Raw genomic sequence first — 230,686 nt, forward strand, 5'->3', positions numbered from 1 at the left:
CCCGGTCCAGCCAGACCTTCAGGCGGCTGCTGGTCCTGCGGAAGCTGCCGGGCATAACCCTTGGTCGATGTACCCATCAGGTCTGAGGTTTCCGGTTTCAAATCATATTTCGCTGCCAGAGCATCGGCACGCTGGCCCTTGATCAAAACACCGACTGCACCATTGGCGAAGAAGACTTCGTCACTCTCAAACCCATCGCGGCCGATCTGGTTCGGAAGCTTATAGATAGCCGCACCCAAAGACGATGTGTCGGCCTTTGCAAGTTTTTCGGCGGCATCATAAATTTCGGTCGCCGATGTCATCGAATAGGGCGGATTGCACAGGGCCGCATCATAGAATGCGGGATCGATTTCGGCAGCCAAAGCGCTACCGGCATGAAGCGCAGTAATGGCTACGGACATTACGACGGTGCCGCGAAGGAAAGGTGTGAATGCAAACATTGGCGTCCCTTGGAATTTGCCTGTCGTCCGTTTGAAGAGATTGCGTCAGGCTTTGCCATTCCTTGGAGCACCATAATTCACGCCCTGTCGATATACGCGAAGCGTTTTCCCCAGCTCGCCAGAACAAAACTCGTCATCCGACCGCAAGGAAAGCGTGGCGAAAGACGGCATTTCCATAGCGGGAATGAAAATGCTCTGTTGTTGCTAGCCCGGCCGATCCAATACAGCTTGGCCGGCTTCGTGTTTGACAATCCGCAGCATGGGCTGCCCGCCCATCTCGGCGGATTCAAACCGGGCAAGAAGGTCGAATGAGGTTACGGCTTCGCCCGCCTTGAAGCGTTTTCCGTGGACGGCGAGATGTCCGAGCCCAAATACGGCAAGAAGAGCCTCCGTCGGGTTATCCGACGACGTGTCGAAGAGCAAATTCGTTTGGCCGAAATGCTCGAGACCCGTAGTCCAGGCTCTGGTCGCGCCGTTCTCCCGGATCACGAAGGCGCCATAGGCAAGCATTGTTGCTGTCTGTTGCGGCTGATCCAGGTGACTATTGGCGTAGCTCAGACAGTCGTCGAGATCGGTGCGGCCGACGATGAGGTCTAGATAATGCAACACAACGGCGCGCATCGGTGCAAGCTGGTGAATGCCGAGCAGGGTCATGGCGATCTCGTTATGTGCCACTGTGGGGTCGTCGTCATCCGCCACGATCATCAGTTTGAATTTCGCCTGATGGGTCGCACGGCACAGGTCATCATGCGCAGCTTTTGCATTGATGCAGAACGTGTTCGTCCAGTCGACTTCGACCCGCGCTACCGCAGGATAGTGAGCAGGAATTGCCAGCGTTCCCACCGCCTCGGGAATGCCAACGAAGACGCGGGTTCCGCCGCGAAAGCCGTCAAAGACGCCTTCGCTCTCCAGTTGCTCACATTCGTACCCTTCAAGGCCCCAGGCTTCGATCAGCGCCTCAGCCGACAGGGTGGGCAAATCGTCAAAATAGAGTGTTGCCGAAAAATATTGAACATTGTCGCTTGTCACTACGATAACCTCATATTTCCGCTGCACTAGTCCGGCCGTTTTCACAGGCGGCGATAGCCCATCTAGTCGATTTTTGCGACAATATGATTTGCGCCGTCGCCAGAGCGATTATCCACTGATGGCTCAGAACGGTAACCGTTCGAGATGATCCCGATGCGCCCATGTCAATACGACACAGTTTGCCCGTACAGGTCGACGATTGGCAACAAACGGTCTGGTGGCATTGCAGTCCGGCTTTATGCGGCAGCGCCAAGAAGTTCCGCCTGACGACGGATCGCAGTCTCGATCACATGCCACAGTGTTTCCGCAGCGGAGCGCATGCCGAGGATGGCAAGGCGGTCCGGCGCGCGCCGGATGACAAAAACGCTCATATGTTCCATGCCTGTGCGCGTGGCGGTCCCTTGCCCGAATACCGAGGGATCGAGGTTCACCAGCTTCTGCATGAGCGCGACAATCGGCGCCTCGCCTGTGTCGCTCTCGATTTCGAAGGCGACGAAGCCATCGGTCTGTTCCGTCACGGAACAGGAAGGGCAAAGGCTCGCGAGTTCTGCGGCGAAATCCGTTTCGGCCCGGTCTGCGGCCTCAATCAGCCATTGGCCCGGCCCCGTCCAGAAAGCTGAAACCGTGCCTTGCTGGACCCATTTTCCGGGACCCGGCAAGGTGAGGTCAAAGGGCACCGGTTCTTTGACGTTGCGGCGCAGGCTGAGCGATGCGAGGGCAAGCCCCGAATTTTCCTCAAGTCGCAGCGTGCCATGGCAGGCGCGCCGCGAAGTTTGCGCGCCGAGTGCGGTTGTCGGCTTCAAATCAGGCACGGAGTCTCTCTCCCTCAGGGTCGATGAAATGGGGCGAGACCACACGCAATTCGACCGACTGTCCCTGCAAGGGGTTGGCCGCGACGATGATCTCTCCGATACGGTTTGCACCATCGGCAAGGAAACCAAGACCGATGCTGAAACCGAGGTTGGGCGAATAGCAGGCGGATGTGATCCAGCCTTGATCGGTCTCGGTATTCTGGCTGGCGCCGCGGGTAAACAGATGTGAACCTGACACCACAGGGTCCGTTGCCGCAAGCGGCTGCAGGCCGACGAGCACCCGGCTTTCGCCGACAAGCCCTTCGCGGCGAGTCATGACGGTACCAATCGCGTCTTTCTTGGCCGAAACCATCCTGCCCATGCCCAGCATCTGCGCCGTCGTCTGGCCGTTCAGCTCGTTTCCGGCAGCATGGCCTTTTTCGATACGCATGACACCAAGCGCTTCCGTCCCGTAGGCGGTGGCTCCAAGATCCGCACCGATTTCCATCAGCCGGGACATCAGGGCATTACCGTAGCGGGCGGGGACTGCAATCTCGTAAGCAAGTTCCCCTGAAAACGAGATTCGGAACAGCCGTGCTCGCAATCCCCCGCAAACCGTCAGTTCGGCGCAGGCCATGAAGGGAAAGGCTGCGTTGGAAAGGTCGAAACCATCGACAATGCGTTCGATAAGGCGTCGGGCGTTCGGACCGGCGACTGCGAGCTGTGCCCAGGCATCCGTTGCCGAGATCAATTGCACATCCAATTCCGGCCACAGGCATTGACGGGCGAATTCCATGTGACGATAGACCGGGCCGGCCTGGGCCGTGGTCGTGGTGACGATATAATGATCCTCACCCAGACGGGCACAGGTGCCGTCATCATAGGCGTGGCCGTCTTCCCGCAGCATCAGGCCGTAACGGACCATGCCGACCTTGAGGCTCTTCATTGCATTGCAGTAGAGACGGTCGAGAAATTCAGCCGCATCGGCGCCCTGAACATCCACCTTGCCAAGCGTCGTCACATCGCAGATGCCGACGCCCTTTCGGGTGGCCAGAACCTCGCGGTCCACGGATTGCCGCCAATGGGTCTCCCCGGCTTGAGGGAAATATTGGGCACGCATCCATTGACCGACTTCGACGAAAACGGCGCCATGTGCTTCAGCCCAGGCATGGCTGGGTGTCAGGCGGCGCGGACGGAAATGTGCGCCGGTGTCGCCGCCGCCGAGTACCGCCATCGAAACCGGCGTATAGGGAGGGCGAAAAATCGTCGTACCCGTATCCGGTATCGATTTGCCCGTCAGTTCGGACATGATTGCCAAAGCGGTGGCATTCGAGGTCTTGCCTTGGTCAGTTGCCATACCAAGCGTTGTCCAGCGCTTGAGATGCTCGATGGGCCGCATGTTTTCCTGATGGGCGAGCTTGATGTCCTTGACCGTGACGTCGTTCTGAAAATCGACCCAGGCGCGCCCTGTCCCCGGCACATGCCACAGGGGCTTGATGCCGATTTGCGTATCCTCGGCCTCCGGCAGGGCTGGCCTGGATGCGGCGATCCCCATTTGCTCCAGAGCCGTTATGGCAGCGGATGCACCGGAGATCAGCGCCGCCCCCGTGCTGCCTTTGCCGGCCGCCGCCCCTGCAACGAGCATATGCGAGGGTACGTCGCCGGGCAGGAATGCCTGTAGCCCGTCATCCCATAACGGGCGACCGCGCTGGTGCGATGTAAGATGAACATTGGGGTTCCAGCCCCCGGAGATACCAAGCGCACCGCAATCGATGGTTTCGTCATAGCCATCCTTCCGGACAGCGATGGAAACCAACCCCAGCCTGCCTTTGCTGCCGGTAACTGTCGCTCCCGCAATCAGGCGGTATTCCGCAAGCGCCCGCGCATCCGGGCGCGGATCGATGACTGCGGCGATCTCGACACCTTTCGCAGCCAGGTCGACAGCGGTCCGATGGCCGTCATCGTTATTGGTGAAGATTGCGACCCTGCTTGCCGGACTGACTGCCCAGCGATTGGCATAGGCACGCAGCGAACCGGCAAGCATGATCCCCGGCCGGTCGTTATTTTTAAAGGGGATATGCCTCTCTGTCGCCCCGGCGGCAAGCACCGTGCGCTTTGCAGTGATGCGCCAGAGGGACTGGCGTACGCCCTTTGGTGCGGCAAGATGGTCGGAAACCCGCTCGACCGCACCGAATATGCCATGGTCGAATGAGCCGAAAACCGTGGTGCGGCGCATGACGCGCAGGTTCGGCAGGGTTGAAAACTCCGCCTCGAGCGTTCCGATCCAGTCGGTTGCAGGGGCGCCGTCGAGCAGGTGGCTCTCTGCAAGCAGGCGACCTCCGAGGCGATTGTCCTCGTCCGCCAGAATAACCTTGGCACCGGCACGCGCCGCGGTCAGGGCAGCAGCCAGACCGGCGGCTCCGGCGCCGATGACCAGCAGATCGCAGTGAAGGAAACCCTTGTCGTAACTGTCGGGGTCCGGTTTCATCGACAGGCTTCCAAGTCCCGCAGCCTTGCGAATGGCGGGCTCATAGAGCTTTTCCCAGAACGCCTTCGGCCACATGAACGTCTTGTAGTAAAAGCCTGCGGTCAGGAAATCGGCAAACAGGTCATTGATCGCAAGGGCATCGAAAGACAGGGACGGCCAGCGGTTCTGGCTTTTCGCCTCCAGCCCGTCGAACAGTTCGACCGTCGTGGCGCGGGTATTAGGCTCCAGCCGCGATCCCGTGCGCAATTCGACCAGCGCATTCGGCTCTTCTGAGCCGGCAGAGATCACGCCTCTGGGGCGATGATATTTGAAGCTGCGCCCCATCAGGCGGACATCGTTTGCCAGAAGTGCAGAGGCGAGCGTGTCGCCGGGATGCCCCTGATAATTCTTTCCATCGAAGGTGAAATGCAGCACCTTGCTGCGGTCGATCAAGCCGTCCTTCAGTCTCATGCTTCATCTGCCTTCTGACGGAGCGCTACCTCGTTTGCGAGTTCCGCTCCGAGGATTTCATGGGTGACGGTGTTTCGCGTGACCACGAGCCAGCTGCGATCACCCTGTTCGTGAAACCACAGTTCCCGATGCAGGCCGGCGGGATTGTCACGCAGATAGACATAATCGTTAAAGTCTTTCGCAGCGCTCTCAGCCATTCCGTCCGGACGACGCAACAGGGCGGCATCGCCGAGATAGGTGAATTCCTGAGCGTCGCGCGGCCCGAGCAGTGGGTGAGGGATCAGCATTGTTCAAGCCTCAGTGAAGGTTCGGTTGGGCGCCGGCGCCCTTTTCGTCGATGACATAGCCCTTTTCGAACCGGTCGAGGCGATAGGCCTTTGCCGTATCATGCGGGGTATCTGTGGCCAGCAGATGCGCGAATGCATAGCCGCTGGCCGGCGTCGCCTTGAAGCCGCCGTAACACCAGCCGGCATTGAGATAGAGGCCCTTCACAGGCGTGTGGTCGATGATCGGTGAACCGTCCATCGACATGTCCATGATGCCGCCCCATATGCGCAGCAGGCGCGCCCTGCCGATCATCGGCATCAGCGCCATTCCGCCCTCGGCGACATCTTCGATCACGGGCAGATTGCCGCGCTGGGCATAGGAATTATAGCCGTCGATATCGCCACCGAAGACCAGGCCACCCTTGTCGGACTGGCTGACGTAGAAATGGCCTGCTCCGAAGGTTATGACGCCCGGTATGGTCGGCTTCAGCCCTTCCGAAACGAAGGCTTGCAGCACATGGCTTTCAATAGGCAGACGCATGCCCGCCATGGCCATGACGCGGCCGGTCGATCCCGCCACGGCGACGCCGACCTTTCCGGCACCGATGTAGCCACGGCTGGTTTCCACGCCCTTGATCGTTCCATCCTCGATGCGAAATCCCTGGACTTCGCAGTTCTGGATAAGATCGACCCCTGCCAGATCGGCGCCGCGCGCGTAACCCCAGGCAACGCCATCGTGGCGGGCAGTTCCAGCGCGGCGCTGGTAAAGGCCGCCCTTGATCGGAAAGCGTGCATTGTCGAAATTGAGAAACGGGATCATGGCGCGGAGATCGTCTTGCGCTAGCAGTTGCGCGTCCGCACCGGCCAGCAGCATGGCGTTGCCGCGACGGCGGTAGGCATCGCGCTGCGCGTCGGTGTGGAACAGGTTCACAATGCCGCGCTGGCTTACCATCGCATTGAAATTGAATTCCTGTTCAAGCCCTTCCCAGAGTTTCATTGAAAATTCGTAGAATGGCTCGTTTCCGGGGAGCAGATAGTTTGAGCGGATGATCGTGGTGTTGCGCCCAATGTTTCCCGATCCCAGCCAGCCTTTTTCCAGAACGGCGATCCGCGACTTGGAAAAGGTTTTGGCTAGATAGTAGGCCGTTGCAAGTCCATGACCGCCACCGCCAACAATGATGAAATCGTAATGAGGTTGCGGATCGGGGTTCCGCCACAGTGGGCGCCAGCCCTTGTGGCCGGTCAGGGCCTGTTTGAAAACCTGGAGAGCCGAATAGCGCAAATCTGTGTTCCTCGAAAACAGGGCGGTTGTCCAAGTTTATAGCGCGATACCGCACGATTTTTTTATCCGTGACGGACGCATTATTGTCCAGTTTGGCCAAGTCGGCTAAGCTTGCCCTGGGGATTGTCTTGGAGCAGGTCATGCACGCCGAAGGGTCGATGTCGATCGGGTTCATACTCATTGAGGGTTATGCGCTGATGTCGTTGGCTGCGGCGGTTGAGCCGCTGCGCGCGGCCAATCACCTTGCCGGCAAAACGCTCTACCATTGCCGGTTTTACTCGGCGAATGGCGGGTTTGGCGCATCCACGTCAGGCGGAGGTTTCGATACCGCGCCCGTTTCGCGGGCTTTGTCTGAGAAGCTGGATCTGGTCTTCATCGTCGCGGGCGGAAATCCCATGCTCTATGAAGATCCGGCACTTGTGCGCAACCTGCGCGCGCTCAACCAGCGGGGTGTCAAGCTCGGAGGCATTTCCGGCGGCGCGGCGATCCTTGCCAAATCCGGTCTGATGACGGGCAGACGTTTTACCGTTCACTGGACCCACATCGATCCGCTTAGTGAATATGCCAGCGATCTCCTGATCGAGCGTGCGCTCTACGTCATCGATCGCGATCGTTACACGTGCGCGGGCGGCGTTGCCGCCATTGACATGATGGGGGCTTTTATTGCGAAAGACCATGGTTCTGCCTTCGCGCGCGATGTCAGCGAATGGTTCATACATCCGCGTTTGAGAACGGCCGATGAGCCTCAGTTGGGCCGCGCCGGCCAACGTTTCAACGTCCACCACCCGGTACTCGAAGCTGCCATTGAACTCATGACGACCCATGTTGCGGATCCCCTGTCGCCGGAGCAGCTGGGCCAATTGTGCGGCAGCAGTATTCGCCAGCTCCACCGTCTGTTTTCCAGCCATTTCGACCAATCCATGATGTCTTTTTACCGTGGTCTTCGGCTGGCAAAGGCGGATGAGCTGCTGCAGCAGACCTCGCTTTCGATCGTTGACGTGGCCTTGCTGACGGGGTTCTCGACCGCTGCCCATTTCACCCGTTGCTACACCCAGAAATACGCCGTTCCGCCCAGCAGAAGGCGTCGTGCCGTGAGAGATTTCGAGCAGCCGTCCGATGGTACCTGACGCCCTACCGGAACAGCGTGCGGTTTTTGCGATGACACTTCGGCAAGGCAGTGCGTCATGCCTGACGTGAAAGGGCCGTTACGCGCTCCGCATCATGGATCAAGCCCATGATACCCTCGCTCATATCGGCATAGACGCCATTGTTTTCGACCACGCCTTTAACCCGATAGCGGTCCATGACAACAATGCGGTCGGCCAGTGCCACCATCTCCGGCATGTCACTGGTAATGACGAGAATGGCGGTGCCGCTGTCTGCAAGCTCGCGCAGCAGATCGTGCAGATAGGCCTTGGTCTTGATGTCGATGCCAACAGAAGGTTCGTCTACAATCAGCAGCTTCACGTCGGCCGCAAGCCACTTGGCGACGCTGATCTTCTGCTGGTTGCCGCCGGAAAGATTACCCACGGTCTGGCTCAGGCTCGGCGTCTTCACCTCAAGTTTCTGCAGGAAAGGGGTGACCGCCGCACGGATGCGGCTGTCGGAAAGCACGCCGAATGCGTTTGAGAGCTTGCGCCAGATGGGAACGCCCGCATTGGCAAGAACGGAATGCTGGAGAATGAGGCCGTCACCCTTGCGGTCCTCGCTGACATAACCGACGCCGTATTCGTGGATGGCTTCGGCAACGGAGCGGATGCGGGCCGGGCGATCTTCGATCCGGACTTCGCCTTCCGTGACGGCGAATTTACCCATGATCGATTTTGCCAATTCGGTGCGCCCAGCGCCCACCAGCCCGTAAAGGCCGACGATTTCACCCTTGCGCACAGAAAGACTGACATCGCGATGGCCGATTGCGGTAGAAACACCTTTGAGTTCAAGCACCAGCGGATTGTGCTCGACCGCGCGTTTGCGCCAGCCACCGCCGCCTTCGGCACGGCCAATCATCAGGCGCACCAGGTCCTGGCGTCCGAGACCTTCCATAGACCGGCTTTCGCAGGCGTTTTCGCCATCCCGCAGCACCGTCACCCGGTCGCAAATGTCGAGAACCTCCTCCAGCTTGTGGCTGACGAAGACAAGGCTTGCGCCGTCATCGCGCAGGCGGCGCAGAATGCGGAAGAGGTTGTCCGTTTCGCTCGGGGTCAGCGATGTCGTGGGTTCGTCGAGCAAAAGAACCCGGCTTTGCAGGGAAAGCGCCTTTGCAATTTCCACGAGCTGCATTTGCGCAACGGAAAGCTCGGATACCGGCATCGCCGGATCGACTTCCAGATTGAGAGCTTGCAGCCAGCGGCGTGCATCGCGGTTCAGCGCGGCGTAGTCGATGGGTTTGAGATAGTGCGCCCCAAGCTTTTCCATGTGGATATTCTCGGCAATCGAGAAGCGCGGGATGAGGTTGCGTTCCTGATGGACGACACCGATGCCGCGGGCAATGGCCTCGCGCGGGTTGCCGAAGCGTACTTCCTCGCCATCGACAAGGATCTGGCCGTTGCTCTGATGGTGGACGCCGGTAATGACCTTGATCAACGTCGATTTGCCGGCGCCGTTCTCACCCAGCAACGCGTGGATCGATCCCGGCTCCAGCGAAAGATTGACGCCCTTGAGCGCCCGAACGCCGGGAAACACTTTTTCGATGTTACGCGCCTGAAAAACAGGTTGCTTGTCCATGATGTCAGGCCTTTCCTGTCTTTTTGCCGAGATGCGTTTCGCGCAGGCGGTTGATGCCAACGGCGGCGAGGATCATTGCGCCGAGCACCACCTGCACGAGGAACGGATCGATGGAGAACAGTACGAGTGCCTGCGTGATGATGGCGACGATGACGACGCCGAGCAGGGTCGCCCCCACGCTGACATGCCCGCCAGCCAGTACGGCACCGCCGATAACGGGTGCGGCAAAGGACAGGATGAGCCAGTCGTCACCAATGGAAGGCTGGCCGATCTGCAGGCGGGATACGAGCAGAATGCCGGCGACCGACGCCAGAAGGCCGGAAATGCCGTGCGCCACGATCATTGTCGTGCGGATCGAAATGCCGGAAAGCTCTGCCGCATGACTGTTGCCGCCAATGGCAAGGATGAAGCGGCCTATCGGCTGGCGGCGCAGCATGAACCACAGCGCGAATGCGATGATGATGGTGGGTGCTGCGAGCCACGGAACCGGGCCAACGAGCAGTGCCGAGCCGAAGGCTTTCACCGATTCCGGCACGCCGTAGAACGGCTCCGCCCGGGTGATGCCGAGGTTGATACCCTTGTAGATCGACAGGGTCGCCAGTGTGATGACGAAGGCGGAAATGCCGGTGATGGCAATCAGCAGACCGTTGAGCATGCCGCAGACAACACCGATCAGCACCGCGGCAATGGCGGCCACCGGTGCCGGAAGCCCCCAGACCTGCATCAGTCCCGCAAAGGAGATTGCGGCCAGTCCGCCGATTGCGCCCACGGACAGGTTCATCTGGCCAATGGCAATGATGATCATCTGGGAAAAGGCGATGAGCGCATTGACCGCGATTGCAAGAAGCAGAATCTGGATGTTGAAGGAAGAGACGAAGTTGGGGCTGAAGCCGCGGATAAGCGCGATTGCCAGCACCGTGACCAATAGGGGGCCGAACCAGTCGGTTCTGGCAAGGCGTAGAAGGGTGTTGTCGGTCTTCATCGTCCAGTCCTCAAGCCAGGTTACGTCGGGCGAGATAGCTTCGCCGCGCCTTGTCCATCAAAACCGCTAGCAACAGCAGCAGGCCGAGAAATGTCTGGACCCAGAATTCACCGAGCTGAAGCAGCAGCAGGCCGCTGGTGAGCATGGTGACCAAAAGTGCGCCAAGACAGGTGCCGAGCACCGAAACCTTGCCGCCCTGCAAAAGCGTGCCACCGAGAACCGGGCCGAGAAAAGCTGGCAGAAGCCAGTCCTGCCCAAGCTGGCCTGCCATGGAAGGAATGGCGGCCCCCGTGCGCGTCACCAGCATCAGGGCAGCCAGTGCCGCAAGCAGGCCCGACAGCATGTGACAGGCAATGAAGATACGGTCGACCCGAATGCCGGAAAGTTCCGCCGCTTCCGGGCGTGCGCCTGCCGCCAGCATTTCGCGGCCAAGAACGGTGCGTCGGTAGAGAAAGGACAGGGCAAGCGCCGTTGCAAGCGTGACGAGAAGCAGCGGCGAGAAATAGGTCGCGAGCTTCATTTTTCCGAAGGCTGCGAAGATCGGCGGTAGGCCACGGTAGGCCTCGGCGCGCGTCAGGAAGATCATCACGCCGAAAAAGATGCTCATGGTGGCAAGCGTGATGATGAAGCTGTGCAGCCCCGTGCGGATGACGGTCCAGCCATTGACGAAACCGAGCGCCGCGCCGGTGGCGAGACCGCCAATGAGGGCGAGCGGCCACGGCACGCCAAGCACCTCGATCAGATAACCACAGGCCATGGCCGCCGAGACACCGATCGCTCCAACGGCAAGATTGAGGCCGCCGGTCACGATCACCGCCATCATCGACAGGCCGATCATGATGTTGATCGCGGCACTGCGACCAAGCGTGAACAGATTGAAAGGCGAAAGGAAGCCGCTGGCCGCGACGCCAAAAATGACGGCGAAGACGACGATCAGCAGAATGAGGCCGAATTCATTGGTCAGAAAAAAGCGGCCTTGCGAAAGGCTGGACCCCATTCGTCTGTCGCCCTCCTGCGAGCCCTTTGTGAGCAAAGTATCGTTCACGGTCATGAAACTGTCCCGGTATTGGTTCGCCCGAAGCGCCTGCGCGGGTCGCCTGGTCATTGCGCTGCCGCCTGAAAGAATATTTTCTGGCGGGGCAGATTGCCGGGCGCGGTCGTTTGCCGCCCGGCAATTGCTCGAGGCATGATTAGTTGCAGCTCAGATAGGTCGTATCGAAGTTGGTGAGCAGCTTTTTGGTCTCGGCGCGCATGGCATCGATGTAGTTGTCCACCTTGGCGGCATCGACATAGGCGGTGCCGGAATCGATGAACTTGGTCGTCAGCGCATTGGATTTGAACGGCGCATCTTCCTTCACCTTGCAGCCGGCCTGAAGTTTGCTCAGTGCAAACGCGCCGATATAACCCTGGCCATAGGGGTTCTGAAGCATCGTGCCGTCGACGAAACCGTCCTTGATCGCTTTCAGCACGACTTCGTCGTGGTCGATGCCGACCATGTGGATGCGCTTGTCGCCGATCTTGCGCAGTGCGTTGGAGGCAACGACCGCAGGAACCCAGGCTGTGGTCACGATGCCGTCCACTTCGGAAGCGTGGGCGGCTAGGTAGGCGCTGATCTTTTCTTCCGCCGGTTCCGGCGCGTCGATATCGGCGATGACCTGAACGACCTCGGCGCCGGCTTCGTCAGCTGCCTTTTTCACGGCATCGATACGAAGCTGGGTGTTGGGGTCCACAAGGAAGCCGGTGAAATGGGCGATGCGTTTTTTGCCCGTTCCCATCGCCTTGATCAGCTCCTTGGTGCCGAGATAAGCGGAATTACCGGTGTCGGTACCAAGGCAGAAGGCGGCGGGCGAGGGGTCCTTGAAGCATCCGGCGCCAGCAATCACATTCGCGCCGTTGCCGGTCAGTTCCTCTGCTGTCGAGACCGCGCCGACGGGATCGCCTGGGAAAATCAGGAAGCCGTTATAACCCTGGCTCAGAAGGCTTTCGAGAAGCTGGTTCTGCTGTGCCAGTTCCCACTTTTGCGGCACCTTATAGTCGGCGCCAGCCAGGCCGAAGTCCTTGGCCGCGTCCTTGCCGGCCTGTTCCCAGGCGGCGAAATAAGGGTGCGGACCGCCCGGAACGAGGGCGATCTTGCTGGCGTCCGCCGCCTGCGCGACACCGCACGCTCCCGCGCCGATGATTGCGGCAGCGACGAGGCTGCGCATGAAATACGTCATGTTTTTCTCCTCCATGAAACGGCCTGCTCCTTAAAAAAAGCGACTGGAACCTCCCTTAATCGCTCTTTCTCCCAACAGCCGGCTTGCGTAAGCACCATGGACACTAGTATACTTGTATCCAAGTAGCAACGAGATTTTCACGACCGCCTTTTGAAGGGGAGCGTTCATGACGAAAAACACCACTGCCGGTTTCACTGGGCGCGGCGCTCATCAAGAGGCCCCCGGCTCCGGAATCGAAAGCGTGGAGCTTGTGGTCAATCGTTATGGCTCGGTTGCCGATCAGGTTCATGCGGCGTTGCGTCAGGCGATCGTCGAGGTCCGCCTAGCGCCCGGTGCGCCGATCAGTGAAAACTCGATCTGCCGTCAGTTTTCGGTGTCGCGCACCCCGGTGCGTGCCGCGATCCAGCGCCTGTCGGAAGAGGGTCTTGTGGACGTCTATCCGCAACTCGGCAGCTTTGTTGCGCCGATCAGGCTTGGCGAAATTCAGGACAGCCATTTTATCCGCCGTTCACTCGAAGTGGCTTTGCTGCGCGAAGTCGCGCCGAAGTGGACGAAAGAAATGAGCCGTACGATGCGCGACGTCATCGCCGAGCAGGAAAGAGTGATTGCCGCCAACGACGCATCCGGTTTCTTTCATGCCGACGAGGCGTTTCACCGCCTGCTCGGCACGTTTTCCGGTCGCGAAGGTGTCTGGCAGGCGATCCTTGCTGCCAAGGTGACCCTGTCGCGGTTCCATCGTTATTGGGCAAAGCCGGAACGATTGCCCGCCGTCATCGAAGAGCATCTGGCAGTCGTGGATGCTCTCGACCGTGGCGATGCCGAAGGTGCGGAAAAGGCGCTGGTGACGCATCTGGATATGGTTTTCGTGATCTACGAACAGTTGCCTGAAGAAGAGCGGAAGCATTTGTCCATTTGATAGTGGACGTGGAGGAGACAGAATGGAACTGAAACACAAGACGGCGCTCGTGACAGGCGCTTGTGGCGGCATCGGCCGTGCCGTGGTTGCGGCGCTGGTCGCGCAAGGGGCGAGGGTAATCGCCTTCGATCGCGACATCGAAGCTGTTGCGGCGCTTGCGGAGGGGTTTGGCGGTGCTTGTGATCCCGTCGCCGTCGATCTCGGCGATGCGACGGCGCTGCAGGCCGTCATGAAAGATGTCGCCAACCGTTTCGAGGTCATAGACATTCTCGTCAACAATGCCGGTGTGCTGTCGCCGCACAAGCTGGGAGCGACCACGCTTGATGACTGGCACAGGCTGATGGCCGTCAATCTCGATGCCGCCCTGCTGCTGACGCAGGCCGTCGTTCCCGCCATGAAGGAAAACCGCTGGGGGCGGCTGATCAACATCTCGTCCTATGCCTGGAAGTCCGGTGGCCTGACGGCGGGCACGGCCTATTCGGTCTCGAAATCGGCGCTGGTGGGCCTCACTTACTCGTCCGCTCGCGAACTTGCCCCTTTCGGCGTCACCGCCAATGCAGTCGCGCCGGCCTATGTGGTTTCGCCGATGATCATGGAGCAACTGTCAGAGGAAGACCGCCAGCGCCAGCTTGCGGCCATTCCCGTCGGGCGGTTCTGCCAGCCGGAAGAGGTGGCCCATACCGTAGGTTTCCTCGCTTCGCCGCTGTCCGGCTTCATGACCGGCACTGTCGTTGACATGAATGGCGGCCTGCAATTCGGCTGAGATACGGAGATAAATGACCATGACAGAACGCCTCTCGTCCCTTGCGTTGCCGCATCTGCCAAACGACGTCCTTTTGCCCGCCTATGACCGCAAAGCGGTAACACCGGGCATCGTGCATCTTGGCGTTGGCGCTTTTCACCGCGCTCATCAGGCGGTCTTCATCGATGATTGCCTGGCGCGGGGCGAAACCGGCTGGGGCATTGTCGCTGCCTCGCTGCGCAGCCCCGATACTCGCGATGCCATCGCGCCGCAGGACAATCTCTATACATTCTGCCTGCGTGACGGTGAAAACGAAACGCTGCGGATTGTCGGTTCAATCCTCGAGACCATCGTCGCTCCTGATGATCCGGAGCGGCTGCTGCAAGCCATGACCGATCCGCGGGTCAGAATCGTCACGTTGACGGTCACGGAAAAGGGTTACCTCGCCGATTTGTCGGCGGGCACGCTTCTTCGTGACCATCCCGATGTCGTTCATGATCTGGCGCATCCGCAAAAGCCGCGCTCCGCGCTCGGTTTTCTGCTGGAAGCGACAAGACGCCGGCGGACCGCCGGGGCTGTGCCGCTGACTTTGCTCTCCTGCGACAATCTTCCGTCCAACGGTCGCATCCTGCACCGTCTTCTGGTGGAGATGGCTGGTCTCACCGATAATGATCTCGCTGCCTTCATCGCGGAAAATCTCTCCTGCCCCTGCGTCATGGTGGACCGCATCGTGCCCGCCACCACCGCAACCGACCGCGAGCGCGTGACCGCGCGCCTCGGCTGCGAGGATGCCTGGCCGGTAATTGCGGAACCCTACTTCCGCTGGGTAATCGAGGATCGCTTTCCGCACGGTCGCCCCGGCATCGAGCTGTCAGGTGCCGAAATCGTTGATGAGGTCGAGCCGTATGAGCATATGAAGCTCAGGATGCTGAATGGCGCTCACACCGCCATGGCCGCAATCGGTCAATGCAGCGGGCTTGAGACGATCGCCGATATCTATGCCGATGCGCGTGTACGCGATTACGTCGACCGTTACTGGCGGGAGGTTGGTTCGACATTGAGCCCGGCCGTCAGCGGACCGGACTATGTTGCCGGTCTGCGCCAGCGTTTCGCCAACCCCGCCCTTCGTCATCGCGCCGCCCAGATCGCCTCTGACGCTTCACAGAAAGTGCCGCAACGCATTCTCGCGCCGCTTGCGGAGCTGCGTACCGCAGGCGCGCCGAATAAGGCCGCTCTTTTTGCGGTTGCCATGTGGATACGGTCCTGCGCAGCGCTGAACGAGCGGGGAGAGGCAATTGTCATGGCCGATCCGGCATTTTCCGAATGGAGTGCACCCACCGGCAACGGCGAGGAGCAGGACGCGGTCATCGACCGGTTTTTAACATTCCGTCGCGTCTTCGGGCCTGAATGGCAGGCGGATGAGGCATTCGTAACGGCGCTTCGGGCGGCCTATCGCGACATCGTCCAATACGGCGCGCTCGGCGCCATCGAACGGCATTTTTCGGAGGAGTAGAATATGAAGGAAACCTGGCGCTGGTTCGGTGAATCGGACCCCATCACCTTGCAGCATGTGCGGCAGACCGGCGCCAGCGGCGTTGTAACGGCGCTGCACCAGATCCCCGACGGCACGGCGTGGCCGGCCGAAGAGATCGCCAAACGCAAGGCGATGATCGAGGCGGCCGGTCTGGAGTGGAGTGTCTGCGAATCCATTCCGATGGAACAGTCCATCAAGCGCGGCGATGCCGATGCGCCGAAGGCGATTGCGCGCTGGAAAGATACACTCTCCCGTCTCGGTCGCGCGGGTGTTCCCGTCGTCTGCTACAATTTCATGCCGGTGGTGGACTGGACACGCACGAACCTGCGCTGGCAGGCACGCAATACCGGATTGGCGCTGCGCTTCGAAATGGCGGATTTCGTCGCCTATGACGTCTTCATCCTGAAGCGTATTCGTGCTGCTGAAAATTACGACCCTGCGCTCGTGGCGCGAGCCGAAAAGCGTTTTGCGCAAATGAGCGAAGATGACCAGTCGCTTCTCGAGCGTAACATCATCGCCGGCCTGCCGGGCGGCGCCCTGGTGCAGACGCGCGGATCCATCGCCGCTCTGATTGCTTCGTTCGATGGCATCGACAGCGCGACCATGCAGGGCAATCTTCTGGCCTTTCTGAGAGAGGTCGTGCCGGTGGCGGAAGAGGTGGGCGTGCATCTCGGCATCCACCCTGATGATCCACCGTTCTCCCTGTTCGGCCTGCCGCGCGTTGTCTCGACACCTGCAGATATTCGCGCCATCCTCTCGGCCGTTGAAAGCCCGAACAATGGCATCACCCTTTGTACCGGCTCATACGGCGCCCGTAGCGACAATGATCTTGTGGCGATGGCACGGGAGTTCGCGTCTCGCATCAATTTCGCCCATCTTCGGAATGTGACCGTTGAAGCGGATGGTTCCTTCTTTGAGGACGATCATCTGGATGGCGGAACGGACATGATTGGAGTCATCGAGGCATTGTTGCGCGAGGAGCGGGCCGCCGCCAAGGCTGGCCGCCGCACCAATATTCCAATGCGGCCTGACCACGGCCATCTGCTGGGTGATGACATCACCAAAAAGACCAATCCCGGATATTCCTACATTGGCCGCATGAAGGGGCTCGGCGAACTCCGCGGCGTCATCCGCACCATTGAGCGCCAGCTTCGCCGCGAGGAGGGTACCGCATGAAAACCCGCAAACTTGGTCGCACGGCGCTGTCGCTGAGCGAGCTTTCCTTCGGCGCGGCCGGTATCGGTAATCTCTATCGCAGCGTCAGCCGCGAAGATGCGATGGAGACGCTGCAAGCCGCCTGGGACGCCGGCATCCGCTATTTCGATACCGCACCCTATTACGGGCAGGGCCTTTCCGAACGCCGCCTCGGGGATTTTCTTCAGGGGAAACCACGCGACGAATTCGTGCTGTCCACCAAGGTCGGGCGGATCCTGAAACCGGCTGAAGCGGGCGTGACACCGGATTACGGTTTTGTCGATGCACTGCCTTTCGTGGTGGAATACGACTACAGCTATGATGGCATCATGCGCTCGCATGAGCAAAGCCTCGCCCGGCTTGGTCTCGGTTCAGTGGATATTCTCTATGTCCACGATCTGGAGGAGACCACGCTTGGGGAAGAGGCCTATCGCCATCATTTCAGGATATTCACCGAAAGCGGCATCGAGGCCCTGCACGAGTTGAAGGCGACAGGCCGGATCGGCGCGTTCGGTCTTGGCGTGAATGAGGTTCCGGCTTGTCTGAACCTCATGGAGATAGACGAGATCGACTGCATTCTTCTGGCGGGTCGTTATACGCTGCTCGACCGGTCGGCTGCAGCAAAGCTGCTGGGGCGTTGTGCGGAAACCGGCACCTCGCTCGTCATCGGCGGCGTCTTCAACTCTGGCATTCTTGCGACGGGCGCAAGGCCGGGTGCGACTTTCAACTATAGTGAAGCAGCAGCAGATGTCATGGAGCGGGTGCGCGCCATGGAGCTCCACGCTGCCGGGCACGGGGTTGCACTTGCGGCCGCTGCCCTGCATTTTCCGCTGCAAAATGCCGATGTCGCAAGTGTCCTGATCGGCACCGCAAAACCGGACAGCCTTTTGCGCAACCTGTCTATTTTCGAAACGGCCGTGCCGGACGCCGCCTGGGCGGGTTTCGACGCGCTCGCCCTCGAAAATTGACCGCAACGACAGGGAGGAGGACGCCATGGATCTGATCGATACTCACCAACATCTCATCTTGCGAGGCAAGCTCGGTTATGCCTGGACACGAGGGGAGCCCAGCCTTGCGGGAAGCTTCACCCAGGCTGATTACGCAGCGCTTGTCGAGGGATGTGGCGTAGTGGGTACGATCTTCATGGAAAGCGGGGTGGATGACGGCGACTATCAGGCTGAGGCTCGCCTCATCGCCAGCATGATCGGCGAGGGTGGCTTGCCGATGTTCGGCCAGATCGCCAGTTGCCGACCGGAAACGGATAATGGTTTCGAAGCCTGGCTGGAGGAGTGCCGCCACCTCAACGTGGTCGGTTTCCGGCGCATTCTCCACGTTATGCCCGACGACCTCAGCCGCGAGGAAAATTACCGACGAAACGTGCGCACGATTGGAAAGGCCGGATGGCCGGTCGATCTGTGTTTTCATTCCCGCCAGCTTGCCATTGCCGCCGAACTTGTCGGGGCCTGCCCCGATGTGCGCTTCATGCTCGACCATTGCGGCACGCCGGACATTGCCGGAAACGATTTTCGGGAGTGGAGCGGGCGTATGGCCGACTTGGCGACGCTGCCCAATCTCTTCGTCAAACTCTCCGGCATCACCGCCTATTGTGCACCGGGATGCGCGACGCTGGAAAGCGTGACACCCTATGTGGAAACCGTGCTCAACCTGTTCGGACCTGAGAGAATGGTCTGGGGCGGCGACTGGCCGGTGGTCGATCTCGGCTCGGGTCTACCGGAATGGATCGGTATGACGAGTGAGCTTCTTTCGACGCTCTCGCCCGACGAGCAGGCATCGATCGGCCACCGCAATGCCAGACTGTTTTATTTGGCGACATAGCGTGCAGCTTTTCATGCCGATTGTGCATTGCGTCGGCCGGATATGCCAAGAAGCGCGCCGGCGCGCGCTTCATACGTCTGTGCTTTACTCGGCTGGCTGCACTGCGGTTGTCGTCGCAGAGCGGTTGGTCTCTCCAGAAAGGCTGCGCTGACCGAGGCTGATAATGGTGACTGTCGACAGGGTGGCGGCAATCGATACCCAGAAGCCGTTGCTCGGGCCGAAATTATCGATCACCCAGCCGGAAATAAAGGCGCCGAGCGCCATGCCGATACCGATGCCGGTCATCACCCAGGTCACGCCTTCCGTCAGCATCGATTCCGGGACGCGGCGCTCGATCAGGCCAAATGCCGTGATGAAGATGGGAGAGATTGCAACGCCGCTGAGGAATACGGCGAAGGCAAGCAGGGAAACTGTCGTGCTTGCAAAGAGGAGCGGCAGCGCGGTGAGCGCAAGGACGCTGACGGCGATCAGCAATTGCCGTTGCAGCGGCATTTTGGGGTTGATCGCGCCCAGAAGCAGGCCGACGACAAACGAACCGATGGCATAGACGCCGATGACGAGGCTGGCAGCTTCCGGTTGACCGAGTTCTTTGGTGATGGCAACTGCACTGACCTCGGCTGTGGCGAAAGTCGAGCCTACGAAGATCAGGGCGACCGTGATGATCTGGACCGAACGCAGCCGGATAGCCGAATGTTGCCTGCTGCCACTTTCAACCGCGCGTACCTTGGGTTCGGTCGATCGTTGCAGCAGAAAGGCAAAGGTACCGAGTGCCAGCGAGGCGGTGCTGATCATCATACCTGCTTCCGGAAAGAGTGAGACCGCGAGACCAACGGAGAGCGAGGCGCCGGCTATGTAGACAAGTTCGTCGGCGGCGGATTCAAATGCAAACGCAGTGTTCAGCTCAGGCCGGTCACGGAAGATTTCCGTCCAGCGGGCGCGCATCATCGCGGGAATACTCGGCATGGCCGCGGCGAGGAAGGCCGAAAGAAAGAGCGTCCAGGCAGGCCATCTCTGGTTGGTCGCGATAATCAGGATAGCAAAGGCGATGACCGATATGATGGTGGCCGGGACAAGGACGCTGCTCTGGCCCTTGCGGTCCACCAATCGGGAAATCTGCGGCGCGACCGCGGCATTGGTCAGCGCGAAGGTTGCCGAGACCGCACCGGCAAGCCAATATTCACCATGGGTCTGGGAAAGCATGGCGACGATGCCGATCGGTGCCATCGCAATCGGAAGACGGGCAAAGAAGCCTGCGGCGGAAAAGCCTTTGGCGCCCGGAGCCCGGAAAATTTCTCTATATGGATTAGACATCGGGATGCACCTTGTTTAGGGAGTATCCACCACAAACATACGTGGCGTATGCAAATGAAATAATTGCATACGTCGCGTATGTCAACTAGTATACGCGACGTATGTAGAATTCGGAGAAAAAATGCGCAAACCTCGCAGTGAAATGATTGCCGAGACGCGGGCGAAGCTTCTGGTCGCTGGCCGCAAGGCATTTGGCAGCATCGGCTATGCCGAAGCTTCGATGGACGACTTCACTGCCGAAGCAGGGCTGACCCGCGGCGCGCTCTATCACCATTTTGGCGACAAGAAAGGCCTGCTGCTGGCGGTTGTGGGTGAGATCGACGCCGAGATGACGAAAAGGCTCTGTGACATCTCGTCTAGGGCCGCGACGCGTTGGGAGGGTTTTGTCGAGGAAAATGTCGGTTACATTCTCATGGCTCTGGAGCCGGAAATCCAGCGGATCATGTTCCGTGATGGACCGGCCGTTCTCGGCGACCCTTCACGCTGGCCAAATGCCAATGGTTGTATCTCGGCCGTTGCGCGAAGTCTCGATGCACTGAAGCAGGAAGGGACGATCGTCGACATTGATCCGGAGGCCTGTGCGCGTTTCATCAATGCGGCGAGCAGCAGTGCAGCCCAGTGGATCGCGAATTCCGACGACCCCGAAACGACCTCGAAACGCGCCGTCGACAGTTTCCGCACCTTTCTGGAAGGGCTGAGGATCACACGCTGATCCGCTTGTCGCCGGTTCTGCGTACACATCAGGGTCAATCTCGTTCCGGCTGAGTGGGTAACCCCGAGCAGGCGATATTCCCTGAAGCGCGCTGAGCGGATCGTGCTGTCTCTCTCCCCCGTAGACTCGTTAACGCGCCAGGGATGATAAGAAATTGCGGGCTCATCGATACAGTTTTTCCTCCTTGAAGAAAAACCGGCCGATCCGGCTGATTTCTGTTTACTTTTGTCGAAATTGCAACGCATCACGCTGTTTGAATTCGCTGTAAGGCCTTTCGCAAACTACGGAGGATGAGATGAAAGCACTGGTGCTGGAAGAAAAAGGAAAGCTCTCGCTCAGGGAGTTCGACATTCCCGGCAAGCTCGGACCCAAGGATGTGCGCATCCGTACCCATACCGTCGGGATTTGCGGCTCGGACGTCCATTATTACACCCATGGCAAAATCGGCCATTTCGTTGTGCATGCGCCGATGGTGCTGGGCCATGAAGCTTCCGGAACGGTAATCGAGACCGGTGCCGAGGTTGCGCATCTGAAGCCGGGTGATCGCGTCTGCATGGAGCCGGGCATTCCCGATCCGACCTCGCGCGCATCCAAACTTGGCATTTACAATGTTGATCCGGCGGTCAGCTTCTGGGCAACGCCACCCGTTCACGGTTGCCTGACACCGGAAGTCATTCATCCCGCCGCCTTTACATACAAGTTGCCCGACAACGTTTCCTTTGCCGAAGGCGCCATGGTGGAACCCTTCGCCATCGGCATGCAGGCAGCGCTCAGGGCGCGTATTCAGCCCGGCGATGTTGCCATCGTGACGGGCGCCGGTCCGATCGGCATGATGGTTGCGCTGGCGGCGCTAGCCGGCGGTTGCGCAAAGGTGATCGTTGCCGATCTTGCCCAGCCGAAGCTGGATATCATCGCAGCCTATGACGGCATCGAGACCGTCAACATCCGCGAACGTGACCTGTCGCAGGCCGTGGCTGATGCGACGGATGGCTGGGGTTGCGATGTCGTTTTCGAATGCTCTGGCGCTGCACCCGCCGTGCTCGGTATGGCGAAACTCGCACGTCCCGGCGGCGCCATCGTCCTCGTCGGTATGCCGGTCGATCCGGTGCCGGTCGATATCGTCGGCTTGCAGGCAAAAGAGCTGCGGGTAGAGACGGTTTTCCGCTACGCCAATGTGTATGACCGTGCGGTCGCTCTCATCGCGTCCGGCAAGGTCGATCTGAAGCCGCTGATCTCCGCGACCATTCCCTTCGAAGACAGCATTGCCGGTTTTGATCGTGCGGTGGAGGCAAGGGAAACGGACGTGAAGCTGCAAATTCTGATGCCGCAATAATCCCTTCCGGCAAGCCGCCTGCCGATGCAGGGGCGTCAAAAACCCTTCGGAAAAGTATAAGCTCGACCTGCCGGTGATCGGCGGGTCGAGCTTTAAAAATCATCACATCGATCTTTAAGATGCGCATTTTCTGGGCGTATGGCGTGCAACTGCGCGAAAAAATGGGCGCAACCGCTGGCTTAGTTGTCGGCGGATGCACGGCACTCTTCAATTTCTGACAAAAAACAGTCAAAAAAGTATCGGTAATTTCCCCGGTATGATGTGGAAGTAAATGTGCCGCAGGCCATATGCTCCCCATCAACGCCTGGGACGAGCCATAAAGAGGAATGGCTTTGCTCCGCGAATACGGCGGACGTGACCGATGGGAGGAAACATCGATGCAGCCCGATCTGGAACTGGTACATATCCGCAAGGGCGAATCCTTCGCCGCCTGGCGGCATGGCTATCCGTTCCGCACCGTGCGCTGGCATTACCATCCCGAATATGAAATTCATCTGGTCGTGGCGACGTCAGGCACGTTCTACATTGGCGATTTCGTCGGTCGCTTCGGCCCGGGCCAGCTAATCATGACTGGCCCAAATCTCCCTCAAAACTGGATCAGCGAGATCGAGCCGGACGAGATCGTTCCCACGCGCTCTCTCGTCATCCAGTTTCCGGAAGCTTTTATCGAGGATGCCTGCGCTTCCATGTCCGAGATGGAGGTAGTTCGCGCCCTTCTGGACCGCAGCCGCCGCGGCATTCTGTTCGACGATGAGACCAGCGATCGCGTTCGCCCGCTGATACTGCGTTTGATCGAGGCGCAGGGGTTGAAGCGTCTTGCGATTTTTTGGGAAATTCTCGATCTGCTGGTCAATGCGCCGGCGCCCGAGGTGCTGGCGAGCCTGAGCTACGAGCTGGACCTGACGGGCATCGGCGATAGCGGCATCAACCGCGCCTTGTCGCATCTGCGCCAGCACCTGACCGAACAGGTCGAGGAAATCGATCTGGCCGACATGGTTGGCCAGAGCCAGAGTGCCTTCTCCCGTGCCTTCAAGCGACATACGGGAACGACTTTGGTGCGCTATCGCAATCAGCTGCGCATCGATCTGGCCTGCCAGATGCTTCTGGTGGATCAGGACGTGAAGGTGGCGGAAGTCTGCTACGACGTGGGCTTTTCAAACCTTTCGAATTTCAACAGGCATTTCCTGAAGCTGAAGGGAATGTCGCCATCGAGGTTTCGTACGGTATTCGCGGCCCAGAAGGCAGCGGTCATGGCGGATTAAACCAAGATACATCGCGATTTTTCACCAATTCGGGCAGAGGACTGTCCGGAAACGGGCTCTTATTGCCCAGATTTTCCAAACGGGAGGAAGTTACTATGAGAATGAAATCCAAGTTCCTGATGGCATCGGCCGCACTTGCAATGATGGCCGCTCCGGCATTGGCACAGGACAAGCTGAAAATCGGCATGACGTTCCAGGAACTGAACAACCCCTATTTCGTCTCCATGCAGGAAGCGCTGAAGGAAGCCGCGGCAAGCATCGGCGCTGATGTTGTCGTCACCGACGCCGGCCACGATGTGGCAAAGCAGATTTCCGACGTGGAAGACATGCTGCAGCAGAAGATCGACATCCTGCTTCTGAACCCGACCGACAGCGCCGGCATCGAAGCCGCCGTGCACGCTGCCAAAGCTGCCGGCGTGATTGTCGTTGCTGTCGACGCCAACGCAAACGGCCCGGTCGACACCTTCGTCGGCTCGAAGAACCGTGACGCAGGCTACAAGTCTTGCAAGCATCTCGGTGATGCGCTCGGCGGCAAGGGTGAAGTTGCAATCCTCGACGGTATCCCGGTCGTGCCGATCCTGCAGCGCGTCGAAGGCTGCAAGGCAGCGCTTGCCGAATTTGCCGACATCAAGCTTGTCGACACGCAGAATGGTCGTCAGGACCGCTCCGTTGCGCTCGGCGTCGTTGAAAACATGATCCAGTCCCGTCCGAACCTCGCCGGTATCTTCTCGGTGAATGATGGCGGCGCAATGGGTGCACTCGCTGCGATCCAGGGCTCCGGCAAGGACATCAAGCTGACCTCGGTTGATGGTGCTCCCGAAGCTGTGAAGGCAATTGCCGACGGCGGCCCTTTCATCGAAACGACTGCGCAGTTCCCGCGTGACCAGGTGCGCGTTGGCCTTGCCATGGCGCTTGCCCAGAAGTGGGGCGCCCGCGTCGTTCCGAAGGAAGTACCGATCGACGTCATGGTCGTTGACAGCAAGAACGCCGGCGACTTCAGCTGGTAAGAATTCCTCCCCAGGTTCCGTCCCCGCCTCGTGTGGGGGCGGGACATGTCCCGACCATCGAGGAGGGTAAAATGCTGGAACTGAATGGAATAAGAAAAAGCTTCGGCAAGATCGAGGTCCTGCGCGGCGTTGACCTGCAGGCGCGCGCCGGCGAGGTGCATGCGCTTCTGGGAGAGAACGGCGCTGGCAAGTCGACATTGATGAAAATCCTGTGCGGCATTTTGCAGCCCTCGGAGGGCACGATCCGCATTGACGGAAAGGACCGCCGCTTCGCCAATTACGATGAGGCGATTGCCGCCGGTATCGGCATCGTGTTTCAGGAATTCAGCCTGATCCCCTATCTCGATGCAGTTGAAAACATGTTTCTGGCACGCGAAATCCGCGGACCGCTGCGCCTGCTGAACAAGCGCGCGATGCGTAAACGTGCCGCCGAAATCATGAGCCGTCTGGCCGTGGACGTTCCGCTCGATGTGCCGGTGCACCGCCTTTCCGTTGCCCAGCAGCAATTCGTGGAAATTGCCAAGGCGCTTTCACTCGATGCCCGTATTCTCGTTCTCGATGAGCCGACTGCGACGCTTACCCCGTCCGAGACCGAGCATCTCTTCAAGGTCATGCGCGAGCTGCGGCGTCAGGGTGTCGCTATCATCTTCATTTCCCATCATCTCGAGGAAATATTCGAGATCTGCGACCGCATCACCGTCCTGCGTGATGGCGAACTCATCGGCTCCTGCCTCACCTCTGACGTCGATAATGACCGTCTGGTGGAGATGATGGTCGGCCGGCGCATCGAGGCCAATTTTCCGCCCAAACCGAAGATCGATACAGCTGCGCGCAACGTGATCGAGGTCGAAGAGCTTCAACTGAAAAAAGGCGGGCCGGTCTCGCGCTTTACCCTTCGGCAGGGTGAGATACTCGGTTTTGCCGGGCTTGTCGGTTCCGGGCGCACGGAAACGGTGCTGGCCATGCTTGGCGCGCATTCCGCTTCGCGCCGCAAGATCAAGGTCGATGGCGTCGAGACCCGCTTTTCCGGCCCGGATGAGGCGCTGATGCGCGGCATTGGCCTGCTGCCGGAAAGCCGCAAGGAAGAGGGTCTGATCACCAGTTTCTCCATCCTCCAGAACATCTCCCTCAACAACTATCGCAAGTACCAGAAGGCTCACTGGTTTATCGACCTGAAAAAAGAGCTGGAGCACACGAAAAAGGCGATGGCGCAGGTTCAGGTCAAGGCACAGGGACCCTATGCCCGCGTGGACACGCTGTCCGGTGGAAACCAGCAGAAGATCGTTATCGCCCGCTGGCTGAACCATGACATGCGCGTCCTGATCTTCGACGAACCGACGCGCGGCATTGATGTCGGCGCGAAGGCGGAAATCTATGCGCTGATGCGCGAATTCGCAGCCAAGGGCTATTCGATCATCATGATCTCTTCGGAGCTGCCGGAAGTGATCGGCATGTCGGACCGCGTCTGCGTGTTCCGCTCCGGGGGCATCGTCGCCACCGTCGAGGGCGCAGACATCAATTCAGAAACAATAATGACAAACGCCACCACCGGGAGGGTTGAACATGTCGCTTGATGCAAATACCGGCATTGCCGAAAAGACGAGCGGTTTCGGCCTTGGCAGCATGCTGCGCTCGCCACTCGCCCTGCCTCTGGCGGGCCTGATTGTCGTATCGATCCTGATGGGTCTTGCGAGCGACAATTTCTTCAGCGTGAACAACATCATGAACGTGCTGCGACAGGTTTCAGTCGTGGGCATTCTGGCCGTGGGCATGACATTCGTCATCCTCACAGGCGGCATCGACCTGTCGGTCGGCGCGGTCATGGCGCTTGTCGGCACGCTGTCTGCAGGCCTGATGGTGAATACCGGCCTGCCTGCGTCGCTCGCCTTGCCGGCCGGGCTGTTCATCGGACTTGGCATCGGTATCTTCAACGGAGCACTTGTCGCCTGGGGCAAGATGCCGGCCATCATCGTCACGCTTGCGACGATGGGAATGGCGCGCGGTCTCGGCCTCATCTATTCCGGCGGTTATCCCGTCAGCGGCATTCCGAGCTGGATTTCCTGGTTTGGCGTCGGCCGCGTTGGCGTCGTGCCGGTGCCTGTTATCATCATGGTGGTGATTTACGCCGTGGCCTGGGTGCTTTTGCAGCGTACGGCTTTCGGTCGTCACGTCTATGCACTCGGCGGCAACGAGTTGGCCGCGCGCCTCTCCGGCGTCAAGACCCGGCGCGTCAAGCTTGCCGTCTATGGTATCTCAGGCGTGACGGCAGCGCTTGCAGCTCTCATTCTGACCGGCCGGCTGATGAGCGGACAGCCCAATGCGGGTGTCGGTTTCGAGCTGGATGCCATTGCGGCCGTGGTTCTCGGCGGCACGGCGATTGCCGGCGGACGCGGGCTCATTCTTGGTACCCTTATCGGCGCGGTGCTGCTCGGCATCCTGAATAACGGCCTCAATCTCATGGGTATCAACCCTTATCTGCAGGATGTCATCAAGGGCGGCATCATTCTGCTCGCCATCTATATCGGGCGCGACTGGCGTTGAGCCCACACGTCATATCTTCAAAGAAGCAGGAGAATTAAATGTCTGAATTGCTGCAAGGCAAGATCGCGGTCATCACCGGCGCCGCGTCCGGTATTGGCCTCGCCACCACCGAGGCGCTACTGGAAAACGGTGCAACCGTCGTCATGGTCGACTGGAACGAGAAAGCCCTGAATGAACTTGTCGGTAAACTCGGCAAGCGCGCCATCGCGCAAGTCACGAACCTTCTGGATGCAGACAGCTGCAATGCCATGATCCCGGAAATCCTTGAGAAGGTCGATCACATCGATATTCTCTACTGCAACGCAGGCACTTATATTGGTGGCGATCTCACCGAAACCACGCCGGAAGCCATCGACAAGATGTTGAACCTCAACGTCAATGCCGTGATGAAGAATGTACAGGCCGTCGTGCCGCACATGTCGGAGCGCAAGACCGGCGACATCATCGTCACTTGCTCGATCGCCGGACATTTCCCGACCTATTGGGAGCCGGTCTATTCGGGTTCGAAATGGGCGATCACCAGCTTCGTGCAGGGCATGCGTCGCCAGATGATCCCGCATGGTGTGCGCGTCGCGCAGGTCTCTCCCGGCCCGGTCGTCTCGGCCCTTCTGGCAGACTGGCCGGAAGAAAATCTTCGCAAGGCCAAGGAATCGGGTAGCCTCATCGACGCGAGTGAAGTGGCCGATGCGGTTGTTTACATGCTGACCCGCAAGCGCACCGTCACCATCCGCGACATGCTGGTGCTGCCCACCAACTTCGACCGCGTTTAAACTACACTCCCAAGGAGTATCGCAAATGGCTTCCTACCTGATTGGCGTCGATGTCGGTACCGGCTCTGCCCGTGCCGGTGTCTTTGATGTGGCGGGCAGGCTTCTCGCCACCGCCAAGCGCCCGATCACGATGCATCGCGAAGACGGCGGCATAGCCGAACAGTCGAGTGGTGAGGTTTGGAAAGCCGTTTGCGACAGCGTGCGGGAAAGTGTCTCGCGCGCCGGCATAGATCCCGCAGCCGTGGTTGGCATTGGTTTTGATGCCACCTGCTCGCTCGTGGTGCGCGGGCCTGAGGATGAGACCCTTCCGGTCGGCGCGCCGGATCATCCAGAGCGCGATATTATCGTCTGGATGGATCACCGCGCCGTCGAACAGGCGGAGCGGATCAATGCGGGCGAACATGCCGTTCTGAAATATGTCGGCGGTCGGATTTCCCCGGAAATGCAGACGCCCAAGCTGCTCTGGCTTCGCGAAAACAAGCCGGATATCTATGCGCGCGCCGAGCACTTCTTCGACCTGACGGACTTCCTGACCTGGAAAGCCTCAGGAGCGCTTGATCGTTCCGCCTGCACGGTTACCTGCAAGTGGACTTATCTCGCCCATGAGGAACGTTGGGATGCGGAATATTTCACCCGTATCGGGCTTGGCGATCTGGCGGAGCAGGGATTCCGCCGTATCGGTGAAAGCGTCGTTCATCCAGGCACGGCGCTGGGTAATGGTTTGACCGATGAGGCCGCAACAGCCATGGGGCTGGTTGCTGGAACCGCCGTTGCCGCCGGTCTGATCGATGCGCATGCCGGGGGTGTCGGCACGGTGGCTGCGGGCGGCGATGCTTCGCGGTGCCTCGGTTACGTCTTTGGTACCTCTTCCTGTACCATGACAACCACCTCGGAGCCGGCTTTCGTGCCGGGTGTTTGGGGTCCCTATTATTCCGCCATGGTTCCCGGCGCGTGGCTCAATGAAGGCGGCCAATCCGCCGCCGGTGCGGCCATTGATTATCTGGTGCAATTGCACCCGGCATTTTCAGAGGCAAAGGCGCTTTCCGAAAAAGAAGGCAAGTCATTACCTGCATGGCTTGCCGACCGTGCATTGGCTTTGGCCACGTCTGCTTCCGCTGCCGTAAAGATTGCCGAGGATTTTCACGTGGTGCCGGAGTTCCTCGGCAACCGCGCGCCTTTCGCCGATCCTCATGCCCGTGCCGTCATTGCCGGTTACGGCACCGAGACGGGGGTGGATTCGCTTGTCGCGCTTTACGTGGCGGGGCTTCTCGGCCTCGGTTACGGGCTTCGCCAGATCATCGAGACGCAGGCGCGTCATGGCGCTCCCGTGGAAACGATCAGTGTCAGCGGCGGCGCGGGCGCGCATCCGCTTGCCAGACAATTGCTGGCGGATGCGACGGGGCTCCCGGTTGAACTCACCGAATGCGAGGAGCCGGTGCTTCTGGGATCGGCAATGCTCGGTGCGGTTGCTGCCAAGGCCTATCCCGACCTGATTTCCGCAATGCCCGCCATGTCGCGTATTGCCAAATATTCGGCACCGGACGCTGCATTCAGTCAAGTGCACCAGTCACGCTACGACGCGTTTCTGGCACTGCAAAATGCGGCGCGCGCCATTCGTTCCGCAAACCATTCCTGAAGCGCCACACGCTTCCATCGTCCGGCCGTCTTGGCCGCAAAATAAAGAGGATTCCATGCAGTTTTCCGGAAAATCCGTCATCATCACCGGCGCAGGCAAGGGCATCGGCCGTGCCTGCGCTATCCTGATGGCCGCGCGCGGTGCTGAGGTCGTGGCAATCAGCCGGACCCAGTCCGATCTCGACAGCCTGAAAAGCGAAATCGGCGGACGCTCGATCCGTGTCGATCTCGCAGATGTGGCGTCGACGCGGGCCGCGATGGCCGAAGCGGGTCCTTGTGATTTTCTCATCAACAGCGCTGGCATCAACGTGCTCGAAAGCGTGCTTGATATGAGCGACGAAGGTTATGAGGCCGTGCTCGGCATCAATCTGCGTGCCGCGCTCGTCACCTGCCAGGAATTCGCCCGTGCCCGCATCGCAAAGGGCGGCGGTGGCGCAATCGTCAACATCACGTCAATTGCCGGTCATCGCGGTTTTCAGGATCATCTCTGCTACGCGGCCTCGAAAGCGGGGCTTGAAGGCGCGACCCGCGTTCTTGCCAAGGAACTCGGGCCGCACGGCATCCGTGTCAACGCCGTCGCACCAACCATCACGCTGACTGAACTGGCTGCCGAAGCATGGAACGATCCGGCCAAGAGCGCACCAATGATGGTTCGCCATCCGCTGCAGCGCTTTGCCGAGGCCGAAGACGTGGCACAGAGCATCGCACTGCTTCTGTCAGATGATAGCAGCATGATTTCCGGCGCGGTGTTGCCCATCGATGGCGGGTTCCTCGCCGTCTGACGTTCAAGGGATGCGCGGGCTGCAAATGCATCGCCGCGCATCCTGTTCCAGGACTGGATATCCGCTCAGGTCAGATCCGGATGTCTGCCAACCAGCTGGTTGCGTTTTGCCTGAAGAATTTCCTTCTGTTCTTCAAGTTTGAGCAATTCGTCGTCTATCTCCTCGACGCTTTTCTCGATGTGCAGATATTGCTCTGCAAGAAGCGACTTCGCTTCCTTTCGGCTAGACGCATTCGGCGTGTCGCCATAAAGCGGCCGGTTGGCGGTTTCCTTGAGGAAAAATGTCGTCACAATGCCGAAGATGGCCGCGACCATGAGATAGTAGGCCGGCATATAGATATTTTCCGTTACCTCCACCAACCATGCAGTGAGTGTCGGCGTGAGCCCGGCAACGATGATCGAAATATTAAACGCGATAGCCAGCGCGCTGTAGCGGATGCGGGCCGGGAAAAGGGCCGGGAGGGTGGATGCCATGATCCCGATCAGGCAGTTAAGTGCGACCGCCAGGATGAGCAGGCCGAAGAAAATCTGAACAACCTGCCCGCTGGCGATGAGATGAAATGCCGGCAGTGAAAGAAACAGGATCGCCGTGCTGCCAACCGCCAGAAACGGCCTGCGTCCGATCCGGTCGCTCAAAAGCCCGATGGCGGGCTGGACGAACAGCATGCCGACCATAACCGCGATGATGATGAGGACGCCATGGTCCTCGCTGTAATTCAGCGTCTTCGACAGATATGTCGGCATGTAGGTAAGCAGCATGTAATAGGTGACGTTGGTCACGAGGACCATGCCTATGCATATTGCCAGCGAGCGGGAATGTTGGCTCACGATCTCGGCGATGGGAACCATGGGGCGCTCTTTCAGCGACTGCCGGTCTTCTTCTTCGGAGCGCTGCAGGCGTTCGGTGAAGGCTGGTGTTTCTTCTGCCGCGTGGCGCAGATAAAGCCCGATCAGCCCGAGGGGTGCCGCCAGAAAGAACGGAATGCGCCAGCCCCAGTCGAGGAACTTGGCTTCACCCATCGCGGTGCTGAGCAGCACGACGAGCCCCGCGCCAAGCACAAAGCCGGCGATGGAGCCGAAGTCGAGCCAGCTTCCAAGGTAACCGCGCTTCCGGTCAGGCGCGTATTCCGCCACGAAAATGGCCGCACCGGTATATTCGCCGCCAACGGAAAACCCCTGGGCAAGCTTGCATAACAGCAACAGAATGGGTGCCCATATGCCGATGGTGGCATAACCTGGGATGAGGCCGATACAGAAGGTGCTCGCGGCCATGATGATGATTGTCAGGGAGAGGACTTTTTGACGCCCGAATTTGTCGCCCATGGCGCCAAAAAATACGCCCCCCAAAGGGCGGATGAGGAAGGGGACGGAGAAGGTTGCGAGCGCCGCCACCGTTTGAACGGCGGGTGACGCGTCAGGGAAGAAGACCTTGCCGACGGCATAGGCGACGAAGCCGTATACGCCGAAGTCGAACCACTCCATCGCGTTACCGAGAGCGGCTGCCGTAACTGCTTTTTTGACCTTCTCGTCATCGATGACGGTGACGTCGTCGATGCTCAGCGGAGTGGCCTGTATCTGGTTGTTCAATCACTGTCCCCCTGAACTGCATTGCGCCCGAATTTTTTGAGCGCCATGAAAATGCTCGATACGCTTAAGCGTTCCATCGGTCGGCAGAACAATCGGGCCTTAGCTCATCTTATGGGGAGTATGGGCGGGGTCGCCCGACAGGAGAAAAAAGAACGCCCGGCTGGTAGCCGGGCGTTTTTTAAAGATTAGTGGTGATGCTCAGGCATTTCCTTGAGCTGATCCTTAGTCCACGAAGTAATCGCGTGGACATCGCCGTCTTCATCGCGCATGAAATCGAGATCGCTGAGCGGTACTGCGACGGGCTTTGCGCCGATGCCGAGAAAGCCGCCGACGTCGATGATCGCGGTGCTTGCCGCGCCGACGCCATGGACGTGATCGACCTTGCCGACCTTGTGGTCATCTGCGCCATAAACTGTTGCACCTTCCAGAACCGACGGGGTCAGTTCGGTTTCAACGAGGCGTACGTGATTGGCGTGATCCATTTTTCTTCCTCCTGCTTGGGTTGCGATATGGAAACTCCCGCAGTGCAAAACCGTTCCATCGCGTCTGGGGGATTTTGGGCTAAACCGGTTGTCTGAACGCTTAGGGGACTGGTATGAACTCCAGCGGACCGCCCGCCACAAAATCACGCTTGAAAAGATTGAACACGTGTGCAATATGAACGCGTGTTCAATCTTTTGAGAGATGGTTATTCCGCATGGACCTGATGCCTTATCCGGATACGTTGGCAGCCCGTGCCGAACTGTGCCGCAGCGTTATTCTTTCCGCCGGGGAACTGGTGCTGAAAGGCTTTCAGGGCGAGGCGACACGCAGCTTCTCGATGAAGGGCCCGCAGGACTTTCTGACGGTGACGGATGCAGCCTCCGAAGCGCATATTCGCGGCGCGATCTCGGCCTGCTTTCCTAAGGACAGTTTTTTCGGCGAGGAGGGCGGCGGTGTGATCGGTGATCGCGTCTGGGTCGTTGATCCCGTGGACGGCACCGCAAATTTCGCCCGCGGCATTCCGCACTTCTGCATCTCCATCGCCTATGTCGAAAACGGGCAAACCGAAATCGGCGCTATCTATAATCCGGCTCTGAATGAACTTTATTTCGCCCGACGCGGCGAGGGGGCAACGCGTAACGGGCAGCCGATCCAGGTTGCGCAGACGGAACGTTTCGATGCGGCCTCAATCGAAATGGGCTGGTCGACCCGTATCGAGAATGCCACCTATCTTGATGTCGTCAAGAACCTGCTCGATATGGGCACCAACGTGCGCCGCGCCGGTTCCGGTGCGCTGGCGCTTGCCTATGTGGCCGATGGCCGCTCCGATGCCTATCTCGAATTGCACATGAATTCATGGGATTGTCTTGCGGGACTGCTACTCGTCAGCGAAGCTGGCGGCGACGTCTGCCCTTTCCTGGAGATCGGTAGTCTTGAAAACGGCGGGCCGGTGCTGGCCGCAGCCAGCGGTGTTGCAAGCGGCGTCAGCCGGGCATCGAAGATACCTTTGGCAGAGCGGCAGCCTTCGGATCGGCAGCGGGCCGTATCGGCCTGAGTTTAGACGAGCGCCCGTCCGTGAAGGGTGCTTGGTGCATGTGGAGGAATGAGATGGATGGACCCGTTTATGCCCGGCCTGCGATCAGCCTGATTGCGGAAGGGCTCGGCCCGCGTAACGTTGCGCTCTATATCGGCGGCAGCGATGGTGCGAGCGACCTTGGGCTCCTTCACCGGCACGGCATTACCACCGTCGTCAACTGCGCCGTCAATCTGGATATCAATCTCGTGCAGGCGTTGGCGGAAGATGGCGACAGGTGCGCGGTGGGGTATGGCGACATCCGTTATTATAAGCTCGGTCTTATCGACGGCGAAGGCAGTCCGGACACGATGATGCTGGGGGCCTATTATATTCTCGACGGCGCATTGCGGCAGACCATGCCGAAGCGCGAAACCTATCCGTTCCCCGATGGCGGCAATGTGCTCGTCAATTGCCGCAGCGGCCGCAGCCGCTCGGTATCGCTGGTCGCGCTTTTCCTGCACAAGCAGCAGCCGCATCTTTATCCTAACCTCGACGATGCACTGGCTGTGATCCGCACGAAGCGGGAATTGCGGCCGGACGAATGGTTCGAGACACCGAAACCGATGCTTTATGCTGCTGCCCGCCGCGCTTCCGACTGGATCGATATGGTCGAAGGCAGAAAGACTGTCCAACCATGCTGAAACGCACGCTTCCTTCCGTCGCCGTCATTGCCGACGCCCATTTCCATGACACGGCGGCCGATTTCGGTTTTCCCGGCATAGAGGTCGATGGAGAACGCATCACCATGCGTAGCTGGTCGGATACACGCGAGATCCACCCGTGTTTTCAACGAAAGCGCCGATGCGCTGCATGCTGCACTCGAAGAAGTGCGGCAGCGGGGCATTCGCCATGTGGTGCTGCTTGGCGACTATACCGACGACGGCCAGCGCGCGACATCCGAAACGCTGAAGGGTATTCTGGAGCGTCATCGTGATACCCATGGCACTGCCTTTTATGCGCTGCCCGGCAACCACGATATTTTCGGTCCGCGTGGCCGACATCATACCAAGGAGTTTCTGACGGAGAACGGCAAATGCCTTTCCGTTTCAAGCGATGCGCGGCGGGCCGGTGATCGGGTGGTGATCAGCGACCGGATGTATTGCGAAGGCTACCCCGTTGGCCTTGGCCCGATGGCGGCTTTCGGATATTTCCGCCAGCCGAACTATCTGCATTGGGAAACACCGTTCGGGCTTTCCGATGCGACGGAAGATCGTCTCTACGAGGTGCTTTCCCCCGATGGCACCAATATCTACCGGCTGATGGACGCATCTTATCTGGTTGAGCCGGAGCCGGGCCTCTGGCTGCTCATGATCGACGCCAATATTTTCGAACCGCTTGACGGCACTTTCGAGACGGGTGAGGAAGCGGCTTTCACCGACAGTACCTCTGGCGGCTGGAATGCGCTTTTGCGCTGCAAGCCCTTCATCATCGACTGGATTGCCGATGTGCGCGAAAGAGCGCAGGCGCTCGGCAAGACTTTGCTCGGCTTTTCGCACTATCCGGCGCTCGATCCCTTCGATGGCGCAAGCGGTGCCGAAAGTGCGCTGTTCGGCGAAACCAACGTGGTGCGTCGCACGCCGCGCAAGGCGGTTGAGGATGCGCTGGTTGAGGCGGGGCTCCAAGTCCATTTCAGCGGACATCTGCATGTGGAAGGCGTAACCCGGCGTGGGGAAGGGGAAACCTCGCTCACCAATATCGCTGTGCCGTCTCTGGTTGCCTTTCCACCCGCCTTCAAGGTCGTTCATCCCCAGCAGCACGAGATTTCCGTCGAGACGGTGGAAATGGCCGCGCTGCCGATAAACCGCCGCATTTGCCGGGGGTATGCGCAGGAAATGGCACTTGCGGGCGAGGATGAGGACCGCGCATTTGCGGCCGGCAATTATGGTGATTTCCTGCTTGGCCACAAACGCGCGCTTATCAGGCATCGTTATTTCACCAAGGAGTGGCCAGCCGGGATCGTGTCGGCGATTGCGGATAAAACCACATCCGAGGTTATCGGCCTGCTTGGTGAAAAAAGCCTTGCCTTGCATGATGTCGGGCTTTCCTCCGATCTGCCGATGTTCGAGCTTATTGCTGACTGGTATTGCCTGCGTCAGGGCGCGGGTCTGGCGCTTGTCCATATCGCGCCTCAACGGCTTTCCCTTTACCGGATGCTGGCGGAGCGGTTCGGCCGTGAGCCCGATCACCACGACGGTTCGGTTAAGAGTTTTATCGAAATCTTCTTCGGTGCCCTTGGGCTGTTTCTCGACCGTGCCGAAGGCGGTTTGCGGAATCTGGAGCTCCGTCTCACACCGCAACTCCAATCCGTTGCGGTGTGATCCGTAGGTTTTTTCGACGCAATCCGCGATGTGAACGGGGTAGATCAACGCCCCCTCGGGAAAGAGTGGCGGCAAGCAGGACAGGCGAGGTGATCTATTGGAATCGGTCGTTGTCAGCATCAATCTGTTCGGCGCGGTGGCGCTGCTGCTTTTCGGCCTTGGGCAGATCAAGGACGGAATGTCGCGTGCCTTCGGTGCCAAGCTTCGCATCGGGCTTGCCGCCGGTACACGGGGTGGGTTTCGCTCCTTCATCGCCGGTCTCGTGGCGACGATCGCCCTGCAGAGTTCGACAGCCACGGCGCTGATGGTTGCCTCCTTCGTTGAAAAAGACTTGATCGCACCGGCGATGGCGCAAATCGTGCTGCTCGGCGCGAATGTGGGTACTGCGACGACCGCGTGGATTGTCGCACTCGGTCTGGGCTGGCTGTCGCCGATGCTGATCCTTGCCGGTGTCATCCTGTTGCGTGGAAAGTCGGTGCAGCGGCAGGGTGCGGGTGCTGCCCTTGCCGGTGTCGGCCTGATGCTGCTTTCCCTGCATCTTCTTTCTGCGGCGACGGATCCGATCCGGCAGTCGCCGGCGCTTAACCTCTTCATTTCCATGCTCGGCAATGCCTGGCCGGTCGCGTTGATCTTTTCCGCGGTGCTGGCCGTGCTGGCATCATCGAGCCTTGCCATCGTCGTCCTCATCCTGTCACTTGCGGCAAGCGGCGGCATTGAAACAAGCCTCGTTATCGTGCTGGTACTCGGCGCCAATCTCGGCGGCGCGGTTCCTCCGGTGCTGGCGACGTTGAAGGCGCCGGTCGCGGCGCGCCGGGTGGCGCTTGGCAACCTCATCGTCCGGACCACCGGCTGTGTCGCAGCCCTGCCTCTTGCCGGGTACGGCGCGGCACTGCTCGACATGTCGCCTTTCTCGCACGCCAATCTAGCGGTAGATGCGCATCTCCTTTTCAATCTTGCTGTTGCTGCGATCGCATGGCCGCTATCGCCTTTGTTGCTGCGGATGACGACCGCGCTGCTGCCGGAAAAAGAGGGAGTCGAAAGCCGCCGCAGCTATCTCGACAGTCATGATCTGGGTCAACCGGTTGCGGCGCTTGCCGGTGCAAGCCGCGAGGTCATGCTGGTTGGTGACCTGATCGAGCGCATGCTGCGTCAGGCGAATGACGCCATGCGCGACAGCGATCTTTCCAAGCTCAATGATATCAGTACGCTGGAAGGCCGGGTCGATAGTATCCAGCATGCCATCAAGGTCTATGTCTCGAAGGTGGGCCAGGACGGTTTGTGCCAGAAGGATCAGCGACGTGCGATGGATATCGTTGAATATGCCATCAATCTCGAACATATCGGCGATATCATCGAGAAGGGCATCCGCCCGGAAATCGCAAAGAAGATCAATCTTGGCCTCAGGTTTTCCGATGATGGCAAAAGCGAGCTGGAACGTCTATTCTCCATCACGCTCGACAATATCCGCATGGCGCAATCCGTTTTCGCCACCCGCAATGCCGACCTTGCCCGTCGGCTGGTGGAGGTGAAGGAAGATGTGCGACGGCTGGAAAAACAGTCATCGGAGCGACATCTCCAGCGCCTGCGCGACGGCCTGACCGACAGCATCCAGACAAGCTCAGTGCATCTCGACATGCTGCGCGATCTAAAGCGCATCAACGCCCATATCGCCGCCGTCGCACATCCGATCCTCGATGAAAGCGGTCTCCTGATCGAAAGCCGGATCAAGCAGGCGGTTTGAAGCCATGCCAGTAAAACGGCGCTGTGGTTTTTGCCCGGGAGTGCTCTTCTAGCGCGCGGTGATCCTTTCGACCATCTCAACGGGCACGACCTGAAGCCGGGTCTCGGGCTCGTCGCTGTCGAGGGCGGTCAAGACCTTCTCGGTCAGCGCGTCAAAGGATTGGGCAACGGTCGTCAGCTGATAGCTTTTCCAGCCCGCCTGCGGAATATCGTCGAAACCGACAATCGACAGGTCTTCAGGAATTCGGCGGCCCATCTCTAGCCTTGCTGCATCCATGAAGCCGAGTGCCAGCAGATCGGTCACGCAGAAGGCGCCGTCTATTGTCTTGTCCGTCAGCAACTCGCAGCCTGCCTGATAGCCGCTGTCATAACTCGTCGGACCGCCCGACCATGGAACGACCTCGATACCCTCGATGCTCATGCGCTGGGTGAAAGCGCCGGCGCGGCGCAGCTGTGCCGGTGTCTGGCTGCCGCTGGAAACGACCGCGACCTTCCGGCATTTAGCCGCCACAAGCCGCATGGCGGCGAGATCGGCGCCGTGGGAATCGTCGCTCAGCACCATGTTCGTATCGGTCCGGTCGAGGCGCTGGTTGATGAGGATGAGGCGCACGCCATTGGCAATGCATTCGTCTACGATAGAGGCTGGCGGCTCGCCGGAGAGTACGACGATGGCCTGCGCGCGAAACTCGAAAAGCAGTTCGATCAGCGGCGCGATATCCTTGCGTGCATCGGCCGCATTCAGCAGCAGACATTGCAAGCCGCGACGCAGAAGGCCGATGCTGAGGAGGTCGAGCTGTTTTGAAATAAACGGCGAGCTGAGATTGGCACCGACCACCCCAATGAGATTGGATCGGTCATTATTGAGGCCCTGGGCCAGACGGTTGACGCGGTAGCCAAGCTCATGCGCGGCTTTCAACACCTTGCGCCGGACGGCCTTCGATACGCTGCCGCCGGGGGTGAATGTGCGCGAGACGGCGGAGCGCGAGACACCAGCCTTTTTCGCCACCTCTTCGGCCGTCACGAACCCTCTCGCCATTCAACTTCCCCGTTGCAAAACCTCATGTCTGATATCACAGGCCATAAGGGCCGACTATTCCAATCGAAATATTTCAGGTGCGAAGCGCTCTTGCTGATGGAAGGCGGTTCTCGCTTTCGCCGGCAAATATATCGTCCTTTCCATTTTCATTCTGCGGGAAAAATTGACTGCTTGTGCGTCGATAAGAAAATTTGCAAAACACGTTCAATAAAACCGTTTAAAAACAATGGCATATATCAATGATCACGTGTGCATTTTTTCGTTGACAAAAGGCCGTTTAGGATGGATCATGCATTCCAAGGTTAAGCGCTATATGGAATATTTATTCCACGTTTCGCTTGCCGGCGATGTTTCCGGGAGGAGCTGGATCATCGTTGCTCGCGGGCCTGATGTGCCCGCTGCTGAAGCATTGACGCATTGCTCATGTTCGACGCACGCGCCGCCTGTTCCGCAGGTTGCGCGCAGGCAGATGCTTGCCGGCGTGTCGGAGCAATGTTGCGGCCATATGGGGAGGAATAATGGCTCTTTTAAGCGAGATCAACGAAGGCGGAGGCACTGGGGCGTCCCACGGCGACCGCGCCTTCGGCATGGCAGGCCTGGCGATATCGCCTCAAGGTCGCGCTCAGGGAGCCGACGACGCTCATCGGCGTGCTGACGGCGTTACTTTTCACCTATCTGATCGTCGTTCCGATCATCTCTATCGTTCTGGATGCCGTCCGTGTCCAGTTCGGCCACGAACGGCGTCTTGGCAAGGATGTCGGTGACCTCACGCTCTATTATCTCGACAGGGCGTTCTTCTCGCCCGTCGCAACGGATCTTTTCTGGCATCCGCTCTTCAACACGCTCACCGTCGCTTTGGGGGCGATTGCGCTTTCGCTTGTTATCGGCACGGTGCTTGCCTGGCTTATCAGCCGCACGGACATTTTCTGTCGCCGCTGGTTCGCTACCGCGCTGATCGTGCCCTACATGCTGCCCGCATGGACCTTCGCTCTCGCCTGGACGACGCTGTTCAAGAACCGCACCGTTGGCGGCCAACCCGGCTGGTTCGAGGCGATGGGCCTTACACCGCCGGACTGGGTGGCCTATGGGCGCTTCCCGATCACCATCATCCTTGCCCTGCATTATACACCTTTCGTTATCCTGCTGTTCGGCTCGGCGCTGCGCCGCTTCGACTCGCAGCTGGAGGATTCGGCACGCATTCTCGGCGCTCATCGCTATCAGGTGGCTTTGCAGGTCATCCTGCCCTTGATGCGCCCGGCGCTGCTCTCTTCCATGGTGCTGATCTTTGCAAAGTGCCTTGGCGAATTCGGCGTACCCTATGTTCTCGGGCTTCCCGTGAAGTTCGAAGTCCTCTCGACATCGCTGTTCCGCAGCATCGCCTCGCGCCAGACCGGCGTTGCCGGTGTCGTTGCTGCCTCGATCATGCTCATCGGCATCATCACGCTGATGATCGATGCCCGCCTGGTTCGCGAAGCCCGCCGTTTCGTGACGATCGGCTCGAAGGGGTCGATGAACCGGCAAAGCCGCCTCGGCAAAATGCGTCTTCCGGCAACGGGCTTTGCGGCCGCTGTTTTCATTCTCAGCGTCGGCCTGCCTTTGCTCACCCTCGCTCTCTCGACCGTCATGAAGATGCCGGCCAAATTCACGTTCGACAATTTCACGCTCGATTACTGGATCGGCAGCAATCTCAACACGGTGGCCTTGCAGACCGGCGTTCTTTTAAGCCCCGATCTATGGGCAGCCGCGAAGAACACGATGATGATCGTTGGTCTTGCCTCGCTCGCATCTGGCGTCCTCGGCCTTCTGGTCGGGTATGTCGTCATCCGCACGCCGGTGCGCGCCCTGTCGGTCTATCTGCGTCAGGTCACGTTCCTGCCCTATCTTGTGCCCGGCATCGCCTTTGCCGCCGCCTATCTCTCGCTCTTTGCGGTTCCGCGCGGGCCGATGCCGGCGCTCTACGGCACGGTGACGATCCTTATCCTCGCACTGATTGCCGACCAGATGCCCTATGCCTCGCGCGCCGGTATCTCGGCCATGACACAGCTTGGAAAGGACCCGGAAGAGGCAGCACAGATTGCCGGTGCCGGTTGGTTCCGCCGCATGGTCTCGATCGTCATCCCGATCCAGAAGGGATCGCTGGTGACGGGGGTTCTCCTGCCCTTCATCTCGGGCATCAAGGGCTTGAGCCTGTTCGTGATCCTCGCGGTGCCGAGCACGGATGTTCTGACCACCTATTCGCTGCGGCTGGTCGACTACCACTATACGCAGGCCGCAAACGCCGTGGTGCTGATCATCGCTGGCATTGCCTATTTCGGTACCCTGTTGGCCCAGAAGCTGACCCGCACAAATCTTGCAGAAGGACTTGGAAGCTGATGCCTACCATCAACCTGCGCGGGGCGCAGAAGAACTACGGCGTGAATTCCGCAAATGCGGTTTCCGATCTCGATCTCGAAATCCGCGACGGCGAATTCATGTGCCTGCTTGGCCCTTCCGGCTGCGGCAAGACCACGACGCTGCGCATGATCGCGGGTCTTGAAAACCTCTCCGGCGGTGAAATCCGTGTCGGCGACAGGGTAATAGATTCCGTCAATGACGGCATATTCGTGCCGCCGGAAAAGCGCGAAATGGGGCTCGTCTTCCAGAGCTACGCGCTCTGGCCACATCTGACCATCGAGCGCAACACCGATTTCGGCCTGCGCCTGCGCAAGCTGCCGAAAGCCGAGCGGGAGGCACGCGTCGAGCGCGTCATGCAGGCGCTCGACATTGCCAAGTACCGCGACCGTTATCCGTCACAGCTTTCCGGTGGGCAGCAGCAGCGTGTGGCGCTGGCCCGCATGCTTGCCGTCAATCCCGGTGTGCTGCTTCTGGATGAGCCGCTGTCCAACCTCGATGCCCGGCTGCGGCTGGAAATGCGCGCCGAGCTGAAGCGGCTGCACAAGGAGTTCAAGACCACCATCGTCTTCGTGACGCATGACCAGTGGGAGGCAATGACACTTGCAACGACAATCGCCGTCATGAACGAGGGCACGCTCCAGCAGATGGGTACGCCGAACGATATCTACGACCGTCCGGCCAACCGCTTCGTCGCCGAATTCGTTGGCAGTCCGCCGATCAATATTCTGACCTTCGGCCAGCCCGGCGTGTCTGATATCGCCGACAATGCGGAGGCTTATTTCGCAACACGTTATCCGCAGTTGCGCGGCATCGCCTCGGTCGGCATGCGGCCGGAGACGATGGGTTACACGGCAAGGTCTGAGGATGTGCCGCAGGGCAGCCTCTTCGGTGAAATGACGGTGACCGGCGTGCTTCCGACTGGCGGCAGCTGGATTCTCGAATTGAGGAGCGAGAACCACACGCTGTTCCTGACCACCCATGCCCTGCCGCGCGTCGATAGTGGCGACCGTGTGTTTTTCCACGTGCCTCCCGACGCCCTGCATGTGTTCGATGCCAAGGGGCAACGGATTACCGAAGCAGACGCCGTGCTGAGGAGCAGTAGCTACAACTGACAACGACGAAAAGACTGACAATCGCTTGCTGAAGGAGGAGCAGTATGAAGCGGAAAATGACGGGCGGCCTTAGCCGTCTCCTGTGTGCAACGGCAATTCTGGCAACGTTTGGCGGCGTGGCGAAGGCGGGGGAGCCTTTCGACCTCAACGCCCTGATCGAGGCTGCCAAAAAGGAAAAGCCGATCACCGTCTATGACAGCACAGGCAAGATCGTGGAAATGGCGAAGAATTTCGCCAAGAAGTATGGCGTGGGCGCGGAGGGTGCGAAGGTAAAGGCAACAGCGCAGCTGGAGATGGTCATCCGCGAGGCGCGGGCCAACAATATTCAGGGTGACGTCTCGATCATCAGCGATGCCCCGGCGGCGATGGCACAGCTTATTCCAATGGGCTTTGTCGAAAGCTGGTTGCCGCCGGATCTCGCTGGCAATATTCCGCCAGAATATCAGGATCCGCTGACCGTCGTCACCAGCGCCAATGTCTGGGCCTACAATACCGAGCTTTTCGACAAATGCCCGGTTTCCAATATCTGGGAACTGACCGACCCGAAGTGGAAGGGCAAGGTGGCGATGCAGGATCCGCTCGGCAAGGCATCCTATGTCGACTGGTTCAACCAGATGGCTAAGCATGGCGATGGGGAGGTGAAGGCGGCCTATAAGGCGCTTTACGGCAAGGACCTCGAGACCGCAGAGTCAAGCGCGACAGCGGCCTGGGTCAAGGCACTTGCCGCCAACGCGCCGCTGCTGACCGATGCCGATGCAGCGGCGGCGGAAGCCGTTGGCACGCCTGGCCAGAAGCAGCCCTTCATGGGCCTCATCAGCTCGGCGAAGTTTCGCGATAATGCCGACAAAGGCATGAAACTCGGCCTCTGCAAGGAGCTGAAGCCGTGGATCGGCTGGCTTTATCCAGGTGTCGGCCTGATCACCAAGGGTACGGATAGCCCCAATGCTGCAAAGCTCTTCATTCACTACGTCATGACTGCTGAAGGCATCGCGCCGCAGGCGATCGACGGGAAGATGTCCACCAACAAAGACGTGAAACTGCCCGCCGACGAACCTTCGGGTATCGGCGCCGTGCTCGACCGCGTTCTGCCCTACAGCATGGCCACCAGCCTGGAAGACTGGGATGCGCGCGAAACCTGGCAGGACTTCTGGCGTGTGAATTACAAGAAATAACGGGGGGACCGACACAGTGAATATCATGACCAAGAACCGATATGGTGGCGAGCGGCGGCGGATGGTGGCTTCAGCCCTTTCCCTCATCTTCTCGCTGGCGCTTGGCGGTGCTGCCCACGCGCAGGACGCCTTTAATCTCGATGCGCTTGTCGACGCCGCGAAGAAGGAAAAACCGATCACCGTTTATGCGGTGACCGGCAAGATCGTCGACACCGCACAGGCCTTCACCGCCAAATATGGCGTGCAGGCAAGCGGCAAGAAAGTGAACGAGGCAACTCAGGTCGAGTTGATGATCCGCGAACACCGCGCCGGCAATGTCGTCGGCGATGTCAGCGTCGCAACGGATGTCGCCTCCGCAATGGGGGAACTTCTGCCGGAAGGCATAGCCACCAGCTGGTCGCCACCGGATATGGAAAGCAATATTCCGCAAAAGCTGCGCGATCCGCTCGTGGTCGTTTCGGATCCGCATGTGTGGACCTACAATACCGAGAAATACGACAAATGCCCGGTCACCAACATCTGGCAGCTGACGGAGCCGCGTTGGAAGGGCAAGCTTGCCATGCTCGATCTCTTCGACAAGCCGCTTTATGCCGACTGGTTCAACCAGATCGAAACCCATCATGATGCCGATGTCGCCAAGGCCTATGAGGAGCTTTACGGCAAGAAGCTGGAAACGGGCGAAAAGAGCGCGACGGCTGCCTGGGTGAAGGCCTTTGCCGAGAACGCTCCCCTGCTGACGGACTCGAGCACGGTTGCCGATGCGGCGGGCGCTCCGGGACAGACCGATCCCTTTTTCGTCATCACCTCGGCGGCGAAATACCGCGATAATGAGGCCAAGGGGCTGAAGCTCGGTCTTTGCAGTGGCGTCAAACCGTTTTCCGGGTTCCTCTATCCCGGCTTCGGCCTGATTGCCGGGCAGACCAAAAGCCCGAATGCTGCAAAGCTCTTCCTTCACTATCTGATGACGGAAGAGGGCATCGCGCCGCAGACGGTCGATGGCAAAATCTCCGGCAACACGAAAATCGGTCTGCCGGCGGACGAACCATCGCGGGTAGCCGATCATCTCGACGAGTTGATGGCCTTTGATGCCGCAACAGCAGCCGACGACCTCGACAAGCGCGAAGGCTGGCAGGATTTCTGGCGTGTGAACTACAAAAAATAACGGCAGGGCAGGCGCGAGCCTGCCTTGCCTTTTCCGTGGGAGGGGAACGATGAGAAGAAGCAGATTTTTACCGATGACGGCGATATCCATCGCCGTTGCAGGCATATCCGCAATGGGGGCTGCAGCCGAAGAAACCTTCGATCTCGATGCGATCTTGGCGGCGGCGAAGCAGGAGAAGCCGATCAATATCTACGACAGCACCGGCAAAATCGTGGAGATGGCCGACAAGTTCAGCGCCAAATACGGGTTAAAGGCGACAGGCGTGAAGGTTTCCGCCAACAGCCAGCTGGAAATGATCATCCGCGAAAGCCAGTCCGGCAATGTGCAGGGCGACGTGGTGCTGATCACCGATGCGCCATCGGCGCTCGCGCAGCTTCTGCCGGCGGGTTTTGTCGAGAATTACCTGCCGGGCGACATGGTTGCGAAAATCCCGGCGCAGTTCCAGAACCCGCTGGCAATCTCCACCAACGCCAATGTCTGGGCTTACAATACGGAAGCCTATGATAAATGCCCGGTGACCAACATCTGGGAACTGACCGAGCCGAAATGGAAAGGCAAGGTCGCCATGGTCGATCCCTTGAGCAAGAGCACCTATACGGACTGGTTCAACCAGCTCGAAGCCCACGGCAACGAGAAGGTGGCGGCCGCCTACAAGGCCCATTTTGGCAAGGATATCGAAAAGGATGCGGCCGCAGCCTGGATCAAGGCGCTGGCGCAGAACGGCCCGCTTGCCACTGATGGCGATGACCCGGTGGCAGAGGCCGTCGGCGCACCCGGCCAGAAGCAGCCCTTCTTCGGCCTGCTCAGCTCTGCCAAGTTCCGCGACAATGCCGACAAGGGCTACAAGCTCGGCCTCTGCACTGGTCTCGATCCCTGGGTCGGCTGGACCTACATCAAGCTTGGGCTCATCGCCTCCAAGACCAAAAGTCCGAACATGGCGAAACTCTTCGTCCACTACATACTGACGGAAGAGGGCATCGCACCGCAGATGAAGGACGGCAAGCTGCCGACCAATATCGACATCAAGATGCCGGCTGACGAGCCGTCGGGGCTGATGAAGGTTGCCGACAGGCTGATGGGTTACGAGTCCGCCACCGGCCTCAACGATTTCGATCGTCGCGAGGAATGGCAGGATGTCTGGCGCGTCAACTACAGGAAATAATCCAGGCTGGCGCGGTCCTGCCGCGCCGGTCCCTCCTTTGCGAAAAAAATAGACTGGATATGCCGATGCAAAGCCCTTCTTCGACTGAAAACAAATCTGGAAATGAGGAGTCGCTTTCCCGCTCGGTGCGGCTGATGAAAATCGCCGAAGCGGCGGCGCGTGCCGTGCGCGATCCGCTGCTGGTGGCATTCCGCTCTGATATGGCGGTGGATTACAAGGTCGATCTCCACGACATCGTCACCATTCACGACAAACGCGCCGAAGCCGCGATCCGCGCCGTCATTCTCGAACGGGAGCCGAATTCGGCGATCATGGGCGAAGAGGGTGGGCAGATCGGCAACGGCGAGGTGCAATGGTATGTCGATCCGATTGACGGCACGGCGAATTTTGCCCGTGGCCTTGCCTTCTGGTGCGTATCGATTGCCGCCGTCATCGGTGGGGAAGCCGTCGCCGGCGTGGTGTACGACCCCGTGACTGACCAGATGTTTTCCGCCGACCTCGAGGCTTCTTATCTCAATGGCGAAAGGCTACGCTCCCGCAGCGTTGCAGATGAAACCCGGGCGACGCTTATCACGGGCTATCCGGTCTCGCGCGATTTCCGGCTGGATGGGCGGGATGCGGCGCTTTCCAATTTCGGTGCGCTTGTCGAGACCTTCTCGACGCTGCGCCGGCCCGGTAGCGCTGCACTCAGCATCGCGCATGTGGCGGCTGGCTGGACAGATGCTGCTGCGGGCTTCGGCGTCAACGCCTGGGATGTGGCAGCAGCCATCCTCATTCTCAAGAATGCCGGGGGAACATACGAGCCGCTGACCTTGGGGAAGGTGGCGGAGGGGTCGGCCGATTTTCTCTGCCCCGGCTATATCGCTACGGGCGAGGGGGCTAATTACCAGACATTGCAGCGGGTGGCGCGATCCATATCCGCAAGCCGCATAGCCAGGGCAGCGATCCCGCCAAGCCAGACGGCTGCAAACGCCTGAACAAGCAAGGACATGACGGCCGCCACATCGGCGCCGATGGAGACAAGACATGCCGCAACCGGAAAAGACCCTATCTCGCGAACAGGAAACCGGCGAATTGCCGAAGCTCAGCCGCATCTATGAACGGCATCCTCTTTATGGCGTCGATCTCTTCATTTCAGGTAAGGAAGGCGCCAGCGATCTGAAGCTTCTGCGTGAAAACGGCATCACCACCGTCGTCAATTGCGCCGTCAATCTCGACTTCAACTTCGTGGAGCAGCCGCAGATCGTTTCCGATCATGAAGGCAGCGTCTATGGACCCGGCGAAATACGTTATTACAAGATCGGCCTGATCGACGGCGATGGAAATCCCGATACCCAGATGGTTGCGGCCCATTACATCCTGCGGGCGGCGCTCGAACAGATACTGCCCGACAAGCCGTCCTATCCCCGGCGCGAGCGCGGCAGCGTGCTGATCAATTGCCGCGGCGGCCGCTCGCGTTCCGTCGCCGTTGTTGCGCTCTTTCTGCATATGACGTTGCCGGTGGAATTCCCGACGCTCGACGATGCCATCAGCTTCGTACGCGTGAAGCGTGAGCTGCCTGAAAACGAATGGTACAAGGCGCCGAAACCGGTGCTTGCGGAAGCAGCCCGCCGCGCCGCCGGCTGGATTACCACGATCGATGCCGCCCACTAGAGCGGAGGACGGTTTTCACCGCTCGGCCGCTTCCTCGGTGATGCAAATGTGGAGACGTGCCGTGGCTTGCACGTCACGTCGCCATTTTGAAACGGGTTCGGGATTTTTCCAGCTCACGCCTCGGGAAGCGTGGTGTTCCAGACCCGGACCTTTTCGATGTTTCTGTCCGAGCAGGAAACGATCTCGAACTCGAACCCGTCGCCGGAAACACGTTCGCCGATCTCGGGAAGGCGATTGAGGCGCCAGAGGATGTAGCCGGCGACGGTGGAGTAACGATCGTCCTCGTCCACCAGATCGATATCCAGCAGATAGGATACCCGTCTCACGTCGACAGCGCCGTCCAGCAGCCAGGAACCGTCCTCTGCCCGTTCCGAAATCTGCGATTCCTCGCCTTCATCCGGAAATTCGCCGGCGATAGCCTCGAGAATGTCGGTAGGCGTCGTTATTCCCTGAAGCGTGCCGTATTCGTCGACGATGACGGCCATCTGGAGCGGGGATTTGCGCAGCTGCTCCATGACCTGCAACGCGGTGGCGCTTTCATGCACGACGAGGGGTTTGCGCAGCGAGCGCTCTAGGTTCAATTTGCCGTCATGCAGAAGATCGCGTAGCAAGTCCCTTGTTGCGGCGACACCGAGGAACGAATCCAGCTTGCCCTGCGCGAGCATCAGGCGGGAATGGTCGAGTTCCAGCAGGCGGTTCCTTAGCGTATCATGATCGGCGTCGACATCGAGCCAGTCGATTTCCGTCCGTGGCGTCATGATTGAGACAACGGGGCGCTCGGCAAGCGTAAGGACACCGCGGATCATGTCCTTTTCCTCGGATTTGAACAGGTCGCTTCGTGCCGCCTGTGCCGCGATGACGTCGGCTGTCTCGCCTAGGGACTGTTCTTCGCCGACACGGCCGCCCAGAAGCCGCAGAATGGCATCGGACGTCCGCTCGCGCATATCACCGGCGGTGATACGTCTTTCGCGATTGCGCCTGCCAATCTGGTTTGCCGCCTCGATGAGCACAGAAAAGCCGATTGCGGCATAGAGGTAACCCTTGGGAAGGTGGAAGCCGAAGCCTTCGACGATCAGGCTGAAGCCGATCATCAACAAGAAGCCGAGGCAGAGAATGACCACGGTGGGATGTTTCGACACGAAGCTCATCAGCGGCTTCGATGCTGCCATCATCACGGCCATGGCCACGCAGACGGCGGTAATCATCACCCAGAGATTGTTGACCATGCCGACGGCGGTGATGACGCTGTCGAGCGAGAACACGGCATCAAGCACCACGATCTGCACGATCACCTGCCAGAAGACGGCATGGACGACCTTGCCCTGTTTTGGCTTATGCGCGCCCTCCAACCGTTCGTGCAGTTCCATCGTTCCCTTGGCGAGCAGGAACGCACCACCGAGAATGAGGATGAGGTCGCGCCCGGAGAAGGAGAAGTCCGCGACCTGAAATAGCGGCCGCGTCAACGTCACGATCCATGAAATCGAAAACAGCAGCAGAATGCGCATGACAAGCGCCAGCGACAGACCGACGATCCGCGCCTTGTGGCGTTGATGCGGCGGCAGCTTGTCGGCGAGGATCGCGATGAAAACGAGGTTGTCGATGCCGAGGACGACTTCGAGGACGATAAGGGTAACGAGGCCGATCCAGATATTTGGATCTGCGAGGAATTCCATGGTCAGGGGCCTTTATGGGAACGGGCGCGAACGCAAAAAGCCCCGGACTGAACATCCGAGGTTGAAACCCGTTTCGTTGAAGAAAACAAGAAAGGACGAGGCTGGCTTCGCTTTACGCAAGCCAGCCTCGTTCGGTGTCGACTATCGTCGGTACTGTCGCCTTCGTCAGGCATATCGCGGAATTATCCCACTATCAGTCAATTCTTGTGCACGTGGCAGTAGCAGATTCCGGGCGGTCGGGGAAGCGTTTTGCGTGCATCATCCTTTGCGAGGCGGATTTGCAATCCTCCCTGCAAGGGCATTATCGCGTTTTTTCGCCGATATCCGAGGTGGTTCGCTTGTCGATGGCCTTGCCATCGAGGATGCCTCTCAGAACGTCGAGGCGCTCGTTGATAAGCCATCCATAGTAGTTTTCAACCGGCAGGAGGTTCTTTGCGCCTGCATCCACGGCCGTCCGCAGGCGTTCGGCGCGACGCCGGGGTTGGCCGACATTGTAGAGGGTGGCGGTGATGCCGGGATTGCCGGAAATGTCGAAGCCTTTTTCCCTGTAGGCGTCGATGGAATCTCGAAGGATAGCGGCGATGTAGATGATGCTCCGGTCAGGATCCATGACGTCGCGGTAAATCTCTTTCGGCCTGCCGGCGGAGAGTTTCGGCAGACCACTGGTTCTGTTTACGAGATCGGTAACCTGCAGCGCCGTCAACGGGCTGATCTGGCCAAGACCAAAGGTCTGTCCGGCATAGAAGGGCTGGAAGAAGGCCCGCTGGAACGAAATCGCTTCATAGCTCACGCCATCGACGACCTTGCCGCGGAAACTTGCATCCCAAACGATATCGCGGCAGCTCCATTGCTCGGATGTCGTGGCAAGCGTCGCGCAGGAGCGGAATTCCGGACGCTCGAGAAACGTCTTCAGGGCAACGCCCTGATAGCTGAATTTTATATCGAGTTCCGCATAGGAAATGGCCTTGACGTAATATGTCTGCAGGCGGTCCACGGCGGTGACGTTGAAAGTGTGTTCGCCAACGATAGCGCCGACGATATGGATAGGATCGATGCCATAGGCCGCTCCCGCCTTCCTGATCTTGCCAAGTAGACCGGGTTCGCTGTTTAGAAGATCGACCGTCTTGCGGAATTTTTCCTCATAGGTCGTGGAAAACGCCCTGGTCCTGATCGCCGAGGCCTGGGGTATTTCCGGCTGTTGGGCGGAGCGGTTTCCGGGAGGTACGACGACCATCTGCTGCGCTGCGGCATTTGAGGGCAGGCAGGCCAGTGCCAGAATGACAGCGGCCGCGCGGGTGGTCTTCGCAAACAGGCTCATGCAGCGTTCTCTAATATGTGGATTACTATTGCGTGACGGCCTCTTCATAGGCAGGCCGCCCCGGCGTGGCAAGTTCCCGCTGCTCACTTTACCGTTGCTGACCGTTCAGATGCCGTGGCTCCCCCGGCGTTATCCCAGTCAACGCCGCTCGTTGTCGGGACCATCGGGAGCGGAATTATCGGGTTCGTTAAAAGTCGAGCATTTTGTTTCATGTGAACTCAAATCGCCACCGGTAGGTCATGTCGTCAGGAGACGAACATGACCCATCTCATCAAATTGCTGCAAGCATGTTTCATTCTGGCCGTCGCGGGTTTCGCTGCGCCGGTGCAGGCGTCTCCTTCGATGCAGACTGGCAAGTTCACGTCGCAGCCCATCGGGCATTACGATTTCTGCAAGCGGCATACGGATGAATGTCAGCCGGTCAAGGAAATGCCGCCGCTCAGTCTTACGCCTGATGTCTGGGCTACCCTTGTTTCGATCAACAGCGCAGTCAATATCGAAATCGACCAGCGTTCCGACATGGAAGTGTGGGGTTACGAGGACTATTGGGAGTATCCCTATAACGGCGCGGGAGACTGCGAGGACCTCACGCTGGAGAAACGGAAACGGCTTATGGATGCCGGTTTCCCGGTTTCCGATCTGCTGATCACCGTTGTCCGCGACGAAAAAGGCGATGGCCATGCCATCCTCACGGTGAGAACGGACCGCGGAGATTTCATTCTCGACAATATGAAATCGAAGATCTTTCGCTGGGACGAAACGCCCTATACCTATCTCAAGCGTCAATCCACGGAACATGCCGGTCGATGGGTGGATATTGAAGGTTCCGGTTCGCCCGCCATCGCCGCTCGCGAGGTTGGCCGGGCCACCGCCACCTCCGCAACCGCGCGCCGCAACATCCTCGACATCATCATGGGGCGCTGAAGATTTCGCCTCGTGCGGATCGGAAAGCCCCGAAGGGCCGTCCGGTCCGGATATGCCCGGTGGTTCGTTTCACCGGCCTCCGAGGCCGGCTCCGGTCTCTTCATCAAACAAACGCAGGTCGGTCGGGTTGATGTCGAGGCCGACGACTTCGCCGCTCCTGACCTCACTGCGTCCCTGTATAGCGATGACCACTTCGGTCGATGTGCCAAGGGTGAGGAAGGTGGCCGAACCTGTGGTTTCCACGGCCGAAACAGGTAACGTCAGCGCCGCGCCGGTTGCGGTTCGCGGCCGGATGTGTTCCGGCCTGATACCAACGATGACACGCTTGCCGGGCGATAAGGGAGCCGGGTTTTTGATGGACTGCTGCGGCTCGCCTTCACTGAAACGCAGCTGAAGCGTCGCGCCGTCCGGGCTGACCGTTGCCGGAATGAAATTCATGGCCGGTGAACCGATGAAGCCAGCAACAAAACGATTGACCGGGCGGTCGTATAATTCCAGTGGCGTGCCCTGCTGTTCGATCACGCCGTCGCGCATGACGACGACGTGATCCGCCATCGTCATAGCCTCTATCTGGTCATGGGTGACATAGACCGAGGTGGCGTGCAGGCGGTCGTGCAACGCGCGGATTTCCTTGCGCATGTGCACACGCAGGGCCGCGTCTAGATTGGAGAGCGGTTCGTCGAACAGGAATGCCTGCGGGTTGCGGATGATCGCGCGGCTCATCGCCACACGCTGGCGCTGCCCGCCGGAAAGTTCGCGCGGATAGCGCTTCATCAGCTTTGACAGGCCTGTGGTGGCTGCAACCTCCTCTGCCGCCTTGCGGGCCTCCGATTTTGCCACGCCGCGCATGCGCAGCGAGTAGGTCAGGTTCTCCTCCACCGTCATGTGCGGGTAGAGCGCATAGGACTGGAACACCATCGCCACATCGCGTTTGCGCGGCGGCACGCCGTTCATCAAAGTGCCCGCAATGCGCATGTCGCCACTCGATATGGTTTCCAGCCCCGCCAGAGAACGCAGCAAGGTGGACTTTCCGCAACCGGACGGGCCGACGAGGGCGACGAAGGTGCCCTTCTTGATGGAAAGATGGATGTTCTTCAGCGCGTGAAAGGCACCGTAATATTTGTTTACGCCGGAAAGTTCGATCTGAAGGGTCATTTTAACGCTCCCGATGTCAGGCCGGAAACGATGCGGCGCTGCAAGAGAATGAACAGGGCAAGAATGGGCGTCACATACATGGTCGCATAGGCCATGATGTTGTTCCATTCGCTGGTGTTGGGGCCCATGAAGGAATTGAGGCCGACACTGGCAGGCTGCAATTCAGCCGCCTGGATCATCGATTTCGAATAGACGAATTCCCCGAATGCCTGCATGAAAATGAGAATGGCGCTGACGAGAATGCCGTTTCTGGCAAGCGGCAGCACGATGTTGAAGAAGGCGCCGACGCGGGAATTGCCGTCCACAAGCGCTGCCTCTTCCAGCTCCTGCGGCACCGCCATGAAGGTTGCGCGCACCAGCACCACGAAGAAGGGCATACTTTTCGCCGCAATGGCGAGAATGACCGACAGGCGGGGATAATCCAGCAGACCCACTTGCGAGAAGCCGACGAAGATCGGCGTAATCATAAGGGACGCCGGCAGAACCTGCAGCATGAGGATGAGGAAGAGGCCGATATCAACCCAGACGTTGCGATAGCGCGCCAGCACATAGGCGCAGCCAACGCCAAGCACGGTGATGAGCGCCACGGCACTTGAAGCGATGAGCACCGAATTCCACAGATAACGGCCCATATTGCGGCTTTCCCAGACATAGGCATAGGTCTGCCATTGCGGATCGGCCGGCCAGAAGCCCGGCGGGTTCGCAAACATCTCCGAGCCGCTTTTCAGCGAGGTCAGATACATCCAGTAGAGCGGAAAGAGATAGATGACGGCAAGCACGATGGCGATTGCCAGCATCAACCGGTTGCGGGTCGTGATACTCATCCGCGCACCTCATGCCGTGTCGAGCGCACATAAACGACGGAAGCCAGCATGACGAAAACGATCATGATGACGGAGATCGTCGCGCCCTTGCCGAAATCATATTGCCGGAACGAAAGATCCCAGGCCCAATATTGCGCCACGTTGGAACTGTTGTTGGGCCCACCATCGGTGATGGCGGCGAAAAGATCGAACTGCTGAAGCGTGAAGATCAGGCCGAGCGAGATGATCGCGCCGATGGTGGAACGCATCATCGGCAGGGTGATGGTGTAAAAACGCTGCCAGGCGTTCGCGCCATCCAGCTCCGCCGCTTCGTAGAGATCGCCGGGGATGGAGGCGAGGCCGACAGAAAGAAGGATCATGTTGAACGAGGTGCCGAGCCAGATATTGGCGATGACCACGGCCCAGAGCGAAAAATTCGCGTCCGATCGCCAGAAGATATTGCCTGAGATCATGCCGCTTTCCCGCAGGAAGAAATTCAGCACGCCGAAATCGCCTGACAATATCCAGTTCCAGATCGCGCCGACGACGAGGCCGGGCATGACCCAGGAAACGAGGAACAGCCCGCGCAGCCAGGTGGCGCCGGGAAAGTTCACCCAGAAGAACAGCGCCAGACCGAAGCCGATGGCAAATTGCCCGGCAATCGAGGTGACGACAAAGGTGACGGTGTTGAAAAGGATCGGCAATGTTTCCGGTTGCCGGAACAGGTCGATATAATTCTTGAAGCCGACGAAGGGGCGCACGAAGGTGCCCAGGCTGAACATGTCGACTTCCTGAAAGCTCATGACGATGTTGTAGATGAGCGGCAGCCCCGCCATGACGAACAGGAAGCCCAAAGGAAATGCGACGAGGATGAGGTCGAAACCACGACCGTCGCTGACGCTGGAAAACAGTTTTTTCATGAAACATCCTCACAAGCTCCGATCGGGGCCGCCGCTGCATTAAGCAGCAGGCAGCCCCACCGGGAGGAACCCCTTGGATGGGGCCGGGTGAACCCGGCCGCCCGCCCAGACAGATCAGCCTTCGATCAGCTTTATCTTTTCAGCGGCCTGATCGAGCGCGGCCTTCGGCGTCATCTGACCCGACAGGGCGCCCTGGATAGCGTCCTGGATCGCCTTGGAAATCTTCGGCCATTCAGGCGAGGGACCACGCGGCTGCGCATATTTGAGTTGCTCGATAAAGGTCTTGAGCGCTTCGTCCTTCAGCGCGTTGCCGGTGGGCGGAACGGGAATATCGGAACGCGCCGGCAATTGCCCGAAGTTCTTGAACATGTCCTTGTCCTGCGAGGCGAAAAATTCGATGGCCTTGAAGGCTTCGGCGGGATGTTTGCTCTTGGAGAAGATCGCCCAGTTATAGTCGCCCATGGCCGAAGACCGCGGCGCGTCCGGCGTCGGAACCGGCAGTAGCGTCACGCCCCAGTCGAACTTGGCGTCCTTGAGCATGCGGTCGATTTCCCAAGGACCGGAGATCGCCATGGCCGCGTTGCCGGCGTTGAAGGTGGCGGTGGAATCCCACTGGCTGCGCGTCAGCGTATCCGGCGAGGCCAGCTTTTCACTGAGAAGGGTCTTCCATGTTTCAAGCGCTTTCACCGCGCCATCGGTATTGATGTTTTTGTAGGTGGCGCCGGCCATCTGCGCCCATGGCAGAAACTGGAAGGTGCCCTCCTCGTTGGCCTTGGCGCTGAAGCTGATGCCGTAAACATTCTTGGCGGGGTTGGTCAGCTTGCGGGCAGCTTCCACAAGCTCGTCCCAGGTCTGCGGCGGTTTTGCCGCATCGAGACCGGCTGCCTTGAACAGGTCCTTGTTGTAATAGAGTGCGATCGTATTCGTCGCCTTCGGGACGCCGAAATATTTGCCGTCCCAGGTTACGGATTTCAGCGGGCCCGGAAAATAGTTTGCCGTCTTGATGACGTCCGACTTCGCAATCATATCCGTCACGTCAAGAAACGCGCCACGTGCGGCGAACATGGCGTGGTTTGGGTTGTCGATGGCGATGATATCGGGCGCGTTGCCGGTCGAGTAGGCGCGCATGGATTCGCTCACCACATCATCGAACTGCAACTGCCGATATTCGATCTTGATGCCGTTATTGAGCTTGTTGAACTCGTTAACGAGGTTGGGTGCCGGCTGGATGTCCCTGTCCAGCGACCACAGGGTCAAGGTCACATCTTCCGCATGCGCCACCATCGCACCGGCGGATACGCCTGCCAGAACAAGCGCACTGGCGATCATGCATTTCGCGATACCCATAATAATCTCCTCCTCTTGGTTATCGTCTCTGCAATTACTGGAAGCCTTCTCCCAAAGGCTTCCATTCCTCAGGTGGGATCGACGACAAAATCGCCGCCCCGGCAATGTTTCAGATAGTTCAGGCCGTGTACCTGTCCCGTCATTTCCAGCGCGTCGCGATAGACGGGGTCATGCCAGCCTTCGATGTCGATCGAGCCGGACCAGCCGGCCAGGCGCAGTTCCGAAATAATGTCCGTCCAGTTGCTGTCGCCGAAGCCCGGCGTGCGCATGAAGACGAATTTTTCCTTGCCGAAAATCCCATGCTCACGAATGACATCCCAACGAATGGTCGCATCCTTGCCGTGCACGTGGAAAATCTTGTCCGCCCATTTGCGGATCTGCGGCAGCGGATCGATGAGATAAACCATCTGGTGGCAGGGTTCCCATTCGATGCCGATATTCTCGTCCGGCGTTTCGTTGAACATCAGTTCCCACGCATCCGGATTATGGGCGATGTTCCAGTCGCCGGTCTGCCAGTTGCCGTCCATGGCGCAATTTTCAAAGGCGATCTTCACGCCCTTGTCCGCTGCGCGTTTGGCAAGCTCGCTCCAGATTTCCTTGTAACGGGGCAGGCTCTCGGGCAGCGGCTTTCCGCGCAGGCGGCCGGTGAAACCGGCAACGCAGGTGGCACCGAAGTGATGGGCATTGTCGATGCAGTCTTTCCAGCCCTGCAAGGTCTGAAGGTCGATTTCCGTTTCCTCCAGCGGATTGCCGAACATGCCGAGCGTGCCGATGGTGATGTCGCGGTCACCGATCGCGTCAAGTGAACGCTTGCCAAGCTCGGCAAGGTCCTGGCCGTTGGTCGTCTGCCAGAAGAACGGTTCGAAGCTTTCGAAACCAAGATCGGCTATCTGCCCGATGCGTTCAGCTGCCTGTCCCTTGGTGGCGCTGACCATGGTGCCGATGCGGATGGATTTTGCCGGATTGCTCACGTCTGTCGGTCCTTATGCTGCGATGGAAACGCGCTGGCCGATGCGGGCGCTTTCAATCGCGCCGATCACCATTGCCAGGCTGTTGATGTTGTCGAAGGAAGCCGTTTCCGGCATCTGGCCGGTAAGGATGGATTGAAGAAACGAGAGTATGACGCTGGCGTGGCCGTGCGTATCCTTCTCGGAAATACTGTCGGAAACGTTTACGGTCTTGAATCCGCGTAGAAGACCCGGCTCTTCGCCGGCGACGGATGCGGAGAAATTGTCTTCGCCGTCCCAGAGGATCATGCCCTTGGAGCCAATCAGCCGCCAGCGGGCTTCCCAACTGGTTCTTTCGCCTTCCGCGCACCAGGAGCCGCGATAGGTAAAGACCACATCGTTGGAGAACTCGAATATGGCATTGGCGCTTGCCCCGTGGGCGTACCAGGAGCCTGCCGGATTTTTCTCCACGCAAAACACGGAGAGCGGCTTTTCATCGGCGACGAAACGCGCCGCATCGAAAGTGTGGATCGCCATGTCGAGAAGAAGAACGTTCTTCATCTCCTCGCGGAAACCGCCGAAATGGGGCCCGAGGAAAAAGTCGCAGTGAATGGCCGTCAAATCACCGATAATGCCGTCTTCCACGGCCCGGCGCAGCCGCCGGATACCGGAGATAAAGCGCCGGTTTTGCACCACAGCATGAATTTTTCCGGCCTTTTCCGCCAGTTCCACCAGCTTTTCGGCTTCTTCCATCGAGGCCGCAAGCGGCTTTTCGCTGAGCACATGACACCCGGCTGCAAGACCGGTTTCAACCACGGCATACCGTGCCTGCGGGATGACGACATCGAACAGGATGTCGGCTTTGGTCCGTGCGAGAACATCGCGGAGATCGACGCCGATGATGACGTCGGTGAGGGAGAATTCTTCGGCAAGCGCGCGTGCCGTGTCTTCGTTCAGATCGACGAACCCGACGATCTTGATCGCGCCGAGAATGTCCGGCGTCGATTGAATGGCGCGCAGCCAGCCTTTGGCCATAGCTCCGCACCCGCATAAAACGGCATTGTATGTCATCTTCTCTCCCCGCTCTCTGGGCAAACTCCTCTTTGCGCAGAGCATCGTAAACGTTTACGACACTAGGATGATCATGTTAGATATGTCAATACCGTTATTGGGGACCCATATTTGGTACCCGGCTCAGGAGGGGGAGTGCATGAAAGGAATTCGTCAGCTTGCCGATTATCTGGAGATATCGATAGGCACCGTTTCCCGTGCCTTGAACGGCAAGCCCGACGTTAACGAGGAGACGCGGCGGCGTGTTCTGGAGGCGGCGGAAAAACTTGGCTATGTCGCAAACCAGTCAGGCCGCAGCCTCAGGCAGGGGACGACTAACGTCATCGGCCTGATGACCGGCAGCGACGCGCAGACGGTGGAAAACTCCGACAACTTCTTCATGGGAGTGACGGATGGTTTGCAAAGCGTGTTTTCCGCTCACAATCTCGATCTTATCGTTCTGCCGTGTCCGGGTGAGGAAGACCCGGACGAATATCTCAAGCGCATGGTGGCGCGCCGCATGGTGGATGCGATGATCATTTCCTCGACCCGCCGTGTCGATAAGCGTGTCGATTTTTTAAAGCAGACCCGCTTGCCTTTCGTAACGCTCGGCCGCACCTCTGCCAGCGCCGATCATGCGTGGATCGATCTCGATTTCGAGGAGGTTGCGCGCAGTGCCGTCAACCGGCTCGCCGCTGCCGGCCATCGCACCATTGCGGTTGCCGCACCCGATAGCGACGTCAATCTCGGTTATGTTTTCATGGACGGGTACCGGCGCGGACTGGAGGAGAACGGCATTGCTTACGATCCTTCTCTGGTCATCCGGGCGAAATCGAGCGAGCAGGGCGGATATCACGCCGCCAGCGAGTGGCTACAGATGCGGCCGCGGCCAACCGCGCTTGTGCTGATCTATGAGTTGATGGCCCTTGGCCTTTATCGCCGTCTGGCGGAAGTGGGTCTGAAACCGGGACGGGATCTTGCGGTCATCGGTTTTCGTGATGGTCCACGCGGCCAGTTTCTCGAACCGCGATTGACCAGTTTCCGCATGTCCCTGCACGATCTCGGTGTAATGGTCGCGCAGACGCTTCTGTCTACCATGCCGGCCTATGCGCCGTTTTACCCAAATCAGGCGCGTTACTGCGTCTGGCCGATGCAGCTTGTCGCCGGAGAGAGCGACCCAGGCCCCGCATCTTTATAAGCGTGGCGTCAAGGCTTGTGGTCTCGAATGGTCGCAACGCCGAACGGATTGAATTTATATTCGTCCTCCTCATACCGCGTGTCATCGGACAGGTCGGCACGACGATCCTTCACGGCCGCTTCAACCCCGTTGCGGGTCATTTGATCGGCGATATCGTCAATCAGCGCGGCGATCTTCAGCTGCTCGCTATTTGTTGAGGGCTGCTGCTGGTCTTTTCGGGTGAAGTGTATCTCCACGTCAGGCAATCCGACCAGATGAAAGCCGACGCTCCCCATGCCGTCGGCATCGCCGCCGATGGGCCGGCGCGCGAAGGCTAGACGGCAGGTTCTGGCGAATGCCAGGGCGTCGTTTGCGGTCGCGTTACGGCGCGACTGTTCGAAGAGTTCCTTCCACCGCTGCACACCATGGGCAACGCCGGCGCTTTCACCCTTTACAGCAACTGCGCCACTATCGAGCATGTGGTGCACGAACATCAGGGCTTTACCGCAGGTCGCCACGGCTGTTTCCGCGGCCATTGACGGGCCAAGCACATAAAGAACCGAGCCGTGGCCTGCAACTGCCTCCTCGTCACTCTCCTGATAGGCGTCCGGCTCGACACGATCCCAGCAGACATTGAAGGAGCGTTCCATCCTGTCGTCCGGTTCATCCTGCGAATAATCCTCATCGAGACTGAAATCGCCGGCAAATTTATCGATAGCGGCGCGAGCGCTCTGCCGCAGCGCTGCCAGACCATTTTCCGGGCCAAGAAAACAAAGGACATGCCGGGGTTTGTATTCGGAGCGGGATTGGGCAACTGCCGGAACGTTGCTCGCGGCCTTGCCGACAGACGGTCTTCCCAGCACAAGGCCACCTAAAAGCGCGAGAACGCCACGACGCTCTGAATTCATCCCATTCCCCCCACGGCTCCCCTAAACAGGATCGAGGACTTTTATACCGGTACGGGCAAGTCTGACCATATCAAATACGTTGATCTATTTTTTGCAGGGCCGGACTTTTCGCAGGTGAACAGCAAAGCCTCAAGGTTGCGGCAACAACACGCCGACGGCGAATTCTTCGTCTGTTGTCGTGTGGCCAATCTGCGTTTTGCGATATTCGCTGGGGCTGAAGCCGCGCTCGGCACGAAGTGTACGGGAAAGGTGTGGGGCATCGCAAAACCCGGTGGCGAGCGCAATCTGGGTGATCGGGTCACGCGTGGTGCGCAGGAGGGAAAGGGCGCGGTCGAGCCGCAGCTCAAGATAGACCTTGGAGGGCGTTGCTTTCAGGTCTCCAAGGAAACGCCGTTCGAGGCTGCGTCGGCCAAGGCCGAGATCGCGCGCGAGTTCCAGCACGGTTCTCGGAACCTCGATGTTCTGCTGCATGCGCAGGATCGCCTTTCTGACCAGGGGATCGGTTGCCGTTCTGGTGCTCTGCTGGCCGGGCTGGGGTTTTTCGCCGCTGAGCGCACTGTCGATCATCATGATATTGAGGCTTTTGATGGCGGCCGACTGGCCGACATGGCGCTCCACAAGGAACGCGGCCAGATGCGCAGCACCATGGCCGCCCGAACAGGTCAGGCGGTTGCGATCTATGACGAAGAGCTGGTCGGAGACCATCTGCTCGGCGTCGAAACGATCGAGAAAATCCTGATGGTGGAACCAGCTCACGCAGCAGCGATAACCATCCAGCAGGCCGGCTTCATGTAGAATGAAAACGCCGGTGCAGAGCCCGATAAGGGGAGTGCCCGCTGCCGCACGGTCTTTCAGGAACCGCAATGCCTCCGGCGGCAGGGCGCTGTGGTCGCTGATCAATCCGCCGACAACAACGATATAGTCGTAATGCACGGCGTCGATGAGCCGCGTATCCGGTTGCACCTTCACACCACAGCTCGATTGCACATTGCCTAGGGTCGCCGACAGCACGGACCATTCGCACAGGATCGGCCGGGAACGGTCAGCCTCATCGGCAGCAAGACGCAGCACATCGACGAAATTGGCGAAGGCCGACAGCGTGAACCGGTCGGCGAGCAGGAAGGCGACGCTGAGGCGTTTCTTGGCGCGATGAGAGCTCATGGCGCAAATATTCACGCAAACAGACGCGATTGTCCAGCCCGGCCGCTGTAAATCTCCGTAGGCTTTTGAATACCGAGAGTTCCAACCAGCAGGCCCGCTCATGACGCGTTTTAATGCCTTCAATCTCCTGCGGAATGCCCTGACCGGCCACAAGAACTGGGACGAGCAATGGCCCGACAGCCAGCCAAAAGCCGAATATGACGTGGTCATCGTCGGCGCCGGCGGCCATGGTCTGGGTGCGGCCTATTATCTGGCCAGCCAGCACGGTATCACCAATGTCGCTGTCATCGACAAGGGCTGGCTCGGCGGCGGCAATACCGGCCGCAACACGACCATCATCCGCTCCAACTATCTCTACGACGAAAGCGCGCGTCTTTACGATCACGCCGTCGATCTGTGGGAAAACTTGAGCCAGGAACTGAACTACAACGTCATGTATTCGCGGCGCGGCGTGCTGATGCTCGCCCATAATGTCCACGACGTGCAGAGCTTCAAGCGCCACATCCATTCCAACCGTCTGAACGGTGTCGACAATCGCTGGCTTACCCCGGAAGAATGCAAGGAATATTGTCCGCCGCTGAGCATATCGCCAAACGCCCGCTACCCGGTGATGGGCGGTGCGCTTCAGGAACGTGCCGGCACGGCGCGCCACGATGCGGTTGCCTGGGGTTATGCGCGCGGTGCTGCCGCCCGTGGCGTCGATATCATCCAGAATTGCCCGGTCACCGCCATTCGCCGCAACGCCGACGGGTCCGTCGCGGGTGTCGAAACGGCGCGAGGTTTCATCAAGGCGAAAAAAGTTGCGGTTTCCGCTGCCGGCCACACCTCGGTGGTCATGGATACCGCAGGCGTGCGCCTGCCGCTCGAAAGCTATCCGCTGCAGGCTCTGGTATCCGAGCCGATCAAGCCGATCTTCCCCTGCGTGGTCATGTCGAATGCGGTTCACGCCTATATCAGCCAGTCCGACAAGGGTGAGCTGGTGATCGGTTCCGGCACGGATCAATATACCTCTTATTCGCAGCGCGGCGGCCTGCCGCTGATCGAACATACGATCGCCGCCATCGTCGAAATCTTCCCGATCTTCAACCGCATGCGGATGCTGCGCAAATGGGGCGGCATTGTTGATGTCACGCCGGATCGCTCGGCCATTCTCGGCAAGACGCCGGTCGACGGGCTTTATGTGAATTGCGGTTGGGGCACGGGTGGTTTCAAGGCCACGCCGGGCGCTGCCCACACCTTCGCCTGGACCATCGCGAAAAACGAACCGCACCCGATCAACGCGCCTTTCACGCTGGAGCGTTTCCGCTCCGGCCGCCTGATCGACGAGGCCGCCGCCGCTGCCGTGGCGCACTGAGGAGCTAACCCATGCTGCTGATCCGTTGCCCCTATTGCCATGAAACGCTGCCCGAAGCCGAATTCACCTATGCCGGGCAGGCCCATGTCGTGCGCGCGGCCGACCCCTCATCTCAGAGTGATGAACAGTGGGAAGAATTCCTGTTCATCCGCGAAAACGCCAGGGGTCCGCATTTCGAGCGCTGGCGGCACCTGCATGGCTGTGGCCGCTTCTTCAATGCCGTGCGTGACACGGTGAGCGACCGGTTCCTCACGACCTATCGCGCGGGCGAACCGCGTCCAGAGCTTTCTTCCCTGACCCGCGCACCAGCCAGCTCCGAGGTGTCGAAATGAACTCCTATCGCGTTTCCGGCCGTGGCCGGGTGGATGCCGCCCGCTCGGTAAGTTTCACCTTCGATGGGAAGACCTATCGCGGCGTAAAGGGGGATACGGTCGCCTCCGCGCTTCTCGCCAATGGCGTACATCTCATGGGCCGCTCGTTCAAATACCACCGCCCGCGCGGCCCTGTAGCGGCGGGTTCCGAGGAGCCGAATGCGCTGATCGGCACCCGCCGCGGCTCCGGCCGGCTCGAGCCAAATACCCGCGCCACGGTGCAGGAAATCTGGAGCGGGCTGGAAACCACCTCTCAGAACAAATATCCGAGCCTGAAATTCGATATCGGCGCAGTCAACGACATGGCCTATATGCTGTTTTCGGCGGGCTTTTACTACAAGACCTTCATGTGGCCGAAGAGCTTCTGGAACAAGGTCTATGAGCCCTTCATCCGCGCGGCGGCCGGTCTCGGCGTCTCGCCCACGGAAGAAGACCCCGATACCTATGCCTCGCGCAACCTGCATTGCGACGTGATGATCGTCGGCGCCGGTCCTGCGGGTCTGGCTGCGGCGCGCGCAGCGGCGGTCGATGGTCTCAAGGTCGTGCTGGTGGACGAAAATGCCGAAGCCGGCGGGACGCTGCTGTCCGAGCCGCAGGCGCAGATCGACGGCCAGCCAGCATGGAACTGGCTGGCGGACGAGTTGAAGGCGCTGAAGGAGCGCGGCGTCAGGGTCATGACCCGCACGACGGCGATTGCCTACTACCACCAGAACATGATTGGGCTTTGCGAAAAGCTGACCGACCATCTCGAAACCGTGACCAAGGACATGCCGCGTGAACGCCTGTGGCGGGTGCGGGCGCGCCATGTGGCGCTGGCGCAGGGGGCTCTCGAGAAACCGCTGGTCTTCCATGGCAATGATCGGCCGGGCGTGATGCTGGCGGGCTCCGCCCAGACCTATCTGAACCGCTATGGCGTCAAGGTCGGCAACAGGCCGGTGGTGGTGACGAGCCATGACAGCGCCTGGTATGCCGCCTTCGATCTTCATGGCGCAGGCGCGCGGGTGCAGGCCATCGTCGATACCCGTGCGAAGGTGCGCGAGGAACTGGTGAACGAGGCGCGCGCGCTCGGCATTCCGGTGCGGCTGTCGCATACCGTGACGGCGACTTCGGGCCGGTTGCGTGTGAAATCAGTCCGCGTCAATCCGGTGAATGGCTCCACGGTCGGCGCGGGGCAGGAAATCGCCTGTGATGCGTTGCTGATGTCTGGCGGCTGGACGCCGTCGCTGCATCTGTTTTCCCATACGCAGGGCAAGCTTGCCTGGGACGATCAGCGGACCACCTTCCTGCCGGCCATGACCAATGAGGATTGTGCAATTGCCGGCGCCGGGCGCGGGCTTTGGGGCATTGAAGCGGTGCTGAAGGATGGCGCCGAGCAGGGCCGGAAGATCGCTGCAGCCCTGGGCAAGACGGGCGATACCCGCGACTATGCGGTGGAGCACGACCGCACCGGCGGCGGCGTATCGCTGACGGAATTGCCGAGCGATCGCGATGCCGGCAAGGCCAAGGCCTTCGTCGATTACCAGAACGACGTGACCGCAAAGGATCTGCGGCTGGCCGTGCGCGAGGGCATGCGCTCCATCGAGCACGTCAAGCGCTACACCACCAACGGCATGGCGACCGATCAGGGCAAGATGTCCAATATCAACGGCCTCAACATCGCGGCAGAAGCGCTCGGCAAACGCCAGCCGGAAGTAGGCCTCACGACCTTCCGCCCACCCTATACGCCGACGACCTTCGGCGCTTTCGCCGGTTATCATCGCGGCCAGCATTTCGAGGTGACGCGCAAGACGCAGATCGACAGCTGGGCTGAAGAGCATGGCGCGGTTTACGAACCGGTCGGCCAATGGCGGCGCGCCTGGTACTTCCCCAAACCAGGTGAAGACATGGATGCGGCAGTCGGCCGCGAATGCCGGGCGGTGCGGCAAAGCCTCGGCATGTTCGACGCCTCGACGCTCGGCAAGATCGAGGTCGTCGGGCCGGATGCGGTCGAGTTCATGAACCGCATGTACACCAACCCGTGGTCGAAGCTCGCGCCCGGCCGCTGCCGTTACGGCCTGCTTCTGGGTGATGACGGCTTCATTCGCGACGACGGCGTCATCGGCCGCATGACCGAGGATCGCTTCCACGTCACCACCACCACCGGCGGTGCGGCAAGGGTGATGAACATGATGGAAGATTACCTCCAGACCGAATGGCCTGATCTCAACGTCTGGCTGACTTCCACCACCGAGCAATGGTCTACCATTGCGCTGAACGGCCCGAATGCGGCAAAGCTGCTCGCTCCGCTGGTCGAGGGCGTCGAGCTGACGGAAGAGGCTTTCCCGCATATGTCCTGCGCGGAATGCACGGTGGCCGGCATGCCGGCGCGGCTGTTCCGGGTGTCGTTCACCGGCGAGATCGGCTTCGAAGTCAACGTGCCCGCGCCGCTCGGCCGCAAACTCTGGGAAATCCTGTGGGAGGCCGGCCAGCAATACGGCATCACCGCCTATGGCACGGAAACCATGCATGTGCTGCGTGCCGAAAAGGGTTACATCATCGTCGGCCAGGATACCGACGGCACGGTCACGCCCTATGATGCCGCGATGGGCTGGGCCGTGGGCAAGACCAAACCGGATTTCGTCGGCAAGCGTGGCCTCGCGCGCCCCGATCTCGTCGCCAAGGGCCGTCGTCACCTCGTCGGTCTTCTGACCGAAGACCGCTCGAAGCTGGAAGAGGGCGCGCAGATTGTCTTCGATCCGAAGCAGCCTATCCCGATGAAAATGGTCGGTCATGTCACCTCATCCTATCATTCGGATGCGGTTGGCCAGCCGATTGCGCTGGCGCTGGTCGAGGGCGGCCATGAGCGGATGGGAGAGACCGTCTATATTCCGATGCCCGAACGCACGATTGCCGCAAAAATCACCGGGATGGTCTTTGTCGATCCCGAAAACACCCGCCTGAAGATCTGACCCGGAGATGACAATGAACATGCGCGTTTCCTCCCCCGTTCCCGGCACGCTGGCCGAGAGCAAAGCAGCCCGGGTCAGCATATTGGCCGCGCAGGGGCGGCTGTCGCTGCGTGCGCGCGGCGATCTGGTCCCGCTCAATACAGCCCTTGGCCTGACCCTGCCCGACCGGATCGGCGCTCGCACTGCTGCAGGCGAAATCGAGGCCGTGCGCCTTGGCCCCGACGAATGGACGATCCTTGCTCCCGTTGGCGCGGTCGACGGGGTGATTGCGGCCTGCGCTGGCGTTTATGCCGGCCATCCGCATAGTCTCGTCGATATTTCCAGAAGGGAAGTGACGCTCGCGATCAAGGGGCCGCTCGCCGCCGAGCTTTTGACACTCGGCTGCGCCCGCGACATCGACACCATTCCGGTTGGCGAGGCCCGCAGAACGATTTTCGATGGCGTGACCGTGGTGCTGTGGCGCGATGCGCCGGATGGTTTCCGTATGGATATCTGGAACAGTTTCGCGCCGCATCTCGGCCATTTGCTTGAAACCGGCTGCAAGGAACTTGCCGCCGAAATCGCCTGATTCTTGAGGAGGAAACAATGCTCAACCGTCTGTCCCATAATGCCGTTTCGGATACGGTGATTGCCGACGCCATCGCCGAGGAACTCGATCGCCAGAAAACCCAGATTGAACTGATCGCTTCGGAGAATATCGTGTCCGCCGACGTTCTGGCGGCGCAAGGCTCGGTGCTGACCAACAAATATGCCGAAGGTTATCCCGGCAAACGCTATTATGGCGGCTGCGAATTCGTCGACAAGGTTGAGCAGGTCGCCATCGACCGGCTGAAGCAACTTTTCGGCGCGGAGTTCGCGAACGTTCAGCCGCATTCCGGCGCGCAGGCCAATCAGGCGGTGTTTCTGGCACTTCTTCAGCCGGGCGACCGAATCATGGGGCTTTCGCTGGCCCATGGCGGCCACCTGACCCACGGTTCGCCGGTCACCATGTCGGGCAAGTGGTTCGATGTCGTCTCCTATGAGGTGGATGCAGAGACGCATCTGATCGATATGGAAAAGGTGCGGGCAAAGGCGCTGGAAACCAGGCCGAAGCTGATCGTCGCAGGCGCCTCGGCCTATCCGCGCCAGATCGATTTCGAAGGCTTCCGCAAGATCGCCGACGAAGTTGGCGCATGGCTGATGGTCGACATGGCCCATTATGCCGGCCTGATCGCCGGCGGCAAATATCCAAATCCGGTGCCGCACGCCCATGTCGTCACCTCCACCACCCACAAGACCCTGCGCGGCCCTCGCGGCGGCGTAATTCTGACCAACGATGCCGATCTGGCGAAGAAGCTGAATTCGGCCGTCTTCCCCGGCAATCAGGGCGGCCCGCTGATGCATGTCATCGCTGCCAAGGCCGTTGCCTTCGGCGAGGCGCTGCGGCCGGACTTTGCCGACTACGCCGGTCAGGTCATCGCCAATGCACAGGCTCTGGCGCGAGTGCTGACGGATGGCGGTCTGGGGATCGTGTCTGGTGGAACCGACAGCCATATGGTTCTGGTCGATCTGCGTCCGAAGGGCGTTAGCGGCAAGGTTGCCGAAATCGCTCTTGAGCGGGCAGGCCTCACCTGCAACAAGAACTCCATTCCCAACGACCCGGAAAAGCCCTTCGTCACCTCGGGTATCCGGCTCGGTAGTTCGGCCGGCACCACGCGCGGTTTCGGCGTGGCCGAATTTGAGCGCATCGGCGTGCTGATCCTGCGCGTCATCGACGCGCTGGCTGTCAGTGCCGAAGGCAATGCTGAGATTGAGGCGAACGTGCGGGCCGAGGTTGCTGCGCTGTGTGAGGACTTCCCGATCTACGGCGCGTAACACGCTATTATCGGTCTCGTTAGCCATGATCGGGCAGGGCGGCATCACCGCCAATGTGCCCGATCGCTGATCCATCAAGGGGAGCAGGATTTGACCAGCTATGTCATGAAAGTCTCGTGCCCGGCACGCAGCGGCATCGTTGCCGCCGTGTCCGGATATCTCGCGCGGTCCGGCTGCAACATCAACGACAGTTCGCAATTCACCGACCTGGAAACGGGCCGCTTTTTCATGCGGCTGAGCTTCGTTTCGGAGGAAGGGATGGAACCCGCTGCTCTCGTCGCAGGGTTCGCTTCCGTCGCCGCCGATTTCGACATGGAATACGATATCCATGATCTCTCGCGGAAAACGAAAGTCGTGATCATGGTTTCACGCTTCGGCCATTGCCTGAACGATCTGCTTTATCGTTCCCACATTGGTGCATTGCCTGTGGAGATTGTCGCTGTCATCTCCAATCACCTCGAATATCAGAAGCAGGTGGTGAACGAGGATATTCCCTTTCACCACATTCGCGTCACGCCGGAGACGAAACCGGAAGCCGAGGCGGCCATACTGCAGGTGGTGCGCGATGCAGGCGCCGAACTCGTCGTGCTGGCGCGCTACATGCAGGTTCTGTCGGAACGGCTGTGCCAGGAAATGTCTGGCCGCATCATCAACATCCACCACTCCTTCCTGCCTTCCTTCAAGGGCGCAAACCCTTACAAGCAGGCCTATGAGCGCGGCGTGCGACTGATCGGCGCGACGGCCCATTACGTCACCGCTGATCTCGATGAAGGCCCGATCATCGAACAGGACACGATCCGCGTCACCCATGCCCAGAGCGGCATGGATTATGTGAGCCTCGGGAGGGACGTGGAAAGCCAGGTTCTGGCGCGCGCCATTCATGCCCATATCCATCACCGTGTCTTCCTCAACGGCAACAAGACCGTGGTGTTTCCAGCTTCGCCGGGCGAATATATGTCCGAACGAATGGGCTAAGGTTGGGGCGCGGTTGCCGGAGGCCTATTCTTCCACCGGCCCCGTCCCGTCGCTTGCTTCGGGCTCCTGTGGCCGCGCGCTTCGTGTAGATGTGGGATAGGCGCCCGCCATGCTGGCGAACTGGATGTCGTTTTGCGCAAAGGCATCCTTCAGCATCGAATAGGCCTTGCGGCGCACCATGGAGGATTGCCCGCCGGCGCGCAGCATCATGCCGAAACCAAGCGTCATGCCATATTCGCCGAATTGCTCGACGCCCTTCAGCTTGACGGTTTCGATCAGGAACTGTCCGAATTCCGGGTCTTCCTTCAGCGCCTTACCGATCTCCTTGGTAATGGCCCGGACCTTGGCAATGTCAGTATCGAAGGCGACCGTGACGAGGAATTTGTCGATCGACCAGTCGCGGCTCATATTTTCGACGGCGCCGAGCGATCCGAACGGGACGGTGAAAATCGGGCCGCGATGGTGCCGCAGTTTGACCGAGCGGATGCTGAAGGATTCCACCGTGCCGCGATAGGAACCGCTCTGGATGTATTCGCCGACGCGGAAGGCGTCGTCGATCATGTAGAACACGCCGCTGATGATGTCCTTGACCAGCGTCTGCGAACCGAAACCGATGGCGATGCCGAAGATGCCGGCGCTCGCCAGCAGCGGCCCGATATTGACGCCGAGTTCCGAAAGTGCCGTCATGACCGCAACCGCGGCGATGATGATGCCGAGCATGTTGCGAAGGATCGGCAGAATGGTCAAAAGCCGGTCATCTTGCGGCTGGCCCACACCCGGTTGGCCGCTCATCGGGTTGCCGGCGGGTGTACTCAACTCCAGCCGCCGTGCGATCATCGACTTGATGGCGATCCAGACGAGATCGGCGAGAAGCAGGATCAGCGCCCCGTGCAGGACGCCGACGACGATCGACGTCAGCAATGCGCCATCGGGCAGGGAATTCGGATGCGCGCGCACGAGGAAGATCAGCCACAGGATGGCAGTCCCGACGATTGCAAGCCGCACGCCTCGCTCGAACAGAACCGGGCGAAGATCGCTTTGCCCATAGGTGCCGATGTCGGTTGCCAGCTTTCGCGCCGCGATGCCAAGCGTCGAGGCAAGGCCGGGCAGAACCAGCGCATAAAGCCCGATCCAGAACAGGACCCCGGCGCCGGCGAGCCGCAACCCGAAGAGGATGATGAGGCCGAAGATCAGCGCGACATCGATTGACCTAGCCCGCTCCGAGCGGCGATCGCCGACCGGACGACGCCAGATCCAGATGCATGCGAGCAGGAACAGCAGGCCGACCATGGCGGAGGACAAAAGCCCAAGCGTGTCACGCGGGACATCGAGATTCTCGAGCGTCCTGAGTAATGCCCAGAAGACGCCGGCAAGGGTCAGGAGCCATGTCCAGCGGACGATCCAGAAATCGCGCCGGGCATTGGCCTCGCGGCCAACGACCCGCCGCAGCAGGCCCGTGAAGGCAAAAAGCAGCGGCAACACGATGCTGGTTGCAAGCCAGGGCAGGAGAACGGCGCTCAGCAAAGGTGACCACTGGATGGCAAGGAACATGGCGGTGGCAGCAATGCCGTAGCCGAAGACGGGCAAAAGCCTCCGCGATACGACAGACGAGGCCTCCTTGCCGATATCCGCGACGTTCCTGCGGGAGGCCTGCATCGCTATGATCCGGTTCGTGGTAATGCCGCCGGCAAGGCCCGCACCGAACAGGATGGATACGTGCAGCAAAAAGACGGCTGCACCGTAGTTGCTGATCTCGTCGCAAAGCCTTCCCAGCGCCGCGATGATCTGCGTGGACATGCCGGGCAGGTCCCTTGCGAGGCGGCCTAGGTGTTCGCGCCGCTTGCTTGCCCATTGGTCGAGATCGCTCAACTGGCTCTGCGGCGTCAGTTCTGGCGGCTGCTCTGTGCCGGCCGCCGCAAGCTTCTGTGTGAGAAGGGCACGAACATCGTCCTGTCCCAGAAGCTGTAGCAACTGGTCGACTTTCTGCTCTGTCGTCTGTTCCGTAGGGGCCGGTCTCGCTGGCGGCGGTAGTTCCTGCGCAGCTAGGCTCGCCGCGCCAAGTACGAAAACTGCGATGGCAGCCGCCATCACTCGGAAAAGGGAGGGAAGGGTGGTCATCGGTCCGCTCCACACCATCCAGGCAGATGCCGCGCATCGCGCGAGCGTGCCAGTTGCATCGCTTCCTCAACCGCGTCCTCGAAGGAATGTCGCAGCTTCTTGCCACCCACCCGGCGGCGCAGGAAATCCGCCCAGAGGAATTCACTGAAGGGAGCGTCTATTTTGGCAAAACCGCCAGCGTCGCGAATCGCGCCGGCCAGCGCGCGGAAGGGATCGTCCTTGAGATCGACGATCCGTTTGGGAAGATGTTCGATAGGATGGCGCACGCCATCCACGTCGAAAGGATAGACGAAGTTGCGATGGTCCATCACCGACCAGAATTCCTGCCGGTCGAGATGGGAAAGATCGGCAACGATACTGGTTAGTACATGTTTCACGCCTTCCTCATGCAAGGCTAAAGCGAGGTGGTGGTGGTCCACCAGATAAAGACGTTGTTTGTGACCAAGGACGACGGGTACCATATGGTGTCCGAGGAAGTCGGCTCCCTTTTCCTCACGGATGGCGGCCCATTGCCGCCGCTTGTCCTCCACCTCGCGCAGACCGACTGTCATCTGCGTTGGTTTGAGTGAGGTGATTTCAACCGGGGTCAGATGCGGTTCAAGATTGTGTGGCACGGCTGTCCTCCCGATGCATGGCCGCCGTCACGGCATCATCGACACTGAAATTGCTGCGCGCCACCATGTCGGATCCGCCGCCAGCAAGCAGCAGATCCTTCACATGGTCGTGCATGCGCGCATAATAGACCACGATGCTGCTGCGCTGCATCGCTGCATCGAACTCCAGCAACGCATCAAGCGCGGTGGAATCCAGTTCGAATGTTTCCTCAAGGCTGACAATTGCGATGTGCAGTTCCGGCCGCGCAACGATGTATTTGGTAACGGCGGCAAGGATCGGTTCCGCATTGCCGAAGAAAAGCGGCTGTGCGGGCCGGAGAATAATCATGCCTGACACATCCTTCGCATCCGGGTGGCGTTCCATGTCGACAAAGTCGTGGCTATCGCCCAGCCGGCCAAGATGCATGACATGCGGTAGGGAAAGCCGGCGAACGAAGACGGCGAAGGAAAGGGCGACGGCGACAAGCATGCCGTTTAGCACACCGAAGGCAAGTACGCTGGCTGCGGCGGCAAGTGCCAGATAGGCGTCGTTGCCGAGCCGCCATAAACGGATGATCGGCGCGGGGTCGAGCGCATGCAGCAGCGCCACGGCGATCACGGCGGCAAGGACTGCTTCCGGGATGAAAGCGAACCAGCTGGCGGCGAGCAGGCTGAAGACCGCCAGGCCGATTGCGGCGATGGCAGAGGCAAGCCGGCTTTGCGGCCCAACCGCCTCGCTTGCTGCGCCTGCGGAAAAACCCGCACCAACCGGCATACCCTGCATGGCGGCGCTGGCGATATTGGCAAGCCCGAATGCTCTGAGTTCGCGATTGGAATCGACAATCTCGCCATGGCGAAGCGAAAGGCTTCGGATGGTGCCCCATGATTCCGCAAAGAGGATGAGGACGAGTGGCGGCGCGAAGCGGGCAACATGCGCGACATCGTCGAGCGACACCGAAAACGGGCCGGCCCATATGCCGGCAAGATCGATCTGGCCGACGACGGCTACGCCCCGACTTTGAAGGTTGAGCAGGATCGAGATGGCAATTCCTGCCACGATGACGACGAGGCTGCCGGGAATGGCGGGGCTCCTGCGCAGGAGAAGCAGCACGGCGAGTGCCGCAACGCCGACGGCGATGCTTTCAAGGCTCCAGTCCTGCGGGCGGGAGAGGATTTGCAGGAGAATGGAAAGCGGCTCGCCCGACTGCGCCTTTATCCCGAAGAGGCTCGGCAATTGCTTTATGGTGATCAGAATGGCGAGGCCGAAGGCAAAACCGCGCAGCACCGGGCGCGAGATCACACTCGACAGGGCGCCGAGCCGCGTGGCAGCTGCAAGCAGAAACAGCAGGCCCACCAGAGCGACCGTAATGGCAACGAGCAGCATCTTTTGCGCTGGTGTGACCGAGAGCGTCGCAAGCATTGCCGCCAGGATTGCGGCGGAGGAGGATGTGGGCGAGACGACCGCAAAACGGCTCTGGCCAAAAATGGCATAGACGATGCAGCCCATGATGGCGGCAAGGATGGCGTGCTGGGCTGGAACGCCGGCAATCCCCGAATAGGCGATCGCTTCCGGTAACATCAGGCCGGCAATCGACAACCCCGCCACCACATCGCGCCGGTTGAGTGTCATGGGCATGGAATTGCAACCGCATTGGCGGTGATAAGGGCAAGGACAATTCCACCGGTTAAGATCACGATTCTCCACCATGTTCCCGCGACGCGATGAAGGTTCACCCAATGCGCATACGAGTCAAAGTTTAAATCGCGCCCCCGAAATATTTCGGCTCTTCCGGATGTTGCTTAACGCTGGAGATCGTCCGGCAGGCAGGACGAGCGCCATTTCGGCCAGGCCGCTTCAGCCACCATACTGATCGTCCGTGACGTGCTCCATCCAGTCCACGACCTTGCCGTCTTTCACTTCCTGAAGCGCGATATGCGTCATGGCGACATCGGGTGCCGCCCCGTGCCAGTGCCTTTCGCCCGGCGCGAACCACACGGTATCGCCGGGGCGGATTTCTTCCACGGGGCCACCCTCGCGCTGCACCCTTCCAAACCCTGAAACCACGATCAGGGTCTGTCCGAGCGGGTGCGTGTGCCATGCGGTTCGCGCGCCTGGTTCGAAGGTGACCTGAGCGCCCTGCACCCGCTCTGCATCGAACGGGTTGAACAGAGGATCGATACGGACCGTGCCGGTAAACCATGCCTCGGGGCCTTTGGTTGAGGCCCGTGTTCCCGCGCGCAATATTTCCATGGTCATTCTCCTGACTGGTATCGTGTGGGGGGATTTGAAGCGGTAATGCCTCTCTTGTCCACTGGCGAGTGAAAATTCAGTCAGGCCGCATCGACCCTTGGTCACGGGTGACAGGAACCGGATCTCCGCTATGCCGAGACCCGGTTCCGCCTAAGCCAAAGCGTCAGCCGATCTGCGCGTTGTCGTCACGCTTGATGGCGATAACGGTGGAGCGCGGCAGCTTGCCTTCGCCATCCGGGAAGGGGGCGTCGGGGTGCTGGATGCCGACGAAGTGGGTACGCTTGTCGCCGGACCATGTCTGGCCGGTAACTTCGGAACCCTTCGGCGCGGTCAGGAAACGCTCGATACGGCCGGTGGCCGGATCGCCTGCCAGCATCTGGTTATTGCCCTGGCCGGCGAAGTTGCCTTCGTTGCTGTCCTCTCCGTCGGTCTGGATCCAGAGGAGACCGGTCGAGTCAAACATCATGCCATCGGGCGAGTTGAACATGTTGCCTTCGTTGATGTTCGAAGAGCCGGCATAGGCATCCTTGTGAACGGTGGGGTTGCCGGCCATGCAGAACAGGTCCCACTTGAATCTGCCGTCCGCGTGATCGTCGTTTTCCGGGTACCAGCGCACGATCTGGCCGTATTCGTTCTTTTCGCGCGGGTTGGCAGCATTGATCGCCATGGCGTCGCCGCCAGCATTGGCGCGCAACTTGCCGTCTTTCATTTCGCCGCGACGGCTGTTGTTGGTAAGGGCGCAATAGGCTTCGATGGCGACCGGGTTGATGGCGACCCATTCCGGGCGGTCCATCGTTGTCGCGCCCACCTTGGAAGCGGCCTGACGGGTGAAGACGCAGATTTCATCGATCTTCATGCCTGTCGTCTCAGGCGTTAGAGCCAGCCATTCACCAGCGCCGTCGTCCGAGAACCTGGCGACGTAGAGCGTGCCTTCGTCTAGCAGTTTCGAGGTGTCGCCACCGGGCACGTAAATGCCGTTGGAGACGAATTTGTAGAGGAATTCGCCACGCTCGTCATCGCCCATGTAAACCACCACGCGGCCGTCACGCGCGATCACCACAGCGGCGTTTTCGTGCTTGATGCGGCCAAGGGCGGTGCGCTTGATCGGGGTGGAGGAGGCGTCCGAAGGATCGATCTCAACCACGTAACCGGCGCGGCGCGGCTCGTTGGGGTTCTTGGCGACATCGAAACGCGCATCGAACTTCTCATAGGCGTAACGGGTCTCGGCGACGATGCCGTAGCGCTTGTAGTCATCCGGCAGCTTGAAGGCGGCATCAGTGGTACCGAAATAGCCGTTGAAGTTTTCCTCGCAGGTGAGGTAGGTGCCCCAGGGCGTGCGGCCGGCGCCGCAATTGTTGAAGGTCCCCAGACAGTCGACACCCTTCGGATCTGCGGCGGTCTTGACGAGGTCCGAGCCTGCGGCCGGGCCGGAAAGCTTCATCGGGGTGTTGTGGTGAATACGGCGGTTGAACGGGCTGTCGAGAACGATTTCCCAGCCTCCGGTGCCTTCCGCAACTTCCATGACGGTGACGCCCTGCATGTTCTGCAGGATCTTGACGTCGTCGGCCGTTTTCGGGTTGCCCTTTTCGGCATGCGGCAGGTTGGTTTCGGGGTTTACATATTCATGGTTGACGGCGATCAGCTGGTGATTGCCAACCATGAACAGTTCCATGCCGTCAGTATTTTCGCCGAAGACCTTGTCGGAGTTTTCAACGCTGACACCCTTGGTAGGGTCGAGGTCGGGCACGTTGGAGAACAGCGGCTGGCCCCACTTGGCGACTGGCTTCCAGCTGTAGCCTTCCGGCACGTGAATGGTGTGGTCGGTCGCGGCAGCCACCGGCTTGAAGGGGAAACGGCCGGCTGCCGCTTCCTGCGCTTCCGCCGAGGTGCTGGTCATCAGGTTGCCGAGCGTGCCCATGGCTGCTGCGGCCGAACCGAAGGCAAGCACGCCACCGAGAAAGCCGCGGCGGGAAATCGCGGTCTCGACCACCCGGTCGAAATCGGTTTCGGCCGGCGGCGGGTTTTGCAGCTCGTCCCACGCATCCCAGGAAAGCTTGCTCGTATCGATGTCGGTCATATCGTATCTCCACCGTTGCATGTTTGGAATCATTCCAACACGGTGCGTACCGTTTCAGTGTTTCACACAAATGACGGGAATAACGACTTTAAATATGATCTTCACAGAAAACGATTCTGTATTTTTCCCTTAATGCGGGAGAAGGATACGGGTGAGCAAAAAGCCTTCGAAGCGGCAGAAGTGGAAAGCAATGTCCGTTCCCTTGCGCCACTCGCCGCTGATGTCGGTCGTCAGCCGAAGGGATGCTGAACCGCACTCTTCATAGCCGGATAACTCCGCCGCCTCGAAAAAGAACAAACGTCTGACGGTCGGATAAAGCGCTTTGAACAGGCTTTCCTTGGCCGAAAAGATCAGCCCGGTCATGAAGGGATCGATGTCGTTTCCAAGACTGAGGCGTTCGTTTGCGGTCAGTACCTGCGGGGCAATATCGCAAGCTTCCTCCTCGCTCAGAAGCCTTTCGATATCGATGCCAATGCCGCAGAACCGCTCGGAAGAGCCGGCAAGCGCAATTGCCCGCTCGTGGCTGTGGGAAATCGCGCCGACCACGCCTTCGGGCCAGATAGGGGCGCGATCCTCTCCCATGCCGGGAAAGGCGGCGCGGCCGGTGAGACGGCGTATGGCTTCGGCAGCACATCTGCGCCCGGCGATAAATTCCGCCTTGCGTCTGGGCGCAGCGCGCAAAAGCTGCGGCGGCAAGGGAGGGACCTTGCCGCCGCGCCCTTCTTCGGCGCTGTAATGAAGGGTGACGCAATGACAATCGCATCTGTCGTCCGGCCAAGGCCAGATGGCCTCGGGTGGATCGCCGGAAACAGCTTCGCCGTAAAACGCCGGCGCGTGGGCCATATCTGTCATCCTCATCACGCGGACCGATGCTCAGGCGGCAAGCGTGGCGCCGCCATCGACCACGATCTGCTGCATCGTCACATGGCCTGCCTGATCGGAGGCGAGGAACAGCACCGTGTCGGCGATGTCGTCCGGCCGCGCGATTTTGCCCAGCGGAATGCCGAGCTTGAACTGCTCGGGAAGACCGGCGACCAGTAGCTGTTTGCCACTGGGATCGTTCAGCATGCCGGCCAGCATCGGTGTATCGGTGGAGCCGGGTGACACCACATTGCAGCGCACGCCATAGGGCGCGAGTTCAAGTGCTGCACAATGGCTGAGGCTGACGAGTGCGGCCTTGGAAGCACAATAGGCGAGCATGCCGATGCGCGGTACAACGGCGGCGTTGGAGGCAATGTTGACGATTGCCCCGCGCCGCTGCCGCTTGAAGACGCCGCTCCATTGCCGCAGCAGGTAGAACGGCCCCGCAGCATTGACATCCATGCAGGCGTTCCAGTCCTGCGGCGTCAGGCTTTCGCTGTCGCCGAGCCGGAGGATGCCGGCGGCGTTGACGAGAATGTCCAGCCCGCCCCATTCCTTCTCGATCGCCTTGCTCGCCGCCTCCACTGCCGCCGCGTCCGTGATGTCGAGCGTGATCTGGCGGAAGGTTGCATCGGTTGCATCGGCAATGAGGTCAAGGCCGATGACCTCGGCCCCTTCCTCGGTGAAACGCTCGGCGATGCGGCGGCCGATGCCCTGCGCGGCACCCGTCACCAGCACGCGCCGCCCGTTAAATCTGTTCTGCATCTTGTCCGTCCGCTCAGGCCGCGAGCCGCTTTTCTTCGATCAGCGCCCACCAGGCAGAAAGCGTCGGTACGCGGGCAAGCTCTTCGAAGCCCACGATGACGCCGCGTTCCTTCAGTTCGCCGGCAAGCTTCATCACCTGCAGCGAATCCAGCCCATAGAAGATCAGGTTCTCATCCGGGTCGATGTCGCTCTCGTCCTCCACCATTTGCAGGACGCGAGCCTTCAGCCATTCGCTGATATCGGTGGTCTCTCCCGCGCCGGCAAGGCTTGCAGTGTCGATCACCACGCCGCAGCGTGTTGCCACATATTGCAGCGCCATGCGGTGTTCGGCTTCGGAAAAATCGGCGACGGCATCACCCAGCATGAAGGGCTGAATATCCTTCATGAAGGCTTCAACAGCCGTCATCATGCAGCCGATATGGGCATAGACGCCGCCGATGATGATCTGGTCGCGGCCCCACCCCTTCATGCGCTCGGCAAGGTCTGAACGCTGGAAGGCGCTGTAGCGCCATTTGGTCAGCACCACATCGTCGGGCGTCGGCGCAAGCTTGTCCACGACCTTCTGCAACTCCGGGTCGACCACGGTCAGGCCCGGTCCCCACATGTCGTTCAGAAGCGCGCGGTCGGCGGCAGGCTGGTCGTGCGGCTGGGCGGTGTAGATGACCGGCACGCCGTTCTGAACCGCCCATGCCTTTACCTTTGCAAGATTGTCGATGAGGGTTGTCATCAACCTGCCGTCGGCCTCGTAGAACCGCAGGAAATAACGCTGCATGTCGTGGATGAGCAGCACGGCGCGCTTGGCGTCCGGCTGCCATTTGGCCTTGTTGGCTGGAAAGCTCGCTGCGACCGGCATCGGATAATCGGAAATGGTGGGGATCGTCATATTGACCTCGATGGTTTGGCGCATCGGCATGGGCGACACGCAATTTTCAAATGGTTGGGGCGTGCACGCTCCGTTACGCCGGGATGGGCGCTGCGAGCATGTCGCGTAGACGTTTCTTGTCGATCTTGCCGACGGCAGTAAGCGGCATGGTGTCGATGAAACGCACCCGGTCCGGCAGCTTGTAATCCGCAACACCCAGACCAGAGAGATGCTGGCGGATGGCCGGTGCCTTGAGAGCGGGATTGCGGGAAACGACGAAGACGCAGCTTTTTTCGCCGAGGAGTTCGTCCTGCATCGCGACCAGTGCGGCATGCGTCACATCCGGATGCTGCAGGATCAGGTTTTCCACCTCTTCCGATGCGACCTTCTCGCCGCCGCGATTGATCTGGTCCTTCACCCGGCCAACCACCCGCAGGTAACCTTCGGGCGTGCGCTGAACGACATCGCCGGAATAATAAAAACCCTGGTTGTCGAAGACGCGGGCGCTGTGCTCGGCGGCGCGGTAATATCCGCGAAACGTATAGGGGCCGCGCGTCGCCAGCATGCCGGCTTCGCCTTCTGGAACGTCGTTGCCGTCCTCGTCAACGATGCGGATCTCGTCATCCGGGCTGATCGGCCGCCCTTGCGTGGTGAAGACAATATGGTCGGGATCACCGGCGCGGGTATAGTTCACCAGACCTTCCGCCATGCCGAAGACCTGCTGGAGGGCGCAACCCAGCACATGCGGCACCTGACGGGCTAAAGCTTCAGCGAAGCTTGCGCCGCCGACCTGCAGCAGCTTGAGGGATTTCAGCCGTTCGCGATGGGCGGGCGCCACCTGTAACCACAGCGCCACGGCCGGCGGCACCAGAGGCACAATGTCGATGCCATGTTTTTCGATGAGGTCGAAGCAGGCAAGCGGCTCGGGATTGGCCGCCATTACCACGGTGCCGCCAGCGTGGAACACGCCAAGCGCACCCGGCGAACTCATGGGGTAATTATGCGCCACCGGAATGGCGCAGAGGAAACGGGTCTGCGGCGTCAGCTCGCAGATTTCCGCACTGGCCCGGGCGCTGTAGTCATAGTCGTTATGCGTGCGGGGGATCAGTTTCGGTGTTCCGGTGCTGCCGCCGGAAAGCTGGAACAACGCTACCTCATCAGCTGCCGAAGGGCCGTAATGCGGCGCATTTTCGGCGGGTAATGAGAGCCATTGTTCGAGGCTGCGCTGCGGTTCCGTCTCACCAAGCAGCAGCGTCACGGCAAGCTGCGGAGAGGTAAGCTTCAGCGCCTCCAGAAACGTGTCATTGGCAAAAAGCTCGTGCGAACGCGAGCCGATCACCAGCTTTGGCGCAATCTGTTCCGCATAGGAGGTCATTTCCAGCCGGCGATGGCTGAAAAGCGCATTGACGGGTGCAGCGCCGATTCTCATCAGAGCGAAAAAGACGAGATAGAACTCCGCGATATTTGGTAATTGCACCAGTGCCGTGTCGCCCCTGCCGATCCCGGCGGCAGCCAGATGCCCGGCAAGATTGGAAGATTGCCGGTCGAGATCGGCATAGGTGAAGCGGCGGTCGCCGCAGATCAGCGCGGTCGCGTCCGGCCGAAGTTCCACCTGCTGGGTGAGGATGTCGCTGAGCGGTCTGTCGATCCAGTAGCCGCGGTCGCGGTATCGGCGCGCCAGATCTTCGGGCCAGCGTTCAAATTCGATTGTCATGGTGTGTCCCTGGGAAAATTAGGCAGAAAGACCGCAGGCGTTCAGCATGGTCTTGAGCTTGGTCTGCACCTCGGCCCACTCGGATTCGGGTTCCGAGGCTTCAACGATGCCGGCGCCTGCGAACAGTCGCACGGTTTGCCGTTGCACGGTGCCGCAACGGATTGTCACCACCCATTCGCCGTTACCCTCGGCATCCGTCCAGCCGACCATGCCGGTGAACAGCCCACGCTCGAAAGGCTCGACGAAGCGAATAAGCCTGCGGGCACGCTCGGTGGGGAAACCGCAAACAGCAGGTGTGGGATGCAGCAGGCACGCGAGTTGCAGCGCATTGGTCTCGGGATCAGCAAGGCGACCCTCGATGCGCGTCGAAAGATGCCAGAGAGCGGCCGTGTTGATGAGGGAGGGTTTTTCGGGAACGTCGATTTCAGTGCAGCAAGGCGTAAGCAGCGAGCGTATATCCTCGATCACGAGGCTATGCTCGTAATGGTCTTTTTCCGAAGCCGAAAGCCGGTCTGCATTGGCCTTGTCCGCCACCGGGTCAGCCATGCGTTTTGCCGAGCCCGCGAGCGGGTTCGAGATGACTTTTTCACCCTGCTTGCGGATGAGGAGTTCGGGGCTCACGCCGATCAGATCGCCGCCATCGGGCAGCGGAATGCGAAACTGGTAACCCTCGCGGTTCTGTTTGGCGAGGCTGGCCAGCAATCTTTCGACATTGACCTCGGAGGCGAAGGTCAGTTCACGCATGACCGAAAGCACCGCCTTGCGGACATCGGAATGGCGGAAATTGACGATGGCATGCTCGACGGCGCGCTTGAAACCATTTTCATCGGGCAGGCTGTTCTGGCCGACAAGCGTTGGCATCGCCGAATCAGTCGAGATCGAAGCGGTACCCTTTGGATTCCACTCATGGTTGTTGGGGATATATAGGCAGGATGGCTCGTTGACGTCGAAGGGGATGGCGCCAATGGCGATGGGATTGTCCTGTCCGGCCCTGCGCGCCCTCTCAAAAGCGGCCTTTATCGCCTTCTGCAAAGGGCTTCCCGCGTCTTCAGCGCCATGGGCAGGAATCGTTATCCTTTCGCGAATGCCTCTGGCACGCAGTTCGCCCGAGCCAGAAGTGAACAGAAATTCTCTATCAAAATCAGTAATTTCGTCGGAATCGACGTCATTCGTCCTGAGTGCTCCCGTTTTCATGGGATGCCTCCTGTGCGAGTGGTTGACGGTGGCTTATACTTGATTATGATAATCATGTTTTGTCAATCGGTGCAAATTCACATGCTAAATTTAACCCCCATGCAGGTTGCCTACTGGGTCGGCCGAGAGGCGGACGGGATACTCGGAAAAGTTACGCCGCATCTCTATCTCGAGTTCGAAGGCAGGGGGCTGGAGGCGGAAAGACTGGCCGTCGCGGTCGAAAGGCTTTGCCGGCGTCACCCCATGCTCAGCCTCAGGATCGATGCGGAAGGGCGACAGACGGTGGACCCCGCCGGCCGGCCGCTCCGCCTCGACGTGGAGGACATGGCGTCTCTCAATGAGGAGGCGCTTGCGCACCGTCTTGCCGCCAAACGTGAGGCGTGGAGCCATCGCCAGATCGATCTGCGCGTTGCCCCGCCGGCGGCAGTGTCGCTCAGCCTGCTGCCCGCAGGTCGCGCCAGGCTGCATTTGGATACCGACATGCTGGCCATCGATCCCGCCAGTATGCGTATCGTGCTGGAAGATCTCGCCCGCTTTTATGAAGCTGACGCGGACGAACTCGAGCCATTGGGGGATACACCACCATCGTTTTTCAGCTGGGCGGAACGTCTTGCATCCGATCCGGAACTCAAAGCCCAGCGTGAAAGGGACCGGCTGTGGTGGCGGCAACATATTGCCGATATTCCGGAGGCACCGCCATTGCCGTTTTTGCCCGAGGACCCGTCACGCGCCGTTCACACCGATCGCCTTGCAGCAAGACTTTCTCCGGCTGAACGCAGCAGTCTGGAACGGATGGCGCGGCGCTGCGGCGTGACCACGTCGACCCTGTTGCTTGGTATCTTTGCAGTGGTGCTTTCGCAGGCGACGAATACGGAAAAGTTCCGGCTTTCCGTGCCGGCTTTCTGGCGCGCGCCGCTGGTGGAAGGGGTCGATGGCATCGTCGGCGAATTCTCCAATGTGCTCATTCTTGGCGTTGATATCCGGCCTGAGGAAAGCCTTGAGCGACTGCTTGGACGGCTGCTCGGAGAGATGAACGGGCTTCTGGCGCACCAGTCCTATCCCGGGGTCAGCGTCATGCGCGACCTGTCCCGCCTGCGCGGCGGTTTGCAGACCTCACCGGTTGTCTTTACCGCGGGTGTCGATTTGCCCGGGGGCGAGTTGTTTTCGGAAAATGTGGGGCGCGTGTTCGGCCCGATGATCCACACCGTCTCGCAGGGGCCTGGAGTTGCGCTGGATGCGCAGGTCGCAGCGCTCGATGGCGGGCTTTTGATCAACTGGGATGTTCGGCTCGATGCGCTGCCGGAAAGCTGGCTGCGAGCCCTGTTCGACGCCTATACCGGCCTTCTTCGCCACCTCGCCGCCAGCCCCGATCTCGTTTCCGAGACCGTTGAGCGATTAGGCTTGCAAGCGCCTGAAGCGACAGTGCAGACAAAAGGAAAATCCATGGAACGGCCACTCTCAGCCTTGCAAAAGGCCTATCTGCTCGGTCGCGGCACCCATCTGCCGCTGAGTGGCGTGGCGATGCAGGAGTTCCGCGAATATCGCGGCAATATCGATCCGGCATTGCTTCGCTCGCGCCTCACCGCAATGGTCGAGCGGCATGAAAGCCTGCGCACCCACATCGATGAGCGGCGTCTGGTGCAGGTGGTCTCGGATGAGCCGAAACTAAACCTTGATATTGTTGATCTTTCGCACCTGTCCGCTGCCGAAGCCGAACAGCGGATCGGCACCGTGCGGCAGGATTTCTCCCATGCCCATTTCGATCTTGCCGCCTCTCCCTGGCAGGTCACGGTGTTTCGTCTGCCGGAAATTGCGGTGGGGGACAGCGTGGCGGTCTTCCTGCGCTTCGACGCCCTCATTCTCGACGGACGGGGAATAGCCAGCCTTGCGGCGGAACTCTTCGATGATGTCGTGCCGCCCGCATCAGCCGTCGCAGCCACCGCCGCGCAGCAAGATGTAGCAGCGGCCCGTGCCGAGGATGCCGCCTATTGGGCTGAGAAACTTGAGGGTGCGGAAGTGCCCTCGCAACTGCCGTGGAAAGCCCCGCTCGAAACCATTGCCGTTTCGCGTTACAGCCGCCAGAGCCTGACCGTGGAAAAACAACGCTTTACCGCCTTTTCACGGATCGGCGCAAAAGAGCGGCTGTTCAAAAATTCTGCGCTGACGGCGGTAATCCTCGATGTGCTCTCGCTTTGGCTGAACGAAGGTGCCCTCGTCGTCGGCATTCCCGTCGCCCCGCAGGTGGAAGGCGCGTTTGCCAATCGCTCGAGCTTCATCGCGGTCAAATGGGATGCGGCCAGGGGCGATTTTGCGGAGCGGGCCGCAGCTTTGCAAACCGATGTGCTTGAGGGCCTCAATCATCTGGCTTTTTCAGGGGTAGATCTCAATCGCATCCTTCTCAACGCCAATCCCGGCGGGCTCGCCCTGCCTGTCGTCATCACCAACGGCCTCTCATGGCCGACGCTTTCGCAAGCTTCCACGCTTCGTTGGACGGACGGGCTGACCCAGACACCACAGGTGGCGCTGGATTTCCGGTTTTCGCAAAACCCGGATGGCGATCTCGTCCTCGATATCGATTATGCGGAGCAGGCGATCGATGCCGCAATGGTGGCGGACATTCTCGGTGCGATAGAGCGTGCGATTGCCGCGATCACCGCCAGCGGGACGTTCTCGATGAATTCCCGTGAGGTCGTCGACCTGTCGCACTACCGGCTGAATGGCGACGAGCGGAACTTCGTCTGCCCGCCATTACTGGAACGGATCGCCTCGCATCTTTTCGAAGGAGATGGATCGCGCACGGCCCTGATCAACGGCAAACGGCGCATCTCCTATCACGAACTTGGCGACGCGGTGGCGCGGGCGATGGCGGGCCTTAAGACGCGCGGCATCGGCCGGGGCCATGTCGTAGCGGTGTGCCTGCCGCGCAGCCCGGAGCACACGGCCGTCACGCTCGCCGCTGCACTTATCGGCGCCATCTGGGTGCCGATCGATGCGAGCTCGCCGGAAGATCGCCTGCACTATCTGCTGACCAATTGCCGCCCGGCCATGATCGTTGCCCGTTCCGTTCCGCAAGGATTCGACGCTGTCGGTCCCGAGGAGCTTCTCGCAGCGCCAGCCGCCTCCGGCGTGCCCGTTAACGCGGCGGAACTGGCGGCACTTTCAGCAAGCGAAGCACCCGCTTATTACCTCTATACCTCCGGTACCACCGGCAAGCCGAAATGCGTCGTGCTCTCTAACAGGGCCACGGCCAATGTCATCGGCAGCACGCTTTCGGAATGGGCGGTGACGGAAAATGACGTCTTCATCTCCGTCACGCCCTTGCACCACGACATGTCGGTCTTCGATGTTTTTGGGTCGCTTGCCGCCGGTGCGACACTGGTGCTGCCGGAACCCGGCGAGGAAAAGGATGCGGTCCGCTGGAACGAGTTGGTGGCCGAACACGGCGTTACGCTGTGGTGCTCGGTGCCGGCGATTCTTGAGATGCTCTTGTCCTGCCATCGTGGCGACCAGCTCGGCTCGCTCCGGCTCGTTGCGCAGGGCGGTGATTACATCAAGCCCGTGGTCATCGAGGAGTTGCGCCGGCTGAAACCCGAGCTTCGGCTGATATCGCTGGGCGGGCCGACGGAAACGACCATCTGGAGCATCTGGCACGAGATCGTGACAGCCGATACCTCGGCGATACCCTACGGGCATCCCTTGCCCGGCAATCGCTATTTCATCCTCAACGATCAGGGCGGCCATTGCCCGACGGGCGTTGTCGGGCGCATCCACACAGTGGGCGTGAATGTGGCGATCGGCTATCTGGAAGATGGCGCCATTACCCAGACGGATTTCGTGACGGTCAGCGATACGGATGGACATGCGGTGCGCGCTTTTCGCACCGGAGACAGGGGCCGTTACCGGCCGGATGGCAAGATCATGTTCGCCAGCCGGGTCAACGGTTACGTCAAGGTGCGCGGGGTGCGGGTCTCGCTGCCGGATGTGGAAAATGAACTTATCCGCCACCCCTCCATCCAGCGTGTACTGGTGGTGGATTACGGTGCCGAGCAAAAGGGGGAGGCCGCTATCGGCGTGCTTTATGTTCGGATGCCCGGCCTTGAGCTTTCCACCGCCGACCTGCGCAATTTTGCCCGCAGGCATCTGCCGGAATCGCATGTGCCCGGCCGCTTTCTCAATGTGGCCGATCTGCCGCTCTCGGCTAATGGCAAGCCGGATCGCCGCCGCGCCCGCGAATTGCTGATGGCAGCGGAACCGGCAAAGGCACCCGCAGCTGTAACAGTCAAAGCCGCCGATCAGGGCGATCTCCGCGTGCTGGATATCTATCTCGGCGTGCTGGGTAAAAACCCGGTAGATGTGGATACTAGCAGTGATCTGCTGGCGCTTGGCCTTTTGCCCTCGCATCTGAAAACCGTCTCGGCCGAAATTCGCAGCGCCTTCGGCGTGGAGCTTTCGCCGCAGCAACTCCTGCGTTGCCGAAACGCCAAACAGGTCAGTTCGCTTTTACCCGCTTCGGCGGCATGAGCCGCGTTATTGCGGCCCAAATCACGGAAATAATTCAAGGAAAAACAGATGGCGCATATCGATCCTGCCGGCGGCTGGCTTCCCCTGACCCAGCCGCAACTCGATTTTTGGGAGGAGTTTTCCTTCCATCCCGACGAACCGGTCTCTACCGTCGCCCATTACATCGAGCTTTCCGGTGCCGTGAACGAGGGCGCTCTGCTTGAGGCAATCAGGCGCACCGTGCGCGAATCGGAAGTTCTGTCGATCCGTTTTCGCGTCGGTGAGGATGGCGAGACGCCGCAGCAACGCTGCGATCCGCTCCACGCTCCGATGGTCGAGCTTGTCGATCTCCGTGCCCATCCCGCGCCTTTCGAGGAAGCGCTGGGGCGCATGAACGCGGATGTCGAGGCAAGGCTTGATCTTCGAACCGACAAGCTCTCCGCCCAGGTGCTTTACCGCATCGCCGACGATCGCTACCTCTGGTATATCCGTGCCCATCATATCGTCGTCGACGGTTATGGTCTCACGCTGGTGGAGCAGCGTTGCGGGCAGCTTTACGGGCACTATTGCGGCAAGGGCGAGGCGGGTCCGGATTTCCATCCTTTCCCCAGTTTTCTTGCCGAAGAGGACGCCTACCGGCAAAGCCGCCGTTTCGAAAAGGACCGCGAGTTCTGGACGGCCTATCTCGCGCCGCCGGTGGATTTGCCGGTGCTGGACAAGGATTGCGAGGATTACGGTGGCGGCGGCCTGCATGCCGATGCGGGATTGCCGGAAGGTTTCAGCACAAGACTGCAACAGATATCCGGCGCACTGGAGATAGGCTGGCCGGACCTGCTGGTGCTGCTTTCAGGCCTTTATCTTCACCGCGTATTGCCGCGCCCGGATCGCGATGTGCTGACGCTGTGGCTGCCCTTCATGAGCCGCTGGGGCAGTGTCGGCGCGCATATGCCCGCCATGCTCGTCAATATCCTGCCTTTCCATCTGACGATAGAACCGCAGGAGAGCCTTGGTAGCTTCCTTGCGCGCAATGCCGCCAATCTGCGCCGGCAGCGCCTGCATGGCCGCTACCGCATCGAACAGATCGCCGCCGATCGCAACATATCAAAGGGCCGGCGGTTTTTCTTCTCACCGCTTATCAACGTCCTGCCCTTCAGCGCGCCGGTATTTGCAGGGCTTGCCGTTATCAGGCACATTCTCGCCAATGGTCCGGGCGACGGGTTCAACCTGACCTTCCGTGGCGAGGATGACGGCAGTGATCTGAACCTGCATATCGACGCGGATTCCGCACTGACCGAAGCCGACGATTTCGCGCGTTACCGTGAGGAGTTGCCGCTGTTTCTGGATGCCATGCTGCGCGAAGAGGCGCTGGCGGCTCCGGCCGAAGAGGTTTCCGCGGCCTTCCGTCTGGCGGTTTGAGAAGCCGGGTGCTCTGCAAGAAGGGGACGGAAATCTCTCTGCCGTCACTCTGCATTTGGTCGGGAGTGACTGGGTGCGGATGTGATAAACCCGGCTCCGTTATGCAAAACCCTGCCTGATGGGGTGACATGCTGTCCTCCCACCCAACGTCATCCTTGGGCTTGTCCCAAGGATCCAGTGGGGACAGGCCCGAGCATGACGGAAGAGAGCTTTCCGGACATTTGTTAAAAAGCAAAACCCGGCGCCGCCATGCGGAGCCGGGTTTATTGCGAAGCCTGGCCAGCACTCAGGCTAGCGTGGTCAGCACACGGCCCGAAGCGCCTGCTTCGGCGAAACGGCTGAAGACGCCGCTGGTGGTCGTGCGCAGCCGGTCGACATCCTCGGGGCCGTAGCGGTCGGAGCGGTAGCTCATCAACACGCGGATGGAGCGTTCGCCGCCAATCGTTTCTTCCATTACCTCGAATTGCAGCCCCAGCATGGATTCGTGCTTGTCGGGATCGATCTGCCGGAACTCGACGGTTTTGCCGTCCGGCCCTGAAAGCGTGCCGTTCAGCTTGTTCTTGGCGTGGATCTGGATGAATACCTCGAACAGATGGTCGCGGCCGGGCGTCATGCCGAGCGCCTCTTCGACGAGATCGATTGGAATTTCGCTGTGTTCCAGAGAGCCATTGACCGTGTTCTTCACCGAGGAAATCAGTTCGCCGACCGTCATCTCCTCGCGGAAACGCACACGATGGGCAACGACCGCGGTGAAATAGCCGATCGTATCGAAATAGCCGCTGTCGGTGCGCCCGGACGCCGATGTGCCGACCACGAGATCGCTCAGCCCGCCCAGATGGCGCAGCGACGCGGCGATGGCGGCATAAACGACGTTGAACAGGGAGGCGCTGTTCTGCTTGGCGATGGCGTAAAGTCCGTCGCTGACGTGTTTTTCCAGCTTGAACTCGATCCAGCCGCCCGCCGGCGCCTCGTCGTGTGCAGCATCTGTCGGCGTGCTGTTCTGTCCGGTAAGGACCAGGCCTTTCGGTGCGTCCCGCAGCATATCGGTCCAGTAGGCAAGGTGGTCGCCGTTGACGCCGGATGCCACCTGTTTTCTGGCGAATTCATGGAAGGGTGCGGGCTTGCTCGCAAAGACAGGGGCCTTGCCCGTGGCTCTTGCCCTATAGGCTTCGGTCAGCTCGTCCATCATCAGGTTCACCGACCATTCGTCCAGCACAATATGGTGGAAGAGGAAAGAGAGCACCTGGCCGCCGGTTTGGGGATTGCGCAGGAAACGCAGCCGCATCGGCAATTCGCGGGCAAGGTCGAACCGCCAGGACGCTTCCGTATGCCGGTCCACGCCTTCGCTTTCCTCACTCGTCCAGAACCACTTATAGCCGGGCAGGTCGTGCATCGGCACGATCTTTTGCAGAACCGTCCCATCTTCGACGTAAAAATGGGTTCGCAGGCCGGGATGACGCTCGATAATATCGAGGAATGCACATTCGAAAGCGCTCTCATCCACCGGATCGAGGAAATCGAGCGCGAAGGGGATGTTGAAAATCTCGCCGAAACCGAAGGCGGCATAGGCTTTCCAGAGCGACATCTGCGCAAGAGAAAGCGGTGCCGTCAGCGAGCCGGTCGCGGTTGCTTCCGCCTGTGCAGGGGCGGCGGTTTCGAGACGCGTCGCCTGTTTTGCGAGCGATGCGGCGGTGGGATAGCTGAACAGGTCGTTGAAACGCAGCTCGATGCCGTGATTGCTCAAAAGGCGTCCGATGATGCGGGTCGCGATCAGCGAATGGCCGCCAAAATCGAAGAAATCGTCATCCGGTCCCATGTCTGTCGACGCAAGCGCTTCGCGGAATTCGGCAAGAATTGCCGCGGCAGTCTCGTCGTCGCTGGAGCGGGAGGCGGCGGGCAGGGATGCTGCAGCCTCCGGCCCTGCGGACGAGGTTTGATGCGTAATGCCGGAAAAATCCGCACCGCCTTCGAGATGGGCGATGAAACGCTCCAGCAGAAATGCCGTCGCATGCGGCGAGGCCTCCTTGCCGCCGGTCAGTTCCAGACGGATGTGGCCATCAACCGTGCTGCCAGCAGCGAGCGTCAGGCCAAGGCCGGACTGGAGAGAGGGGAGTGGCAGGCGCTCGAACCGGAGCCGCTCGACGGATGAGGTTTCAGCCGATGTTGGCAGGGTCTGAAGCGTGAAGGTGGCAACCTCGTCGTTGTGTTCGCCATGTCGGGCCAACCCAGCCAGCACGGCTTTTTCGGCCTCCTGCGGCGACTGGCTACGTGAGATCGAGACGCGGGCGACCGCATCTGCCGGAAGCGGCAGGCCGGCCTCGTTCCCGGGTTGCAGGGGCAGGCGCAGGGTAACAGTGTCGAGATCGCCATTGGTCGCCAGAAAAAGCGCGAAACGGGCACCGGTGCGTGCCAGAAGCGCGTCCGGTGCGGCCGAGCCGTTTGGGTCGAGAAGGGCAGCCGGAAGATCGACGCCGTGGCAGTGGCTCGCCGGCTTGGTCCCGTTATTTCGGAGAGAGACGACGGGCGTGCCGGAGGCCGGTCCTTGCAGCCAGGGGAGCGGAACTGGATTGACGATGGCGTTTTCGGTGATGCGTGGCGAAAGCGGCTTTGGTGCCTCGCCAGCATAGGCTGCGGCAATAGCGCCCAGCAAAATCTGCGGTGAGAGGGATTCACCAAGCAGGCCATGCACCAGAAGCGCCAGCAGTACCTCTCCTTCGCTCAAGAGCACGATGGCCTGAAACGGCGGATCGATTTCCGCGTCGAACGGGCTTGCCTGAAGGTCGTGCAGAAGGGCCACCGCTTCGTCTTTCGATGCCGTCTGAAACAGTTGCACGAGAGATGCCGAAGGGGCCTCTACGCTCTTGGCAAGGGTGCCGTCTTCTCCAAAGGAAAACCGCACGCGCAGTTCGGGCCATGCCTCGCAAACCGTCTCCAGTGCCGATGTCAGGCGCAGAAGGTCGCTCTCGCCGCCGATGCGGTAGGTGAGAATATGCCGGAAGACCTGATCGGGGTCCTGAAACTGCTGGAACCAGACCCGCTCCTCATATTGGCTTGGCTGCGATCCGCTCCGTGGGGCTTCGTCCGCATTGTCGAAGGTTTGTTCGATGCGGCGCGCAAGCATGCGCGAATTATCTGCTGCCATGGTCCTCTCCTTGGAAGTATAATGTTGAGGTAGGTCGCGCTTGGCGGGGAAAGTCCCCTCTTGCGGGGATCAGCAGCCCGCGCGCGACTGCTCGATCAGCGCCTGCCAGGCGGTAAGCGTGGGCTGACGGGCGAGATCGTCATAGTGAAGTCGCGTGCCGGCGAGCTGCGAAAGCGGCGGGATCAGGCGCATGAGAGCGAGGGAGTGAAGTCCGCAGCCGAACAGGTTGGCGTTCGGGCCGATATGCCCCACCTCATCGTCCAGAACCTTGGCGAGATGGGCTTTGAGTTCCGTCGTCATCATGTCCGCCTCCAGCTTGCCAGCCGCCGCGATTGCCGGTTCATTCATCGAAATGATCGTGAACGCCGCTTGCTCCGCGCCGCCAGTAGCCGGAAGCGCGCGTCCATTTGGGGTTCGCGCCGTACTCGCCGATCAGGATTGCGCGCAGGTCTTTCGCCGCTTTCGATCTCGCAGGCGACCCAGCTGAAGAAATCGCCCTCAGGCAGTTCAAGCGTACGCAGCGCCTCCGTCAGGGCGTCGTGATCGGCGCCGCCCGCGGCCTCCTGCGTTACCCAGATGATCGACGCGTCAGCTTTCGTGGCGAGGTCCAGGCGATCAGCCTCCGTCTCAACTTCGATCAGGGCGACGACGCGGGTGCCCTTGGGCATTTCTTCCAGTCGCCGTGCAAGGGCGGGAAGGCCGGTATCGTCGGCAATCAGCAGATGCCAGTCGAAGGTGAAGGGAATGGTGAACGAGCCGCGCGGGCCTGCAATCCATGCCTTGTCACCCACCCTGGCGGATTTTGCCCCAGTTGCTGGCGGGGCCATCATGGTGCGTGGCGAAATCGATGGCGAGTTCACCCTTCTCGGCATCGAAGCTGCGCGGCGTGTAATCGCGTGCGAGCGGGCGCGGCGCGCCTTCGGGAAATTCGAGGCCGTTCGGGCCGATCACCGGCAGGTTAGGTTCGGTTTCGCCGGGAAGCGGGAAGAACATCTTGACGTGGTCGTCAAAACCGAGACTGGCAAAGCCTTCAAGCTCAGGCCCGGTCAATACGATGCGCACCATGGACCGGCTGAGTTTTTCCACCCGGGCCACGTCAAGGCAGCGTAGCTTGACGGCGTAACGATGGCGTTTGGGGGTCCGGTCCTGAACGCCGGTTTCAATGCTTTGTGCAATGCTCATGTTGCTGTCTTCCCTGGGATATCGCCGATGGGGATCGGCAGTTTCGCTGTCCCGGATCGGCATGCCGGACAATCGCGCACCGGAGTTTTCCGGCGGGAGATCCGACGTCGTTGTGTCAAGATGCGCGAACCATAACAGGCGGTTCCGGCGGTCGCAATATAAGTTTCTTCAAAAACTCAAGTTTATGTCCGGCGCATGGTTTGCGCCGGAATTGCGCTTGTCGAAAAGGCGTTTAACGGCGGCCTGCCCAGCTTTCCACCGCGTCCAGCGTGTGCAGCGCGCTTGGGATGGACGGCGTCGTGACCCGGCTGGAATCGAGAAAGATGATCCGGCCGTCACGCGCCGGTTTGACGAAGCGTTCCCAGCCGGGAATGATTTTTTCGAGTGCGGCGCGCGTTCCGGCTTCGCCTCGGGCGGGGCTGTTATAGCTGTTCATCACCACCAGCAGATCAGGGTTGAGCTTGCCAAAAGCCTCGGCACTGAGCGGCATCGTCAGGGTGGAACCCAGCCCACCCGACGAGGTGGCGTTGTCGATTTTCAGCCGTGCGTAACCCAGATCCTCGAGCGCCTGCACCGCACCGGACATATCGCCGACCGCGTTGATCTGGTCGGTCAGCAGAATTGAGAGATAGGTCTTGCCTTTTGCGTCTTCGCCGAGTGCTTTTTTGACGGTGGCGAGTTTCTCGTCATAGGTCTTCCGGCGCTCGGCAAAAGCGTCACTTCTGCCAACGAGACCCGAAAGATTCTCTTCGACGCTGAAGCCATAGGTGTGGCCAGTGCTTACCTTCTGCAGATAGACGGGCGCGACGGTGGAAAGCTGCTCGGCCTTGCCGCTGTCCATTTCCGTGGCGACGATCAGGTCAGGTTGCAGCGCTCTCAGCTTTTCCAGATCGATCTGACCCACCGCGCCGAAACCTTTCGGTTTCGTGCGGCCTTCACCGAGAACGGTGTCGATGAAATCAACGGCAGTGGCGAATTTGCCGTCGCTGTTGCGGCCATAGGCGCCTACCACGTTGGCGCCAAGATCCATCAGCGGCACGCCCAGCAGCGGTTCGTGCATGACGACAATGCGCTGCGGCTGCTCGGGGATGGAGACCGTGCGGCCGGCGGCATCGGTGACGGTTCGCTCTGCGGCAAGGCTGCTTCCGGCGGTCAGAAGTGCTGCTACGAGGATGGCAAATCGCATGGCATACCCTTTGTTCAATTTCTTCAGTGGCGGTTAGTTCTGCGCAGCGCCTGCAGGCGCAGCGTGAGGATGAAAAGCGGCACGCCGATCAGCGTCAGCGCAAGGCCTATCGGCATCGGCGTATCGGCCACCAGCCCACGCGAAAGCGTATCGGCGGTCACCACCAGAATGCCGCCCGTCAGCCCCGACAGGAAAAGCCTGGCGCGACCGACGGCGGGCGACAGGAAGGTGGCGAGATGCGGGGCGATGACGCCGAGAAAGGTCAAGGGGCCGACAGCGGTGACGGAAGCGGAGCTGAGGATGACCGCAAAAACGATGACGAGCGGGCGCGAACGTTTGACCGTTTCGCCGAGCGCCATGGCCATCTCGTTACCGAGATCAAATACTGCAAGCGCCCGGCCGATGAGGAAAATGCCCACAAGGCTGACCGCGAAAAGAGGCGCGAACACGAGGATGATCGGCCAGCTCGCCTGAAACAGCGAACCCGCCATCCAGTCTGCAAGCGACAGCGATGTTTCCGTTGGTGTGTAGAGCAAAAGCACTGATGAGACTGATGAAAGGGCGGATTCGATTGCGATGCCCATCAGCAGGATGGCTAGCCCGCTGGAACGTTCGCGCCCCACGAGCGCGATGAGCAGGAAAGCTACCGCAAGGCCGCCGCCGACGGCCGCAAGCGCCACCATGGTCTTGGGCGCCGCCGGCACCAGCACCAGAAGCAGCATTATGGTGGTCATTGATCCCTGGCTCAGACCGAACAGGCCGGGATCGGCAAGCGGATTGCGGGCGACCGATTGCAGCATGGCCCCGGCCAGCGCAACGCTCCATCCGGCCATGAAACCAAGCAGGATGCGCGGCAGCCGTACCGTCCACAGCGCATAGGCCTGATCGTCGCTCAAATGCCCGCCGGCAACGCCGTGCAGAAGGTCAATGAGACCGGTCTGTGTATTTCCGAGACTAATGGAAATGGCGGCCAGCACCAACGCCAGCAGGATCAGTGCAAGGGCGGCCTTTAGGTTGCCGATGCCGATCTGCATCCCGCTCGGCAGCCGCAGGACCGCTTTGCCATCGGTGGCCAATTGCCTTTTCATGACAGCCCTCTTCATGACAGTTTATTGGCCGAAGGTGAAAGATAGAAGCGCTTGACTATGACGATGAAGACGAGGCCGCCGAGCAGGTCCATGAACAGTCCGGTATTGACCACATACGGCCTGAACAGGGTTTGCGCGCCCAGATCGGCCAGCACGCACAGAATCGCCCCGACAAGGGCTGAAGCGGGCAAAGCGAGCGTGAAATTCACCCCGACCAGCGGCCGGACCATATGCGGAACGATGAGGCCGACGAAGCCGATGGGACCGCAGATGGCCACCGCCGAGCCGGAGGCCAGCATGGTGGCGAAAAGTGCGATCCGGGAAACGCGCGTGACGTTGACGCCGGCGGAGGCGGCTTTTTCCGCACCCAGCAGAACCAGCGTCAGCGGGCGGGCGACCGACCAGAGCATCACCATCGCAATGGCGCCAATCCACCAGAAATCGGTGAGGCGCTCGGCATAGACGTGGTTGATATTGCCGCCGATCCAGCTCAGGAATTCGGCGCGACGTGTGGGGTTTGACAAAAGGAGGGCATTGGTGATGCCGATCAGCAGCATGGAGACAAGCGCACCGGACAGGATGAGCGACAGGCCGCGCGGATCGTTTGACCGCCCGGCCAGCCGGGCAACAAGGAAGCAGGCGCCAAAGCCGAAGCCGGCGCCGATAAGCGCGATGAGCCCCTGTATTTCGGGCGAGAAATCGAACACCAGCGCACCGGCGACCACAAAAAGCGTCGCACCGGCATTCAGGCCCAGGGTGGAGGGCGAGGCGAGAGGATTGCGGGCAAGCCCCTGCAGCACGCAGCCACTGACGGCCGTGGTGGCGCCGACATAGATCGCAATCAGTGAGCGCGGGATTTGCTGATAGAGGAGAACCGACTGTTCATAGGTTTCGGCCTCGCCATGCAGGAGCGTCGTCGCGATTTCGGCAAGTGGCAGGTCGCCAGTCATCAGCACGAAGTTGATGACGAGAACAACGGCCAGCAAGATCGCGGCGGCAAAGATCAGCATTATTTTAGATGTCATGCCGGAATGGCCTGTTCCTGCCGCTCCAGCCGCGGCACGCAGATGAGCCGCCCCTGCCGGGAAAATATGTCGGCCTCGAGATCAAAGACGTCGGCAACATTGGCTGATGTGACCGTATTCGCGACAGGCCCGGAGGCGAGAACCCGTCCGGCTTTCAGCATGATGACGTCATCGGCGAAGGTGGAGGCGAGGTTGAGATCATGCAGCACGACGATAACAGTTTTGCCGTGCCTGTCCGTCAGTTCGCGCACAAGGCTGAGAACGGCATATTGATATTTCATGTCGAGATGGTTGACCGGCTCGTCCATCAGGATCACCTCCGTGTCCTGAGCGAGCACCATGGCGATGAAGGCGCGCTGGCGCTGGCCGCCGGACAGCGTATTGACCTGCGCCCTGGCCTTGTCTTCCAGCCCGACGGTCTTCAGCGCTTCGGCAAAAAGCGCCCGGTCGCGTTCGGATGGACCGCCGCCAAGCCCGTAACGTGCATAACCCGCAAGCTCGATCAATTCGCCAAGCGTCATATAGTCAGGGCAATGGCATTCCTGCGGCAGATAGGAGATGCGGCGGGCGAGTTCGCGGCGTCCGATCTCGCCGATCAGGCGGTCACCGAGGCTTATCCTGCCTGAAGATAAAGGCACGAAACCCATGATCGTCTTCAACAGCGTCGACTTGCCACAGCCGTTGGGTCCGACCAGCGCTGTGACGCGGCCGGTTTGAAAGCGGGCAGACAGGCCCTGCAATACGGGGATGTGTCCGTAACTCGCATGAAGGTCCGTGGCATCAAGCACCGGATTACAACTCCTGTTATTCATAGGGCCATGCGTCGACTCGACGCACGTCCTACCTAAGCTGTTGAATTCACGTATCGAACTTGCGGAAATCGGGTTCTGTACCGGCAAGCGCGACAGGCTGGTCTTGATGCGACACTAAACTATAGTAAAATTCTCCACAAATCGAAATTTGCCGATTCACATCGCGGATTTCGTGATGATTTTTTCATTCGAGGTGTTTCATGTCAGTCGCGCTCAAGCTTCACGTCGGCATGTCGCTGGCGCCAACCTGGCTCAGCGGCGAGGCATGGCGGCGTCAAGACAGCGGTATAGACGGGGTTTTCTCCAGCGATTATTTCGTCGATCTTGCAAAGCGTGCCGAGGCTGCGCATGTGGATTTTGTCTTCCGGCCCGACACGCTGTTTCTGCGCACTGAGGGGCTGGAGGCCGGCGGCGGATTTGCGAGCATGGACCCGAACATGCTTCTGGCCGCCATCGCACGGGAGACCAGCCATGTCGGCCTGTTATCCACGGTTTCAACGACATTCCTGCCGCCTTATGTGGTTGCCCGCCAACTGCAATCGCTGAACTGGCTGAGCAATGGCCGGGCGGGATGGAACATCGTCACGGCGCTGGACGGCCACGAAAATTTCGGCCTGAAAGAAATGCCGTCGCCGCAGGAGCGTTATGAACGCGCCGCCGAGTTCACGCAGGTAGTACAGCAGCTCTGGGCGAGCTTTCCCAACGAGGCGCTGAAGCTGGACAAAGAGAGCGGGCGTTTTGCAGATTCGTCGCTGGTCCAGCCAATCGCGCATGAAGGAGAGCACTTCAGCGTCAAAGGCCCGCTCAACCTGCCGGCCCATTCCAGCCGTATTCCACTGGTGCAGGCTGGGGCTTCCCCGAAGGCCGCGATTTCGCAGCCTCCGTTGCGGATGCGGTCTTTGCCTCGACGCCGGATATGCAGGCGGCAATCGAACTTCGGGCGGATTTGCGGCAAAGAGCGGAGCGGCATGGGCGCTCACCGGATGTGGTGAAGCTGATGCCGGGTCTCAGTCTTTATCTGGCGGACACCAAGAACGAGGCGCTGGAGCTGTTTGCGAAGACCCACGCAAGGGCCAACCATGGCCGCATATTTGCATCCATTCAAAATCTGACGGGTCTTGACCTTTCCGACTGGTCGCTCACGCGGATCGTCACCCCTTCTGACTTGCCGCCGCCGCCCGAGACACCGAGAAGCCGCACCCATGCCAATTTGCTCCGCCGGCTGATCGAACGGGAAACGCTGAGCGTTGCCGAATTGTTGCGGCGACCGGAAGTGATGGGGTCGGGCCATTGGCAGATCATCGGCACGGTTGAGGATGCTTTTGAAAGCATCCGCGAATGGGTGGCGGCCGGCGCGATAGACGGCTTTGTCGCGGTGCCTGGCGGTTCGGTCGCGTCGATGCGGCTGGTGCTGGAGCGGCTGCTTCCGAGGCTCGGTGATGCCGGGCTCTTCCGCACCGCCTATTCCGGCAGCACCTTCGCCGACCACCTGGCCGGATAGGTTTACGAGCCGCCGGATTCTGCCGTCGCCTTTCCGGCCGCTTCAAGAAGCTGCTGAAAGTGCCGCTCGGTCTCGGCGGTCGCGAGGAAAGAAACGGTGGTGACGACGCAACAGATTTCGCCCTGCGCGTCGAAAACCGGGGCGGCCTTGCCGGTCAGGGCGGAGAACAGGTGTTCGTTGAGTTCCGCGCCGCCTGTCTCACGAATGGCGTGCAGGACTTTAGCGTCTGGGCGGGACCCGCGAAAGGCGGGCGGCTGCAGCTTGCGCACCGGCGCTGTCCTATCCGGTGGCAAATAAGCCTGAAAAACCAGCCCGCAGGCGCTGTTATCCAGCGGTAGAACATCCCCCAGCGCCACGGTGCTGATGGAGAAGCTGGCACTCCTGTGCCATTGCACCACGGTCGGGCCGCGATCTGTCCAGATCGCCACGCCGCAACTGGCGCCGATCTGCGAGGCCAGTGCTTTCATCTGTCGACCGGCGGTTTCGACCGGATTGATTCGTCTGAGCGCGCTGACGCCTATCGAGAGCGCGGTTGGACCGAGGTCGTAGCTGCCGGTTGCAGGGTCCTGTGCCACCAGTCCTTCCCGCACGAGGCTTTGCAGGTAACGATGAGCTGTGGAACGGCCTGTCCCGGCGCGTTTAGCGAGTTCGCCCAGTGCAAGCGCCCCGTCCGATTTTGCCAGAAGGTCGAGAAAACGGGCAGCAATAGAGACCGACTGAATGAGGGCAGAGCGCTTCTCTCCGTCGTTTTCAGGCAGATTGTCCGGCTCGTCATCCATGGCGTCCAAGTCCGCTCCCCGATTTATGTCGTGAACATGCCTAGCGCATCCGACCGGAAATCGGAATCGATTTCTGAGCTATTTCAACGCCTTCCCCTTGAGGCGGGGAACTACACGACAACGGCCAGTCGATAAACTTTGTTGTAAATATGGCACATCCCGTTACGGAACCCTATCCGTCCACAATACGGAACGCATTCTCTATTGCGAAACGGATAACGCTTCCGTTACTTGAATATGACTTAGATACTCATGTTTATTAGGGGTGTGTTATGGGGTTTCGTTCTAGCGGCCGTTTGATGGGCGGGGTCAGCGTTTTGACGCTGGCCGCCCTGTTTGTGACGCCGGTTTTCGCCCAGGAGCAACAGGCCGAGGCCTCGGGAACGACCGTTCTCAAGCCGATTGTGGTGACCGGCGAAAAAGTCGCGCGCGACATGAAGAACACGGCGTCTTCCGTCTCGGTCAAATCCAGCGATGAACTGAAAAAGGAAAAGACCGGCGATCCAACCGTCTCAGACGCGATCAAGGACATTCCAAACGTTGTTTATACCGACAATGTCAGCGCCCCGATCATTCGCGGTCTCGACACGCAGGGCCCGAACACCGGAGCAACGGCGTTCTTCGCCGGCACCGTGCCGCGCGCCACCATCAATGTCGATGGTCACTATCTCGGTTATAACGAGTTCATCTATGGCGCGACGTCCATCTGGGATGTCGAAAGCATCGAGGTCTTCCGTGGGCCGCAGACCACATCGCAGGGCGCTAACGCCATTGCCGGCGCCATTCTCGTCAATACCAAGGACCCGACGTTTACGCCGGAAGCAAGCTATCAGGCCGAAATCGGGAATTATCACCAGAAGCGGGCGTCCTTTGCGGTCTCAGGCCCGTTGATCGAAGACGAGCTGGCGGCGCGTCTGGCAATCGATTATTCGGGTCGCGATACCTTTATCGATTACATCAATTCCGGTTTTGCCCACGCAGGCACCAACCAGGATTTCAAGGAATTCAACGCGCGTTTCAAGCTTCTGTGGGAACCGCCGGAAATTCCGGGCCTGACGACCAAGCTGACCTATTCCTATAACGCCACCAACCGGCCGAGCCAGGAAGCGGCGTCGCGTCCTTTCGAGGATCTCAACCACGTCACCACCACCATGCCGAGCTGGAGCCAGAATACCCACACCGGCATTCTCGACATCAACTATGACTTTGAAAACGGCGTAAAACTCTTCAACCAGACGCAATTTTCCGCCTCAGACGCGCGCCGCAGGGTGGGTGTGGTCAATAATGGCGACGCCAATATCGATCAGAAGAATGTGTCCCACGAGACCCGTGTGACCTTCGGTGACCAGGAAGACGTTCTGAGTGGCGTCGCTGGCATCTATTACGCCCATACGCAGGCCGATGAAATTCTTTATCTTCTGAACCCGGCAAACAGAAGAACCCTTTCGACATTTGACGATACCAAGGACAATCTCGGCATTTTCAGCGAGTTGAGCTACCGTCTGACCGACCAGTGGACGCTTACCGGCGGCCTGCGTTACCAGACCGATCGTATTCAGCGCGCGGGCCGCTCCGTCTATTCCAACGTCGCGGTTGATTTTGACGAGACCTTTTCCGAATTGCTTCCCAAGGCCTCGCTTGCCTATGCGATCAACGATGACTGGACCGTTGGCGGCATGATCAGCCGTGGTTACAATCCCGGCGGCATATCGCTGAACATCTCGTCGGGCCAATGGTTGCCCTTCGAGAAGGAAACCATCTGGAACTACGAACTCTACACCCGCGCGAAGTTGCTGGATGACAGGCTGACGCTCAACAGCAACCTGTTCTACATGGATTACAAGAACGCCCAGTACAATATTCCGGTCGTTATCTCGTCAGGCATTACTCAATCCTACACCATCAATGCGCAGAAAGCGCATGCCTATGGTCTGGAAGTCGGCGCCGACTATCAGGTTCTCGACAATGTGACGTTGAAGGCAAGTGCCGGCGTGCTGAAGACCGAAATCGACCAGATTTCCAGCAATGCCAGCTATGCAGGCAATGAATTCGCGAAATCGCCTGGTTACATGTTCAGCATTGGGGCAAGCTGGGATGTGACCGACAAGTTCACCGTCTCGGGTCAGGTGCGTCATATCGACGGTTATTATTCCGACACGGCCAACACGGCTGCCTATGCGATCGACCCCTACACCATCGCCGATGTGCGTGCGAGCTACAAGTTCCAGGAGGAGATGGAGGTCTACGCTTACGTGAAGAACGTCTTCGACGAGCGTGCGCCGACCTATATGCAGCAGAACCGCGGCATTGGCGGCATCGAGGCCAGCATGACCGAACCGCGCATGTTCGGCATAGGTGTCAGAGGCACGTTCTAAGCGATTGCCTGAACCGGAAAAGTAAAAAGGCCTTCGAATTGATTTTCGAAGGCCTTTTTTTCATGAAGGAAATGATGCGGAGAAGGTCTTAGAAAAACGCCTGAATGCCCGTCTGCGCCCGGCCGAGGATAAGCGCGTGAACGTCGTGCGTGCCCTCGTAGGTGTTGACCGTTTCGAGGTTCTGGGCGTGGCGCATCACGTGGTACTCGATCTGGATGCCGTTGCCGCCGTGCATGTCGCGGGCCTGGCGGGCGATATCCAGCGCCTTGCCGCAATTGTTGCGCTTGATGATGGAGATCATTTCCGGCGCCATTTTGTGCTCGTCCATCAGGCGGCCGACGCGCAGCGATGCCTGGAGGCCGAGAGCGATCTCGGTCTGCATGTCGGCGAGCTTTTTCTGGTAAAGCTGCATGCCGGCCAGCGGCTTGCCGAACTGCTTGCGGTCGAGACCATATTGCAGGGCGCGGAACCAGCAATCCTCCGCAGCGCCCATCACGCCCCAGGAAATGCCGTAGCGGGCGCGGTTGAGGCAGCCGAACGGGCCTTTCAGGCCGGAAACATTCGGAAGCAGCGCATCTTCGCCCACTTCCACGCCATCCATGACGATCTCGCCTGTTATGGAGGCGCGCAGCGAAAGCTTGCCGCCGATCTTCGGTGCAGACAGACCCTTCATGCCTTTTTCCAGCACGAAGCCGCGAATCTGGTTGTCGTGGGCTTCGGATTTCGCCCAGACGACGAAGACATCGGCGATGGGCGCATTGGAAATCCACATTTTCGAACCACGCAGGCGATACCCGCCGGCGATCTTTTCGGCGCGGGTCTTCATTCCGCCCGGATCGGAGCCGGCATCCGGTTCGGTCAGGCCGAAACAGCCGATCAGCTCGCCGGAGACGAGGCCGGGCAGGTATTTCTTCTTCTGTTCGTCCGAGCCATAAGCGAAGATCGGATGGATGACGAGCGAGGACTGCACGCTCATCATCGAGCGATAACCGCTGTCGATACGCTCCACCTCGCGGGCCACGAGACCATAGGCCACGTAGCTGGCATTTGCGGCGCCATATTCTTCCGGCAGGGTGACGCCCAGAAGGCCGGTGCGGCCCATCAGGCGGAACAGTTCCGGTTCGGTGGTCTCAGAAAGATAGGCCTCGGACACACGCGGCATAAGTTCCGATTTGCCGAAGGCTGCGGCGGCGTCGCGGATCATCCGCTCGTCGTCGGTCAGTTGGTCTTCCAGCAGAAAAGGGTCCTGCCAATTGAATGCTGCGCGTTCGCTCACGTTATGCCTCCGGATTTGCTGGCCGGATTATTCGTGTTAGCCCCTGATGGCACAAGCCATGTTTACTCATTTTTGCATTACATATAGTAATGGCTCATGACGTCTCTCAGCCGCAAACTCCTGCCCTCCACCAGTGCGCTTGCCGCCTTTGATTCCGTTGCCCGGCTTGGCAGCTTTTCAGCCGCTGCCGATGAACTTGCCTTGACGCAAGGGGCGATCAGCCGTCAGGTTATGTCACTGGAAGAACAGCTTGGCGTGCGCCTGTTCGAGCGCGGCGCGCGTGGAGTGTCACTGACGACCGAGGGTGGCGCTTACGCGAAATCGATTGCCGCAGCCCTTGGCGAGATACGTGCCGCCTCGTTGCAGATCATGACCAAAACGCATGGCAATACGCTCAATCTAGCGATGCTGCCGACATTCGGCACCCGCTGGCTTCTGCCGCGCATTCCTGATTTCGTCTCCAGTCATCCGGAAATCACCATTAATTTCGCCACCCGCATCGGCCAGTTCGACTTCGAGCGTGAGCAACTGGATATGGCGATCCACATCGGGCAGGCGGATTGGCCGGGAGCGGAAAGCACCTTTCTGATGCATGAGATGGTTGCGCCGGTGTGCAGCCCCGAATTCCTGAAGGCGCATCCGGTCGAAAAAGGTGAGGATATTGCCGGCCTGCCTCTGCTGCACATGGCCTCGCGGCCGGGTGCCTGGAGCCACTGGTTCGAGAGCCTCGGCCATTCGCTTGCTTTGCCGCAGGGCATGCGGTTCGAGCAGTTTTCCAGCGTGGCACAGGCCTGTATCGCCGGACTTGGCGTGGCTTTGATGCCGCTTTTCCTGATCGATAACGAACTGAAATCGCGGCAACTGGTGAAAGCCTACGATCATCAGGCCAAAAGCCCGAGTTCCTATTATGCGGTCGCGCCGCTATCCCGAGCCAACCACGTTCCAGTCGTGCTGTTTCGCGACTGGCTGGTACGGCAGGTCGAGGCCTATCGTGCGGCTGGCAATCTGCCACTGGAAAAATAAGCGCACTTTTTTCGGGCACTTAGAGTTCGTGCCTCGATTTTTGCCCGGTTTTGTCTCTGGCCGGACTCGACACGACGGTTTTGGTCGACTATCTTGATTAAACGTTTAATCAGCCCTTTCGGACCATCATGGCGTCTTCACGGCCTGCCACCAATCTGAGCGCGATAGCAGCGGCACTCGGCGTGTCGGTTGCAACCGTGTCCAATGCGCTGTCAGGCAAGGGCCGTGTTTCGCCGGAACTGGTGGAGCGCATCCGCAAGACCGCAAGCGAACTTGGTTATGTGCCGAGTTCGGCGGGCAGGGCGCTGCGCACCGGCAGGTCAGGAGTTCTCGGGCTGGTGCTGCCGGATATCGCCAATCCACTCTTCCCACAGATCGCGCAGGCCATCGAAAAGGCAGCCGTCAATGCCGGTTACGGTGTTTTGATCGCCGACTCCCGCGGCGAGATCGCCATGCAGACGGACGCCATCAACCGGCTGATCGAGCGTGGAGTGGATGGCATGGTCGTCGTTCCCCGCCGCGGCACGCGTATCGCGGATGTCGATTGCCCGGTGGCGGTGATCGACAGCCCCTCGACGCCCGGAAATACGGTAGCCGCTGACCACTGGGACGGCGGCCGGCAGATCGGCGAATATCTGGCAGCCCTCGGACACGACAAGGTGGTGCTGATCGGCAAGAACCGCGACTCAAATGTGCAGAACGACCGCCTCGGCGGCATTCGCGATGGTCTGGGCAAGGCCTGCGTCACGGAAACGCTGTGGGTGGACGCCATTGAAAAGGCGGATGGTGCGGGTTGCCGTCTCGGCCTTACCGAAAAGGTGAGGGATGGTTTCACTGCTTTTGCTGCCGTATCCGACCTGCATGCGTTGCGCGCGCTCACTGAATTGCAGCGCGAGGGCATCGAGGTGCCGGAAGAGGCGAGTGTCACCGGCTTCGACGATCTGATTTTCTCCGCCGTGGTGACGCCGCCGCTGACGACGATGCGCATGGATATGCGCCGCATCGCCGATCTGGCCGTGGATGCGCTGTTGCGCGCGATCGATGGCGAGGCGGGCTTCGAAAACGGCATAGCTGCCGAGGTCACGGCAGAAATCTCGAAAGTACCGATGGCGCTGATCATGCGCGGCTCCACCGGCGAAAAAAGCATGATGCGATTGAAGCCAAAAACACGACAGCAGGAGAACTCACACCATGAAAAAAATCATTCTTGCATCGGGCACCGCCCTGATGCTGACGATGGGTGCCGCGCAGGCGCAGGACAAGACGCTGACGATCTCGGTCTACGCCTTCGCGCAGGACGAATTCAAGGAACTGGTCTATACACCGTTCGAAAAGCAATGCGGCTGCAAGCTGGTCGTCGAGACCGGCAACAGCGTTGAGCGCCTCGCCAAGATGGAGGCCAACAAGGCCAATCCGGTGGTCGATCTCGCCATTGTTTCCATGGCGGATGCGCTTTCCGCCACCCGCAAGGACCTGATCCAGAAGATCGATGCCGCCAAGGTGCCGAATATCGGCAAGCTCTATGACATCGCCAAGGATCCGAATGGCGACGGCATGAGCGTCGGCGTCAATTTCTACGCCACGTCAATCGTTTACCGCACAGACAAGATGAAGATCGATAGCTGGGCCGATCTTTTGAAGGACGGTATCGTCGACCACGTCGCTTTCCCGAATGTCACCACCAATCAGGGCCCGCCGGCGCTTTACATGCTGGGCAAGGCCATCGGCAAGGATACGCCTGATCTCTCCGGCGCTATCGAAGCCGTGGGCGAAAAGAAGGACGATATCGTCACGTTCTACGTGAAATCGTCGCAGCTGGTGCAGCTCATGCAGCAGGAAGAAATCTGGGCCGCCCCCATCGGCCGCTTCTCCTGGGCGCCCTTTACCAAGCTCGATCTGCCGCTTGCCTGGGCAACCCCCAAGGAAGGCCAGACCGGCGGCATGAACGTGCTCGTGGTGCCAAAGGGCACGAAGAACGAAGATCTGGCGCTGCAGTTCATGGATTTCTGGCTCTCGACCGACGTTCAGAAGGCGCTGGCCGAAAAGCTCGTGGACAGCCCGACCAACAAGGAAGTCAAGGTGTCCGACGAGGTGGCGAACAATATCACCTATGGGGACGAAACCGCAAAAAGCCTGCAGCTCATTCCTTCCGCCGTAACGCTCGACAACCGTGACAAGTGGCTGTCGGAGTGGAACGCCAAGGTCGGCCAGTAAGTCCTTATCAAGGTTTGGAATGGGGCATTTAAAACGTCCGAAAGGGCGGCTCCATTCCCGGAAAAGCGGTTTGGTCGTCCCCTGACCGCTTTTCCACCTCTCAATTCCGCAAGCTGGCCCTGGCCGGTTGCAGTAACAATCGGCCGCGGGCCGTTCAGGGAATAAAGCGATGTTTCAGAACCGGGCCGAAGCGCTGGCGCTTGCCTTGCCCGCCGCTATTTTCGCGGCGGCGGTCTTTCTTGTGCCGGTCTTCATGCTCCTGTCGGAAGGCTTTCACACCACTGACGGCTGGACATTGTCCGCTTACGCCGATTTCTTCTCCGATCCGCTGAACAGGGCGGTTTTCCTGCGCACCCTGAAGCTTGGCGCGCTCGTCACCATCGTATCTGCGGTGGTGGGTTATGCGGCGGCTTTCGCCATCGTCAATCTGTCGCAGGGCGCGAAAGGACATGTCGTCAATCTGGTCGTCTTGCCGCTGATGATCTCGCCGGTTGCCCGCACCTATGCCTGGATCGTCATTCTCGGAAGAACCGGCATCGTCAACCAGGCGCTTCAGGCTGTAGGACTGAGCGATGCGCCGATCCGTATACTGTTTTCCGAAACGGCTGTTTTCATCGGCCTTCTGCAATTGTTCCTGCCATTGATGATCATTTCCCTCATCAGTGCGCTGGAGAATATGCCCAAGGATACGATCGCAGCCGCCCGCGTTCTCGGCGCAAACTGGCTGCAGGTGTTCTGGAAGGTCATCCTGCCGCTCACCAAGGAGGGGCTTGTTGTCGGCGGCACGCTGGTCTTCACCGGTTCGCTCACGGCCTATATCACGCCGGCCATTCTCGGCGGCTCCAAGGTGCTGATGCTGGAAACCCTGCTCTACCAGCAGGTGACGGTCTCCAACAATTTCGTCGCCGCAAGCGTCATCGCCTTCATCCTGATCGTCATGAGCTTTGCCGCCAATATCCTGCTGAAGCGCATCGCCACCGCAAGGAACAAGAAATGACCCGGCAGCTCTTCATTCCGCTCACGCTCCTGCTCGTTGTCGGCTTCCTGATCGGGCCGTTCCTCATCATCGTTGCGGCCTCGTTTTCGGCCGGCGACACGCTCGCCTTTCCGCCGCAGGGCTTTTCACTGAAATGGATCGCGAAGGTCTTCACCGTCGAAAGTTTCCGTGAAAGCTTCGCGATGTCGATGTTCCTCGCCATCGGCGGCACATTCACGGCGCTCGTCCTCGGTATTCCCGCTTCCTACGCCATGTCGCGCTACAAACTGCCCTTTGCGGAAACCGTGCGCACGATCGTTTCGGCGCCGATCATCGTGCCGGGTATCATCGTCGGTCTGGCGCTGCTGCGCTATTTCGTCGTGCCCTTCGGCATCGGCATCACGCTTGCCCTGTTTCTCGCGCACACGGCGCTCATCCTGCCCTATGCGGTACGGGTGGTTTCGGCCAGCCTCAACAATCTGCGTTCGGATATCGAGGAGGCGGCGGTGCTGCTCGGCTCGTCGCGGTTTGGCGCATTTTTCCGTGTGGTGCTGCCCAATATTCGCGGCGGCATCCTGTCGGCCTTCATCCTCGGTTTCGTGACGAGTTTCAATCAGGTGCCCGTGTCGCTGTTCCTGTCGGGTCCGGGCGTGCGCACGCTGCCAATCGACATGCTGGGCTACATGGAAATCGTCTTCGATCCGTCTGTCGCTGCACTCTCATCGCTGCTCGCCTTCCTTTCCATCGGCATCGTCTTCCTGGCCGAACGTTTTCTGGGGTTCTCCCGTTATGTCTGACGCAAATTACCTTTCGCTCCAAAAAGTCTCGCTCGCCTACGGCAACGGCATCGCCGTCAAGGATCTCGACCTCGATATCCGCAAGGGTGAACTTCTCGCGCTGCTCGGTCCTTCCGGCTGTGGCAAGACCACCACGATGCGCGCCATTGCCGGGCTGATGCCGGTGGCGGGCGGGCGCATCGATCTCGACGGCACCGATATCACCCGCGTCGCCGCCAACAAGCGCGCCGTCGGGCTGGTGTTTCAGTCCTATGCGCTGTTTCCGCACCTGACGGTTTACGAAAACGTCGCCTTCGGCCTGAAACTCAAGGGCATGAATGGCAAGGCGCTTGATGACAAGGTCGCCTCCGGTCTGAAGTCCGTGGGATTGTCGAACTTCGCATCGCGCAAGCCGGCCGAGCTTTCCGGCGGCCAGCAGCAGCGCGTGGCGCTGGCGCGCTCCATGGTCATGGAGCCGAAGGTCCTGCTGCTCGATGAGCCGCTCTCCAACCTTGATGCGCGCCTCAGGCTTGAAATGCGCACCGAATTGCAGCGCGTGCAGAAGGAAACCGGTGTGACGATGATCTTCGTCACCCATGACCAGATCGAGGCGCTCGCACTGGCCGACCGTATTGTCGTCATGAAGGGCGGCAAGATTGAGCAGATCGGTACACCGGAAGAGATCTATAATGCGCCGGTTTCCGCCTTCGTGGCGGATTTCGTTGGCTTTGAAAACATCTTCGCGCTGGAAGGCGGCGCGTTGAAAACCGAAAACGGCAAAACACCGCTTACCGGACCAGTCCCTTCAGCATCTGGACTGGCCTGGCGGCCGCGCATGGTCACCCTTGGTTCAGGTCCTTTCCAGGGAACCGTGCGCGGCACATCCTTTGCCGGAAATACCCGTGAGTACCTGCTGGATACGCTGCTTGGTCCCATCAAGGCGGAGACCGATGCTGCGCTGACCGCCCATACGATTGGTGATACGCTCGCCTTCGACCTTCCGGTCGAAAAGGCGGCAAGCCTCAAGGTGTTTGGCTGATCATGGGTGTGTGGATCGATACCGATATGGGCTTTGACGATATCGCCGCCATCATGGTGGTGCAATCGGCAGGCCTTGCCATAGACGGCATTTCGCTGGTCTTCGGCAATGCGACGCTGGATGTTGTCTGCAGCAACGCCGCAGGCGCGGTCGCCGCCTTCGGCTGGTCCATGCCGCTCCATCAGGGCCGTGCCAAACCCGTCCTTGGCGCGCTCGAAACCGCACAATGCATTCTGGGTGACAGCGGCATTCCGACCGTTGGCCGCAGCCTGCCGGATGCGCCCGCTCTGCCGCAAAGCGACGCTTTCACTGCGCTGTGCGGCTGGCTTGAGGGGGCAGGCGAAAAGCGTATCCTCGCGCTCGGCCCGCTTACCAATATCGCCGCCCTTTGCCTTGCCCGGCCCGATCTTGCCGCGAAAATTTCCGATCTGACCTGGATGGGTGGCGGCGTGACGAGCGGCAACCACACCGCATCTGCCGAATTCAACGCCTTTGCCGATCCGGAAGCGCTGGCCATCGTGCTTTCCCATGACCTGCCGCTGCGCATGGTCGATCTGGACGCCTGCCGCAAGGTCACCGCCTCGCCAGCCGATGTGCTGCCGATCCGAAATGCTGGCGGCAAAAACGCCGGCCTGATTGCCGACCTGTTGGAAGGTTTCATCGGCATCGCCACGAGACGCGGCAGACCGGCCATGGCGCTTTACGATCCCGTTGCCGCTGTCGGCTTCACCTCCGAGCTGCTTGGCTGGCGCCATACGCGGATCGATGTCGAGCTTCACGCGGCGCTAACGCGCGGGCGAACGGTGGTTGAGCCGCGTGCCGACAAGGTTGCCGCCTTCAACGCTCACTTCGCCGACACCGTGAATGCCGAAGCGGCAAAGGCTGCGGTTCTCGAGGCGTTGCGCCGCGAGGCTGCCCGATGAGTGCTCAATCCCCGATACGCGAGCCGGTCGATCTCAACGACGATGCGCTGCGCGCCCGCGCGGTTGCCGCTGCGCGCGGCGATGCGGCTTTCGATGTTCTCATTACCGGCGGAACGCTGGTGGATGTGGTGACGGGGGAGCTTCGCGCCGCTGATATCGGCATTGTCGGTCCGCTAATTGCCAGCGTTCACGAACCGGCAAGCCGCAGCGATGCTGCGCAGCTCGTCGACGCGTTGGGCGCCTTTGTCTCGCCCGGCCTGATCGACACACATATGCACATCGAAAGCTCGATGATAACGCCCGCTGCCTATGCGGCAGCCGTGGTTGCCCGCGGCGTCACCACTATCGTCTGGGACCCGCATGAATTCGGCAATGTCCATGGTGTCGAAGGGGTGCGCTGGGCGGCGAAATCCATCGAAAACCTGCCGCTGCGCGCCATTCTGCTTGCACCCTCCTCAGTGCCATCAGCACCGGGTCTGGAGCGCGGCGGCGCTGATTTCGATGCCGGAATTCTCGCTGATATCCTGTCATGGCCGCAGATTGGCGGGGTTGCGGAAATTATGAACATGCGCGGCGTCATCGAACGCGATCCGCGCATGAGCGGCATCGTACAGGCCGGTCTTGTCTCGGAAAAGCTGATCTGTGGCCATGCGCGCGGCCTGAAGGACGCCGATCTCAACGCCTTCATGGTGGCAGGCGTTTCTTCCGATCACGAGCTGGTCTCGGCTGAAGACCTGATGGCGAAGCTTCGGGCGGGGTTGACCATCGAGCTGCGCGGCTCGCACGATCATCTGCTGCCGGAATTTGTGGAGGCGCTGAATGCGCTCGGCCACCTGCCGCAGACGCTGACGCTCTGCACTGACGATGTTTTCCCGGATGACCTGCTGCGGGGCGGCGGGCTGGATGATGTGGTGCGCCGCCTTGTCCGTTATGGCCTGAAACCGGAATGGGCGCTGCGCGCCGCAACACTGAATGCTGCGCAAAGGCTTGGCCGTGCCGATCTCGGCCTCATCGCCGCCGGTCGCCGTGCCGATATCGTCGTTTTCGAGGATTTGAGTGGTTTTTCACCCCGTCATGTCTTGGCCGGTGGCAGGGCGGTTGCGGAAGCCGGGCAGATGCTCATCGACGTTCCGGCCTGCGATGCGACGGCGCTCGAAGGCTCGATGAAGTTGCCGCTGCGCGCAGCCGATGATTTCCGGGTTGCCTGCGAGGGCGCAAGGGTGCGCCTTGCCACCATCGACCGCCCACGCTTCACGCAATGGGGCGAGGCGGAAGCCGAGGTGAAGGATGGTTTCGTCGTTCCCCCCGAAGGCGCCACGATGATTTCCGTCACCCACCGCCACGGCAAGGCCGAGCCAGTTACCAGGACCGGCTTCCTTACCGGCTGGGGACGCTGGAACGGCGCCTTCGCCACCACCGTCTCGCATGACAGCCACAACCTCACTGTCTTCGGCGGTAATGCCGAAGACATGGCGCTGGCCGCCAATGCGGTGATTGCGACAGGCGGCGGCATGGCTGTCGCCTCTGAGGGTAAGGTGACCGCGCTTCTACCCCTGCCGCTCTCCGGCCTCGTTTCCGATGCGCCGCTTGAAGACGTAGCACAGGCTTTCGAGGAATTGCGCGCCGCTGTCGGCAAGGTGGTCGATTGGCAGCCACCCTATCTGGTCTTCAAAGCCTGCTTCGGCGCCACGCTCGCCTGCAATATCGGCCCGCACCAGACGGATATGGGCATTGCCGATGTGCTTACGGGACGGGTGATGGAAAGCCCGGTGCTTGCGGTTCTCGAATAGCGGAGGTTCGCATCTGCGGGCTGCGATTTATTCCACCTTGGGCCCGTCAGGCGTCTGTGTTTCACGCGCGGCAATGCGCGCTGCCATCACGAAATTCTTCACCACGGGCGATGTCGTTCCGCGCCGATAGGCGAGCGATATGGAAAGCTGTGGCGGCGGACCGCTGGAGGGCAGCAGGACGATGTTGTGCATTTTGACTTGTGCGACGGATTCCGGAACGAGGGAAACCCCGAGTTCGGCCGCGACCAGCGACAATATCGAGACGATTTGCGGTGCAGCCGGCCCGAGACGCGGCGTGAATCCAGCCTCCTCGCAGGCTTTTATCGATGCATCGTGAAGGCTGGTGCCGATGCTGCGTGGCGTCAGAATGAAAGGGTCGTCGCGCAGTTCCATCAGGTCTATGGCGGTTCCGCGCCGCGCGAGTGGATGGGATGCCGGCAGGGCGACCAGAAGCGGTTCGTCAGTGAGCACTTCCTCGAGCAACGTATCAGGGTCGGATTGTGAGGGGCGCAGCAGCGCCACGTCCAGCCGATCTTCAAGTAGGGCCGGCGTCAGTGCGAGAGCAGCTGCCTCCATCACCTGAAGTTCTACGTCAGGGTATTTGCGTCTGTAAGTGCGGATGCAGGCCGGAACCAGAGGGTTGAGCGCCGCCGTGCCGGTAACGCCTATTCTCAGGATACCGGTTTCACCGGCCGCCGCCCTGCGTGCAAGCCGGATACCTTCGCTCACCTGATGCGGAATATGGGTCACCGCGATGCGAAACGCATGACCCGCCGGCGTTAGTTCCGCGCCATGCGCGAGACGCCGGAATAGCCGCACGCCGATTTCCTGTTCCAGAACCTTTATCTGCTGGCTGAGCGGCGGCTGCGCGATTCCCAGATGTTCTGCCGCCCGCGTGAAGCTGCCTTCATTGGCGATGGCCAGAAAATAGCGGATGTGCCTGAGTTCCATGATATTAGATCCAGATATGATAGGAACGCCTTCCATATATTAGAATGAAAGACGGAGCTGCGCTATAGCTGGGAGCGAAAAGGACAAACCCGATGCGCCAGCTCAAAAAACAGGATTTCACCCCGCCGATCGTCATGACGGAGGAGCCGCCGGATGTGCTCTGGATCCGGCAGGGAAGCCGCCAGTTCCGCCGGGCGAGTTGGGCGCTCTTTCTGGCCGGCTTCGCCAGCTTTTCGCTGATTTATTGCGTGCAGCCGCTGCTGCCGGAATTTCCGGCGGAATTCGGCATAAACCCCGCAACCGCATCGCTCGCCCTGTCGCTGACGACGGGAACGCTCGCCTTCGCCATTCTTCTCAGCGGTGCTTTTGCCCAGCTCTTCACCCGCCGAAATCTGATGTTCGTTTCGATGATGCTGGCCGCTATCGCCAATATCATTGCAGCAAGCACGGAAGGTTGGGCATGGCTGCTTGCCGCCCGCGCGCTGGAAGGGTTCGTGCTCGGCGGCGTTCCCGCCGTCGCTATGGCTTATCTTGCCGAGGAGATCGAACCTTCCAGTCTCGGCAAGGCGATGGGGCTTTATGTCGGCGGCACGGCCTTCGGCTCCATGGCCGGGCGTGTCGGCATGGGGCTGGTGTCCGCCTATACGTCCTGGCAGGTCGCAATGTATGCGCTGGGGGCGGTCTGCATCCTTGCGGCCATCGGCTTCCTGCTGCTTCTTCCGCCCTCGCGGAATTTCCGGCCGCAGCACATGCCGCTGAAAAATCATCTGAGAATATGGGCGCAACATCTTGGAAATCCTGAACTTCGGCGGTTCTATTTCCTTGGCGCGATGCTGACGAGCGTGTTCACCACCGTTTTCAACTATTGCGCCTTTCGCCTCGTCGCGCCGCCTTACGAATTGGGCCGCACCGCCGTCAGCATGATCTTCCTGACCTTTGCCCTGGGTATCGTCGCTTCCTCCTATGGCGGTGCTCTGGTCGACCGGTTCAGCCGGCGGATCATGCTGGTGGTTGCCTTTTCCACCATCCTTGCCGGTATCCTGCTGACCTTCGCCTCAAGCATCATCCTCATCGTGGCGGGGATTGCGGCGATAACCGTCGGATTTTTCATTGGGCATTCGGCTGCCAGCAGTGGTGTGGGTGCCAATGCGGGAGGCGCCAAAAGCCATGCTTCCGCGCTTTATCTGCTGTTTTATTATTGCGGAGCGAGCATCACCGGCTGGATCGGTGGCTGGTTCTGGATCCATGCCGGCTGGCCCGGCATCATGGCCATCACCGCCGGCTGCGCGCTTGCCGGAATTTTCGCCAGCCTTGCCGGTCCGAGCGCGCGGCGCGTCTGAGCGGCCATCGCCGATGCATCCGGCCTTTTTTACTCCGCCGCCAGTTCCTGCTCCACCAGTGTTGCCCAGAAAGCGACGCCGGGGACGATTGCCGCGTCGTTGAAGTCGTAGGAGGTGTTGTGGTGCAGCGCGCCATCCACCGCGGGGCCGTTGCCGAGCCAGACGTAGCAGCCGGGGGCTTCGCCCGCGAAAAAGGCGAAGTCGTCGCCGGCGGTCGAGGGCGGGAAGGCGGTGCGGGATTTGTTGCCGAAGACGGTCTTGGCGGCTCGCAGCGCCCGTTTCGTCGCATCGGCATCGTTGATGACGGGCGGAATGCGGCGGATGAATTCATAGCTTGCCTCGATGCCGAACATCGCCGCCGTACCCTTCGCGAGCCTGCCGATTTCCGTTTCAAGCTGGCTGCGCACCTCAGGCGCGTAGGCGCGTGCGGTGCCGCCGATTTCGACGAGATCGGGAATGACGTTGAGCGCCTTGGGGTCACCCGCCTGCACCGAGCAGGCGCTGACGACGGCAGGTTGCAGCGGATCGACGACGCGGCCGACGATGGTTTGCAGCGAAGCGAGCAAGGTGCCCGCCGCCGTTACCGGATCGCGGCCGAGATGCGGCTTGGCGCCGTGGGTACCGATGCCCCTGAAGGTGACGCGCCAGCTATCGGAAGAGGCAAGCTGCGGTCCTTCCACCACGGCCATTTCGTCAATGCCAAGCCCCGGCATGTTGTGCAGGCCATAAACTGCATCGCAGGGAAACAGGTCGAAAAGCCCGTCCTCAACCATTTTTTTGGCGCCGCCACGGCCTTCTTCGGCCGGCTGGAAGATGAAATGGACGGTGCCGGAAAAATCGCGGGTACTGGCGAGATAACGCGCAGCGCCCAGCAGCATGGCGGTGTGGCCGTCATGGCCGCAGGCATGCATCTTGCCGGGGAATTTCGATTTATAGGGCCGGTCGGGAATTTCCGGCATGGCCAGCGCATCCATGTCGGCGCGAAGACCGATACTGCGGGTGCCGTTGCCCACCTGCAGCGTGCCGACCACGCCGGTGCCGCCCAAGCCGCGATGCACCTTCACTCCCGCCCTTTCGAGAAGATCGGCGACGATGGCGCTGGTTCTCTCCTCTTCAAAGCCCAGTTCCGGATGGGCGTGGAGATCGTGGCGAAGCTCCGTCAGGAATGGCAGGTCCTCGCCGATGCGGTCCAGCAGTCTCATGGGTAGCTTGTCCTTGAATATGGGGAAAACCCACGCCATAGGTGGGCTTGTCCGAATGCCTGTTGCTTTGTTTCCTTCTAGCTGAAAAACCCAATGAAATGAACCCGCCGCATGCCTGCGGTTGTCGAAATGCCTGATATGCCGAACGGGGATGGCGCGGATGAAAATCGCTTCCGCTTTGCCGTCCCGCTTCTGAAAGGAAAACCGATGCCGCAATCCGCATCGCCCGCCGCATCATCCCCCGCCGCGCCGCATGAGTTCTGGCAGGATGTTCTTCCGCCCCGTTCGTTCGATACGACAGGCCCGCATTCGGCTTTCTTTCCGGCGGAGCTGGACGACGGGCGGCAGATCTGCCTGCCGATCAGGCCCTTGGCGGATGGCGAACATGCGCTTGCCTCGCTCATCGTCAATCAGGCCTCTTTTGACGTGCTGGAAGTGCTGGCCGCCGACCTTGCGGAAAAGCTTCGCCCACTCAAGCCAGATGTCGTGATCGGCCTGCCGACTCTGGGGCTTACGCTTGCCGCAGCCGTTGCCCGTCACCTCGGCCATTCGCGATATGTGCCGCTCGGCACTTCGCGCAAATTCTGGTATCTGGAGGAACTGTCGGTGCCGATGTCCTCCATCACCACCAAGCAGGAAAAACGGCTTTACATCGATCCGCGCATGTTGCCCCTCATCGAGGGCCGGCGGGTGGCGCTGGTGGACGATGTCATCTCCAGCGGCAGTTCCATCATTTCAGGTCTTTCGCTTCTCGCCTCATCCGGCATCAAGCCGTTGGCAATCGGCGCTGCCATGCTGCAATCGGATCGCTGGATGCAAAAAATCGCTGCTTTCGGGCCGGAATGGCCGGAGCGGGTGAGGGGTGTTTTCGCGACGCCGCTGCTGAAAAAAGCCGTAGGCGGCTGGCAGGCTTGACGTTGCGCAATTCCCGGCAAAAGGCAAGTGGTGATAATTTCATCGTTGCCTAATTTGCGTCTTGCGGAGCCGTGAGAGATCGTCCTAAGATCGTTTCTGACAGACTATAGCAGTCGGCGAAAAATGCGCCGGTTTGCTCTCGCGCGGTGTTATTCCGGCGTCTGCCCGCCCCCTTTGGTTTTGCCGCTTACTGGAATTTCTTGACATGCATGCAGTGTTCGACGGTCATAATGATGTGCTGCTTCGGTTGTGGCGCAACAGCAAGGCCGGTGGCGATCCGGTGGCTGAATTCAAGAACGGTACCCGCGAAGGCCATATCGACGGTCCGCGTGCACGTGCAGGCGGTCTCGGCGGCGGCATCTGCGCCATCTACATTCCCTCCGGCGATCTGGTCCTGCAGGAGCCGGACGCGCAGGGTCATTACGATACACCGCTTGCGGCGCCGCTCGAACGCCAGCCCTCGCTCGATATTGCGATGGAAAAGGCTGCGATCGCGCTCAGGCTTGACCGTGCCGGCGCCTGGCGCCTTTGCCGCTCGACGGCCGATATCCGCAAGGCCTTTGCCGAGGATATTTTCGCGGCCGTGCTGCACATGGAAGGCTGTGAGGCGATCGGTGCCGATCTCGATGCGCTTGAGGTTTTTTATGCCGCCGGCCTGCGTTCGCTCGGTCCGGTCTGGAGCCGGCACAATATTTTCGGTCACGGCGTTCCCTTCTCCTATCCAATGTCGCCCGATACCGCGCCCGGCCTTACCGATGCCGGTTTTGCTCTGGTCAAGGAGTGCAACCGGCTCGGCATTCTCATCGATCTCGCCCACATCACCGAAAAGGGCTTCTGGGATGTGGCGAAGACCACGAACCAGCCTTTGATCGCCAGCCATTCCAACGCACATGCGCTCACCCCCGTCGCCCGCAATCTTACTGACCGGCAGATGGATGCCATCAAGGAGAGCGGTGGTCTGGTGGGCCTCAACTACGCGGTCACCATGTTGCGGGCGGATGCGCGCGACATTGCCGACACGCCGCTTTCCGACATGGTGCGCCACATCGACTACATGGTGGAGCGTATGGGCGTCGATTGCGTGGCGCTCGGATCGGATTTCGACGGCGCGACGGTACCCGTTGGCGTTGCCGATGCCAGCGGCAACCACAATCTGGTTGCGGCGCTGAAATCGGCGGGCTACGGTGATGGAGAACTTGCTAAAATATGCCGGGAAAACTGGCTGCGCGTCCTATCCCAGGCCTGGCACGAGCCGGCCTGAAGGCAAATAAAAGCGAACTAAATCAATCTCATAACAAAAGGGGAGATCCTATGATCAAATCGCTCAACAAGTCCATGCGTATCCTCAGCACCAGCGCTGCTCTGTCGCTGATGATGCTGTCTGCGCCGCACGCTTTTGCCGCCACGCCGGCCGATACGCTGGTCGAAGGTTTCGCCATCGACGACATCATCACGCTCGATCCGGGTGAGGCATTCGAGCTTTCGGCAGCTGAAGTTACCGGCAACACCTACAGCAAGCTGGTTTCCATCGATCTCAACGACACGTCCAAGGTGATCGGCGATCTGGCCGAGAGCTGGACGACCTCTGAAGACGGTCTCACCTATACCTTCAAGCTGAAGACCGGCTTGAAATTCGCCTCCGGCAATCCGGTGACGGCAGATGATGTTGCCTTTTCCTTTGAACGTGCCATCAAGCTCGACAAGTCGCCAGCATTCCTTCTGACGCAGTTCGGTCTCAAGGGCGACAACGTCACTGAGAAGGCGAAAGCGACGGATGCCAACACCTTCGTACTGACGGTCGACAAGCCCTACGCACCAAGCTTCGTGCTGAACGTTCTGACCGCGACGGTTGCCGCAGTTGTCGACAAGAAGCTGGTAACCGAAAAGGCCAAGCCCGTCACGCCGAGCGCCGATTACAAATACGACACCGATTTCGGCAATGCGTTCCTGAAAACAGGTTATGCCGGTTCCGGCCCCTACAAGATCCTTGGCTGGAAGGCCAACGAAGCCGTCATTCTGGAGGCCAACCCCAACTATTACGGTGAGAAGCCGAAGTTGAAGCGCGTGGTCTATCGTCACATGAAGGAAAGCTCCGGCCAGCGCCTGGCGCTTGAAAACGGTGATATCGATGTTGCCCGCAACCTCGAGCCGGGTGATATGGAAGCCGTTTCCAAGAAGGAAGGCCTTGCCGTCACCTCCGCGCCAAAGGGCACCGTTTATTACTTCAGCCTCAACCAGAAGAACGAGAACCTGAAGAAGCCTGAGGTCGTCGAGGCCTTTAAATATCTCGTCGACTACGACGCGATCGGCGCGACGATCATCAAGGGCATCGGCGAAATCCACCAGACCTTCCTGCCAAAGGGCCAGCTCGGCGCGCTTGACGAGAACCCATACAAGCTCGACGTCGCCAAGGCCAAGGAACTGCTGGCGAAGGCTGGTCTGAAGGACGGCTTCACAGTGACCATGGATGTGCGCAACACGCAGCCGGTGACCGGCATTGCCGAAAGCGTACAGCAGACGCTGGCGCAGGCTGGCATCAAGCTGGAAATCATTCCCGGCGACGGCAAGCAGACGCTTACCAAGTATCGCGCCCGCACGCACGATATCTACATCGGCCAGTGGGGTTCGGACTATTTCGACCCGAACTCGAATGCCGAGACCTTCACGATCAACTACGACAACTCCGAAGAAGGCAAGAACAAGACGCTTGCCTGGCGTAACGCCTGGGACGTTCCGGAGTTGACGAAGGAAACGCAGTCGGCACTTCTGGAAAAGGATAATGCCAAGCGCGCCGCCATCTATCAGAACCTCCAGAAGGAAGTTCTGGAAAAAGGCCCGTTCGTCATCATCTTCCAGCAGACGGAAGTGGCGGGATACTCCGCGAAGCTCAAGGGCCTGAAGCTCGGACCGAGCTTCGACACCAACTATGTCTATACGATCTCCAAGGAATGATCCGGAAGGATCGGTCTCTTGAGCATCGTTGAAGCAAACAGCCGGGCGAGGCAGGGCAAACGCCGTGCCAACGCCCGCGCGAAGGCCATTCTCGGCTTCGCCGTCACCGTCATCACCACCTTTCTGGGGCTGATGGCGGTTACATTTTTCATTGGCCGCGTTGTACCGATCGATCCCGCACTGGCGATTGTCGGCGACCGCGCGCCTGCGCATGTGGTCGAGCGCGTGCGTGAGCAGCTCGGCCTCAACCTGCCGCTCTGGCAGCAGTTCTTCATCTATCTGAAGCAGGCGCTGTCGGGTGATTTCGGCATCTCAGTCCTCACCACCAACCCGGTGATGGAGGATATCAAGCGGGTTTTCCCGGCAACCATAGAGCTTGCCACGCTCGGCACCATCATCGGCGCCGTTTTTGGCATTCCGCTCGGCGTGCTTGCCGCGGTCAAGCGCGGCAGCTTTGCCGACCAGGTCGTGCGCGTCATCGGCCTTATCGGCTATTCCGTGCCGATTTTCTGGCTTGGCCTCCTGGCGCTCCTGGTGTTTTACGCCCGGTTGCAATGGGTCGCCTATCCCGGCCGGATGGATATCGTCTACGAATTCACCTTCACGCCGGTCACGGGTTTCTTCCTGATCGACGCGATCTGGCAACGGCAATGGGACGTATTGTGGGATCTTTTCCGCCACATCATCCTGCCCGCCTCGCTGCTCGGCTATTTTTCGTTGGCCTATATCAGCCGCATGACGCGTTCGTTCATGCTGAATGAGCTCGCCCAGGAATATATCGTTGCGGCGCGCGCCAAAGGGCTTTCGGAAACGCGCATCATCTGGTTTCACGCTCTGCGCAACGCCGCCGTGCCGCTGGTGACCGTGATTGCGCTATCTTACGCCGGTCTGCTGGAAGGTTCGGTGCTGACCGAAACCATCTTCGCGTGGCCGGGGCTCGGCCTCTACATCACCAATTCCCTGCAGAATGCGGATATGAATGCCGTTCTTGGCGGCACGATCGTGATCGGCGCCATCTTCGTCGGCATCAATCTCTTCTCCGATCTGCTTTACCGGACGCTCGACCCAAGGACGCGCAGCCGATGACGATTTCGACCGATACACTCAAACCCTACAGCCGCGAATGGCTGCTCTCCGACCGGCCTGCCTCGCGCAGGCAGGCACGGCTTGGCCGTGCCTATGTCATCTGGCGGCGCTTTTCGGAAAACCGGCTGGCGCTGCTTGGCCTCGGCATCATCATTGCGCTGCTGCTTGTCGCACTGTTCGCCAATGTGCTTGCACCACACGATCCGGTGCAGGGCGATCTGCGCAATGCCCGGCTTCTGCCTCCGGGGACAGAAGGTTACCTGCTCGGCACTGACGATCAGGGGCGTGATATTCTCTCGCGCCTCATCCACGGTTCGCGGCTGACCCTGTTCGTCGTGCTGCTGGTGGCCATCATCGCCGCACCCATCGGACTCATCGTCGGCACCGTTTCGGGTTATGCCGGCGGCTGGGTGGATGCCGTTCTGATGCGCATCACCGATATCTTTCTGGCCTTTCCGAAGCTGGTTCTGGCGCTTGCGCTGGTGGCCGCACTTGGACCGGGCATTGAAAACGCGGTGCTCGCCATCGCGGTCACCTCATGGCCGCCTTATGCGCGCATCGCGCGCGCCGAAACCATGACCTTCCGCAATTCCGATTTCATCGCGGCGGTCAAGCTCATGGGCGCGTCGCCGTTCCGCATCGTTCTGAAACACGTCATGCCACTTTGCATGTCGTCGCTCATCGTGCGTGTCACGCTCGATATGGCGGGCATTATCCTCACCGCGGCCGGTCTCGGCTTCCTTGGCCTCGGTGCACAGCCGCCGCTGCCGGAATGGGGCGCGATGATTGCTTCCGGACGCCGTTTCATTCTCGACCAATGGTGGGTTGCCGCCATGCCGGGCATTGCGATCCTGATCGTCAGCCTCGGTTTCAACCTTCTCGGCGATGGCCTGCGCGATGCGCTGGACCCCAAGGAGGCGAACCAATGAGCGCGCCGCTTCTGACCGTCGAGAACCTGCGCGTTTCCTTCCCCACCCGCACCGGGCTGGTGGAGGCGGTGCGTGGCGTCTCGTTCACGCTGGGACGCGAACGCCTTGGCATCGTCGGCGAGTCCGGCTCCGGCAAATCGCAGACCGGCCGCGCCATCATGGGCCTGACGCCGAAAAGCGCTCGCATCGAGGCCGATGTGTTGCGCTTCGGCGATGTTGATCTTCTCGGTGCTTCGGCAAAGGAGCGGCGGCTCATGCGCGGCAAGCGCCTGGCCATGATCCTGCAGGACCCGAAATATTCGTTGAACCCGGTCATGCCCATCGGCCGCCAGATCATGGAAACGCTGCGTACCCATGAAAGCATCGGTTCCGGCGAGGCGCGCCAACGCACGCTCGCCATGCTGGAGGCGGTGCAGATCCGCGATCCCGAGCGCGTGTTCGATCTTTACCCGCACGAGGTTTCCGGCGGAATGGGCCAACGCGTCATGATTGCCATGATGCTGGTCTGCGGCCCGGAACTTCTGATCGCCGATGAGCCGACTTCCGCGCTCGACGTGACGGTGCAGCTCGAAGTGCTCGATATTCTCGACAAGCTGGTTCGCGACCGCGGCATGGGGCTGATTTTCGTCAGCCACGATCTGAGGCTGGTGTCATCTTTCTGCGACCGCGTTCTCGTCATGTACGCGGGCAAGGTCGTTGAGGAGCTGTCTTCTGCCAATCTTAAAGAGGCGAAGCATCCCTATACGCAGGGTCTTTTGAACTGCCTGCCGGAAATTGGCGGCCACCGGCATCCGCTGCCGGTTCTGGAACGCAAGGCGGAGTGGCGCGCATGAACACGGTTCTTTCTATCAAAGACATGGTGGTCGATTTCGACGGATATATCGCCCTCGACAGCGTCAGCATCGATGTGGCCGAGGGTGAGTCCTTCGGTATCGTCGGCGAGTCCGGTTCCGGCAAGTCGACGCTGCTTCGGGCGATTGCCGGCCTCAACCATTTCGACGAAGGCTCGTTGATGGTGGCAGGTCGCTCCTATTCGGGCAAGCACCGCGACAAGAGCTTCTATAGCGATGTGCAGATGGTGTTTCAGGACCCTTACGGTTCCCTGCACCCCCGCCAGACAGTGGATGCGCTGCTGCTGGAACCACTCGTCATCCATGGTCTCGACAATCGCGAGCATCGGATCGCGCGCGCGCTTGATGAGGTGGGTCTCGGCACCGGTTTCCGCTTCCGCTATTCGCACCAGCTTTCCGGCGGTCAGCGGCAGCGTATCGCCATTGCCCGCGCGCTGATCGTCGAGCCGAAGATCCTGCTATTGGATGAGCCGACCTCGGCGCTCGACGCGTCCATCCAGGCGGAAATCCTCAATCTGCTGGAACAGGCCCGCAAGGACCGCAACCTCACCTTCGTTATGGTCAGCCACGATCTCGGCGTCATCAGCCACATGTGCGATCGCCTTGCGGTGATGAAAAGCGGCAAGGTGGTGGAAATGCTGGAGGCGGAAGCGCTGGAAAGCCGCGAGTTTACTGCGGATTATACCAGGCAGCTGCTGGTGGCGAGCGAGGGCTTCAAGCGCGCTTGAGCTGCCGCTATAGTCGGGTCAAGCCCGGCATGACGGACAGTGTCGGCCAAAACAGGGTATCCCGACCATGCAATTGCGCGCATTGATGTATTTCGACGAACTTGTCCGCACCAATTCCATGCGCGCCGCTGCCGAAAACCTGAATGTCGCGCCGACGGCAGTCAGCCGCCAGATCGAGAACCTCGAATATTATTTTGGCTCGCCTTTAGTGGAGCGTTCCAGCCGGGGCGTGAAGCTGACGGCGGCGGGGGAATTGCTGGCTGCCCGCGCCGGCAAGACGCTGCGCGAACTCGACCATGTGCACCAGCTGATCGATGACCTGAAGGGGCTTCAGCGCGGCCGGGTCACCGTTTATGCCAATGGCGCGACGGTGGCGAACCTTCTGGCGCCGGTGCTGGCGCAGTTCAGCCTCAAATATCCGCAGTTGCGCTTCGAGGTGCACATCACCAGCGCGCGCCAGGCGATGGAAGCACTGGGTGCAGCCGAAGCGGATCTGGTCGTCAGCCTTTTTGCGCCCAAGGTCTCCGGCGTGAAAGTGCGCTCGCGCACCCGTATCAGTTACGATGCTATTTTTCCGACCGGCCATGCGCTTGCCGCGCAGGCGGAAGTCTCGCTGAAGGAACTAGCCAGCCTGCCGCTTGCCCTGCCGGACAAGAGCTTCGCGGCGCGTCAGGCCTTCGATATGCTGTTTGCCGATGCCGGTATCGAGCTTGATCCCGTCTTTATCACCAGTTCGCTGGAAATGCTGAAGGAACTGGTTCTGGGCCATGCCGCGGCCACGCTGTTGCCGGCCTTGTCGGTGGCGCGTGAAATCCGCAGCGGCCAGATGGTTGCTGTTCCGCTTTCGGGCAAGAAGGGCATCCACACCCAGATCGATCTCTGCGTGGCGCCCGACCGGCAACTATCCTTCGCCGCCTCCAAGCTTGCCGATTTCATCGAGCGTTTCATGCGCGAGGCGACAGCGGGGTAGGGGAATTCGTCAGCCTGGAGAATTGTCCATCCCGGTTGATTTCCATCCGTATTTCCGTGTAGCCATTTCAGCTACACGGAGCACACAAAAATCACGATTGTGTGTGCGCCTGCAACATGACACTCTTTTTGCAACGGGTGGTCTTCGAAAGGCAAAAATGCCTCGGCCGCCAGACAGGGGACAATGATGCCACGCACTTATTTTTCGCAGCCGCTGAAAGTTACGCGGCGCGCCGCGCTCGCGCTTGCACTGGGGACGGCGCTCTGGATGCCGCTTTCTATGACGGACGCCGCGGCCGCGCCGAAGACCGCCTTGACGCTGGGCATGACAGTGGAGCCGACGGGTCTCGACCCGACAATTGCGGCACCCGTCGCCATCGGCCAGGTCAGCTGGCAGAACATATTCGAAGGTCTCGTCACCATCGACCACGACGGCAAGGTGAAACCGCAGCTTGCCGAAAGCTGGGAAATTTCAGCCGATGGCAAGACTTATACGTTCAAGCTGCGCCGGGGTGTTACCTTCCACGACGGCGAGGCCTTCGATTCCTCTGTTGCGAAATTTTCGCTCGACAGGGCGCGCGGTGAAACGTCGGTAAACCCACAAAAACGCTTCTTCACCGCCATCGAGAGCATAGAAACGCCGGATGCCACGACGCTGGTACTGAAGCTGAAGCAGCCGGCGGGCAGCCTGATCTACTGGCTCGGCTGGCCGGCCTCCGTCATGGTTGCGCCGAAGAGCGCTGACAATAACCGTACCACGCCCATCGGCACCGGCCCGTTCAAGTTCGCAAAGCTGGGCCAAGGGCGACAAGGTGGAATTGGAGAAGAACGCGGCCTATTGGGACAAGGCGGTGGCGGTGAAGCTTGAAAAGGCCACCTTCCGCTTCGTTTCCGATCCGCAGGCGCAGGCAGCGGCACTGAAATCCGGCGATATCGATGCCTTCCCGGAATTCGGCGCGCCGGAACTGATGACGTCCTTCGACGGCGATGCGCGTCTCGGTACCTTCGTCGGCAATACGGAACTCAAGGTCGTGGCCGGCATGAACAATGCCCGCAAACCCTTCAACGACAAGCGCGTGCGCCAGGCGCTGATGATGGCGGTGGATCGCGGCACGGTGATTGAAGGCGCATGGTCGGGTTACGGCACGGCCATCGGCAGCCACTACACGCCGAACGATCGCGGTTACATCGATACGACCGGTGTTCATTCTTACGATATAGACAAGGCAAAGGCGCTTCTTGCCGAAGCGGGTTACCCCGACGGTTTCAGCTTCACGATCAAGGCCCCGCAAATGGCCTATGCCCAGCGGACCTCGCAAATCCTCCAGGCGATGTTAGCCGAAATCGGTGTCACCATGACCATCGAGACCACGGAATTTCCGGCAAAATGGGTGGCGGATGTTTTGAAGGGCGCGGATTACGACATGACCATCGTCGCCCACGCTGAGCCGATGGATATCGATATCTATTCCCGTGATCCCTATTATTTCAACTATAAGAACCCTGCCTTCAACGAGGTCATCGCCAATGTCGAAAAGACGGCGGATGCGGCCGAGCAGGAAAAGCTCTACGGCGAAGCCCAGAAAATCCTCGCCGAAGATGTGCCGGCGCTGTTCTTGTTCGTGATGCCGAAACTCGGCGTCTGGGACAAGAAGTTGAAGGGGTTGTGGGAAAACGAACCCATTCCGTCCAATGTGCTGACGGATGTGCATTGGGAAGAGTGACGTTTGTTGTGAACGGCGAGGCGCATTCCTACCCACCACCTCATTCCCGTGCCTGTCACAGGAATCCAGCCAGCCCAAGTCGTTGGGCTGAAAGGAATCTTTCCGCCGCGCAGGCACGCTTCGGCTGGATCCCTGTGACAAGCACAGGGGTGAGGGAAGAGTGTGCGGGGATGACAGTAAATCCATCCGCCACATCCCGAAACGAAACAACGCAAGGAAAGAATGCCAGATGTTAGCCGTTCTCGTCCGGCGCCTTGCAAGCCTCATCGTCACGCTGTTTGCGGTGTCGCTCATCATCTACATCATCATGGGGCTGTTGCCGGGTGATCCGGCGGCCATAATGCTCGGCACGTCGGCGAGCCCGGATACGCTTCTCGCGCTGCAAAAGCAGATGGGTCTCGATCAGCCCTTGCCATTGCGTTACATCCACTGGCTTGCAGGCGTATTCCGGGGTGATCTCGGACAATCCTACACCTACGGCGTGCCGGTAGCGGGGCTTATTGTCGAGCGGCTTGCCGTCACCCTGCCGCTTGCGCTGCTCGCGGTCTGCCTATCGGTTGCCATCGCCATTCCGCTCGGCGTCGCGGCAGCGAGAAGCCGAAACGGGCCGGTGGATTTCGCAGCCGGGCTGTTTTCCCATGTCGGCATTGCCGTTCCCGGTTTCTGGGTTGGGCTGCTGCTCATCATCGTCTTTTCCACCACGCTCGGCTGGATGCCATCAGGCGGTTTTCCCGGCTGGCGTCCGAGTTTTTCTGCCGGATTTATCGCGCTTGTGCTTCCAGCCATTGCCCTTGCACTGTCTCAGGCAGGCGTCCTCACCCGCGTCTGCCGCTCGGCAGTACTTGAGGTGATGAACGAGGATTTCGTGCGCACCGCCCGCGCCAAGGGGCTGAGCGAGCGGGTAGCGCTGTGGCGGCATGCGGTGCCGAACGCCATGATCCCCGTTGTCACCATGATCGGCCTGCAATTCACATTCCTGATTGCCGGGGCAGTGCTGGTGGAGAATGTCTTCAACCTGCCGGGCCTCGGGCGGCTTGCCTATCAGGCGTTGACCCAGCGGGATATCGTCGTCATGCAGTCCGTCGTACTGTTCTTCTCGGCGCTTGTCATCGTCATGAATTTTCTGGTCGATATCGCCTATCTCTTTATCGATCCAAGACTGCGGGCAGGTGCACGATGATGCGACTGATCCGCCGCCGCCCCGCTTTCGTCCTTGGCATCGCCGTCACTCTCTTTCTTGTAGCGGTTGCCCTGCTTTCGCTGGTCTGGACGCCGGTTTCTCCGACGAAGATACAGATTGCCCAGAAGCTGAAATCGCCCTTTGCCTATGGCGGGCTTGGCACCGACCATTTTGGCCGCGATGTGCTGTCCATGCTGATGGCGGGGGCATGGAATTCGCTCTCCACCTCCATCGCCGCCGTTGCCATCGGCGCGCTCATTGGCACGGCGCTTGGCGTATCGGTCGCGGCACTGCGCGGTTTCACCGAAACCCTGGTGATGCGCGCCTGCGATATCATCTTCGCCGTACCGCCGATTTTGTCGGCCATGATGCTCGGCGCGTTCATCGGTACGGGGCGGTTCACCGCCATCATCGCCATTGCCACCTTCATGGTGCCGGTCTTTGCGCGGCTGACGCTGGGTGCGGCCTTGCAGATATGGTCGCGGGAATATGTCACCGCCGCCACCAGCATCGGCCAGAACCGCGCCAAGATCACGCTGTTTCATATCGTGCCGAATATTTCCAACCAGATCATCGTGCAGGTGACCATCCAGCTCGGCCTTGCCATCCTCACCGAAGCGGGACTCTCATTCCTCGGTCTCGGCATGCCGCCGCCGGCCGCCACCTGGGGGCGGATGCTCGCCGATGCGCAGACCTATCTAGGTGCTGCACCCTGGCTTGCCATCATGCCCGGCCTTGCCATTGCGCTCGCGGTCTTCGGCCTCAATCTGCTTGGCGATGGCCTGCGCGACCTGCTGGACCCACGCGATACCAGCTGACCGCTTCAAGCCTATTTCGCCCATATTATCTGTTTTCTGACGAGACGAAGCTTATGACCGATCTCATACACCTCAACACGCTCGAAATCCTGGCGCTTTACGGGCAAAAGAAGCTGTCGCCATCGGAATATTGGCAGGCGGTAGAGGCACGTATCGACGCATTCGAGCCCACGGTGAACGCGCTTTACGCCTATGATCCCGAGGATGCCCGCAAGCAGGCGCTGGCCTCAACGACGCGCTGGCAAAAAGGTGAAACGCTCGGGGCCCTCGATGGGATTCCGGTGTCGCTGAAGGAACTGATCGCCACCAAAGGCCAGCCAGTTCCGCTTGGCACCAAAGCGGTGGAACTGGTGCCGGCTCTGGAAGACGCGCCGGTTGCGGCCCGCTGCCGCGAGGACGGCGCCATCCTTTACGCCAAGACCACCTGCCCGGATTACGGCATGTTGTCATCGGGCCTTTCCAGTTTTCACAAGCTCAGCCGCAACCCGTGGGACCCGACACAGAACCCCGGCGGCTCCAGTGCGGGTGCGGCTTCTGCCGGTGCTGCGGGTTACGGCACCCTGCATATCGGCACGGATATTGGCGGCTCGGTGCGGCTACCGGCGGGGTGGACGGGGCTGTTCGGCTTCAAGCCCAGCCAGGGCCGCATACCCGTTGATCCCTATTATACAGGCCGCTGCGCCGGGCCGATGACTCGCACCGTCGTTGACGCCGCCTATGCCATGGCCACGCTTTCCCGCCCCGACTGGCGCGACGGCACCGCGCTGCCGCCCAACGATATCAACTGGATGGGCCTCGATATCGACGTAAAGGGCCTGAGGATCGGCCTTATGCTGGATGCCGGCTGCGGCTTGGCCCTGGACGATGAGGTGCGGGATGCTGTTGTGGCGTCCGCAAAGCTGTTCGAAGATGCAGGTGCCATCGTGGTCCCGGTCGAGCCGGTTCTGTCTCGGGACATGCTGGATGGGCTGGATGATTTCTGGCGGGCGAAATTCTGGGGCGATATGGCGGCGCTGAGTGACGAACGACGCGCGGCGATCCTTCCCTATATTCACGAATGGGCGCTGAAGGGCGCTGATGTTTCCGGCGCGCGTGCCGTTTTCGGTTTCAACCAGACCATGGAAATGCGCAAAGCCTGCGGGCGGTTGATGCAGTCGGTTGATGTGGTGATTTCACCCGTCAATCCCATCGTCTCCTATCCGGCCGACTGGGCCTCGCCCACCAACGATCCCGAGCGACCCTTCGAACATATCGCCTTCACCGTCCCTTGGAACATGTCGGAACAGCCGGCATCCTCGATCAATTGCGGCTTCTCGAAATCCGGGATGCCCATCGGCTTGCAGATCGTCGGCCCGCGTTACGCGGATCTGCTCGTTCTCAAGCTTTCCAAGGCCTTCGAGGATTGGGGCGGCGGTGTTCGGCGCTGGCCGGAGCCGCCCAAAGCGCGCTGATCCCGTCTTTATCGGCCCTGTAGTATAGCCATAATACCCGCTTCTCCGCCCCTCCTGTTACGGTGCCCCGGGCATTCGAAATGGGAGGAGCAAGCATGCCGAAGAAGATTTTGATGATCACCGGCGATTTCGCCGAGGACTACGAGACCATGGTGCCGTTCCAGACGCTGCTTGCGGTTGGTCACACGGTGCATGCCGTCTGCCCCGGCAAGAAGGCTGGTCAGACGATCGCGACCGCGATCCATGATTTCGAGGGCGACCAGACCTATTCAGAAAAACGCGGCCATAATTTCGCGCTCAACGCAACTTTTGCCGATATCAAGGTCGCGGATTACGACGCGCTGGTCATTCCGGGTGGTCGCGCGCCGGAATATCTGCGGCTGAATGCGGATGTGCTTGCCGCCGTGAAGCATTTCTTCGAGGCTGACAAGCCGGTCGCGGCCGTCTGCCACGGTGCCCAATTGCTGGCGGCTGCGGGTGTCCTCAAGGGCCGCACCTGCTCGGCCTATCCGGCCTGCCGCCCCGAGGTGGAACTGGCGGGCGGCACCTATGCTGATATCGCCATCGATGCGGCGGTTACCGACGGCAAGCTGGTGACTGCGCCCGCATGGCCGGCGCATCCGGCATGGCTTTCGCAATTCATGGCGGTGCTCGGCAGATAAGGCCGGCGGAATGGGGCTTTTACCGGTCCCGTTTCCCGTCTATCTTCTGCAGCTTGCTGAGGGAGGACACAATGTGCAAGCTTTTCATCAAGGCAGACCCGACGCTTTGGGAAAGCCATACCCGGTCTTTGCGGATCGATGGCATGGTCACCAGCGTCAGACTTGAAAACTTCTTCTGGACGACTCTGGACGAGATTTCACGCCGCGATGGCATGAACAGCGCGCAGCTCATTGCCAAGCTTTATAATGAATCGATCGATGCCGGGCATGATCTCGGCAACTTCACCTCGTTTTTACGAGTCTGCTGCGGGCGTTATCTGGCCTTGCAGCTTTCCGGCGATATTCCGGCGCGCAGCGACATTGCGATTGCTGCGCTGGATGCAGACAGCATTCTCGACGCGGAAAAGATGAATTATCACTGAGGTAAAGGGAAGGGCGCAGCCACCGCGCCCTTCGCCTCAGCTCTTAAGCGCCCTTGGATCAAGCGCATCACGCACGGCGTCGCCGATGTAGTTGACGCTCAGAACCGTCAGCGAGATTGCCAGTCCAGGCCACAGCACGCGCGAGGGCGTCAGCTGCAGGAAGTTGGCGCCATCGAACAACAGCCGTCCCCAGGTCGGAAAGTCGGACGGAAAACCGAGGCCGAGGAAGGACAGCGCCGATTCCGTGATGATGGCCGAGGCGATGCCGAGTGTGGCTGAGACCATGATCGAACTCAACACATTCGGCAGGATATGGCGCAGGATAATGCGGTATTCGCGCATGCCGCTCGATTTCGCCGCCATGATAAACTCCTGGCTTTTGATCGTCAGCACGTCGCCGCGCACGATGCGTGCGGTATGCATCCAGCTGGTTACCCCGATCACGAAGACGATGAGGATGAAGATACCGGTTTCCGGCCCGAAGGCGGCACGCAGCGTATCACGGAACAGCATGAGAATGACGAGCAGCAGTGGCAGCAGCGGCAGGGCCAGGAACAGGTCCGTCAGCCGCATCAGCGGCCCGTCAAGTCTTCGGAAATAGCCTGACAGCACCCCCACCAGCGTGCCGAGAAACAGCGCCAGCAGCATGGCGGTGATGCCGACGGCAAGCGAGATGCGCCCGCCCGCCAGCACCTGCGCCAGCATGTCCTTGCCCAGATTGTCGGTGCCGAAGGGATGCGCCAGCGACGGCCACTGGTTGCGTTCCTTCACATTGATGGCATTGGGCGCGACAGTGTGGATATAGGGCCCGACATAGACCGCAAGCAAAATAAAGATGAAAACGAACAGGCCTGCCACGCCGCCCTTGTGGACCCGGAACTGTTTCCAGATATCGGCAAGTGCCGATTGCACAGGCGTGGCGGCAACGGCTGGTGCTGCGAGGGTGGCGTCAGTCATAGCGGATCCTCGGGTCGAGAATGCCGTAAAGCACGTCGGCAATCAGGTTGAAGAGCACGATAAGCACCGCGAAAATGAAGGTCAGCGTCTGCACCAGCGGAATATCCGCGCCCTGAACGGCGGTGATCAGCAATTGGCCAAGCCCGTTCACGCGGAAAATCTGTTCGGTAATGATGGCGCCGGAAAAGATCGTCGGCACGCCGAGTGCGATGACGGTGACGACGGGTATAAGGCTGTTGCGCAGGACGTGAACGAGCAGAACGGATTTTTCCTTCACGCCCTTGGCACGCGCGGTGCGCACGTAGTCCTGATGCAGATTGTCCAGCATGGAGGCGCGCACGAAACGGCTGATCTGTGAGACGTTGTAAAGGGTCAGCACCAGAACCGGCATGAACATCTGTTTGATCTGTGCCACGAGGCTTCCCCAGTCAGTCACCTGCAGATTGGTGTCGTAGACGGAAGGGAACCATTGCAGATAGGAGCTGAAGATGACGACCAGCAGCACGCCGGTGAAGAAGGTGGGAACCGAATAACCCACCATCGAGACGAAGGTGCCGATCTGATCGAAGATCGAATATTGTTTGTAGGCGGAAATGACGCCGATAGGGATCGCCAGAAGCGCGCCGAAGAGATAGGCAAGGCCGACGACCCAAAGCGTTTGCGGCATGCGCTGGATGACAAGATCGACCACCGGGCTGCGCGTTGCCCAGGACAGCACACGCATGCGGCTGCCGTCGCCGATCTGCCAGCCTGTCAGCTTCTCGAACAGGTTCAGCGGTTCATTGATGAAGAATTGCTGCAGCCACAGCATGTAACGGATGAAGAAGGGCTGGTCGAGACCGAGCGAGGCGCGGATCTGCTCGCGCACTTCGGGCGGAATGGTCAGCGGCAGGTCGCCGGTCGGATCATTCGGCGCCAGATCGAGCAGGGCGAAGATGACGAAGCTAATGACGAGCAACGTCGGTACGGCAAAGGCAAGCCGCCGGAGCGTAAAGGTAAACATCGGAAAGTCTCCAGACCGTCAGGGTCTCGCAAAATGAGCGCGGTCCCCCCGTCAGGGGCGACCGCGCATTTGCGGGTTACTTCTTGCGGGACCAGTCCGCGACGTTCCAGAGTTCCAGATCCCAGGCGTTCATGCGAACGCCTTCGAGTGTCAACGAATGCGAGGAGACGCTGCCGCGATGGATGAGCGGAATATGCGCGCCTTCTTCGGTCAGCATATCGTTCAGCTGCTTGGAAATCTCACCGCGCTTGGCAAGGTCTGCGGTTTTGGACAGTTCGCCTACCAGCTTGTCGAATTCCGGGTTGCAATAACGCGGAATGTTCTGGCCCTGCCAGCCGTTAGCCGGAGCCGGGATCTTGTCGCATAGCCATTCCGCCAGATATTTTTCCGGGTCGGTACCGTCGAAATTGTTGGTGTACATTTCAACGTCGGCGAAAAATTTCTGGAAGGTGTCGGGGCTTGCCGGATCGCCGCCGAAGAAGACGGAGGCGCTGACATTGCGCAGTTCGGAAGCAACGCCAATCTGTGACCACATGTCCTTCACCAGTTCCTGCGTGGCCTGGCGAACGGAGTTTGTGGAGGTCTGGTACAGGAAAGACAGTTTCACACCGTTCTTGGCGCGGATGCCGTCGGCGCCCTTTACCCAGCCCGCATCGTCCAGCAGCTTGTTTGCGCCTTCCAGATCCTGTTTCAGGCACCAGCTGTCATTCTTGGTCGAAGCGACGGCTTCCGGAGCCGGCACGATATTGCAGGTCGGCTTGCCTGCCTCGCCATAACCTGCCTCATCGATAATATCGCGGTCGATGGCAAGCGAGAGCGCGCGGCGCACGGCCGGGTCGGAAAGGGCCGGATGCGGGCCGCCTTCCTTGGTGGAGCGCTTGTCACCCAGCGCAGGATCGGCGTTGTACCAGTTGAGATTGATACGCTCGACCTGCGTGCCGAAGGCAGTTTCCAGCTTGCCCTTGCCGGCAGCTACCATGGTGGCCAGAATTTCCGGCTCCACCTGCATGTTCCAGGCGTAGTCGAATTCGCCGGTTTCAAGAACGGCGCGTGCAGCGGAAGCTGCATCGCCGCCGCCCTTCAGGGTAGCCGTGGCGAAGGCGGGCTTGGCCGGATCGCGATAATTGGGGTTGGCCACGAAGCTGATGACGTCGTTCGGCTTGAAATCCTTGACCACGAAGGGGCCGGTGCCGATGGGGCCGAAATTGGCGGATGTGCAGCCGGGAGCCGCAGCGCCGACGCATTTTTCAAACTGTTTCTTCTGGATGACAGGCGATTGTGCGCCAACAAATGCGGAATAGGGGTAGGGCTTCGGTTCGTTGAAAGTGATCTTGATGGTGTGGGCGTCGACCGCCTCGACGTTCTTCACGCCCTCATATTGTGCCGCCTGCGCGCAGCCGCCGTCCGGTGCGATGCAATATTTCCAGGTGAAGATGACGTCGTCAGCGGTAAAGGGCGTGCCATCAGACCATTTGACGTCGCTCTTCAGTTTCCACGTCATGCTGAGCAGATCTTTCGCGATGCCGCCATTGTCGACCGTCGGAATTTCGCTCACCAGCATCGGCACCAGCTCGCCTTTTTCGTCGTAGCGCGCCAGCGGCTCGATCACCATGGACGAGCTGTAGACTTCCTTCGTGCCAGCGGAAAGATATGGGTTGAGTGTCGATACAGCCTGCCAGAAAAGAATTTTCAGTTCGCCGTCACTGCCACGCTCGGCATGGGCGGCAGAGCCTGCCATGGCCAAGGCCGCCACCGTGCTGGCAAAGAGAACGCTGCGCTTCTTCATTGTGATTTTCCCCTTTGAAGATTTTATCTGTTTGAATGTTTGACGCTTTTCCTCAACGCCATTTGCAAGTCTTTTGTTTTAAGTGTTTGACTTTGCTAACGAATATTCTTCCGTTCCCAGTGATGCTATTGTCAGTTTTTTTGAAATGCAAGCCCCAAACTCTGATTGATGAACAAAATTTGAGCCGATTGGCTTCGGGCCTATTTTTCACTCATCTAGCGAAATTCATACTTGCAAAAGCAGAAATTCCAAACGCAATATGGTTCCCGACAACCCGGCGGGGAACAAAAAAAGGAAAAATGGGAATGCCGATATTGAACCGTGTGGCCGAGATGCAGGAAGAAGTAGCCGGTTGGAGGCGCCACCTGCACGAGACGCCGGAGCTGCTCTACGACGTCTTCGAAACCTCGAAATTCGTGGCGGAGAAACTCAAATCCTTCGGATGCGATATCGTCGAAACCGGCATTGGCAAGACCGGCGTGGTGGGCATCATCAAGGGGCGGCACGGAGACGGCCCGACCATCGGTTTCCGCTCCGACATGGATGCGCTGCCGATCCTCGAAACCAGCGGCAAGCCCTGGGCTTCCAAGGTTCCGGGCAAGGCCCATTCCTGCGGCCATGACGGGCACACGGCCATGCTTTTGGGTGCGGCGCAATATCTGGCCGAGACCCGAAATTTCAAAGGGTCCGTGGCCGTCATCTTCCAGCCGGCTGAAGAGGGTGGCGCAGGGGCACTTGCCATGCTGAACGACGGCATGATGGAGAAATTCGGCATTTCTCAGGTCTATGGCATGCATAACGAGCCGGGCATTCCGGTCGGCAATTTCGCCATCCGCAAGGGTTCGACGATGGCGGCGGCGGATAGTTTCGAGATCGTCATTACCGGTAAGGGCAGCCATGCGGCGGCCCCCCATCTTTCCGTCGATCCGGTGCTGACCTCGGCCTATATCATCATCGCCCTGCAATCCATCGTCTCGCGGGAAACGGACCCGTTGAAATCGCTGGTCGTCACCGTCGCCACTACCCACGGCGGCACAGCGGGCAATGTCATTCCCGGTTCGGTGACGCTGACCGGCACGGTGCGCACCCTGCTGCCGGAAACCCGCGATTTCGCCGAAAAACGGTTGAAGGAAGTGGCGACAGCCACCGCCATGGCGCATGGCGCGACGGCGGAGGTGAGATACGATCGCGGTTATCCCGTCACCTTCAATCACAATGACGAAACCGAATTCGCAACCAGCGTGGCGGCAGGTGTGGCAGGCGCAAACGCCGTCAACACCAATCCCAACCCGCATATGGGCGCGGAAGATTTTTCCTACATGCTGGAAGCACGCCCCGGCGCCTTCATCTTCATCGGTAACGGCGACACGGCCGGGCTGCACAATGCCGCCTATGACTTCAACGACGAGGCCCTGCCTTACGGCATCAGCTACTGGGTCTCGATGGCCGAAACCGCGCTTGCTGCGTAAGACATCCGGCGGCCTTCACGGCCGCCTTTCGCTTTTCAGGAGATCGGCATGCTTTTGGCGGCAACATCCATGGAACAGACCGGCGGTTCGGTAAGTCCGGTTCTTTCGGTTCAAAATCTGACCACGTCCTTCCGCGTTGATGGCGGCTGGAAATCGGTGGTCCGCAATATGAGTTTCGACATTGCGCCCCGCGAGACGGTGGCGATCGTTGGCGAGAGCGGCTCGGGTAAAAGCGTGACGTCGCTGTCGATCATGCGGCTTCTCGATAAGAAAACGAGCCGCATCGAGGGCAAGGTCATGCTCGGCGGGCGCGATTTGCTGGCACTTCCGGAAGAGGAGATGCGCAAGGTTCGCGGCAAGGACATTTCGATGATCTTCCAGGAGCCGATGACCAGCCTCAATCCGATCTTCCCGATCGGCAAGCAGATCGCCGAAGCGCTGACCGTGCACCAGGATATTTCCTCATCTGCTGCCAAGGCCGAAGTTGTCAGGCTTCTGGAAAAAGTCCGCATTCCCAATGCGAAGAACCGTTTCGACGACTATCCGCACCAGTTTTCCGGCGGCATGCGTCAGCGCGTGATGATTGCCATGGCACTTGCCTCCAAGCCGAAGCTCCTGATTGCAGACGAGCCGACGACGGCGCTCGACGTGACCATTCAAGGCCAGATTCTCGACCTTATCAAGCAATTGCAGGAAGAGGAGGGCATGTCGGTCCTGTTCATCACCCATGATATGGGCGTGGTGGCGGAAGTGGCTGACCGCACCATCGTCATGTTCCGCGGTGACGTGGTGGAAACCGGCACGACGGACGATATCTTCCATCGCGGGAACCATCCCTATACACGCGCCCTGCTTTCGGCGGTGCCGAAGCTCGGTTCGATGAAAGAGCGGGTACTGCCCGCCCGTTTTCCGATCATCGATATCAAGACCGGCGAAAGCCAACCGGTCGAAGAGGTCAGGAACACGGTTTCCGGTGGTCGCACGCCCATTCTTTCGGTCCGGGACCTGACGACCCGCTTCGATATCCGCTCCGGTCTTCTCGGCCGCAAGTCCGGTGCCGTGCATGCGGTGGAGAAGGTCTCCTTCGATCTGGCTGAGGGCGAGACACTATCGCTGGTCGGTGAATCCGGCTGCGGCAAGTCCACCACGGGGCGGTCGATCACCCGGCTGATCGAACCGACCTCCGGTAACGTGACGCTCGACGGTTACGAGGTGATGAAACTCGACAAGACGACGTTGCGCACCATGCGCCGCAGCGTGCAGATGATCTTTCAGGACCCCTTCGCCAGTCTCGATCCGCGCATGAGCATCGGGACGGCGATCATGGAGCCCTTCATCGAACACCGGCTTGGACCGAAGGCGCAGGCGCGTGAAAAGGCGGCGGACCTGATGGAGAAGGTTGGTCTCAGCCCGGATATGATGCGGCGCTTCCCGCATGAGTTTTCCGGCGGCCAGCGCCAGCGCATCGCCATTGCCCGTTCGCTGATGCTTGACCCCAAGGTCATCGTTGCCGATGAAGCGGTGTCGGCGCTCGATGTCTCCATCAAGGCGCAGGTCTGTAACCTGCTGCTCGATCTGCAACAGAGCCTCAACCTCGCCTTCCTGTTCATTTCCCACGATATGGCTGTGGTGGAGCGTGTCAGCCATCGTGTCGCGGTGATGTATCTCGGCGAGATCGTCGAAATCGGCCCACGCGCCGCCGTCTTCGATAATCCGCAGCACCCCTATACGAAAAAGCTGATGTCCGCCGTTCCGGTGCCGGATCCGGCCCGGCGCCAGATCAGGCGCAACATGGCAACGGACGAGATCAAAAGCCCGATCCGTCCTGTGAACTATGTTCCGCCGCAACGCCATTACCGCGAGGTTTCGGAAGGGCATCTGGTGCAGGAAGCGGCTTGATATAGAGGAAACTGCGCAGGGATAGGTGCCTCTGTGTTCACGACGTCATCCTCGGTCTTGTGCCGAGGATCTGCCAATGTCTCGTAAATCGGTGCATTGCAGATGCACGGGACAGGCCCGAGCATGACGGAGGAAATGTTTTGCATCTTCTTTAGAGGTGCCCGGTCCCGCCAAACGCTTCGCTCAGTCGCTGTGCCGTTTGACAGGCGGCCTGAAAAAATGCCAGCAAATGCTCGAGCATAATTCTTAGAGGGCGGCGGCATGGCCAGACGGAACGACGCACATGGACGGCTGGATGATGCGGCGCGTGCTGGCTGGCTTTATTATGTCGCGGGCCGCACGCAGGACGAGATCGCCGCTGCCATGGGCATATCCCGGCAATCGGCGCAGCGGCTAGTATCGCTGGCCGTCGCCGAGCGGTTGATCAAGGTCCGGCTCGATCATCCCATCGCCGCCTGTCTCGAAAAGGCGGAGCGGCTGAAGCAGAAATTCGACCTTAGATATATCGAGGTGGTGCCGAGCGATCCCGCTGGCGTTTCCTCCACGGTCGGCATTGCCGAGGCCGGCGCGGCGGAAATCGAGCGCTGGCTAAAAAATGCCGATCCCATCGTGCTTGCCATCGGCACGGGCCGTACGCTGAAGGCGGCTGTGGACCAACTGCCGCCGATGGAATGTCCGCAGCACCGCATCGTGTCACTGACAGGCAATATCGGGCCGGATGGATCGGCCGCCTATTACAACGTCATCTTCAGTATGGCCGATGCCATCAAGGCGCGGCATTTCCCGATGCCGCTGCCGGTTCTCTGCTCGTCTGCGGAAGAGCGGGAACTGCTGCACGACCAGTCCATGGTGCGCTCCACGCTGGCGCTGGGTGCAGCCGCCAATGTCACCTTCGTCGGCGTCGGCGAACTGGGAGAAAATGCACCGCTCAGCGTTGATGGTTTTCTCGGTGTCGACGAGATGAAGGCCCTGATGGCAAGCGGTGCGATCGGCGAAATCTGCGGCTGGATGTATGATGCCAACGGCCGCATTCTCGACCATTCCGTCAACGAGCGCGTCGCCTCCGTTCCCATTCCGTCCAGAGAGACCTGCACGGTCATCGGCATGGCGCAGGGCGCGCGCAAGAATGCCTCGATTCTCGCGGCACTGAGGGGTGGTCTTTTGAACGGCCTCATCACCGACGAAGCGACAAGTGAATATTTGCTCACACGCTGAGCAAAAATTAATCCATTAAAATCAATAGTTTGATTTTTCCATGTGCGCCGCAGCACAGGATGTTGCTTGACTTTTTTCGGCTGCGGGTGAGTAAATGCCCCAGAGCAAAGCGAATGCTCATAAATTTCTTCTGGGAGGAAGATATGACATTGAAGACCATTTTGCTGGGCGCATGCTCGGCACTCGCCTTTTCGACCCTTGCTTCCGCCGAAACGCTGACCATCGCCACCGTCAACAACGGCGACATGATCCGAATGCAGGGTCTGACCTCCGACTTCACCACCAAGAACCCCGACATCAAGGTGGAATGGGTCACGCTTGAAGAAAACGTCCTGCGCGAGCGCGTGACGACCGATATCGCCACCAATGGCGGTCAGTACGACATCATGACCATCGGCAACTATGAAGTGCCGATCTGGGCTAAGCAGGGCTGGCTGCTGCCGCTCGAAAAGCTTGGCGACAAATACGACGTGGATGATATTCTGCCGGCGATCCGTGGTGGTCTTTCCAGCGAAGGCAAGCTTTATGCGGCGCCGTTCTACGGCGAATCCGCAATGATCATGTATCGCAAGGACCTGTTTGAAAAAGCCGGCCTGAAGATGCCTGAAAACCCGACCTGGGAATTCATCGGTGACGCTGCCCGCAAGATTACCGATCGCAAGACGGATATTAACGGCATGTGCCTGCGCGGCAAGGCTGGCTGGGGCGAGAACATGGCCTTCATCAGCGCGCTCACCAACTCCTTTGGCGGCCGCTGGTTCGATGAGAACTGGAAGCCGCAGTTCGATCAGCCGGAATGGAAGAGCGCTCTTCAGTTCTACGTCGATCTGATGAAGGATGCCGGTCCGTCGGGTGCTTCCTCCAACGGCTTCAACGAAAACCTGACGCTGTTCCAGCAGGGCAAATGCGGCATGTGGATCGATGCCACGGTGGCTGCTTCCTTCGTTTCAAACCCGAAGGATTCGACCGTTGCCGACAAGGTCGGTTATGCGCTCTTCCCGACGCATGGCGAGCTGAAGAACCACGGCAACTGGTTGTGGTCATGGAACCTTGCTATCCCGAAGAGCTCGCAGAAGGCGGATGCCGCCGAGAAGTTCATCTCCTGGGCAACCAGCAAGGAATATACCCAACTCGTCGCTGCCAAGGAAGGCTGGGCAAACGTGCCTCCGGGTACCCGCACCTCGCTTTACAAGAATGCTGACTATGAAAAAGCAGCCGCCTTCGCCAAGCCGACGCTTGCTGCGATGGATGCCGCCGACATCACCAAACCGACCGTAAAGCCCGTGCCTTACACCGGCGGTCAGTTCGTGGCGATCCCTGAATTCCAGGCGCTCGGCACCACGGTCGGTCAGCTGTTCTCGGCGGTCGTTGCCGGCCAGTCCAGTGTCGACGATGCGCTTGCCAGCGCCCAGTCGACAGCGACGCGTGAAATGACCCGCGCCGGTTACATCAAGTAATCCTCCTGAAGATCGCTGTCCGGCGCCAATGCCGGGCAGCGAACCTTGGGGGCGCAAGCCGCGAGCTGCGCGGCGGCCTTTAAGCCTTTCAAATCAAAACTGGAATGAGCCGGTTCTTCCGGATATGCCGGGGCATTTCGTGATGCCCGAGCCCATGGGGAGGTTAGTGCAATGGCAACACGAAACACGAGCGGTCTGGCGCGGGTTATGCTTGCGCCTTCGGTGCTGCTTTTGCTGGTGTGGATGATCGTGCCCCTGGCGATGACGCTGTGGTTTTCGTTCCAGAACTACAATCTGCTCAACCCTGCCAATGTCAGCTTTGCGGGCCTGTTCAATTACCAGTATTTCTATACCGATCCGGCCTTCTTCCAGTCGATCTTCAACACGCTTGCCATCGTCGGCGGCGTGCTTCTGATCACCGTCATCGGCGGTATTGCGATTGCGCTTCTGCTTGACCAGGACATCTTCGGTCAGGGCATCGTGCGCATCATGATCATCTCGCCCTTCTTCGTCATGCCGCCTGTCGCGGCGCTGGTGTGGAAGAACATGATCATGCATCCCGGTTACGGCGTGCTTGCCGATCTGTCGCGCTTCTTCGGCCTGCAGCCGGTCGACTGGTTCGCGCAGTTTCCGCTGCTCTCCATCATCATCATCGTCGCCTGGCAATGGCTGCCCTTTGCCACGCTGATCCTGCTCACCGCCCTCCAGTCGCTCGATGGCGAGCAGAAGGAAGCGGCCGAGATGGATGGCGCCAACTTCATCAACCGCTTCATCTACCTGACGCTGCCGCATCTTGCCCGCGCCATCACCGTCGTCATCCTCATCCAGACGATCTTCCTGCTCGGCGTTTACGCGGAAATCCTCGTCACCACCAATGGTGGCCCCGGCTATGCCTCGACCAACCTTGCCTTCCTCATCTATCGCACGGCGCTTCTGGGCTACGACGTCGGCGGCGCATCGGCCGGTGGCATCATCGCCGTCGTGCTCGCCAATATCGTCGCCATCTTCCTGATGCGCGCCGTCGGCAAGAACCTCGACCGTTAAGGAGAAGCGATCATGGCCCGCAAGACAACGACACGCGCAAAGATCGGCTTCACCATCGCGGCATGGGCCGTGGCGTTGCTGCTGTTCTTCCCGATCCTTTATGCCTTCCTCACCTCGATCAAGACCGAGCCGGAGGCGATCGCAGGCTTCAGCCTCATTCCCTCGGGCACGCTCGAAAACTACATCACCGTGCAGACCCAGCGCGATTACTTCAAGCCGTTCATGAACTCGGTCGTGCTGTCGCTCGGCTCGACGATCATCGCGCTCATGATCGCCATTCCCGCCGCCTGGGCCATGGCATTCTCGCCGACCAGGCGCACCAAGGACATTCTGATGTGGATGCTCTCCACCAAGATGATGCCGGGGGTGGCGGTGCTGGTGCCGATCTACCTGATCTTCCGCAATGCCGGCCTGCTCGATACCCGCATTGGGCTGACCGTCATGCTCACCTTCATCAACCTGCCGATCGTGGTGTGGATGCTTTATACCTACTTCCGCGAAATCCCCGGCGAGATTCTGGAAGCAGCCCGCATGGATGGTGCCTCGCTCTGGAACGAGATCGTGCATGTACTGACCCCAATGGCGGTTCCGGGCATTGCCTCGACGCTGCTCCTGAACGTCATTCTTGCCTGGAACGAATCCTTCTGGACCATCCGGCTGACGACCACCAATGCGGCACCGCTGACGGCCTTCATCGCCTCCTTCTCCTCACCGCAGGGGCTGTTCTGGGCCAAGCTCTCGGCCGCCTCGATGATGGCGATCGCCCCCATTCTCGTCATCGGCTGGTTCTCGCAGAAACAACTCGTGCGTGGCCTCACCTTTGGCGCCGTGAAATAAGGAACGACAATAATGGGCAGCATTTCCCTTCAGAACGTGTCCAAGCTCTTCGGCGAGGCAAAAGTCATCCCGTCGATCGATCTCGACATCCATGACGGCGAGTTCGTCGTCTTCGTCGGCCCCTCCGGCTGCGGCAAGTCAACGCTGCTGCGCCTGATTGCCGGGCTGGAAGACGTCTCCGGCGGCAGAATAGTCATCGACGGCAACGACGCCACCGAAAAGGCCCCGGCCGAGCGCGGCCTTGCCATGGTGTTCCAGTCCTATGCGCTCTATCCGCATATGAGCGTGCGCAACAACATCGCCTTCCCGCTGAAGATGGCCAAGCTCGACAAGGCTGTCATCGACAAGAAGGTCGACGATGCCGCCCGTATCCTTAACCTCACCGATTATCTCGAACGCCGGCCCTCGCAACTGTCCGGCGGCCAGCGCCAGCGCGTCGCCATCGGCCGCGCCATCGTGCGCGAACCGAAGGCGTTCCTGTTTGACGAGCCGCTCTCCAACCTCGATGCGGCGCTGCGCGGCACCATGCGGCTGGAAATCTCCGAGCTGCACAACACGTTGAAGACGACGATGATCTACGTCACCCACGACCAGGTGGAAGCCATGACCATGGCCGACAAGATCGTGGTCCTCAACCGCGGCAATATCGAGCAGGTCGGCTCGCCCATGGAGCTTTACCGCTCGCCCGCCAACCTCTTCGTCGCCGGCTTCATCGGCTCGCCGCGCATGAACCTGGTGACCGGCGACTACGCCCGGCAAAAGGGTGCGACCACCGCCGGCGTGCGGCCCGAGCACCTGACACTGTCGAAAGAAACCGGCCTGTGGCAGGGCAAGGTCACGGTCGCCGAACATCTCGGCTCCGACACCTTCCTCCACCTCGACGTCCCCGGCATCGGCCCCATCACCGCCAGAACCGACGGTGAATTCGAATGCAAACACGGCGATACCGTCTTCATCACACCAGATGATGCCAAAATCCACAGGTTCGATGACAAGGGCATCGCGATATGACGCGAAGACCGGAAGGCAAATCCGCGCTGCGTGCCGGGTACCTGTCATCCGGTCCTGGCACAAACAACGTTTCCCCTTCGAGGATCGTGACATGACATGCAAACTCTCCCTCGCCACGCTTGATGAAGCCAAAAAAACCGCGGCGATTCCGGCCTATTCCCGGGCCGATCTTTTCGCCGGAATCGTGCATTTCGGCGTCGGCAATTTCCATCGCGCCCATCAGGCGGTCTACCTGGACGACCTGTTCAACACCGGCGCGGACCACGACTTCGCCATCATTGGTGCGGGTGTACTGCCATCGGACGCGGTAATGCGCGAAAAACTTGCCGCGCAGGATTTCCTGACCACTGTCGTGGAGCAGGACAATAATCGCACCGGTGCGCGCGTCACCGGGCCAATGATCGACATTCTGAAGGTTGGCGATACCCAAGGCATTATCGACACGCTCGCAGATCCGAAAATCCGAATTGTTTCGATGACGATTACCGAAGGAGGTTATTTCATCGATGCTTCCGGCTCCTTCAATCCGCAACATCCCGCGATTGCCGAGGATGGCAGGAACCCGTCTTCCCCGAAAACCGTGTTCGGCCTTATCGTTGCGGGGCTGAAGGCGCGGCGCGACAAGGGGCTTTCACCCTTCACCGTCATGTCCTGCGACAACATTCCCCATAATGGCAAGGTCACCAAAAACGCGGTGGTCGGTCTCGCCGCCTTGTTCGATCCGGCCTTCGCCAACTGGATCGGCGACAACGTCGCTTTCCCCAATTCGATGGTCGACCGCATCACCCCCGCCACGGGAGAGCGCGAACGCAATATCGCCCGTGACGATTTCGGCATCGAGGACAATTGGCCGGTCTTCTGCGAAGAGTTCAAGCAATGGGTGATGGAGGATAATTTCCCGGCGGGCCGACCGGCGCTCGAAAAGGCGGGCGTTCAGTTCGTCAAGGATGTTGCGCCTTACGAGCACATGAAGATCCGCATTCTCAATGGCGGCCATGCCGCGATCGCCTATCCGGCAGCGCTGCTCGACATCCATTTCGTGCATGAGGCGATGGAGCATCCACTGATCCGGGCGTTTCTGGCAAAGCTCGAAAAGGAAGAGATCATCCCGGTCATTCCGCCCGTACCCGATACCGATCTTGGCGAATATTTCGGCCTGATCGAACGGCGTTTCCTCAACCCGAAAATCGGCGATACCATTCCGCGCCTCGCGCAGGATGGCTCCAACCGCCAGCCGAAATTCATCCTCCCCTCCACCGCCGACCGTCTGGCGCGCGGTGAAGATATTGTCGGTCTGTCGCTGGTTTCAGCACTGTGGTGCCGTTATTTCTACGGTACCTCCGACAGCGGCAGGCAAATCACCTTCAACGACGCCAGCGCCGAGCGGCTACAGGCGGCAGCCACAAAGGCCAAGGACGACCCGATGGCCTTCCTTTCGCTTGACGATATCTTCGGGGAGGTTGCCGAATCGGAGCTTTTCCGTAAACGCTTCTCTCATGCATTGACGACACTGTGGCACGAAGGCACGGCGAAGACCTTGCAGCTTTATCTGGATGACAAGCTGGCTGAAAAGTGACGTGAGATGCGAGACGGGACCGGACCTCTTCTGATTTTCGACTGCGACGGCGTTCTGGTCGACAGCGAGCCGGTCTCCATCTCGGTTCTTCTCGACATGCTTTCCCATCTTGGCGTGGAGATGGGGGAGGAAGAGGCCTACAACCGCTTTCTCGGTCGCAGCGTTGCCAGCATGACGACGACTTTGTTTGAGGAATACGGTATCGAGACCGACATCGATTTTCTCGAGCATATGCGCGCGACGCTGTTTGAGCGTTTCCGCACCGAGTTGCGTCCCATCGCCGGCATTGCCGAAACGCTGGACAGGCTGGTGGCCTTCAAACGCTGCGTTGCCTCCTCAAGTCAACCGGAACGCATCCGTTACTCGCTGGGGCTGACCGGCCTCATCGATAAATTTGAGCCGCATGTTTTCAGCGCCACCATGGTGAAGAACGGCAAGCCGGCACCCGACCTTTTCCTGCATGCGGCGAGGCAGATGGGCACTGATCCGCGTCAGTGCATCGTGATCGAGGACAGCCCGGCGGGCATTGCGGCGGCGAAGGCAGCCGGCATGGCGGTTTTTGCATTCACTGGCGGCTCGCATGCGCGGTTTCCGGCATTTCGCGAAAAGATCGCGGAGCTCGGGGCCAATGCCACGTTTGACGCCATGGAAGATTTGGTTCAACTTATCGGCGATTATATGGGGAAGGGCGGTTTTGACAGCCAGGTGGAACGTGACGCAGGCTGAAGGAAACCATGCCTGCCACCGCCCGGAGGTCGTTACGCAAGGGATGGAACTGAAGTCTTGATGCGTCAAAATCTCGTCGCTGTCGATGTCGGAACGGCGAGCGCCCGCGCCGGGATTTTCGACCCGACCGGCAGGCTTCTCGCCCGCTCAACCCATCCCATCCTGATGCAAAGGCCGCAGGAAAACCACGCCGAACACGATTCCACCGATATATGGAACGCCGTCTGCCTTGCGGTGAGAGCAGCGCTTGCCGACGCGGGTGTGTTAGCGGACAGCATAGCCGCCATTGGTTTTGATGCTACCTGCTCGCTCGTTATCCGTGATGAGCGTGGGGAACCGGTTTCTGTCTCCGTCACGGGCAAAGACCGGTTCGACACCATCGTCTGGCTGGACCATCGGGCAATCGGCGAGGCCGACCGGCTGACGGCATCCGGCCACCGCGTGCTGGATTTCGCCGGCAAAAGCGTGTCACCGGAAATGCAGATGCCGAAGCTGATGTGGCTGAAGGCGAATTTGCCGGCAAGCTGGGCGCGAATGTCTTTCGCCTTCGATCTGGCGGATTTCCTGACATGGAAGGCAACCGGTTCCACTAAGCGTTCAAATTGCACGCAGACGGCGAAGTGGAATTTTCTGGCGCAGGAAAATCCCGGCTGGCAGGCGGATTATCTCAATCTTGCCGGGCTTGGCGATCTGAAACAGCGGGCAGGCCTGCCCGAAACGACCGTGATGCCGGGCACAGCCATCGGCCCGCTTTCGCCCGAGGCTGCCGCCGAACTCGGCCTTGACACCGGCTGTCAGGTGGCAGCGGGCATGATCGATGCTTACGCCGGCACGCTGGGTGCGCTTGGCGGATGCCTTTCTGATGATGTGGGTAAACATGTGGCGCTGATCGCCGGCACCTCCAGCTGCCTTGTCGCCATGTCCGAGCGGCAGATGCCAGGCCACAGCCTGTGGGGTCCCTATTGGCAGGCGGTGCTGCCCGGCCACTGGCTGGTGGAGGGCGGGCAATCTGCCACCGGCGCGCTGCTCGATCATATCGTGCGCATGCACGCGGCGGGCGGAGAGCCGGATACGGCGCTGCACGCCCGCATCGTTGCGCGGGTTACCGAATTGCGCGCGCTCGAGGGCGCGGCCTTTGCCGAACGGCTGCATGTACTGCCGGATTTCCACGGCAACCGCTCACCGCTCGCCGATCCGCATGCGGTGGGCGTCATCAGCGGGCTGACGCTCGATACATCCTTCGACAGTCTCTGCCGGCTCTACTGGCGCACTGCCGTGGCGATTGCGCTTGGCGCGCGCCATGTGCTGGATGCGATGGAGCGTTTCGGTTATGCCGTCGAAAGCCTGCACGTTACCGGCGGCCATGTGAAGAACCCGCTGTTGATGGAGCTTTACGCTGATGTGACCGGCAAGCGCATCGTCGTGCCTGCCACAGCCGACGCCGTTCTTCTCGGCACGGCAATGACGGCGGCAGCCGCCGGCGGTGTGCATGCGGGCCTTGCAGCGGCGGGTGCCGCCATGTATCCGGGCAATACGGAAATCCCAGGCAATCCAGCGCTCACACCGCTTTACGAGCGGGATTATCGCCGTTTTCTCGCCATGCACCGCCATCGCCAGGAGCTGGAAAGCCTCTGATCTTTGCCTACAACGGCAGGTAAGGTCGTGGCGGACGGGCGCGATCCGTTTCCTCCCGCCGAGGGTCAGATGCCAAGCGAGCGTTTCAGGCCGGTTAGGTTTTTCATACGTGCCGTGCGCTGCTCGTCGGCTCCGGCAATCAGGCTGCAGAGGGTGAATTCCATCAGCGCAACGAGCTGCAGCAGGCCTTGTCCGCCGGTCTGGGTGTGCGGCATGGCAAGACAGATATCGGCGCTTTCCGGTCCCCATTCATAGAACCGGGTGGTGATCAACAGGGTTCTGTAGCCGCTCTTTCGCGCCGTCGCAGAAAGGCTCTGCAAGGGCGTGATGCTGCCGCCGCAATCCATGAGGATGAGAAGCGCTTCTGCGGGATCGAAGTCCCAAAGGGCGATATAGGCGGCGCTGTCGCTGCCGAGGAAGTGCACGCGTCTGCGATACTCCAGCAACCGCCCGTGAAAGTGCCTTCCAGTGCCAAGGCCTTCCGGTGACGTTGCCAGAAAAACATCTGCCGCCGAAGCGATCTCGCTCATGGCGACGCGCCATATCGGCTGGTCCGTCATTTCGAAGGCAGCCTGAATGGCCTGGATCTGTTGGGAAAGGAGTTGCGAAAACGGATTGGACTTCTGATCGCCGCTTTCAACAATAGCGGGCTGGTCCACGCCCGCGGTCTCTTCGGCGTGGCGCAGATCGATGCGAATATCGCTGAATTGCCTGTATCCGAGCGAGCGCAGAAAACGGCCAACCGTCATCGGACTGAGACTGAGCTTGGCAGCCAGTGTCTGCGCCGTCTCAAACGGCAATTCGTCCAGATGCTCGATCAGATATTTGGCGATCTTGCGCTCTGAAGGCGTACCGGCCTTCATGGCACGGGTCAGATTCAACAGTAGCTGTTCCACCAACGCCTCATTCTTTTATATTTATGAACGATGATGCATCCGCGCGCCCGGGCGAGCGTGCGAACCGCGACTTGTCGGTGGGGGCGAGCTTTTCCGGCCTTGTCCTCCACCGGACCGGAATGCGAATTCTAATAGATAGATTATTATATTTTAGAGACGTCTTTTATTCAAGGGAAATTCCATCAGCGGTTTAATTCCCAACAGCGACGTCTTCATTCCTGTCTTGCGGAGCAGATGGGCGGCGCCTATCTCTCCTGAACGCCAGTTTAAAACGCGAGAGGCGTCACAGGAGTTCCGAATGATTTTTAATGCGGCGAGGCTTGCCTTCGGCAATCTTTTTGCCACTGAGACCCGGTCGGTGTTCTGGAAGGTTCTGGGGCTGACGCTTCTGGTGCTGGCAGCGCTGTGGTTCGCCATCCGCTCTGTCTTCATCTATTTCGCCTTGCCGTGGGTGGATACGCTGATCCCCAGCGTGCCTGACTGGGCGGGATGGCTGACTTTCGTTTTCGCCATTTTCGCCGGAATCGGGCTGGCCTTGGCGTTGGCCTTGCTGATCTCGCCGGTCACTGCCGTTATTGCCGGACTGTTTCTCGACGATGTCGCCGAAGTCGTGGAGAAAAAGACCTATCCCAGTGATCCGCCGGGCAAGGCGATGCCCATCGGTGAGGCCGTGGTGTCATCGATCAAGTTCTTTGGCGTCGTCATTGCCGGCAACCTGATTGCGCTTTTGTTGCTGCTGGTGCCGGGCGTCAACCTCATCGCCTTTTTTCTGGTGAACGGTTATCTGCTGGGCCGGGAGTTCTTCGAATTTGCGGCCATGCGTTTCCGCTCGCCCGCTGACGCGCGGCTGTTCCGGCTGAAACACCGCACAACCGTGTTCATGGCCGGGCTGGTGATTGCAGCGTTCCTTGCAATCCCCTTCCTCAACCTTCTGACGCCGCTTTTTGCGGCTTCGATGATGGTGCATCTGCACAAGGCCGTCAGCCGGCGCGATCCGTCATTCGCCGCTGGCCGCACCGAACAATTGCGCGGGTAGTTCCACGAGCGGAGCTGGAATATCGAAGGTCTTTTCCGGTGATTTGCAGATATCGGCAATCACGCAGCGCTCGCATTCCGGTTTGCGCGCCTTGCAGCAATAACGCCCGTGCAGGATCAGCCAGTGATGGGCATGGAACAGATATTCTTCGGGAATGATGCGGACGAGCCGGTCTTCCACTTCATCCGGGGTTTTCCCCGGCGCGAGACAGAGCCGGTTGGCAATACGAAAAACATGGGTGTCCACGGCGAGTGTGGGCACACCGAAGGCCATCGACATCACCACATTGGCCGTCTTGCGGCCGACGCCGGGCAGGGTCACCAGCTCCTCGCGCGTCCTCGGCACCTCACCGCCGAAATTGTCGATCAGCATCTGTGACAAAGCGATAACGTTCTTGGCCTTGTTGCGGTAAAGCCCAATGGTCTTGATATGGCCGATCAGCTCCTCCTCGCCAAGTGCCAGCATTTTTTCCGGCGTATCGGCCACCTTGAACAGCGCCCGCGTCGCCCGGTTTACGCCCACATCGGTCGCCTGCGCCGAAAGCGCCACGGCCACCAGCAGGGTAAAGGGGTTGGTATGTTCCAGCTCGCCTTTCGGCTCCGGCCGCTGAATGGAGAAACGGCGGAAGATCTCGTTCAACTCGTCCTTCGAATAGATCGTCTTCACACGCGCCGGTCTGCGGGCGGATGTCGCATTTGACTTTTTCAATGTTTGGGTGCTGGATCGTTTTTTGGCGACTGTCATGACCTATCTATAGCCAGCCCGCCCTGAGGAAATCAACGTGGATACGCTCAACGATCAGCCGATTTTTGCGGCGGAACTCGTTCCGCACCGTTCGCTCGGAAGAAGGGGTTTCCGGCTGCTTCTCGCCTTGTCCGGGCTTGCCTGCCTCCTCCATGGCGGCTTTTTCCTCACCACTGGCGCATGGCCCGTCGGCCTGTTCCTCGGGCTGGATTTTCTGCTGCTTTATGTCGCCTTTCGCGCCAATTACCGGGCAGCGAAGGCGCGGGAAGAGGTGAGCGTCTCGCGCACCAGCCTGTCTATCCGCAAATTCTCCCCGACTGGCCGCGTCGTCGAGCATCGTTTCAACCCCTTCTGGGCCCGCTTCAGGGTTCAGCGGCACGAGGAAATCGGCATCGTCTCCATGCATGTAACGGGTGAAGGCAAGGCAACGGATATCGGCTCGTTTCTCAATCCGGATGACCGGGAAAGCTTCGCCAAGGCTTTCGGCGGTGCGTTGGCGACGGTGCGGCGGATGTGAGCGGATAATTCCGCTTAAAACCCGTCAATCGGCTCGAGGCCGGTATCTCGGCAGAAACTGAGTACGGCGCAAGAAACGGGTGGAGACCGACGCGCTTTGATGGTTTTCTGTGAGGCGTTAGGAGACATGCGATGAACGCCAATATCATGCTGAATGAAGACATCACCCCCATCGGTTCGGATTACGATACGGTGCGCGGGGTTATCGAGCTTTTGACGCTGGATTATCGCGACCAGCCCTCCCTTGAAGCCATCGCCGCAAGGCTCGGCCAGTCGCCGACGCAATTGCAGAAGACCTTCACCCGCTGGGCCGGTCTTTCCCCCAAGGCGTTTTTGCAGGCCGTAACGCTCGATCATGCTAAAAGGTTGTTGCGCGAAGAGGATCTGCCGCTGCTGGAAACCTCGATCGAGGTCGGCATGTCTGGGCCCGGCCGCCTGCACGATCTGTTCGTCACCCACGAGGCCATGTCTCCAGGCGAATGGAAGGCCAAGGGCGGTGGGTTGACGATCCGGTACGGTTTCCATGTTTCACCCTTCGGTCTTGCATTGGTCATGGTGACCGATCGCGGTCTTGCCGGCTGCGCTTTCGCCGATCCCGGCGAGGAAAGAGCCTGTTTCGAGGACATGGCAGGTCGCTGGCCGAATGCGGATTATGTCGAGGATCGTGAAGCCACCGCGCCCTATGCCGCACGTATTTTCGAACCGACGCTGTGGTCGGCGGACCGGCCATTGCGGGTCGTGCTGCTCGGCAGGGATTTTCAGGTGCGGGTATGGGAAAGCCTTCTGAAAATTCCCATGGGCCGCGCCGTTACCTATTCGCACATCGCCTGCGATATCGGCCAGCCAACTGCCTCTCGTGCGGTCGGTGCAGCTGTTGGCGCGAACCCGGTCTCCTTCGTCGTTCCTTGCCATCGCGCTGTTGGAAAAAGCGGGGCGCTCACGGGTTATCACTGGGGCCTTACCCGCAAACGGGCGATGTTAGGATGGGAAACAGGGAAGGTGTGAGGCAGCTCTCCCTCATCCCTGTGACAGGCGCAGGAATGAGGAAAAGCCCGGGTCGCTTGTCGAGGCCTAAACTAGTTCCATCAACGCTCTTGCCGCCGCCTCGTCTGTAATCAGCGTATTGCACCCGATGCGCTTGATGGTGGCGCGGATGGCGATGGCGCGGTGGGCGCCGCCGGAGGCGAGCACGATGTGTTTGGCCTTGCGCAGCGTGTCTAGATCGATCGCCATGGCGCGCTCGTTGATCGGGTGATCGACGGAGCGGCCTTCCGCGTCGATGAAGTTGAACATGGTGTCGCAGACGCAGCCGGCATCGATGAGTTCCTGAAGCGTTTCCTTCGAAATGAAACCTTCCGAAAGCGAAGTGGAATGCGGGCCGATATCGCCGCAGGATACGATGGCGAGGTCGAGCGTTTCGGCCAGATCATAAAGCGTGGCAAGTCCGCATTTCTCAATCAGCGCCCGTTTGGTCTCGACGGAGTCTACCAGCAGCGGTGCAAGGAACATGTAACATTCCGCCCCAAGCGCGCTTGCCAGCCGCCAGGTGTAATCAAGCGGGTTTGTCTGGTGCACGGCGACGATACCGCCGAGCAGCGAGACGACCTTGCAGTTTTCCCGGCGCGGCGGGCGAAAGCTGGATAGCGAGGCGGTCATGGTGCGGCCCCAGCCGACGCCGATGGTGGCGTCGTTCGGCACCGCTTCGGAAAGGAATTGCCCGAGCGCCAGGCCAACGGCCTTGGCCGTGCCTTCGGCATTCGCCTTGCCGGGGGATGGGCCGGGCGAGGGAATGATCACCGCCTCATCCAGCCCATAAGCTGCCTCCAGCCTGCCGGCCAGTTCGACGAAATCCTCGATGCCCTCGTTGATCCAGATCTGTACTTCGGAGCGTTTCATCGCCTCGTCCAGAAGGCGTATGACGGTGGAGCGGCTGATGCCGAGCTTCTCGGCGACATCTTTCTGCGTCAAACCCTGATTATAGTAGAGCCATGCGGCACGCAGCCTCAGCGAAGCCGCTTCCGAATAGGCCGTATGGGTTTCTCTTCTCAGTTTCGCCACGGTTTTTGTCACTCTCTTTATGGAGCGGAGTATCGCAGGCATGAAACTTATGTCAATTGCGATGCGCAAATGTCTTGACTTTCGACCTTGCCGCTTGCGATAGTCGGAGCCGGACAAAACCGTGATTTCGGCCTTGGGCGCACCATGGTGCGGGAACGAAAAGACGGCTGTGCAAGTTTACAAGAGATCATGAAGGATCATTCGCCATGACGTCCAAACTCGAACAACTTCGCGCTATCACCACGGTCGTTGCCGATACCGGCGACATCGAGGCGGTTGCGCGCCTGAAGCCGGTGGATTGCACCACCAACCCCACCATCGTTCTGAAGGCGCTCGGCACCCCTGCTTTCGCGGATGCGGTGAAGGAAGCCGTTGCTTGGGGCAAGAAACAGGGCGGCCAGTCTGACGCTGTCGTTGCGGCCGTTGCCGACCGTCTTGCCATTTCCGTCGGTGCGGCCCTTGCAGGTCTGGTTCCCGGCCGCGTATCGACGGAAGTCGATGCCGACCTGTCCTTTGACACACAGGCCTCCATCACCAAGGCACGCCACATCATCGCCTCCTATAAGGAGCGCGGTATCGAGCGTGAACGCATCCTCATCAAGCTGGCTTCCACATGGGAAGGCATCAAGGCTGCGGAAGTCCTGCAGTCCGAGGGCATCGATTGCAACCTGACTCTGCTGTTCTCGCAGGCACAGGCCATCGCCTGCGCGGAAGCGAAAGCTTTCCTCATCTCGCCCTTCGTCGGCCGCATCCTCGACTGGTACAAGAAGTCGACCGGCGAGACCTACACTGCCGAGACCGATCCGGGCGTCGTTTCGGTGCGCAGCATCTACAATTATTACAAGGCCAATGGCATCGGCACCGTCGTCATGGGCGCATCGTTCCGTAATGTCGGCGAGATCGAAGCGCTTGCCGGTTGCGATCGCCTGACGATCAGCCCGGCGCTGCTGGAAGAGCTGGACAAGGACACCGGCACGCTTGAGCGCAAGCTTTCGCCCGACAATGTGAAGGCCGAGCCGCTGCAGTCGCTCGATGAAAAGGCGTTCCGCTGGGCAATGAACGAAGACGCGATGGCAACCGAGAAGCTCTCGGAAGGCATCCGCCTGTTCGCCAAGGATCTGGTAACGCTGCGCGAAATGGTCCGCAAGGAACTGACGCTGGCTGCCGCCTGATAACAAAAAGGGGAACCATCCCGGTCCCCTTTGCGTTTAAGATACAGAAATCTCCAGTCACTTTAAACGCGATCGGTCCCTGCCGGTCGCGTTTTTTTGTGCGTCTCAGATGGTTCCCTGACCCGTCGCCACTTCGGAAATGCGCCTTGCCGCATCGCGGATCAGTACCTCGCAGGCCTCGCGCGTCGGGGCCTTGCCGCCAAGCGGGGTGATATAGGGGCAGGTGATGACGGCAAGTGCGGTACCATCAAGTGTCAGCACGGGGGCGGAAATATTGCGCACGCCTGCGGTCTGCATGCTGTCCATGGATCTGAAACCATTCCTGCGAACTTCCGCCAGCCGCTCCTCAAGGTCTGAAGGCTCGGTTTCCCCGCCACCGCGCACCTGCTCGGTGATCATGATCTTGCGCTGCACCTCGTTCTGGAAGGCCAGCAGCACATGGCCGGAACCGGTCTGGAAGAGGCTCATCTGCGCGCCCACCCGCATGGACATCGCCCAATAGGTGGAGGACTCCTGTTGGGCGATGACGACAACACTGCCGCGGTCGTAAACTGCCAGATGACAGGCCTGCTCGGCGCTTGCGGAAAAATCGCGCATCACCGGGGCTGCGAAAGAGACCAGCCGGCGCACCGGCGCGTGAAAATGTGCGAGCCCGAACATTTTCAGCGTCAGCGAAAACCGGTCACCCTCCAGCCGCTGTACGTAACCACGGCGCACCAGGCGGTCCAGCATGCGGTAAAGCTCGTTCGGGGTTTTGCCTATGGCCTTGGCAATCTCGATCTGCGTCAGCCCGCCATCCGTGCGGGCGAGAAGCTCCAGAATGTCCAGACCCTTGTCGAGGGCGGGGGCGCGATATCTTTCGCTGTCGTCTTCGGTCATCTTGCCTCGGTGGCGTTTTGCAGGATTGCTTGGCGGGAAATGCACTTTTTAAATACCGTTGCCGCACGCTGCCCTTTTGCGCAAGCCTGCTTGACGTTACATGAATACCGCGTTTACATATGAATTGTCGATCCATATTTGAGATCAATGAAATTCACTGGCGAAATTCAGCGGCTCGGCCCCAGCGGGCGGGTGCGCCGTAGCGGGAGGCTATTCATGGTGCAGGATTTTAACGGGCGGACAGTGGTGATCACCGCAGCCGGCCAGGGTATCGGCCGTGCGACGGCGGAGCGATTCATATCGCTCGGTGCGCGCGTCATCGCCACTGATATCAACGAGCAGGCGCTCTCGACCCTGAAAGGTGCGGAAACGCGGGTTCTGAACGTGCTGGATGGCGATGGTGTGAAGGCTTTTGCTGCCGATATCGGTCATGCGGATGTTCTGTTCAACTGTGCGGGTTTCGTTCATTCCGGCACCATTCTCGATTGCGAGGAAAAGGACTGGGATTTCTCCTTCGACCTCAATGCCAAGGCCATGTACCGCACCTGCCGCGCCTTTCTGCCAGGCATGCTGGAAAAGGGTAAGGGCGCAATCGTCAACATGTCCTCCGTCGCATCCAGCGTGAAGGGCGTGCCGAACCGTTTCGCCTACACCGCCTCCAAGGCGGCGGTTGTCGGTCTGACCAAGGCAATTGCTGCTGATTTCGTCACCAAGGGTATTCGCTGCAACGCCATTTGCCCAGGCACAGTGGATAGCCCGTCCTTGCACGACCGCCTGCGCGCCACTGGCAATTACGAGCAGGCCCTGGCCGACTTCATTGCCCGCCAGCCTATGGGCCGCATTGCCACGCCGGAAGAAATCGCCGCACTCGTCACCTATCTCGCTTCTGATGAGGCAGGTTTCACCACTGGCCAGATCCATGTGATCGACGGTGGCTGGACAGGCTGATAATTCTATACGGGAGAGAGGAGAAGGCGACCGGCCCAAAAGCCGGTCGCCTTTTTATTACGCCACCACGCTTCCAGCGATCAGTGCAAGCACGAGGAAGACCAGGAAGATCACGACGGCGATGAAGAACAGGATACGGGCAATGCCCGACGCCGCTGCCGAAATGCCGGTAAAGCCGAATACGCCCGCGATCAACGAAATAACAAAGAAAATAAGAGCCCATTTCAGCATGGAGCTTCCCCTTTCGCTTAATTTTCATGAGTTTGCCGCTTGAGGGCAAGCTCATGAAAATGACGCGCAAAAGGGGAAAATGTTCCACGCGCCCGCAAAAATCGTTCTTTTACACCACCGTTTCATTGGCGGCGTCGATCCGGCGGGCCTTGAGGCTGGTGCGAATGAATGTCGCGACGAATGCCAGGCTCATGAACAGTACAATGGTCGGGGCCGGCGCGCTGTCGATCAGAAAGCTTAGCCATATTCCTGCAAGCGAAGAGAGAACCGCAACCGAGATGGCGACCAGGAGCATGGCGGAAAAGCGTCGCGCCAGTAGGAAGGCGATGGCGCCGGGGGTGACCAGCATTGCGACGGAGAGGATGATACCCACAGCCTTCAGCGCGCCGACCACGGCAAGCGACAAAACCATCAGCAAACCGTAATGCAGGATGCGAACGGGCAGGCCGATTGCCTTGGCATGCTGCGGATCGAAGGCATTGACCAGCAGGTCTTTGCGCAGCACCCCGAGAAACAGGGTGGCAAAAAGCGCGATCAGCCCGGTCTCCAGCATGTCTGACGGCGCAATGCCCAGCATGTCGCCGAAGAGGATGTGATCCAGATGCATGTCGCTCTGCACCTTCACGTAAAGCACCAGCCCCAGCCCGAACATGCCGGAAAAGACGATGCCGAGCACCGTGTCTTCCTTGATGCGGCTATTTTCCTTGATGAAACCGGTGCCGAGAGCGCAGATCATACCGGCGGTGAAGGCGCCGATGGAAAGGGGAATTCCGGCAATGTAGGCAATCACCACGCCGGGCAGCACGGCGTGCGAAACCGCGTCCCCCATCAGCGACCAGCCCTTCAGCACCAGAAAACACGAGAGCATGGCCATCGGCACGGCAATCATCAGGGTGATGATGAAGGCATATTGCATGAAGGGCAGCTGAAACGGCAGGATGGCGAGTTCGAGATATTCGCTCATTGCGCTTCTCCCAGTGCCTTGCGCGCTTTGGCGCGCGAAGCGAGCAGCCCGTGTTTGGGTGCAAACACGAAAGCGGAAAGGAAGATCGCTGTTTGCAGCACGACGATAACGCCGCCGGTGGCGCCGTCGAGGAAGTAGCTGAGATAAGCGCCGACGAAGCTGGTGGTCGCGCCGATCACGAGGCTCATCAGGATCAGCCGCTCGAAACGGTCGGTCAGAAGATAGGCGGTCGCGCCTGGTGTCACCACCATGGCAACGACAAGGAAGGCGCCGACGGTTTGAAGGGCTGCAACCGTGGAGGCCGCAAGCAGGGTGAAGAAGATCACTTTCAGCACTTCCGGTTTCAGCCCTACTGTGCGCGCATGGTTCTCATCGAAGAACACCACCATGAAGTCGCGCCATTTCAACGCCAGTACGATGAGGCTGATGCCGCCGATCAGGGCAAGCTGGATCGTGTCTTCGGTGGTAATTGCCAGAATATTGCCAAGCACGATGGTCTGGATATTGATCGAGGTGGGCGACAGCGACACCATGAACAGCCCCAGCCCGAAGAACGAGGTGAAGATCAGGCCGATGATTGTGTCTTCCTTGAGCCGGGTTTTCTGATTGAGGAACAGCATCGAGCCAGCCGCAAGCCCGCCGGAAAGAAAGGCGCCGAGCGAAAAGGGCAGCCCTAGCATATAAGCGCCCGCAACGCCGGGAACGATGGCGTGCGAGAGCGCGTCGCCGATCAGCGACCAGCCCTTTAGCATAAGATAAGCGGAAAGAAAGCCGCAGACGCCGCCCACAAGTGCGCTGACCCAGATGGCGTTCAGCATGTAGCCATAGGTGAAAGGCTCAAGAAGGCTGTTTATCATCGGCTTTTTCCTTCGGAGCCTGCGGATCATGTCCGTTCTGGCCGTTCTTTCCGTAGATCACGAAAGGCCGCTCATCGTCGGTAATCACCTTCACCCGGCGAGGATCGGCATCATCATGCAGTTCGGCCCCGCCGAGAACGAAGTGGCGCAAGCTGCCGCCAAAGGCTTTTTGCAGGTTCTCTTCGTTAAAGGTGTCCGCTGTTTTGCCCGACGCCAGAACGGTACCCTTGACGAAGACGGCGCGATCGCAGAATTCCGGTACGCTACCGAGATTATGGGTGGAAACCAGCATGACGCGGCCCTCGTCACGCAGTGCCTTCAACAGCGCGACGATCTGTTCTTCCGTCGTCACGTCGACGCCGGTGAAGGGTTCATCCAGCAGGATAACCTGACCTTCCTGCGCCAGCGCGCGGGCCAGAAACACCCGCTTCTTCTGTCCGCCGGAAAGCTCGCCGATCTGCCGCTTGCGATAATCAAGCATATTGACGCGCGTCAGCGCTCTCTCGACCATCTCGTGATCGTGTTTCGACGGAATACGGAAGAAGTTCATGTGGCCGTAACGGCCCATCATCACCACATCCTCAACCAGTACGGGAAAACTCCAGTCCACCTCTTCAGCTTGCGGCACATAGGCGACGAGGTTTTTTCTGAGTGCATCCTTCACGGGTAGGTCGAAAATAGAGACAGAACCGGTGGCCAACGGCACAAAACCCATGATTGCCTTGAAAATCGTGGACTTGCCGGCGCCGTTGACGCCGACAAGTGCAGTGATCGTACCGCGTGGAATGGAAAAGCTGGCATTTCTTAATGCGGTGTGGCCGTTGCGATAGGTCACTGTCGCATTTTGAACCGTCAGGCCGCCGCCGCTTTTTTTGCTGCCCATTCTCATGAAGACAGTCCTTTGGCGATGGTGCTGCTCGTCACGCGCAGCAGGTCGAGATAGGTCGGAACAGGGCCGTCGGCCTCGCTCAGCGAATCCACGTAGAGTATGCCGCCATAGGCCGCTCCGGTTTCCTTGGCCACCTGCCGGGCGGGATCGGCGGAAACCGTGCTTTCGCTGAAGATGACCTGAATATTATGTTCGCGCATGGCGTCGATCACGCCGCGCACCTGTTGCGGCGTACCCTGGCTGTCGGCATTGACCGGCCACAGGAACAGTTCCTTCAGCCCGAAATCCCGGGCGAGATAGGAGAACGCCCCCTCGCTCGTGACCAACCACCGCTTGTTCTCAGGAAGCGCGGAAAGCTCATCGCGGATGGGCTGCACAGTGGCACGGACCTTGTCGGAATAGGCCTTGGCATTGGCGGCGTAAATCTCGGCGTGGGCGGGATCTATTCCAGCGAGTCCCTTGCGGATATTTTCCACATAGATCAAGGCGTTATCGGGTGACATCCAGGCATGCGGGTTGGGTTTCCCCTGATACGCCCCGCCATTGATCGCCATCGGTTCGATGCCGTCGCTGACAGTCACATCAGGCACGCCTGAAAGATTGGCCAGAAACTTCTCGAACCACAATTCCAGATTGAGGCCGTTGCGCAGCACCAGATCGGCCTTGCGGGCCTTGAGAATGTCGCGAGGCGTCGGCTGGTAGTTGTGAATTTCAGCACCTGGCTTGGTGATGCTCTCCACCTCTGCCGCATCGCCCGCCACATTGCGCGCCATATCGGCAATGATCGTGAAGGTGGTCACCACCTTCGGTTTTTCCTGCGCGACAGCCGCAGCAGGCAGGAAAAGCGAAAAAGCAAAAAGGGCATGGCGGATTTTATGGAGATTCACGTCTGTCACCGATTTTTGTTGCGATCAACTCGCAACACCATCTGTCATGGAATCACACTTGTCAACGCTATTGCAAATCATTCGCAATTTAGCGGATTTCAAAAATGTCTGAAAATGGTGCGCTTTTGCCCGCACGGCGCCGGGGGGATTAAACTTTTTTCAATGAGAAAGCGGCACTATCGCAAGGCTCGGACAACGAGGTCCCGAGCTTATCCCGCGTGTGTTCCTCATCCTTCGAGCCACGTTCAGGGGTGAGGGCGATAGGCGGGGTACTGAATGTCAGGATTTTGCGCGTGAAGGCTGTATTCGGACGAATGCGGTTTTCGCGCAAACTCGTTATGATCGGAGGCGGGATCCTGCTTTTGGCGGGTGCGACCGGTTCTGCTGCCGTATTTATCGGCAGCGAGCGGCTGCTCGGGTCCACCTATGCCTCCGCGAACGGGCTTTCCTGCGACGCAGTCCAGACAGTCAACATCCGCAAGAACGGTTCCCTGTGGGTCCGCAAATTCATTCGTACTGACGGCGGCAACGGCACGGACCGGTTGAAAACGGCGCTGCGTGTCGCCAGGGCAGTTTACGACAAACAGAAGCCCGATCTGGTCCAGGTTTCCGTGCTGGATAAAAACGGCCCGCAATTGCGCTCGGAAATGCGTGGCCGCGCCATCGCGGCCCAAGTGGTCTTCATTGCCGACCCGGCGAAAATTCCCGAAGGCGCCGATGCCCAACGTTATTCCGCCTTTTATTACGATGGTGCATCAAACGGCAGCGGCCAGTTTTACGGGCTGCGCATCGATCTGCCGCTGGAAGATGCCGAAGCAATGGCCGCAAGCCTGAGCGATGCCACCGACTGCGCAACCCCCGCTTCGGACGCCGCACCCGAAGGGCATGGCGGAAAAGCCGCAAAAGGCGCCGGCGGACACGGCGAAACCAAGGGCGAAGGCGACGGCGGCCACGACGCTGCGCCGGCGCAAACGCATGAGGGCGGACCCGGTGCTGAAGCCCACGGCGAACCCGTAGCCGACGAAGAACTTCTGACCTCGACCCCGGAAGCCGATGGCGGCAGCATCTTCAGCGTCAGCTATCTGAAATCACTGATCTTCGGAAAAGGCACAACGACCGCGCAGGCGGCGGAAGAGAAGCTGGCCGAGAGCGCGCCTGCGGAAGAGCCGGCTGCGGGGAAGACGAAGACGGGGCATTAGTTGCCAAGTCCCTGCCCTAGATCGTTTTAAGAGCGGTGGTCGAAGATCATGGACCCTATCGAACAAAACCTCGTTAACTGGAAAGAATCGCTTTTCGCAAGCATTCCTGTTGGTGGATTGCTGTCTCGCAACTCGGTTGTCTACAAATGGAAAGCAGCTTTCCGAATATGGATGCTCAGAGAAGCCATCTTTTGGCGATTGAGCGACCTAATGACACAGTCCTATGCGTTGCATAAGCAGGGACATGGTTTGGGAGCGCGTATCTTGTTGCGGAGTGGGTTGGAAACCCTCGCGACGCTAATTTACTTAAACCAACTCATGCAAGATGTACTTGAGCGGAAGTTAGATTTTCACGCATTCGGAGAGAAAACGGCCGTTTTGTTGCTTGGGTCGCGGAATAACGCCGATATGCCATATTCGCTAAACATCGTTACAGTTCTGAGTAAATGTGACAAGCGTTACCCTGGAATAATGGCGCTGTATGCCGACCTTTCCGAAAGCTCCCACCCAAGCTACGAAGGACTCTGTATGGGGTATTCCAAGATTGACCATGAGGAATACGAAGCACATTTCTCTAATCGGTGGATGGAGATATTTGGCAGTAGGCACCTACGGCCGATGGAACTGTGCATGGAAATATTCCAACACGAGTATAACGACGTATGGTCTAGTCTGATGGAAAAACTGGAGGACTGGATAGAGGCGAACGACGCGGAGCTCGAGGCGACGAAAAATTCTACGGATGGTGCTTAAGGGCGGCCGACCGACCGCCCAGTTTTGGCATGTAGCCTATACGCTCAGTCCGCCTTGTTGCGGCGGGCCGGGAAGAGGATGACGTCGCGGATCGAGGGGGCGTTGGTCAGGAGCATGATCAGACGATCGACACCGATGCCGAGGCCGCCGGCGGGTGGCATGCCCTGATCGATGGCGTCGAGGAATTCGTCGTCCAGCTGCTTGTCCTTTTCACCGCGGGCATGGGCCTGCTCAAGCTGCTCCACCATGCGGCGGCGCTGCTCTTCGGGATCGTTGAGTTCGGAGAAGGCATTGCCCACTTCCCAGGCGTTGCAATAGCTCTCAAAACGCTCAACGAGGCGCGGTTCGCCCGGCACTTCCTTGGCGAAGGGCGAGATATCCTTCGGGAAATGCGTGACGTGGCTCGGCTGGATAAGCGTACCTTCAACCTTCTCTTCGAAGATGAAGGCAAGGCATTCGCCCCAGGTCCAGTCCTTCTCGACGGCGAAACCGGCAGCCTTGGCGGCGGCGCGGGCTTCCTCGTCAGTCTTGATCGCAAGGAAGTCGATGCCGGTCGCTTCCTTCACTGCATCAGGCATGGGCACGCGCTTGAACGGTCCCTTGAAGGAAATTGTCTGGCCTTGGAATTCCACCTCGGTCGTGCCGTGCAGGGCAATCGCCAGCGTCTCGAACAGACGCTCAACGAGACCCATGATGTCTTCGTAGTCGGCATAGGCCCAATAGCACTCCATCATGGTGAATTCAGGATTGTGCCTTGTGGAGACGCCTTCGTTGCGGAAGTTGCGGTTGATTTCAAAAACCTTGTCGGAAAGGCCTGATACCAGCGTGCGCTTCAGGAACAGTTCCGGCGCGATGCGCAGATACATGTCCATCTTCAGCGTGTTGTGGAAGGTCTTGAACGGATCGGCCGTCGCACCGCCATAAACTGTCTGCAGCATCGGCGTCTCCACTTCGAGGAAGCCTTCGGCCTCCATGAAACGGCGAATGCCGGACAGGATCTTCGAGCGCTGCAGGAAGCGCAGCTTGGAGTCCTCGTTGGCGAGAATATCGAGATGGCGCTTGCGGTAACGCAGCTCAATATCGGAGACACCGTGCCATTTTTCCGGCATCGGCAGCAGCGACTTGGTGAGCATGGTGATTTCTTCGGCGTTGATCGTCAGCTCGCCGCGCTTGGTGCGGCGCACCTTGCCGGTTACGCCGATGATGTCGCCAATGTCGATCATCGGCAGAAGATTGCGCGCCGTTTCCGGCGTCGTATCTTTGTGAGAGAAGATCTGCACCTTGCCCGAGGCGTCATGGATATCCATGAACATGCCGGAATTGCGCGACGAATAAACGCGGCCCGCCACCGTTACCGTGTCGCCGGTTTCCGTGTCCGGTTCGATATCGGCATATTTTTCCGCCAGCTCCGCATTGGTCAGCGTGCGATGGAAATGCGCCGGATAGACATCGCCGATCTGCTCGCGCAGCAGCGCAAGTTTCTGGCGGCGCACTTCGGTGGCGTCGGAGGAAAGGGCGGTGGTTTCGGTTGTCTTGTCGTTCATTGTTCAATCCTGTTGCGGCGTTGCCGCGGCGACAATTGCCTCCCGTATCCCTCATTCCTGTGCTTGTCACAGGAATCCAGTGCGCCCAAGTCCTTGGCGCGGGAGACCTCAATTCATTCTTTCACGGCGCCGACGCGCCGTGGCTGGATTCCTGTGACAAGCGCAGGAATGAGGGGTGGATTTAAAACCCGCCCCGGCAGGCATCAAGCACCGCTGCCAACCATCGTGGCCACAACGGCAATAGCGACCTTCAGGCGCTGGCGCACCACGGAGCGGCCGAGCAGCGCCATCGAGTCAAACAGCGGCAGCGAGCGCGAGGAGCCGGAGACGGCGACGAAGAGCGGCGGCGTGACGACGCGCAGTTTCTTGCCCGTGCGTTCGGCAATGTCGCGCAGCTCGGCTTCGATGGCTTCAACGTTCCAATCAGGCATTTTTTCCAGATCGGTGGCAACCGTGGTGAGGATTTCGTGGATTTCCTCGGTTTTGCTTTTGAGACCGGCAAAGGAGGCGGGCGTCAGGCCAACGTCGCTCGAAAGCAGGAAGCCGGCAAGGTTTGGCAATTCGCCGAGCTTGGAAATGCGGCTCTGGGCAAGCTTCAGGCCTTCGGTCAGGCGGGAATTTTCCATCGCCCATTCCAGCGTGCGGGCAATGAAGTCCTCAGGCGTGAGCTTTTCGCGCAGCCAGCGGCCGTTCAGCCAGTCCAGCTTCTGGATATCGAAGATGGCGCCGGCCTTGGAAAGTGCTTCCGGATCGAACTTCGCGGCCAGCTCTTCCATGGTCAGCAGCTCTTCGCCTTCGGCGATCTGGATGAAGAACAGGCCGAGGAAGTTCATCAGCGCTTCCGGCAGGTAGCCGAGCGCGGAATAATAGGAGATGGACGTCGGGTTCTTGCGCTTGGAAAGCTTTGATTTGTCGGCGTTGCGCATCAGCGAAAGATGCATGAATGTCGGCTGGTCCCAGCCGAAATAACGATAAAGCAGGATGTGCTTGGGCACTGAAGCCAGCCACTCTTCGCCGCGCGCCACATGGGTGATCTTCATCAGATGGTCGTCGATGACGTTTGCCATGTGATAGGTCGGCATGCCGTCGGCCTTGATCAGCACCTGCATGTCAACCGAATCCCAGGGGATCGAGACATCGCCGTAAACGCCGTCATGGAAATCGCACGAACCTTCGGTCGGGATTTTCATGCGCACGACGTTGGCTTCGCCGGCGGCGACGCGGGTGGTCACTTCTTCAGCCTTCAGGTGGAGGCAGAGACCGTCATATTTTGGCGGCTTGCCAGCGGCGCGCTGCGCTTCGCGCATCTGCTCAAGCCGCTCGGGCGTGCAGAAACAACGAAAGGCATGGCCTTTTTCCAGCAATTCTTCGGCATAGGGCCAGTACATCGGCTTGCGCTCGGACTGGCGGTAGGGACCGTAGGGGCCACCGACGTCAGGGCCTTCCGACCAGGTGAGGCCGGTCCAGCGCAGCGCCTCCAGAACCTTCTGCTCATATTCCAGCGTCGAGCGGGTGGCGTCGGTATCCTCGATGCGCAGGATGAACTCGCCGCCGTGTTTCTTGGCGAAGAGGTAGTTGAACAGCGCGATGTAAGCGGTGCCGACATGCGGCTCGCCGGTGGGGGAAGGTGCGATGCGGACGCGAACGCCGGAAGTGGTCATGAAATTCACTCGTCGTGACGGGGTGGTGACATCGGGGCGGCTTCACCCTTCTATCACGAAGTTTTCGTTTGAATGCGGCGGGAAAGGGTGCGGAAAGGCGTGTTAAACACACCTTTGCATATTTCCGTTCGGCATCGGCTTAGGCCATATTATGCCGCAGGCGTCAAGGAAATATGGCGCTTGCGCTGTCTCCGCCCGGACGTAAACCGCCCCTAATTCACCGGCCAGACATAAAGCAGCATCGGAATGCTGGCAATGACGATCATGATCGACAGCGGCAGTCCAAGGCGCGGATAATCGCTGAAGCGATAACCGCCCGGACCCATGACCAGCGTGTTGCACTGGTGGCCGATAGGCGTGAGGAAATCGCAGCCGGCGCCGATCGCCACCGCCATCAGAAAGGCCTCCGGCCGAAAGCCGAGCGTGGTGGCGAAACCGGCGGCGATGGGTGCCATGACCAGCACGGTTGCAGCATTGTTGAGGAAGGGCGTTACCGCCATGGCAGTCAACAGGATCATGCCGAGCGCTGCGAAGGGCGGCAGTCCTTGTGCGGCATGGCCGAGCCAGGCGGCGATCAGCTCGCTGGCGCCGCTGGTGCGCAGACTGTCGCTGACGGGAATGAGGGCGGCGAGCATGACGAGGATCGGCCCGTCGATCGATTTATAGACTTCGGTCAGCGGTATCGCGCCGACGACGATCATCAGGAAGGCGGCGGCGAAAAAGGCGACGGATACCGGCACCAGCCCGCTGCCGGCGGCAATCATGGCCGCGGCAAGCACGATGACGGGCAAAAGCGCGCGGCGCTGCACCCCAAGCAGGATCTCCCGCTGCGCCAGGGGCAGCAGCGAAAATTCCTGCAAGACCTGTGGCAGGTTCTTGCGGCTGCCCTGCAGGAGTATGACGTCGCCCGCCTGCAAGGTCAGGTCGGAGAGCCGCTGGTTGACGCGCTGGCCGCGACGGCTGACTGCAATCAGATTGACGCCGCGGGTGTAGGATAGCGCCAGTTCGCGCGCGGAAATCCCGTTGAGAACGGATTCGTTGCTGATAACCGCTTCCATGGAAATAAGGTCAGCGGTCTTCTGGCCGTTCTCGGTGAGCGGCTTGCCTGACAGCAGCAGCTTGGCCTGCGAGACGATACGGTCGAGGCCCTCCGGGTTGCCTTCGAGAAGAATGGTGTCGCCCGGCTTCAGATTGACATCGGGGAAGGGGGAGATACGCCGGGGTCCGCGCAGGATCGTGCTGGCGATTACGTCGCCATCCGCCTGTTTCAACAGCTCCCGCAGCGGCTTGTCGGCGTAGGTGCTGTCGGCGGGAAGCGTCGCTTCGGCGGTATAGGCCGACTGGTCCAGAATATCCTCCATCGATGCCTGCTGGCGGTTGCGCACCGGCAGCAGGCGGTAACCGAAGGTCAGGAAGATGATGCCGATCACGGTCAGCCCGGCACCGACCGGGGTGAAATCGAACATCGAGAAGCTCTGCCCGGTCATTTCCTCACGCAGCCTGGAAACGACGATGTTGGGCGAGGTGCCGATCTGCGTCATGAGCCCGCCCAGAAGGGCGGCGAAGGCCATGGGCATCAGATAATAGGAAACAGGGCTGCCGGATTTGCGGGCGAACTGGAAAGCAACCGGCATCATGATGGCAAGCGCGCCGATGTTCTTGATGAAGGCCGACATGATGGCGACGACGATCATCAGAAAGGCCAGTTGCAGGGTTTTGGAATGCATCTCCGGGAAATATTTCTTGATCGTCATATCGACGACCCCTGAACGCGCCACGGCTGAACTGACGATCAGCGCGCTGCCGACGATGATGACGATATCGTCCGAGAAACCGGAGAACGCCTTGTCGAAAGGCACGACCCCAACCGCCACCGCCACCAGCAACGCGCTGCACGCGACCACATCATAGCGGAACCTGTCCCATATGAACGCGACCATCATGCCGGCGATCACGGTAAAGGCGAGGATCTGGTCGGTCGTCATGCTTGCTTATGCTTTCGAAGGAGAGACGGCGGGACGGACTCTTCCGGTAGGGATGTCGAAGAACGCGAGGCGGGGCATGCGGTTCCGACTGGCCGGCGCGTTCCACACGTTCGCGTCATACCAGCCTTGAGCCGGAATCAGCCGCCGCGCGTCGGCGCGGCGGAAAGTGTTCAGCCCAATGGCTTGGGCTGAAGGGATGCCGGATCAAGTCCGGCATGACGGGTCGGGGCAATCAGTGCGGTTTGGCCGCCTGTGCTTTCTTGCGCTGTCTGGCGTTACGCGCCAGCATGTTGAGCAGTTCCACCAGCGCCGAAAACGCCATGGCGGCATAGACGTAGCCCTTGGGAACATGGAAGCCCATGCCTTCGGCGATCAGGGTGGTGCCGATCATCATCAGGAAGGCGAGTGCCAGCATGACGATGGTGGGGTTGCGCTCGATAAAGTTGGCGAGCGGCGTTGCGGCGAGCAGCATCACGGCAACGGCAAAGATCACGGCCACGATCATGATCGGCAGATGCGGTGTCATGCCAACGGCGGTGATGATGCTGTCCACAGAGAACACGAGGTCGAGCAGCAGGATCTGGCCGATGGCGGAGCCGAAATTCATCGCAACCGGGCCGCCCACCATGTCTTCCTTGTGATCTTCAGGATCGACATTGTGGTGGATTTCCTTGGTGGCCTTCCACATCAGGAAGAGACCGCCGGCGATGAGGATCATGTCCTTCCACGAGAAGGCGTGGCCGAAGATTTCGAAGACCGGCGTGGTGAGCTGCACGATCCAGGCCACAGTGCCGAGAAGGCCGAGACGCATGATCAAGGCAAGCCCGATGCCGATCTTGCGGGCTTTTTCGCGCTGTTCAGGCGGAAGCTTGTTGGTGAGGATCGAGATGAAGATCAGGTTGTCGATGCCAAGCACGACCTCCATGACGATCAGGGTGACCAGCGCCACCCAGGCAGCGGGGTCGGACAGAAGAGGGAGAACGGACTCCATCAGGGAATTTTTCCTTTCAGCAACAAGGCCACCCGAAACATTCGGTTCGTGGAATTTATAGCGCAATACGCGAGAAACAAGGAGACCGCGCCTGTGATAGGCAAGATTTCATCGAAATTTCGCGCAAACCGCGTATCAGGCCCCGTGCCGTTGCCGGTCCAGTCGCCCGTTGCTGAATGATTTCAGGCCTTGTCGGTTCCGTAAGCCGCCATGAACACCATGATGGCGCTGTCGATCACCCGGTCCAGCTCCTCTTCGGGAACCGGACCTTCGAGTTCTCCGAACAGGCGCAGCTTGAAGAAAGTGCCCGTGGAAAGCTCGATATATTGCCGGGCGGCAAGTTCGACGTCATCGACCTTGAGATGGCCGAGCGAGACCTGATGCTCGATGAAATCCTGAAGAACGGTGCGCACGTTGTTGGGTGCTGCGATGAAGAAACGCTGCGCCAGCTTCGGCATGCGGTCGATGACGCCGATCACCGAGCGCATGGCCGGTATCATTTCGGAGCAGATCATCTTGTTGGCGAAGGCCTTGCCGAACTGTTTCAGGCCGTCGCGCACCTCTTCGGTGCCGGCCAGAATGTTGCGCATGGAGGTCGCGAATTCCTGGCGGTGATGATCGACAAGGGCGGCGAACAGGTCTTCCTTGTTGGAGAAATAGACATAGATCGTTCCCTTGGAAACGCCGGCTTCCCGCGTGATGTCGTTCATGCTGGCGGCATCGAAGCCCTTGCGCTTGAACACGCGCCAGGCGCCGGCAACAATCTGCTCACGCTTTGCCGGGTCTTCGCCCGCAGCAAAACGCCCGGCGGGGTTTCCCGGACAGCCCGTTTCGGTTTCCGTCTCCATATCCATGTCTTCACCTGCCATCGTTACCGGTTCCTAGCACTGCAATGGCGTAAAAAAAATTAACCGAACGTCGAACCAATCAGTTCGATTACACTTGATATGTGTCAGGAAAGGGATTATGTCAATCGAACCGAACGGTTCAGTTCGAAAAACTTTCTTCAATTTATCACGGTACAATCTCATGTCGGCCCAGAAGAATAGCGCGGTTCGCGCCGTCAACGATGCGGAAGAGGCGGACGTTTCCGCCAAGGCTGAGACCTCTCCGGCAAAGCCGGTGGAGGCCCCGCCGCAACAGCCGCCACAGACAATTGCCGCACCGAAGAAGAAGAAGCGTTCGCCGCTTCTGCCGATCTTTGCGATCGCCCTTCTCGCCGGCGCCGGCTGGTACGGTTATAACTGGTGGATCGACGGTCGCTTCATGGTTTCGACGGATGACGCCTATATACAGGGTGATATCGCGGTCATCGCGCCCAAGGTTTCGGGTTACATCGCCAAGGTGAACGTTGTCGAAAACCAGGAAGTCAAGGCGGGTGATCCGCTGGTCACTCTGGATGACGGCGACTATCGCATCGCGCTTGAACAGGCCGACGCGCAGATCCGCACTGAGGAACTGTCGCTGAAGCGCATCGACGCGCAGATCATCGGTGGCGAGGCAGCGCAGGAACAGGCCGTTGCCCAGAAGGGCGCTCTGGATGCGGCCCTTCGCGGCGCGGAAATCACCCAGAAGCGCGCCACCGAATTGCAGGCGAAAGATGTCGGCACCGTTGCCGCTTCCGACAGCGCGCAGGTCGCGCTCGATCAGGCCAGGGCGAATGTCGTAGCCGGCGAGGCGGCGATCTCGTCCGCGAAAGCCAATGTCGAGCTTCTTCGCGCCCAGCGCGAGGAAGCCGAAAGCACCATCCGTTCGCTGCAACTTTCCAAGGACAAGGCGGCCCGCGATCTGGCCTTCACCGTGCTGAAAGCGCCCTATGACGGCGTTATCGGCAATCTGGCGGTGCAGACGGGCGATCTCGTTTCGGTCGGCAAGCGCCTTGCTTCGCTGGTGCCGTTGAACGAGCTTTATATCGACGCCAATTTCAAGGAAACGCAGCTTGCCCGCGTGGTGCCCGGTTCGAAGGTCCGCGTCCATGTGGATGCTTTCGACGACGAGACCATTGAGGGCACGGTCCAGTCGATCTCGCCCGGTTCCGGTTCGGTCTTCTCGATGCTGCCGCCGGAAAACGCCACGGGTAACTTCACCAAGGTCATCCAGCGCGTACCGGTGCGTATCGTCTTCTCCAAGGAAGATCTCGCCAAGCACAATCTGCGTGCGGGCCTGAGCGTCGTCGTCGATGTGGATACCCGCACGGCGCCGGAAAACACGAAAACGGCGCACGTTAACCCATAGGCCAACCAGGGCGTCGTTGAGGGCAAGATCATGGCGGCTACGGTTGTCGGCACAGGCGGGGTATCTGTCCCCGTCGATCCACCCATGGACAAGCGCAGACTCATCGCGTTCTTCGCGATGGTCTTCGGCATGTTCATGTCCATTCTCGATATTCAGATCGTCTCCGCCTCGCTTGCGGAAATCCAGGCAGGTCTCGGGGCGGGCTCCGACGAGATCGCCTGGGTGCAGACATCCTATCTGATCGCAGAAGTCATCATGATCCCGCTGTCGGGCACGCTGGCGCGCATCCTGTCCACGCGCGTGCTGTTTGCCACCTGCGCCGCCGGCTTCACCCTGTCGAGCGCGCTCTGCGCCACCGCGACCAATATCGACCAGATGATCGTCTACCGGGCGATCCAGGGCTTTATCGGCGGCGGCATGATCCCGTCGGTCTTTGCGGCCGCCTTCACCATTTTCCCGCCCTCCAAGCGTTCGGTCGTCTCGCCGATCATCGGTCTCGTCGCCACGCTTGCGCCCACCATCGGTCCCACGGTTGGCGGTTATCTTTCCAATGCCTTTTCCTGGCACTGGCTGTTCCTCGTCAATATCATTCCCGGCATCATCGTCACCATCCTGACATGGAGCCTGATCGATTTCGACAAGCCTGAAACCTCGCTCTGGAAGAAGTTCGACTGGTGGGGGCTGATCTCCATGGCCGTCTTCCTCGGCTCTCTGGAATACGTGCTGGAAGAGGGCAACAACAAGGACTGGTTCAACGACGAGCATATCGTCATCGGTTCGGTGGCCATGGTCATCGGTGCGGTGGTGTTCTTCTGGCGTGCCTTCAAGGTGGACTTCCCCGTTGTGGACATCCGCGCCTTTGCGGACCGAAATTTTTCCATCGGCTCGCTGTTTTCCTTCGTGATGGGCATAGGGCTTTACGGGCTGACCTATCTCTACCCGCTCTATCTCGGTCGCGTGCGCGGTTACGATGCGCTGATGATCGGCGAGACCATGTTCGTTTCCGGTCTTGCCATGTTCTTCACCGCGCCGATTGCCGGCAAGGTGTCCACCAAGCTCGATCCGCGCATCATGATGGCCATCGGCTTCATCAGCTTCGGTTGCGGCACGTGGATCATGACGCATGTGACCACCGACTGGGATTTCTACGAGCTGCTGATTCCGCAGGTCCTGCGCGGTTTCGGACTGATGATGTGTATGGTGCCGATCAACAACATCGCGCTCGGCACGCTTCCGCCCGCGCGCATCCGCAATGCCTCGGGCCTGTTCAACCTCACCCGCAACCTCGGCGGTGCAGTTGGCCTTGCCGTCATCAATACGCTGCTGTCGCAACGCACCGACGATCATTATGTGCGGCTGGCGGAACATGTCAGCTATTCCAATCCACAGGCGCTGGAGTGGCTGAACAATGTCGGCGCGAACTATGATTCCTACGGGCTGGACGGTGCTTCCGTCGCGATCAAGAAGCTGGTCGGCATGGTTTCGCAGCAGGCGTGGATACTCGCCTTTGCGGATGTGTTCTTCGCGCTGACGCTGCTGTTCGGCAGCCTGATCTTCATGACCGTGCTGATCCAGAAACCCAAGGCGGCGCCGCCACCAGACGCGGCGCACTGAACAAAATCCCCTCCCATCCACCGCAGAGCTGGGGCCGTCGGAAATGACGGCCCCTTTTTTGTCTGGTTGCGATACTTTTCCGTCATGCCGGCCTTGAGCCGATATCCAGTAAGCCCAAGTCCTTGGCCCAGGGCTAAAATGACGGAAGTTGTTGGTCAGCCCCGATATTCTGCAGCCTGTTGATTTTATTGATGTGTCTAAATCCTTGGGAAAAGCCGAGGGATGATGCCGGGCAAAGGCGCGTGCCGGCAGTTCAGAGATGGAAATAAAGCGAAATCATCATCTTGCTGAAAATGTGAGGTACGTACATCATTTTTCGGTTTACGACGGCGGCAAAGCTGGATATTCAAATGGCACGGGAGGAAACATGAAGCCGACAGTTCACGATATCGCCGAGCGGGCGGGTGTCAGCCTTGCCACCATCGACCGGGTGCTGAACATGCGCCCCGGCGTTCACGCCGCTACTCGAGCGCGGGTGGAGGCGGCGATTGCCGAGCTTGGTTATGTGCGCGATATCGCCGCCGCCAATTTGGCCAAAGGTCGCAATTATTCACTGGTCTTCATCCTTCCCGGCAACGACAATTCCTTCATGGCGACGCTGCGAGCCGAAGTTCGTGCCGCAGCCGCCCGCGCCCATCTGGAGCGCACGGCGATCCGCGTTATAGAGGTGCCGCCTTTCAATGCCGCGGCACTGACGGAGGCGCTGGAAGTCGCGCGGCGGGAAAAGCCGTCGGGCGTCGCTTTCGTCGCCACCGATTCTGAGGATGTTGCCGAAGCCGCAGACCGGCTGGCCGAAGATGGCATCGCCACCGTCACGCTGGTTTCCGATCTCTCCGGTTCGCGCCGCGACCATTATGCCGGCGTCGACAACGTTGCGGCCGGGCGCACGGCGGCTAGCCTCATGGGGCGCTTCCTGTCCGGGCGCGGCGGCGATATTGCGGTCGTTGCCGGCTCCATGCTGGTGCGCGACCATCGCGAACGCCTAGACGGCTTCCGATCCGTCATCGAAAGCGAATTTCCGGACCTGCGACTATTGCCGGTCCTCGAAGGCCGGGACGATCCCGTCACCGTCGAGGCGCTGGTCACCAAGGCGCTTGCGAGCGACGCGCTGTCCGGCATCTACAGTCTCGGCGCCGGTAATCGCGGCCTCATCCGGGCGCTCAGGGCGTCATCGGGCGAAAGGTCGCCATCCGTCATCGCCCATGAGCTCACCGAAAACACGGCCAATGCGCTGCGGGAAGGCGTGCTCGATGCCGTGCTCAACCAGGATGCAGGGCATGAGGTGCGCAGCGCCATTCGCGTGTTGAAAGCGCGCGCGGATGGTCTCGCTGTCATCGCCGCGCAGGAGCGTATCCGTATCGACATATTCCTCAGGGACAATCTGCCCTGAGGAGAGCATTTCCAGGAAAAGTGGCCGCCGGTTTTCCGTCCGGAAATGCGGTGACTCTTAAAACCGCTGAAGTGGCGCAAGGAGCGCCGGAATGGAGAATTACATGTATCTCGGTCTCGATCTTGGAACATCCGGTGTCAAAGCCCTGCTGATGGACGGCGATCAGAAGATCGTCGGCTCGGCCAACGGCTCGCTGGAGGTCTCGCGTCCGCATCACGGCTGGTCGGAACAGGACCCGGCGGACTGGATCGCCGCGACCAAAACCGCAGTCGAAGGTCTGAAGCAGAAGTTTGCGAAGGAACTCGCTGCCGTGAAAGGTATCGGCCTTTCCGGCCAGATGCATGGCGCGACGCTGATAGACGCGAGCGGCAATGTGCTGCGGCCGTGCATTCTGTGGAACGACACGCGCTCCTATGCCGAGGCTGCCGAACTCGATGCCGATCCACGCTTCCGCAAGATCACCGGCAACATCGTATTCCCAGGCTTTACCGCACCGAAACTGGCTTGGGTCGCGAAGAACGAACCTGAAATCTTCGCGAAGGTGGCCAAGGTACTGCTGCCGAAGGATTACCTGCGACTGTGGCTGACGGGTGAATATATCTCGGAAATGTCGGATTCCGCCGGCACATCGTGGCTGGATACCGGTGCGCGCAAATGGTCTGCCGATCTTCTGGCGGCGACCGGCCTTGAAGAAAAACACATGCCGTCGCTGGTCGAAGGCACCGAGGAGGCAGGTGTGCTGCGTGCCGAGCTCGCCTCCCAATGGGGCATTGCGGGCAAGGCCGTGGTGGCCGGCGGTGCGGGTGACAATGCCGCTTCCGCCTGCGGCATGGGCACGGTGAAAGAGGGCCACGCGTTCGTTTCGCTCGGCACTTCCGGCGTGTTGTTTGCCGCTAACGCCTCCTATCTGCCGAAGCCGGAAAGCGCCGTACACGCGTTCTGCCACGCGCTTCCCAACACATGGCACCAGATGGGCGTCATCCTGTCCGCTACCGATGCACTCAACTGGTATTCGCGCCTCACCGGCAAGTCCGCAGCCGAACTGACGGGTGAACTGGGCGACGAGCTTCTGGCGCCGAGCGGCGTCACTTTCGCACCCTATCTTTCCGGCGAGCGCACGCCGCATAACGATGCCGCCATTCGCGGCTCTTTCATTGGCCTTTCGCATGAAAGTGACCGCAGGGCGCTGACGCAGGCCGTGCTGGAAGGCGTGACTTTCGCCATCCGTGACAATCTCGAGGCGCTGAAGTCGGCCGGCACCTCCATTTCCCGCGTCACCGCCATCGGCGGCGGTTCGCGCTCGGCCTATTGGCTGGCCTCGATCGCGACTTCGCTCGGTGTGCCCGTGGATATTCCGGCCGAGGGCGATTTCGGCGCCGCTTTCGGCGCCGCCCGCCTCGGTCTCATCGCTGCAACAGGTGCAGATCCGGTTGCAGTCTGCACGCAGCCGGAAACGGCGCGGACGATCGAGCCGGTGGTGACGCTTGGCGATGCTTATGAGGAGGCTTACCAGCGGTATCACGCGCTTTATCCCGCTATTCGGCAGCTTTCGCATTGAGGTTTTGCGTGCGCCGTTCACCCCTCTCTGCCCTGCCGTGCATCTCCCCCACAGTGGGGAGATCGACAAGCGGCTAGGTCACGTCCTCCTGTGAGGTCGCGATCGAAGCGATTGAGCGCAACTTGCTGATCTCCCTCCTTGTGGGGGAGATGTCCGGCACGACAGAGGGGGTAAGCGGCCCGCGCAGACCTCGAATTTTTGAACACCACCTAAACCCACCCCAGAGGAGGAACCATCCAATGAGCACAGGCTTCTTCGGCGATATCGCCAAGATCAAATATGAAGGCCCCGACAGCACCAACCCGCTCGCCTTCCGACATTACAACCCCGACGAGATCGTTGCCGGAAAGCGTATGGAAGATCACCTGCGCTTTGCCGTGGCTTACTGGCACACCTTCACCTGGCCGGGCGGCGACCCATTCGGTGGGCAGACGTTCCAGCGTCCCTGGTTTGAAGACACCATGCAGGCCGCCAAGCTGAAGGCCGATGTCGCCTTTGAATTCTTCTCGCTGCTCGGTTCGCCGTTCTATTGCTTCCACGACGCCGATGTGCGCCCGGAAGGCAGGAACTTTGCCGAAAACACCAGGAACCTCAACGAGATCGTCGACTACTTCGCGCAGAAGCAGGCTGATACCGGCGTAAAGCTTCTGTGGGGCACGGCGAACCTGTTCTCCAACCGCCGCTTCATGTCGGGTGCCGCGACCAATCCGGACCCGGATGTCTTCGCATTCTCGGCTGCGACGGTGAAGACCTGCATGGATGCCACCAAGAAGCTCGGCGGCGCCAATTACGTACTATGGGGCGGTCGTGAAGGTTACGAAACGCTGCTCAACACCGATCTTTCGCGCGAGCTGGACCAGCTCGGCCGCTTCCTCAATCTGGTTGTGGAATACAAATACAAGATCGGTTTCGAAGGCACGATCCTGATCGAGCCAAAGCCGCAAGAGCCGACCAAGCACCAGTACGACTACGACGTCGCAACCGTTTATGCGTTCCTGCAGAAGAACGGTCTCGAAAAGGAAGTGAAGGTCAATATCGAGCAGGGTCACGCCATCCTCGCCGGCCATTCCTTCGAACACGAACTGGCCATGGCCAATGCCTTCGGCATTTTCGGCTCCATCGACATGAACCGCAACGATTACCAGTCTGGCTGGGATACCGACCAGTTCCCCAACAACGTACCTGAAATGGCGCTGGCCTATTACCACGTGCTGGCCGGCGGCGGCTTCACCAATGGCGGCACCAACTTCGATTCCAAGCTGCGTCGCCAGTCGCTCGATCCGCAGGACCTGCTGATCGGCCATATCGGCGGCATGGATTGCTGCGCCCGCGGTCTGAAGGCGGCGGCGAAGATGATCGAGGACGGGGCGCTGTCGAAGCCGCTGTCGGAGCGTTACGCGAAGTGGGACGCACCTGAAGCCCAGAAGATGTTGCGCGGCGAGCTGAAGCTCGAAGAAATCGCAGCGCTGGTCGAGCGCCAGGATATCAACCCCGAGCCGAAGTCCGGTCGTCAGGAATATCTGGAGAACGTCGTCAATCGTTACGTTTGACGGGCTGGTACGTTCATAAACACAGGACGGGGGAGCATCCCCCGTCTAGAGGCTGGTTAAAGCCGCAAACCTCTCCTCCGTCATCCTCGCGACACGCCCGAGGATGACGTCGTATCTGCGGTGTACGGCCCCGTGCGGTCTCCGGGCCCGATGCTGCAGATAACATTCCATAAAATGAGACTAAGAAGGTTGCGATAGCCGGATTAGCGGGCATGCTCTCCGTCTGCTGCCAAAGGCGAGAACATTTCCGCGCGACCCCTCCTTTCTTTCCAGTCACTTACCGCAAAACCTTTCCCCGCATGTCCCCACCCGTCCATTTCGCTGCATCATTCCCCTGCAACCGGAACGGAAGGGCGATACGCGCGGCGCCTTTCGCGGACCGGCTGCCGGCATCGACAAGCGTGGTTCTGGCAAACCGCGTTCCGGAAAGGCGTCCCGCAATTGCCAGCAGCGGGAAGGGCCGATCTGGTAGGTGTCGTGAAAAGGCTGTCACCGATCGACCGGCATTCCGGTCAAACAAGGCGCGGCCCGGCAGATGCAAGACTTTCCACCACACTCAACTCCCATCCGCATTTGCCGGGCTGTCGTTTCTCCCGCCGCCGGGAAACCGTTGCGGCGACTTTCGTGTACCTAAAGCGCTTTGGATATCTTAACCGCGCTGCTGAAACGTTGCAGATTTTGCGTGCCTGCGGCTGTACCTCATTGCTGACTTGGTCTAAACCGCTCTCCATCTTTTGACGCTCGATGGATGACGAAAGGGCCTATCCGATGACCGATCACAAAGCTCTTGCAGCCCGTTTCCCCGGCGATTTCCTGTTCGGCGTGGCGACCGCCTCCTTCCAGATCGAGGGTGCCACCAAGGTTGACGGCCGCAAGCCATCCATCTGGGATGCCTTCTGCAACATGCCGGGACATGTCTTCGGGCGCCACAATGGCGACGTTGCCTGCGATCACTATAATCGCTGGGAGGATGATCTCGATCTCATAAAGGAAATGGGTGTCGAGGCCTATCGTTTCTCCATTGCCTGGCCGCGCATCATTCCCGATGGATTCGGCCCGATCAACGAGAAGGGGCTGGATTTCTACGACCGCCTCGTCGATGGCTGCCAGGCGCGCGGCATCAAGACCTATGCGACGCTTTACCATTGGGACCTGCCGCTGACACTGATGGGCGACGGCGGCTGGGCCTCGCGTTCCACCGCCCATGCCTTCCAGCGTTACGCCAAGACCGTCATGGCACGGCTGGGCGACCGGCTGGATGCGGTGGCGACCTTCAATGAGCCCTGGTGTGCGGTCTGGCTCAGCCATCTCTATGGCATTCATGCGCCGGGCGAGCGCAACATGGAAGCAGCCCTTGCGGCCATGCACCACATCAACCTTGCCCATGGTTTCGGCGTCGAGGCGTCCCGCCATGTTGCGCCCAAGGTGCCGGTCGGACTGGTGCTGAACGCCCATTCCGTCATCCCGGCCTCCAATAGCGACGCCGACATGAAGGCAGCTGAACGGGCATTCCAGTTCCACAACGGCGCGTTTTTCGATCCGGTCTTCAAGGGCGAATATCCGGCCGAAATGATAGAGGCCCTGGGCAGCCGCATGCCGGTGGTGGAGGCGGAAGACCTGTCCATCATCAGCCAGAAGCTCGACTGGTGGGGTCTCAATTATTATACACCGATGCGCGTTGCCGACGACGCCACCGAAGGTGCGGAATTCCCTGCCACCAAACAAGCCCCGGCCGTCAGCGACGTCAAAACCGATATCGGCTGGGAAGTCTATGCGCCGGCGCTGCATTCCCTGGTGGAGACGCTTTACGAGCGCTACGAGCTGCCCGATTGCTACATCACCGAAAATGGCGCCTGCTACAATATGGGCGTCGAAAACGGCGAGGTGGACGATCAACCCCGTCTTGACTATTACGCCGAACATCTTGGTATCGTTGCTGATCTGGTGAAGGACGGTTACCCCATGCGGGGTTACTTCGCCTGGAGCCTGATGGACAATTTCGAATGGGCGGAAGGGTACCGCATGCGCTTTGGTCTCGTGCACGTGGATTACGAAACGCAGGTTCGTACGTTGAAGAACAGCGGCAAATGGTACAGCGCGCTGGCATCGGGTTTTCCGAAGGGGAATCACGGTGTGATGAAGGGGTGAGGCTTTCTCCCTCATCCCTGTGCTTGTCACAGGGATCCAGCCAGCCCAAGTCCTTGGGCTGGGATAAGTATTTCCGCCACGCAGACGCGTGTCGGCCGGATTCCTCTGACAAGCACAGGGATGAGGGTGGAAAGGCTGGCTCGTGTGTGAACTTTACCCGCCGTATTCCTCACCAGGAAAGCACACGATCGCTCTCCCCAATAAAGTTCTTCCACCTTACTATCAGTTTTCCAAACTTTTTTGCCAGTTACCCGGCGGTGCCTGCTTGCGCCTGCCATCCTGTCTCCTATGTCAGGCAGGCTACGCAGACGTAGCGCCTGCTGCTGCCTCATCCGGAGCGGTGCGGGCTGGTCCTCCCAGGGAAAACGAACATGCTTATCGAAAAACTCAACTGGCGTTATGCCACCAAGAAAATGGATCCTTCCAAGACTGTTGCGGAAGACAAGGTCGAGCGCATCGTCGAAGCCGCCCGGCTGGCGCCCACTTCCAGCGGGTTGCAGCCGTTCGAAGTCATCGTCGTTACCGATCCGGAAGTGCGCGCAAAGATCCGCGAGATCGCCTGGAACCAGGCGCAGGTGACTGAAGGTTCCCATCTTCTGGTGTTTGCGGCGTGGGATAACTACACGCAAGAGCGGATCAACCATATGTTCGATCTGGTCAACGAAGAGCGTGGCGTCAAGAACGAGGGCTGGGAAGCGTATCGTCAGAAGCTTCTCTCCTCCTATCCGCAGCGTGATGAGCAGGTGAATTTCGAACACGCAGCCCGTCAGGCCTATATTGGTTTCGGCATGGCGGTGGCGCAGGCTGCTTTCGAGGGTGTGGATTCCACACCGATGGAAGGTTTCGATCCGGCCAAGCTGGATGAAATCCTCGGCCTGCGTGAAAAGGGCCTGCGCTCCGTCACCATCCTGCCGCTCGGATACCGCGAGCCGGAAGGCGACTGGCTGGTGAACCTGAAGAAGGTCCGCCGCCCGCTTGAGGAATTCGTCAGCCACGTCTGATTTCCACGCACTCGCGAAGTCTTGACTGCCGCAGGGCCGCACAGACGGCTTTGCGGTAGATTTTTTCTCTGATTTCAGATAATTGAAAAATCATCCCTGTTAAAAGATGGCGCCTGCGGGCAAGTATGCGCCATCGAATTGCCGATCCCCGGCATTTCTGAGTGAAAGCCTGACGAAATGACCCGGAAAATCAGCTGTCATCGAATGTGCCGGAAGGCTGCATGAAGAGAGCGGTTCAGCACCGCAACAGGATTTTTTGAGACCCGATCCGTCAAGAGTTTTCGCAGAGTTCCCAATGAGTTTTTCATCCAACGCGACATCGCTCGCGCGCGCACCGCAGACTGCCAAGGACGCGATGGTCACGTTTGAAGGCGTGACCAAGACCTTTGGCGGCAGCGATGGCAAGCCGGGCTTCGCAGCCCTCGCCGGCATTGATTATGTCGTGCCGAAGGGTTCCATCACCGGCATCATCGGCCGCTCTGGTGCCGGCAAATCCACCCTCATCCGCCTCGCCAACGGCCTTGAAAAACCGTCGTCCGGCCGGGTGGTCGTCGACGGCGTCGATGTTGCCGCCCTTGATGAGAAGAGTCTGAGGACCCTTCGCCGTTCCGTCGGTATGATCTTCCAGCACTTCAATCTCCTGTCGTCGCGCACCGCTTTCGACAATGTGGCGCTGCCGCTAGAAATTGCCGGTCTCGGTAAAAAAGAGATCGAAACGCGGGTAACGCCGCTGCTCGAACTCGTCGGCCTTTCCGACAAGGCGAAGCGTTATCCGGCGGAACTGTCGGGTGGGCAGAAGCAGCGTGTCGGCATCGCCCGCGCGCTTGCGACGCAACCCAAGCTGCTGTTGTCGGACGAGGCGACGTCCGCGCTCGATCCGGAGACGACCCAGTCCATCCTTGAACTCCTGAAGCGGATCAATGCCGAACTTGGGCTGACAGTGCTGCTCATCACCCACGAGATGGAGGTGGTGAAGACCATCGCCTCGCAGGTCGCCGTCATCGACAGGGGCCTGATCGTGGAGGAGGGGCGCACCTTCGATATTTTCACCGCGCCGAAACACGAGACGACCCGCAGCCTGCTGTCGTCCTCGGTCGGGGTTAAGCTGCCGCACTGGGTTACATCAGGGTTGAAGCCGGAAGCCGCGGAAGGTGACCGCGTTCTCGTGCGGCTGGTGTTCTTCGGCGAAACGGCATTCCAGCCGCTGACCGCGCGTCTTGTTGCAGAAATCGGTCCTGACGTGAACATCCTTGCCGGCACCATCGAGGAAATTTCCGGCGAACCATTCGGCTCGCTGGTTGTGTCCTATCCGGCCACGGCGGAAACCACCGCCCGCGCCGGCCGCTTTTATACTGAGACCGGTCTTCACACGGAGGTGCTGGGTTATGTCGCCTGATATGCTTTTCAACCTTCTGTCGAAGGGTCTTCTGCAGACGCTGCACATGGTCGCGGTCGCCGGCATCGTCGGCTCCATCATCGGCGTGCCGATGGGCGTTTTCCTTGCCACCAGCGGCAAAGGCGAACTCTTCCCCGCGCCGATGACGAACCGCATCCTCGGCCTTGTCGTCAATGCGGCGCGCTCCACGCCCTTCATCATTCTGGTGGTGGCGATCATTCCCTTCACGCGGCTGGTCGCCGGCACTTCCATCGGCACCAGTGCGGCCATCGTGCCGCTGACGGTTGCCACCGTGCCTTTCATCGCGCGGCTGGTGGAAGCGGCGATCCGCGAGGTCGACAAGGGCCTGATCGAAGCGGCCCGCGCCATGGGCGCAACACCGTTGCAGATCGTCACCAAGGTCCTGCTTGCGGAAGCAAAGCCGGGCATCACGCTGGCGCTTACCCTCACGCTCGTCAGCCTCATCGGTTATTCGGCCATGGTCGGTGCTGTCGGCGGCGGCGGGCTGGGTGATCTCGGCATTCGCTACGGCTACCAGCGCTTCATGCCTGACGTGATGCTGGTCGTGGTGCTGGTGCTGATCGTGCTCGTGCAGCTCGTGCAGAGCGCCGGCGACCGGCTTGCCCGCAGCTTCGACAAGCGCACCCGCAAGAACTGATAAAACCGTTCAAGAACAACAAACCCAAGAACAACAAACCCAAGGAGACATCCATGAAGAAAATCATCCTCGCGGCTTCGCTCGCCGCTCTCTTTACCGCCGGTCAGGCGCTGGCCGAAACCATCAAGATTGGTGTTACACCTGCCGAGCACGCGCAGATCATGGAACAGGTCAAGAAGATCGCCGCCGCCAAGGGACTGGACATCGATATCGTCGAGTTCTCCGACTACGTCGTGCCGAACCAGGCACTGGCAGACGGTGAGCTTCAGGCCAACTCCTTCCAGCACCAGCCTTACCTCGACAACCAGATCGCTGACCGCAAGTTCGATCTCGTCAGCGTCGGCACCACCATCACCACCCCGATGGGCGTTTATTCGAAGAAGGTGAAGAGCCTTGACGAGCTGAAGGACGGCGCGACGGTCGGTATTCCGAACGACCCGACCAATGGCGGCCGTGCGCTTCTCGTTCTCGCTTCCAAGGGTGTGCTCAAGGTCAAGGAAGAAGCCGGTCTGAAGGTAACGCCTGCCGACATCACCGAAAATCCGAAGAACATCCAGATCGTCGAACTTGACGCTGCGCAGTTGCCGCGCTCGCTGGATGACACCGACGCGTCGGTGATCAACACCAACTATGCCACTGCAGCAGGCCTGAACCCCAAGAAGGACGCCATCGCCATCGAAAGCGAAAAGTCCCCTTACGCAAACGTCATCGCCGTTCGTGCGCAGGACAAGGACAAGCCGTGGGTGAAGACGCTGGTGGAATCCTACCACAGCCCGGAAGTGAAGGCCTTCATTCTGGAGAAGTTCAACGGCACGGTCATTCCGTCCTGGTAATCAGGCCTGACACGATTGAAGTTGCAGCCTCTCCCGTTCGCGGGGGAGGTTTTTTGTTTGCGGGGCGAACGCATCCGCGGTTTTTATGAAAATCCCCCACCATTGTGGGGAGAAATTTTCTCTATTTCACCCCTACTGTCGTTTTATACCCGTTGTTTTTTGTGGCGTCGCCACAATCCAACTTAACGGCTTTTGAATGTTTCCTTCGCAAGATGATGCTTTCGAAGGGGATTTTATGCGGATTGCGCCGCGAAACATTGGGGAATATTTGCCGGTCGGGCGTAGAACCGCCGTCGGCGTCGTATTGTCCACATTTGCGCTGGTGCTTCTCATTGTCACCGCGCTGGTCTTGTCTGCTCTGAGCCAGGTCAGGGAAAGGGCGAACTCGCTCGACAATGCCCGCTCGCGCGAGACAACGGCGGGCGCCCTTGTCACCTTCCGCGACCAGCTTGGCGCGACGCTGAACGACTACGCCGCCTGGGACGATGCCGCCGACTATGTCTACGCCCCCGACAGGTTCGACTGGGTGGCGAGCAATTATGGCGAGATGACGGTCAACAGCGATCTTTTCGATACCGCCGTCGTCCTCGACGAAGACGGCAAGGTCCGCATGGCCTACCAGAACGGCAAGCCGGTTGCCTGGAAGCCCCATGACTATTTCGCAGAAGGCCTCAAGGAGATGATCGAACGGGTGCGCTCCATGCGTCCCGGCATCGCGTCGCAGGTCACCGGTTTCGTGAAAACCCGCGACGGCGTCGCGGCTACGGGGGTCGCGCTGGTGCGGCTCAAATCCGGGGTCTTGCCTTCGGTTGGATCCGAGCGGCGATATCTGATTTTCGCGCGTCATCTCAAACAGGCGACGGTAGACAAGCTGGCCCGCAACTACGTCATCGATGGTCTGCAACTGCAATATGGCGACGGGCCGGCGACCAACCATGTGGATGTCGTCAATCCGCTTGGTGATGTGCTGGCGCGGCTCGTCTGGCGCTCCCAGCTGCCGGGGGACGTGAGCTTCCATGAGGCCCGGCCGGTCGTCTTCACGGCACTCGGCATTGCCGGAACGTTCTTTCTCGTACTTCTCATCATCGGTTCGGCGACGCTCGACCGGCTGAAGGCTGACGAAGCGGCGGCGAGGGAAGAGGCGCTGCGCGATCGTCTGAGCGGGCTCAGCAACCGCGCCGGGCTGTTTTCCAAGCTCAATCGCATGGTGGGCAAGGCGCGCCACGACAAGACCGATATCAAGCTGCTTTACCTCGATCTTGATGGTTTCAAGGAGATCAACGATTCCTACGGTCACGCTGCCGGCGATCGACTGATCAAGGGCGTTGCGGCGGCGCTCAGGGTGCTTGTGCCGGAAGATGCCGTGCTCGCGCGGCTCGGCGGCGACGAATTCGCCATCGCCATTCAGGGTAACGACGTGTGGTCGGAAGGCCGCAAGCTCTGCCAGGCGCTGCTCGAACTGTTCACCGAGCCGTTCAGCATCGGCGAGCGGGTGGCGAGCATCGGTTGCAGCATCGGCACTTCCGTCTCCAGAGCCGGTGATATCAACGGTGAGGAACTGCTGCGCCGCGCCGACATGGCCATGTATCAGGCCAAGGAAAACGGGCGTGGGCGTTACGTCGCCTACGAGCTGAAAATGGATGCGCTGCGCGAGGAGAAGCTGCAGCTTGAGGCCGATCTGCGTTATGCCATCCTGAATGACGAGATATCGGTGGTCTACCAGCCGGTCGTCAATGCCGCCACGCGCAGTATAACCGGGGTGGAGGCGCTTGCCCGCTGGCAAAGGCCGGGATACGGCTTCGTGCCGCCGGATATCTTCATCGCCGCTGCCGAAACCAGTGGCCTTATCGAGCGGCTCGGCCTGCTGGTGCTGCGCAAGGCCTGCGAGACGGCGGGTCAATGGCCCTCCATCAAGCTCTCGGTGAATATTTCACCCGTTCAGTTCCGCAATCCGGCCTTTTCCGGCAACGTGGCGGATATTCTCGCCGCCACGCAGACGCCGACCGCAAGGCTGCGGCTGGAAATGACCGAGGGCTATTTCATCCAGAATCCGGAGCGGGCAAGTGCGGCAATCGACAAGCTGAAACAGCTTGGCCTGCATATAGCGCTCGACGATTTCGGAGCCGGTTTCGCCAGCGTCGGATATCTGCGCCGCTTCGGTTTCGACCGCATGAAGATCGACCGGTCGCTGGTCATGGCCCTGGAGCAGGGTGGGCGGTCACTGGAAATGTTGCAGGCAACCGTGGCGCTTGCGAAATCTCTCGATATTCCGGTCACGGCGGAGGGCGTCGAGACCGAAGAACAGGCGGCTATCCTGCATCTGTGTGGCTGTGACGAATTGCAGGGCTACCTGTTCTCAAAACCCGTCGCCGCTGAAGAGATTACCGCCATGCTGGAGGAGCAGACGGCGCCGCTGTTTGCGCTTCGGGCAGGGGCAAAAGGGTGATCCAGACTCCGTCACCCCGGACCTCATCCGGGGGCAGAGCGATCAAGTCGTTAATCGCGTAAGAGCCTTCTCACCGTGAAGACGTGCCGTGGCTGGCCGCCGATCCGCTTTAGCGCCCCAGATGGCGCTCGCCGCGCTTCTTTGCCAGTTCGATCTGCTGCTGCCGGTCGCGGAACCGCTGGCGGTCTTCTTCTGTCCGGTCGTCGTAACAGCTCGGGCAGGACACACCTTCCTCGAACAACGGGGATTGGCGCACCTGCGATGTGATCGGGTTGCGGCAGGCGTGGCAGAGCTTGTGATCGCCTTCGGCAAGACCGTGGACGACGGAGACGCGCTCGTCAAACACGAAGCACGCGCCTTCCCACAGGCTCTCTTCTTCCGGCACCTCTTCCAGATATTTCAGGATGCCACCCTTGAGGTGAAAGACCTCATCGAACCCCTGTTCCTTCATGAAGGCGGTCGCCTTTTCGCAGCGGATGCCGCCGGTACAATACATGGCGATCTTCGGCTTGTTGTGCAGGCCGGGATTGTTCTTTACCCAGCCGGGAAACTCGCGGAAGGTCTTGGTCTTCGGGTCCACCGCGCCCTTGAAGAGACCGATCGCGGTCTCGTAGTCGTTGCGGGTGTCGATGACGATGGTGTCCGGGTCGGAGATCAGCGAGTTCCAGTCGCGCGGATCGACATAGGTGCCGACGATGCGGTTGGGATCGATATCCGGCACGCCCATGGTGACGATCTCTTTCTTGAGCTTCACCTTCATGCGCACGAAGGGCATGTTCGATGCCCGGCTTTCCTTATGTTCCAGCGCCGTAAATTCCGGCTGCGCACGCAGGAAGGCAAGTATGGCGCGCACACCCGCATCCGGCCCGGCAATGGTGCCATTGATGCCTTCCGCCGCCAGAAGCAGCGTGCCCTTGACGCCGTTTTCCCGGCAAAGCTGAAAGAGCTCGTCGCGCAGGCTTTCAAACCGCGGCAGGCGGGCGAAATGATAAAGCGCAGCCACAAGAAAATCGCCAGTGGGGTGAGGGGCGGCTTCCGGGCGGGGGAGAATGGTGGTGTCGGTCATGGGCGCTGAAATACAGCGGCGGCGGCCGCAAATCAATATTTATCCGCCGCTGCCGGTATTTTGAAAATCGTCAAATTCTCAGTCTCTTCGGGCTTTCCGGTCTACTTCGCCGCCTGCCGCCATAAAAGGCCGACGATGCGGCTTTCGGTTCTGGCGGATTCGGAGAAGACTTCGTTTGCCAGCTCAAGGCCATCTCCGCGCAGCGCCTGCTGCCTCTGAATGATTGCATCGAGAAGCAGAGCCAGTCGCTCGCCATTGCCGAAACGCTCCGGTTCCCGGTCCGCAAAGGCTGCAAGGACCGAAAGATCGTGCTCGTGGCCGAGGATGTCGACCAGCCGCTTGGTGTCGGCCCGCTTGGCGCGCATGGCCGATGGCCAGAGGCGGCGCAGAAGGCCGAGATGCATCCAGTAGGCCTGGCCCGCCTTGCGCAATTCGTGGAAATGTTCGACGTCGGCCTGCTCATGACAGTCGGCAAGTGCTTTACGCGCCCTCTTCCTCTGCTTCGCCCACCCGGTCTTCACCAGCCTTGTCACAACCTTAAGCTCGTCCGGAAGCGACACTGCCTTCAGCTTCTTGCGTGCTTCCTCGCAGCCGGCGATGGCGGCCGCAATGGCCTCGTCGAGACCTGCCTCATGTTCGATGGCGTGGTCACGGCGCTTGCGCAGGACTGTCGTGATCGATCGCAGCGCCTTTCCTTGCGTCGTGGAGGCCGCGAAAGTCTCGAGATACTCCACCGTCTCCACCAGCGCCGTCGCTTCCCGCGCAAAAGCGAGCGAGCGGGCGATGTCGCGAAAGCGCGCGTTTTCCTCTTTGCTGAAATCGGGTGCTGCCCTGGCGATGAGGCGGTAGAGGGCGCGCAGCCGCTTGAACCGCTTGCGGGCATCGTGCACCGCCTCATGGCGCCCGGAAGGCTGGTCGCGAAGGCTGATTATCGCCTCTTCGATGAGTTCCAGTCCCGCGCGGCGGATTTCATCGTCGAACGGTTTGTTCGGGTCAATCCTGAAGGGCATCCGCCAAGTCTCCGTGGGGACAGTCCATGGCGAGCGACTGGTTGGAGAAGCGACGGTCGCCCGTTACCTCCTTGCCAAGCCAGGAGGGCAGATCGGGGTTGGCGTTCTCGTCGTCCATCTCTACCTCCGCCACGATCAGCCCCTTGTATTTACCCTCGAAAACATCGACTTCCCAAGTGAATCCACCGTGATCAACCGTGTGGCGCATCTTCTCGATCACCACGCCGGGGGCGCTGGCCATCAATTCTTCCGCGTCATTCAGTGGAATGGAATATTCATATTCATCGCGGACGAGCGAACTCGCGCCGATCTTGATGGTCAGTGTCGCGTCAAGCCCGTTGACGATCCTGACCCGGACCGAACGATTTTCCAGCGAGGCGACATATGCCTGCCGGAAAGCCATGCTACGCGTCACTTCATTACGCCATTCATCGCCTGCAACCAGAAACTTCCGCTCGATTTCCTTGGCCATGCTGTCTCCGTAAACCGGTGCGCCAGATTATCGCATGAAGACGTCATAAAGAAGCGAATAGATTGAAGTATCTGGATAAAAATGGTCTTGCCATGCCTCGACATCAAGGCCGGGGCAGGCTAATCGATAAACCGGATTTCAATCGTTTCAATCGCGCAAGGGAGGCTTATCTTGGCCCAGGACTCCGAAAAACTGCTCTCCATCCTCAAGCTGCAGCCGGTTGTGCCGGTGCTGATCGTGGATGATGCCACTTCCGCCGTGCCGCTCGCGCGCGCTCTGGTCGCAGGTGGCCTGAAGGCAATCGAGATCACCATGCGCACGCCCGCGGCACTCGATGCCATCCGTGCGGTTGCGGCGGAAGTGGAGGGCGCCCATGTCGGCGCTGGCACCATCCTCAACGCCAAAGATTTCGAGGCGGCCGCTGAAGCCGGTTCCACCTTCATCGTCAGCCCCGGCATCAACAAAAGCGTGCTGGAAGCTGCGCGCGCCTCCAACGTGCCGCTGCTTCCAGGGGCCGCCACGGCAAGCGAAGTCATGGCGCTGCGCGACGAAGGCTACAAGGTGCTGAAGTTCTTCCCGGCGGAACAGGCCGGTGGCGCGCCATACCTCAAGGCACTGTCCTCGCCGCTCGCCGGCACGGTGTTCTGCCCGACCGGCAGCGTCTCGCTGAAGAATGCCAATGACTATCTTTCCCTGCCGAACGTCGTCTGTGTCGGCGGTTCCTGGGTTGCTCCGCGCGAACTGGTGGCAACGGCTGACTGGGCCGGCATCACCAGGCTCGCCGCCGAAGCCGCAGCACTGCGCGGCTGATCTACTACTTCTTCAAGCCCGTTCACGAAGGCGTGAGCGGGTTTGTCATTTGTATTCGTGCCATGGCTCCCTATCTTCCCGTGTAGACTTTACCCTCACAGGAGATTTTGATGTTCGACGCCAAGAAGCTTCTTGAACAATTCCTCGGCTCACAGGTGCCGGGCCTTTCGGGAAGCGTCCGTGACAGAGCCGGGCAGGCCGCCGATATCGCCAAGAACAATCCGATGAAGGCCGGTGCGCTCGCCGCCGCCATTCTGGGCACCAAGACCGGCCGCAAGCTCGCCGGCAATGTCGCCACCATCGGCGGCGTCGCGGCCATCGCCGGTCTCGGTTATCTCGCCTACAAGAATTACAAATCCGGGCAGGCGCCTGAAGTAGCTCAAAAACCCGAGCCGGAGCTTCTCGCCCCGCCCGCCGATTCCGCCTTCCATCCGCAGTCCCCCGCCCTTTCCAACGATTTTGCGCTGAAACTCATCCAGGCGATGATTGCCGCTGCCAAGGCAGACGGCCATATCGACGAAAAAGAGCGCGCCAACATCATGGATAAGGTGCAGGTGTCCGGCCTCGACACTGAAGCCGAGCGGTTCCTCGAAAAGGAACTGGCCGATCCGCTGGATATCGACGCACTGGTGGCTGCTGCCCGCACAGAGGAGCAGAAGGTGGAAATCTACACCGCCTCGCGTCTTGCCATAGAGGCCGATACGCGGGCGGAGCGCGGTTATCTCGATCTGCTTGCCGGGCGGTTGGGATTGCCCGATGCGCTGGTCGATCATATCGAGTCGACGGTGGTGGCGGCGAAGGTTTGAGGTTAGAAGAGGGGGTGAACCACGCCCCCCTGCCGTATATGCACTGTTGTCATCCAGCCCCGCTTGGCCTAATCCTTCTCCCAGACAATGGGGAAGAGAATGCGCGATCTGAGTGATTTTAAGGGATGTCCGGCGCCGCAGCCGGTGACGCTGAAGGGCCGTTATGTGACGGCGGAAACGTTTGATCGCGACAGGCATCTTGCAAGGCTCTGGACTGCGCTTGGTGGTGAGGGGGTCAATGCGCTTCTCAAATATTTCCCGCAAAGCGGCTTTGCCGATGCTGCAGCCTTTGGTGACTGGCTTGTCAACGCGGGTGATAAACTCAACTGGGTGACATTGGTTTTCGTTGAAAATGCCACCGGTGACGTCGTCGGAATGGCAAGCTACATGCGGCCCGATCCCGCCAATGGCGTAGTCGAGGTCGGTTCGGTTGCCCATGGCGCCAGGATGAAGCGCTCGCCGCTTTCGACCGAAGCGCATTATCTGATGGCGAAACACGTTTTCGAGGATCTGGGTTACCGCCGCTACGAGTGGAAATGCCACAATCAAAACGAACCCTCCAAGATCACGGCGAAGCGTTACGGCTTCACCTTCGAGGGTGTGTTCCGCCAGCACATGATCTCCAAGGGTGCCAACCGCGATACGGCGTGGTTTTCCATGATCGACGGCGAATGGCCGTTGATTGGCAAGGCGTTTGAAATCTGGCTTTCGCCGGAGAATTTTACGGCCGATGGCGCGCAGAAGCGCAAGCTTGAGGATATCCGCGCGGAGCTCGCCCATGACCACGCCTGAAAAGAAGGCTGGCTCTGGCCGTAAAGACTGGTCGCCGGGCCTTGCAGCCGCTGGCATCATCCTCGGTTTTGGGCTGGTGTTTTACGTGATGCCGAAAATCATGCTGTGGCTGGGGGATTATTCGCCCTTTCTTGCCGCGGCGTTTGGCTCGGTGGTGGTGCTGTGCTTTTTCCTGCTGTTCTGGCTGCGCGCCCGCTACCAGCGCCGCCGCGACAGTCAGAACTGAAGCGACGCGCCAAGCAGCATAAGGCCCATTAAAAGCACGAACAGCGCACCGGCAATCTCGATCGCGTGGCTGATGCCCGCTGCCCTGCGGCTTCCGGGGCCGGCGAAGCGAACAGCAAGCCCCTTGGCCGAGACGGCCATGATGGCAAGCAGCGATACGGTGATGGCGGTACCCAGCGACATGGCAAGCACGGAAAGCACGCCGCCGAGAAAAATCCCGTTCAAGAGCGCAAAGCTCATGACGATGATGGCGCCGGAGCATGGCCGCAGGCCAACTGCGATGATGGCCGACCACGCTTCGTGCAGGCTGAAATTCTTGCCTTTGAGAAGCAGCGGATCGGGCGCGTGCGATTTTCCGCAGGAGACGCAAAGATCACCTGTGCCGCTATGGGCGTGGTCCGCGAAAACCGGCTTGCCCTGAAACCTGAGGCCCGTGCCCATGCCCGTGGTTCTGACTGCTGTTGCTTCCCCCGCAACGGCGAAGGCGGCAACCGGTACGCGCCGGATGCGCAGCGACCAGAGCTTGCGTAGCAGAAGCCAGGCGCCGAACAGCGCCACCATGGCAAAGCTGGCGATCTCCATTGCCTGCGTGGCTTTCGTCATGGTGATGGAGGTGCCGCGCAGCACGAGCCAGGCTGCGACAACGAGGCCGATGGCCATTGCGCCCTGAATGAGTGCTGAAATGAAGGAAATGAGAATGCCGCGTTTCAGCTGCGTTTCATTGGCGATCATATAGGAAGAGATGACAGCCTTGCCGTGGCCAGGACCGGCGGCATGAAAGACCCCGTATGCAAAGGAGAGGCCAACCAGCGATGCCATCGCCCAATTGTCTTCGCGCATGGCTTTCAGGGCACCGGTCAGCGCCCGGTAGAACATCTGCTGGTGCACGTTGATCCATTGCATCAGCGGCGCGAACGGCCCGCCAGGGGCAAAGGACGGCTCGGCCGAGCCTATGCCGAGCGGCGATTGCGCATGGGCAGCACCTGCCACAGCCAGCACGCAGATCGCGGCGATGGTCAGGTGTCCGCAAAGGCGCCCGTTTCGGCTCAGCATGTCACCTCCAGCCGGGTGGCGAAGAGTTTGGTCATGTCGGTGCCGGTCGGGTCGTTGAAGAAAGCGTCGGTGAGCGAACTCTGGTTTTGTGAGATCACCTCGTCCGGGTCGGGGCGCACGACATGGTGCTTGCAGGCGGCGAGATCCTTGCCGACGGTCGCCAGATCGCCGTCTTTCGCAAAATCGATCGCCGTATACATGGTCGGGTCCCACGCGCCGAAGCTGAGCTTGCCCTTGATGGAAAGCGGCGTGTTTGGCTTAACGGAAAAGAACATCAGGATCTGCTTGTCCTTGTAGTCCACATGAATGGTGTCGGGCTTTGCGAAATCCACCTGTTTTCCGTTGGCGGTAATGAAGGTGTAATAGGAATATTCGCCAAGCGATTCACGCACGGTGTTGCCGATTTCGGCCAGCTCATTCTTGTCCAGCTTCAGGTCGCCGTTCTTGTCGTAATCCATCACCACGCTTGCCGAGAACATCTCGTCGAAACGCCAGATGTTGCGCACCTCCTGGATGGTACCGTTCGGCCCCTCGACGATTTCCATGCGCGCTTCGGCGAAAATATGCGGATGTGCCGCGGCGGCAACGGGAATGGAGGTCAGGCCAGCCGCAAGGAGCAAAAGTCGTCTGTTCATTATCCGGTCTGTCCTGCCTTCGGATCTCGGAGCTGGATTCTAGCAGAAATTGGGACCGAATTTCGACCTGATATGCGCTTTGGTGATGTGGCTGCCCTATGTTTCAGAAGGTGCCGGTGAAACGCGAGGTGACGCTCGATCCGCTATAGGACAGGTCGGTGTCGCGCTCGCCATGCAGAAGGCGGTTGAATTCCACCTCCAGCTTGCTGTTCTTGCCGGTATCGAAGGACAGTGTGGCCACCAGCCTGCGTTCGCTGGTGTCGTAATTGTAATAGATCCAGTCCTTGTGGACACGCTGCAGCGCCAGGTCCAGCCCCACCTTGTCGGTGAGCTTGCTTTTAACCACGAACTGCCAGCGGCGGTGGAACTCGGCAATGGGATCATCAGGGTCGAAAAGCGCGTAATCCTGGGAGAAGCCAGCACCGAAGGCGATGCGGTCCGTGGCTTTTACCTCGGCTTCGGCCCTGAGATAGGGCCGGGTGCGCTTCACCTTGTCGCTGATATCGTCGCCGGAAATGGTCGTCAGGCCCCCTTCGGCCAGAACGGCGAAGCGTTCGGAGAACTTGTAACCGTAGGCAAGTGATCCCCGCAACGTGCTGGCCGGAAAACGCTCGTATTTCTCCTGCTGGCTTTCCGGCACGACAATGCGGTCATAAGCAATTGTCAGTCCGGCCTCGCCGCCGGCCAGCGGGCGCACATGTTCGGCCTTGAGCGACAAGAGCGCTTCATTGGCCTCCAGGCGGGTGGGCTCGAAATAGGCCGGACGAAAACGCGCCTTGCCTTTCATTAAACTGGCAAAACCCGCCGTCAGCGTGCTCTTTCCGCCAAGAGCAAGGATGCCGAGCTGTGTCGATGCCTCCAGCTTGTGGTCCAGTCGCCGGTAACCGATGTCTTCTTCCGGCAGATGCAGGAAGATATCGCCGGCATCGCTGCGTGTGCCACGCAGTTCCACGGCCCATTCCAGCCGCTCCGACAGACGCCTGGTCAGCCCCAGGCTGGCAATGGTGTTGTGTTCATTGGCAAAACGGTAACGGGGGAGGCGAACCTCCTCATGCTCGAGCGAATAACGCAGTTCCGTGCCATCAAGCACGAACTTTCCGTTAAGCCCGAAGCCGGCGCGCAGCGAAATCGCCTTCAGCCGGTTGGTATCGCCGAAATAATTGGTGTCGTAGCCGATGCCGGTTTTATAGGTGATATTGTGTTCATCGGCGTTTTCCCCCGCCTGCGCACCGCAGGTGCAGGCAAGCCCAAGAACAAGCGCGATGTATCCTCCCAGCCGCATTTGCATCTCCGGTCTCTAATTAAGCAATATCTTATATTTGGATGGTTAATAAAGTTTCAGGGGCGATATATTGTCGAGGCCGGAAGTCATGGTGTATTCCACGGAAATTCCAGAAGAATAGACCGGTGCCAATCGCGTAAAACTTGATTAAAATCACCAGTATTAAAGTTAATTATTTATCGTAATATTAGACTTTGCTTGAATTAGAATCCTCTAAATATACAGTTCGACTACGCCATGGGGCGTGATCAAACATAAGAGGAGAGAGAAATGATTGCCAAATTTGCTTGCATAGCCGCTGTTCTTACTGTCGCTTCCGTTGGTCAAGCCAATGCCGGTGGTCTGCTGGGCGGTATCCTGTCCGGAAACAGCAACAAGGGCGGCGCACTCGTCGTCGTGTCGCCAAGCATCGATCTGGGTGTCAGCGGTATCCTGTCCAATAACGGGATTCTGAACGGCAACAAGACCGGTATCCTGAATGGCCTTCTCAACGGCAACAAGACTTCCGTCGATGTCATCGACAACAAGAACGATGGCGGCAAAAAGCGTCGCCACTAATGGTGCAGATCGAAAATCGACAGGGATTTTCGGCGTGAACGATGCGCGCAGGATATAAGCCGGAAGCAGTCCTCCAGCTACGCGTGTATGACACACGGTGCTTCCGGAAATAACAAACGGCGCATCGCATGACTGCAAGGGGGCCTTCGGGCTCCCTTTTTTTGTTTGTGTGGCCGCCAATGACTGCACACACAAAACTGCGAGATGGCCACTACTCATGAGGGTTTTGTGACGCGATCGCTGTCGTCATATGTCGGGACGCACGGTTCGGGATCATCCGCGTGAGTTCTGATTTATATTTGATAAATATTAGCAATGTTAACGGGAATACGTTCTGAAAGGGCCTTTTTGTCCGTGCCGTTTACGCGATTTTAACCACGATGTTCTTCAATCTAGGGGTGCGTCAACCCCGTCATTACGTTGCGTTTTTGGTCGCGAAAACTCGCATCACGCAGGTGCCGGGATGGTATTTTCAAGGAGCTATCGCATGTTGAAACAATCTCTTCTCGCCCTCGGCCTGCTCGGCATTCTTTCTGACGCATCCGTTGCCGCCGACGCCGTCGGCGATATTCCAGCGGCACCGGTCGTCAACGATGTTGCGCCTGCCTTTTCCTGGGACGGTGTTTATGTCGGTGCCTCCGCCGGTTATGGCTGGAACCGCGTAAAGTCGACCACTTTCGGTGTCACCACGAAGCATGAATTTGACGGCGGCCGTTTTTCCGGTTTCGCTGGTTATAACGCTGAAGTGGCCCCCTCCATCATTCTGGGTGTCGAGGGCGATCTCGGTTATGCCTGGGGCGACAAGACCATCGTCACCAGCGAGGTTTCCGCAGGCCTGAACGGCTCCGCGCGTCTGCGCGCCGGTTATGCGATCGACCGGGCGCTGATCTACACCGCTGCCGGCTACACCGCGACGGACAGCGAAGTAAAGGCGCCATTCGGTGAGGACAGCAAGGTACTGCACGGCTGGACGGTCGGCGCGGGTGTAGACTATGCCTTTACCAACAACCTGTTTGGACGCGTCGAATATCGTTACAACGACTTCGGCAAGGCAACCTACCATACCGGTCCGATCACTTCGACCGGCGATGTCAGCGAACATGTCGTCAAGGTTGGCCTTGGCGTGAAGTTCTGACGGTTTTTCCGTCTTCGACAAGGGGCGGCGCAAGCGCTGCGACGCCCCGGTGCTCAGGGAAACAGGGGTGGCGTGCTTCGTGAGGAACGAAAACACACATCGCCTTCCGCTCGGGCTTGAACAGCATACCCTTTTGGTGTGATGGTGGCATCAATCCACTTCCCGCTGCCGATCTTCAGTCGATTCCCCCATGCTACAGAAAAACACCTCGCCGGGCGTTTTTGATCGTCAGGCCTATATGATTGCCGTGCTGGTCTTCATCGCCGGCGGCACCAATGCGGCTGTTGTGCCATTTATCGGTTTTTACATCATACAGGTCCTTGGTCACCCGCCGGCCACGCTTGGTCTCTACAGCGTGACGGCAATGGTTGCTTCGATCATCGCCAGCCGCACTTATGGCGAACGTGTCGATGCCGGTGTGCGGGTGCGGCCATTGCTGCTGCTCTCTGTGTTTGGTGCTTTTATCGCAGCGGCGGCGGCGACCTCCGGGCATCTGGCATTGCTCGTGGCGGTGACGGCAACGGGAATGGGGCTTTCCAACGCCGCCAGTACCCTGATTTTCAGTTATGGTCGCTATTATGGCCGGGTAAAAGCACTGGATGCACCTGCCTATAACGCCTTTCTGCGGACAATGGTGTCGCTGGCATGGATGCTGCTTCCGGCCGCCGCCTATCTGATCCTCGATCTTGCCGGTGCGCAGGCCGTGTTCATGAATGCCATGCTGATGGCGGCCATCTGGGGCGGGCTTGCCCTTGCCTTCGTGCCGCGCGGCCAGACATGCCCGATGGAACGACGGAAAGAGGGCGACAACGATACGCGGCGCAACCTGCCGCTGTTGATGGCGGCAGCGGCCAGCTTCTGCATGTCTTTCGCCCACGCCCTGTGCGCCTCGGCCCTGCCGGTATTTCTGGTGCGCGAGGTGGGCCTGCCGGATTACGTGCCGGGCCTGTCGCTCAGCGTCAAATGCGCGATGGAGGTTCTGCTGATCCTGCTTGCGCCAAGGATCATGCGCCGGGTCAGCGCCCGCATCCTTCTTTGTATCTCTGCGGTGATGGCAATCGTCGCCTTCAACGTCATAGCCTCGGTCCAGACCCTTCCGGCCATGTTGTTCGGAGCAGCACTTGAAGGGGCCTATTACGGGCTTTGCGCCGGAACGTGCCTCACCTTCGTGCAGGGCTTTGCGCGCGGACGCACCGCGAGGGCGACCGCGCTCTACATGAATTCCATCTTCCTTGCCGGGTTGTTTGCAGTGCCGCTTATGGGGTTTGTGTCGCAATATGCGAGCTTCGGTACGTCGATCAGACTTGCTTCGGTCGGTGCAGGGGCAGCCCTACTGCTGCTGTTCCTGACGCGGCGTCAGGTCAGCGAATAGCGAGACAATGCCGAGGTTTTCTGGCGCTGACACCTTCCAGCCCTCATGCCTGTGCTTGTCACAGGAATCCAGTCGATGCGCGTCTGCGTGGCGAAAACAGTCCCTTGCAGCCCAACGACTTGGGCTGTCTAGATTCCCGTGACGAGCACAGGAATGAGGGCGGAGATTGAGCCGTATCGAGCCATCCGTCGAAACCGGACGCGCGCCTGTTGCTGTCCTTACGCCGAAATATCGACAATGCCGCAGTCGCCTGCCTCGGAGGCAAATGCGAGCAGTTTGCCGGTGGCGCTCCAGTCCATGCCGGTAATGGCGCCCTTGCCGGGGCGGCGAAGCAGGGCTTCCTTGCCATCCGCAAGCCGCACGCCGAGGATCATGCCGTCAATGAAGCCAATGGCCAGCACATCTTCCAGCGGGTGAAAGGCGACATTGGTAGCCATGATGTTGGCGCGGCTGCCGAGTTCTTCGGGTGCCTTGCCCATCGGGCCGTCCTTGCCGGAAAACGGCCAGACGATCGCGGCCGGGGCACCTGATGAGGCAAGCCACTTGCCCTTTGCCGACCACGAAACGGATTTCACCTTGGCGGGATAACCCGTCATGCGCATATGGCGGGCTTCCATGCCGCCCTTGGTGGCCTCCATCTTCCAGCCATGCAGGGCGTTTTCCTGCATGGTGGTGACGAGGAACTTACCGTCAGGCGAGAAGGTGACGCCGGTATGGGCACCTTTCCATTCCAGATCGACCGGATCGCCTGCACTCGCCACCCAATGCAGCGTCACGCCGTTATAGCGTGCAACAGCAATGCGCAGGCCCTTGGGCGCGAAGGCTATTGCCTCCACCGTGCGTTCTTCCTTGAATTCCTTGACCGTGCCGTCCGAGAGGCGCACGAAGCTGGACTTGCCGACACCATAAGCGACCGCCTTCTGCGGTCCGCCCGCAACGACGCCCACCCATTTGCGCGGCACATTGGCGATCTCGCTGAGGCTGCCATCATGGCCAATGCGCAGCACGCGCCCGTCCTCGCCGCCGGAAAGCAGCGTGGCGCTATATGGGTCGCGGATGCAGGTCAGCAGACCCTCATGCGCCTCAGTGACCTTCTCGCCGCCATCCAGCCGGTGAATGGTGCCGGCGGCGGTGGCAAACAGCGGAATGTCGCCGAGAAAATGGGTCGAGACCACGTGGCCTTCGATATCAAGCGGGGCAACAGTCGGCATGGGGCATCGGTCTTTCGTCTATGTGTTTGTCATTGATGGATTTCGGTCGCAGACCAGGTCGGGAAGACCCGTTGGTGCGGTTTCAACCCGTGGCGTCAAGGTCGGTCCTCGGGTCATACCCGGTTATCACTCGACCATCCATATGCTGGCCGCAATGGCTCCTCGGGTCAAGCCCGAGGATGACGTCGAAAGTGAGGAAGGGCACCGAAAACACCAAGGGTGACACGGTGCCCCGTCAAGGATGTCAAGCCGTGGCGAGGCAGGCGTTGAAGCTCTTTTCCAGCTTTTCGCGGTCGAGTTCGCGGCCGATGAAGACAAGGCGGCTTTCGCGCTTTTCGCCTTCCTTCCACGGGCGCTGGTGATCACCCTCGATGATCATGTGCACGCCCTGCACCACGTAACGTTCCGCATCGCCCTTGAATGCGATGATGCCCTTGAGGCGCAGGATGTTCGGGCCGTCCGTCTGGGTGACCTTCTGGATCCACGGGAAGAAGCGCTCAGGGTTCATTTCGCCGCCGCGCAGCGACACCGACTGCACCGTCACGTCATGGATCGGGGAGGCCGCGCCATGGTGGTGGTGATCGTGGCCGTGGTCATGATCGTGGTGCGCGTGATCATGGTCGTGATGATGGTGGTCATGGCCGTGATCGTGCCCATGATCATGGTGGTGGTGGTCGCAATCAGGACCGCACGCGTGATCCTCGTGGCCGTGCTCGAGGAAGTGCGGATCGTTTTCGAGGGCACGTTCCAGATTGAAGGCGCCCTGGTCGAGAACGCGGGCGAGATCGACGCCGGAACGGGTGGTCTTGTAGATGCGCGCAGAAGGGTTGATGGCGCGCACGATATCCTCGATGCGGGCGACTTCTTCCGGCGAAACGAGATCGGTCTTGTTGACGATAACGACATCGGCAAAAGCGATCTGGTCTTCGGCTTCGCGGCTGTCCTTGAGGCGCAGCGGCAGGTGCTTGGCATCGACAAGTGCGACCACGGCGTCAAGCTCGGTCTTGGCGCGCACGTCGTCATCCATGAAGAAGGTCTGGGCGACCGGAACGGGATCGGCAAGGCCAGTGGTCTCGACAATGATGCCGTCGAATCGGCCGGGCCGGCGCATCAGGCCTTCGACCACGCGGATGAGGTCGCCGCGCACCGTGCAGCAGACGCAGCCATTGTTCATTTCGTAGATTTCTTCGTCGGATTCGACGATCAGATCGTTGTCGATGCCGATCTCGCCGAATTCGTTGACGATGACAGCGTATTTCTTACCGTGGTTCTCGGACAGGATACGGTTGAGAAGCGTCGTCTTGCCGGCGCCTAGATATCCCGTCAGGACGGTGACTGGAATGGGCTTGGCTGGTGCTGTTTCGGTCATGGAAACCTCGCGTGGAGAAAGGCCGGTTGAGGCCTCAAGGAATAAGTGTCGACGTCCATATAGGCGCGACGTTCGGGCAGTTCAAAGGGATTCTGGCTGGTTTCGGCGCAGTTTTTCAAATTTTGTTATGAAATAACGTTATGTCAAAAGCGTGGACGTCTTCAAGCAGTTCGACAAGGCCCGAAACGGCATGGGAAATGATCCTTTCGCCTTTCTCGGCTGAGGCGGCGGCGGCGTTTCCGGCAACGCCATCCGGGTTCAGGTCGCTCATCAACCAACCGAAAGCGTGTGGACCATAGGCACGCAGATGCCTGAAACGGCTGGCGAAATCGCTCTGGCGGGAGGGGAAGTTGACGGCTTTTTCCATCGCCACCCGCTCCGGGCAAAGCGCCAGCATGACCGACGTCTCGATATCGCCACCATGGATATCGATCGCCTTGTCTTCAGGCTTGACGATATCCGCCGGCACGCCGAAACGAGTCCAGCTGGTGGCGACCGCCAGCATACCGAAGCGGGCGCGCGCCTCGGTGGCGACGATGGTCATCAATGGCGAATTGCCGCCATGGGCGTTCAACATCACGAATTTGCGCACGCCTTTTTCATATTCGGCCTTAGCAATGCCGAGCCAGCGCTCAACGGCCTCATCGTAACGCAACGACTTCGTGCCCGGCACATTCATGTGCTCGATGGAATATCCAACGGGCTCCACCGGCAGGAAGGAGACCGGCAGACCGGCGGGCAAAACAGCAGCCAAACGGGAGACAATGCCCGCCGCAATCAGCGTGTCTGTCTCGAAGGGCAGGTGCGGCCCGTGCTGTTCGTGCGCACCGAGCGGCAGCACTGAAATTGCACCTGTTGCGCGAAGATGAGGGTCTGTTACGTTTTCGTCGTGATAATGCGTGTATGAGTTTGGCATCTGGCAGTCCGCGCGTGCATTCGGTAAGGATTTCCAGCAACATATATCGGTTCCGCCACAGGGTAAAAGGCACTCGCATATGAGCAAGGACAAAACTGGGCATAAGGACAAGGGCGCCAAAAAGGACAAGGGCACCAAGAAAGTAAAGGACGCCAAAAAGAGGGATGAGAATTTCAACCCTGAGGAACTGGCGCAATCCATCACCCAGGCCGCCCGTTCCATGCGCACGGCGTTGAGCCACAGCCTTGCCGAAAGCGGCCTTTATGCCGGGCAGGACGGCGTTATTCTGGCGTTGGCGCAGGAAGGCAGCCTCACGCCTGGGCAGATCGCCCAGAAACTTGGTGTCAAGGCGCCGACCATGACGCGAACCATCGGCCGCATGGAAGCCCAGGGCTTCGTGGAGCGCAGCGGCGATGACGAAGATGGCCGCGTAACACTGGTGAAACTGACGGAGACAGGCCTGAAAAGCGTCGAACATATCAACGTATCCATCGCAAATTGCGGTGCGCGGGCGATTGAGGGGCTTTCGGCCAAGGACATCAGGACGGTGGTTAAACTTCTCAAGGTGATCGATGCCAACCTTCAATAATTTGTTGAGTTTTTAAAAACCACTGTCTTTTTGTTGATATTCCTTAAACCGGTTGCGGATTTTGTTTAAATTGTTTAATTGCGATTTAAACAGAAACGTCTGTCAATGACATGGGTTTGGGGAGAAATGCCGTGGCACAAAAGATCAAACTGTCGACAATCGCCGAAAGCCTCGGTCTATCGACTGCCACCATCTCCCTTGCATTGCGCGACAGTCCGCTGGTCGCCTCTGACACCCGCGACAAGATCAAGGAACAGGCACGGGCGCTCGGCTACATCTACAACCGCCGGGCCGCCAGCCTGCGCACCTCGCGCTCCGGCATCATCGGCGTGGTGTTCCACGATGTGATGAACCCGTTTTATGGTGAAATTCTCAAGGCCATCGAAACCGAGCTGGATCGCAGCCGCCAGACCTTCATTCTGTCCAACCATTATGATTCGGTTGAAAAACAGCGCACCTTCATCGAAACGCTGCTGCAACTTGGTTCTGATGGTATCATCATGTCGCCCGCCATCGGCACGCCGATCGAGGACATGACGCTGGCTGAGGAAAACGGCATGCCCGCCATTCTGGTGGCCCGCTCGCTCGAGGGCGTCGACATGCCGACCTATCGCGGCGATGACAGCTATGGCATTTCGCTTGCGACCAATCATCTGATCAGTCTTGGCCATCGCACCATCGCCATGGTTGGTGGTACCGACCAGACCTCGACCGGCCGCGATCGTTATCAGGGTTATGTCAACGCGCTGCGCAAGGCGGGAATCGACGTCGATCCGAACCTGCGTATTCCCGGCCCACGCTCCAAGCAGGGCGGTTTCGAGGCCGCCGTGCATTTCCTGTCGCTGCCGCAGAAGCCCACCGCTGCCGTCTGCTGGAACGATCTGGTCGCCATCGGCCTGATGAACGGCATTTCGCGCGCCGGACTGGTGGCGGGCGTGGATATTTCCGTGACGGGTTACGACGATCTGGAGGAGGCGGCCATCGCCACGCCGGCGCTGACCACGGTGTCCAACGGACAGGCCGAGGTGGGGCGCCTTGCGGCGCGCGCGCTTCTGGACAGGCTGGCGGGCAGCCACGAGCCGGATGGCGTGCACCTCATCAAGCCGGAAATGCGCATCCGCCAGTCGACAGGGCCGGTGCGTCCGAGGGTTTGAGCAGCGTTTCCCTCTCTTTCGTCATTCCGGCCTTCAGCCTAAAGCCAGCCAGCTCAAGCCCTTGAGCTGGAAAGACTCTTTGCGCCCCGCCGACGCGCGCCTGAAGTCCGGCATGACGGAGGCGGGCGCGTAAAAAAACGGCATGAAACTTCCGTCTGCCCCCATAGCTTCCCCTTATTGCCCTTTTCACGGCCGCCGTTGTTTGAAAAGATCGCGGCCCAGAAGAGCGGGATGGCGATTAGTTCGCCGATGAATCCGCTCTGACGATATCGGAATGCAATCAGGAGGAATATCCACCCATGTCTGACAGACAAGCCGTCGTTCTCGTTCCCGGCAAGATCAACCCGCGCGTGCTCGAACGCCTCGAAGGCAAAGTCGAGATCGTGACAGTGCCCGCCGGTGCTGAGCCGGTTCTGCCTGATGGTGCGGCTGAGCGCATTAATGCCATCGCCGTTTCAGGCGTCGTCAACGCCAAATGGATCGATGCGCTGCCGAAACTCGAGATCATTGCCAATTTCGGCGTCGGTTATGATGGCGTTGATGCCAAACATGCCGCCACGCGCGGTATCGTGGTGACCAATACGCCCGATGTGCTGAACGACGAAGTTGCGGACACGACGATTGCGCTGCTGATCAACACGGTTCGTCGTCTCTATCAGGCCGAAACCTGGCTGCGTGAGGGTAAATGGGTTGGCGAAGGGCCCTTCGCGCTTTCGCCGTTTTCCCTGCGCGGCCGCAAGGTCGGCCTGTTCGGCATGGGCCGCATTGGCCAGGAAATCGCCAAGCGGCTGGAGCCATTCAAGGTGGAGATCGGCTATCATACCCGCAGCAAGCGCGATGGCCTGCCCTATACCTATTACGGTTCGCTGAAGGAGATGGCGCAGGCTGTCGACACGCTGATCTGCATCGTGCCCGGCACCCCGGAAACGCACAAGGCGATCAACGCGGAAATCCTCTCGGCACTTGGTCCGCAGGGCGTGTTCATCAATGTCGGACGCGGCTCCAGCGTCGATGAGGATGCGCTTTTGCAGGCCCTCAAGAGCGGTGCGGTGGGTGCTGCCGGTCTCGATGTGTTCTACGCCGAACCGAAGGTGCCGGAAGCGTTCCTGTCACTGCCGAACGTTTCCCTGCTGCCGCACGTCGCCTCTGCGTCCATCCCGACGCGCAACGCGATGGCCGATCTGGTGGCCGACAATATTCTCGGCTGGTTTAGGGATGGCAAGGTGCTGACGCCGGTGCCGGAAACGCCGGTTAAGGGATAACACCTCTCCGCCGTCATCCTCGGGCTTGTCCCGAGGATTCAACCACGTAGCTTTAAATCAATCGGTTGCAGATGCTCGGGACAGGCCCGAGCATGACGAAAGAGGCAAAGTTCCGCGCTAACCCCGCCTCCGCCTATTCCGCAATCTCACTCGTCGCGACCCATCGTCCCTCGGCGAAGGACCGGGCCATGGCATGAATGCTGCGCTCGATCTTCAGGCCTTCCTCGAAGTCGATGATATGCGCCGTCTTGCCCTCGATGGCCGCGATCAGTTCCCGGCACTCGATCACCTTCAGATCGTTGAAGCCGAGCCCGTGGCCGGGGGCGGGGATGAAGCGGTCATACGGCTTATGGTGAGGGGCGGCGAGAACGGTTCTGAAACCCTGCTCCTCCGGGCGCCCGTCCGTGGTGTAGAGCTGGAATTCGTTCATCCGCTCCTGGTCGAAAAGGATCGAGCCGGTGGAGCCGTAAATCTGGATGGCGATACGGCCCTTGCGGCCCCAAGCCGAGCGGTTGGCGATCAGCACCGCCGAAATGCCGCCTTCGAGCTTCAGAAGCACGCTGGCAAGATCATGCGTTTCCACAGCGCGCTCGCCGCCGCCACTTAGCGGCCGCGTCTCGTAAGGCTTCACCATATCGGTGATCGCGCTTTCGGCATGGCCGAAAAGGGAAAACAGAAGTGACAGCGGATGAACAGCGAAATCATCCAGCGCGCCATAGCCGGAGGAGGCTTCGCTCTTCCAGTAGAAGGGCTGGGTGGCATCCGCCATGAAGTCCTCATCCATTTCCGCACGGACATGGTAGACATTGCCGATCGCGCCTTCGTCGATAAGGCGGCGCATATGGCGGATGACAGGGTTCTGGATGTAGTTGTAGCCCATGGCCGCCGCCTTGCCCGAACGGCGGGCCGCATCGCGCATCTTCATGGCATCCGTGAAGGCAGGCGCCATCGGCTTTTCGCACCAGACGTGTTTGCCGGCATCAAGGGCGGCAATCGCCATTTCGGGGTGAAAGGCATTGGGTGTGGTGACCGAGATCACATCGATTTCAGGGTCGGCAAGCAGATCGCGCCAGTCGCCGGTCGAGCGGGCGAAACCGAACTCGGCGGCCTTCTTCGCCGCAAGCTCGGGATTGACCTCTGCCAGTGTGACCAGTCGTGGACGCTCCACATTGCCGAATACGCTGGTGACGTTGTTCCACGCCAAAGCGTGGCACTTGCCCATGTAACCCGTGCCAATAAGGCCAACGCCAAGAGCGGCCATGGTCTCTTCTCCCCTAAATCATTACGATGAAATCAATACGTTCGATTGCTTTTTTCTCTACGGCAATCGCGGCGCGGACCTTCCTCGCCCCTCATTCCTGTGACAGGCACAGGGATGAGGAGGGTGCCGTGGACGCTGGCATGCCTCAGGGATTGTCGCGCTTGAAAATCCAGTCGTGATCGGGGTGGTTCTTGAAGCGCCATTTGCGCATCGGCCCGGCCATCACGTTCAGATAATACATTTCGTAGCCATAAGGCGCGCCGCAGGGGTGGTGTCCCTTGGGAACCAGCACGACATCGCCGTCCGCTACAGCCATGGTCTCGTCCAGCGACCCATCCTCGGTGAAAACGCGCTGGAAACCGAAACCCTGTGCCGGGTTGAGACGGTGATAATAGGTCTCTTCCAGATAGGTCATATCGGGGTAATTGTCTTCGTCATGCCGGTGCGGCGGATAGGACGACCAGTTGCCCGACGGGGTGAACACTTCCGTCACCAGGAGACTATCGGCGACATCGCGCTCTTCCATGGCGATGGGGAAAATGTAACGCGTATTGGCGCCTTTGCCGCGCTCGGTCAGTTGCACGCCATCGGGACCGATCTGTTGCGCTTCGCGGCCACCTTTTTCACCCGGTGCGGTGCAGACACCGACGGTGCAATCCGTCGTGGCCGTCAGCGACCATTCGGAGCCGGCGGGGACATAAACGCAGTGCGGCGGCTTCCGCTCGAACACGTTCATGCGGTCGCCGAGTTCACCGAACTCCTTGCCCCCGGCGGAAATCTTCGCCTTGCCTTCGACAAGCACGAGAATGACTTCCGTATCGCCGGTGTTTTCTGCCGCCGTCTCGCCCGGCTTCAGACGATAAAGGCCGAAACCGACATAACCCCAATCCGCGCTTTGGGGCGTGATGTCGTGCACCTTGCCGCTTGTCGCGACCGGCTTGCGCAGAAGTGAGGTCATGGTGGTGTTCCTTTTTGTGAGCAGTTCGCTAATTCATGCCATCTCGTCATTCCGGCCTTGAGCCGGAATCCAGCCGACGCGCGTCTGCGCGGCGGAAAGAGTCCTTTCAGCCCAAGGACTTGGGCTGGCTGGATACCGGCTCAAGGCCGGTATGACGGGTGGGGTAGGTCACCCGCCTTCCTTGGCTCAGTTTAAGCCGCCTGAGCCTTGTCCAGTCCGGCCTCACGGGCAAACGCCTTCAGCGATTTCAGGCCGAGGCTCTGATATTCGAAGGGGTTGCGCACATCCGGGTCCTGTTCGGCCTCGATGACCAGCCAGCCGCTGTAATTGTGCTCGGCGGCAATTTTCAGAACCGGCGGGAAGTTCACGCCGCCTTCGCTGTCACCCGGCACGGTGAACACACCGCGGCGTACGCCTTCGAGGAAGGAAAGCCGCTCGTTCCGAACCTGATCGGCAATCACCGGCCGCACGTTCTTGGCGTGGATATGGCCGACGCGGTGCATGTATTTCTGCGCGACGCGCACGGGATCTCCGCCGCCGAACAGGCAATGGCCGGTATCGAGGAGCAGATGGGTCTTCGGCCCGGTATGCTTCATCAGAAGGTCGATTTCGTCTTCGCTCTCGACCACGGTTCCCATGTGGTGATGGTAGACGAGGGTGATGCCCTGTTCGGCAGCATAGGCCGCCAGCGCCTCCACACCCGCGCCGAACTTCGCCCAGTCCTCGGCCGCAAGGCGCGGACGGTCAACCAGCGCCGTGTCGTCGGCACCGTGAACGGCGTTCGAGGTCTCGCAGACGATGATGACTTTCGAGCCCATGGCTTTCAGCAGATCGAGCGCCGGCTGCATGGCCTTCTTTTCGGATTCGATGCCGTCGGTCAGAAGGTTCAGCGAATGCCAGCCGGAGACGAAGGAAAGGCTACGCGGCGCAAGCACACCCTTCAGGCCTTCCGGGTCAGTCGGGAACTTGTGGCCCTTCTCGATGCCGTCGAAGCCGATCTTGGCGGTTTCGTCGAGGCATTGTTCAAGGCTGATATTGGCGCCCAGTGTGCGGTCGTCGTCGTTGGACCAGGCAATCGGGTTGGTTCCGTAACGGATCATCTTACTGTCTTTCCTTGATATGGTTTTCGTAGCGCGCGCGCGCCGGTCCGATTTCGGCCCGGTCGGAAACTTCGGGTACCGCCACATCCCACCAGTGGCCACCGGCCTGCGGGGTCGGATAGGGGTCGGTATCGATGACGATGACAGTCGTGCGGCTGGATTCGCGAGCGGCCGCAAGCGCCGCTTCCAGCTCGGCGATGGTCGAAACCTTGCGCGCATCCGCGCCCATAGAGCCGGCATGGGCGACGAAGTCGATGGCGATGGGGTTGACGTTGGTGTGGGCGTAGAGGTTGTTGAACTCCGCGCCGCCGGTTTCCATTTGCAGCCGGTTGATGCAGCCGTAACCCCTGTTATCGGTGATGACGAGCGTGATCTTGACGCCCATGGCAACCGATGTCGCAAGCTCGGAATTCATCATCATATAGGAGCCGTCGCCGACCATGACGATCACGTCCCGGTCCGGTTCCGCCATCTTGATGCCGAGGCCGCCGGCAACCTCATAGCCCATGCAGGAGAAGCCGTATTCCATGTGATAGGAAAGCGGCAGCTTGGATTTCCACAACTGATGCAGCTCACCCGGCATGGTGCCCGCTGCACACATGACGACGGTATTGTCGCGCGACTGGCGCTGTACGGCGCCGATCACCTGCATGTCGGTGGGCAGGCTGTTGGCGTTGTCCTCACCCGGTGCCGCCGTATCGGCATCGGCCGTCTCGAACCATGCCGCCTTGAGCTTGGCATCCGGTGCCGTGAAGCGGTGGCTGCCAAGCGCGGCCGACAGTTTTTCGAGACCGATCTTCGCATCCGCCGTCAGGCTGATAGCATCGTGTTTGGCGCTGTCATAGGGCTGCACGTTGAGGGCGAGGATCTTGCGGTCCGGGTTCTTGAACAGCGCCCAGGAACCGGTGGTAAAGTCCTGAAAGCGGGTGCCGACGCCGAACACCAGATCGGCTTTCTCGCTTATGATATTGGCGCTTTCGGCACCCGTGACGCCGACCGGGCCGAAGTTGAGATCGTGATCCCACGCCAGTGCCGATTTGCCGGCCTGGGTTTCGACGACCGGGATGGAATGGGTTTCCGCAAAACGCTTCAGTGTTTCGGTGGCGCCGGAAAAATGCACACCGCCGCCGGCAACGATGACGGGGTTCTTCGCAGCCTTCAGCGCGGCGACGGCCTCTTCGAATTCCGCCACATCCGGTTCCGGGCGGCGTTGCCGCCAGACCCGCTTTTCAAAGAAGCTGACGGGATAATCATAAGCTTCCGCCTGCACGTCCTGGCAGAAGGCCAGCGTTACCGGGCCGCAATCGGCCGGGTCCGTCATGGTGCGCATGGCACGGGGAAGGGCGGTCAGCAATTGTTCCGGGCGCATGATGCGATCGAAATAACGGCTAACCGGGCGGAAGCAGTCATTCACCGTCATCGTGCCGTCGCCGAAATCCTCCAGCTGCTGGAGCACGGGGTCGGGACCGCGATTGGCGAAGACATCGCCGGGGATGAGAAGAACCGGCAGGCGGTTGACATGGGCGAGCGCTGCCGCCGTTACCATGTTGGCAGCACCGGGGCCGATGGAGGAGGTGACCGCCATTGCCCGCCGGCGACGCAGCTGCTTGGAATAGGCAATCGCCGCATGCGCCATGGATTGCTCGTTCTGGCCGCGATAGGTCGGCAGTTCCTCGCGAATGCCATAAAGCGCCTCGCCGATGCCGGCGACATTGCCATGGCCGAAGATGGCCCAGACACCGGCAATATAGGTCTCGCCATGCTCATTCATCTGCGCGGCGAGGTAACGAACCATAGCCTGCGCAGCCGTCAATCTGATTGTCTTCACGCTGCCTCTCCCTTTTTGGCGCGCGCCTCATCCCATATGCGGCACAGGCTGGTATAGCGCTGCGCCATGTCCTTCACCGCTTCCTCATCGGTGATCTTGCCACCGAGCCAACCCCGCGCGGCGTCGGCGAAAATCGTGCGGCCAACCGCGAAACCTTTGACCAGATCGAAACCGGCGGCAAGGCGGAAGCTCTCCTCCAGCTCGCTTTGCGGTGCGTCGAGACCAAGAACGACGATGCCGCGCACGTAAGGATCGTTGCGATGCACGGCGTCGCAGGCATTTTTCCAGGCGGCTCTGGTTTTCATCGGCTCCAGTTTCCACCAGTCGGGATAAACGCCGATCTCGTAGAAGCGTTCGATGATGCGCGCGGCGGTCAGATCGTCGGTCGGGCCGACCTTGGAGGGAATGACCTCGAGCAGCATTTCCAACCGGTTGCGGCGTGTCGCCTGGAACAGACGCATCACCGTCTCCTCCTGCGCGGCGCGCATTTCGTCGGTATCATCCGGGTGATAGAAGCACAGAACCTTGACGACATTTTCCAGCGGCCATTCGGAAAGCCCGCCGAAATCCTTGCCGAGTTCCGGTTCCAGCGTCAGCGGGCGCGAACCCGGCCATTCCACCGGCCGGCCTATCCACAGACCGGAGCCGCTGGCTGCGAAAAGCGCATCGCGTCCGAGGCGTCCGTCACAGAGGATACCGTAACCCGCCTTGCCACCGGCGACCGTTTGCGCGGCCTCAAGGCAGAGCTTCTTGAAGGCGCCGATGCGCTCATGTTTAATGCCGAGTTCGTCGGCGATCGCTTCCAGTTGCATGCGATGGTCGAAGGCGAAGACGCGCATTGTGTCCCATTCGCCCTTGCGATTGGTTGACCAATGCACCTGTTCCAGCGCCTCGTCCTTGCGCAGCGCCTTGTTGCGGATGCCAGCCTTGAAGAAATATTGCAGCTCTTCCCAGCTCGGATAGGCGGGAGTGCAGCCGTGGCGGGAAACGGCAAAGGCGCCACAGGCATTGGCGTATTTCAGTGTCGTCGGCCAGTCCTCGCCGCGCAGCCAGCCACGGAAAAGCCCGGCCATGAAACCATCGCCCGCGCCGAGAACATTGAAGACCTCGATCGGGAAACCTTCGCCCGTCTCGCCATCGTCCAGGCTTGCCGGAATTTCGCCGGCGAAAACCGAAGCACCCATCGGGCCACGCTTGCACACCAGCGTCGCGTTCGACACCTTGCGTACGGCGTTCAGCGCGGCCAGCGTATCGGTCGAGCCGCCGGCAATGTGGAATTCTTCTTCCGTGCCTACAATCAGATCGAAGAGATGCAGGGTGGATTGCAGCTTGGCGGTGACCTTCTGCGATTCCACGAAGCGGCTTTCGCCATCGCCATGGCCGGCAACACCCCAGAGATTGGGTCGATAATCGATGTCGAGGGCTGTTTTCGCACCGTTTTCGCGGGCAAGTGTCAGCGCTTTCAGTACGGCCGCTTCCGTCTTCGGATGCGACAGATGCGTGCCGGTGGCGCAGACACAGCCTGCTTCGGCAATAAAGGCGGGATCGATGTCGTCTTCGCTGAGCGCCATGTCGGCACAGTTCTCGCGATAGAAAATCAGCGGAAACTGGTTCTGGTCGCGAATGCCGAGAAGCACCAGCGCCGTCAACCGCTCCGGGTCGGTTTTCACGCCGCGTACGTCCACGCCTTCGCGCACCAGCTGTTCACGGATGAAGCGGCCCATATGCTCGTCACCAACGCGGGTGATGACGGCGCTGGCAAGGCCGAGCCGCGCAGCGCCGGCCGCAATATTGGTGGGGGAGCCACCAATATATTTGGCAAAGGAGGCCATGTCCTCCAGCCGGCCGCCGACCTGCGAACCATAAAGGTCGACCGACGAGCGCCCGATCGTGATAAGGTCAAGTTTTTTCAAAAGCTTCCTCCTTCGGACCCCGCATTGAGGGAGCCTGATGCCAGTGGGCCTCCTCCGCCCACTTTCTGTCTCACCACCTTCGGGTGCATTCACGAGACGGACAATTATGGAATGCCCGTTTCATGAATTTGGATCATAAATTCTATTTTTTATGTTTTCAATAAAAATATTCAGGCTGTTTTGCGTGTTCCCACAGCGACAGCGAGTGTGATAGCGAGACAGAGCGTGGCGGAAAGCGAGCGGAATGCACCAAAATCGATTTCCGTCACCGTGAGCAGCGTCGCGCCGGACTTGCGCAGCGGATTGACGGCCGATCGGACATGGCGACAACGGGAATGCCGTTGGCGCGGGCCATCTCGGCCAATTCCAGCGTTTCCGCCGAATAGGGGGAGAAGGTGATCGCAATCAGCGCATCGTCGCGGGAGATGGCGCTCAGATTGCCAAGGCCACCGACGGCGCTATGCAAAACCGCAGGTACCTTCATTTTCTCGAAGGCGTAAGCGAGGTAACTGGCAATGGGGAAGGAGCGCCGCAAACCGATGATATGCACGGTGCGCGCCTGTGCCAGCGCCGAGACCGCCTCGTCAAGCTGCCGTGTATCGACCGATTTCAGCAGCATTTCCAATGAGGACCGGCCAGCCTCCACGAATTCCGCCAACAGGCCCGACGCGCTCTCGTCGCCCTTTTCGCGCAGGTGGTCCAGCCGGGTCGCATAATCCGGCCAGCCGCCGACATAGGAATCGCGAAACAGGCGCTGCATCTCCGAAAAGCCGGAAAAACCCATGATCTGGCAAAAGCGCATGAATGCAGACGGCTGCACGCCGGCACCTTCTGCCATTTCGGCGACGGTGGAAACGGCAATGCGATCCTGATTGGACGCGACATAATCTGCACATTGACGTAATCGTTTCGGCAGGCCTTCCGCGACCTGAAGCAACCGCTCCTCAAAAGCCTTCACGGAGTCTGGCGCATCGATTGCCGTCATTGTCGTTCCTTTGTGCAGATTGAAATCGTGTGCACTTTAACTGCAATGGAATTTTTATTCCATTGTGTTTTTTACGAACGGATCATGAAGCGGGATCGGGGTTTGTTGCGGTGTGTGATCGGGTTAACTTTCATCATTCCGGCTCGAGGCCGGAACGACGAAGAGGGGGTGATTGACGCTTTTGGATCAGTGCAATCCACCCACACCAAGATGCGTATCAACAATATCCGGGTTCGCCGCAAGATCGTCGGACGGTCCTGACCAGACGATGCGGCCGCGTTCCATGATGATGGCGTGGTCGGCGAAGTCGATGGCCATCTGGATGCGCTGTTCGATGAGAAGAATGGTCATTTCGCCCGATTGCGCGAGTTTCGAGAAGGCCGCCATCAGTTCCTCGCAGATAACAGGGGCGAGACCTTCGAGGGGTTCATCGAGAAGCAGCACCTGCGGCTGGCCGAGGATGGTGCGGGCGGTGGAAAGCATCTGCTGCTCGCCACCGGAGAGTTGCGAGCCGAGATTGCGGCGTCTTTCCTTCAGGCGCGGAAACAGCGTGTAGGCTTCCTCGATGGCCGATTTCGGCCGGCCCTTGAGGCCGACGAAGAGGTTTTCTTCGACTGTGAGTGTCGGAAAGACATCGCGGGTCTGCGGCACGTAACCGAGACCGGCGAGGGCGCGGGCAGCACTTGGCAGGGCGGTGATGTCCTGCCCGCCCAGATGGATATCACCGGCAAATCGTTTCGTCTGCCCGGCAAGCGTGGCAAACAGGCTTGTCTTGCCAACGCCGTTACGCCCGAGCACCGCGAAACGCGAACCGGCGGGAACGGAGAGCGACAGACCCTCGATGACACGGGTGGGGCCGTAACCGGCGGTCAGGTTGGCGATTTCAAGCGGCGCTGCGGGCATTGGCGTAACTTCCGAGATAGGCTTGGCGGACTTCTGCGTTGCTGGTGACTTCGCCAGGCGAACCGTCGAATATGACGGCGCCTGCGGCGAGCACGACCACACGCCTGGCGAAACGGAAGACCAGATCCATGTCGTGTTCGATCATCAATATGGCGAGGTCGGCGGGCAGGCGATCGAGCGCCTGTTCGATACGCGCCGTTTCCGTCGAGGGAACGCCGGCGGCAGGTTCATCAAGCAGCAGGATTTTGGGCCTGAGCGCCATGGCAAGCGCGATCTCGATGAGCCGCTGCTGGCCATAGGCGATTTCACGGACGCGGGTTTCGGCGATGGCAAGCAGGCCAAGCGTTCCGAGAATGTCGCGCGCCTCGCTCATCACCGTTGGCATGGCGCGGTAACGGCCGAAAATCCGGCCCGTCCTGCCTTCCCTTTGCAGAATGGCGAGTGCGACATGTTCCTCCGGCGTCATGTCCTGGAACAGTCGCGTCACCTGAAACGAGCGGACAAGTCCGCGCTTCACGCGCTGACTGGCGCTGAGCCCCGTCACGTCTTCTCCGGCAATCCGCACGGTTCCGGCGGATGGCTTGATGTTTCCGGTAACGAGGTTGACGAAGGTGGTCTTGCCGGCGCCGTTGGGGCCGATCAGCACGGTGCGATCGCCGGGCGAAAGCGACAGCGAGACATTGTTGGTAACGACGAGACCGCCGAAATTTTTCTGCAGGCCGGAAACTTCGAAAATGGCGCTCATTTGCAATCTCCCCGCAGGCGCGCGATGATCTGTTCGCCCGCGCCATAAAGGCCGCGCGGCGCAAACAGCACGACGGCGATCAGAAGCAGGCCGACGATTGTGAGCCAGTGGAACGGATTGGCGGCAGAAACGACGTCCTCGAACCACATGAAGGTGACGGTGCCGATCAGCGCGCCATAAAGCGAGCCCGCGCCACCGAGAACCAGCATGACCAGCGCTTCGGCAGACAGCGTGAAGCTGAGGCTGTCGAGGCCGACCACCTGCGTGGAGATGGCGTTCAGCGCGCCGCCGATTCCGGCGACGATGCCTGATATCACGAACATCTTCAAAATCGTGCCATTGACCGAACCGCCCATGGCCTGAATGCGGATGCTGTCCTGCTTGACGCCGCGACACAGCATGCCGAAGGGCGAATTGACGACGACGCGAAGTGCCAGAAAAACCAGAAGCAGCAGGCAGACGCCGTAGATATAGGCGGTGCGGCCGTAAAGATCGAATTCGAAGGTGCCGAACAGCGCATCGGGCGAGACGCCGGCAAGCCCGTCGCTGCCGCCCGTCCAGTCCGACGCCTTGTTGGCCGCCTCATGGAAAAGATGGACGACGGCGATGGACAGCACCAGCTGCGGCAGGCCGTGCGCGCGCAACAGAATGGTGCCGGACAGCAATCCCGCGATGCCGCCCACTGCTGCGCCGATGAGGGTCATGAGAAGCGGGTCGGTGATACCGTAGTGGGCAGCGGCAATGCCGGCGGCATAGGCGCCGGCACCGAACAGGGCCGCATGGCCAAGTGTCGCCACGCCACAATAGCCGGTAACGAGATCGATGGAGAGCACGAGAAGCGCTATCGCGATGATGCGCGTCAACAGCGCCAGATTATCCGGAAACAGGAAGTAACCGGCGATGGCGGCGATGATGATGAGCAGCGGACCGCCAATCGCGCGCAGGGGCGAGCGGGCCTTCGGCGTTTTTGCCGTTTCAGTGAGGTCGTTCATGAGCACCGCCATCTCATTTCGCCCTTCCAAGAAGGCCGCGCGGAAACAGCGTGATGATCACGATGACCGCCAGATAGAAGAAGAATTCGCCATATTCGGGGGCAAGATACCGCCCGGTCGTATCGATGGCGCCGAGCAGCAGACAGGCGATCAGCGCGCCGGGGATCGAGCCTGCGCCGCCGACGGATACGACCACCAGGAAGGTGACCATGTAGCGCAGCGCATAATAGGGTTCGACCGGCAGCAATTCTGCACCGATGACGCCGCCCATGGCCGCAAGGCCGACGGCGATGGCGAAGCTTACGGTATAGATGATTTCGGTGCGCACGCCGAGGGCTGCTGCCATGGCCGCATTGTCCACCGCTGCCCGCAACTTGATGCCGAAGGCGGTCTTTTCGAACGTGAACCAAAGTGCCGCCGCCACCACGAGGCCAGCGACGATGGCGAAGATGCGGTGGGTGGCGATGGTGCGAAAACCGAGATCGGTGGGACCGGCCAGTTCCTGAGGCAGCGGAATGGTTTTGAGCGTTGGCCCGAACACGAAATTGGCGATGCCGATGATGCAGAAGGTGATGCCGATGGTCATCAGCACCTGCGTCAGTTCCGGTGCGCCGTAGATGCGCCGGTAGAGAAACCGTTCAAGCGGTATGGCGATCACGATGGTGCCGACAATCGCAACGAGGATTGCCGCCGCGTAACCAAGGCCGAGGCCATGGGCGGCATAGGAGGCGAGATACCCGCCGATCATGGCGAAGGCGCCGTGGGCGAGATTGACCACACGCATCAGCCCCATTGTCACGGATAGGCCGATGGAGATGATGAAAAGCACCATGCCATAGGCAAGCGCATCGACAAGGATGCTGAAGACCGTCTGCATGTTCGAAAGCTCCTCCCGATGCGATTGCGCGCTTGCCGGAGCCGCCCGCAAAAGGCGGCGCCGGTCATTTCCGTCTCAATGCTTACTTGGCGGCGGCAAGGCCCGGATCGCCCTGTTTTTCGAAAGTCTGGACTTCCTTGTTGTAATAATTGCCGTCATCGCCCTTGGAGACTTCGCGCAGATAGATGTTCTGCGTGATGTGGCGGCTCTGCGGATCGATGCTGACAGGGCCGCGCGGGCTTGTCCAGGAAAGGCCCTTCACCGCCTCGACAGCCTTTTCCGCATCCTGTTTGCCGCCGGTCGCCTCGATCATCTTGGTGATGACATACATGCCGTCAAACGCGCCGACCGCGGGGAAGGACAGTTCCTTCTGATTGCCAATGGCCTTGGTTGCGGCCTCCACGAAGGTCTTGTTTTCGGCTGAATCGTGGGAGACGGCATAGTGGAAGGTAGTCTGCATGCCGAGCGCTGCTTCGCCAAGGGCCGGCAGATCCGATTCCTGTGTAAGATCGCCCGGCGCGAAAAGCTTGATGCCTGATGATTTCAGGCCGTTGTCGTTGAAGGCCTTCACGAAGCCGAGCGTCGTCGGGCCGGAGGGCAGGAAGGCGAAGACGCCTTGTGCGCCGGAATCCTTCACGCGCTGCATGATGGGGCTGAAATCATTGGTGGAAAGCGGCATGCGAATGCTTTCCACAACTTCGCCGCCAGCGGCGGTGAAGGCTGCCTTGAAGGCGTTCTCCGCGTCAACGCCCGGGCCGTAATCGCTGACCAGCGAAATGACCTTCTTGACGCCGCCATCAAAAGCCACCTTGGCGATGGGGGTGGATGTCTGCCATGTCGTGAACGAGGTGCGCACCACATAGGGGCTTTTGGTAACGATGGCCGACGTGGCCGCATTCATGATGACCATGGGCACATTGCCCTGTTTCAGAAGCGGCGTAACCGCCATGGCGTCGGGCGTAAAATAGAAGCCGGCGAGATATTGCACGCCTTCCTTTACAACCAGCTCCTGCGCCAGCGCCTTGGATTGCGCCGGATCGGCCTGCGGCACATCGCGGTAGACGACTTCGACAGTGTCATTGCCCACCTTGTTGCCGTGAAGCGAAAACCAGGCGTCTATGCCGGCCTTGAAGTTCTTGCCCTGCAGCGCGAAGGGGCCGGAGAACGGGCCGACCACGCCGACCTTGATCGTCTCGGCATAGGCAACGGAACTGAAGCAGATGGCCGCGATTGCGGCGGTGATCCGTAATTTCATGATTTCCTCCCAATTGATCCGTGGCTCCCTCCACCGATCCAGCCAGTCAAACTGGTAAGTGCGATGGCCAAAGTAAAATGAAAAAAAAGGGGGCAATAAATAACCTGATGGTTATGGATCGCCGCCTTATCCGGTTCTGCCCGATATTGGATCATACAATAGGGATAGTCTGGCGATTCTCAATTGCCGCAGCCGCTGCAGCCATCACGAATGGTCCCGTTTCAGCATGCTGCTTCCAAATGCCGCCGTTATGAAAAATGCCCTGCGCCACGCGGCCGGAAAATGACGATAATATGCACGTAATCCCGGTGCCTTAACCAGTTCTAAGGGGATTGTCCGTAGTCTCCCGAAGCATATTTTGAATTTCATTTGGTGTCTTGATGGGCGAATATCAGAATAAAGCCGTTGATCTTATGCGGAATCGCGTTGGCGACAGTATACTCAACAACAAGATCGAGCGCCGCGAAGCTTTTCTCCGCAAGGCGCTGGCGCTGTATCACGTCATGGGCGGCGCGGCGGATGGCATGCGCGCCGCGGTGGAAGATGTTGTGCACCTGCCGAAGCCGAGCGTCGATGTCGCTGTTGGCGACGTGATGCATGAACTGGCAGCAATCGGTCACGTCGCCGATCTCGATATTATTCAGGCCGGATATAACAAACTTGATGCCGCCAATCTGCATATTTTGAGCAAGGGCAAGCGGCTTTTGCAGAAGCAGCAGGAAAAGAAGCTTGCCGCCACGGCTGAGAAGTAAGCCGTACAAGGGCAACTGAGGGTGATGACAAAGCTCCCTCACACCCGGCGTCATCGCTGGATTGCCCCAAGGATCCAATCGCGTCCAACTAGATCAAGACGTTGCAGCTGCTCCGGACAAGCTCAAGCATGACGGACGAGGGATTCGGGACTTCGTCATCATTCTGAGGCCCCCAATCGGGGGCGCTTCGAAATCAGGCAACGTCCGCGACGAAAATATCCTGCCAGGCGTCGTAAGCGGAAAGAACCGTTTCCATCTGCGCCGTGTGGCCGGTGATGAAGTCATCGCCGTAGATCGTCTCATCAGGATATTCGGTAATCAGCGTCATCGGCACTGTGTGGCGGTCGTCGATGGACGACAGGCACGGGAAACCGTTGATGATGCGGAAACCGGTTTCACCGGCGTGGATCTCGTAGAGCGCGATCTGGCGGTTGTTGTAATCCAGCAGGCCCGGAATGGCGCCGAGATGGCGGGTAACCCGGTCGAGCAGGGCTTCCGCCTGCTTTTCCCAATCCGCATGGTGGCGGATGATCAGGAAAAAGCCCTTCGGCAGGGTCCACATGGCGAAATTGCGCGGCACATAACCGGAAAGCGGACGGGTCCATTCGTGCGAGGGATAACCGTGCAGGTTCACATGCAGGCTCGCGCCGCTCATCTCCTGCGCGCTGAAACGGATTGCCTTCTCGTTGAGATGGACGCCCGAATTTTCCCGCGTGCGATATTCGAGATCGTCGCCGAGCGCCGTGTACCGCGCCGCATGGTGCATATGGCGTGGATTGTCGGCGCGCAGCCGCTGGTGCAGGGCATAACCATCGGGGTTTTCCAGCGGCGAAATGGTGAAATGCGCGCCCTGTCTTTCCGCAAGTTTGCGGGCGGCGCGGACGGCGCCAACGATGCCGGTGGTTTCATTGGGATGCTGGCCGCCGCTGATCATCACGGCGGCATCGCTGCCCGCGACATAACGGGCGGCAAGAACGCGGCCCGACCGCGAGCGGGCCTCGAACGCCTCGCCGCCGATCTCGGCAAGCATCCGCGTGATCTGACCCGCCGCTACCGGTTCGCTGGCCTCGTCGATCCGCTGTTCGCCGCCATCCAGGAAAGTGGTGGTGAGTGCACGGGTCTCAATACGGACCGAAACGTCGCCGCTGCTTTTGACGACTTCCGGAACGATCTGGCCGGGTTTCAGGCCCCGGTCGCCCAGCGGCCGGCCGGACTTCTTCTGGAAGAATTCCAGGAGGGAGAAATAGAAATCCTCGTGCAGCGCTTCACGCAGGCTGACCACCTCGTCCCCGACCGGCAGCGCCATGTCTTCGGACGGGTGCGTGACGCGGATGTTCAATTCCTCGAAATAGGGTTCCTCATCGCCCCAGCCGTGGTTGGCGACGGCATTGATTGCCGCCTCGAAAAGCTGCTCGTAATCCGTCTCCAGCCGCTCGCCCGTAGTGTCACCGGCCGGACGGAACCAGCCGGTTGGCGAGACATTGGTTTCGCCGACGATATCGGTATGAACCCGGTTGGGAGCGAGAACCTTCAGGGTTTCCTTCTTGCCGTTGCGGCTCAGCGTAACGTCATAATGAAGGGCGTCGTCGTCGCGCGCGATAAAATCGATCTTCGCGTCGCCGGCTAGTGCCGCCAGCGGATAGGCCTCCAGCCGGAAACGATTGGAGGGTGCATTGGCGTGCACCGGGTAATGCACCTCGATGGCATCGACGCCACCAAGATTGATCTCTTCCAGAAAGGTGAAGAGAAGCGGCTTGTAGGCGCTGCGGATGCGGGCGCTGACGCCTTTTTTCTTCAGCCTTTCTTCGGCTTCGCGGCGGCTTTTGGCGTCATCGAACGTCCATGCCTCGAAGGACTGGCCGGGCGCGGAGTTGGCGAGAAGCACATCCAGAGTACGCTTGAAGGTCTGGTCGAAAATCTGGCTCATCACGATCACCTTGAGGTTCTGCCGGTGGGGTCGAGGCTGTCGCGCAGCCAGTCACCGAGAAGGTTGAGGCCAAGCACGGTCAGAAGGATGGCAAGACCGGGGAAGACGCTGACCCACCATGCCGTTTGCAAATAGGTGCGGCCATCCGCCAGCATGCCGCCCCAGCTCGGAATGGTCGGATCGACACCGAGGCCGAGGAAGGTGAGGCTGCTTTCCAGCAGGATGTTGTTGGCGACGTTGAGCGTCATCAGCACGATGACCGGGCCGATAAGATTCGGCAGAAGGTGCTGGAGAATGATGCGCCAGTTCTTCACGCCAATGGCGCGGGCGGACAGGATGAATTCCCGCTCGCGCAGCGTCAGCACCGAGCCGCGCACCAGACGGGCATATTGTACCCATTGCGAGACGATCAGGAGGATGATGGTGTTGGTGAGGCTGCCGCCAACAATTGCGATGAAGGTGATCGCCAAGAGAATGAAGGGCATGGCGAGCTGGATATCGGCAAAGCGCATGACCAGCATGTCCCAGAAGCCGCGATAATAACCGGCGACCAGGCCGACGATCACGCCGAAGACCACGGCCCCGATCACCGAGGTGAAACCGACGAGCAGCGAAATCTTGCCGCCGGCCACGACACGGGCCAGTACGTCACGGCCGAGCGGATCGGTGCCGAGCGGATGGGCGGCGCTAGTGAAGGGCTTGGCAAGGCGCGCCATCAGGTCGATCTTTTCGGCACCGCCCGGAAACAGCACGTCGGAAAGAAGAACGGCAAGGCAGATGACGACGGTAAGCAGGGCGCCGAGGATGAATTCGAGATTGTTGAAGCGCGACAGGCGCGAGGTTTTGGCAGCCATCGTCAATTACTCCGTGCGGATGCGCGGATCGACCAGCCCGTAGGCGATATCGACCAGAAGGTTGATGCCGACGATCATCAGCGACAGCACGGTGATGACGGCCTGAAGCACGGGATAGTCGCGCGCGCCCACCGCATCGAAGGCGAGCGTGCCGAGACCCGGCCAGTTGAAGACGCGCTCGATGACGACGATGCCGCCGAGAAGTCCGCCGAATTGCAGGCCGAAATAGGTAATCAGCGGAATGGCGCAGTTACGCAGCGCATGCTTGTAAAGCACCTTGTTTTCGCTGAGGCCCTTGGCGCGCGCCACCATGACATATTGCGAGCGCAGCGTATCGAGCATGGCCGTGCGCACCAGACGCACATTGGTAGCCGTCAGGATAACGCCCATGGTGATCGATGGCATGATGTAGCTCGCAAAGCCGCCCATGCCGCTTGGCGGCAGCCAGCCGAGCGTGATGGAGAAAAGCAGTACCAGCATGGTGGCCAGCCAGAAATTGGGGAAGGACAGGCCGACGAGCGAGAAGATACGGATCACCTGATCGGCCGTCTTGCCGCGCGAGGTCGCGGCCTTGATGCCGAGCGGAATGGAAAGCGCAATCGACACCGCCATGGAGATGAAGGCGAGAAGCAGCGTGGCGGGCAGGGCATCGGCGATGAGCCGTGATACCGGCGTGCTGCCAGTGAAGCTGCGGCCGAAATCGAGCGTAACCAGGCCTTTCAGGAAGCTGAAATATTGCACGAAGAACGGCCGGTCGGTTCCAAGCGCCGCACGAATGCGCGCCAGATCGTCTTCCGTCATGCTGCCGCCGCCCTGGAACATGGTGACAGCCGGATCGCCCGTCAGGCGAATGGCGAAGGAAACGAGAAGGGTGATGGCGATGACGACGAAAATCGCCTGCAGCAATCGCTTGATGAGGAAACCGGCCACGTTTTTTACCTTGAAGAGAGACCCGACCTTGCCCGCGGGATGGCGGGCAAGGCGCTTTTAGGGAGGATAAGCCTGATTATTCGACGGTGACGTCGGTCAGCTTCAGGCGGTTATCCGGCGGTGCCACGAAACCCTTGACCCGCTTGTTGATGCCGTAAATGGCATTGGTGTTGTAAAGCGGAATTTCCAGCGCGCGCTCGGCGGCATAGGCGCCGACTTGCTTGAGGATCTTTTCGCGCTCGGCTCGGTCAGTCAGTGGGCGCTGCGATTCCAGCAGCTTGTCCAGCTTCTCGTCCTTGTCGTAAGGATTCCACTTTTCACCCGAGTGGTACATGGAATAGGCCGTGTTGTCGTAATCGAAGGTCCAGCCGCCCCATTTCTGCTGGAACATCGCGCCGGTCTTGCCCTGCGGGATGATGTCGTTCAGGAGAACGTTGGTCTCATAGGGCTTGATGGTGGCGGTGATGCCGACCATGGACAGATAGCTTGAGATGACCTGCGCGACTTCGTTCATCGTCGCATCGTTGCCTCTGATATCGATCTGCAGCGCCGCACCCGGCTTGACGCCGGCTTCCGCGAGCAGCTTCTTTGCGCCTTCCGGATCATAAGGCAGCGGCTTCAGATCGGCGTCGTAGCCGAAGGACAGCGCGCTCTGGAAGCTGGCGATTTCCGAGGCCTGACCGGCAAGGATCGACTTGACGATCGTGCCGCGATCAACGGCCATGATGATGGCCTTGCGCACCTTGGGATCAGCGGTGATGCCGTCACGAGTGTTGAAACGCAGCGCATCCACCGTCGGGCCTGGAACGCTGACGATCTCCAGCTTGGAATCGCCTTCGATGACCGGGATCATGCCAATCGGGATGGTGGGAGGAATGACGAGATCGACGCGGCCGGCCTGCAATTCGGCAACTGCGGTCGCCGGCTCGGCGATGAAGCGGAATTCCAGTTCGGAGAGCTTCGGTGCGCCGCCCCAGTAATCCGGGTTGGCTTCCAGCTTGATGTTGGTCTTCGGCGCATAGGAGACGAATTTGAACGCGCCGGTGCCGACCGGGTTGAGGTTGAAGTTGTCCTCACCCTTTTCCTGAATGTATTTCGGCGGCACGATCATGCCGCCATAACCGGCAAGCTTGGTCAGAAGCACCGGATCGGGGGCCTTGAGCTTCATGTCGACGGTGTAGTCGTCGATGACGTCGACGCTTTCGATGGCGACATAGTTGGAGCGCTGCGGGCCCTTGGCACCCTGTTCGCCGAGAAGGCGCTCGAAGGTGAACTTGACGGCGGCGGCGTTGAAGGGCTCGCCATTATGGAACTTGACGTTCTGGCGCAGCTTGAAGCGGATGCGCTTGCCTTCATCCAGCTCTTCCCAGGATTCGGCAAGGCCGGGCACAAGTTTCAGGTCCGGACCGCGATAGGTCAGGCCATCAAAGATGTTGGTGGCGACAGCTGCCCATTGCACCAGGAAGGTGTCGATCGGATCCCAGCTGCCGGGGTCCTGCGGGCTGGAAATGGTCATCTTGCCAGCGGCGAAAGCCGGCGCTGCGGTGAAGGCCGTGCCGGCCAGCGCAAGCGCGACGAACGTTGCCGTCATCCCCTTTTTGATTTTTGTCATCTACCTGTTCCTCTTCAGATGGTTACGGTTTTGGTTATTGTTCAGGCACTCTTCGCGATGAAGTGGCCTGGATTGATTTCCTCATGGGCGAGAATGGCGGGCTCATCGCCGACGCGGCGCACGGGATTGGGAATTTCGCCCTCGATCATGGCGATGCGGCGCTCGATCAGGGGGTCGGCAACCGGCACTGCGGAAAGCAGCCGGCGCGTATAATCATGCGTGGGCGTTTCGAAGACCTGCTGGCGGCTGCCCATTTCCATGATCTGGCCGAGATAAAGCACCGCGACGCGGTGGCTCATCTTTTCCACCACCGCCATGTCATGGCTGATGAACAGGTAAGCAAGACCACGTTCCGCCTGCAAATCCATGAACAGATTGATGATCTGCGCCTGGATGGAGACATCGAGCGCCGACAGCGCTTCGTCGGCGATGATGAGTTTGGGATCGGAGGCGAGCGCGCGGGCAATGCAGACACGCTGCCGCTGGCCGCCCGAAAACTCGTGCGGATACCGCGATGCATGTTCCGAACTCAGACCCACCCGTTCCAGCAGTTCATCCACCCGGCGGCGCACCGCCTTGGCATCGTTGATCAGGCCGTGGGTGTTGATCGGTTCGGCGATCGAGAAACCTACCGTCTTGCGCGGATCGAGCGAGGCGAAGGGGTCCTGGAAGATATATTGCACTTCCTGCCGCATGCGGAAACGTTCCGCTGCCGACATCTCAGAATAGCTGCGGCCGTTGAAGGATATTTCGCCTGATACCGCCGATTGTAGCTGCTGGATTGTGCGGCCGATGGTGGATTTGCCCGAACCGGATTCACCGACCAGCGCCAGCGTCTCTCCGGCATGGATGTCGAAGCTGACCTTCTGCACGGCGCTGCAACGGTGCGTCGCCTTGCCGAACAGGTTCTTGCGAATATCGAAGCGAACGAACAGGTCGCGAACCGAAAGCAGCGGCTTCTCGTCGTATTTTGCGGTGTTCTGCACCCGTTCCTCGCCCACCACGACCGGCTGGCCATCCTGCAGGACGGTGAGCGGAAGGCGCTTGGGAAACTCTTCGCCGGTCATGCTGCCGAGGCGCGGAACGGCGGAAAGCAGCGCCCGCGTATAGGGATGCTGCGGATTGGCGAAGATGTCCTTGACCGGGCCTTCCTCAACCTTCCTGCCCTTCCACATGACGACGACGTCATCCGCCATTTCCGCCACCACGCCCATGTCATGGGTGATGAAGACCATGCCCATGCCGAGCTTCTTTTGCAGGTCGCGCATGATGTTGAGGATCTGCGCCTGAATGGTGACATCAAGTGCCGTCGTCGGTTCGTCGGCGATCAGCAGCTTCGGCCGACAGGCAAGCGCCATGGCAATCATCACGCGCTGGCGCATGCCGCCGGAAAGCTGATGCGGATAACGGTGCAGAAGCTCGGCCGCATCCGGCAACCGCACCATGTCGAGCAACTTTTTTGCCTCGGCCATGGCCGCCGCCTTGCCCATTTTCTCGTGCAGGACAAGCACTTCGCAGATCTGGTCACCGATGGTGAAGACCGGGTTCAGCGACGTCATCGGCTCCTGGAAGATCATGGCGATCTCCTTGCCGCGGATCGACCGCATTTCCTTCTGCGATGCCTTCAGCAGATCCTTGCCTTCGAACATGATGCGACCGGCGGGGTAAGTCGCGCCCATCATATCCGCAAGACGCATGGTCGAGAGCGACGTGACCGATTTGCCCGATCCGGATTCGCCGACGATCGCCACTGTCCTGCCGGCTTCCACGGCAAAGGAAATATCGTCCACGACGCGGCTGTCGCCGAACTCAACGCTCAGGTTTTCAACCGAGAGGAGGGCGTTGCGGTTTGCGGCAGTCATATCAGCGTCTCCGGCTTGGCATGCGCGGCAATGCCGGCGCGGCCATCTGAAATAGTGAGGGGGCAAGGGCGTGGGGCAGGCGCGCGGGATGAAACGCTATGCCGGAGGATGGGAGTGTCAAAAAGAAAGCGCATGGCGTTTCAGGCGCGATGTAGATTGGCTGCTGCCGGTCGATACGGGAATTGCGACCTGGTCGAAGTGCTACGGTCGACCTCACCGGTGCCGGTAAAATGCCTGTTGCCAGTCTCAGAATCGATGATGCGCATGAACTTGTATTCCCCACCCCTTGTTTTACAAAAAAGCTAACAAAACAGGACAATCATGTCCAGAGTGTTGAACAATTTTTGTATACTGCTCTACAAATACGCAAGTGCATTTATTTTGGGCGCGGGTGTGCCGAAGGGCCAGACCCCGATTAAGGGATGTTTTTAGTCTGTATTGAGGATGTATCGATTTCAGTGGTTGCGGGTGCCGCTGCCCGTGATACAGGCCGGACGAAGACCATTGAAAAAGGATACCGGGTATGACGAATAGAACGGGTGCGGTCAGGCTATCCGGCTTACTGCGTTGCGCATCGGTGCAGGATGTTCAACTTGTAGAAAGCCATCTACCCGATCACATTCGCCTGACCAGAGCGGAGCCGGGCTGTATTTCCTTTGAGGTATCGCAGACCGAAGACCCCCTGATCTGGAGGGTGGAAGAGCTTTTTGTGGACCGCGCTGCTTTCGATTTTCATCAGCAGCGCACGCGCGCATCTAAATGGTTTGTGGCCACCTCCGCCATTCCACGGGACTATGAGATAGTGATGCTGGCGTAAATAAAGACAGGCCGCAGCGGCATTCCTGCTGGCTGCGGCCTGTTTGCATTTTTGAAGCACCAGTGGACTGGTGTCTGCGCCTATTCCTTCGGCATGCCGATCGGTGGCGCAAGACGCCGCTGCGCAGCGATGCGGAAGGGGGCGTTCATCGCGCCATATCCGCCGTAGGCACCGCGCCTTTCGACGATTTCGAAGAAGAACCCTTCGCCGAAGGTGCGGCTGTAGATCTGGAAATATTCGCCGTTGTCGTCCCGGTCGTAGAGGATGCTTGCTTCCCGGAGTGCGTCGGAGAATTCCGGTTCCAGCCCGAAGCGGGCCTCCAGATCGTCATAATAATTGCGCGAGATCGGCAGGGCGTGAAAGCCGCGCGCATGCAGAGCCTTGGCGGTGGCGAAGATATCGTCCGTGGCGAAGGCGATGTGCTGGATGCTGGTGCCGAAACCTTCCGCCAGAAATTTGCCGGCGAAGGTCTTTCGGTTGTCGGCGCCGTTCATGGTCAGGCGGAAACGCGGGGAGGGCACGCTTTCTATGGCCTGGCTGCGCACCAGACCGCCGGGATCGACCACATCCACCATCGGCGTGCGGCGCGTTGAAAACAGCGATGTGTAAAACAGAAGCCAGGTCAGCATTTCATCGTAATGCGTTGTTTGCGCAAGATGGTCGATGCGGGTCAGTCCGGTATTGCCTGCCGGTGCCGTCGCATCGACCGGTGCGAATTCATTGTCCCAGATGGAGGCGAGCGCCTTGGACCCGTCGAGGAAATAGATGACGCCATTGCCCACGCCCTGAATGGCTGGAACCGCGACTTCGCCGGATTTGCGCGGTTCGGCGAATGTCGGCGCGCCCAGCGCTGCCGCACGCGCAAGCGCTGCCTGCGCATCATCGACCTTCAGGCCGAATGCATAGGCATTGGTGCCGTGGATGGAGTAGGATGCACCGGCGAAACTCTCACCGGTACCGCCGGTATTGATGACGATGCGAATGTCGCCCTGCGTATAGAGATCGACATCGCGATTGCGGTGCCTCGCGGTTTTATCAAAACCAAGTGTGGCGAGCAGCGCTTCCAGATTGGCCTTTTCCTCCGGCGCCGTTGTGAACTCGACAAACTCCACGCCTTCCGTTTGCACCCGCTCAGGCATGGCGGGCGCCTCGATGCGGATGTCGGGCTCCAGACGGCGCACCTGATCCATGAGGTTGATGAGCGAACGATGGCCGTCCTCAGCCAGCAGGCGCGCCGAGCCACCGCGGAACTGGTCGTTGAAGATTTCGAGCGACAGCGGGCCGCTATAACCGGTTGCGGCGACAGCGCGCATGAAATCCACCACCGGCAGATCGCCTTCGCCGGGCATGTTGCGGAAATGGCGGCTCCAGTACAACAGGTCCATGTCGATCAGCGGTGCGTCGGCCAATTGCACGATGAAGATCTTGTCGCCGGGAATGGAGCGGATGGAGTTGGGATCGATCTTGCGCGACAGCGTGTGGAAGCTGTCGAGGATGATACCGACATTGGGGTGATCGGCGCGGCGCACCACTTCCCACGCATCGCGATGATCGCTGATGTGCCGGCCCCAGGCCAGCGCCTCGTAACCCACGCGAACACCATGCCTGGCCGCAAGCTCGCCAAGCTCATGGAAATCGGCGGCGGCGCGGTCTATGCCACCCAGCGACACCGGCGAGACATTCGAGCAGATCAGCATCAGATCGGTCCCGAGTTCGCCCATGATGTCGAATTTACGCCCTGCGCGCTCGAAGGCGCGGGCGCGGTGCGGTTCCGGCATGCCTTCGAAATCGCGGAACGGCTGGAAAAGCGTGATATCCAGCCCATGATCTGCCGCAAGGGCCTTCACCTCGCGCGGCGAGGCGTCGTAGGTCAGGAAATCGTTCTCGAAAATCTCCACGCCGGTGAAACCGGCTTTCGCAATGGCCGCCAGTTTCTCTGGGAATTCGCCGCTGATGGAGACGGTGGCGATGGAAGTACGCATTGGCACACCCTGTTTGCCTGTGTCATAGCTCGCCATATTGCGTTCCTTTTCAGCGTTATGTACTAATTGGTTAATAATAGGGGTGCGGCGGCAAGCCGTATACCCTGCTGATGGATGGATCATGACAAAAAGCGCAACTTCGAACGGCACCAGCGAAACCCGGCAGGCGAAGCGCGATCCGGAAGGCGTGCGCCGAGACATTCTTTCCGTTGCGATGGAGGAGTTTTCGCAAAACGGCCTGTCGGGGGCGCGCATCGACGAGATCGCCGCCCGCACGCGTACATCCAAGCGGATGATCTATTATTATTTTACCGACAAGGAAGGGCTTTACCAGCGCGTTCTTGAAGAAGCCTATGCCAAGGTGCGTGGCGGCGAGAGCGATCTGGAGCTGGATGGTCTGGAGCCGGTTGCGGCGCTCGAAAAGCTCTGTCGGTTCACTTTCGATCACCATCGCCGCAACCCGGCTTTCATCCGAATGGTGATGATCGAGAACATTCATCACGGCCGGCACATGCAATCGTCCGGAACGATCCGCCAGCTCAACCGGCCGGCCATCGATGCCCTGGAAAGCGTGCTGCTGCGCGGCCAGAAGAGCGGCATTTTCCGCAACGGCATCAACGCGCTGGAACTGCACTGGCAGATCAGCGCGCTGTCCTTTTTCAACGTCTCGAACGTCGCAACCTTCTCGTTCATCTTCGGCGACGGGCTGTTTACCGAGAAGGGTCAGCAAACATTGTCGCATCACGTCAGCGACATGGTGTTGCGATATGTGCTGAGCCCTGACCATATCACGAAGATCGGGAAAGACGGCCGATGAGGTGGCTGAGCGCCACCCCGTAACCTTCGATGCCGAGACCGGCGATCACGCCTTCGGCGCGCGTCGAGATATAGGAATGGTGGCGGAAGATCTCCCGTTTGTGGATGTTGGAAATGTGAACCTCGATCACCGGTGCCTCGAAGGTGTTGAGTGCATCGAGGATCGCCACCGAGGTATGGGTAAAGGCACCGGGATTGATGACGATTCCTGCCGATGTGCCGCGCGCCGCATGGATCCAGTCTATCAGCTCGTATTCCCGGTTGCTCTGGGCAAAGAATATCTCGTGGCCCGCCGCCTCGGCAATCGCGCGGCAATTGGCCTCCACATCGGCCATCGTCTCGTAGCCGTAGATTTCCGGCTGGCGTTGGCCGAGCAGGTTGAGGTTCGGTCCGTTAAGTATGGTGAAAAGGCTCACGCCACACCCTCTTTCGTGCAAATTTCGGTAAAATGTGCCGTCATGCGTTCGGCATCAGGTTCACGGCCGCAGAACAGCCGAAACGCGCCAACAGCCTGAAACACCGTCATGCCGCCACCGGGCAGGGTGCGACAGCCTTTTTGGGCCGCCGTCGCAAGAAGCTCGGTCACCAGCGGCATATAAACGATATCGGCCACCCAGTGCCGTTGTTCAAGGAGGTCGGCCTTGACCGGCATGCCGGGATGGGCGGGCATGCCCATCGGTGTGGCGTGGATCAACCCATCCGCGAAGGGCAGGGAATCTGCCGGGTCTTTCACGGCAAAGGCGTGGCCTTCGCCAAAACGGGCGTTGAGTTCGGCAGCCAGATGCTCGGCGCGGCTGAAATCGCGGTCGCAGATATCGAGATGGGTAATGCCGAGTTTCAGCGCCGCATGGGCCACCGCAACGCCTGCACCACCAGCACCGACCAGCAGCGCCCGGTCGCGTTTCGCATCCGGCAGGCCGCGCATGAAGCTTTCGTAAAATCCGTACCAGTCCGTATTGTGCCCAATGCGACGTCCGTCCTTGAAGACGACGGTGTTGACCGCGCCGAGCATGCGGGCATCATCAGACAATTCATGCAGGTGCGGAAGCACTGCCTGCTTGAAGGGATGGGTAATGTTGGTGCCGGCAAAGCCGCGCGATTCCAGCTCATTGAGCAGATCGGGAAGCGCGCTTTCCGGCAGCTTGCGCGCCACGACATCGACAAGCTCATAGGAATAATCGAGGCCGTGGGCAGCCCCTTCGCGCATGTGCAACGCGGGAGATTTGGAAAGCTGGATGTCGGCGCCAATCAGGCCGACCTTGAAGGATTTGGTGTCTGTCATGATCAGGTCATCGCTCATCGAACGTGGTGGGAGAGGCGGGGGTCATCCCCGCCTGCCTGTCGGCTCCGAGTGAGCCTTAGTGATGGGCGAGAATTTCGCCGAGGAATGTGCGGGTACGCTGGTGCTTGGGATCGCGGAAGAACTCGTCCGGCGGGCCTTCCTCGATGATTTCGCCTTCCGACATGAAGACCACACGGTCGGCAACCTGCCGGGCAAAGCCCATTTCATGGGTCACGCAGATCATCGTCATGCCGTCGCGGGCAAGACCGATCATCGTGTCGAGCACTTCCTTGACCATTTCCGGATCAAGCGCCGAAGTCGGCTCATCGAACAGCATGGCTTTCGGCTCCATGCAGAGCGCACGGGCAATCGCTGCGCGTTGCTGCTGGCCGCCGGAAAGCTGCGCCGGATATTTATCGGCCTGATTGAGAATGCGCACGCGCTCCAGATATTTGCGCGCGGTCGCTTCCGCATCGGCTTTCGACAGGCCCTTCACCCGCATGGGCGCCAGGGTGCAGTTTTCCATGATGGTCTTGTGCGGGAAGAGATTGAAGCTCTGGAACACCATGCCCACTTCACGGCGGACCGCATCGATGGCGCGGGTCGAATCCGAAAGCGTGGTTCCCTCGACCGTGATCTTGCCCTCCTGGATTTCTTCCAGATGGTTGATGCAGCGGATAAGGGTGGATTTTCCTGAACCGGACGGGCCGCAAAGAACGATTTTTTCGCCTTTGCGAACCGTCATGTTGACGCCTTTCAGCGCATGGAAGGCTCCATACCACTTTCCAACCCCTTCAAGGGCGATCAGCGGAGCCTGTGCGGCGGAGGATTGCGACATGGAACTTTCCTTCATGCTGGGAAGCAGCGTTAGTTAACGGTGTAGGGAATGTCAGGAAGCGAGGCCGGGAAGTCCGGAACCGGGCGCTTCATCCATTTGGCATAGACTTTTGCGAGCTCGCCATTGGCCTTGGCTTTGTCGAGCCAAGCGTTGAGTGCCTCGTTCCAGTCCTTTTCACCGGGGCGCGTTGCGGCGCTGTTGTAGAGGGTCACGAGGTCGAACTTCACCTCGTAATCCTTGCCGCCAGCCGCTGCGAGACGGTCACCATAAAACTGGTTGCCGCCGATTGCCTCGATCTGGCCCGACAGGATCGCCTGAATGGTGGCGGCGTCATCGTCGAAACGCAGAATTTTTGCCTTGGTGCCGGCACCTGCGGTCAAAGCCGTGTCCATCGGACTGGATTTCGGCGCGCCGACGGTCATTCCCGTGAGATCGTCGAAGTTGGCGATCTTCTTGTCCTTGGTGGCATAGACCGACATGACGTTATGCGCGTAAGGCTGCGCATATTGTACGTTTTTCGCGCGTTCCGGCGTCATCCCCATCGACGCGAACAGGGCATCGACCTTTCCGGTGCGAAGCGACGGGATGCGGTTGGCGACTGCAAGCGGCACGAACTCCACTTTCAGTCCAAGATAGTCCGCAAACCCGCGGGCCAAATCCGCATCATAACCTTCCTGAACACCAGAGGAGTTTATGAAGCCCCAAGGCGCGTTGTCGCCCTGAATGCCGATGATGATCTTGCCGCTGGACTTTGCTTCGTCAAGTGTTCTGGCTTCTGCGCCTGCGGGTGTCAGGATTGGCAGCAAAGCTGCTGCCAATCCGACAGCGATGGCTGTTCGCCAACGCGTCTGTTTGTTAAAGATTCCCATTGGTTACTCCTCCCAATCCAGCCTCTTCCGGTCTTCACTTCACGGTGAAAGGAATATCCGGCAGGCTTTCCGGGAAAGCGGGAACTTCGCGCTTCATCCACTTGTCGTAGATCTTGGCAAGCTGACCATCCGACTTTATCTTGTCGAGGAAGGCGTTGACGGTCTCGTTCCAGTCCTTTTCACCCGGACGGGTGCCGGCGCCGTTGTAAAGCGTCGTCAGGTCGAACTTCGGCTCGTATTTGCCGTTGGCAGCCTGATTGAGGCGGTCGCCATAAAACTGGTTGCCACCGACAACCTCGACCTGGCCGGAAATCAGCGCCTGAATGTTCGCGGCATCATCGTCAAAGCGCAGGATCTTGGCCTTGGAGCCTGCACCTGCCGTGATCGCCGTGTCCATGGCGCTGGACTTCGGAACGCCGACGGAGACGCCGGTCAGATCGTCATAGTTGCCGATCTTCTTGTCCTTGGGGCCGTAGACGGAAAGCACGTTACCGGCATAGGGCTTGGAATACTGGATGGTCTTGGCGCGCTCGGCGGTCATTCCCATGGTTGCGAACAGCAGGTCGACCTTGCCCGTCAGAAGGGCCGGAATGCGGTTTGCCACGGCAAGCGGTACGAATTCCACCTTGACGCCGAGATATTCGGCAAACGCCTTGCCGATATCGGCATCGAGGCCATCCTGAACGCCGCTCGAATTGACGAAGCCCCAAGGCGAATTGTCGCCCTGAATGCCGATTACGACCTTGCCCTTGGCCTTGGCCTCATCCACCGTGCCGGCGAAGGCGTCGACAGGTGCGATAAAGGGCAGGGCGACCGTTGCTGCGGCGAGCGCGAGCAGGGTGCGACGTGAGAATTTACCGTTGGATTTCATCTTTTGCTCCTCCTTACAAAGCTTGATGACATGTTGATGGGTATTAGCGGGAAGCGGCTTGCATCCGCTTTTCTACACTGGCGCCCCACAGGGAAAGCGGCCAGCAGATCAGGAAATACATGATGCCGACGATGGCAAAGACCGTCAGCGGACGGAACGTCTGGTTGGAGACGATCTGGCCGGCGCGGGACAGTTCGACGAAGCCGACAATGGCGGCAAGCGACGTGCCCTTGATGAGCTGCACCAGAAAACCGATGGTGGCGGGCAGCGAAATCTTGAAGGCCTGCGGCAGAACCACGTCCTTCATACGCGACACGTAGTGCAGGCCAAGCGCGTTGGCGGCTTCGGTCTGACCCTTCGGCACAGCCTGGATGCCACCGCGCCAGATTTCGCCCAGAAAGGCGCTGGCATGCAGGGTGAATGCGATGGCGACCGCAATCCAGGCATCGACATTCAGGCCCGCAAGCGCCACGCCGTAATAGACGACGAAAAGCTGCATCAGGAGCGGTGTGCCCTGAAAAATCGCGATGAAGCCGGTGCTGGCGCGCTGGATCGCCGGGGTTTCGGCAACGCGGCCAAGCGCGACGCAAAGGCCGAAAATGCCGCCGCCGATGAAGCCGATCAGGGTCAGCGCAAGGGTCCATTTCAGGCCCTGCAGCAGGAAGAACAATTCGTTGGAACCGATGGATGCCATTGTCTTTTCCTCACTTGACCGGATAGCTGAACGATGTGCGGGAGATGAGGGAAAATACCCCCATCATCAGCGAGGAAATGACCAGATAAAGCAGAGTGATCGAGAAATAGACCTCAAAGGAGCGGAAGGTGTCCGCTTCAATCTGCTGGGCCACCGAGGTCAGCTCGTAAGCCGCAATCGAGGTACAGACCGAAGTGGTCAGCGTCAGCATGATGAACTGGCTGGTGAGTGACGGATAGACCGCCCGAAGCGCCGGCTTCAGAATGATGTGCCGGAAGATCTGCGCCCGGTGCAGGCCAAGCGCCAATCCCGCCTCAACCTGGCCCTTGGGAATGGAATCGACACCGCCGCGAATGATTTCAATGGCATAGGCGCCGCCGTTCAACGCAAGCGCAATGATGGCCGTGACCGTGGGGTTAAGCTTGATGCCGATTTGCGGCAGGGCGAAGAAGATGAAGAATATCTGCACCAGAAACGGCGTGTTGCGAATGGCTTCCACGAACCCGATGACCAGACCGCGCAGCAGCTTGAAGCGCGAGCGGCGGGCCACGACGCCGAGAACCCCGATGACGGTGGCAAGCGACATGCCGGCGATTGCAAGGCCGATCGTTGCAAGACAGGCCAGAAGCAGCTCGGGCAGACGGTCTATGACCGCCGAAAAATCGAGACTGTAAGACATATTTCCTCCCAACCCGTTCGGGTCCGAACAGACGTTTCGCCTTGTTCGCATCGCTTTGGAAACCCTGTGGCTCCAAAGCCCTCCGTTTGTTTTTACCGTGCCGGGGAAGCTCCACACTTCTGTGCCAGCATAGCGTTAACCTGAATGTTTGTACCAGTTAGTTCAATTTTGTGTCAAGCGCCAACTCCGGTTAGAAACAGCTTAAAGATCACTTTTTCTTCATTCATCTTGTTCAAGAAAGTCGTTTTTTATCAACGACTAATGTGATTGGTCGCAAGCGTTTTCATCGCGCGCCCGCGCCATTCCCATCTCGCTGGCAGGAGCGCCCGAAGGCCGCTCAGTCTTCGCGAAAATCTGTCATTCCTTCTTTATTCTTCGCTTGCTCCCAGCCGGTCGATCTGCCCCGCGAGGCGCTCGGCGATCAGGAGTGAGGACCCCGTTGCCGTCACCATTTGCGGCAGCGACAGCCATTCGAGCATCCAGCCCGCGCCCGAACGTTCCTGTTCGTGAACGAGAGACTGGTGCAACGCCGAAATCTGCACGGCGTTGAAGCGTGCCAGCGTCACCAGCGTTTCCGCATTGACCGGGTTCTGCTTGTGCGGCATCGCCGAGGAACCACCCCCGCCGCTCATGCGAATTTCGGCGCCGACTTCGGCCAGAAGCGCGATATCCTGCCCGAACTTGCCAAGCGTGCCGGTGACGAGCGACAGCAGATTGGCAAGCTCGGCGATACCGTCGCGCTGGCTGTGCCACTGCGGCCTGTCAGAAAGGCCGAGACGCTTTGCGAGATCGGCGCGGACAGTGCCGGCATTGTCGCCGAGCTTTTCCAGCGTGCCGGCCGCACCGCCGAACTGGACGGCAAAACCGTGCTGCAAAAACGTGTCGATCCGAACCAGATGCCGTTCCAGCGGATCGATCCAGCTTTCCACCCTGTCGCCGACCGTGATGGCGATGGCGGCCTGCATGCGGGTATATCCCGTCAGCGGGTTGCTGCCATCGCGGGCCGCAATATCACCCAGCGTATCGATGAGGCGGCCGAGCCGTGCCGCGATGATTTCCGCTGCCGCCTTCAGCCGCAGCATCAGGCTGGTATCGATGACATCCTGGCTGGTGGCGCCGAAATGCAGCTTTTCCGCCGCAGTACCGGCAACCGCCGCCCGCATCTGCCGGACAAGTTCCGGCACCACAACGCCGTCCTTGGCGACGCCATGGCGAAGCGCGGTGGTATCGGCGGCAAAATCGGAAAGGCGGGAGACGATCGCATCCGCCGCATCCGCTTCAATGACGCCGGCCCCGGCTTGCGCCTGCGCCAGCGCCGTCTCGAAACGGATCATGGCATCGATATCCGCTCTGGCCGAAAACAGCTCAACGATTTCGCTGTCGCCAAAAAGGCCGGAGAGAAACGGATGTTCGAAGGGGGAAAGGCTCATCTCAGGTTACGGCTCCGCTCAGATATCGAAAAACACGGTTTCGCCCTCGCCCTGAAGGCGGATATCGAAACGATAGATGTTTCCTTCCTCCTTTTTGGCGACAAGGGTGGCGATGCGGCTTTTCTGCTCGACGCGGGCAAGGACCGGATCGGCGGCATTGGCCTCCTGCTCCTCGGGAAAATACATGCGGGTTTGCAGGCCGATATTGATACCGCGCGCCACGATCCAGAAAGTGACGTGCGGCGCCATCCACCGGCCGTCGCGGAAGGGCACCTTGCCGGGCTTGATGGTGTCGAAGATGAATTCGCCGGTATCCATGTCGCCGGGCGAGCGGCCCCAGCCGGTGAAATTCGGATCCGCCTTGCCGCGTGTTTCGCTGGGGCTGTTGTAATAACCGTCCGTATCCGCCTGCCAGATTTCGATCAAGGCGTCCTTCAGAGGCATGCCAGCGCCGTCGTAGACCGTGCCACGCACGCTTATGCGTTCGCCGCGAGCCTTGTCGTTATAGAGCGCGCCGGAGCCCAGGTCCTTTTCGAACACGCCCTCGATGCCAACGAAATTGGGGGTGCAGCCGATATGGACATATGGACCTGCCGTCTGCGACGCTGATTCCTTGAGATAACC

At 59.9% G+C, this 230,686-nt stretch carries 195 protein-coding genes and 6 pseudogenes (2 of these 201 running past the window's edge); 103 read left to right on the forward strand and 98 right to left on the reverse strand.

Going from position 1 to position 230,686, the window contains the following annotated elements; all coding sequences use genetic code 11:
- The 6 genes from RBH71_RS10430 to RBH71_RS10455 form a co-directional block, all read right to left on the reverse strand.
- Positions 1 to 440, reverse strand: partial view of a hypothetical protein gene (locus RBH71_RS10430; RefSeq protein WP_003518238.1) — the 5' portion only. Its footprint begins 79 nt before the window's first position; the window shows 440 of its 519 coding nt (coding positions 1-440); the start codon lies at positions 438 to 440; its stop codon lies beyond the left edge, outside the window.
- A gap of 204 nt (positions 441 to 644) precedes the next feature.
- Positions 645 to 1,469: a hypothetical protein gene (locus RBH71_RS10435; RefSeq protein ID WP_003518236.1), complete on the reverse strand. Its 825-nt coding sequence runs from the start codon at positions 1,467 to 1,469 to the stop codon at positions 645 to 647.
- 236 nt (positions 1,470 to 1,705) lie between these two features.
- Positions 1,706 to 2,281 carry a sarcosine oxidase subunit gamma gene (locus tag RBH71_RS10440; protein ID WP_003518234.1) on the reverse strand — a complete coding sequence of 192 codons (576 nt, stop codon included), beginning with the start codon at positions 2,279 to 2,281 and terminating at the stop codon, positions 1,706 to 1,708.
- On the reverse strand, positions 2,274 to 5,198 hold the full coding sequence (locus RBH71_RS10445) for a sarcosine oxidase subunit alpha family protein (RefSeq protein ID WP_003518232.1): 2,925 nt from the start codon (positions 5,196 to 5,198) through the stop codon (positions 2,274 to 2,276). Before RBH71_RS10445 ends, RBH71_RS10440 begins: the two co-directional genes overlap by 8 nt.
- Complete coding sequence (locus tag RBH71_RS10450; RefSeq protein WP_003518230.1) at positions 5,195 to 5,485, reverse strand: sarcosine oxidase subunit delta; 291 nt, start codon at positions 5,483 to 5,485, stop codon at positions 5,195 to 5,197. Before RBH71_RS10450 ends, RBH71_RS10445 begins: the two co-directional genes overlap by 4 nt.
- A gap of 10 nt (positions 5,486 to 5,495) precedes the next feature.
- Complete coding sequence (locus tag RBH71_RS10455) at positions 5,496 to 6,746, reverse strand: sarcosine oxidase subunit beta family protein (RefSeq protein ID WP_003518227.1); 1,251 nt, start codon at positions 6,744 to 6,746, stop codon at positions 5,496 to 5,498.
- Positions 6,747 to 6,886: 140 nt separating this feature from the next.
- Here RBH71_RS10455 and RBH71_RS10460 point away from each other — a divergent pair, with 140 nt between their 5' ends.
- Positions 6,887 to 7,873 (forward strand): GlxA family transcriptional regulator, encoded by a 987-nt coding sequence (locus tag RBH71_RS10460; protein WP_003518226.1) that lies wholly within the window; start codon positions 6,887 to 6,889, stop codon positions 7,871 to 7,873.
- 55 nt (positions 7,874 to 7,928) lie between these two features.
- Here the strand turns inward: RBH71_RS10460 and RBH71_RS10465 are convergent, their stop codons facing one another.
- From RBH71_RS10465 to RBH71_RS10480, 4 genes are all read right to left on the reverse strand, one after another.
- Positions 7,929 to 9,470 carry a sugar ABC transporter ATP-binding protein gene (locus RBH71_RS10465; protein WP_003518223.1) on the reverse strand — a complete coding sequence of 514 codons (1,542 nt, stop codon included), beginning with the start codon at positions 9,468 to 9,470 and terminating at the stop codon, positions 7,929 to 7,931.
- 4 nt (positions 9,471 to 9,474) lie between these two features.
- A complete protein-coding gene (locus RBH71_RS10470) occupies positions 9,475 to 10,452 on the reverse strand; it encodes an ABC transporter permease (RefSeq protein WP_111800916.1) in 978 nt (325 codons plus the stop codon).
- A 10-nt stretch (positions 10,453 to 10,462) separates the two neighbouring features.
- Complete coding sequence (locus RBH71_RS10475; RefSeq protein WP_019566870.1) at positions 10,463 to 11,503, reverse strand: ABC transporter permease; 1,041 nt, start codon at positions 11,501 to 11,503, stop codon at positions 10,463 to 10,465.
- Between the two features lie 139 nt (positions 11,504 to 11,642).
- On the reverse strand, positions 11,643 to 12,683 hold the full coding sequence (locus RBH71_RS10480) for a sugar ABC transporter substrate-binding protein (protein WP_003518216.1): 1,041 nt from the start codon (positions 12,681 to 12,683) through the stop codon (positions 11,643 to 11,645).
- Between the two features lie 151 nt (positions 12,684 to 12,834).
- Between RBH71_RS10480 and RBH71_RS10485 the strand changes: the two genes are divergently transcribed.
- Genes RBH71_RS10485 through RBH71_RS10510 form a run of 6 tightly spaced genes read left to right on the forward strand, consistent with a single transcriptional unit; the run spans position 12,835 to position 18,890 of the window.
- Positions 12,835 to 13,584, forward strand: coding sequence for a GntR family transcriptional regulator (locus RBH71_RS10485; protein ID WP_003518215.1), 750 nt, complete (start codon positions 12,835 to 12,837; stop codon positions 13,582 to 13,584).
- 22 nt (positions 13,585 to 13,606) lie between these two features.
- Positions 13,607 to 14,347 carry an SDR family NAD(P)-dependent oxidoreductase gene (locus tag RBH71_RS10490; RefSeq protein WP_003518213.1) on the forward strand — a complete coding sequence of 247 codons (741 nt, stop codon included), beginning with the start codon at positions 13,607 to 13,609 and terminating at the stop codon, positions 14,345 to 14,347.
- 19 nt (positions 14,348 to 14,366) lie between these two features.
- On the forward strand, positions 14,367 to 15,839 hold the full coding sequence (locus tag RBH71_RS10495; protein WP_323687271.1) for a mannitol dehydrogenase family protein: 1,473 nt from the start codon (positions 14,367 to 14,369) through the stop codon (positions 15,837 to 15,839).
- A gap of 3 nt (positions 15,840 to 15,842) precedes the next feature.
- On the forward strand, positions 15,843 to 17,036 hold the full coding sequence (gene uxuA, locus RBH71_RS10500) for a mannonate dehydratase (RefSeq protein WP_323687272.1): 1,194 nt from the start codon (positions 15,843 to 15,845) through the stop codon (positions 17,034 to 17,036).
- Positions 17,033 to 18,022 (forward strand): aldo/keto reductase, encoded by a 990-nt coding sequence (locus RBH71_RS10505; protein ID WP_065705758.1) that lies wholly within the window; start codon positions 17,033 to 17,035, stop codon positions 18,020 to 18,022. Before uxuA ends, RBH71_RS10505 begins: the two co-directional genes overlap by 4 nt.
- Before the next feature lie 25 nt (positions 18,023 to 18,047).
- A complete protein-coding gene (locus RBH71_RS10510) occupies positions 18,048 to 18,890 on the forward strand; it encodes an amidohydrolase family protein (protein WP_111800914.1) in 843 nt (280 codons plus the stop codon).
- Between the two features lie 84 nt (positions 18,891 to 18,974).
- Here RBH71_RS10510 and RBH71_RS10515 read toward each other — a convergent pair whose 3' ends face one another.
- On the reverse strand, positions 18,975 to 20,201 hold the full coding sequence (locus RBH71_RS10515) for an MFS transporter (RefSeq protein WP_025595119.1): 1,227 nt from the start codon (positions 20,199 to 20,201) through the stop codon (positions 18,975 to 18,977).
- Between the two features lie 121 nt (positions 20,202 to 20,322).
- Here RBH71_RS10515 and RBH71_RS10520 point away from each other — a divergent pair, with 121 nt between their 5' ends.
- From RBH71_RS10520 to RBH71_RS10560, 9 genes are all read left to right on the forward strand, one after another.
- The gene (locus RBH71_RS10520; RefSeq protein WP_003518207.1) at positions 20,323 to 20,913 is read left to right on the forward strand and encodes a TetR/AcrR family transcriptional regulator; all 591 of its coding nucleotides are present in this window, start codon (positions 20,323 to 20,325) and stop codon (positions 20,911 to 20,913) included.
- A 295-nt stretch (positions 20,914 to 21,208) separates the two neighbouring features.
- Positions 21,209 to 22,246, forward strand: coding sequence for an NAD(P)-dependent alcohol dehydrogenase (locus RBH71_RS10525; protein WP_019566879.1), 1,038 nt, complete (start codon positions 21,209 to 21,211; stop codon positions 22,244 to 22,246).
- Positions 22,247 to 22,623: 377 nt separating this feature from the next.
- A complete protein-coding gene (locus RBH71_RS10530) occupies positions 22,624 to 23,508 on the forward strand; it encodes an AraC family transcriptional regulator (protein ID WP_003518205.1) in 885 nt (294 codons plus the stop codon).
- Positions 23,509 to 23,603: 95 nt separating this feature from the next.
- Positions 23,604 to 24,515, forward strand: a complete 912-nt coding sequence (locus RBH71_RS10535) for an ABC transporter substrate-binding protein (RefSeq protein WP_013762239.1) — start codon at positions 23,604 to 23,606, stop codon at positions 24,513 to 24,515.
- Positions 24,516 to 24,586: 71 nt separating this feature from the next.
- Positions 24,587 to 26,089, forward strand: a complete 1,503-nt coding sequence (locus tag RBH71_RS10540) for a sugar ABC transporter ATP-binding protein (protein WP_013762240.1) — start codon at positions 24,587 to 24,589, stop codon at positions 26,087 to 26,089.
- The gene (locus RBH71_RS10545) at positions 26,079 to 27,056 is read left to right on the forward strand and encodes an ABC transporter permease (protein ID WP_003518202.1); all 978 of its coding nucleotides are present in this window, start codon (positions 26,079 to 26,081) and stop codon (positions 27,054 to 27,056) included. Before RBH71_RS10540 ends, RBH71_RS10545 begins: the two co-directional genes overlap by 11 nt.
- A 38-nt stretch (positions 27,057 to 27,094) precedes the next feature.
- The gene (locus RBH71_RS10550; RefSeq protein WP_013762241.1) at positions 27,095 to 27,826 is read left to right on the forward strand and encodes an SDR family oxidoreductase; all 732 of its coding nucleotides are present in this window, start codon (positions 27,095 to 27,097) and stop codon (positions 27,824 to 27,826) included.
- Positions 27,827 to 27,851: 25 nt separating this feature from the next.
- Complete coding sequence (locus RBH71_RS10555; protein ID WP_111800913.1) at positions 27,852 to 29,462, forward strand: FGGY-family carbohydrate kinase; 1,611 nt, start codon at positions 27,852 to 27,854, stop codon at positions 29,460 to 29,462.
- 55 nt (positions 29,463 to 29,517) lie between these two features.
- Positions 29,518 to 30,243 (forward strand): SDR family oxidoreductase, encoded by a 726-nt coding sequence (locus RBH71_RS10560; protein ID WP_038494854.1) that lies wholly within the window; start codon positions 29,518 to 29,520, stop codon positions 30,241 to 30,243.
- 65 nt (positions 30,244 to 30,308) lie between these two features.
- On the opposite strand, the gene proP is transcribed toward RBH71_RS10560, so the two are convergent.
- Both proP and RBH71_RS10570 read right to left on the reverse strand, forming a co-directional pair.
- Positions 30,309 to 31,829: a glycine betaine/L-proline transporter ProP gene (gene proP, locus RBH71_RS10565; RefSeq protein ID WP_025595114.1), complete on the reverse strand. Its 1,521-nt coding sequence runs from the start codon at positions 31,827 to 31,829 to the stop codon at positions 30,309 to 30,311.
- Positions 31,830 to 32,014: 185 nt separating this feature from the next.
- Positions 32,015 to 32,311 carry a PRC-barrel domain-containing protein gene (locus RBH71_RS10570; protein WP_003518197.1) on the reverse strand — a complete coding sequence of 99 codons (297 nt, stop codon included), beginning with the start codon at positions 32,309 to 32,311 and terminating at the stop codon, positions 32,015 to 32,017.
- 215 nt (positions 32,312 to 32,526) lie between these two features.
- On the opposite strand from RBH71_RS10570, the gene RBH71_RS10575 reads away from it, so the two are divergent.
- The 4 genes and pseudogenes from RBH71_RS10575 to RBH71_RS10590 all read left to right on the forward strand — a co-directional run bounded on the left by RBH71_RS10575 (position 32,527) and on the right by RBH71_RS10590 (position 37,446).
- Positions 32,527 to 33,366 (forward strand): inositol monophosphatase family protein, encoded by an 840-nt coding sequence (locus RBH71_RS10575; protein ID WP_038494857.1) that lies wholly within the window; start codon positions 32,527 to 32,529, stop codon positions 33,364 to 33,366.
- Positions 33,367 to 33,419: 53 nt separating this feature from the next.
- The gene (locus tag RBH71_RS10580) at positions 33,420 to 34,028 is read left to right on the forward strand and encodes a dual specificity protein phosphatase family protein (protein WP_038494860.1); all 609 of its coding nucleotides are present in this window, start codon (positions 33,420 to 33,422) and stop codon (positions 34,026 to 34,028) included.
- Positions 34,022 to 35,705 (forward strand): annotated as a pseudogene (locus tag RBH71_RS10585) (metallophosphoesterase family protein). Before RBH71_RS10580 ends, RBH71_RS10585 begins: the two are co-directional and overlap by 7 nt.
- 97 nt (positions 35,706 to 35,802) lie before the next feature.
- The gene (locus RBH71_RS10590; protein WP_112355403.1) at positions 35,803 to 37,446 is read left to right on the forward strand and encodes a Na/Pi cotransporter family protein; all 1,644 of its coding nucleotides are present in this window, start codon (positions 35,803 to 35,805) and stop codon (positions 37,444 to 37,446) included.
- Between the two features lie 48 nt (positions 37,447 to 37,494).
- Here RBH71_RS10590 and RBH71_RS10595 read toward each other — a convergent pair whose 3' ends face one another.
- Positions 37,495 to 38,481, reverse strand: coding sequence for a LacI family DNA-binding transcriptional regulator (locus tag RBH71_RS10595; RefSeq protein ID WP_003518188.1), 987 nt, complete (start codon positions 38,479 to 38,481; stop codon positions 37,495 to 37,497).
- A gap of 518 nt (positions 38,482 to 38,999) precedes the next feature.
- Between RBH71_RS10595 and RBH71_RS10600 the strand changes: the two are divergent.
- The 7 genes and pseudogenes from RBH71_RS10600 to RBH71_RS10630 all read left to right on the forward strand — a co-directional run bounded on the left by RBH71_RS10600 (position 39,000) and on the right by RBH71_RS10630 (position 47,136).
- A pseudogene (locus RBH71_RS10600) lies at positions 39,000 to 40,854 on the forward strand (ABC transporter permease).
- On the forward strand, positions 40,854 to 41,987 hold the full coding sequence (locus tag RBH71_RS10605; RefSeq protein ID WP_112355402.1) for an ABC transporter ATP-binding protein: 1,134 nt from the start codon (positions 40,854 to 40,856) through the stop codon (positions 41,985 to 41,987). The pseudogene RBH71_RS10600 and the gene RBH71_RS10605 overlap by 1 nt, the downstream one beginning before the upstream one ends.
- Positions 41,988 to 42,031: 44 nt before the next feature.
- Entirely contained in the window at positions 42,032 to 43,159 is a 1,128-nt protein-coding gene (locus tag RBH71_RS10610; protein ID WP_019566893.1) for an ABC transporter substrate-binding protein, read from the forward strand.
- A gap of 61 nt (positions 43,160 to 43,220) precedes the next feature.
- A complete protein-coding gene (locus tag RBH71_RS10615) occupies positions 43,221 to 44,321 on the forward strand; it encodes an ABC transporter substrate-binding protein (protein WP_112296046.1) in 1,101 nt (366 codons plus the stop codon).
- Between the two features lie 73 nt (positions 44,322 to 44,394).
- Positions 44,395 to 45,483 carry an ABC transporter substrate-binding protein gene (locus RBH71_RS10620; RefSeq protein ID WP_112296035.1) on the forward strand — a complete coding sequence of 363 codons (1,089 nt, stop codon included), beginning with the start codon at positions 44,395 to 44,397 and terminating at the stop codon, positions 45,481 to 45,483.
- Between the two features lie 59 nt (positions 45,484 to 45,542).
- Positions 45,543 to 46,460, forward strand: coding sequence for an inositol monophosphatase (locus RBH71_RS10625; RefSeq protein ID WP_323687273.1), 918 nt, complete (start codon positions 45,543 to 45,545; stop codon positions 46,458 to 46,460).
- Between the two features lie 49 nt (positions 46,461 to 46,509).
- Entirely contained in the window at positions 46,510 to 47,136 is a 627-nt protein-coding gene (locus RBH71_RS10630; RefSeq protein ID WP_013762253.1) for a dual specificity protein phosphatase family protein, read from the forward strand.
- Between the two features lie 113 nt (positions 47,137 to 47,249).
- Here the strand turns inward: RBH71_RS10630 and RBH71_RS10635 are convergent, their stop codons facing one another.
- Both RBH71_RS10635 and RBH71_RS10640 read right to left on the reverse strand, forming a co-directional pair.
- The gene (locus tag RBH71_RS10635) at positions 47,250 to 48,809 is read right to left on the reverse strand and encodes a TerC family protein (RefSeq protein ID WP_038494886.1); all 1,560 of its coding nucleotides are present in this window, start codon (positions 48,807 to 48,809) and stop codon (positions 47,250 to 47,252) included.
- Positions 48,810 to 49,110: 301 nt separating this feature from the next.
- Positions 49,111 to 50,127 (reverse strand): DUF1402 family protein, encoded by a 1,017-nt coding sequence (locus tag RBH71_RS10640; RefSeq protein ID WP_323687274.1) that lies wholly within the window; start codon positions 50,125 to 50,127, stop codon positions 49,111 to 49,113.
- Between the two features lie 258 nt (positions 50,128 to 50,385).
- On the opposite strand from RBH71_RS10640, the gene RBH71_RS10645 reads away from it, so the two are divergent.
- Complete coding sequence (locus RBH71_RS10645; protein WP_038494889.1) at positions 50,386 to 51,051, forward strand: transglutaminase-like cysteine peptidase; 666 nt, start codon at positions 50,386 to 50,388, stop codon at positions 51,049 to 51,051.
- Positions 51,052 to 51,120: 69 nt separating this feature from the next.
- Here the strand turns inward: RBH71_RS10645 and RBH71_RS10650 are convergent, their stop codons facing one another.
- The 6 genes from RBH71_RS10650 to RBH71_RS10675 all read right to left on the reverse strand — a co-directional run bounded on the left by RBH71_RS10650 (position 51,121) and on the right by RBH71_RS10675 (position 57,294).
- A complete protein-coding gene (locus RBH71_RS10650; RefSeq protein WP_323687275.1) occupies positions 51,121 to 52,206 on the reverse strand; it encodes an ABC transporter ATP-binding protein in 1,086 nt (361 codons plus the stop codon).
- Positions 52,203 to 53,030: a carbohydrate ABC transporter permease gene (locus RBH71_RS10655; RefSeq protein WP_003518166.1), complete on the reverse strand. Its 828-nt coding sequence runs from the start codon at positions 53,028 to 53,030 to the stop codon at positions 52,203 to 52,205. The genes RBH71_RS10650 and RBH71_RS10655 overlap by 4 nt, the downstream gene beginning before the upstream one ends.
- Complete coding sequence (locus RBH71_RS10660; RefSeq protein WP_003518164.1) at positions 53,027 to 53,929, reverse strand: carbohydrate ABC transporter permease; 903 nt, start codon at positions 53,927 to 53,929, stop codon at positions 53,027 to 53,029. The genes RBH71_RS10655 and RBH71_RS10660 overlap by 4 nt, the downstream gene beginning before the upstream one ends.
- A gap of 114 nt (positions 53,930 to 54,043) precedes the next feature.
- Positions 54,044 to 55,276, reverse strand: coding sequence for an ABC transporter substrate-binding protein (locus RBH71_RS10665; RefSeq protein WP_003518162.1), 1,233 nt, complete (start codon positions 55,274 to 55,276; stop codon positions 54,044 to 54,046).
- Positions 55,277 to 55,344: 68 nt separating this feature from the next.
- Positions 55,345 to 56,247: a sugar phosphate isomerase/epimerase family protein gene (locus tag RBH71_RS10670; protein WP_013762259.1), complete on the reverse strand. Its 903-nt coding sequence runs from the start codon at positions 56,245 to 56,247 to the stop codon at positions 55,345 to 55,347.
- 12 nt (positions 56,248 to 56,259) lie between these two features.
- A complete protein-coding gene (locus tag RBH71_RS10675) occupies positions 56,260 to 57,294 on the reverse strand; it encodes a Gfo/Idh/MocA family protein (protein WP_038494896.1) in 1,035 nt (344 codons plus the stop codon).
- Between the two features lie 139 nt (positions 57,295 to 57,433).
- On the opposite strand from RBH71_RS10675, the gene RBH71_RS10680 reads away from it, so the two are divergent.
- Positions 57,434 to 58,471: a LacI family DNA-binding transcriptional regulator gene (locus RBH71_RS10680; protein ID WP_323687276.1), complete on the forward strand. Its 1,038-nt coding sequence runs from the start codon at positions 57,434 to 57,436 to the stop codon at positions 58,469 to 58,471.
- An 8-nt stretch (positions 58,472 to 58,479) separates the two neighbouring features.
- Here RBH71_RS10680 and RBH71_RS10685 read toward each other — a convergent pair whose 3' ends face one another.
- Together RBH71_RS10685 and RBH71_RS10690 are read right to left on the reverse strand one after the other, a co-directional pair.
- Positions 58,480 to 59,358: a hypothetical protein gene (locus tag RBH71_RS10685; RefSeq protein ID WP_038494899.1), complete on the reverse strand. Its 879-nt coding sequence runs from the start codon at positions 59,356 to 59,358 to the stop codon at positions 58,480 to 58,482.
- A gap of 129 nt (positions 59,359 to 59,487) precedes the next feature.
- Positions 59,488 to 60,519 carry a GlxA family transcriptional regulator gene (locus RBH71_RS10690; protein WP_019566906.1) on the reverse strand — a complete coding sequence of 344 codons (1,032 nt, stop codon included), beginning with the start codon at positions 60,517 to 60,519 and terminating at the stop codon, positions 59,488 to 59,490.
- A gap of 100 nt (positions 60,520 to 60,619) precedes the next feature.
- Between RBH71_RS10690 and RBH71_RS10695 the strand changes: the two genes are divergently transcribed.
- From RBH71_RS10695 to purU, 6 genes are all read left to right on the forward strand, one after another.
- A complete protein-coding gene (locus RBH71_RS10695) occupies positions 60,620 to 61,873 on the forward strand; it encodes a sarcosine oxidase subunit beta family protein (RefSeq protein ID WP_003518155.1) in 1,254 nt (417 codons plus the stop codon).
- 11 nt (positions 61,874 to 61,884) lie between these two features.
- Positions 61,885 to 62,205 carry a sarcosine oxidase subunit delta gene (locus RBH71_RS10700; protein WP_003518154.1) on the forward strand — a complete coding sequence of 107 codons (321 nt, stop codon included), beginning with the start codon at positions 61,885 to 61,887 and terminating at the stop codon, positions 62,203 to 62,205.
- Positions 62,202 to 65,192 carry a sarcosine oxidase subunit alpha gene (locus RBH71_RS10705; RefSeq protein WP_323687278.1) on the forward strand — a complete coding sequence of 997 codons (2,991 nt, stop codon included), beginning with the start codon at positions 62,202 to 62,204 and terminating at the stop codon, positions 65,190 to 65,192. Before RBH71_RS10700 ends, RBH71_RS10705 begins: the two co-directional genes overlap by 4 nt.
- Positions 65,193 to 65,205: 13 nt before the next feature.
- Positions 65,206 to 65,760 carry a sarcosine oxidase subunit gamma family protein gene (gene soxG, locus RBH71_RS10710; RefSeq protein ID WP_038494909.1) on the forward strand — a complete coding sequence of 185 codons (555 nt, stop codon included), beginning with the start codon at positions 65,206 to 65,208 and terminating at the stop codon, positions 65,758 to 65,760.
- A gap of 17 nt (positions 65,761 to 65,777) precedes the next feature.
- Positions 65,778 to 67,046, forward strand: coding sequence for a serine hydroxymethyltransferase (glyA, locus tag RBH71_RS10715; RefSeq protein ID WP_038494912.1), 1,269 nt, complete (start codon positions 65,778 to 65,780; stop codon positions 67,044 to 67,046).
- Positions 67,047 to 67,136: 90 nt separating this feature from the next.
- On the forward strand, positions 67,137 to 68,021 hold the full coding sequence (gene purU, locus RBH71_RS10720; RefSeq protein ID WP_013762268.1) for a formyltetrahydrofolate deformylase: 885 nt from the start codon (positions 67,137 to 67,139) through the stop codon (positions 68,019 to 68,021).
- A gap of 24 nt (positions 68,022 to 68,045) precedes the next feature.
- On the opposite strand, the gene RBH71_RS10725 is transcribed toward purU, so the two are convergent.
- The 10 genes from RBH71_RS10725 to RBH71_RS10770 form a co-directional block, all read right to left on the reverse strand.
- On the reverse strand, positions 68,046 to 70,139 hold the full coding sequence (locus RBH71_RS10725; protein ID WP_323687279.1) for a mechanosensitive ion channel family protein: 2,094 nt from the start codon (positions 70,137 to 70,139) through the stop codon (positions 68,046 to 68,048).
- The gene (locus RBH71_RS10730; RefSeq protein WP_038494918.1) at positions 70,136 to 70,753 is read right to left on the reverse strand and encodes a ParB-like protein; all 618 of its coding nucleotides are present in this window, start codon (positions 70,751 to 70,753) and stop codon (positions 70,136 to 70,138) included. Before RBH71_RS10730 ends, RBH71_RS10725 begins: the two co-directional genes overlap by 4 nt.
- Entirely contained in the window at positions 70,737 to 72,368 is a 1,632-nt protein-coding gene (locus RBH71_RS10735; RefSeq protein WP_416349312.1) for a SulP family inorganic anion transporter, read from the reverse strand. Before RBH71_RS10735 ends, RBH71_RS10730 begins: the two co-directional genes overlap by 17 nt.
- 219 nt (positions 72,369 to 72,587) lie before the next feature.
- On the reverse strand, positions 72,588 to 72,983 hold the full coding sequence (locus RBH71_RS10740; protein WP_003518141.1) for a cupin domain-containing protein: 396 nt from the start codon (positions 72,981 to 72,983) through the stop codon (positions 72,588 to 72,590).
- Between the two features lie 163 nt (positions 72,984 to 73,146).
- Positions 73,147 to 75,060 (reverse strand): PhoX family protein, encoded by a 1,914-nt coding sequence (locus tag RBH71_RS10745; RefSeq protein WP_025595095.1) that lies wholly within the window; start codon positions 75,058 to 75,060, stop codon positions 73,147 to 73,149.
- 129 nt (positions 75,061 to 75,189) lie between these two features.
- The gene (locus RBH71_RS10750) at positions 75,190 to 75,903 is read right to left on the reverse strand and encodes a 4'-phosphopantetheinyl transferase family protein (RefSeq protein ID WP_038494921.1); all 714 of its coding nucleotides are present in this window, start codon (positions 75,901 to 75,903) and stop codon (positions 75,190 to 75,192) included.
- A gap of 30 nt (positions 75,904 to 75,933) precedes the next feature.
- Positions 75,934 to 76,686, reverse strand: a complete 753-nt coding sequence (gene dhbA, locus RBH71_RS10755; protein WP_323687280.1) for a 2,3-dihydro-2,3-dihydroxybenzoate dehydrogenase — start codon at positions 76,684 to 76,686, stop codon at positions 75,934 to 75,936.
- A 13-nt stretch (positions 76,687 to 76,699) separates the two neighbouring features.
- Positions 76,700 to 77,569 carry an isochorismatase gene (locus RBH71_RS10760; RefSeq protein WP_111790916.1) on the reverse strand — a complete coding sequence of 290 codons (870 nt, stop codon included), beginning with the start codon at positions 77,567 to 77,569 and terminating at the stop codon, positions 76,700 to 76,702.
- A 73-nt stretch (positions 77,570 to 77,642) separates the two neighbouring features.
- A complete protein-coding gene (locus tag RBH71_RS10765) occupies positions 77,643 to 79,262 on the reverse strand; it encodes a (2,3-dihydroxybenzoyl)adenylate synthase (protein WP_323687281.1) in 1,620 nt (539 codons plus the stop codon).
- An 18-nt stretch (positions 79,263 to 79,280) separates the two neighbouring features.
- The gene (locus tag RBH71_RS10770) at positions 79,281 to 80,456 is read right to left on the reverse strand and encodes an isochorismate synthase (protein ID WP_003518132.1); all 1,176 of its coding nucleotides are present in this window, start codon (positions 80,454 to 80,456) and stop codon (positions 79,281 to 79,283) included.
- An 81-nt stretch (positions 80,457 to 80,537) separates the two neighbouring features.
- Here RBH71_RS10770 and RBH71_RS10775 point away from each other — a divergent pair, with 81 nt between their 5' ends.
- Together RBH71_RS10775 and RBH71_RS10780 are read left to right on the forward strand one after the other, a co-directional pair.
- Positions 80,538 to 84,977 (forward strand): amino acid adenylation domain-containing protein, encoded by a 4,440-nt coding sequence (locus RBH71_RS10775; protein WP_113138385.1) that lies wholly within the window; start codon positions 80,538 to 80,540, stop codon positions 84,975 to 84,977.
- A gap of 48 nt (positions 84,978 to 85,025) precedes the next feature.
- On the forward strand, positions 85,026 to 86,372 hold the full coding sequence (locus RBH71_RS10780; RefSeq protein WP_019566922.1) for a condensation domain-containing protein: 1,347 nt from the start codon (positions 85,026 to 85,028) through the stop codon (positions 86,370 to 86,372).
- A 286-nt stretch (positions 86,373 to 86,658) separates the two neighbouring features.
- Here RBH71_RS10780 and RBH71_RS10785 read toward each other — a convergent pair whose 3' ends face one another.
- The 8 genes from RBH71_RS10785 to RBH71_RS10815 all read right to left on the reverse strand — a co-directional run bounded on the left by RBH71_RS10785 (position 86,659) and on the right by RBH71_RS10815 (position 94,807).
- Positions 86,659 to 89,514 (reverse strand): condensation domain-containing protein, encoded by a 2,856-nt coding sequence (locus RBH71_RS10785; protein ID WP_323687282.1) that lies wholly within the window; start codon positions 89,512 to 89,514, stop codon positions 86,659 to 86,661.
- 69 nt (positions 89,515 to 89,583) lie between these two features.
- Positions 89,584 to 89,862 (reverse strand): phosphopantetheine-binding protein, encoded by a 279-nt coding sequence (locus RBH71_RS10790; protein WP_038494938.1) that lies wholly within the window; start codon positions 89,860 to 89,862, stop codon positions 89,584 to 89,586.
- Positions 89,859 to 90,305 carry a siderophore-interacting protein gene (locus RBH71_RS26645; protein ID WP_416349573.1) on the reverse strand — a complete coding sequence of 149 codons (447 nt, stop codon included), beginning with the start codon at positions 90,303 to 90,305 and terminating at the stop codon, positions 89,859 to 89,861. The genes RBH71_RS10790 and RBH71_RS26645 overlap by 4 nt, the downstream gene beginning before the upstream one ends.
- On the reverse strand, positions 90,298 to 90,696 hold the full coding sequence (locus RBH71_RS26650; RefSeq protein WP_416349574.1) for a siderophore-interacting protein: 399 nt from the start codon (positions 90,694 to 90,696) through the stop codon (positions 90,298 to 90,300). The genes RBH71_RS26645 and RBH71_RS26650 overlap by 8 nt, the downstream gene beginning before the upstream one ends.
- Before the next feature lie 232 nt (positions 90,697 to 90,928).
- Positions 90,929 to 91,882, reverse strand: coding sequence for an ABC transporter substrate-binding protein (locus RBH71_RS10800; protein WP_038494941.1), 954 nt, complete (start codon positions 91,880 to 91,882; stop codon positions 90,929 to 90,931).
- A 23-nt stretch (positions 91,883 to 91,905) separates the two neighbouring features.
- Positions 91,906 to 92,970 (reverse strand): FecCD family ABC transporter permease, encoded by a 1,065-nt coding sequence (locus RBH71_RS10805; RefSeq protein ID WP_111802267.1) that lies wholly within the window; start codon positions 92,968 to 92,970, stop codon positions 91,906 to 91,908.
- Between the two features lie 11 nt (positions 92,971 to 92,981).
- Positions 92,982 to 93,995, reverse strand: a complete 1,014-nt coding sequence (locus RBH71_RS10810) for a FecCD family ABC transporter permease (protein ID WP_038494948.1) — start codon at positions 93,993 to 93,995, stop codon at positions 92,982 to 92,984.
- Complete coding sequence (locus RBH71_RS10815; RefSeq protein ID WP_035252685.1) at positions 93,992 to 94,807, reverse strand: ABC transporter ATP-binding protein; 816 nt, start codon at positions 94,805 to 94,807, stop codon at positions 93,992 to 93,994. Before RBH71_RS10815 ends, RBH71_RS10810 begins: the two co-directional genes overlap by 4 nt.
- Positions 94,808 to 95,037: 230 nt before the next feature.
- Between RBH71_RS10815 and RBH71_RS10820 the strand changes: the two are divergent.
- A pseudogene (locus tag RBH71_RS10820) lies at positions 95,038 to 96,308 on the forward strand (NtaA/DmoA family FMN-dependent monooxygenase).
- Positions 96,309 to 96,310: 2 nt separating this feature from the next.
- Here RBH71_RS10820 and RBH71_RS10825 read toward each other — a convergent pair.
- Positions 96,311 to 97,087, reverse strand: coding sequence for an IclR family transcriptional regulator (locus tag RBH71_RS10825; protein ID WP_013762288.1), 777 nt, complete (start codon positions 97,085 to 97,087; stop codon positions 96,311 to 96,313).
- 272 nt (positions 97,088 to 97,359) lie between these two features.
- Here RBH71_RS10825 and RBH71_RS10830 point away from each other — a divergent pair, with 272 nt between their 5' ends.
- Positions 97,360 to 99,462, forward strand: a complete 2,103-nt coding sequence (locus RBH71_RS10830; protein WP_323687283.1) for a TonB-dependent receptor — start codon at positions 97,360 to 97,362, stop codon at positions 99,460 to 99,462.
- A gap of 88 nt (positions 99,463 to 99,550) precedes the next feature.
- Here RBH71_RS10830 and RBH71_RS10835 read toward each other — a convergent pair whose 3' ends face one another.
- The gene (locus tag RBH71_RS10835) at positions 99,551 to 100,738 is read right to left on the reverse strand and encodes an acyl-CoA dehydrogenase (protein WP_003518112.1); all 1,188 of its coding nucleotides are present in this window, start codon (positions 100,736 to 100,738) and stop codon (positions 99,551 to 99,553) included.
- A gap of 96 nt (positions 100,739 to 100,834) precedes the next feature.
- Here RBH71_RS10835 and RBH71_RS10840 point away from each other — a divergent pair, with 96 nt between their 5' ends.
- From RBH71_RS10840 to RBH71_RS10875, 8 genes and pseudogenes are all read left to right on the forward strand, one after another.
- Positions 100,835 to 101,761, forward strand: coding sequence for a LysR family transcriptional regulator (locus RBH71_RS10840; RefSeq protein WP_003518111.1), 927 nt, complete (start codon positions 100,835 to 100,837; stop codon positions 101,759 to 101,761).
- A gap of 128 nt (positions 101,762 to 101,889) precedes the next feature.
- Positions 101,890 to 102,945 (forward strand): annotated as a pseudogene (locus RBH71_RS10845) (LacI family DNA-binding transcriptional regulator); the annotation flags it as partial.
- Between the two features lie 7 nt (positions 102,946 to 102,952).
- Positions 102,953 to 103,975, forward strand: a complete 1,023-nt coding sequence (locus tag RBH71_RS10850; protein WP_003518109.1) for an ABC transporter substrate-binding protein — start codon at positions 102,953 to 102,955, stop codon at positions 103,973 to 103,975.
- Between the two features lie 169 nt (positions 103,976 to 104,144).
- The gene (locus RBH71_RS10855) at positions 104,145 to 104,972 is read left to right on the forward strand and encodes an ABC transporter permease (protein ID WP_003504739.1); all 828 of its coding nucleotides are present in this window, start codon (positions 104,145 to 104,147) and stop codon (positions 104,970 to 104,972) included.
- Positions 104,969 to 105,748 (forward strand): ABC transporter permease, encoded by a 780-nt coding sequence (locus RBH71_RS10860; protein WP_003504740.1) that lies wholly within the window; start codon positions 104,969 to 104,971, stop codon positions 105,746 to 105,748. Before RBH71_RS10855 ends, RBH71_RS10860 begins: the two co-directional genes overlap by 4 nt.
- Positions 105,741 to 106,766: an ABC transporter ATP-binding protein gene (locus RBH71_RS10865; protein WP_323687284.1), complete on the forward strand. Its 1,026-nt coding sequence runs from the start codon at positions 105,741 to 105,743 to the stop codon at positions 106,764 to 106,766. Before RBH71_RS10860 ends, RBH71_RS10865 begins: the two co-directional genes overlap by 8 nt.
- A gap of 2 nt (positions 106,767 to 106,768) precedes the next feature.
- Positions 106,769 to 107,689, forward strand: a complete 921-nt coding sequence (locus RBH71_RS10870; protein ID WP_003518107.1) for a nucleoside hydrolase — start codon at positions 106,769 to 106,771, stop codon at positions 107,687 to 107,689.
- Positions 107,686 to 109,479: an adenine deaminase gene (locus tag RBH71_RS10875; RefSeq protein WP_323687285.1), complete on the forward strand. Its 1,794-nt coding sequence runs from the start codon at positions 107,686 to 107,688 to the stop codon at positions 109,477 to 109,479. Before RBH71_RS10870 ends, RBH71_RS10875 begins: the two co-directional genes overlap by 4 nt.
- Before the next feature lie 27 nt (positions 109,480 to 109,506).
- Here RBH71_RS10875 and RBH71_RS10880 read toward each other — a convergent pair whose 3' ends face one another.
- On the reverse strand, positions 109,507 to 110,430 hold the full coding sequence (locus tag RBH71_RS10880; protein ID WP_003504744.1) for a LysR family transcriptional regulator: 924 nt from the start codon (positions 110,428 to 110,430) through the stop codon (positions 109,507 to 109,509).
- A 92-nt stretch (positions 110,431 to 110,522) separates the two neighbouring features.
- Between RBH71_RS10880 and RBH71_RS10885 the strand changes: the two genes are divergently transcribed.
- Positions 110,523 to 111,770 (forward strand): MFS transporter, encoded by a 1,248-nt coding sequence (locus RBH71_RS10885; RefSeq protein WP_003518104.1) that lies wholly within the window; start codon positions 110,523 to 110,525, stop codon positions 111,768 to 111,770.
- A 29-nt stretch (positions 111,771 to 111,799) separates the two neighbouring features.
- On the opposite strand, the gene RBH71_RS10890 is transcribed toward RBH71_RS10885, so the two are convergent.
- Positions 111,800 to 112,972, reverse strand: coding sequence for a M20 aminoacylase family protein (locus RBH71_RS10890; protein ID WP_323687286.1), 1,173 nt, complete (start codon positions 112,970 to 112,972; stop codon positions 111,800 to 111,802).
- A 207-nt stretch (positions 112,973 to 113,179) separates the two neighbouring features.
- Here RBH71_RS10890 and RBH71_RS10895 point away from each other — a divergent pair, with 207 nt between their 5' ends.
- The 14 genes and pseudogenes from RBH71_RS10895 to RBH71_RS10960 all read left to right on the forward strand — a co-directional run bounded on the left by RBH71_RS10895 (position 113,180) and on the right by RBH71_RS10960 (position 127,659).
- Positions 113,180 to 113,887, forward strand: a complete 708-nt coding sequence (locus RBH71_RS10895) for a phosphoribosyltransferase (protein WP_323687385.1) — start codon at positions 113,180 to 113,182, stop codon at positions 113,885 to 113,887.
- A gap of 205 nt (positions 113,888 to 114,092) precedes the next feature.
- On the forward strand, positions 114,093 to 115,148 hold the full coding sequence (locus tag RBH71_RS10900; protein WP_003518101.1) for a dipeptidase: 1,056 nt from the start codon (positions 114,093 to 114,095) through the stop codon (positions 115,146 to 115,148).
- A 50-nt stretch (positions 115,149 to 115,198) separates the two neighbouring features.
- Positions 115,199 to 116,839, forward strand: a complete 1,641-nt coding sequence (locus RBH71_RS10905) for an ABC transporter substrate-binding protein (RefSeq protein ID WP_003518100.1) — start codon at positions 115,199 to 115,201, stop codon at positions 116,837 to 116,839.
- Positions 116,840 to 116,857: 18 nt separating this feature from the next.
- On the forward strand, positions 116,858 to 117,925 hold the full coding sequence (locus RBH71_RS10910) for an ABC transporter permease (protein WP_003518099.1): 1,068 nt from the start codon (positions 116,858 to 116,860) through the stop codon (positions 117,923 to 117,925).
- Positions 117,922 to 118,854, forward strand: a complete 933-nt coding sequence (nikC, locus tag RBH71_RS10915) for a nickel transporter permease (protein WP_003518097.1) — start codon at positions 117,922 to 117,924, stop codon at positions 118,852 to 118,854. Before RBH71_RS10910 ends, nikC begins: the two co-directional genes overlap by 4 nt.
- Entirely contained in the window at positions 118,851 to 119,687 is an 837-nt protein-coding gene (locus RBH71_RS10920) for an ABC transporter ATP-binding protein (protein WP_003518096.1), read from the forward strand. The genes nikC and RBH71_RS10920 overlap by 4 nt, the downstream gene beginning before the upstream one ends.
- A complete protein-coding gene (locus RBH71_RS10925) occupies positions 119,684 to 120,433 on the forward strand; it encodes an ABC transporter ATP-binding protein (protein WP_115064552.1) in 750 nt (249 codons plus the stop codon). Before RBH71_RS10920 ends, RBH71_RS10925 begins: the two co-directional genes overlap by 4 nt.
- A 67-nt stretch (positions 120,434 to 120,500) precedes the next feature.
- A complete protein-coding gene (locus RBH71_RS10930; protein ID WP_111800882.1) occupies positions 120,501 to 121,403 on the forward strand; it encodes a LysR family transcriptional regulator in 903 nt (300 codons plus the stop codon).
- 186 nt (positions 121,404 to 121,589) lie between these two features.
- Positions 121,590 to 123,126, forward strand: a pseudogene (locus RBH71_RS10935) (ABC transporter substrate-binding protein).
- A 229-nt stretch (positions 123,127 to 123,355) separates the two neighbouring features.
- Positions 123,356 to 124,306 (forward strand): ABC transporter permease, encoded by a 951-nt coding sequence (locus RBH71_RS10940; protein WP_003518092.1) that lies wholly within the window; start codon positions 123,356 to 123,358, stop codon positions 124,304 to 124,306.
- Positions 124,303 to 125,124: an ABC transporter permease gene (locus RBH71_RS10945; RefSeq protein ID WP_013762300.1), complete on the forward strand. Its 822-nt coding sequence runs from the start codon at positions 124,303 to 124,305 to the stop codon at positions 125,122 to 125,124. Before RBH71_RS10940 ends, RBH71_RS10945 begins: the two co-directional genes overlap by 4 nt.
- Positions 125,125 to 125,177: 53 nt before the next feature.
- A complete protein-coding gene (locus RBH71_RS10950; RefSeq protein WP_111800881.1) occupies positions 125,178 to 126,575 on the forward strand; it encodes an amidase in 1,398 nt (465 codons plus the stop codon).
- Between the two features lie 95 nt (positions 126,576 to 126,670).
- Positions 126,671 to 127,237: a DJ-1/PfpI family protein gene (locus RBH71_RS10955; RefSeq protein ID WP_003518089.1), complete on the forward strand. Its 567-nt coding sequence runs from the start codon at positions 126,671 to 126,673 to the stop codon at positions 127,235 to 127,237.
- A gap of 71 nt (positions 127,238 to 127,308) precedes the next feature.
- Positions 127,309 to 127,659, forward strand: coding sequence for a ribbon-helix-helix domain-containing protein (locus tag RBH71_RS10960; RefSeq protein ID WP_111800880.1), 351 nt, complete (start codon positions 127,309 to 127,311; stop codon positions 127,657 to 127,659).
- 36 nt (positions 127,660 to 127,695) lie between these two features.
- On the opposite strand, the gene RBH71_RS10965 is transcribed toward RBH71_RS10960, so the two are convergent.
- From RBH71_RS10965 to RBH71_RS10975, 3 genes are all read right to left on the reverse strand, one after another.
- Positions 127,696 to 128,616: an ABC transporter permease gene (locus RBH71_RS10965; RefSeq protein WP_013762302.1), complete on the reverse strand. Its 921-nt coding sequence runs from the start codon at positions 128,614 to 128,616 to the stop codon at positions 127,696 to 127,698.
- Positions 128,609 to 129,619: an ABC transporter permease gene (locus RBH71_RS10970; protein WP_003518086.1), complete on the reverse strand. Its 1,011-nt coding sequence runs from the start codon at positions 129,617 to 129,619 to the stop codon at positions 128,609 to 128,611. Before RBH71_RS10970 ends, RBH71_RS10965 begins: the two co-directional genes overlap by 8 nt.
- 76 nt (positions 129,620 to 129,695) lie before the next feature.
- The gene (locus RBH71_RS10975) at positions 129,696 to 131,405 is read right to left on the reverse strand and encodes a peptide ABC transporter substrate-binding protein (protein ID WP_323687287.1); all 1,710 of its coding nucleotides are present in this window, start codon (positions 131,403 to 131,405) and stop codon (positions 129,696 to 129,698) included.
- 305 nt (positions 131,406 to 131,710) lie between these two features.
- Between RBH71_RS10975 and RBH71_RS10980 the strand changes: the two genes are divergently transcribed.
- From RBH71_RS10980 to RBH71_RS11025, 10 genes are all read left to right on the forward strand, one after another.
- Positions 131,711 to 132,874 (forward strand): M20 aminoacylase family protein, encoded by a 1,164-nt coding sequence (locus tag RBH71_RS10980; protein ID WP_003518084.1) that lies wholly within the window; start codon positions 131,711 to 131,713, stop codon positions 132,872 to 132,874.
- A gap of 48 nt (positions 132,875 to 132,922) precedes the next feature.
- Complete coding sequence (locus tag RBH71_RS10985; RefSeq protein WP_003518082.1) at positions 132,923 to 134,773, forward strand: ABC transporter ATP-binding protein; 1,851 nt, start codon at positions 132,923 to 132,925, stop codon at positions 134,771 to 134,773.
- Positions 134,774 to 135,034: 261 nt separating this feature from the next.
- Positions 135,035 to 135,988: a sugar-binding transcriptional regulator gene (locus RBH71_RS10990; RefSeq protein WP_323687288.1), complete on the forward strand. Its 954-nt coding sequence runs from the start codon at positions 135,035 to 135,037 to the stop codon at positions 135,986 to 135,988.
- 143 nt (positions 135,989 to 136,131) lie between these two features.
- Positions 136,132 to 137,445 (forward strand): ABC transporter substrate-binding protein, encoded by a 1,314-nt coding sequence (locus RBH71_RS10995; RefSeq protein WP_013762306.1) that lies wholly within the window; start codon positions 136,132 to 136,134, stop codon positions 137,443 to 137,445.
- A 171-nt stretch (positions 137,446 to 137,616) separates the two neighbouring features.
- Entirely contained in the window at positions 137,617 to 138,489 is an 873-nt protein-coding gene (locus RBH71_RS11000; protein ID WP_013761441.1) for a carbohydrate ABC transporter permease, read from the forward strand.
- A gap of 12 nt (positions 138,490 to 138,501) precedes the next feature.
- A complete protein-coding gene (locus RBH71_RS11005) occupies positions 138,502 to 139,326 on the forward strand; it encodes a carbohydrate ABC transporter permease (protein ID WP_003519423.1) in 825 nt (274 codons plus the stop codon).
- A 12-nt stretch (positions 139,327 to 139,338) separates the two neighbouring features.
- The gene (locus RBH71_RS11010) at positions 139,339 to 140,337 is read left to right on the forward strand and encodes an ABC transporter ATP-binding protein (protein WP_013761442.1); all 999 of its coding nucleotides are present in this window, start codon (positions 139,339 to 139,341) and stop codon (positions 140,335 to 140,337) included.
- Positions 140,338 to 140,428: 91 nt separating this feature from the next.
- Entirely contained in the window at positions 140,429 to 141,913 is a 1,485-nt protein-coding gene (locus RBH71_RS11015) for a mannitol dehydrogenase family protein (protein ID WP_112296535.1), read from the forward strand.
- A 6-nt stretch (positions 141,914 to 141,919) separates the two neighbouring features.
- On the forward strand, positions 141,920 to 142,639 hold the full coding sequence (locus RBH71_RS11020; protein ID WP_112296534.1) for an HAD family hydrolase: 720 nt from the start codon (positions 141,920 to 141,922) through the stop codon (positions 142,637 to 142,639).
- Between the two features lie 60 nt (positions 142,640 to 142,699).
- The gene (locus tag RBH71_RS11025; protein ID WP_003516172.1) at positions 142,700 to 144,274 is read left to right on the forward strand and encodes an FGGY-family carbohydrate kinase; all 1,575 of its coding nucleotides are present in this window, start codon (positions 142,700 to 142,702) and stop codon (positions 144,272 to 144,274) included.
- Positions 144,275 to 144,339: 65 nt separating this feature from the next.
- Here RBH71_RS11025 and RBH71_RS11030 read toward each other — a convergent pair whose 3' ends face one another.
- Positions 144,340 to 145,173, reverse strand: coding sequence for a MurR/RpiR family transcriptional regulator (locus tag RBH71_RS11030; protein ID WP_025595058.1), 834 nt, complete (start codon positions 145,171 to 145,173; stop codon positions 144,340 to 144,342).
- A gap of 295 nt (positions 145,174 to 145,468) precedes the next feature.
- Between RBH71_RS11030 and RBH71_RS11035 the strand changes: the two genes are divergently transcribed.
- Positions 145,469 to 146,206 carry a sulfate transporter family protein gene (locus RBH71_RS11035; RefSeq protein WP_112296533.1) on the forward strand — a complete coding sequence of 246 codons (738 nt, stop codon included), beginning with the start codon at positions 145,469 to 145,471 and terminating at the stop codon, positions 146,204 to 146,206.
- Here the strand turns inward: RBH71_RS11035 and nth are convergent.
- Entirely contained in the window at positions 146,168 to 146,950 is a 783-nt protein-coding gene (gene nth, locus RBH71_RS11040) for an endonuclease III (protein ID WP_003516179.1), read from the reverse strand. The two genes, RBH71_RS11035 and nth, sit on opposite strands and share 39 nt — an antisense overlap.
- Before the next feature lie 37 nt (positions 146,951 to 146,987).
- On the opposite strand from nth, the gene RBH71_RS11045 reads away from it, so the two are divergent.
- Positions 146,988 to 147,467 carry a DUF2244 domain-containing protein gene (locus RBH71_RS11045; protein WP_003516181.1) on the forward strand — a complete coding sequence of 160 codons (480 nt, stop codon included), beginning with the start codon at positions 146,988 to 146,990 and terminating at the stop codon, positions 147,465 to 147,467.
- Between the two features lie 131 nt (positions 147,468 to 147,598).
- On the forward strand, positions 147,599 to 148,471 hold the full coding sequence (locus tag RBH71_RS11050) for a bifunctional helix-turn-helix domain-containing protein/methylated-DNA--[protein]-cysteine S-methyltransferase (RefSeq protein ID WP_323687289.1): 873 nt from the start codon (positions 147,599 to 147,601) through the stop codon (positions 148,469 to 148,471).
- 66 nt (positions 148,472 to 148,537) lie between these two features.
- Here the strand turns inward: RBH71_RS11050 and RBH71_RS11055 are convergent, their stop codons facing one another.
- Complete coding sequence (locus RBH71_RS11055) at positions 148,538 to 149,524, reverse strand: sugar-binding transcriptional regulator (RefSeq protein WP_003516185.1); 987 nt, start codon at positions 149,522 to 149,524, stop codon at positions 148,538 to 148,540.
- A 206-nt stretch (positions 149,525 to 149,730) separates the two neighbouring features.
- Here RBH71_RS11055 and tal point away from each other — a divergent pair, with 206 nt between their 5' ends.
- Positions 149,731 to 150,696 carry a transaldolase gene (gene tal, locus RBH71_RS11060; RefSeq protein ID WP_013762313.1) on the forward strand — a complete coding sequence of 322 codons (966 nt, stop codon included), beginning with the start codon at positions 149,731 to 149,733 and terminating at the stop codon, positions 150,694 to 150,696.
- A gap of 105 nt (positions 150,697 to 150,801) precedes the next feature.
- On the opposite strand, the gene RBH71_RS11065 is transcribed toward tal, so the two are convergent.
- Positions 150,802 to 151,575, reverse strand: a complete 774-nt coding sequence (locus RBH71_RS11065) for an IclR family transcriptional regulator (protein WP_323687290.1) — start codon at positions 151,573 to 151,575, stop codon at positions 150,802 to 150,804.
- Positions 151,576 to 151,791: 216 nt separating this feature from the next.
- Here RBH71_RS11065 and RBH71_RS11070 point away from each other — a divergent pair, with 216 nt between their 5' ends.
- Entirely contained in the window at positions 151,792 to 152,523 is a 732-nt protein-coding gene (locus RBH71_RS11070; protein WP_013762314.1) for an SDR family oxidoreductase, read from the forward strand.
- Between the two features lie 57 nt (positions 152,524 to 152,580).
- On the opposite strand, the gene RBH71_RS11075 is transcribed toward RBH71_RS11070, so the two are convergent.
- From RBH71_RS11075 to RBH71_RS11095, 5 genes are all read right to left on the reverse strand, one after another.
- A complete protein-coding gene (locus RBH71_RS11075) occupies positions 152,581 to 152,754 on the reverse strand; it encodes a DUF1328 domain-containing protein (RefSeq protein WP_003516193.1) in 174 nt (57 codons plus the stop codon).
- A gap of 109 nt (positions 152,755 to 152,863) precedes the next feature.
- Positions 152,864 to 153,718, reverse strand: a complete 855-nt coding sequence (locus tag RBH71_RS11080) for a metal ABC transporter permease (RefSeq protein ID WP_019566953.1) — start codon at positions 153,716 to 153,718, stop codon at positions 152,864 to 152,866.
- Positions 153,715 to 154,575, reverse strand: a complete 861-nt coding sequence (locus tag RBH71_RS11085) for a metal ABC transporter permease (RefSeq protein WP_323687291.1) — start codon at positions 154,573 to 154,575, stop codon at positions 153,715 to 153,717. The genes RBH71_RS11080 and RBH71_RS11085 overlap by 4 nt, the downstream gene beginning before the upstream one ends.
- Complete coding sequence (locus tag RBH71_RS11090; RefSeq protein ID WP_026331039.1) at positions 154,556 to 155,464, reverse strand: manganese/iron ABC transporter ATP-binding protein; 909 nt, start codon at positions 155,462 to 155,464, stop codon at positions 154,556 to 154,558. Before RBH71_RS11090 ends, RBH71_RS11085 begins: the two co-directional genes overlap by 20 nt.
- Positions 155,461 to 156,351, reverse strand: a complete 891-nt coding sequence (locus RBH71_RS11095) for a metal ABC transporter substrate-binding protein (protein ID WP_323687292.1) — start codon at positions 156,349 to 156,351, stop codon at positions 155,461 to 155,463. The genes RBH71_RS11090 and RBH71_RS11095 overlap by 4 nt, the downstream gene beginning before the upstream one ends.
- A gap of 314 nt (positions 156,352 to 156,665) precedes the next feature.
- Between RBH71_RS11095 and RBH71_RS11100 the strand changes: the two genes are divergently transcribed.
- Both RBH71_RS11100 and RBH71_RS11105 read left to right on the forward strand, forming a co-directional pair.
- Positions 156,666 to 157,550 (forward strand): hypothetical protein, encoded by an 885-nt coding sequence (locus tag RBH71_RS11100; RefSeq protein WP_162696789.1) that lies wholly within the window; start codon positions 156,666 to 156,668, stop codon positions 157,548 to 157,550.
- A 48-nt stretch (positions 157,551 to 157,598) separates the two neighbouring features.
- Complete coding sequence (locus tag RBH71_RS11105) at positions 157,599 to 158,303, forward strand: hypothetical protein (protein WP_097171022.1); 705 nt, start codon at positions 157,599 to 157,601, stop codon at positions 158,301 to 158,303.
- Between the two features lie 44 nt (positions 158,304 to 158,347).
- Here RBH71_RS11105 and lysS read toward each other — a convergent pair whose 3' ends face one another.
- The 5 genes from lysS to RBH71_RS11130 all read right to left on the reverse strand — a co-directional run bounded on the left by lysS (position 158,348) and on the right by RBH71_RS11130 (position 165,353).
- The gene (gene lysS, locus RBH71_RS11110) at positions 158,348 to 159,847 is read right to left on the reverse strand and encodes a lysine--tRNA ligase (RefSeq protein ID WP_013762320.1); all 1,500 of its coding nucleotides are present in this window, start codon (positions 159,845 to 159,847) and stop codon (positions 158,348 to 158,350) included.
- Between the two features lie 203 nt (positions 159,848 to 160,050).
- Complete coding sequence (gltX, locus tag RBH71_RS11115) at positions 160,051 to 161,508, reverse strand: glutamate--tRNA ligase (protein WP_112296538.1); 1,458 nt, start codon at positions 161,506 to 161,508, stop codon at positions 160,051 to 160,053.
- A 212-nt stretch (positions 161,509 to 161,720) separates the two neighbouring features.
- The gene (locus tag RBH71_RS11120; protein WP_025595053.1) at positions 161,721 to 163,493 is read right to left on the reverse strand and encodes an SLC13 family permease; all 1,773 of its coding nucleotides are present in this window, start codon (positions 163,491 to 163,493) and stop codon (positions 161,721 to 161,723) included.
- A gap of 232 nt (positions 163,494 to 163,725) precedes the next feature.
- The gene (locus RBH71_RS11125) at positions 163,726 to 164,484 is read right to left on the reverse strand and encodes a TerC family protein (RefSeq protein ID WP_038494985.1); all 759 of its coding nucleotides are present in this window, start codon (positions 164,482 to 164,484) and stop codon (positions 163,726 to 163,728) included.
- A 182-nt stretch (positions 164,485 to 164,666) separates the two neighbouring features.
- Positions 164,667 to 165,353 carry a TetR/AcrR family transcriptional regulator gene (locus tag RBH71_RS11130; RefSeq protein WP_003516212.1) on the reverse strand — a complete coding sequence of 229 codons (687 nt, stop codon included), beginning with the start codon at positions 165,351 to 165,353 and terminating at the stop codon, positions 164,667 to 164,669.
- A 160-nt stretch (positions 165,354 to 165,513) separates the two neighbouring features.
- Between RBH71_RS11130 and RBH71_RS11135 the strand changes: the two genes are divergently transcribed.
- From RBH71_RS11135 to RBH71_RS11185, 11 genes are all read left to right on the forward strand, one after another.
- Positions 165,514 to 166,719 (forward strand): HlyD family secretion protein, encoded by a 1,206-nt coding sequence (locus RBH71_RS11135; RefSeq protein WP_019566960.1) that lies wholly within the window; start codon positions 165,514 to 165,516, stop codon positions 166,717 to 166,719.
- 30 nt (positions 166,720 to 166,749) lie between these two features.
- A complete protein-coding gene (locus RBH71_RS11140) occupies positions 166,750 to 168,333 on the forward strand; it encodes a DHA2 family efflux MFS transporter permease subunit (protein ID WP_013762324.1) in 1,584 nt (527 codons plus the stop codon).
- A 367-nt stretch (positions 168,334 to 168,700) separates the two neighbouring features.
- Positions 168,701 to 169,723 carry a LacI family DNA-binding transcriptional regulator gene (locus RBH71_RS11145; RefSeq protein ID WP_013762325.1) on the forward strand — a complete coding sequence of 341 codons (1,023 nt, stop codon included), beginning with the start codon at positions 168,701 to 168,703 and terminating at the stop codon, positions 169,721 to 169,723.
- 103 nt (positions 169,724 to 169,826) lie between these two features.
- Entirely contained in the window at positions 169,827 to 171,281 is a 1,455-nt protein-coding gene (gene xylB / locus RBH71_RS11150; protein WP_038494992.1) for a xylulokinase, read from the forward strand.
- 239 nt (positions 171,282 to 171,520) lie between these two features.
- A complete protein-coding gene (gene xylA / locus RBH71_RS11155; protein WP_003516221.1) occupies positions 171,521 to 172,831 on the forward strand; it encodes a xylose isomerase in 1,311 nt (436 codons plus the stop codon).
- A 768-nt stretch (positions 172,832 to 173,599) separates the two neighbouring features.
- Positions 173,600 to 174,979: a GH1 family beta-glucosidase gene (locus RBH71_RS11160; RefSeq protein WP_323687293.1), complete on the forward strand. Its 1,380-nt coding sequence runs from the start codon at positions 173,600 to 173,602 to the stop codon at positions 174,977 to 174,979.
- Positions 174,980 to 175,350: 371 nt separating this feature from the next.
- Complete coding sequence (locus tag RBH71_RS11165; protein WP_038494998.1) at positions 175,351 to 175,980, forward strand: NAD(P)H-dependent oxidoreductase; 630 nt, start codon at positions 175,351 to 175,353, stop codon at positions 175,978 to 175,980.
- Positions 175,981 to 176,275: 295 nt separating this feature from the next.
- A complete protein-coding gene (locus RBH71_RS11170; RefSeq protein ID WP_003516228.1) occupies positions 176,276 to 177,376 on the forward strand; it encodes a methionine ABC transporter ATP-binding protein in 1,101 nt (366 codons plus the stop codon).
- Entirely contained in the window at positions 177,366 to 178,034 is a 669-nt protein-coding gene (locus RBH71_RS11175) for a methionine ABC transporter permease (protein WP_003516230.1), read from the forward strand. The genes RBH71_RS11170 and RBH71_RS11175 overlap by 11 nt, the downstream gene beginning before the upstream one ends.
- 53 nt (positions 178,035 to 178,087) lie before the next feature.
- Complete coding sequence (locus tag RBH71_RS11180; RefSeq protein ID WP_003516232.1) at positions 178,088 to 178,867, forward strand: MetQ/NlpA family ABC transporter substrate-binding protein; 780 nt, start codon at positions 178,088 to 178,090, stop codon at positions 178,865 to 178,867.
- Between the two features lie 196 nt (positions 178,868 to 179,063).
- Positions 179,064 to 181,313: an EAL domain-containing protein gene (locus RBH71_RS11185; RefSeq protein ID WP_162632721.1), complete on the forward strand. Its 2,250-nt coding sequence runs from the start codon at positions 179,064 to 179,066 to the stop codon at positions 181,311 to 181,313.
- 109 nt (positions 181,314 to 181,422) lie between these two features.
- On the opposite strand, the gene RBH71_RS11190 is transcribed toward RBH71_RS11185, so the two are convergent.
- The 3 genes from RBH71_RS11190 to RBH71_RS11200 all read right to left on the reverse strand — a co-directional run bounded on the left by RBH71_RS11190 (position 181,423) and on the right by RBH71_RS11200 (position 183,861).
- Entirely contained in the window at positions 181,423 to 182,379 is a 957-nt protein-coding gene (locus tag RBH71_RS11190) for a rhodanese-related sulfurtransferase (protein ID WP_323687294.1), read from the reverse strand.
- 101 nt (positions 182,380 to 182,480) lie between these two features.
- Positions 182,481 to 183,389, reverse strand: a complete 909-nt coding sequence (locus RBH71_RS11195) for a CHAD domain-containing protein (protein ID WP_112522025.1) — start codon at positions 183,387 to 183,389, stop codon at positions 182,481 to 182,483.
- On the reverse strand, positions 183,373 to 183,861 hold the full coding sequence (locus RBH71_RS11200) for a CYTH domain-containing protein (protein ID WP_003516240.1): 489 nt from the start codon (positions 183,859 to 183,861) through the stop codon (positions 183,373 to 183,375). Before RBH71_RS11200 ends, RBH71_RS11195 begins: the two co-directional genes overlap by 17 nt.
- Before the next feature lie 171 nt (positions 183,862 to 184,032).
- On the opposite strand from RBH71_RS11200, the gene RBH71_RS11205 reads away from it, so the two are divergent.
- From RBH71_RS11205 to RBH71_RS11220, 4 genes are all read left to right on the forward strand, one after another.
- A complete protein-coding gene (locus RBH71_RS11205) occupies positions 184,033 to 184,671 on the forward strand; it encodes a 2-dehydro-3-deoxy-phosphogluconate aldolase (RefSeq protein ID WP_323687295.1) in 639 nt (212 codons plus the stop codon).
- A gap of 110 nt (positions 184,672 to 184,781) precedes the next feature.
- Positions 184,782 to 185,477 (forward strand): tellurite resistance TerB family protein, encoded by a 696-nt coding sequence (locus tag RBH71_RS11210; RefSeq protein WP_038495016.1) that lies wholly within the window; start codon positions 184,782 to 184,784, stop codon positions 185,475 to 185,477.
- 99 nt (positions 185,478 to 185,576) lie between these two features.
- A complete protein-coding gene (locus RBH71_RS11215; RefSeq protein WP_019566970.1) occupies positions 185,577 to 186,269 on the forward strand; it encodes a GNAT family N-acetyltransferase in 693 nt (230 codons plus the stop codon).
- Complete coding sequence (locus RBH71_RS11220; protein WP_003516247.1) at positions 186,256 to 186,495, forward strand: hypothetical protein; 240 nt, start codon at positions 186,256 to 186,258, stop codon at positions 186,493 to 186,495. Before RBH71_RS11215 ends, RBH71_RS11220 begins: the two co-directional genes overlap by 14 nt.
- Here the strand turns inward: RBH71_RS11220 and RBH71_RS11225 are convergent.
- From RBH71_RS11225 to RBH71_RS11235, 3 genes are all read right to left on the reverse strand, one after another.
- Positions 186,486 to 187,547 carry a nickel/cobalt transporter gene (locus tag RBH71_RS11225; RefSeq protein WP_003516248.1) on the reverse strand — a complete coding sequence of 354 codons (1,062 nt, stop codon included), beginning with the start codon at positions 187,545 to 187,547 and terminating at the stop codon, positions 186,486 to 186,488. The genes RBH71_RS11220 and RBH71_RS11225 overlap by 10 nt on opposite strands.
- Complete coding sequence (locus RBH71_RS11230) at positions 187,541 to 188,182, reverse strand: DUF1007 family protein (RefSeq protein ID WP_004430943.1); 642 nt, start codon at positions 188,180 to 188,182, stop codon at positions 187,541 to 187,543. Before RBH71_RS11230 ends, RBH71_RS11225 begins: the two co-directional genes overlap by 7 nt.
- 103 nt (positions 188,183 to 188,285) lie before the next feature.
- Positions 188,286 to 189,464 carry a hypothetical protein gene (locus tag RBH71_RS11235; RefSeq protein WP_112522026.1) on the reverse strand — a complete coding sequence of 393 codons (1,179 nt, stop codon included), beginning with the start codon at positions 189,462 to 189,464 and terminating at the stop codon, positions 188,286 to 188,288.
- A 270-nt stretch (positions 189,465 to 189,734) separates the two neighbouring features.
- Between RBH71_RS11235 and RBH71_RS11240 the strand changes: the two genes are divergently transcribed.
- The 3 genes from RBH71_RS11240 to RBH71_RS11250 all read left to right on the forward strand — a co-directional run bounded on the left by RBH71_RS11240 (position 189,735) and on the right by RBH71_RS11250 (position 192,529).
- Positions 189,735 to 190,022 (forward strand): hypothetical protein, encoded by a 288-nt coding sequence (locus RBH71_RS11240; RefSeq protein ID WP_004430950.1) that lies wholly within the window; start codon positions 189,735 to 189,737, stop codon positions 190,020 to 190,022.
- Between the two features lie 487 nt (positions 190,023 to 190,509).
- A complete protein-coding gene (locus tag RBH71_RS11245) occupies positions 190,510 to 191,157 on the forward strand; it encodes an outer membrane protein (RefSeq protein ID WP_004430952.1) in 648 nt (215 codons plus the stop codon).
- Positions 191,158 to 191,347: 190 nt separating this feature from the next.
- Positions 191,348 to 192,529: an MFS transporter gene (locus RBH71_RS11250; RefSeq protein WP_013762339.1), complete on the forward strand. Its 1,182-nt coding sequence runs from the start codon at positions 191,348 to 191,350 to the stop codon at positions 192,527 to 192,529.
- 218 nt (positions 192,530 to 192,747) lie between these two features.
- Here RBH71_RS11250 and RBH71_RS11255 read toward each other — a convergent pair whose 3' ends face one another.
- From RBH71_RS11255 to RBH71_RS11265, 3 genes are all read right to left on the reverse strand, one after another.
- A complete protein-coding gene (locus tag RBH71_RS11255) occupies positions 192,748 to 193,740 on the reverse strand; it encodes a WD40 repeat domain-containing protein (protein WP_013762340.1) in 993 nt (330 codons plus the stop codon).
- Between the two features lie 244 nt (positions 193,741 to 193,984).
- Positions 193,985 to 195,109: a CobW family GTP-binding protein gene (locus RBH71_RS11260; RefSeq protein WP_004430957.1), complete on the reverse strand. Its 1,125-nt coding sequence runs from the start codon at positions 195,107 to 195,109 to the stop codon at positions 193,985 to 193,987.
- 115 nt (positions 195,110 to 195,224) lie between these two features.
- On the reverse strand, positions 195,225 to 196,025 hold the full coding sequence (locus RBH71_RS11265) for a creatininase family protein (protein ID WP_111800726.1): 801 nt from the start codon (positions 196,023 to 196,025) through the stop codon (positions 195,225 to 195,227).
- Positions 196,026 to 196,104: 79 nt separating this feature from the next.
- On the opposite strand from RBH71_RS11265, the gene RBH71_RS11270 reads away from it, so the two are divergent.
- The 3 genes from RBH71_RS11270 (at position 196,105) to RBH71_RS11280 (ending at position 199,030) form a co-directional block, all read left to right on the forward strand.
- Positions 196,105 to 196,614 carry a MarR family winged helix-turn-helix transcriptional regulator gene (locus RBH71_RS11270; protein ID WP_111809893.1) on the forward strand — a complete coding sequence of 170 codons (510 nt, stop codon included), beginning with the start codon at positions 196,105 to 196,107 and terminating at the stop codon, positions 196,612 to 196,614.
- Positions 196,615 to 196,745: 131 nt separating this feature from the next.
- Complete coding sequence (locus RBH71_RS11275; protein WP_112236104.1) at positions 196,746 to 197,768, forward strand: LacI family DNA-binding transcriptional regulator; 1,023 nt, start codon at positions 196,746 to 196,748, stop codon at positions 197,766 to 197,768.
- Positions 197,769 to 198,067: 299 nt separating this feature from the next.
- Entirely contained in the window at positions 198,068 to 199,030 is a 963-nt protein-coding gene (locus RBH71_RS11280; protein WP_013762344.1) for a 2-hydroxyacid dehydrogenase, read from the forward strand.
- Between the two features lie 133 nt (positions 199,031 to 199,163).
- Here the strand turns inward: RBH71_RS11280 and RBH71_RS11285 are convergent, their stop codons facing one another.
- From RBH71_RS11285 to RBH71_RS11335, 11 genes and pseudogenes are all read right to left on the reverse strand, one after another.
- Complete coding sequence (locus RBH71_RS11285) at positions 199,164 to 200,291, reverse strand: Gfo/Idh/MocA family protein (RefSeq protein WP_111809787.1); 1,128 nt, start codon at positions 200,289 to 200,291, stop codon at positions 199,164 to 199,166.
- 145 nt (positions 200,292 to 200,436) lie between these two features.
- Positions 200,437 to 201,249, reverse strand: coding sequence for a 5-deoxy-glucuronate isomerase (gene iolB / locus RBH71_RS11290; RefSeq protein ID WP_111800728.1), 813 nt, complete (start codon positions 201,247 to 201,249; stop codon positions 200,437 to 200,439).
- Positions 201,250 to 201,440: 191 nt separating this feature from the next.
- Entirely contained in the window at positions 201,441 to 202,349 is a 909-nt protein-coding gene (iolE, locus tag RBH71_RS11295; RefSeq protein WP_004430977.1) for a myo-inosose-2 dehydratase, read from the reverse strand.
- 1 nt (position 202,350) lies between these two features.
- Positions 202,351 to 204,177, reverse strand: coding sequence for a 3D-(3,5/4)-trihydroxycyclohexane-1,2-dione acylhydrolase (decyclizing) (iolD, locus tag RBH71_RS11300; protein WP_323687296.1), 1,827 nt, complete (start codon positions 204,175 to 204,177; stop codon positions 202,351 to 202,353).
- Positions 204,174 to 206,090: a bifunctional 5-dehydro-2-deoxygluconokinase/5-dehydro-2-deoxyphosphogluconate aldolase gene (locus tag RBH71_RS11305; protein ID WP_111800730.1), complete on the reverse strand. Its 1,917-nt coding sequence runs from the start codon at positions 206,088 to 206,090 to the stop codon at positions 204,174 to 204,176. The genes iolD and RBH71_RS11305 overlap by 4 nt, the downstream gene beginning before the upstream one ends.
- A gap of 170 nt (positions 206,091 to 206,260) precedes the next feature.
- A pseudogene (locus RBH71_RS11310) lies at positions 206,261 to 207,075 on the reverse strand (MurR/RpiR family transcriptional regulator).
- Between the two features lie 186 nt (positions 207,076 to 207,261).
- Complete coding sequence (locus RBH71_RS11315) at positions 207,262 to 207,978, reverse strand: ABC transporter ATP-binding protein (RefSeq protein WP_004430985.1); 717 nt, start codon at positions 207,976 to 207,978, stop codon at positions 207,262 to 207,264.
- Positions 207,959 to 208,723, reverse strand: a complete 765-nt coding sequence (locus tag RBH71_RS11320; RefSeq protein WP_013762351.1) for an ABC transporter ATP-binding protein — start codon at positions 208,721 to 208,723, stop codon at positions 207,959 to 207,961. The genes RBH71_RS11315 and RBH71_RS11320 overlap by 20 nt, the downstream gene beginning before the upstream one ends.
- Positions 208,720 to 209,727, reverse strand: a complete 1,008-nt coding sequence (locus RBH71_RS11325; protein ID WP_323687297.1) for a branched-chain amino acid ABC transporter permease — start codon at positions 209,725 to 209,727, stop codon at positions 208,720 to 208,722. The genes RBH71_RS11320 and RBH71_RS11325 overlap by 4 nt, the downstream gene beginning before the upstream one ends.
- Position 209,728: 1 nt before the next feature.
- Positions 209,729 to 210,592 (reverse strand): branched-chain amino acid ABC transporter permease, encoded by an 864-nt coding sequence (locus RBH71_RS11330; RefSeq protein WP_111809790.1) that lies wholly within the window; start codon positions 210,590 to 210,592, stop codon positions 209,729 to 209,731.
- A gap of 82 nt (positions 210,593 to 210,674) precedes the next feature.
- Positions 210,675 to 211,847, reverse strand: a complete 1,173-nt coding sequence (locus RBH71_RS11335; RefSeq protein WP_025595026.1) for an ABC transporter substrate-binding protein — start codon at positions 211,845 to 211,847, stop codon at positions 210,675 to 210,677.
- Positions 211,848 to 212,227: 380 nt separating this feature from the next.
- Here RBH71_RS11335 and RBH71_RS11340 point away from each other — a divergent pair, with 380 nt between their 5' ends.
- A complete protein-coding gene (locus RBH71_RS11340; RefSeq protein ID WP_013762356.1) occupies positions 212,228 to 212,599 on the forward strand; it encodes a hypothetical protein in 372 nt (123 codons plus the stop codon).
- Between the two features lie 193 nt (positions 212,600 to 212,792).
- On the opposite strand, the gene RBH71_RS11345 is transcribed toward RBH71_RS11340, so the two are convergent.
- From RBH71_RS11345 to RBH71_RS11365, 5 genes are all read right to left on the reverse strand, one after another.
- Positions 212,793 to 214,526 carry a M14 family metallopeptidase gene (locus RBH71_RS11345; protein WP_323687298.1) on the reverse strand — a complete coding sequence of 578 codons (1,734 nt, stop codon included), beginning with the start codon at positions 214,524 to 214,526 and terminating at the stop codon, positions 212,793 to 212,795.
- A gap of 5 nt (positions 214,527 to 214,531) precedes the next feature.
- The gene (locus tag RBH71_RS11350; protein WP_111800733.1) at positions 214,532 to 215,380 is read right to left on the reverse strand and encodes an ABC transporter permease; all 849 of its coding nucleotides are present in this window, start codon (positions 215,378 to 215,380) and stop codon (positions 214,532 to 214,534) included.
- A 6-nt stretch (positions 215,381 to 215,386) separates the two neighbouring features.
- Positions 215,387 to 216,310 (reverse strand): ABC transporter permease, encoded by a 924-nt coding sequence (locus RBH71_RS11355; protein WP_035200211.1) that lies wholly within the window; start codon positions 216,308 to 216,310, stop codon positions 215,387 to 215,389.
- Between the two features lie 76 nt (positions 216,311 to 216,386).
- The gene (locus RBH71_RS11360; RefSeq protein ID WP_004431003.1) at positions 216,387 to 217,922 is read right to left on the reverse strand and encodes an ABC transporter substrate-binding protein; all 1,536 of its coding nucleotides are present in this window, start codon (positions 217,920 to 217,922) and stop codon (positions 216,387 to 216,389) included.
- A gap of 41 nt (positions 217,923 to 217,963) precedes the next feature.
- Positions 217,964 to 219,784, reverse strand: a complete 1,821-nt coding sequence (locus RBH71_RS11365; protein ID WP_004431005.1) for an ABC transporter ATP-binding protein — start codon at positions 219,782 to 219,784, stop codon at positions 217,964 to 217,966.
- Between the two features lie 523 nt (positions 219,785 to 220,307).
- Here RBH71_RS11365 and RBH71_RS11370 point away from each other — a divergent pair.
- Positions 220,308 to 220,601 carry a putative quinol monooxygenase gene (locus RBH71_RS11370; RefSeq protein WP_162632722.1) on the forward strand — a complete coding sequence of 98 codons (294 nt, stop codon included), beginning with the start codon at positions 220,308 to 220,310 and terminating at the stop codon, positions 220,599 to 220,601.
- A gap of 80 nt (positions 220,602 to 220,681) precedes the next feature.
- Here RBH71_RS11370 and RBH71_RS11375 read toward each other — a convergent pair whose 3' ends face one another.
- The gene (locus RBH71_RS11375; RefSeq protein ID WP_111800867.1) at positions 220,682 to 222,583 is read right to left on the reverse strand and encodes a bifunctional sugar phosphate isomerase/epimerase/4-hydroxyphenylpyruvate dioxygenase family protein; all 1,902 of its coding nucleotides are present in this window, start codon (positions 222,581 to 222,583) and stop codon (positions 220,682 to 220,684) included.
- Between the two features lie 121 nt (positions 222,584 to 222,704).
- On the opposite strand from RBH71_RS11375, the gene RBH71_RS11380 reads away from it, so the two are divergent.
- Positions 222,705 to 223,400 carry a TetR/AcrR family transcriptional regulator gene (locus RBH71_RS11380; protein ID WP_004431011.1) on the forward strand — a complete coding sequence of 232 codons (696 nt, stop codon included), beginning with the start codon at positions 222,705 to 222,707 and terminating at the stop codon, positions 223,398 to 223,400.
- On the opposite strand, the gene aroQ is transcribed toward RBH71_RS11380, so the two are convergent.
- The 9 genes from aroQ to pcaG form a co-directional block, all read right to left on the reverse strand.
- The gene (aroQ, locus tag RBH71_RS11385; protein WP_004431014.1) at positions 223,372 to 223,815 is read right to left on the reverse strand and encodes a type II 3-dehydroquinate dehydratase; all 444 of its coding nucleotides are present in this window, start codon (positions 223,813 to 223,815) and stop codon (positions 223,372 to 223,374) included. The genes RBH71_RS11380 and aroQ overlap by 29 nt on opposite strands.
- A complete protein-coding gene (locus RBH71_RS11390) occupies positions 223,812 to 224,699 on the reverse strand; it encodes a shikimate dehydrogenase (protein ID WP_013762364.1) in 888 nt (295 codons plus the stop codon). The genes aroQ and RBH71_RS11390 overlap by 4 nt, the downstream gene beginning before the upstream one ends.
- Positions 224,700 to 224,757: 58 nt before the next feature.
- Positions 224,758 to 225,519: an amino acid ABC transporter ATP-binding protein gene (locus RBH71_RS11395; RefSeq protein WP_004431018.1), complete on the reverse strand. Its 762-nt coding sequence runs from the start codon at positions 225,517 to 225,519 to the stop codon at positions 224,758 to 224,760.
- Between the two features lie 29 nt (positions 225,520 to 225,548).
- A complete protein-coding gene (locus RBH71_RS11400; RefSeq protein ID WP_111800736.1) occupies positions 225,549 to 226,388 on the reverse strand; it encodes a transporter substrate-binding domain-containing protein in 840 nt (279 codons plus the stop codon).
- Between the two features lie 34 nt (positions 226,389 to 226,422).
- On the reverse strand, positions 226,423 to 227,259 hold the full coding sequence (locus tag RBH71_RS11405) for a transporter substrate-binding domain-containing protein (protein WP_004431022.1): 837 nt from the start codon (positions 227,257 to 227,259) through the stop codon (positions 226,423 to 226,425).
- Between the two features lie 43 nt (positions 227,260 to 227,302).
- The gene (locus RBH71_RS11410; RefSeq protein ID WP_004431025.1) at positions 227,303 to 227,953 is read right to left on the reverse strand and encodes an amino acid ABC transporter permease; all 651 of its coding nucleotides are present in this window, start codon (positions 227,951 to 227,953) and stop codon (positions 227,303 to 227,305) included.
- Positions 227,954 to 227,963: 10 nt separating this feature from the next.
- Entirely contained in the window at positions 227,964 to 228,632 is a 669-nt protein-coding gene (locus tag RBH71_RS11415) for an amino acid ABC transporter permease (protein ID WP_004431026.1), read from the reverse strand.
- Between the two features lie 368 nt (positions 228,633 to 229,000).
- Positions 229,001 to 230,062: a 3-carboxy-cis,cis-muconate cycloisomerase gene (locus RBH71_RS11420; protein ID WP_111795293.1), complete on the reverse strand. Its 1,062-nt coding sequence runs from the start codon at positions 230,060 to 230,062 to the stop codon at positions 229,001 to 229,003.
- 18 nt (positions 230,063 to 230,080) lie between these two features.
- Positions 230,081 to 230,686 carry the 3' portion of a protocatechuate 3,4-dioxygenase subunit alpha gene (pcaG, locus tag RBH71_RS11425; protein WP_004431030.1) on the reverse strand. It continues 15 nt past the right edge of the window, so the window shows 606 of its 621 coding nt (coding positions 16-621); its start codon lies off the right edge, out of view; its stop codon occupies positions 230,081 to 230,083.

Source organism: Rhizobium sp. AN68 (genome assembly GCF_030758035.1).
In the GTDB taxonomy this organism is placed as follows: Bacteria; Pseudomonadota; Alphaproteobacteria; order Rhizobiales; family Rhizobiaceae; genus Agrobacterium; species Agrobacterium tumefaciens.

Bases quoted from the DNA above. Each gene is read 5' to 3' on its own strand.
- RBH71_RS10445 (WP_003518232.1), bottom strand. From the start codon at position 5,198: ATGAGACTGAAGGACGGCTTGATCGACCGCAGCAAGGTGCTGCATTTC.
- RBH71_RS10450 (WP_003518230.1), bottom strand. From the start codon at position 5,485: ATGCTGATCCCTCACCCACTGCTCGGGCCGCGCGACGCTCAGGAATTC.
- RBH71_RS10460 (WP_003518226.1), top strand. From the start codon at position 6,887: ATGCACGCCGAAGGGTCGATGTCGATCGGGTTCATACTCATTGAGGGT.
- RBH71_RS10465 (WP_003518223.1), bottom strand. From the start codon at position 9,470: ATGGACAAGCAACCTGTTTTTCAGGCGCGTAACATCGAAAAAGTGTTT.
- RBH71_RS10470 (WP_111800916.1), bottom strand. From the start codon at position 10,452: ATGAAGACCGACAACACCCTTCTACGCCTTGCCAGAACCGACTGGTTC.
- RBH71_RS10475 (WP_019566870.1), bottom strand. From the start codon at position 11,503: ATGACCGTGAACGATACTTTGCTCACAAAGGGCTCGCAGGAGGGCGAC.
- RBH71_RS10480 (WP_003518216.1), bottom strand. From the start codon at position 12,683: ATGGAGGAGAAAAACATGACGTATTTCATGCGCAGCCTCGTCGCTGCC.
- RBH71_RS10485 (WP_003518215.1), top strand. From the start codon at position 12,835: ATGACGAAAAACACCACTGCCGGTTTCACTGGGCGCGGCGCTCATCAA.
- RBH71_RS10490 (WP_003518213.1), top strand. From the start codon at position 13,607: ATGGAACTGAAACACAAGACGGCGCTCGTGACAGGCGCTTGTGGCGGC.
- RBH71_RS10495 (WP_323687271.1), top strand. From the start codon at position 14,367: ATGACAGAACGCCTCTCGTCCCTTGCGTTGCCGCATCTGCCAAACGAC.
- uxuA (WP_323687272.1), top strand. From the start codon at position 15,843: ATGAAGGAAACCTGGCGCTGGTTCGGTGAATCGGACCCCATCACCTTG.
- RBH71_RS10505 (WP_065705758.1), top strand. From the start codon at position 17,033: ATGAAAACCCGCAAACTTGGTCGCACGGCGCTGTCGCTGAGCGAGCTT.
- RBH71_RS10510 (WP_111800914.1), top strand. From the start codon at position 18,048: ATGGATCTGATCGATACTCACCAACATCTCATCTTGCGAGGCAAGCTC.
- RBH71_RS10515 (WP_025595119.1), bottom strand. From the start codon at position 20,201: ATGTCTAATCCATATAGAGAAATTTTCCGGGCTCCGGGCGCCAAAGGC.
- RBH71_RS10520 (WP_003518207.1), top strand. From the start codon at position 20,323: ATGCGCAAACCTCGCAGTGAAATGATTGCCGAGACGCGGGCGAAGCTT.
- RBH71_RS10525 (WP_019566879.1), top strand. From the start codon at position 21,209: ATGAAAGCACTGGTGCTGGAAGAAAAAGGAAAGCTCTCGCTCAGGGAG.
- RBH71_RS10530 (WP_003518205.1), top strand. From the start codon at position 22,624: ATGCAGCCCGATCTGGAACTGGTACATATCCGCAAGGGCGAATCCTTC.
- RBH71_RS10535 (WP_013762239.1), top strand. From the start codon at position 23,604: ATGAGAATGAAATCCAAGTTCCTGATGGCATCGGCCGCACTTGCAATG.
- RBH71_RS10540 (WP_013762240.1), top strand. From the start codon at position 24,587: ATGCTGGAACTGAATGGAATAAGAAAAAGCTTCGGCAAGATCGAGGTC.
- RBH71_RS10545 (WP_003518202.1), top strand. From the start codon at position 26,079: ATGTCGCTTGATGCAAATACCGGCATTGCCGAAAAGACGAGCGGTTTC.
- RBH71_RS10550 (WP_013762241.1), top strand. From the start codon at position 27,095: ATGTCTGAATTGCTGCAAGGCAAGATCGCGGTCATCACCGGCGCCGCG.
- RBH71_RS10555 (WP_111800913.1), top strand. From the start codon at position 27,852: ATGGCTTCCTACCTGATTGGCGTCGATGTCGGTACCGGCTCTGCCCGT.
- RBH71_RS10560 (WP_038494854.1), top strand. From the start codon at position 29,518: ATGCAGTTTTCCGGAAAATCCGTCATCATCACCGGCGCAGGCAAGGGC.
- RBH71_RS10570 (WP_003518197.1), bottom strand. From the start codon at position 32,311: ATGGATCACGCCAATCACGTACGCCTCGTTGAAACCGAACTGACCCCG.
- RBH71_RS10575 (WP_038494857.1), top strand. From the start codon at position 32,527: ATGGACCTGATGCCTTATCCGGATACGTTGGCAGCCCGTGCCGAACTG.
- RBH71_RS10580 (WP_038494860.1), top strand. From the start codon at position 33,420: ATGGATGGACCCGTTTATGCCCGGCCTGCGATCAGCCTGATTGCGGAA.
- RBH71_RS10595 (WP_003518188.1), bottom strand. From the start codon at position 38,481: ATGGCGAGAGGGTTCGTGACGGCCGAAGAGGTGGCGAAAAAGGCTGGT.
- RBH71_RS10605 (WP_112355402.1), top strand. From the start codon at position 40,854: ATGCCTACCATCAACCTGCGCGGGGCGCAGAAGAACTACGGCGTGAAT.
- RBH71_RS10610 (WP_019566893.1), top strand. From the start codon at position 42,032: ATGAAGCGGAAAATGACGGGCGGCCTTAGCCGTCTCCTGTGTGCAACG.
- RBH71_RS10615 (WP_112296046.1), top strand. From the start codon at position 43,221: ATGGTGGCTTCAGCCCTTTCCCTCATCTTCTCGCTGGCGCTTGGCGGT.
- RBH71_RS10620 (WP_112296035.1), top strand. From the start codon at position 44,395: ATGACGGCGATATCCATCGCCGTTGCAGGCATATCCGCAATGGGGGCT.
- RBH71_RS10625 (WP_323687273.1), top strand. From the start codon at position 45,543: ATGCCGATGCAAAGCCCTTCTTCGACTGAAAACAAATCTGGAAATGAG.
- RBH71_RS10630 (WP_013762253.1), top strand. From the start codon at position 46,510: ATGCCGCAACCGGAAAAGACCCTATCTCGCGAACAGGAAACCGGCGAA.
- RBH71_RS10635 (WP_038494886.1), bottom strand. From the start codon at position 48,809: ATGGAATTCCTCGCAGATCCAAATATCTGGATCGGCCTCGTTACCCTT.
- RBH71_RS10640 (WP_323687274.1), bottom strand. From the start codon at position 50,127: ATGAGCCTGTTTGCGAAGACCACCCGCGCGGCCGCTGTCATTCTGGCA.
- RBH71_RS10645 (WP_038494889.1), top strand. From the start codon at position 50,386: ATGACCCATCTCATCAAATTGCTGCAAGCATGTTTCATTCTGGCCGTC.
- RBH71_RS10650 (WP_323687275.1), bottom strand. From the start codon at position 52,206: ATGACCCTTCAGATCGAACTTTCCGGCGTAAACAAATATTACGGTGCC.
- RBH71_RS10655 (WP_003518166.1), bottom strand. From the start codon at position 53,030: ATGAGTATCACGACCCGCAACCGGTTGATGCTGGCAATCGCCATCGTG.
- RBH71_RS10660 (WP_003518164.1), bottom strand. From the start codon at position 53,929: ATGAAAAAACTGTTTTCCAGCGTCAGCGACGGTCGTGGTTTCGACCTC.
- RBH71_RS10665 (WP_003518162.1), bottom strand. From the start codon at position 55,276: ATGGGTATCGCGAAATGCATGATCGCCAGTGCGCTTGTTCTGGCAGGC.
- RBH71_RS10675 (WP_038494896.1), bottom strand. From the start codon at position 57,294: ATGACATACAATGCCGTTTTATGCGGGTGCGGAGCTATGGCCAAAGGC.
- RBH71_RS10680 (WP_323687276.1), top strand. From the start codon at position 57,434: ATGAAAGGAATTCGTCAGCTTGCCGATTATCTGGAGATATCGATAGGC.
- RBH71_RS10685 (WP_038494899.1), bottom strand. From the start codon at position 59,358: ATGAATTCAGAGCGTCGTGGCGTTCTCGCGCTTTTAGGTGGCCTTGTG.
- RBH71_RS10690 (WP_019566906.1), bottom strand. From the start codon at position 60,519: ATGAGCTCTCATCGCGCCAAGAAACGCCTCAGCGTCGCCTTCCTGCTC.
- RBH71_RS10695 (WP_003518155.1), top strand. From the start codon at position 60,620: ATGACGCGTTTTAATGCCTTCAATCTCCTGCGGAATGCCCTGACCGGC.
- RBH71_RS10700 (WP_003518154.1), top strand. From the start codon at position 61,885: ATGCTGCTGATCCGTTGCCCCTATTGCCATGAAACGCTGCCCGAAGCC.
- RBH71_RS10705 (WP_323687278.1), top strand. From the start codon at position 62,202: ATGAACTCCTATCGCGTTTCCGGCCGTGGCCGGGTGGATGCCGCCCGC.
- soxG (WP_038494909.1), top strand. From the start codon at position 65,206: ATGAACATGCGCGTTTCCTCCCCCGTTCCCGGCACGCTGGCCGAGAGC.
- glyA (WP_038494912.1), top strand. From the start codon at position 65,778: ATGCTCAACCGTCTGTCCCATAATGCCGTTTCGGATACGGTGATTGCC.
- RBH71_RS10725 (WP_323687279.1), bottom strand. From the start codon at position 70,139: ATGACCACCCTTCCCTCCCTTTTCCGAGTGATGGCGGCTGCCATCGCA.
- RBH71_RS10735 (WP_416349312.1), bottom strand. From the start codon at position 72,368: ATGCCCATGACACTCAACCGGCGCGATGTGGTGGCGGGGTTGTCGATT.
- RBH71_RS10740 (WP_003518141.1), bottom strand. From the start codon at position 72,983: ATGGAAATATTGCGCGCGGGAACACGGGCCTCAACCAAAGGCCCCGAG.
- RBH71_RS10745 (WP_025595095.1), bottom strand. From the start codon at position 75,060: ATGACCGACATCGATACGAGCAAGCTTTCCTGGGATGCGTGGGACGAG.
- RBH71_RS10750 (WP_038494921.1), bottom strand. From the start codon at position 75,903: ATGGCCCACGCGCCGGCGTTTTACGGCGAAGCTGTTTCCGGCGATCCA.
- dhbA (WP_323687280.1), bottom strand. From the start codon at position 76,686: ATGCAGAACAGATTTAACGGGCGGCGCGTGCTGGTGACGGGTGCCGCG.
- RBH71_RS10760 (WP_111790916.1), bottom strand. From the start codon at position 77,569: ATGACGATCCCCACCATTTCCGATTATCCGATGCCGGTCGCAGCGAGC.
- RBH71_RS10765 (WP_323687281.1), bottom strand. From the start codon at position 79,262: ATGACAATCGAATTTGAACGCTGGCCCGAAGATCTGGCGCGCCGATAC.
- RBH71_RS10770 (WP_003518132.1), bottom strand. From the start codon at position 80,456: ATGAAAACGGGAGCACTCAGGACGAATGACGTCGATTCCGACGAAATT.
- RBH71_RS10775 (WP_113138385.1), top strand. From the start codon at position 80,538: ATGCTAAATTTAACCCCCATGCAGGTTGCCTACTGGGTCGGCCGAGAG.
- RBH71_RS10780 (WP_019566922.1), top strand. From the start codon at position 85,026: ATGGCGCATATCGATCCTGCCGGCGGCTGGCTTCCCCTGACCCAGCCG.
- RBH71_RS10785 (WP_323687282.1), bottom strand. From the start codon at position 89,514: ATGGCAGCAGATAATTCGCGCATGCTTGCGCGCCGCATCGAACAAACC.
- RBH71_RS10790 (WP_038494938.1), bottom strand. From the start codon at position 89,862: ATGAATGAACCGGCAATCGCGGCGGCTGGCAAGCTGGAGGCGGACATG.
- RBH71_RS26650 (WP_416349574.1), bottom strand. From the start codon at position 90,696: ATGAGCATTGCACAAAGCATTGAAACCGGCGTTCAGGACCGGACCCCC.
- RBH71_RS10800 (WP_038494941.1), bottom strand. From the start codon at position 91,882: ATGCGATTTGCCATCCTCGTAGCAGCACTTCTGACCGCCGGAAGCAGC.
- RBH71_RS10805 (WP_111802267.1), bottom strand. From the start codon at position 92,970: ATGAAAAGGCAATTGGCCACCGATGGCAAAGCGGTCCTGCGGCTGCCG.
- RBH71_RS10810 (WP_038494948.1), bottom strand. From the start codon at position 93,995: ATGACATCTAAAATAATGCTGATCTTTGCCGCCGCGATCTTGCTGGCC.
- RBH71_RS10815 (WP_035252685.1), bottom strand. From the start codon at position 94,807: ATGAATAACAGGAGTTGTAATCCGGTGCTTGATGCCACGGACCTTCAT.
- RBH71_RS10825 (WP_013762288.1), bottom strand. From the start codon at position 97,087: ATGGATGACGAGCCGGACAATCTGCCTGAAAACGACGGAGAGAAGCGC.
- RBH71_RS10830 (WP_323687283.1), top strand. From the start codon at position 97,360: ATGGGGTTTCGTTCTAGCGGCCGTTTGATGGGCGGGGTCAGCGTTTTG.
- RBH71_RS10840 (WP_003518111.1), top strand. From the start codon at position 100,835: ATGACGTCTCTCAGCCGCAAACTCCTGCCCTCCACCAGTGCGCTTGCC.
- RBH71_RS10850 (WP_003518109.1), top strand. From the start codon at position 102,953: ATGAAAAAAATCATTCTTGCATCGGGCACCGCCCTGATGCTGACGATG.
- RBH71_RS10855 (WP_003504739.1), top strand. From the start codon at position 104,145: ATGTTTCAGAACCGGGCCGAAGCGCTGGCGCTTGCCTTGCCCGCCGCT.
- RBH71_RS10860 (WP_003504740.1), top strand. From the start codon at position 104,969: ATGACCCGGCAGCTCTTCATTCCGCTCACGCTCCTGCTCGTTGTCGGC.
- RBH71_RS10865 (WP_323687284.1), top strand. From the start codon at position 105,741: ATGTCTGACGCAAATTACCTTTCGCTCCAAAAAGTCTCGCTCGCCTAC.
- RBH71_RS10870 (WP_003518107.1), top strand. From the start codon at position 106,769: ATGGGTGTGTGGATCGATACCGATATGGGCTTTGACGATATCGCCGCC.
- RBH71_RS10875 (WP_323687285.1), top strand. From the start codon at position 107,686: ATGAGTGCTCAATCCCCGATACGCGAGCCGGTCGATCTCAACGACGAT.
- RBH71_RS10880 (WP_003504744.1), bottom strand. From the start codon at position 110,430: ATGGAACTCAGGCACATCCGCTATTTTCTGGCCATCGCCAATGAAGGC.
- RBH71_RS10885 (WP_003518104.1), top strand. From the start codon at position 110,523: ATGCGCCAGCTCAAAAAACAGGATTTCACCCCGCCGATCGTCATGACG.
- RBH71_RS10890 (WP_323687286.1), bottom strand. From the start codon at position 112,972: ATGAGACTGCTGGACCGCATCGGCGAGGACCTGCCATTCCTGACGGAG.
- RBH71_RS10895 (WP_323687385.1), top strand. From the start codon at position 113,180: ATGCCGCAATCCGCATCGCCCGCCGCATCATCCCCCGCCGCGCCGCAT.
- RBH71_RS10900 (WP_003518101.1), top strand. From the start codon at position 114,093: ATGCATGCAGTGTTCGACGGTCATAATGATGTGCTGCTTCGGTTGTGG.
- RBH71_RS10905 (WP_003518100.1), top strand. From the start codon at position 115,199: ATGATCAAATCGCTCAACAAGTCCATGCGTATCCTCAGCACCAGCGCT.
- nikC (WP_003518097.1), top strand. From the start codon at position 117,922: ATGACGATTTCGACCGATACACTCAAACCCTACAGCCGCGAATGGCTG.
- RBH71_RS10920 (WP_003518096.1), top strand. From the start codon at position 118,851: ATGAGCGCGCCGCTTCTGACCGTCGAGAACCTGCGCGTTTCCTTCCCC.
- RBH71_RS10925 (WP_115064552.1), top strand. From the start codon at position 119,684: ATGAACACGGTTCTTTCTATCAAAGACATGGTGGTCGATTTCGACGGA.
- RBH71_RS10930 (WP_111800882.1), top strand. From the start codon at position 120,501: ATGCAATTGCGCGCATTGATGTATTTCGACGAACTTGTCCGCACCAAT.
- RBH71_RS10940 (WP_003518092.1), top strand. From the start codon at position 123,356: ATGTTAGCCGTTCTCGTCCGGCGCCTTGCAAGCCTCATCGTCACGCTG.
- RBH71_RS10945 (WP_013762300.1), top strand. From the start codon at position 124,303: ATGATGCGACTGATCCGCCGCCGCCCCGCTTTCGTCCTTGGCATCGCC.
- RBH71_RS10950 (WP_111800881.1), top strand. From the start codon at position 125,178: ATGACCGATCTCATACACCTCAACACGCTCGAAATCCTGGCGCTTTAC.
- RBH71_RS10955 (WP_003518089.1), top strand. From the start codon at position 126,671: ATGCCGAAGAAGATTTTGATGATCACCGGCGATTTCGCCGAGGACTAC.
- RBH71_RS10960 (WP_111800880.1), top strand. From the start codon at position 127,309: ATGTGCAAGCTTTTCATCAAGGCAGACCCGACGCTTTGGGAAAGCCAT.
- RBH71_RS10965 (WP_013762302.1), bottom strand. From the start codon at position 128,616: ATGACTGACGCCACCCTCGCAGCACCAGCCGTTGCCGCCACGCCTGTG.
- RBH71_RS10970 (WP_003518086.1), bottom strand. From the start codon at position 129,619: ATGTTTACCTTTACGCTCCGGCGGCTTGCCTTTGCCGTACCGACGTTG.
- RBH71_RS10975 (WP_323687287.1), bottom strand. From the start codon at position 131,405: ATGAAGAAGCGCAGCGTTCTCTTTGCCAGCACGGTGGCGGCCTTGGCC.
- RBH71_RS10980 (WP_003518084.1), top strand. From the start codon at position 131,711: ATGCCGATATTGAACCGTGTGGCCGAGATGCAGGAAGAAGTAGCCGGT.
- RBH71_RS10985 (WP_003518082.1), top strand. From the start codon at position 132,923: ATGCTTTTGGCGGCAACATCCATGGAACAGACCGGCGGTTCGGTAAGT.
- RBH71_RS10990 (WP_323687288.1), top strand. From the start codon at position 135,035: ATGGCCAGACGGAACGACGCACATGGACGGCTGGATGATGCGGCGCGT.
- RBH71_RS10995 (WP_013762306.1), top strand. From the start codon at position 136,132: ATGACATTGAAGACCATTTTGCTGGGCGCATGCTCGGCACTCGCCTTT.
- RBH71_RS11000 (WP_013761441.1), top strand. From the start codon at position 137,617: ATGGCAACACGAAACACGAGCGGTCTGGCGCGGGTTATGCTTGCGCCT.
- RBH71_RS11005 (WP_003519423.1), top strand. From the start codon at position 138,502: ATGGCCCGCAAGACAACGACACGCGCAAAGATCGGCTTCACCATCGCG.
- RBH71_RS11010 (WP_013761442.1), top strand. From the start codon at position 139,339: ATGGGCAGCATTTCCCTTCAGAACGTGTCCAAGCTCTTCGGCGAGGCA.
- RBH71_RS11015 (WP_112296535.1), top strand. From the start codon at position 140,429: ATGACATGCAAACTCTCCCTCGCCACGCTTGATGAAGCCAAAAAAACC.
- RBH71_RS11020 (WP_112296534.1), top strand. From the start codon at position 141,920: ATGCGAGACGGGACCGGACCTCTTCTGATTTTCGACTGCGACGGCGTT.
- RBH71_RS11025 (WP_003516172.1), top strand. From the start codon at position 142,700: ATGCGTCAAAATCTCGTCGCTGTCGATGTCGGAACGGCGAGCGCCCGC.
- RBH71_RS11035 (WP_112296533.1), top strand. From the start codon at position 145,469: ATGATTTTTAATGCGGCGAGGCTTGCCTTCGGCAATCTTTTTGCCACT.
- nth (WP_003516179.1), bottom strand. From the start codon at position 146,950: ATGACAGTCGCCAAAAAACGATCCAGCACCCAAACATTGAAAAAGTCA.
- RBH71_RS11050 (WP_323687289.1), top strand. From the start codon at position 147,599: ATGAACGCCAATATCATGCTGAATGAAGACATCACCCCCATCGGTTCG.
- tal (WP_013762313.1), top strand. From the start codon at position 149,731: ATGACGTCCAAACTCGAACAACTTCGCGCTATCACCACGGTCGTTGCC.
- RBH71_RS11065 (WP_323687290.1), bottom strand. From the start codon at position 151,575: ATGACCGAAGACGACAGCGAAAGATATCGCGCCCCCGCCCTCGACAAG.
- RBH71_RS11070 (WP_013762314.1), top strand. From the start codon at position 151,792: ATGGTGCAGGATTTTAACGGGCGGACAGTGGTGATCACCGCAGCCGGC.
- RBH71_RS11075 (WP_003516193.1), bottom strand. From the start codon at position 152,754: ATGCTGAAATGGGCTCTTATTTTCTTTGTTATTTCGTTGATCGCGGGC.
- RBH71_RS11080 (WP_019566953.1), bottom strand. From the start codon at position 153,718: ATGAGCGAATATCTCGAACTCGCCATCCTGCCGTTTCAGCTGCCCTTC.
- RBH71_RS11085 (WP_323687291.1), bottom strand. From the start codon at position 154,575: ATGATAAACAGCCTTCTTGAGCCTTTCACCTATGGCTACATGCTGAAC.
- RBH71_RS11090 (WP_026331039.1), bottom strand. From the start codon at position 155,464: ATGAGAATGGGCAGCAAAAAAAGCGGCGGCGGCCTGACGGTTCAAAAT.
- RBH71_RS11100 (WP_162696789.1), top strand. From the start codon at position 156,666: ATGCGGTTTTCGCGCAAACTCGTTATGATCGGAGGCGGGATCCTGCTT.
- RBH71_RS11105 (WP_097171022.1), top strand. From the start codon at position 157,599: ATGGACCCTATCGAACAAAACCTCGTTAACTGGAAAGAATCGCTTTTC.
- lysS (WP_013762320.1), bottom strand. From the start codon at position 159,847: ATGAACGACAAGACAACCGAAACCACCGCCCTTTCCTCCGACGCCACC.
- gltX (WP_112296538.1), bottom strand. From the start codon at position 161,508: ATGACCACTTCCGGCGTTCGCGTCCGCATCGCACCTTCCCCCACCGGC.
- RBH71_RS11120 (WP_025595053.1), bottom strand. From the start codon at position 163,493: ATGACGACCGACCAGATCCTCGCCTTTACCGTGATCGCCGGCATGATG.
- RBH71_RS11125 (WP_038494985.1), bottom strand. From the start codon at position 164,484: ATGGAGTCCGTTCTCCCTCTTCTGTCCGACCCCGCTGCCTGGGTGGCG.
- RBH71_RS11130 (WP_003516212.1), bottom strand. From the start codon at position 165,353: ATGGCAGGTGAAGACATGGATATGGAGACGGAAACCGAAACGGGCTGT.
- RBH71_RS11135 (WP_019566960.1), top strand. From the start codon at position 165,514: ATGTCGGCCCAGAAGAATAGCGCGGTTCGCGCCGTCAACGATGCGGAA.
- RBH71_RS11140 (WP_013762324.1), top strand. From the start codon at position 166,750: ATGGCGGCTACGGTTGTCGGCACAGGCGGGGTATCTGTCCCCGTCGAT.
- RBH71_RS11145 (WP_013762325.1), top strand. From the start codon at position 168,701: ATGAAGCCGACAGTTCACGATATCGCCGAGCGGGCGGGTGTCAGCCTT.
- xylB (WP_038494992.1), top strand. From the start codon at position 169,827: ATGTATCTCGGTCTCGATCTTGGAACATCCGGTGTCAAAGCCCTGCTG.
- xylA (WP_003516221.1), top strand. From the start codon at position 171,521: ATGAGCACAGGCTTCTTCGGCGATATCGCCAAGATCAAATATGAAGGC.
- RBH71_RS11160 (WP_323687293.1), top strand. From the start codon at position 173,600: ATGACCGATCACAAAGCTCTTGCAGCCCGTTTCCCCGGCGATTTCCTG.
- RBH71_RS11165 (WP_038494998.1), top strand. From the start codon at position 175,351: ATGCTTATCGAAAAACTCAACTGGCGTTATGCCACCAAGAAAATGGAT.
- RBH71_RS11170 (WP_003516228.1), top strand. From the start codon at position 176,276: ATGAGTTTTTCATCCAACGCGACATCGCTCGCGCGCGCACCGCAGACT.
- RBH71_RS11175 (WP_003516230.1), top strand. From the start codon at position 177,366: ATGTCGCCTGATATGCTTTTCAACCTTCTGTCGAAGGGTCTTCTGCAG.
- RBH71_RS11180 (WP_003516232.1), top strand. From the start codon at position 178,088: ATGAAGAAAATCATCCTCGCGGCTTCGCTCGCCGCTCTCTTTACCGCC.
- RBH71_RS11185 (WP_162632721.1), top strand. From the start codon at position 179,064: ATGTTTCCTTCGCAAGATGATGCTTTCGAAGGGGATTTTATGCGGATT.
- RBH71_RS11190 (WP_323687294.1), bottom strand. From the start codon at position 182,379: ATGACCGACACCACCATTCTCCCCCGCCCGGAAGCCGCCCCTCACCCC.
- RBH71_RS11195 (WP_112522025.1), bottom strand. From the start codon at position 183,389: ATGCCCTTCAGGATTGACCCGAACAAACCGTTCGACGATGAAATCCGC.
- RBH71_RS11200 (WP_003516240.1), bottom strand. From the start codon at position 183,861: ATGGCCAAGGAAATCGAGCGGAAGTTTCTGGTTGCAGGCGATGAATGG.
- RBH71_RS11210 (WP_038495016.1), top strand. From the start codon at position 184,782: ATGTTCGACGCCAAGAAGCTTCTTGAACAATTCCTCGGCTCACAGGTG.
- RBH71_RS11215 (WP_019566970.1), top strand. From the start codon at position 185,577: ATGCGCGATCTGAGTGATTTTAAGGGATGTCCGGCGCCGCAGCCGGTG.
- RBH71_RS11220 (WP_003516247.1), top strand. From the start codon at position 186,256: ATGACCACGCCTGAAAAGAAGGCTGGCTCTGGCCGTAAAGACTGGTCG.
- RBH71_RS11225 (WP_003516248.1), bottom strand. From the start codon at position 187,547: ATGCTGAGCCGAAACGGGCGCCTTTGCGGACACCTGACCATCGCCGCG.
- RBH71_RS11230 (WP_004430943.1), bottom strand. From the start codon at position 188,182: ATGAACAGACGACTTTTGCTCCTTGCGGCTGGCCTGACCTCCATTCCC.
- RBH71_RS11235 (WP_112522026.1), bottom strand. From the start codon at position 189,464: ATGCGGCTGGGAGGATACATCGCGCTTGTTCTTGGGCTTGCCTGCACC.
- RBH71_RS11240 (WP_004430950.1), top strand. From the start codon at position 189,735: ATGATTGCCAAATTTGCTTGCATAGCCGCTGTTCTTACTGTCGCTTCC.
- RBH71_RS11245 (WP_004430952.1), top strand. From the start codon at position 190,510: ATGTTGAAACAATCTCTTCTCGCCCTCGGCCTGCTCGGCATTCTTTCT.
- RBH71_RS11250 (WP_013762339.1), top strand. From the start codon at position 191,348: ATGCTACAGAAAAACACCTCGCCGGGCGTTTTTGATCGTCAGGCCTAT.
- RBH71_RS11255 (WP_013762340.1), bottom strand. From the start codon at position 193,740: ATGCCGACTGTTGCCCCGCTTGATATCGAAGGCCACGTGGTCTCGACC.
- RBH71_RS11260 (WP_004430957.1), bottom strand. From the start codon at position 195,109: ATGACCGAAACAGCACCAGCCAAGCCCATTCCAGTCACCGTCCTGACG.
- RBH71_RS11265 (WP_111800726.1), bottom strand. From the start codon at position 196,025: ATGCCAAACTCATACACGCATTATCACGACGAAAACGTAACAGACCCT.
- RBH71_RS11270 (WP_111809893.1), top strand. From the start codon at position 196,105: ATGAGCAAGGACAAAACTGGGCATAAGGACAAGGGCGCCAAAAAGGAC.
- RBH71_RS11280 (WP_013762344.1), top strand. From the start codon at position 198,068: ATGTCTGACAGACAAGCCGTCGTTCTCGTTCCCGGCAAGATCAACCCG.
- RBH71_RS11285 (WP_111809787.1), bottom strand. From the start codon at position 200,291: ATGGCCGCTCTTGGCGTTGGCCTTATTGGCACGGGTTACATGGGCAAG.
- iolB (WP_111800728.1), bottom strand. From the start codon at position 201,249: ATGACCTCACTTCTGCGCAAGCCGGTCGCGACAAGCGGCAAGGTGCAC.
- iolE (WP_004430977.1), bottom strand. From the start codon at position 202,349: ATGATCCGTTACGGAACCAACCCGATTGCCTGGTCCAACGACGACGAC.
- RBH71_RS11315 (WP_004430985.1), bottom strand. From the start codon at position 207,978: ATGCCCGCAGCGCCGCTTGAAATCGCCAACCTGACCGCCGGTTACGGC.
- RBH71_RS11320 (WP_013762351.1), bottom strand. From the start codon at position 208,723: ATGAGCGCCATTTTCGAAGTTTCCGGCCTGCAGAAAAATTTCGGCGGT.
- RBH71_RS11325 (WP_323687297.1), bottom strand. From the start codon at position 209,727: ATGGCGGTGCTCATGAACGACCTCACTGAAACGGCAAAAACGCCGAAG.
- RBH71_RS11330 (WP_111809790.1), bottom strand. From the start codon at position 210,592: ATGCAGACGGTCTTCAGCATCCTTGTCGATGCGCTTGCCTATGGCATG.
- RBH71_RS11335 (WP_025595026.1), bottom strand. From the start codon at position 211,847: ATGAAATTACGGATCACCGCCGCAATCGCGGCCATCTGCTTCAGTTCC.
- RBH71_RS11340 (WP_013762356.1), top strand. From the start codon at position 212,228: ATGGGCGAATATCAGAATAAAGCCGTTGATCTTATGCGGAATCGCGTT.
- RBH71_RS11345 (WP_323687298.1), bottom strand. From the start codon at position 214,526: ATGAGCCAGATTTTCGACCAGACCTTCAAGCGTACTCTGGATGTGCTT.
- RBH71_RS11350 (WP_111800733.1), bottom strand. From the start codon at position 215,380: ATGGCTGCCAAAACCTCGCGCCTGTCGCGCTTCAACAATCTCGAATTC.
- RBH71_RS11360 (WP_004431003.1), bottom strand. From the start codon at position 217,922: ATGACAAAAATCAAAAAGGGGATGACGGCAACGTTCGTCGCGCTTGCG.
- RBH71_RS11365 (WP_004431005.1), bottom strand. From the start codon at position 219,784: ATGACTGCCGCAAACCGCAACGCCCTCCTCTCGGTTGAAAACCTGAGC.
- RBH71_RS11370 (WP_162632722.1), top strand. From the start codon at position 220,308: ATGACGAATAGAACGGGTGCGGTCAGGCTATCCGGCTTACTGCGTTGC.
- RBH71_RS11375 (WP_111800867.1), bottom strand. From the start codon at position 222,583: ATGCGTACTTCCATCGCCACCGTCTCCATCAGCGGCGAATTCCCAGAG.
- RBH71_RS11380 (WP_004431011.1), top strand. From the start codon at position 222,705: ATGACAAAAAGCGCAACTTCGAACGGCACCAGCGAAACCCGGCAGGCG.
- RBH71_RS11390 (WP_013762364.1), bottom strand. From the start codon at position 224,699: ATGAGCGATGACCTGATCATGACAGACACCAAATCCTTCAAGGTCGGC.
- RBH71_RS11395 (WP_004431018.1), bottom strand. From the start codon at position 225,519: ATGTCGCAATCCTCCGCCGCACAGGCTCCGCTGATCGCCCTTGAAGGG.
- RBH71_RS11400 (WP_111800736.1), bottom strand. From the start codon at position 226,388: ATGGGAATCTTTAACAAACAGACGCGTTGGCGAACAGCCATCGCTGTC.
- RBH71_RS11405 (WP_004431022.1), bottom strand. From the start codon at position 227,259: ATGAAATCCAACGGTAAATTCTCACGTCGCACCCTGCTCGCGCTCGCC.
- RBH71_RS11410 (WP_004431025.1), bottom strand. From the start codon at position 227,953: ATGGCATCCATCGGTTCCAACGAATTGTTCTTCCTGCTGCAGGGCCTG.
- RBH71_RS11415 (WP_004431026.1), bottom strand. From the start codon at position 228,632: ATGTCTTACAGTCTCGATTTTTCGGCGGTCATAGACCGTCTGCCCGAG.
- RBH71_RS11420 (WP_111795293.1), bottom strand. From the start codon at position 230,062: ATGAGCCTTTCCCCCTTCGAACATCCGTTTCTCTCCGGCCTTTTTGGC.